At 60.1% G+C, this 224,890-nt stretch carries 210 protein-coding genes, 1 other RNA gene and 2 pseudogenes (2 of these 213 running past the window's edge); 119 read left to right on the top strand and 94 right to left on the bottom strand.

Annotated elements, in window-relative coordinates; translation table 11 throughout:
• Both ACYZTY_RS27835 and ACYZTY_RS27830 read left to right on the top strand, forming a co-directional pair.
• Positions 1–796: the 3' portion of an aldehyde dehydrogenase gene (locus tag ACYZTY_RS27835; RefSeq protein ID WP_461956304.1), read on the top strand. The gene continues 698 nt to the left of window position 1, outside the view; 796 of the gene's 1,494 nt are visible here — the last part of the coding sequence; its start codon lies beyond the left edge, outside the window; its stop codon occupies positions 794–796.
• A gap of 255 nt (positions 797–1,051) precedes the next feature.
• Entirely contained in the window at positions 1,052–2,197 is a 1,146-nt protein-coding gene (locus ACYZTY_RS27830; RefSeq protein ID WP_461956303.1) for an MFS transporter, read from the top strand.
• A gap of 132 nt (positions 2,198–2,329) precedes the next feature.
• Here the strand turns inward: ACYZTY_RS27830 and ACYZTY_RS27825 are convergent, their stop codons facing one another.
• Together ACYZTY_RS27825 and ACYZTY_RS27820 are read right to left on the bottom strand one after the other, a co-directional pair.
• Entirely contained in the window at positions 2,330–3,898 is a 1,569-nt protein-coding gene (locus ACYZTY_RS27825) for a phospholipase D family protein (RefSeq protein WP_461956302.1), read from the bottom strand.
• A 60-nt stretch (positions 3,899–3,958) separates the two neighbouring features.
• Positions 3,959–5,392, bottom strand: coding sequence for an aminotransferase-like domain-containing protein (locus ACYZTY_RS27820; protein ID WP_461956301.1), 1,434 nt, complete (start codon positions 5,390–5,392; stop codon positions 3,959–3,961).
• 179 nt (positions 5,393–5,571) lie between these two features.
• Between ACYZTY_RS27820 and ACYZTY_RS27815 the strand changes: the two genes are divergently transcribed.
• Entirely contained in the window at positions 5,572–5,817 is a 246-nt protein-coding gene (locus tag ACYZTY_RS27815; protein ID WP_461956300.1) for a DUF1127 domain-containing protein, read from the top strand.
• Between the two features lie 135 nt (positions 5,818–5,952).
• Here the strand turns inward: ACYZTY_RS27815 and ACYZTY_RS27810 are convergent, their stop codons facing one another.
• Positions 5,953–7,266: an NAD(P)/FAD-dependent oxidoreductase gene (locus tag ACYZTY_RS27810; RefSeq protein ID WP_461956299.1), complete on the bottom strand. Its 1,314-nt coding sequence runs from the start codon at positions 7,264–7,266 to the stop codon at positions 5,953–5,955.
• Between the two features lie 147 nt (positions 7,267–7,413).
• Between ACYZTY_RS27810 and ACYZTY_RS27805 the strand changes: the two genes are divergently transcribed.
• Entirely contained in the window at positions 7,414–7,767 is a 354-nt protein-coding gene (locus tag ACYZTY_RS27805; protein WP_007947437.1) for a YkgJ family cysteine cluster protein, read from the top strand.
• Between the two features lie 148 nt (positions 7,768–7,915).
• Here ACYZTY_RS27805 and ACYZTY_RS27800 read toward each other — a convergent pair whose 3' ends face one another.
• Positions 7,916–8,404 (bottom strand): Lrp/AsnC ligand binding domain-containing protein, encoded by a 489-nt coding sequence (locus ACYZTY_RS27800; protein ID WP_010465173.1) that lies wholly within the window; start codon positions 8,402–8,404, stop codon positions 7,916–7,918.
• A gap of 157 nt (positions 8,405–8,561) precedes the next feature.
• Here ACYZTY_RS27800 and dadA point away from each other — a divergent pair, with 157 nt between their 5' ends.
• The 6 genes from dadA to ACYZTY_RS27770 all read left to right on the top strand — a co-directional run bounded on the left by dadA (position 8,562) and on the right by ACYZTY_RS27770 (position 14,695).
• On the top strand, positions 8,562–9,866 hold the full coding sequence (gene dadA, locus ACYZTY_RS27795; RefSeq protein WP_461956298.1) for a D-amino acid dehydrogenase: 1,305 nt from the start codon (positions 8,562–8,564) through the stop codon (positions 9,864–9,866).
• Positions 9,838–10,191, top strand: a complete 354-nt coding sequence (locus ACYZTY_RS27790; protein WP_150712922.1) for a RidA family protein — start codon at positions 9,838–9,840, stop codon at positions 10,189–10,191. The genes dadA and ACYZTY_RS27790 overlap by 29 nt, the downstream gene beginning before the upstream one ends.
• A gap of 96 nt (positions 10,192–10,287) precedes the next feature.
• A complete protein-coding gene (alr, locus tag ACYZTY_RS27785; RefSeq protein WP_461956297.1) occupies positions 10,288–11,361 on the top strand; it encodes an alanine racemase in 1,074 nt (357 codons plus the stop codon).
• 128 nt (positions 11,362–11,489) lie between these two features.
• Positions 11,490–12,038, top strand: a complete 549-nt coding sequence (locus tag ACYZTY_RS27780) for a cupin domain-containing protein (protein ID WP_007947433.1) — start codon at positions 11,490–11,492, stop codon at positions 12,036–12,038.
• 181 nt (positions 12,039–12,219) lie between these two features.
• The gene (locus ACYZTY_RS27775) at positions 12,220–12,633 is read left to right on the top strand and encodes a c-type cytochrome (RefSeq protein ID WP_461959406.1); all 414 of its coding nucleotides are present in this window, start codon (positions 12,220–12,222) and stop codon (positions 12,631–12,633) included.
• Positions 12,634–12,769: 136 nt separating this feature from the next.
• On the top strand, positions 12,770–14,695 hold the full coding sequence (locus tag ACYZTY_RS27770) for an acetyl-CoA hydrolase/transferase C-terminal domain-containing protein (RefSeq protein ID WP_461956296.1): 1,926 nt from the start codon (positions 12,770–12,772) through the stop codon (positions 14,693–14,695).
• A gap of 134 nt (positions 14,696–14,829) precedes the next feature.
• Here the strand turns inward: ACYZTY_RS27770 and ACYZTY_RS27765 are convergent, their stop codons facing one another.
• Both ACYZTY_RS27765 and rep read right to left on the bottom strand, forming a co-directional pair.
• Positions 14,830–15,402 (bottom strand): xanthine phosphoribosyltransferase, encoded by a 573-nt coding sequence (locus tag ACYZTY_RS27765; RefSeq protein ID WP_010465159.1) that lies wholly within the window; start codon positions 15,400–15,402, stop codon positions 14,830–14,832.
• A 69-nt stretch (positions 15,403–15,471) separates the two neighbouring features.
• Complete coding sequence (rep, locus tag ACYZTY_RS27760; RefSeq protein WP_461956295.1) at positions 15,472–17,481, bottom strand: DNA helicase Rep; 2,010 nt, start codon at positions 17,479–17,481, stop codon at positions 15,472–15,474.
• Positions 17,482–17,744: 263 nt separating this feature from the next.
• Here rep and ACYZTY_RS27755 point away from each other — a divergent pair, with 263 nt between their 5' ends.
• Positions 17,745–19,418 (top strand): putative bifunctional diguanylate cyclase/phosphodiesterase, encoded by a 1,674-nt coding sequence (locus tag ACYZTY_RS27755; protein WP_461956294.1) that lies wholly within the window; start codon positions 17,745–17,747, stop codon positions 19,416–19,418.
• A 124-nt stretch (positions 19,419–19,542) separates the two neighbouring features.
• On the opposite strand, the gene ACYZTY_RS27750 is transcribed toward ACYZTY_RS27755, so the two are convergent.
• Positions 19,543–20,937, bottom strand: a complete 1,395-nt coding sequence (locus ACYZTY_RS27750; protein ID WP_461956293.1) for a NorM family multidrug efflux MATE transporter — start codon at positions 20,935–20,937, stop codon at positions 19,543–19,545.
• A 159-nt stretch (positions 20,938–21,096) separates the two neighbouring features.
• On the opposite strand from ACYZTY_RS27750, the gene ACYZTY_RS27745 reads away from it, so the two are divergent.
• Together ACYZTY_RS27745 and ACYZTY_RS27740 are read left to right on the top strand one after the other, a co-directional pair.
• Entirely contained in the window at positions 21,097–22,017 is a 921-nt protein-coding gene (locus ACYZTY_RS27745) for a LysR substrate-binding domain-containing protein (protein ID WP_438658613.1), read from the top strand.
• Between the two features lie 182 nt (positions 22,018–22,199).
• Positions 22,200–24,176, top strand: a complete 1,977-nt coding sequence (locus tag ACYZTY_RS27740; RefSeq protein WP_461956292.1) for a methyl-accepting chemotaxis protein — start codon at positions 22,200–22,202, stop codon at positions 24,174–24,176.
• 134 nt (positions 24,177–24,310) lie between these two features.
• Here ACYZTY_RS27740 and ACYZTY_RS27735 read toward each other — a convergent pair whose 3' ends face one another.
• Positions 24,311–25,234 (bottom strand): ABC transporter six-transmembrane domain-containing protein, encoded by a 924-nt coding sequence (locus tag ACYZTY_RS27735; protein ID WP_461956291.1) that lies wholly within the window; start codon positions 25,232–25,234, stop codon positions 24,311–24,313.
• Between the two features lie 115 nt (positions 25,235–25,349).
• Between ACYZTY_RS27735 and ACYZTY_RS27730 the strand changes: the two genes are divergently transcribed.
• A complete protein-coding gene (locus ACYZTY_RS27730; protein WP_461956290.1) occupies positions 25,350–25,937 on the top strand; it encodes a TetR/AcrR family transcriptional regulator in 588 nt (195 codons plus the stop codon).
• Here ACYZTY_RS27730 and ACYZTY_RS27725 read toward each other — a convergent pair.
• From ACYZTY_RS27725 to ACYZTY_RS27675, 11 genes are read right to left on the bottom strand one after another with little or no spacing between them, the layout of a single operon-like run.
• On the bottom strand, positions 25,934–27,370 hold the full coding sequence (locus ACYZTY_RS27725) for a vWA domain-containing protein (RefSeq protein ID WP_461956289.1): 1,437 nt from the start codon (positions 27,368–27,370) through the stop codon (positions 25,934–25,936). The genes ACYZTY_RS27730 and ACYZTY_RS27725 overlap by 4 nt on opposite strands.
• A gap of 57 nt (positions 27,371–27,427) precedes the next feature.
• Positions 27,428–27,934, bottom strand: a complete 507-nt coding sequence (locus tag ACYZTY_RS27720; RefSeq protein ID WP_461956288.1) for a hypothetical protein — start codon at positions 27,932–27,934, stop codon at positions 27,428–27,430.
• A 4-nt stretch (positions 27,935–27,938) separates the two neighbouring features.
• On the bottom strand, positions 27,939–28,673 hold the full coding sequence (locus tag ACYZTY_RS27715) for a hypothetical protein (RefSeq protein ID WP_461956287.1): 735 nt from the start codon (positions 28,671–28,673) through the stop codon (positions 27,939–27,941).
• A 47-nt stretch (positions 28,674–28,720) separates the two neighbouring features.
• A complete protein-coding gene (locus ACYZTY_RS27710) occupies positions 28,721–30,265 on the bottom strand; it encodes an SUMF1/EgtB/PvdO family nonheme iron enzyme (RefSeq protein ID WP_461956286.1) in 1,545 nt (514 codons plus the stop codon).
• Complete coding sequence (locus tag ACYZTY_RS27705; protein WP_461956285.1) at positions 30,255–31,478, bottom strand: ABC transporter permease; 1,224 nt, start codon at positions 31,476–31,478, stop codon at positions 30,255–30,257. The genes ACYZTY_RS27710 and ACYZTY_RS27705 overlap by 11 nt, the downstream gene beginning before the upstream one ends.
• Positions 31,462–32,163 (bottom strand): ABC transporter ATP-binding protein, encoded by a 702-nt coding sequence (locus tag ACYZTY_RS27700; protein WP_461956284.1) that lies wholly within the window; start codon positions 32,161–32,163, stop codon positions 31,462–31,464. Before ACYZTY_RS27700 ends, ACYZTY_RS27705 begins: the two co-directional genes overlap by 17 nt.
• 10 nt (positions 32,164–32,173) lie before the next feature.
• A complete protein-coding gene (locus tag ACYZTY_RS27695; protein WP_461959405.1) occupies positions 32,174–34,165 on the bottom strand; it encodes a vWA domain-containing protein in 1,992 nt (663 codons plus the stop codon).
• The gene (locus ACYZTY_RS27690; RefSeq protein ID WP_461956283.1) at positions 34,165–35,196 is read right to left on the bottom strand and encodes a hypothetical protein; all 1,032 of its coding nucleotides are present in this window, start codon (positions 35,194–35,196) and stop codon (positions 34,165–34,167) included. The genes ACYZTY_RS27695 and ACYZTY_RS27690 overlap by 1 nt, the downstream gene beginning before the upstream one ends.
• Before the next feature lie 3 nt (positions 35,197–35,199).
• Positions 35,200–37,911, bottom strand: a complete 2,712-nt coding sequence (locus tag ACYZTY_RS27685; protein ID WP_461956282.1) for a putative virulence factor — start codon at positions 37,909–37,911, stop codon at positions 35,200–35,202.
• Entirely contained in the window at positions 37,908–40,973 is a 3,066-nt protein-coding gene (locus ACYZTY_RS27680; RefSeq protein WP_461956281.1) for a virulence factor SrfB, read from the bottom strand. The genes ACYZTY_RS27685 and ACYZTY_RS27680 overlap by 4 nt, the downstream gene beginning before the upstream one ends.
• Positions 40,974–40,990: 17 nt before the next feature.
• A complete protein-coding gene (locus ACYZTY_RS27675; RefSeq protein WP_461956280.1) occupies positions 40,991–42,355 on the bottom strand; it encodes an SrfA family protein in 1,365 nt (454 codons plus the stop codon).
• 267 nt (positions 42,356–42,622) lie between these two features.
• On the opposite strand from ACYZTY_RS27675, the gene ACYZTY_RS27670 reads away from it, so the two are divergent.
• Positions 42,623–43,837: an aldose 1-epimerase family protein gene (locus ACYZTY_RS27670; protein WP_461956279.1), complete on the top strand. Its 1,215-nt coding sequence runs from the start codon at positions 42,623–42,625 to the stop codon at positions 43,835–43,837.
• A 5-nt stretch (positions 43,838–43,842) separates the two neighbouring features.
• On the opposite strand, the gene ACYZTY_RS27665 is transcribed toward ACYZTY_RS27670, so the two are convergent.
• The 3 genes from ACYZTY_RS27665 to ACYZTY_RS27655 all read right to left on the bottom strand — a co-directional run bounded on the left by ACYZTY_RS27665 (position 43,843) and on the right by ACYZTY_RS27655 (position 46,256).
• A complete protein-coding gene (locus tag ACYZTY_RS27665; RefSeq protein WP_461956278.1) occupies positions 43,843–45,336 on the bottom strand; it encodes a YifB family Mg chelatase-like AAA ATPase in 1,494 nt (497 codons plus the stop codon).
• Between the two features lie 181 nt (positions 45,337–45,517).
• Positions 45,518–45,688, bottom strand: coding sequence for a hypothetical protein (locus ACYZTY_RS27660; protein WP_461956277.1), 171 nt, complete (start codon positions 45,686–45,688; stop codon positions 45,518–45,520).
• Between the two features lie 31 nt (positions 45,689–45,719).
• On the bottom strand, positions 45,720–46,256 hold the full coding sequence (locus tag ACYZTY_RS27655) for an N-acetyltransferase (protein WP_461956276.1): 537 nt from the start codon (positions 46,254–46,256) through the stop codon (positions 45,720–45,722).
• 193 nt (positions 46,257–46,449) lie between these two features.
• Between ACYZTY_RS27655 and ACYZTY_RS27650 the strand changes: the two genes are divergently transcribed.
• Positions 46,450–46,713: a HigA family addiction module antitoxin gene (locus ACYZTY_RS27650; RefSeq protein WP_461956275.1), complete on the top strand. Its 264-nt coding sequence runs from the start codon at positions 46,450–46,452 to the stop codon at positions 46,711–46,713.
• 4 nt (positions 46,714–46,717) lie between these two features.
• Here ACYZTY_RS27650 and ACYZTY_RS27645 read toward each other — a convergent pair whose 3' ends face one another.
• Together ACYZTY_RS27645 and ACYZTY_RS27640 are read right to left on the bottom strand one after the other, a co-directional pair.
• Positions 46,718–47,239, bottom strand: coding sequence for a BRO-N domain-containing protein (locus ACYZTY_RS27645; protein ID WP_461956274.1), 522 nt, complete (start codon positions 47,237–47,239; stop codon positions 46,718–46,720).
• Positions 47,240–47,678: 439 nt separating this feature from the next.
• A complete protein-coding gene (locus ACYZTY_RS27640; protein WP_008007559.1) occupies positions 47,679–47,939 on the bottom strand; it encodes an accessory factor UbiK family protein in 261 nt (86 codons plus the stop codon).
• Positions 47,940–48,357: 418 nt separating this feature from the next.
• Between ACYZTY_RS27640 and glnK the strand changes: the two genes are divergently transcribed.
• The 4 genes from glnK to sutA all read left to right on the top strand — a co-directional run bounded on the left by glnK (position 48,358) and on the right by sutA (position 51,136).
• Complete coding sequence (glnK, locus tag ACYZTY_RS27635) at positions 48,358–48,696, top strand: P-II family nitrogen regulator (protein WP_002555808.1); 339 nt, start codon at positions 48,358–48,360, stop codon at positions 48,694–48,696.
• A gap of 37 nt (positions 48,697–48,733) precedes the next feature.
• Positions 48,734–50,071, top strand: a complete 1,338-nt coding sequence (locus ACYZTY_RS27630) for an ammonium transporter (RefSeq protein ID WP_461956273.1) — start codon at positions 48,734–48,736, stop codon at positions 50,069–50,071.
• Positions 50,072–50,285: 214 nt separating this feature from the next.
• On the top strand, positions 50,286–50,711 hold the full coding sequence (locus ACYZTY_RS27625; RefSeq protein ID WP_461956272.1) for a secondary thiamine-phosphate synthase enzyme YjbQ: 426 nt from the start codon (positions 50,286–50,288) through the stop codon (positions 50,709–50,711).
• A gap of 101 nt (positions 50,712–50,812) precedes the next feature.
• A complete protein-coding gene (gene sutA / locus ACYZTY_RS27620; protein WP_461956271.1) occupies positions 50,813–51,136 on the top strand; it encodes a transcriptional regulator SutA in 324 nt (107 codons plus the stop codon).
• 211 nt (positions 51,137–51,347) lie between these two features.
• On the opposite strand, the gene ACYZTY_RS27615 is transcribed toward sutA, so the two are convergent.
• Genes ACYZTY_RS27615 through lptM form a run of 6 tightly spaced genes read right to left on the bottom strand, consistent with a single transcriptional unit; the run spans position 51,348 to position 55,958 of the window.
• Positions 51,348–52,052 carry an HAD family hydrolase gene (locus ACYZTY_RS27615; protein WP_461956270.1) on the bottom strand — a complete coding sequence of 235 codons (705 nt, stop codon included), beginning with the start codon at positions 52,050–52,052 and terminating at the stop codon, positions 51,348–51,350.
• Positions 52,049–52,948 carry a tyrosine recombinase XerC gene (gene xerC, locus ACYZTY_RS27610; protein WP_461956269.1) on the bottom strand — a complete coding sequence of 300 codons (900 nt, stop codon included), beginning with the start codon at positions 52,946–52,948 and terminating at the stop codon, positions 52,049–52,051. Before xerC ends, ACYZTY_RS27615 begins: the two co-directional genes overlap by 4 nt.
• Positions 52,949–52,950: 2 nt before the next feature.
• Positions 52,951–53,676 (bottom strand): DUF484 family protein, encoded by a 726-nt coding sequence (locus ACYZTY_RS27605; RefSeq protein WP_461956268.1) that lies wholly within the window; start codon positions 53,674–53,676, stop codon positions 52,951–52,953.
• Between the two features lie 13 nt (positions 53,677–53,689).
• On the bottom strand, positions 53,690–54,520 hold the full coding sequence (gene dapF, locus ACYZTY_RS27600) for a diaminopimelate epimerase (protein ID WP_461956267.1): 831 nt from the start codon (positions 54,518–54,520) through the stop codon (positions 53,690–53,692).
• 4 nt (positions 54,521–54,524) lie between these two features.
• Positions 54,525–55,772 carry a diaminopimelate decarboxylase gene (gene lysA, locus ACYZTY_RS27595; protein WP_461956266.1) on the bottom strand — a complete coding sequence of 416 codons (1,248 nt, stop codon included), beginning with the start codon at positions 55,770–55,772 and terminating at the stop codon, positions 54,525–54,527.
• Between the two features lie 9 nt (positions 55,773–55,781).
• Positions 55,782–55,958 (bottom strand): LPS translocon maturation chaperone LptM, encoded by a 177-nt coding sequence (gene lptM, locus ACYZTY_RS27590; protein WP_149630712.1) that lies wholly within the window; start codon positions 55,956–55,958, stop codon positions 55,782–55,784.
• Between the two features lie 352 nt (positions 55,959–56,310).
• On the opposite strand from lptM, the gene cyaY reads away from it, so the two are divergent.
• From cyaY to rnk, 3 genes are all read left to right on the top strand, one after another.
• Complete coding sequence (gene cyaY, locus ACYZTY_RS27585) at positions 56,311–56,643, top strand: iron donor protein CyaY (protein WP_461956265.1); 333 nt, start codon at positions 56,311–56,313, stop codon at positions 56,641–56,643.
• A 4-nt stretch (positions 56,644–56,647) separates the two neighbouring features.
• Positions 56,648–56,866: a DUF1289 domain-containing protein gene (locus ACYZTY_RS27580; protein ID WP_461956264.1), complete on the top strand. Its 219-nt coding sequence runs from the start codon at positions 56,648–56,650 to the stop codon at positions 56,864–56,866.
• 294 nt (positions 56,867–57,160) lie between these two features.
• A complete protein-coding gene (gene rnk / locus ACYZTY_RS27575; RefSeq protein ID WP_461956263.1) occupies positions 57,161–57,571 on the top strand; it encodes a nucleoside diphosphate kinase regulator in 411 nt (136 codons plus the stop codon).
• A gap of 6 nt (positions 57,572–57,577) precedes the next feature.
• Here rnk and ACYZTY_RS27570 read toward each other — a convergent pair whose 3' ends face one another.
• The 3 genes from ACYZTY_RS27570 to ACYZTY_RS27560 form a co-directional block, all read right to left on the bottom strand.
• Positions 57,578–60,421 carry a class I adenylate cyclase gene (locus tag ACYZTY_RS27570; protein ID WP_461956262.1) on the bottom strand — a complete coding sequence of 948 codons (2,844 nt, stop codon included), beginning with the start codon at positions 60,419–60,421 and terminating at the stop codon, positions 57,578–57,580.
• 194 nt (positions 60,422–60,615) lie between these two features.
• Positions 60,616–60,861, bottom strand: a complete 246-nt coding sequence (locus ACYZTY_RS27565; protein ID WP_084320242.1) for a TIGR02647 family protein — start codon at positions 60,859–60,861, stop codon at positions 60,616–60,618.
• A gap of 235 nt (positions 60,862–61,096) precedes the next feature.
• Positions 61,097–61,381, bottom strand: coding sequence for a hypothetical protein (locus ACYZTY_RS27560; RefSeq protein WP_010465083.1), 285 nt, complete (start codon positions 61,379–61,381; stop codon positions 61,097–61,099).
• A gap of 125 nt (positions 61,382–61,506) precedes the next feature.
• Here ACYZTY_RS27560 and ACYZTY_RS27555 point away from each other — a divergent pair, with 125 nt between their 5' ends.
• Positions 61,507–62,166 carry a glutathione S-transferase family protein gene (locus ACYZTY_RS27555; RefSeq protein ID WP_461956261.1) on the top strand — a complete coding sequence of 220 codons (660 nt, stop codon included), beginning with the start codon at positions 61,507–61,509 and terminating at the stop codon, positions 62,164–62,166.
• A 152-nt stretch (positions 62,167–62,318) separates the two neighbouring features.
• On the opposite strand, the gene argH is transcribed toward ACYZTY_RS27555, so the two are convergent.
• Positions 62,319–63,713 carry an argininosuccinate lyase gene (gene argH / locus ACYZTY_RS27550; RefSeq protein WP_169372532.1) on the bottom strand — a complete coding sequence of 465 codons (1,395 nt, stop codon included), beginning with the start codon at positions 63,711–63,713 and terminating at the stop codon, positions 62,319–62,321.
• 461 nt (positions 63,714–64,174) lie between these two features.
• On the opposite strand from argH, the gene ACYZTY_RS27545 reads away from it, so the two are divergent.
• The 7 genes from ACYZTY_RS27545 (at position 64,175) to rsd (ending at position 70,704) form a co-directional block, all read left to right on the top strand.
• Positions 64,175–64,921: a LytR/AlgR family response regulator transcription factor gene (locus tag ACYZTY_RS27545; RefSeq protein WP_461956260.1), complete on the top strand. Its 747-nt coding sequence runs from the start codon at positions 64,175–64,177 to the stop codon at positions 64,919–64,921.
• A gap of 138 nt (positions 64,922–65,059) precedes the next feature.
• A complete protein-coding gene (gene hemC, locus ACYZTY_RS27540) occupies positions 65,060–66,001 on the top strand; it encodes a hydroxymethylbilane synthase (RefSeq protein WP_461956259.1) in 942 nt (313 codons plus the stop codon).
• Entirely contained in the window at positions 65,998–66,765 is a 768-nt protein-coding gene (locus ACYZTY_RS27535) for a uroporphyrinogen-III synthase (RefSeq protein WP_461956258.1), read from the top strand. The genes hemC and ACYZTY_RS27535 overlap by 4 nt, the downstream gene beginning before the upstream one ends.
• Before the next feature lie 16 nt (positions 66,766–66,781).
• Positions 66,782–67,924, top strand: coding sequence for a uroporphyrinogen-III C-methyltransferase (locus ACYZTY_RS27530; protein WP_461956257.1), 1,143 nt, complete (start codon positions 66,782–66,784; stop codon positions 67,922–67,924).
• Positions 67,921–69,159, top strand: coding sequence for a heme biosynthesis HemY N-terminal domain-containing protein (locus ACYZTY_RS27525; RefSeq protein ID WP_461956256.1), 1,239 nt, complete (start codon positions 67,921–67,923; stop codon positions 69,157–69,159). The genes ACYZTY_RS27530 and ACYZTY_RS27525 overlap by 4 nt, the downstream gene beginning before the upstream one ends.
• 357 nt (positions 69,160–69,516) lie before the next feature.
• A complete protein-coding gene (locus ACYZTY_RS27520; RefSeq protein ID WP_461956255.1) occupies positions 69,517–70,068 on the top strand; it encodes a disulfide bond formation protein B in 552 nt (183 codons plus the stop codon).
• Positions 70,069–70,245: 177 nt separating this feature from the next.
• Complete coding sequence (gene rsd / locus ACYZTY_RS27515; protein ID WP_131060769.1) at positions 70,246–70,704, top strand: sigma D regulator; 459 nt, start codon at positions 70,246–70,248, stop codon at positions 70,702–70,704.
• An 86-nt stretch (positions 70,705–70,790) separates the two neighbouring features.
• Here the strand turns inward: rsd and ACYZTY_RS27510 are convergent, their stop codons facing one another.
• A complete protein-coding gene (locus tag ACYZTY_RS27510; protein WP_461956254.1) occupies positions 70,791–71,456 on the bottom strand; it encodes an FKBP-type peptidyl-prolyl cis-trans isomerase in 666 nt (221 codons plus the stop codon).
• Positions 71,457–71,648: 192 nt separating this feature from the next.
• On the opposite strand from ACYZTY_RS27510, the gene ACYZTY_RS27505 reads away from it, so the two are divergent.
• Positions 71,649–72,773: an AlgP family protein gene (locus tag ACYZTY_RS27505; protein ID WP_461956253.1), complete on the top strand. Its 1,125-nt coding sequence runs from the start codon at positions 71,649–71,651 to the stop codon at positions 72,771–72,773.
• On the opposite strand, the gene ACYZTY_RS27500 is transcribed toward ACYZTY_RS27505, so the two are convergent.
• The gene (locus ACYZTY_RS27500) at positions 72,770–73,234 is read right to left on the bottom strand and encodes a TIGR02444 family protein (protein WP_461956252.1); all 465 of its coding nucleotides are present in this window, start codon (positions 73,232–73,234) and stop codon (positions 72,770–72,772) included. The two genes, ACYZTY_RS27505 and ACYZTY_RS27500, sit on opposite strands and share 4 nt — an antisense overlap.
• A 50-nt stretch (positions 73,235–73,284) precedes the next feature.
• Here ACYZTY_RS27500 and ACYZTY_RS27495 point away from each other — a divergent pair, with 50 nt between their 5' ends.
• The 3 genes from ACYZTY_RS27495 (at position 73,285) to rhtB (ending at position 76,676) form a co-directional block, all read left to right on the top strand.
• Positions 73,285–75,195 carry an ATP-binding cassette domain-containing protein gene (locus ACYZTY_RS27495; protein WP_461956251.1) on the top strand — a complete coding sequence of 637 codons (1,911 nt, stop codon included), beginning with the start codon at positions 73,285–73,287 and terminating at the stop codon, positions 75,193–75,195.
• Complete coding sequence (locus ACYZTY_RS27490; RefSeq protein ID WP_461956250.1) at positions 75,195–75,776, top strand: mechanosensitive ion channel domain-containing protein; 582 nt, start codon at positions 75,195–75,197, stop codon at positions 75,774–75,776. The genes ACYZTY_RS27495 and ACYZTY_RS27490 overlap by 1 nt, the downstream gene beginning before the upstream one ends.
• Before the next feature lie 267 nt (positions 75,777–76,043).
• Positions 76,044–76,676: a homoserine/homoserine lactone efflux protein gene (gene rhtB / locus ACYZTY_RS27485; protein ID WP_461956249.1), complete on the top strand. Its 633-nt coding sequence runs from the start codon at positions 76,044–76,046 to the stop codon at positions 76,674–76,676.
• Positions 76,677–76,732: 56 nt separating this feature from the next.
• Here rhtB and ACYZTY_RS27480 read toward each other — a convergent pair whose 3' ends face one another.
• The 4 genes from ACYZTY_RS27480 to ACYZTY_RS27465 are packed head-to-tail and all read right to left on the bottom strand — an operon-like array spanning position 76,733 to position 79,878.
• Entirely contained in the window at positions 76,733–77,476 is a 744-nt protein-coding gene (locus ACYZTY_RS27480; protein WP_461956248.1) for a penicillin-binding protein activator LpoB, read from the bottom strand.
• A gap of 3 nt (positions 77,477–77,479) precedes the next feature.
• Entirely contained in the window at positions 77,480–78,070 is a 591-nt protein-coding gene (gene lpoB, locus ACYZTY_RS27475) for a penicillin-binding protein activator LpoB (RefSeq protein ID WP_461956247.1), read from the bottom strand.
• Between the two features lie 23 nt (positions 78,071–78,093).
• Complete coding sequence (locus tag ACYZTY_RS27470; RefSeq protein ID WP_461956246.1) at positions 78,094–78,468, bottom strand: YcfL family protein; 375 nt, start codon at positions 78,466–78,468, stop codon at positions 78,094–78,096.
• 12 nt (positions 78,469–78,480) lie between these two features.
• Positions 78,481–79,878, bottom strand: a complete 1,398-nt coding sequence (locus ACYZTY_RS27465) for a COG3014 family protein (protein ID WP_461956245.1) — start codon at positions 79,876–79,878, stop codon at positions 78,481–78,483.
• Positions 79,879–80,044: 166 nt separating this feature from the next.
• Between ACYZTY_RS27465 and ACYZTY_RS27460 the strand changes: the two genes are divergently transcribed.
• Both ACYZTY_RS27460 and ACYZTY_RS27455 read left to right on the top strand, forming a co-directional pair.
• The gene (locus tag ACYZTY_RS27460; RefSeq protein ID WP_461956244.1) at positions 80,045–81,943 is read left to right on the top strand and encodes an FTR1 family protein; all 1,899 of its coding nucleotides are present in this window, start codon (positions 80,045–80,047) and stop codon (positions 81,941–81,943) included.
• Between the two features lie 106 nt (positions 81,944–82,049).
• A complete protein-coding gene (locus ACYZTY_RS27455) occupies positions 82,050–82,505 on the top strand; it encodes a YaiI/YqxD family protein (RefSeq protein ID WP_222588950.1) in 456 nt (151 codons plus the stop codon).
• A gap of 131 nt (positions 82,506–82,636) precedes the next feature.
• On the opposite strand, the gene elbB is transcribed toward ACYZTY_RS27455, so the two are convergent.
• Complete coding sequence (gene elbB, locus ACYZTY_RS27450) at positions 82,637–83,305, bottom strand: isoprenoid biosynthesis glyoxalase ElbB (protein WP_461956243.1); 669 nt, start codon at positions 83,303–83,305, stop codon at positions 82,637–82,639.
• Positions 83,306–83,421: 116 nt separating this feature from the next.
• On the opposite strand from elbB, the gene ACYZTY_RS27445 reads away from it, so the two are divergent.
• Positions 83,422–84,657 carry a sterol desaturase family protein gene (locus ACYZTY_RS27445; protein ID WP_461956242.1) on the top strand — a complete coding sequence of 412 codons (1,236 nt, stop codon included), beginning with the start codon at positions 83,422–83,424 and terminating at the stop codon, positions 84,655–84,657.
• Here the strand turns inward: ACYZTY_RS27445 and ACYZTY_RS27440 are convergent.
• Entirely contained in the window at positions 84,638–85,261 is a 624-nt protein-coding gene (locus tag ACYZTY_RS27440) for a DedA family protein (protein ID WP_461956241.1), read from the bottom strand. The genes ACYZTY_RS27445 and ACYZTY_RS27440 overlap by 20 nt on opposite strands.
• 206 nt (positions 85,262–85,467) lie before the next feature.
• Here ACYZTY_RS27440 and hemB point away from each other — a divergent pair, with 206 nt between their 5' ends.
• Both hemB and ppk1 read left to right on the top strand, forming a co-directional pair.
• The gene (gene hemB, locus ACYZTY_RS27435; protein WP_008150323.1) at positions 85,468–86,481 is read left to right on the top strand and encodes a porphobilinogen synthase; all 1,014 of its coding nucleotides are present in this window, start codon (positions 85,468–85,470) and stop codon (positions 86,479–86,481) included.
• Positions 86,482–86,499: 18 nt separating this feature from the next.
• Positions 86,500–88,722: a polyphosphate kinase 1 gene (gene ppk1, locus ACYZTY_RS27430; RefSeq protein WP_461956240.1), complete on the top strand. Its 2,223-nt coding sequence runs from the start codon at positions 86,500–86,502 to the stop codon at positions 88,720–88,722.
• A gap of 163 nt (positions 88,723–88,885) precedes the next feature.
• Here ppk1 and ppx read toward each other — a convergent pair whose 3' ends face one another.
• The 5 genes from ppx to ACYZTY_RS27405 form a co-directional block, all read right to left on the bottom strand.
• Positions 88,886–90,388 (bottom strand): exopolyphosphatase, encoded by a 1,503-nt coding sequence (gene ppx / locus ACYZTY_RS27425; protein ID WP_461956239.1) that lies wholly within the window; start codon positions 90,386–90,388, stop codon positions 88,886–88,888.
• A 234-nt stretch (positions 90,389–90,622) separates the two neighbouring features.
• Complete coding sequence (locus ACYZTY_RS27420; RefSeq protein ID WP_461956238.1) at positions 90,623–91,360, bottom strand: amino acid ABC transporter ATP-binding protein; 738 nt, start codon at positions 91,358–91,360, stop codon at positions 90,623–90,625.
• Positions 91,347–91,997 (bottom strand): amino acid ABC transporter permease, encoded by a 651-nt coding sequence (locus ACYZTY_RS27415; RefSeq protein ID WP_461956237.1) that lies wholly within the window; start codon positions 91,995–91,997, stop codon positions 91,347–91,349. The genes ACYZTY_RS27420 and ACYZTY_RS27415 overlap by 14 nt, the downstream gene beginning before the upstream one ends.
• Positions 91,994–92,662: an amino acid ABC transporter permease gene (locus ACYZTY_RS27410; RefSeq protein ID WP_461956236.1), complete on the bottom strand. Its 669-nt coding sequence runs from the start codon at positions 92,660–92,662 to the stop codon at positions 91,994–91,996. The genes ACYZTY_RS27415 and ACYZTY_RS27410 overlap by 4 nt, the downstream gene beginning before the upstream one ends.
• 21 nt (positions 92,663–92,683) lie before the next feature.
• Positions 92,684–93,469, bottom strand: a complete 786-nt coding sequence (locus tag ACYZTY_RS27405; protein WP_461956235.1) for a transporter substrate-binding domain-containing protein — start codon at positions 93,467–93,469, stop codon at positions 92,684–92,686.
• A gap of 255 nt (positions 93,470–93,724) precedes the next feature.
• On the opposite strand from ACYZTY_RS27405, the gene ACYZTY_RS27400 reads away from it, so the two are divergent.
• The 6 genes from ACYZTY_RS27400 (at position 93,725) to ACYZTY_RS27375 (ending at position 99,932) form a co-directional block, all read left to right on the top strand.
• Positions 93,725–94,432, top strand: a complete 708-nt coding sequence (locus tag ACYZTY_RS27400; protein ID WP_461956234.1) for a FadR/GntR family transcriptional regulator — start codon at positions 93,725–93,727, stop codon at positions 94,430–94,432.
• A 120-nt stretch (positions 94,433–94,552) separates the two neighbouring features.
• A complete protein-coding gene (trxA, locus tag ACYZTY_RS27395) occupies positions 94,553–94,882 on the top strand; it encodes a thioredoxin TrxA (RefSeq protein WP_219094974.1) in 330 nt (109 codons plus the stop codon).
• A gap of 248 nt (positions 94,883–95,130) precedes the next feature.
• Positions 95,131–96,390: a transcription termination factor Rho gene (rho, locus tag ACYZTY_RS27390; protein WP_007942421.1), complete on the top strand. Its 1,260-nt coding sequence runs from the start codon at positions 95,131–95,133 to the stop codon at positions 96,388–96,390.
• Between the two features lie 139 nt (positions 96,391–96,529).
• Positions 96,530–97,996 carry a 4-hydroxy-3-polyprenylbenzoate decarboxylase gene (gene ubiD, locus ACYZTY_RS27385; protein WP_461956233.1) on the top strand — a complete coding sequence of 489 codons (1,467 nt, stop codon included), beginning with the start codon at positions 96,530–96,532 and terminating at the stop codon, positions 97,994–97,996.
• Entirely contained in the window at positions 97,996–98,964 is a 969-nt protein-coding gene (locus tag ACYZTY_RS27380) for a CDP-6-deoxy-delta-3,4-glucoseen reductase (RefSeq protein ID WP_461956232.1), read from the top strand. The genes ubiD and ACYZTY_RS27380 overlap by 1 nt, the downstream gene beginning before the upstream one ends.
• Positions 98,965–99,263: 299 nt before the next feature.
• Complete coding sequence (locus ACYZTY_RS27375) at positions 99,264–99,932, top strand: gamma-glutamylcyclotransferase (protein ID WP_109635766.1); 669 nt, start codon at positions 99,264–99,266, stop codon at positions 99,930–99,932.
• On the opposite strand, the gene glpT is transcribed toward ACYZTY_RS27375, so the two are convergent.
• The gene (gene glpT, locus ACYZTY_RS27370; protein ID WP_461956231.1) at positions 99,908–101,257 is read right to left on the bottom strand and encodes a glycerol-3-phosphate transporter; all 1,350 of its coding nucleotides are present in this window, start codon (positions 101,255–101,257) and stop codon (positions 99,908–99,910) included. The two genes, ACYZTY_RS27375 and glpT, sit on opposite strands and share 25 nt — an antisense overlap.
• A 327-nt stretch (positions 101,258–101,584) precedes the next feature.
• Between glpT and ACYZTY_RS27365 the strand changes: the two genes are divergently transcribed.
• On the top strand, positions 101,585–102,199 hold the full coding sequence (locus ACYZTY_RS27365; protein ID WP_461956230.1) for an energy transducer TonB: 615 nt from the start codon (positions 101,585–101,587) through the stop codon (positions 102,197–102,199).
• Positions 102,200–102,250: 51 nt separating this feature from the next.
• On the opposite strand, the gene ACYZTY_RS27360 is transcribed toward ACYZTY_RS27365, so the two are convergent.
• Positions 102,251–103,228: an NADPH:quinone oxidoreductase family protein gene (locus ACYZTY_RS27360; RefSeq protein WP_461956229.1), complete on the bottom strand. Its 978-nt coding sequence runs from the start codon at positions 103,226–103,228 to the stop codon at positions 102,251–102,253.
• Between the two features lie 150 nt (positions 103,229–103,378).
• On the opposite strand from ACYZTY_RS27360, the gene ACYZTY_RS27355 reads away from it, so the two are divergent.
• Positions 103,379–103,786 carry a flagellar basal body-associated protein FliL gene (locus tag ACYZTY_RS27355; protein WP_461956228.1) on the top strand — a complete coding sequence of 136 codons (408 nt, stop codon included), beginning with the start codon at positions 103,379–103,381 and terminating at the stop codon, positions 103,784–103,786.
• A gap of 142 nt (positions 103,787–103,928) precedes the next feature.
• Here ACYZTY_RS27355 and ACYZTY_RS27350 read toward each other — a convergent pair whose 3' ends face one another.
• Entirely contained in the window at positions 103,929–104,381 is a 453-nt protein-coding gene (locus ACYZTY_RS27350) for an EVE domain-containing protein (protein WP_461956227.1), read from the bottom strand.
• A 201-nt stretch (positions 104,382–104,582) separates the two neighbouring features.
• On the opposite strand from ACYZTY_RS27350, the gene ACYZTY_RS27345 reads away from it, so the two are divergent.
• Positions 104,583–104,735: a hypothetical protein gene (locus ACYZTY_RS27345; protein WP_007942433.1), complete on the top strand. Its 153-nt coding sequence runs from the start codon at positions 104,583–104,585 to the stop codon at positions 104,733–104,735.
• A gap of 36 nt (positions 104,736–104,771) precedes the next feature.
• Here ACYZTY_RS27345 and ACYZTY_RS27340 read toward each other — a convergent pair whose 3' ends face one another.
• From ACYZTY_RS27340 to ACYZTY_RS27325, 4 genes are all read right to left on the bottom strand, one after another.
• Positions 104,772–105,377, bottom strand: coding sequence for a 5-formyltetrahydrofolate cyclo-ligase (locus ACYZTY_RS27340; RefSeq protein ID WP_461956226.1), 606 nt, complete (start codon positions 105,375–105,377; stop codon positions 104,772–104,774).
• Between the two features lie 86 nt (positions 105,378–105,463).
• Positions 105,464–105,642: non-coding RNA, 6S RNA (gene ssrS / locus ACYZTY_RS27335), on the bottom strand.
• Positions 105,643–105,672: 30 nt separating this feature from the next.
• A complete protein-coding gene (locus ACYZTY_RS27330) occupies positions 105,673–105,990 on the bottom strand; it encodes a cell division protein ZapA (protein ID WP_007942435.1) in 318 nt (105 codons plus the stop codon).
• Positions 105,987–106,196: a TIGR02449 family protein gene (locus ACYZTY_RS27325; RefSeq protein ID WP_461956225.1), complete on the bottom strand. Its 210-nt coding sequence runs from the start codon at positions 106,194–106,196 to the stop codon at positions 105,987–105,989. Before ACYZTY_RS27325 ends, ACYZTY_RS27330 begins: the two co-directional genes overlap by 4 nt.
• A 120-nt stretch (positions 106,197–106,316) precedes the next feature.
• Here ACYZTY_RS27325 and ACYZTY_RS27320 point away from each other — a divergent pair, with 120 nt between their 5' ends.
• The 10 genes from ACYZTY_RS27320 to gcvP all read left to right on the top strand — a co-directional run bounded on the left by ACYZTY_RS27320 (position 106,317) and on the right by gcvP (position 118,921).
• The gene (locus ACYZTY_RS27320; protein ID WP_461956224.1) at positions 106,317–106,877 is read left to right on the top strand and encodes a YecA/YgfB family protein; all 561 of its coding nucleotides are present in this window, start codon (positions 106,317–106,319) and stop codon (positions 106,875–106,877) included.
• A 27-nt stretch (positions 106,878–106,904) separates the two neighbouring features.
• A complete protein-coding gene (pepP, locus tag ACYZTY_RS27315; RefSeq protein WP_461956223.1) occupies positions 106,905–108,239 on the top strand; it encodes a Xaa-Pro aminopeptidase in 1,335 nt (444 codons plus the stop codon).
• The gene (gene ubiH / locus ACYZTY_RS27310) at positions 108,236–109,423 is read left to right on the top strand and encodes a 2-octaprenyl-6-methoxyphenyl hydroxylase (RefSeq protein WP_461956222.1); all 1,188 of its coding nucleotides are present in this window, start codon (positions 108,236–108,238) and stop codon (positions 109,421–109,423) included. Before pepP ends, ubiH begins: the two co-directional genes overlap by 4 nt.
• The gene (locus ACYZTY_RS27305) at positions 109,416–109,901 is read left to right on the top strand and encodes a DUF4442 domain-containing protein (protein ID WP_461956221.1); all 486 of its coding nucleotides are present in this window, start codon (positions 109,416–109,418) and stop codon (positions 109,899–109,901) included. The genes ubiH and ACYZTY_RS27305 overlap by 8 nt, the downstream gene beginning before the upstream one ends.
• A 9-nt stretch (positions 109,902–109,910) precedes the next feature.
• Positions 109,911–111,128, top strand: coding sequence for a 2-octaprenyl-3-methyl-6-methoxy-1,4-benzoquinol hydroxylase (locus ACYZTY_RS27300; protein ID WP_461959404.1), 1,218 nt, complete (start codon positions 109,911–109,913; stop codon positions 111,126–111,128).
• A 235-nt stretch (positions 111,129–111,363) separates the two neighbouring features.
• A complete protein-coding gene (locus tag ACYZTY_RS27295) occupies positions 111,364–112,368 on the top strand; it encodes an extracellular solute-binding protein (protein ID WP_461956220.1) in 1,005 nt (334 codons plus the stop codon).
• A gap of 156 nt (positions 112,369–112,524) precedes the next feature.
• Positions 112,525–114,141: an ABC transporter permease gene (locus ACYZTY_RS27290; RefSeq protein ID WP_461956219.1), complete on the top strand. Its 1,617-nt coding sequence runs from the start codon at positions 112,525–112,527 to the stop codon at positions 114,139–114,141.
• A gap of 155 nt (positions 114,142–114,296) precedes the next feature.
• Entirely contained in the window at positions 114,297–115,379 is a 1,083-nt protein-coding gene (gcvT, locus tag ACYZTY_RS27285) for a glycine cleavage system aminomethyltransferase GcvT (RefSeq protein WP_461956218.1), read from the top strand.
• 50 nt (positions 115,380–115,429) lie between these two features.
• Complete coding sequence (gcvH, locus tag ACYZTY_RS27280; protein ID WP_461956217.1) at positions 115,430–115,813, top strand: glycine cleavage system protein GcvH; 384 nt, start codon at positions 115,430–115,432, stop codon at positions 115,811–115,813.
• A 234-nt stretch (positions 115,814–116,047) separates the two neighbouring features.
• Positions 116,048–118,921 (top strand): aminomethyl-transferring glycine dehydrogenase, encoded by a 2,874-nt coding sequence (gcvP, locus tag ACYZTY_RS27275; RefSeq protein ID WP_461956216.1) that lies wholly within the window; start codon positions 116,048–116,050, stop codon positions 118,919–118,921.
• Positions 118,922–119,107: 186 nt separating this feature from the next.
• On the opposite strand, the pseudogene ACYZTY_RS27270 reads toward gcvP, so the two are convergent.
• Positions 119,108–119,424, bottom strand: a pseudogene (locus tag ACYZTY_RS27270) (DUF2388 domain-containing protein).
• A 127-nt stretch (positions 119,425–119,551) separates the two neighbouring features.
• Here ACYZTY_RS27270 and ACYZTY_RS27265 point away from each other — a divergent pair.
• On the top strand, positions 119,552–120,574 hold the full coding sequence (locus ACYZTY_RS27265; RefSeq protein ID WP_461956215.1) for a hypothetical protein: 1,023 nt from the start codon (positions 119,552–119,554) through the stop codon (positions 120,572–120,574).
• Positions 120,575–120,579: 5 nt separating this feature from the next.
• On the opposite strand, the gene ACYZTY_RS27260 is transcribed toward ACYZTY_RS27265, so the two are convergent.
• Both ACYZTY_RS27260 and ACYZTY_RS27255 read right to left on the bottom strand, forming a co-directional pair.
• Positions 120,580–122,364 (bottom strand): GspE/PulE family protein, encoded by a 1,785-nt coding sequence (locus ACYZTY_RS27260; protein ID WP_461956214.1) that lies wholly within the window; start codon positions 122,362–122,364, stop codon positions 120,580–120,582.
• A gap of 90 nt (positions 122,365–122,454) precedes the next feature.
• Positions 122,455–122,793, bottom strand: a complete 339-nt coding sequence (locus tag ACYZTY_RS27255) for a hypothetical protein (RefSeq protein ID WP_461956213.1) — start codon at positions 122,791–122,793, stop codon at positions 122,455–122,457.
• Between the two features lie 125 nt (positions 122,794–122,918).
• Here ACYZTY_RS27255 and ACYZTY_RS27250 point away from each other — a divergent pair, with 125 nt between their 5' ends.
• Positions 122,919–123,383, top strand: coding sequence for an Lrp/AsnC family transcriptional regulator (locus tag ACYZTY_RS27250; RefSeq protein ID WP_131061030.1), 465 nt, complete (start codon positions 122,919–122,921; stop codon positions 123,381–123,383).
• A 100-nt stretch (positions 123,384–123,483) separates the two neighbouring features.
• Here the strand turns inward: ACYZTY_RS27250 and ACYZTY_RS27245 are convergent, their stop codons facing one another.
• On the bottom strand, positions 123,484–124,851 hold the full coding sequence (locus tag ACYZTY_RS27245) for a CYTH domain-containing protein (protein WP_461956212.1): 1,368 nt from the start codon (positions 124,849–124,851) through the stop codon (positions 123,484–123,486).
• Between the two features lie 157 nt (positions 124,852–125,008).
• On the opposite strand from ACYZTY_RS27245, the gene argE reads away from it, so the two are divergent.
• Positions 125,009–126,178, top strand: coding sequence for an acetylornithine deacetylase (gene argE / locus ACYZTY_RS27240; protein WP_461956211.1), 1,170 nt, complete (start codon positions 125,009–125,011; stop codon positions 126,176–126,178).
• A gap of 272 nt (positions 126,179–126,450) precedes the next feature.
• Positions 126,451–127,749, top strand: a complete 1,299-nt coding sequence (argA, locus tag ACYZTY_RS27235) for an amino-acid N-acetyltransferase (RefSeq protein ID WP_403107619.1) — start codon at positions 126,451–126,453, stop codon at positions 127,747–127,749.
• A 125-nt stretch (positions 127,750–127,874) separates the two neighbouring features.
• Here argA and tauA read toward each other — a convergent pair whose 3' ends face one another.
• Positions 127,875–128,864 carry a taurine ABC transporter substrate-binding protein gene (gene tauA, locus ACYZTY_RS27230; RefSeq protein WP_461956210.1) on the bottom strand — a complete coding sequence of 330 codons (990 nt, stop codon included), beginning with the start codon at positions 128,862–128,864 and terminating at the stop codon, positions 127,875–127,877.
• 349 nt (positions 128,865–129,213) lie between these two features.
• Here tauA and ACYZTY_RS27225 point away from each other — a divergent pair, with 349 nt between their 5' ends.
• The 9 genes from ACYZTY_RS27225 to ACYZTY_RS27185 all read left to right on the top strand — a co-directional run bounded on the left by ACYZTY_RS27225 (position 129,214) and on the right by ACYZTY_RS27185 (position 138,333).
• Positions 129,214–130,551 carry an OprD family outer membrane porin gene (locus ACYZTY_RS27225; RefSeq protein ID WP_461956209.1) on the top strand — a complete coding sequence of 446 codons (1,338 nt, stop codon included), beginning with the start codon at positions 129,214–129,216 and terminating at the stop codon, positions 130,549–130,551.
• Positions 130,552–130,925: 374 nt separating this feature from the next.
• Positions 130,926–132,269 (top strand): OprD family porin, encoded by a 1,344-nt coding sequence (locus ACYZTY_RS27220; RefSeq protein WP_461956208.1) that lies wholly within the window; start codon positions 130,926–130,928, stop codon positions 132,267–132,269.
• Positions 132,270–132,651: 382 nt separating this feature from the next.
• Entirely contained in the window at positions 132,652–133,290 is a 639-nt protein-coding gene (locus tag ACYZTY_RS27215) for a peroxiredoxin (protein WP_461956207.1), read from the top strand.
• A gap of 303 nt (positions 133,291–133,593) precedes the next feature.
• On the top strand, positions 133,594–134,187 hold the full coding sequence (gene ssuE / locus ACYZTY_RS27210; protein WP_403107610.1) for an NADPH-dependent FMN reductase: 594 nt from the start codon (positions 133,594–133,596) through the stop codon (positions 134,185–134,187).
• 89 nt (positions 134,188–134,276) lie between these two features.
• Complete coding sequence (locus tag ACYZTY_RS27205; protein WP_461956206.1) at positions 134,277–135,242, top strand: sulfonate ABC transporter substrate-binding protein; 966 nt, start codon at positions 134,277–134,279, stop codon at positions 135,240–135,242.
• A 25-nt stretch (positions 135,243–135,267) separates the two neighbouring features.
• On the top strand, positions 135,268–136,416 hold the full coding sequence (ssuD, locus tag ACYZTY_RS27200) for an FMNH2-dependent alkanesulfonate monooxygenase (RefSeq protein WP_461956205.1): 1,149 nt from the start codon (positions 135,268–135,270) through the stop codon (positions 136,414–136,416).
• Between the two features lie 8 nt (positions 136,417–136,424).
• Positions 136,425–137,207 (top strand): aliphatic sulfonate ABC transporter permease SsuC, encoded by a 783-nt coding sequence (gene ssuC / locus ACYZTY_RS27195; protein WP_461956204.1) that lies wholly within the window; start codon positions 136,425–136,427, stop codon positions 137,205–137,207.
• On the top strand, positions 137,204–138,010 hold the full coding sequence (gene ssuB, locus ACYZTY_RS27190; protein ID WP_461956203.1) for an aliphatic sulfonates ABC transporter ATP-binding protein: 807 nt from the start codon (positions 137,204–137,206) through the stop codon (positions 138,008–138,010). The genes ssuC and ssuB overlap by 4 nt, the downstream gene beginning before the upstream one ends.
• A 107-nt stretch (positions 138,011–138,117) precedes the next feature.
• Positions 138,118–138,333: a TOBE domain-containing protein gene (locus ACYZTY_RS27185; protein ID WP_003229256.1), complete on the top strand. Its 216-nt coding sequence runs from the start codon at positions 138,118–138,120 to the stop codon at positions 138,331–138,333.
• Between the two features lie 63 nt (positions 138,334–138,396).
• On the opposite strand, the gene ACYZTY_RS27180 is transcribed toward ACYZTY_RS27185, so the two are convergent.
• The 3 genes from ACYZTY_RS27180 to ACYZTY_RS27170 form a co-directional block, all read right to left on the bottom strand.
• Entirely contained in the window at positions 138,397–139,161 is a 765-nt protein-coding gene (locus ACYZTY_RS27180; protein WP_461956202.1) for a hypothetical protein, read from the bottom strand.
• A 15-nt stretch (positions 139,162–139,176) separates the two neighbouring features.
• Positions 139,177–139,809, bottom strand: coding sequence for a TetR/AcrR family transcriptional regulator (locus tag ACYZTY_RS27175; protein ID WP_461956201.1), 633 nt, complete (start codon positions 139,807–139,809; stop codon positions 139,177–139,179).
• Between the two features lie 224 nt (positions 139,810–140,033).
• Positions 140,034–141,410: a glutamine synthetase family protein gene (locus tag ACYZTY_RS27170; RefSeq protein WP_131061044.1), complete on the bottom strand. Its 1,377-nt coding sequence runs from the start codon at positions 141,408–141,410 to the stop codon at positions 140,034–140,036.
• Between the two features lie 278 nt (positions 141,411–141,688).
• Between ACYZTY_RS27170 and ACYZTY_RS27165 the strand changes: the two are divergent.
• The 8 genes and pseudogenes from ACYZTY_RS27165 to ACYZTY_RS27130 all read left to right on the top strand — a co-directional run.
• A pseudogene (locus tag ACYZTY_RS27165) lies at positions 141,689–142,003 on the top strand (gamma-glutamyl-gamma-aminobutyrate hydrolase family protein); the annotation flags it as partial.
• A 103-nt stretch (positions 142,004–142,106) separates the two neighbouring features.
• Entirely contained in the window at positions 142,107–143,465 is a 1,359-nt protein-coding gene (locus ACYZTY_RS27160; RefSeq protein WP_461956200.1) for a glutamine synthetase family protein, read from the top strand.
• 58 nt (positions 143,466–143,523) lie between these two features.
• Complete coding sequence (locus ACYZTY_RS27155) at positions 143,524–144,888, top strand: aspartate aminotransferase family protein (RefSeq protein ID WP_461956199.1); 1,365 nt, start codon at positions 143,524–143,526, stop codon at positions 144,886–144,888.
• A gap of 169 nt (positions 144,889–145,057) precedes the next feature.
• Positions 145,058–146,170 (top strand): polyamine ABC transporter substrate-binding protein, encoded by a 1,113-nt coding sequence (locus ACYZTY_RS27150; protein ID WP_131061048.1) that lies wholly within the window; start codon positions 145,058–145,060, stop codon positions 146,168–146,170.
• A gap of 236 nt (positions 146,171–146,406) precedes the next feature.
• Complete coding sequence (locus tag ACYZTY_RS27145; protein ID WP_461956198.1) at positions 146,407–147,504, top strand: polyamine ABC transporter substrate-binding protein; 1,098 nt, start codon at positions 146,407–146,409, stop codon at positions 147,502–147,504.
• A gap of 74 nt (positions 147,505–147,578) precedes the next feature.
• Positions 147,579–148,721 (top strand): ABC transporter ATP-binding protein, encoded by a 1,143-nt coding sequence (locus ACYZTY_RS27140; protein ID WP_461956197.1) that lies wholly within the window; start codon positions 147,579–147,581, stop codon positions 148,719–148,721.
• Between the two features lie 35 nt (positions 148,722–148,756).
• Complete coding sequence (locus ACYZTY_RS27135) at positions 148,757–149,638, top strand: ABC transporter permease subunit (RefSeq protein ID WP_178082364.1); 882 nt, start codon at positions 148,757–148,759, stop codon at positions 149,636–149,638.
• Positions 149,635–150,525 (top strand): ABC transporter permease subunit, encoded by an 891-nt coding sequence (locus ACYZTY_RS27130; protein ID WP_461956196.1) that lies wholly within the window; start codon positions 149,635–149,637, stop codon positions 150,523–150,525. Before ACYZTY_RS27135 ends, ACYZTY_RS27130 begins: the two co-directional genes overlap by 4 nt.
• A 142-nt stretch (positions 150,526–150,667) precedes the next feature.
• On the opposite strand, the gene ACYZTY_RS27125 is transcribed toward ACYZTY_RS27130, so the two are convergent.
• Positions 150,668–151,309: an HD domain-containing protein gene (locus ACYZTY_RS27125; RefSeq protein WP_461956195.1), complete on the bottom strand. Its 642-nt coding sequence runs from the start codon at positions 151,307–151,309 to the stop codon at positions 150,668–150,670.
• Between the two features lie 360 nt (positions 151,310–151,669).
• Between ACYZTY_RS27125 and ACYZTY_RS27120 the strand changes: the two genes are divergently transcribed.
• Entirely contained in the window at positions 151,670–152,635 is a 966-nt protein-coding gene (locus ACYZTY_RS27120) for a GlxA family transcriptional regulator (protein ID WP_461956194.1), read from the top strand.
• A gap of 120 nt (positions 152,636–152,755) precedes the next feature.
• Here the strand turns inward: ACYZTY_RS27120 and ACYZTY_RS27115 are convergent, their stop codons facing one another.
• Both ACYZTY_RS27115 and ACYZTY_RS27110 read right to left on the bottom strand, forming a co-directional pair.
• Entirely contained in the window at positions 152,756–155,167 is a 2,412-nt protein-coding gene (locus tag ACYZTY_RS27115; RefSeq protein WP_461956193.1) for a penicillin acylase family protein, read from the bottom strand.
• Between the two features lie 102 nt (positions 155,168–155,269).
• The gene (locus ACYZTY_RS27110; protein WP_461956192.1) at positions 155,270–155,848 is read right to left on the bottom strand and encodes a DUF6436 domain-containing protein; all 579 of its coding nucleotides are present in this window, start codon (positions 155,846–155,848) and stop codon (positions 155,270–155,272) included.
• 97 nt (positions 155,849–155,945) lie between these two features.
• On the opposite strand from ACYZTY_RS27110, the gene bipL reads away from it, so the two are divergent.
• Entirely contained in the window at positions 155,946–156,893 is a 948-nt protein-coding gene (gene bipL, locus ACYZTY_RS27105; RefSeq protein ID WP_461956191.1) for a phospholipase BipL, read from the top strand.
• 135 nt (positions 156,894–157,028) lie between these two features.
• On the opposite strand, the gene ACYZTY_RS27100 is transcribed toward bipL, so the two are convergent.
• On the bottom strand, positions 157,029–157,781 hold the full coding sequence (locus ACYZTY_RS27100) for a DUF2059 domain-containing protein (protein WP_461956190.1): 753 nt from the start codon (positions 157,779–157,781) through the stop codon (positions 157,029–157,031).
• A gap of 123 nt (positions 157,782–157,904) precedes the next feature.
• Between ACYZTY_RS27100 and ACYZTY_RS27095 the strand changes: the two genes are divergently transcribed.
• Both ACYZTY_RS27095 and ACYZTY_RS27090 read left to right on the top strand, forming a co-directional pair.
• The gene (locus ACYZTY_RS27095; RefSeq protein ID WP_461956189.1) at positions 157,905–158,537 is read left to right on the top strand and encodes a 2OG-Fe(II) oxygenase; all 633 of its coding nucleotides are present in this window, start codon (positions 157,905–157,907) and stop codon (positions 158,535–158,537) included.
• A 2-nt stretch (positions 158,538–158,539) separates the two neighbouring features.
• A complete protein-coding gene (locus tag ACYZTY_RS27090; protein ID WP_461956188.1) occupies positions 158,540–159,025 on the top strand; it encodes a 2-thiouracil desulfurase family protein in 486 nt (161 codons plus the stop codon).
• A gap of 218 nt (positions 159,026–159,243) precedes the next feature.
• On the opposite strand, the gene ACYZTY_RS27085 is transcribed toward ACYZTY_RS27090, so the two are convergent.
• Positions 159,244–159,831, bottom strand: a complete 588-nt coding sequence (locus tag ACYZTY_RS27085; RefSeq protein ID WP_461956187.1) for a transporter substrate-binding domain-containing protein — start codon at positions 159,829–159,831, stop codon at positions 159,244–159,246.
• 134 nt (positions 159,832–159,965) lie between these two features.
• Here ACYZTY_RS27085 and ACYZTY_RS27080 point away from each other — a divergent pair, with 134 nt between their 5' ends.
• Entirely contained in the window at positions 159,966–160,391 is a 426-nt protein-coding gene (locus tag ACYZTY_RS27080) for a DUF4399 domain-containing protein (RefSeq protein WP_403107571.1), read from the top strand.
• A gap of 62 nt (positions 160,392–160,453) precedes the next feature.
• Here ACYZTY_RS27080 and serA read toward each other — a convergent pair whose 3' ends face one another.
• Entirely contained in the window at positions 160,454–161,683 is a 1,230-nt protein-coding gene (gene serA / locus ACYZTY_RS27075; RefSeq protein WP_415758711.1) for a phosphoglycerate dehydrogenase, read from the bottom strand.
• A gap of 204 nt (positions 161,684–161,887) precedes the next feature.
• Between serA and ACYZTY_RS27070 the strand changes: the two genes are divergently transcribed.
• From ACYZTY_RS27070 to ACYZTY_RS27055, 4 genes are all read left to right on the top strand, one after another.
• Entirely contained in the window at positions 161,888–163,282 is a 1,395-nt protein-coding gene (locus ACYZTY_RS27070; protein WP_461956186.1) for an FAD-binding oxidoreductase, read from the top strand.
• Positions 163,283–163,319: 37 nt separating this feature from the next.
• Positions 163,320–163,985, top strand: a complete 666-nt coding sequence (locus ACYZTY_RS27065) for a fumarylacetoacetate hydrolase family protein (RefSeq protein WP_461956185.1) — start codon at positions 163,320–163,322, stop codon at positions 163,983–163,985.
• A gap of 256 nt (positions 163,986–164,241) precedes the next feature.
• Positions 164,242–165,171, top strand: coding sequence for an SdiA-regulated domain-containing protein (locus ACYZTY_RS27060; RefSeq protein WP_461956184.1), 930 nt, complete (start codon positions 164,242–164,244; stop codon positions 165,169–165,171).
• A gap of 105 nt (positions 165,172–165,276) precedes the next feature.
• Positions 165,277–166,194, top strand: a complete 918-nt coding sequence (locus ACYZTY_RS27055) for an SdiA-regulated domain-containing protein (protein ID WP_461956183.1) — start codon at positions 165,277–165,279, stop codon at positions 166,192–166,194.
• 130 nt (positions 166,195–166,324) lie between these two features.
• On the opposite strand, the gene rpiA is transcribed toward ACYZTY_RS27055, so the two are convergent.
• Positions 166,325–166,996, bottom strand: coding sequence for a ribose-5-phosphate isomerase RpiA (gene rpiA / locus ACYZTY_RS27050; RefSeq protein WP_461956182.1), 672 nt, complete (start codon positions 166,994–166,996; stop codon positions 166,325–166,327).
• A 292-nt stretch (positions 166,997–167,288) separates the two neighbouring features.
• On the opposite strand from rpiA, the gene ilvA reads away from it, so the two are divergent.
• Entirely contained in the window at positions 167,289–168,803 is a 1,515-nt protein-coding gene (gene ilvA / locus ACYZTY_RS27045) for a threonine ammonia-lyase, biosynthetic (RefSeq protein WP_461956181.1), read from the top strand.
• A gap of 39 nt (positions 168,804–168,842) precedes the next feature.
• The gene (locus ACYZTY_RS27040; protein ID WP_461956180.1) at positions 168,843–169,268 is read left to right on the top strand and encodes a DUF2269 domain-containing protein; all 426 of its coding nucleotides are present in this window, start codon (positions 168,843–168,845) and stop codon (positions 169,266–169,268) included.
• A 120-nt stretch (positions 169,269–169,388) separates the two neighbouring features.
• Here the strand turns inward: ACYZTY_RS27040 and ACYZTY_RS27035 are convergent, their stop codons facing one another.
• Entirely contained in the window at positions 169,389–170,045 is a 657-nt protein-coding gene (locus tag ACYZTY_RS27035; protein WP_461956179.1) for a histidinol-phosphatase, read from the bottom strand.
• Between the two features lie 143 nt (positions 170,046–170,188).
• On the opposite strand from ACYZTY_RS27035, the gene ACYZTY_RS27030 reads away from it, so the two are divergent.
• Both ACYZTY_RS27030 and ptsP read left to right on the top strand, forming a co-directional pair.
• Positions 170,189–170,668, top strand: a complete 480-nt coding sequence (locus tag ACYZTY_RS27030) for an RNA pyrophosphohydrolase (protein WP_007945562.1) — start codon at positions 170,189–170,191, stop codon at positions 170,666–170,668.
• A gap of 22 nt (positions 170,669–170,690) precedes the next feature.
• Positions 170,691–172,970, top strand: coding sequence for a phosphoenolpyruvate--protein phosphotransferase (gene ptsP, locus ACYZTY_RS27025; protein WP_461956178.1), 2,280 nt, complete (start codon positions 170,691–170,693; stop codon positions 172,968–172,970).
• Between the two features lie 133 nt (positions 172,971–173,103).
• On the opposite strand, the gene ACYZTY_RS27020 is transcribed toward ptsP, so the two are convergent.
• Positions 173,104–173,850 (bottom strand): NRDE family protein, encoded by a 747-nt coding sequence (locus ACYZTY_RS27020; protein WP_461956177.1) that lies wholly within the window; start codon positions 173,848–173,850, stop codon positions 173,104–173,106.
• Positions 173,851–173,984: 134 nt separating this feature from the next.
• Between ACYZTY_RS27020 and ACYZTY_RS27015 the strand changes: the two genes are divergently transcribed.
• The 4 genes from ACYZTY_RS27015 (at position 173,985) to ACYZTY_RS27000 (ending at position 177,655) form a co-directional block, all read left to right on the top strand.
• Entirely contained in the window at positions 173,985–174,767 is a 783-nt protein-coding gene (locus ACYZTY_RS27015) for a sulfite exporter TauE/SafE family protein (protein ID WP_461956176.1), read from the top strand.
• Positions 174,768–174,841: 74 nt separating this feature from the next.
• Entirely contained in the window at positions 174,842–175,654 is an 813-nt protein-coding gene (gene lgt / locus ACYZTY_RS27010; protein WP_461956175.1) for a prolipoprotein diacylglyceryl transferase, read from the top strand.
• Between the two features lie 48 nt (positions 175,655–175,702).
• The gene (locus ACYZTY_RS27005) at positions 175,703–176,674 is read left to right on the top strand and encodes a thymidylate synthase (protein WP_461956174.1); all 972 of its coding nucleotides are present in this window, start codon (positions 175,703–175,705) and stop codon (positions 176,672–176,674) included.
• A gap of 150 nt (positions 176,675–176,824) precedes the next feature.
• Complete coding sequence (locus tag ACYZTY_RS27000) at positions 176,825–177,655, top strand: hypothetical protein (RefSeq protein ID WP_461956173.1); 831 nt, start codon at positions 176,825–176,827, stop codon at positions 177,653–177,655.
• 182 nt (positions 177,656–177,837) lie between these two features.
• Here the strand turns inward: ACYZTY_RS27000 and cadR are convergent, their stop codons facing one another.
• On the bottom strand, positions 177,838–178,287 hold the full coding sequence (gene cadR / locus ACYZTY_RS26995; protein ID WP_461956172.1) for a Cd(II)/Pb(II)-responsive transcriptional regulator: 450 nt from the start codon (positions 178,285–178,287) through the stop codon (positions 177,838–177,840).
• Positions 178,288–178,371: 84 nt separating this feature from the next.
• Between cadR and ACYZTY_RS26990 the strand changes: the two genes are divergently transcribed.
• From ACYZTY_RS26990 to ACYZTY_RS26960, 7 genes are all read left to right on the top strand, one after another.
• Positions 178,372–180,651, top strand: coding sequence for a heavy metal translocating P-type ATPase (locus ACYZTY_RS26990; RefSeq protein WP_461956171.1), 2,280 nt, complete (start codon positions 178,372–178,374; stop codon positions 180,649–180,651).
• 16 nt (positions 180,652–180,667) lie between these two features.
• On the top strand, positions 180,668–181,531 hold the full coding sequence (locus ACYZTY_RS26985; protein WP_033060537.1) for a LysR family transcriptional regulator: 864 nt from the start codon (positions 180,668–180,670) through the stop codon (positions 181,529–181,531).
• Positions 181,532–181,763: 232 nt separating this feature from the next.
• Positions 181,764–182,840 carry a putative 2-aminoethylphosphonate ABC transporter ATP-binding protein gene (locus tag ACYZTY_RS26980; protein WP_461956170.1) on the top strand — a complete coding sequence of 359 codons (1,077 nt, stop codon included), beginning with the start codon at positions 181,764–181,766 and terminating at the stop codon, positions 182,838–182,840.
• Positions 182,840–184,564 carry a putative 2-aminoethylphosphonate ABC transporter permease subunit gene (locus tag ACYZTY_RS26975; protein ID WP_461956169.1) on the top strand — a complete coding sequence of 575 codons (1,725 nt, stop codon included), beginning with the start codon at positions 182,840–182,842 and terminating at the stop codon, positions 184,562–184,564. The genes ACYZTY_RS26980 and ACYZTY_RS26975 overlap by 1 nt, the downstream gene beginning before the upstream one ends.
• Positions 184,565–184,599: 35 nt before the next feature.
• Complete coding sequence (locus ACYZTY_RS26970) at positions 184,600–185,625, top strand: putative 2-aminoethylphosphonate ABC transporter substrate-binding protein (protein ID WP_461956168.1); 1,026 nt, start codon at positions 184,600–184,602, stop codon at positions 185,623–185,625.
• A gap of 133 nt (positions 185,626–185,758) precedes the next feature.
• Positions 185,759–186,892: a TIGR03364 family FAD-dependent oxidoreductase gene (locus ACYZTY_RS26965; protein WP_461956167.1), complete on the top strand. Its 1,134-nt coding sequence runs from the start codon at positions 185,759–185,761 to the stop codon at positions 186,890–186,892.
• Positions 186,892–187,449 (top strand): phosphonate degradation HD-domain oxygenase, encoded by a 558-nt coding sequence (locus ACYZTY_RS26960; RefSeq protein ID WP_461956166.1) that lies wholly within the window; start codon positions 186,892–186,894, stop codon positions 187,447–187,449. The genes ACYZTY_RS26965 and ACYZTY_RS26960 overlap by 1 nt, the downstream gene beginning before the upstream one ends.
• A gap of 135 nt (positions 187,450–187,584) precedes the next feature.
• On the opposite strand, the gene ACYZTY_RS26955 is transcribed toward ACYZTY_RS26960, so the two are convergent.
• Together ACYZTY_RS26955 and ACYZTY_RS26950 are read right to left on the bottom strand one after the other, a co-directional pair.
• Positions 187,585–188,961 carry a GTPase/DUF3482 domain-containing protein gene (locus ACYZTY_RS26955; RefSeq protein WP_461956165.1) on the bottom strand — a complete coding sequence of 459 codons (1,377 nt, stop codon included), beginning with the start codon at positions 188,959–188,961 and terminating at the stop codon, positions 187,585–187,587.
• Entirely contained in the window at positions 188,954–190,333 is a 1,380-nt protein-coding gene (locus ACYZTY_RS26950) for a DUF2868 domain-containing protein (protein WP_461956164.1), read from the bottom strand. The genes ACYZTY_RS26955 and ACYZTY_RS26950 overlap by 8 nt, the downstream gene beginning before the upstream one ends.
• Before the next feature lie 85 nt (positions 190,334–190,418).
• Between ACYZTY_RS26950 and ACYZTY_RS26945 the strand changes: the two genes are divergently transcribed.
• Complete coding sequence (locus tag ACYZTY_RS26945) at positions 190,419–190,931, top strand: dihydrofolate reductase (protein ID WP_461956163.1); 513 nt, start codon at positions 190,419–190,421, stop codon at positions 190,929–190,931.
• Between the two features lie 113 nt (positions 190,932–191,044).
• On the opposite strand, the gene ACYZTY_RS26940 is transcribed toward ACYZTY_RS26945, so the two are convergent.
• Positions 191,045–192,436: an L-cystine transporter gene (locus ACYZTY_RS26940; RefSeq protein WP_461956162.1), complete on the bottom strand. Its 1,392-nt coding sequence runs from the start codon at positions 192,434–192,436 to the stop codon at positions 191,045–191,047.
• A 241-nt stretch (positions 192,437–192,677) separates the two neighbouring features.
• Between ACYZTY_RS26940 and ACYZTY_RS26935 the strand changes: the two genes are divergently transcribed.
• Positions 192,678–193,733 carry an HAD family hydrolase gene (locus ACYZTY_RS26935; RefSeq protein WP_461956161.1) on the top strand — a complete coding sequence of 352 codons (1,056 nt, stop codon included), beginning with the start codon at positions 192,678–192,680 and terminating at the stop codon, positions 193,731–193,733.
• 139 nt (positions 193,734–193,872) lie between these two features.
• Here the strand turns inward: ACYZTY_RS26935 and ilvD are convergent, their stop codons facing one another.
• The 5 genes from ilvD to ACYZTY_RS26910 all read right to left on the bottom strand — a co-directional run bounded on the left by ilvD (position 193,873) and on the right by ACYZTY_RS26910 (position 200,836).
• On the bottom strand, positions 193,873–195,714 hold the full coding sequence (gene ilvD / locus ACYZTY_RS26930; RefSeq protein ID WP_461956160.1) for a dihydroxy-acid dehydratase: 1,842 nt from the start codon (positions 195,712–195,714) through the stop codon (positions 193,873–193,875).
• A gap of 258 nt (positions 195,715–195,972) precedes the next feature.
• A complete protein-coding gene (locus ACYZTY_RS26925) occupies positions 195,973–197,178 on the bottom strand; it encodes a multidrug effflux MFS transporter (RefSeq protein WP_461956159.1) in 1,206 nt (401 codons plus the stop codon).
• Complete coding sequence (locus tag ACYZTY_RS26920; RefSeq protein WP_461956158.1) at positions 197,171–198,136, bottom strand: diiron oxygenase; 966 nt, start codon at positions 198,134–198,136, stop codon at positions 197,171–197,173. The genes ACYZTY_RS26925 and ACYZTY_RS26920 overlap by 8 nt, the downstream gene beginning before the upstream one ends.
• Entirely contained in the window at positions 198,133–199,212 is a 1,080-nt protein-coding gene (locus ACYZTY_RS26915) for a SagB family peptide dehydrogenase (RefSeq protein ID WP_461956157.1), read from the bottom strand. Before ACYZTY_RS26915 ends, ACYZTY_RS26920 begins: the two co-directional genes overlap by 4 nt.
• Before the next feature lie 427 nt (positions 199,213–199,639).
• The gene (locus ACYZTY_RS26910; protein WP_071490392.1) at positions 199,640–200,836 is read right to left on the bottom strand and encodes a class I SAM-dependent rRNA methyltransferase; all 1,197 of its coding nucleotides are present in this window, start codon (positions 200,834–200,836) and stop codon (positions 199,640–199,642) included.
• A 313-nt stretch (positions 200,837–201,149) separates the two neighbouring features.
• On the opposite strand from ACYZTY_RS26910, the gene ACYZTY_RS26905 reads away from it, so the two are divergent.
• Genes ACYZTY_RS26905 through ACYZTY_RS26895 form a run of 3 tightly spaced genes read left to right on the top strand, consistent with a single transcriptional unit; the run spans position 201,150 to position 203,184 of the window.
• Positions 201,150–201,965 (top strand): HDOD domain-containing protein, encoded by an 816-nt coding sequence (locus ACYZTY_RS26905; protein WP_461959403.1) that lies wholly within the window; start codon positions 201,150–201,152, stop codon positions 201,963–201,965.
• A 28-nt stretch (positions 201,966–201,993) separates the two neighbouring features.
• Positions 201,994–202,806 (top strand): bifunctional DNA-formamidopyrimidine glycosylase/DNA-(apurinic or apyrimidinic site) lyase, encoded by an 813-nt coding sequence (gene mutM, locus ACYZTY_RS26900; protein WP_461956156.1) that lies wholly within the window; start codon positions 201,994–201,996, stop codon positions 202,804–202,806.
• 54 nt (positions 202,807–202,860) lie between these two features.
• Complete coding sequence (locus tag ACYZTY_RS26895; protein WP_461956155.1) at positions 202,861–203,184, top strand: multidrug transporter; 324 nt, start codon at positions 202,861–202,863, stop codon at positions 203,182–203,184.
• Positions 203,185–203,284: 100 nt separating this feature from the next.
• On the opposite strand, the gene ACYZTY_RS26890 is transcribed toward ACYZTY_RS26895, so the two are convergent.
• The 5 genes from ACYZTY_RS26890 to ACYZTY_RS26870 all read right to left on the bottom strand — a co-directional run bounded on the left by ACYZTY_RS26890 (position 203,285) and on the right by ACYZTY_RS26870 (position 208,002).
• Positions 203,285–203,536, bottom strand: a complete 252-nt coding sequence (locus ACYZTY_RS26890; protein WP_048722619.1) for a YfhL family 4Fe-4S dicluster ferredoxin — start codon at positions 203,534–203,536, stop codon at positions 203,285–203,287.
• A 102-nt stretch (positions 203,537–203,638) separates the two neighbouring features.
• On the bottom strand, positions 203,639–204,118 hold the full coding sequence (coaD, locus tag ACYZTY_RS26885) for a pantetheine-phosphate adenylyltransferase (protein ID WP_461956154.1): 480 nt from the start codon (positions 204,116–204,118) through the stop codon (positions 203,639–203,641).
• A 115-nt stretch (positions 204,119–204,233) separates the two neighbouring features.
• A complete protein-coding gene (locus ACYZTY_RS26880) occupies positions 204,234–205,829 on the bottom strand; it encodes a GMC family oxidoreductase (protein ID WP_461956153.1) in 1,596 nt (531 codons plus the stop codon).
• A 168-nt stretch (positions 205,830–205,997) separates the two neighbouring features.
• Entirely contained in the window at positions 205,998–206,543 is a 546-nt protein-coding gene (locus ACYZTY_RS26875) for a twin-arginine translocation pathway signal protein (protein WP_461956152.1), read from the bottom strand.
• Between the two features lie 28 nt (positions 206,544–206,571).
• Positions 206,572–208,002 (bottom strand): coniferyl aldehyde dehydrogenase, encoded by a 1,431-nt coding sequence (locus ACYZTY_RS26870; protein ID WP_461956151.1) that lies wholly within the window; start codon positions 208,000–208,002, stop codon positions 206,572–206,574.
• 147 nt (positions 208,003–208,149) lie between these two features.
• Here ACYZTY_RS26870 and ACYZTY_RS26865 point away from each other — a divergent pair, with 147 nt between their 5' ends.
• On the top strand, positions 208,150–208,821 hold the full coding sequence (locus ACYZTY_RS26865) for a TetR/AcrR family transcriptional regulator (protein WP_461956150.1): 672 nt from the start codon (positions 208,150–208,152) through the stop codon (positions 208,819–208,821).
• A 33-nt stretch (positions 208,822–208,854) separates the two neighbouring features.
• A complete protein-coding gene (locus ACYZTY_RS26860) occupies positions 208,855–209,709 on the top strand; it encodes a sulfurtransferase (RefSeq protein WP_461956149.1) in 855 nt (284 codons plus the stop codon).
• A 127-nt stretch (positions 209,710–209,836) separates the two neighbouring features.
• On the opposite strand, the gene ACYZTY_RS26855 is transcribed toward ACYZTY_RS26860, so the two are convergent.
• Genes ACYZTY_RS26855 through ACYZTY_RS26835 form a run of 5 tightly spaced genes read right to left on the bottom strand, consistent with a single transcriptional unit; the run spans position 209,837 to position 215,174 of the window.
• Positions 209,837–210,667 (bottom strand): AraC family transcriptional regulator, encoded by an 831-nt coding sequence (locus tag ACYZTY_RS26855; RefSeq protein WP_461956148.1) that lies wholly within the window; start codon positions 210,665–210,667, stop codon positions 209,837–209,839.
• A gap of 3 nt (positions 210,668–210,670) precedes the next feature.
• Positions 210,671–211,669 (bottom strand): hydrolase, encoded by a 999-nt coding sequence (locus ACYZTY_RS26850; RefSeq protein ID WP_461956147.1) that lies wholly within the window; start codon positions 211,667–211,669, stop codon positions 210,671–210,673.
• Positions 211,670–211,724: 55 nt separating this feature from the next.
• Positions 211,725–212,336, bottom strand: a complete 612-nt coding sequence (gene rsmD / locus ACYZTY_RS26845; RefSeq protein ID WP_109635619.1) for a 16S rRNA (guanine(966)-N(2))-methyltransferase RsmD — start codon at positions 212,334–212,336, stop codon at positions 211,725–211,727.
• Positions 212,336–213,826 (bottom strand): M16 family metallopeptidase, encoded by a 1,491-nt coding sequence (locus ACYZTY_RS26840; protein WP_461956146.1) that lies wholly within the window; start codon positions 213,824–213,826, stop codon positions 212,336–212,338. The genes rsmD and ACYZTY_RS26840 overlap by 1 nt, the downstream gene beginning before the upstream one ends.
• Positions 213,819–215,174 (bottom strand): M16 family metallopeptidase, encoded by a 1,356-nt coding sequence (locus ACYZTY_RS26835; RefSeq protein ID WP_461956145.1) that lies wholly within the window; start codon positions 215,172–215,174, stop codon positions 213,819–213,821. Before ACYZTY_RS26835 ends, ACYZTY_RS26840 begins: the two co-directional genes overlap by 8 nt.
• Before the next feature lie 344 nt (positions 215,175–215,518).
• Here ACYZTY_RS26835 and ftsY point away from each other — a divergent pair, with 344 nt between their 5' ends.
• The 4 genes from ftsY to rpoH all read left to right on the top strand — a co-directional run bounded on the left by ftsY (position 215,519) and on the right by rpoH (position 219,672).
• Complete coding sequence (ftsY, locus tag ACYZTY_RS26830) at positions 215,519–217,018, top strand: signal recognition particle-docking protein FtsY (RefSeq protein WP_461956144.1); 1,500 nt, start codon at positions 215,519–215,521, stop codon at positions 217,016–217,018.
• Entirely contained in the window at positions 217,015–217,686 is a 672-nt protein-coding gene (gene ftsE / locus ACYZTY_RS26825) for a cell division ATP-binding protein FtsE (RefSeq protein ID WP_027926547.1), read from the top strand. Before ftsY ends, ftsE begins: the two co-directional genes overlap by 4 nt.
• On the top strand, positions 217,683–218,705 hold the full coding sequence (ftsX, locus tag ACYZTY_RS26820) for a permease-like cell division protein FtsX (RefSeq protein WP_461956143.1): 1,023 nt from the start codon (positions 217,683–217,685) through the stop codon (positions 218,703–218,705). The genes ftsE and ftsX overlap by 4 nt, the downstream gene beginning before the upstream one ends.
• Before the next feature lie 112 nt (positions 218,706–218,817).
• Positions 218,818–219,672: an RNA polymerase sigma factor RpoH gene (gene rpoH / locus ACYZTY_RS26815; protein WP_033060492.1), complete on the top strand. Its 855-nt coding sequence runs from the start codon at positions 218,818–218,820 to the stop codon at positions 219,670–219,672.
• 197 nt (positions 219,673–219,869) lie between these two features.
• On the opposite strand, the gene mtgA is transcribed toward rpoH, so the two are convergent.
• On the bottom strand, positions 219,870–220,592 hold the full coding sequence (gene mtgA, locus ACYZTY_RS26810) for a monofunctional biosynthetic peptidoglycan transglycosylase (protein WP_461956142.1): 723 nt from the start codon (positions 220,590–220,592) through the stop codon (positions 219,870–219,872).
• A 74-nt stretch (positions 220,593–220,666) separates the two neighbouring features.
• On the opposite strand from mtgA, the gene ACYZTY_RS26805 reads away from it, so the two are divergent.
• The 4 genes from ACYZTY_RS26805 to trmB all read left to right on the top strand — a co-directional run bounded on the left by ACYZTY_RS26805 (position 220,667) and on the right by trmB (position 222,919).
• A complete protein-coding gene (locus ACYZTY_RS26805) occupies positions 220,667–221,038 on the top strand; it encodes a DUF423 domain-containing protein (RefSeq protein ID WP_461956141.1) in 372 nt (123 codons plus the stop codon).
• A gap of 90 nt (positions 221,039–221,128) precedes the next feature.
• Positions 221,129–221,329 carry a sulfur carrier protein ThiS gene (gene thiS, locus ACYZTY_RS26800; protein ID WP_165557463.1) on the top strand — a complete coding sequence of 67 codons (201 nt, stop codon included), beginning with the start codon at positions 221,129–221,131 and terminating at the stop codon, positions 221,327–221,329.
• A 60-nt stretch (positions 221,330–221,389) separates the two neighbouring features.
• A complete protein-coding gene (locus ACYZTY_RS26795; protein ID WP_008068101.1) occupies positions 221,390–222,184 on the top strand; it encodes a thiazole synthase in 795 nt (264 codons plus the stop codon).
• Between the two features lie 9 nt (positions 222,185–222,193).
• Positions 222,194–222,919 (top strand): tRNA (guanosine(46)-N7)-methyltransferase TrmB, encoded by a 726-nt coding sequence (trmB, locus tag ACYZTY_RS26790; protein WP_461956140.1) that lies wholly within the window; start codon positions 222,194–222,196, stop codon positions 222,917–222,919.
• A 125-nt stretch (positions 222,920–223,044) separates the two neighbouring features.
• Here the strand turns inward: trmB and ACYZTY_RS26785 are convergent, their stop codons facing one another.
• The 3 genes in view from ACYZTY_RS26785 to rdgB are tightly spaced (at most 22 nt apart) and all read right to left on the bottom strand, a layout consistent with a single transcriptional unit that may run on beyond the window.
• The gene (locus ACYZTY_RS26785; RefSeq protein ID WP_131061120.1) at positions 223,045–223,368 is read right to left on the bottom strand and encodes a DUF3392 domain-containing protein; all 324 of its coding nucleotides are present in this window, start codon (positions 223,366–223,368) and stop codon (positions 223,045–223,047) included.
• Positions 223,369–223,390: 22 nt separating this feature from the next.
• Positions 223,391–224,596: a radical SAM family heme chaperone HemW gene (gene hemW / locus ACYZTY_RS26780; RefSeq protein WP_461956139.1), complete on the bottom strand. Its 1,206-nt coding sequence runs from the start codon at positions 224,594–224,596 to the stop codon at positions 223,391–223,393.
• Positions 224,593–224,890, bottom strand: the 3' portion of a protein-coding gene (rdgB, locus tag ACYZTY_RS26775) for an RdgB/HAM1 family non-canonical purine NTP pyrophosphatase (protein ID WP_461956138.1). It continues 299 nt past the right edge of the window; only the last 298 of its 597 coding nucleotides appear in the window; its start codon lies off the right edge, out of view; its stop codon occupies positions 224,593–224,595. The genes hemW and rdgB overlap by 4 nt, the downstream gene beginning before the upstream one ends.

Raw genomic sequence — 224,890 nt, 5'->3', positions numbered from 1 at the left:
GCACAACGATGTCGACACGCTGGTGTTCACCGGTTCGACCAAGATCGCCAAGCAATTGCTGATCTACTCCGGCGAATCGAACATGAAACGCGTCTGGCTTGAAGCCGGCGGCAAGAGCCCGAACATCGTGTTCGCCGATGCCCCGGACCTGCAAGCCGCAGCCGAAGCGGCGGCCGGTGCCATCGCCTTCAACCAGGGCGAAGTCTGCACCGCCGGTTCGCGTCTGCTGGTCGAACGCTCGATCAAGGACACTTTCCTGCCGTTGGTGATCGAAGCGCTGAAAACCTGGAAGCCGGGCAACCCGCTGGACCCGGCGACCAACGTCGGTGCGCTGGTGGATACCCAGCAGATGAACACCGTGCTGTCCTACATCGAATCCGGCCACGCTGACGGTGCCAAACTGGTGGCTGGCGGCAAGCGCACGCTTCAGGAAAGCGGTGGCACTTACGTTGAGCCAACGATTTTTGACGGCGTAACCAACGCGATGAAAATCGCTCAGGAAGAAATCTTCGGCCCAGTGCTGTCGGTGATCACTTTCGACACCGCCGAAGAAGCCGTTGCGATTGCCAACGACACGCCATACGGCCTCGCCGCTGCGGTGTGGACCAAGGACATTTCCAAGGCTCACCTGACCGCCAAAGCACTGCGCGCCGGGAGCGTCTGGGTCAACCAGTACGATGGCGGCGACATGACTGCCCCGTTTGGTGGCTTCAAGCAGTCGGGTAACGGCCGCGACAAGTCGCTGCACGCGTTCGACAAGTACACCGAATTGAAGGCGACCTGGATCAAGTTGTAAGTCAGTGAAGGGGGCCTGCCAAATCAGGCTCCCGAATACAGAAATCCCTGTGGGAGCAAGCCTTTGTGGTGAGGGGATTTATCCCCGTTCGGCTGCGAAGCAGTCGCAGAACCGATGCATGCGGTGTATCTGATACTCCGTTATTGCAGGTTTTGGGGCCGCTGCGCGACCCAACGGGGATAAATCCCCTCGCCACAAGGCTCGCTCCCACATTGTTTTGTGTGGTGCCAAAAATTATCCACAGGAGCGTGGAACATGCGTTGGGCGACTTACTTCGCCGTGTTGGCGTCTGTCTTGAGTGTCGGCCTGGCCCTGGGTGTCAGCATGCCGCTGGTGTCGTTTCGCCTGGAGAGCTGGGGCTACGGCTCATTCGCTATCGGCGTAATGGCGGCGATGCCGGCCATTGGCGTGCTGCTGGGGGCGAAGATCTCCAGCCATCTGGCCTCGCGGCTTGGTACGGCCAATCTGATGCGCCTGTGTCTGTGGGCCGGGGCGGTGTCCATCGGCTTGCTGGCGCTGTTGCCAAGTTATCCGGTCTGGTTGGTGTTGCGGCTGATGATCGGGGTGATCCTGACCCTGGTCTTCATCCTCGGCGAAAGCTGGATCAATCAACTGGTGGTCGAACAATGGCGCGGGCGATTGGTGGCGCTGTATGGCAGCAGCTATGCGCTGAGTCAGTTGGCCGGGCCGTTGCTGCTGGGCGTTCTGGGCACCGAACACGATTACGGATTCTGGGTCGGCGTCGGTTTGCTCACGACGGCGCCGTTCCTGCTGCTGGGCCGCAGCGGCGCGCCGACCAGCGAAGCCTGCAGCGTGACCTTCAGCGACTTGTGGGGTTTCTGTCGAGGGCTGCCGGCGATTGCCTGGGGCGTGGCGCTGTTCGCGGCGTTCGAGGCGATGATCCTGACCCTGCTGCCGGTCTATTGCCTGCGCCAGGGTTTCACCACGGAAATCGCCCTGGCGATGGTCAGCACCGTGGTGGTCGGCGATGCCTTGCTGCAATTGCCGATTGGTGCGCTGGCGGACTACCTGTCGCGACGCACGTTGTTCACCGGCTGTGCTGTGGTGTTGATGCTCTCGAGCCTGGCGATCCCTATGCTGATCGACACGCTGCTGATCTGGCCGTTGTGGGTGCTGTTTGGCGCCAGCGCCGGGGGATTATTCACTTTGTCGCTGATCCTGATCGGCGAACGGTATCGCGACGATGCACTGGTGCGAGCCAATGCGCATATTGCGCAGCTGTGGGGCATTGGTTGCCTGATCGGACCGTTGGCCGCCGGTGCCGGCAGCCAGTGGATCAGCGGGCATGCGTTGCCGTTGTTGATGGCGGCGGGGGCGTTCGGGTTGGTGGTTTTGCTGAGGCGCCAAGGCGCGTTTGGCACGGTTGCCGAGCCTGCCTGACGCCGAAATGCCAACCAAATTTCCCTGTAGGAGTGAGCCTGCTCGCGATAGCGGGGAGTCATTCAGCACCTGTGGTGACTGGCACGACGCCTTCGCGAGCAGGCTCACTCCTACAGGGATGTTTGTTGTCTGTTACAGCATCTTCTCTAGTCCCACGGCGGTGCTCATCCACGCATTGAACCGGCGCCACAAGCTTCCCGGTTCCTTGGTCAGCACGTGCATTTTGCCGTCGTCCTCCGTCTCCCAGACGATCCGGTCGTTTTCCAGTTTCACCTGATAACTCAGGGGCGGCGCCATACCTTCCATGGCCGCTTTGCGCACATAGACGGCGAGCTCGGGGCTGTCCACCAACACACCGACTTCGGTGTTCCACAGCACCGAGCGCGGGTCGAAGTTGAATGAGCCGATGAAGGATTTTTGCTGGTCGAAGATCATCGCCTTGCTGTGCAGGCTGGAATCGGAACCCCGGTAGGATTTGCCGTAGAAAATATGCGGCCCGCTGCCGCCACCTTCGCCGGGTTGGCGGCGCAATTCGTACAACTTCACACCATGCTCCAGCAGCGCCCGACGATAAGGCGCATAACCGCCGTGCACGGCCGGCACGTCCGTGGCTTCCAGGGAGTTGGTCAACAAGTGCACCGACACCCCGGCATCGGCCCGGCCTGTGAGATACACCAGCCCGGGTTGCCCCGGTACGAAGTAAGCCGAGATCATGATCAGTTCTTTGCTGACGCCTGTCAGCTCGGGCGCCAGTTGCGTGGTCAGCAGCAAATGCGGGTCGGGCTCACCGTCTGACAGGACCTTGCTCGGTGCGTCCCACAACGCCTGGTTCCACGCCCAGATCAACTCCCGGCGCCAGATGTCCATGCGTGGCTGTGTGGTGTAAGTCATCAGTTGCTGATACAGCGCGTGATTCTGCTTGCGCGTTTCTTCCAGCGATTCTTCCAGGCGCGTGCGGGTATTTTGCAGGTCTTTTTGCGTTGGTTTGCTCGACAGGAATTCGTCGATCGGTTTGCTCAGTGCGCTGTTCCAGTACTGGTCGAAACTGTGGCCAAGTTGCTCGGCCACCGGCCCGACGCCGAGCATGTCGATGTCGGTGAAATTCAGGTTGGGCTCGACATCGAAGTATTCGTCCCCCAGATTGCGGCCACCGACGATGGCGGCGCTGTTGTCCGCCAGCCACAATTTGTTGTGCATGCGCCGGTGTTGTAGCGACAGGTTGAACAACCGGCCCATGGTACGCGTCACACCGGTGCTGCGGCCCAGGTGCAGCGGGTTGAACAGACGGATCTGAATCTGCGGGTGCGCGGCGAGGGTCGCGATGATCCAGTCCAGGCCATCGCTGGTGGTGTCATCGAGCAGGATTCTCACCCGCACGCCGCGGTCTGCTGCCTTGAGCAACTCGTCCACCAGCATCCGCGTGCTGATGCCGTCATGCACGATGTAGTACTGCAAGTCGAGGCTGCTTTGGGCGTTGCGGATCAGCTCGGCACGGGCCATGAAGGCTTCGCTGCTATTGGACAGCAAACGGAAGCCGGACTTGCCCTCATGGGGCGCGGCCTGGGCCTGGATTGAACGACCGAATGCCGAATCGCTGGCGGGCAGGGTCTGGCTCGGTTCGCGTTGAACGTCGAAGCTGGCGCAACCGCCCAGGAACGAGGCAAGTAACAGAAGAGCGAGCAGGGGCTGTCTGACTCTCATGTGGGATCGTTCCGATTGGCGGCAAATGTCGACATATGGACGCTGGTTTCCTGAGAAAGGTCAGTCGGTGATGCGATCCGTTTCCGCCAGCAGTTTGATCGCCGCGGCGCCGACCTTGCGCACCGCCTCTTCAATCAGCGGTGTTGGCTTGGCAGCGTAGTTCATCCGCAAGCAATTGCGGTACTTGCCCGAGGCGGAAAAGATGCTGCCGACGGCAATCTGTACGCCTTGATCGTGCAGGGCGCGATTCAGTTTCAGGGTGTCGAAGCCGTCCGGCAACTCGACCCACAACATGAAGCTGCCTTGCGGGCGACTGGCGCGGGTGCCAGCGGGGAAGTAGCGGGTGACCCAATCGATCATCATGTCGCGATTGCGTTGGTATTGCGTGCGCATCCGCCGCAAATGCGGTTCGAAATGCCCAGCCTTGAGAAACTCGGCAATCGCAATCTGCGGTTGTGGCGCCGTGGAGCCGGTGCTGATGTATTTCATGTGCAGCACTCGCTCCAGATAGCGGCCCGGTGCTACCCAACCAATGCGCAGTCCGGGCGCGAGGGTCTTGGAAAAGGAACTGCAGAGCAGGACGCGGCCGTCTTCGTCGAAGGATTTGATCGTGCGTGGGCGCGGGTAGCTGTAGGAAAGTTCGCCATACACATCGTCTTCGATAATCGCCACGTCGAAACGCTGTGCGAGCAGCAACAACGCGCGTTTGCGCGACTCCGGCATGATGTAGCCCAGCGGGTTGTTGCAGTTGGGGGTCAACTGTATGGCCTTGATTGGCCACTGCTCCAGCGCCAGTTCGAGCGCATCGAGGCTGATCCCGGTGATCGGGTCGGTAGGGATTTCCAGGGCTTTCATGCCCAGGCCCTTGAGGGTCTGCATGGCGCCGTGAAAGCTTGGCGAGTCCACCGCCACAATATCCCCCGGCTCGCAGATGGCGCGGATGCTGGTGGACAGCGCTTCGTGGCAACCGGTGGTCACCACCAGGTCGTGGGCCGTCAATTGGCAACCGGAATCAAGCATCAGGCGGGCGATCTGTTCGCGCAGTTCGAGGGTGCCGTAGATGTTGTCGTAATACAGGCCGGGCATGTCCTGTCGACGGCTGATTCGCGCCAGGTTGCGCAGCAGCGGTTTCATGGTCGGCGTGGTGATGTCCGGCATGCCGCGACCGAGTTGCACAACGTCCTTGCGGGGGACGGCGCGGATCAGTTCCAGCACCTGATCCCACTGCGAAATATCCACCGGGCGCTGGGCCGGGCGGCCAATGGCCGGCAGCTCCGGCAGTTCGCGACCCACCGGTACGAAGTAGCCGGACTTGGGTTTGGGAGTCGCCAGCCCGCTGTCTTCCAGCACGCGATAGGCCTGCTGCACCGTGCTCAGGCTGACCCCGTGCTCGACACTCAACGCCCGCACCGAGGGCAGCCGGTCACCGGGGCGATAGAAGCCCTGTTCGATACGCGTGCCGAGCAATTCGGCGAGATTGACGTAAAGGGTCATGGTGCAGTCTCGGTATGGGTGATTCGGTTAACCAATACAGATCGGGAAAAAATATAGGATTCAGACGCTAAATCGGTAAATCTGTATGGAGTTAATACAGGTTTGTTGGATCTGTATTGCTTTTTGCCGTCCGCGCATCATGAAAGCTCTGGCTACCCAAGTAAACAGGAGCAATCAAAATGAACGGCTTGAGCGATGTGCGGCTGACGATACACAGTCAGGAACTGGCGGCAGGGCAAAAAAACGGTGCACGCGAGGCAGTGATGCGCAACGCACCGTCCGGCCTGAGTCGCTGGGGCCTGTTCTGGCATCGTCTGCACACGCGCAAGGCGTTGCTGGAGCTCACGCCGGAGCAGCTCAGGGATATCGGATTGAGTCGGGAGCAGGCGCGGGAGGAGGGGCTTAAGCCTTTCTGGCGGATCTGAGTCTTGCGGTGTTCTTGCGGGCCTCTTCGCGGGCAAGCCTCGCTCCTACAGGGTTAGCGTTGATCTTCCGACCGACACTCACCTGTAGGAGCGAGGCTTGCCCGCGAAGGCGTCCGCAAGAACGCTACAACTTCCTCAGACCAACTCTTTAAGCCGATGCCACAACATCCCCAACGCCAACAACGGCGAGCGCAAATGCTTCCCGCCCGGGAAGGTGATATGCGGCACCTTGGCAAACAGATCGAACCCTCCACTCTGCTGACCACTGATAGCCTCAGCCAACAACTTGCCCGCCAAATGCGTGGCATTCACCCCATGCCCGGAATACGCCTGGGCGTAATACACATTCGGCTGATCCTTGAGCCGGCCGATCTGCGGCAGGCGGTTGGCGCCGATGCCGATCATCCCGCCCCATTGATAGTCGATCTTCACCCCACCCAGTTGCGGGAAGACTTCCAGCATCTTCGGCCGCATGTACGCGCCGATGTCCTTCGGATCGTGGCCTGAATAGTGGCAGGCACCGCCAAACAGCAAGCGTCGATCTGCCGAGAGTCGGTAGTAATCCAGGGCCACCCGTTGATCGCAGACCGCCATGTTCTGCGGCAGGAGTGAGTGCGCCAATTCTTCGCTCAATGGCTCGGTGGCAATGATGTAGCTGCCGGCGGGCAGCACTTTGCCGCTGAGCTCGGGATTAAGTTCGTTGAGGTAGGCGTTGCAGCCCAGTACCAGTGTCTTGGCGCGAACCGAACCTTGGGCGGTATGGACCTTGACCTCGGGGCCGTAATCGATGCGGGTCACCGCCGATTGTTCGAACAGCTTCGCGCCCAGCTGCTGCGCAGCGGCGGCTTCGCCCAGCGCCAGGTTAAGCGGGTGGAGATGGCCCGAGCCCATGTCGATCAGGCCTCCGACGTAGCGGTCCGACCCCACCACCGAGTGCATTTCACTGGCTTGCAGCAGCCGGGTTTCGTAGCGGTAGCCGAGGCTGCGAAGCTCTTCGGCGTCTTCAGCGAACCCTTCAAGGTCGCGGGGCTTGTTCGCCAGATCGCAGTAACCCCAGGTCAGGTCACAAGGGATTTGAAAGCGCTCGACGCGCTGGCGCACGATTTCCACCGCTTCCAGGCCCATGAGTTTCATCTGGCGCACGCCGTCCGCACCGACCACGTTGGTGAACTGATCGAGGCCATGGCCGACGCCACGAATCAACTGCCCGCCATTACGTCCGCTGGCGCCCCAGCCGATCTTGTGCGCTTCCAGCAACACCACACTGAACCCACGTTCGGCCAGTTCGAGCGCCGTGCTCAGCCCGGAAAACCCGCCGCCGACCACGCACACGTCCGCTACCAGGTCGCCCTGCAGCACCGGATGATCAGGTTGCGGCAGGCTACTGGCGGCGTAGTAAGAAGCGGCGTGCTGGTGGTTCGGGACAGGTTGCTGAGCACGGGGATTCATGTGCGTGTTCCTGATTCGTGTGTTTAGAAAATTTGACGGAGCATAAGCCGGACCTTTCGGCACGGGCAACACTGGTCGGTTGTAGCTGTCTGGATCGCGGCTTTTGCGTCAGAATCGCGCTCTATTCCGCTTTGGGTCACCGCTTCGATGAGTTGCAACAGCCAGAAAATTCGCACGCTGCGCCAGCAGATCCCCTCGTTCGAGTGCGTGCCCGGCTGCCATGACTGCTGTGGACCGGTGACCACCTCGCCGGAAGAAATGTCCCGCCTGCCGCGCAAGACCCGCGCCGAGCAGGATGCGGCGATGGATGAACTCAACTGCGTGCACCTGGGGCCGAACGGTTGCACGGTGTATGACGAGCGGCCGCTGATCTGCCGGTTGTTTGGTACCACCAAGACCTTGCCGTGTCCGAATGGGCGGGGGCCGGTGGAGCTGATTCATCCGCGGGTGGAGAAGCAGATTCATGAGTACATGGCGTCGACCCGGCAGGTACTTGTTTGAGTTCCCTTAAGTAAACCGAGTCGCCTCAATCGCGAGCACGCTCACTCCTACACTGGATCTGTGTCATGCACAGAATGTGTGTCCGCTGAAGATCAACTGTGGGAGCTAGCCTGCTGGCGATGGGGTCTGAACAGGCACCGCAAAAGCCTCAGTCCGGAATCGGCAGGCACAAGCTCTCTTTCACCTCTTCCATCACGATATAGCTCTTGGATTCGCGCACATGCGGCAGCTTGAGCAGGATGTCGCCCAGCAATTTGCGATACGAAGCCATCTCGGAGATCCGCGCCTTCACCAGGTAGTCGAAATCCCCTGACACCAAATGGCACTCCAGCACGTGCGGAAGTTTCAGCACTGCACGTCGGAACTCTTCGAAAGTATCGCCGGATTTGTAGTCGAGGCTGATCTCGACGAACACCAGGAGACTACCCTTGAGGTGCTGCGGATTGAGCCGGGCGTTGTAGCCCATGATGATCCCTTCGCGCTCCAGCCGCCGGACCCGCTCGGTACACGGCGTGGTCGAGAGCCCGACTTTTTCCCCCAGTTCGGTGAAGGAGATGCGCCCGTCCGCTTGCAGGATCCGCAAGATGTTGCGGTCGATCTTGTCCAGCTCACGTTTGGTTTGAGTGTTGGTACGCATAGGGGATGCGCCTCCGTGAAAAGGGTTTTTGCCGAGAATTCTCGCCAAATATAGGCAGTTATATAGTGAAATGCACTGCCTGATCTTTTTTACACTGCGCACATCAATGCTCTACAACTACGAACGTCAGCGGCGAGCCGCGATGAGGGATATGAAAATGCGCGTTATGGTCTTGGGTAGCGGCGTCATCGGTACCACCAGTGCTTACTATCTGGCGCGTGCCGGGTTCGAAGTGGTGGTGGTAGACCGTCAGCCGGCTGCTGCCATGGAGACCAGTTTCGCCAACGCCGGGCAGGTATCGCCGGGTTATGCCTCGCCGTGGGCCGCACCGGGCGTGCCGCTCAAGGCCATTAAGTGGCTGCTGCAGCGCCACGCGCCGCTGGCGATCAAAGCCACCGCCGACATCGACCAATACCTGTGGATGGCGCAGATGCTGCGCAACTGCACCGCCAGCCGTTACGCGGTGAACAAAGAGCGCATGGTCCGTCTGTCCGAGTACAGCCGCGACTGCCTCGACGAATTGCGCGCTGAAACCGGCATTGCCTACGAAGGCCGCAGCCTCGGTACGACTCAACTGTTCCGCACCCAGGCTCAGCTCGACAACGCCGCGAAAGATATCGCCGTTTTGAAAGAGTCCGGCGTGCCGTTCGAACTGCTCGACCGCGCTGGCATTGCACGGGTTGAACCGGCGCTGGCCGGCGTCACCGACATCCTCGCCGGTGCCCTACGCCTGCCGAACGACCAGACCGGCGACTGCCAGATGTTCACCGTTCGACTGGCCGAAATGGCCGTGAAACTGGGCGTGGAATTCCGCTTCGGTCAGGACATTCAGAAGCTCGACTACGCCGGTGATCGTATCAACGGTGTGTGGATCGACGGCAAGCTGGAAACGGCTGACCGCTACGTCCTGGCCCTCGGCAGCTATTCTCCGCAATTGCTCAAGCCGCTGGGCATCAAGGCCCCGGTGTATCCGCTCAAGGGTTACTCGTTGACCGTGCCGATCACCAACCCGGCAATGGCCCCGACGTCGACCATTCTCGACGAGACCTACAAGGTCGCGATCACCCGTTTCGACAACCGTATTCGCGTTGGCGGCATGGCTGAGATAGCCGGTTTTGACCTGTCGCTGAACCCGCGTCGGCGCGAAACCCTGGAGATGATCGTCAACGACCTTTATCCTCAGGGCGGTGATCTGGCCCAGGCGAGTTTCTGGACCGGTCTGCGTCCGACCACCCCGGACGGCACGCCAATCGTTGGCGCCACGCCGTTCAGCAACCTGTTCCTGAACACCGGCCACGGCACACTCGGCTGGACCATGGCGTGCGGCTCCGGCCGTTTGCTGGCCGACCTGATGGCGAAGAAATCGCCGCAGATCAGCGCCGAAGGCCTCGATATTTCCCGTTACGGCACCAAACTTCAGGAGTCCGCAAAACATGTCAATCCAGCGCCAGCTCACCAATGAGCGCATGAGCCAGATCGTTGTCCACAGCGGCACCGTTTATCTGGCAGGGCAAGTCGGCGACGACATGAGTGCCGGGATTGAACAGCAGACCCGTGAAACCCTGGCCAACATCGAGCGTTTGCTCGATCTGGCAGGCACCGACAAGAGCCGTTTGCTGTCGGTGACGATTTACCTGAAAGACATCGATGCGCATTTTGAAGGCATGAACGCGGTATGGGACAAGTGGCTGCCAAAAGGTGTGGCCCCGGCCCGCGCGACGGTTGAGTCGAAGCTGTGCGAACCGCAAATCCTGGTTGAGCTGTCGGTTGTGGCCGCTCTGCCGTAAGCCTGTCAGAAAGATCCCTCTCCCGGTGCTGTTGGCGGTTTACGCCGTCAGCCAGCGCCGGTTTTTATTCCCATGACCGCCTAGAAGCCTGCCGCCATGCGTCCAGCCCGTGCCCTGATCGACCTTCAAGCCCTGCGCCATAACTTCCAGATTGCCCGTGAACTCACTGGGGCCAAGGCCCTCGCTGTGATCAAGGCCGATGCCTACGGCCATGGCGCGGTGCGTTGCGCCCAGGCGCTGGAAGCCGATGCGGACGGGTTTGCCGTGGCCTGTATCGAAGAAGCGTTGGAGCTGCGCTCCGCGGGCATTCGGGCACCGGTGTTGTTGCTGGAAGGTTTTTTCGAAGCCGATGAACTGTCGCTGATCGTCGAGCATGATTTCTGGTGCGTGGTGCATTCGTTGTGGCAGCTTGAAGCTATCGAGAACGCCGCGTTGAGCAAGCCGATCACGGTCTGGCTCAAACTCGATTCGGGCATGCACCGGGTTGGCTTGCATCCAAAGGATTATCAGGCGGGTTATCAGCGGCTGCTGGCCAGCGGCAAGGTGGCGAAGATTGTCTTGATGAGCCACTTTGCCCGCGCCGATGAGCTGCACGAGCAGGCCAGTGCCGAACAGGTCGCCGTGTTTGAAGCGGCACGTCAGGGGTTGTCCGCCGAGGTCAGCCTGCGCAACTCGCCGGCGGTGCTGGGTTGGCCGCAGATCCCGAGTGACTGGGTGCGCCCGGGCATCATGCTCTACGGCGCGACGCCGTTTGAAGAAGCCAACGCCGTGGCCTCTCGTCTGCAACCGGTGATGACCCTGGAATCGAAAGTGATTTGCGTGCGTGAACTGCCGGCCGGCGAGCCGATTGGTTACGGCGCCAAATTCATCACCCCCAAGCCAATGCGCGTAGGCGTGGTGGCCATGGGGTATGCCGATGGTTACCCGCGTCACGCACCGACGGGCACGCCGGTGATGGTCGCCGGACAGCGCAGCCAGTTGATCGGCCGGGTGTCGATGGACATGCTCTGCATCGATCTGACCGATGTGCCGCAAGCCGGCCTGGGTTCGACCGTGGAGTTGTGGGGCAAAAACATCCTCGCCAGCGAGGTGGCTGCCGCCGCTGACACGATTCCCTATCAGATCTTCTGCAACCTGCGCCGCGTGCCAAAGCTCTATTCCGAGGGTTAGCGGTCAGCAGTCCGTGCCGGAAGTCGCCTCGCTGAACAGGATTCAGGCCAAAGTGTTGTAAATACTGAACGCTGTCGCCATGATAACGCTCAATATTTCTACTACTTGAATCCCTGGAGGCTCCAGCATTGGACGTCGGTGAACGACTGCAATCCATCCGAAAGCTCAAAGGTCTTTCGCAGCGTGAGCTCGCCAAACGCGCGGGCGTCACCAACAGCACTATTTCCATGATCGAGAAGAACAGCGTCAGTCCCTCGATCAGCTCGCTGCGCAAGGTTTTGGGCGGGATTCCCATGTCCATGGTCGAGTTCTTTTCCGAGGAGATCCTGCAGGAAAAACCGACTCAGATCGTCTACAAGGCTAACGAACTGATCGATATTTCCGATGGCGCAGTGACTATGAAGCTGGTTGGTCGGGCGCATCCGAGCCGGGCTATCGCGTTCCTCAATGAAATCTACCCGCCTGGCGCCGATACCGGTGACGAGATGCTCACCCATGAGGGCGAGGAAACCGGCATTTTGGTAGAAGGCCGACTGGAACTGGTAGTCGGACTCGAAACTTTTGTGCTCGAAGCCGGCGACAGCTACTACTTTGAAAGTACTAAGCCACACCGTTTCCGTAATCCGTTCGATGCGCCGGCGCGACTAATCAGCGCAGCTACTCCAGCGAATTTCTAAGAAAAGAGGCGTCCCGCCAGCATTGCGGAGGTGCCCAAGTTGTTTTTCCGCCACGCATAAGACCCCTTCGACTTTGGGGTTGTTTCAGTGCGGCGGGCTTACCGTTATACTTGCGCCCGCCTGCGAACCGTGGCCGTGGGCGTGACTAGCCACCATTGAGGGTGAACGCGTGAACCTAATTATGAAAATGCTGGCTGCACCAGCAACCGTACTGGCCCTATGGGCTGTCAGCGCTCAAGCTGCGACGAACGACGATATTGCCAAACGCCTTGAGCCAGTCGGCCAAGTCTGTGTTCAGGGTAAAGAGTGCAAGGGGATGGAAGTCGCTGCTTCGGCGGGCGGCGGTGATGCCAAAACCCCTGACTCAGTGATTGCAAAACATTGTAACGCTTGCCACGGTACAGGCCTGCTGAACTCGCCAAAAATCGGTGATGCCGCAGCTTGGGGCGACCGCGCCAAGAAAGAAGGCGGCCTTGACGGCTTGCTGGCGAAGGCGATCTCCGGCGTCAACGCGATGCCCCCTAAAGGCACCTGCGCCGATTGCACAGACGCTGATCTCAAAGGCGCCATCCAGAAGATGTCTGGCTTGAAATAAGCGTTCATCTCCAGCGAAAAAGCCGCTCACGAGCGGCTTTTTTGTGCCTGCGATTTGTGTTCGGGGACTATTCTTTGCAGCAAAGGCCCGGCAAGCTCGGTCCAACCCCAATTCACGGAATGTAAGGGAGGATCAGATGGTGCAGCTGTGTTCTATCGAGCAGGCGGTCGATGATGTGTTGGCACGATTGCCGGCGCATATTCACATGGGCTTGCCCCTCGGTCTGGGCAAACCCAACCACTTCGTCAACGCGCTGTTTCAACGTGTCGCGCAACTGCCCGAACGGCAGCTGACGATCTACACCGCCCTGTGCCTGGGCCGTCCTTCATTGGGCGACGGTTTGCAAAAGCGCTTTCTCGAACCCTTCATCGAGCGAGTGTTCGGCGATTATCCGGAACTGGACTTCCTCGCCGGCCTTCACAAAGACAGCCTGCCGGCCAATATCCATGTCCAGCAATTCTTCATGCAGCCCGGCAGCCTGCTCCATAGCGCATCGGCCCAGCAGGATTACGTCAGCAGCAACTACAGCCACGCTGCGCGAGACATCAACGCGGCCGGTTTGAACCTGGTCGCGCAGCTGGTGGCCAGCCATTCCGAGCATCCCGATCGCCTCAGCCTGAGCTGCAACCCGGACATCACCCTCGACCTGTTTCCGATGATCGCCAAGCGCCGGGAAGCGGGGGAGACGATCCTGTTGGTGGGCCAGGTTCACAACGACCTGCCCTACATGCCCGGTGACGCCGAAATCGGCATCGACGCCTTCGACCTGCTGATCGACGAGAAGGACAACACCACGTTGTTCTCCACGCCGAACATGCCCGTGGGTTTCCAGGATCACTTCATCGGCCTGCACGCCAGTACGCTGGTGCGTGACGGTGGCACCTTGCAGATCGGCATCGGTGCAATGGGCGATGCCCTGACCGCTGCGTTGTTGGCGCGCCAGGCCGACAATGACGGTTACAAAGCGTTGCTGGCGGATATCAATCTCAGCCAATGGGCGCAGTTGATCGAGCGCGAAGGCGGCATCGATCCATTCGCCAAGGGCCTTTACGGTTGCAGCGAAATGTTCGTCAACGGCTTGCTGGTGCTGGCCGACGCCGGGATCATTCGGCGCAAGGTCTACCCGGACGTGCCGACCCAGCAACAGGCGAATGCCGGCACATTGGACGAGGCCGCGCAAACCGACGGCATCAGCGTCCATGGCGGTTTCTTCCTTGGGCCGCGCAGTTTCTACGAGCGCCTGCGCGAGTTGCCGCAAAGCAAGCGGCTCGAATTCAACATGACCCGCATCAGCTACATCAACGAGCTCTACGGTCAGGAAGAACTCAAACGCTTGCAGCGCCTGGATGCGCGCTTCATCAACACCGTGTTCACCATGACCCTGCTCGGTGCAGGCGTGGCCGATCAGCTCGAAAGCGGGCGAGTACTCAGCGGTGTCGGCGGACAATACAACTTCGTCGCCCAAGGCCATGCGCTGGAAGGCGCGCGTTCGGTGCTGCTCCTGCGCAGCTGGCGCGAGGCGGGCGGTGAGGTCAGTTCGAACATCGTCTGGGAATACGGCCACTGCACAATTCCGCGGCATCTGCGGGATATCGTGGTCACCGAATACGGCATCGCTGATCTGCGCGGCAAGACCGACGCAGCGGTGATCGAGGCGTTGCTGAATATCAGCGACTCACGTTTCCAGTCGGGGTTGATCGAGCAGGCGCAAAACGTTGGCAAGTTGCCGAAGAGTTTCCGCATCGATCCGCGTTTTGCCGACAACAGCCCGGAACGCTTGCAGGCGATTCAGTCGCGGCATGCGAATTTGTTTCCGGAATATCCGCTGGGGTGTGATTTCACGGCTGAGGAGAAGGATCTGTTGCGGGCGCTGAACTGGCTGAAGAGCAAGTTCAAGTTGAGCGAGATTCTGGAGCTGGGCAAGGCTGCGCTGGATGCGCCTGAGGCGTCGGCGTTTCCCGAGCATCTGGAGCGGATGCAGCTGACCGACCCTGAGGGTTTGAAGGAGGACTTGTTTCAGCGGTTGTTGCTCACCGGCCTCAAGGCCACCGCGCTGCAGTGAGGATGCCTTCGCGGGCAAGCCTCGCTCCTACAGGTTAAATGTCGTGCCAAATTATGTGGTCGACATAAACCCTGTAGGAGCGAGGCTTGCCCGCGAAGAACGATGACGCGATCCATCAGAAAACCGCATCACCCTTATTCGATGAAGGTCACGACGCCGCCGGCCAGGGACTGAACACGAGCCAACGACTCAACCCGATAACCCTGCGCATCAAGCTCCGCACGACCACCCTGGAACGACTTCTCGATCACGATACCCAAGCCCGCCACGGTCGCGCCGGCCTGCTTGATGATCGAGATCAGCGCCTGGGACGCCTTACCGTTGGCCAGAAAGTCATCGATGATCAGCACGCGGTCGCTGCTGGTCAGGTGGCGCGGGGAGATCGCCACGGTGCTTTCGGTCTGCTTGGTGAACGAGTAAACGGTCGCCGACAGCAGGTTTTCGGTCAGGGTCAGGGACTGATGCTTGCGGGCAAAAATCACCGGTACGCCGAGGTTCAGGCCGGTCATGATCGCCGGGGCGATGCCCGAGGCTTCGATGGTGACGATCTTGGTGATGCCCGAGTCCTTGAACAGCGCAGCGAACTCGTCGCCGATCAGCTTCATCAGGGCCGGGTCGATCTGGTGGTTCAAAAAGGCGTCGACCTTCAGGACCTGATCGGAAAGCACGATGCCTTGTTCGCGAATTTTCTGGTGCAGTGCTTCCATGAAGCGTTCCTCTACTGGCGCCGGGTGCGCCTAGCTTGTAAAAAATGTCTGGTTAAAAAGTAGGCAATTCTAGCGCTTTAACATCGCCCGTATATCGGCCAATGCGGTATTGCCGCGAACGGCTTTGACTTCGACCGGCGTGTCGTCGTTGCCTTCCCACGCCAAATCGTCCGGCGGCAGTTCATCGAGGAAGCGGCTCGGCGCGCAATCGATGATCTCGCCGTATTGCTTGCGCTTGGCGGCGAAGGTGAAAGCCAGCGTCTGACGGGCGCGGGTGATGCCCACGTAGGCCAGGCGGCGTTCTTCTTCGATGGTGTCGGCTTCGATGCTGGAGCGGTGCGGGAGAATTTCCTCTTCCATGCCCATGATGAACACGTAAGGGAATTCCAGACCCTTGGAGGCGTGCAAGGTCATCATCTGCACACCTTCGGCGCCGTCTTCCTCTTCCTGCTGACGTTCCAGCATGTCACGCAGGACGAGTTTGCCGATGGCGTCTTCGACGGTCATCTCGCCTTCTTCGTCTTTCTCCAGCGTGTTCTTCAACGCCTCGATCAGGAACCACACGTTACCCATGCGGTAATCGGCAGCCTTGTCGCTGGAGCTGTTAGTGCGCAGCCAGTTCTCGTAGTCGATGTCCATGACCATGCTGCGCAGCGCGGAGATCGGGTCTTCGCCGGCGCACTGCTCGCGCACCTTGTCCATAAAGCGCTTGAAGCGCGACAGGCGATCAGTGAAGCGCGCATCAAGGTGTTCACCCAGGCCGATTTCGTCGGTGGCGGCGTACATCGAGATTTTTCGCTCGGTGGCGTAGTTGCCCAGCTTCTCCAGCGTGGTCGAACCGATTTCCCGGCGTGGGACGTTGATCACCCGCAGGAAGGCGTTGTCGTCGTCCGGGTTCACGATCAGGCGGAAGTAGGCCATCAGGTCTTTCACTTCCTGACGTCCGAAAAAGCTGTTGCCGCCGGACAGGCGATACGGAATCTGGTGGTGTTGCAGCTTCAGCTCGATCAGCTTGGCCTGGTAGTTGCCGCGATACAGGATTGCAAAATCGCTGTAGGGCCGGTCGGTGCGCAAGTGCAGGGTCAGCAGCTCCACGGCCACGCGCTCGGCTTCGGCGTCTTCGTTGCGGCAGCGGATCACGCGGATCTCATCGCCGTGGCCCATCTCACTCCACAGCTGCTTTTCGAATTCGTGCGGGTTGTTCGAGATCAGCACGTTGGCGCAGCGCAGGATTCGGCTGGTGGAGCGGTAGTTTTGCTCCAGCATCACCACTTTCAGGGACGGATAGTCGTCCTTGAGCAACATCAGGTTTTCCGGACGGGCGCCGCGCCAGGCGTAGATCGACTGGTCATCGTCGCCCACCACGGTGAACTGGTTGCGCGTGCCAATCAGCAACTTCACCAGCAAATACTGGCTGGCGTTGGTGTCCTGGTATTCGTCCACCAGCAAGTAGCGGACCTTGTTCTGCCACTTTTCGAGAATGTCGGGGTGTTCCTGGAACAGCTTCACCGGTTGCAGGATCAGGTCGTCGAAGTCCACCGCGTTGAACGCCTTGAGCGTGCGCTGATAGTGGGTGTAGACGATGGCGGCGGTCTGTTCCTTGGGGTTGCGCGCGTTTTCCAGGGCTTCGGCGGGCAGAATCAGGTCGTTCTTCCACGAGCCGATCATGTTCTTGATCTCGTCGACGCCGTCGTCGCCCGAGTATTCCTTCTGCATGATGTCGGTCATCAAGGCTTTGACGTCGGTTTCGTCAAAGATCGAAAAGCCCGGCTTGTAGCCCAGGCGAACATGTTCCTTGCGGATGATGTTCAAGCCCAGGTTGTGAAAGGTGCACACCGTCAGGCCGCGGCCTTCGCCGCCCTTGAGCAGGGTGCCGACCCGCTCCTTCATCTCGCGCGCGGCCTTGTTGGTGAAGGTCATGGCGACGATGTACTGGGCGCGGATGCCGCAGTTCTGGATCAGGTGCGCAATTTTGCGGGTGATCACGCTGGTCTTGCCGGAGCCTGCACCGGCGAGCACCAAAAGAGGGCCGCCGACGTAGCTCACGGCTTCTTGCTGCCGGGGATTGAGTCGGGACATACGAAATCAGGGAGTCATTTGCGAAATGGGCCGGCATTTTAACAGGCTCAGCGAATTGTGCTGCTCTCTCCGACTTGTGACGCAATACGCTATCTCTAATTGCCGGTTTTGATACTTTCAAGCAGGATGCTCGGTGTATTTGCGGCTAATGTTCGTATTCCAGACACAAAGCCACGTTTGATAACTGATGTCATTTGGTCATTGGTTACCGGCGCGGCATAATGCCCGCCGCCTACATCCTTTGCAGAGTCTAGGGAGCTAGCTTGTCTACGCCTGTCGAACCCTTGCGTTTGCTGTTACTGGCCGAAGAGCCGGCGTGGGCAGCGTTGTTGCGCGAGTGTCTGGCTCCGATGGGGAGCTCGGCCGTGCTCATCAGCGCGCCAAGCTGGGAGTCGGTCAGCAGTTTGTTCGATGACAACCGCAGCGCGGTGTTGTTGACGATTCCTGCACTTCAGCCTCTACCTGGCCGTTGCAGCTTGCCGACGGTGTTGCTGCTCGAGCACGAGCCACTGACGCCACCCGATGGTGTGAGCGACTGGCTGGTGCGCGATCATCTCGATCCCGGCATGCTGCGCCGTTGCCTGCGCCATGTGCGCGAACGCGGCTTGCTGGAAAACACCCTGCAACGCCTGGCCGAGCAAGATCCACTGACCGGCATTGCCAACCGCCAGGGTTTCCAGACCTTGCTGGCCGCGCGTCTGGCGGAAAACGACGGCCGCGGCCTGGCCCTCGGTCACCTCGATCTCGACAACTTCCGTCACGCCAACGATGCCCTCGGCCACCAGGCTGGCGACCGGTTGATTCTGCAAGTGGTTGCGCGGCTCAAAAGCCAGCTTGAGGCCGGCGATCAACTCGCGCGGCTCGGCAGCGATGAATTCGCCCTGCTGATAGACACCCGCCGCGCGCCTCAGCGTGCCGAGTGGATGGCCGAACGCATCACCGAGGCACTGGCCGAGCCCTACTGGGTCGACGGCGAAAGCTTGTTGATCGGTTCCAGCCTGGGCATCGCCCACGCCAGGGCCCAGGCCGGTGCCGACCCGCTGATGTGGCACGCGCACATCGCCATGCAGCAAGCTAAGAGCACTCAGGGCTGCACTTTTCATATCTTCAACGAACGCATCAACCGCAATGCCCGCAGCATGGCCGACCTCGAAAGCGAGCTGCGCCGGGCCTTGCGCCGCGACGAGCTGGAGTTGCATTACCAGCCACGCATGAACCTTGAGGACGGCCAGATCGTCGGCCTCGAAGCCCTGGTGCGCTGGCGGCATGCCGAGCGCGGCTTGCTGGCGCCCAGCGAGTTCGTGCCGCTGGCCGAGCAAAGCGGTTTGATCGTGCCGCTGGGTTACTGGGTGATTTCCCGGGCCCTGCGGGACATGCAGGCGCTGCGAGAACGCGGTTTGCCGGCGCTGCACATGGCCATCAACCTGTCGTTCCGGCAGTTTCAGGACAGCCAATTGCTGTCGACCCTGAGCCGGCTGATTGCGGAGCGCGGCGTCGAGGCGCAATGGCTGGAATTCGAGCTGACCGAAACCGCGGTCATGCGCCGCAGCGACCTGGTGAAACAGACCATGGACGCCCTAGGGCGCCTGGGCGTGCGCTTCTCGCTGGATGACTTCGGTACCGGGTTCTCATCCTTCGTACACCTCAACAGCCTGCCGATTGCCTTGTTGAAGGTCGACAAGAGTTTTGTCGGCGGCATGGAGGAGCGTGAAGAGAATCGCAAACTGGTCCACGCCATGATTAACCTGGCGCACAACCTCAATCTTGAAGTGGTTGCCGAAGGCGTGGAAACGGCGGAGCAACTGGATTTGTTGCGCGGGTTTGGGTGCGATCAGGTGCAGGGGTATCTGATCAGCAAGCCGTTGCCGTTGGCGGAGCTCGTTGAATATCTGACCTTCGGCAGCAGCCAGCAGCCCGCCCTGGAAGTCGTGGTCTGACACGACTTCCTTGTAGGAGCGAGGCTTGCCCGCGAAGGCGGCGTGTCAGTCGACATTTTTGTTAACTGACACGCCGCCTTCGCGGGCAAGTCGGATCGCCGCACCGCTCGCTCCTACAGGGATCTCAATCTGGCTGAGGGACTTCGAAACGCTGTACTGAAGGCTCCCGCCGAATCATCCGCTTCATCTTCCACTCAAACGCCAGCGTCAAACTCACCGCCGCGCACGCCAACCCCAGCGCCAATCCCCACCAGACGCCGGTCGGCCCCCAGTTCAAGTTGAACGCCATCCACCACGCGGCCGGTGCGCCGATCAGCCAATAGCAACCCAGCCCGACCAGAAACGTGGTCTTGGCGTCCTTGAGTCCGCGAATGCAGCCCATGGCGATGGTTTGCGTACCGTCGAACAGCTCGAACCACGCCGCCACCGCCAGCAGGCTCACAGCCAGATTGATGACGTCCCGGAATGCCGGGTCATTGTGGTCCAGGAACAAGCCGATCAACTGATTCGGCAAGAACCAGAAGACCATGGCAAAACCGAGCATCGACGCCGCGCCAAAGGCAATCCCGACCCGTCCGGCCAGGCGCGCATCCAGCAACTGCCCGGCGCCGTAATGCTGGCCGATGCGCATGGTGATCGCGTAAGACAGCCCCGCCGGGATCATGAACGCCACCGAGACGATCTGCAGGGCGATCTGGTGCGCCGCCAGTTGCGTACTGCCCATGGTGCCCATGCACAGCGCGGCGAACGCAAACAACCCGACTTCCACTGCGTAGGTGCCACCAATGGGCAGGCCGAGGCGCCACAGCTCTTTCAGATACTGACGGTTCGGCCGTGACAAACCCTGACGCAGCGGATACGCGTCGTAGGCCGGATGCCGACGGATGTGCAGCGCCAATGCCACGGCCATCAGGTTGGCGACAATCGCGGTGACCAGTCCAATGCCCACCAGGCCCATTTTTGGCAGGCCGAACATCCCGGTGATCAACGCATAATTGAGCAGGAAGTTGGCCACGGTGCCGCCGAGGCTGATGACCATCACCGGCGTCGCCCGGCCGATGGCGCTGGTGAAACCGCGCAAGGCCATGAAACTCAGGTAGCCGGGCAGGGCGAACGGCAGGATCAGCAGAAACTGCCCGGCCGCCTGGACGTTGGTTTCGGTCTGGCCAAACAGCAGCAGCACCGGTTTGAGGTTCCATAGCAGCAGACCGGCCACCAACGCCATCAACCACGCCAGCCACAATCCGGCCTGAGTCAACCGAGCGGCGCCGACGATGTCGCCCGCGCCCTGACGGATCGCCACCAGGGTGCCGACCGCCGCGATCACGCCGATGCAGAAAATTGACACGAACGAGTAAGTCGCCGCGCCCAAGCCGCCACCGGCCAGCGCTTCCGGACTCAGGCGCGCCATCATCAAAGTGTCGGTGAGGACCATCAGCATGTGCGCCAACTGCGAGGCAATCAACGGCCCCGCCAGCCGCAGGATGGCCCAGAGTTCGGTACGTGCTGGATGCTGCATGGTCATCACGCCTCGATTATCAGAGAGAACAGGAGAGAGCCGATTCTCGGCGCTCTGCGGGCTTTTCACAAAGGGATAAAAAGGATGGGTGGCATGAGTCAGACTCATGCTGACAAGTTTCTGCTAACGTGGCGTAACCGCGCTATAGGAGCTTTCCGAATGTCCCGTCGTCTTCCTCCCTTGTATGCCCTGCGCGCATTCGAAGCGGCGGCGCGGCATAGCTCGTTTACCCGGGCCGCGGAAGAATTGTCGATCACCCAAAGTGCGGTCAGCCGACACATTCGTACGCTCGAAGAGCATTTTGCCTGCCGACTGTTTCATCGCAGCGGGCGCAACCTGCAACTGACCGAGTCGGCGCGGCTGATCCTGCCCGGCATTCGTGAAGGTTTTACCGCGCTTGAACGTGCCTGCAATACCTTGCGCGCCGAGGATGACATCCTGCGCATGAAGGCCCCGTCGACGTTGACCATGCGCTGGCTGTTGGCGCGCCTGAGTCGCTTCCGGCACTTGCAACCGGGCAACGAAGTGCAATTGACCAGTGCCTGGATGGACATCGACACCGTGGACTTCAACCACGAACCCTTCGACTGCGCCGTCATCCTCAGCACCGGGAATTTTCCACCGGACTGGGAGGCCACGCTGCTGTTCCCGGAAGAGTTGATTCCGGTCGGCGCGCCGAACCTGATGGACGATCAACCGTGGGATGTCGCGCGTCTGGCCAGCACTGAACTGCTGCATCCCGCACCGGACCGGCGTGACTGGCGCACTTGGCTGCAACGCATGGGCCTGGCCGATCAGGTGTCGCTCAAGGGCGGGCAGGTGTTCGACACGCTGGAGTTGGGCATGATTGCTGCGGCGCGGGGCTACGGCGTGTCCATGGGTGATTTGCTGATGGTGGCGGAGGATGTTGCTCAGGGTCGTCTGAGTTTGCCCTGGCCGACGGCCGTCGCCAGTGGCGAAAATTATTACCTCGTCTGGCCGAAAACTCGTCCAGGAGGTGAACGTTTGCGCAGGCTCAGCGATTTCCTGCAAGGCGAGGTCCGGGCCATGGATTTACCGGATGTCGAGCGCCTGAGCTGAATCGTTAGAGCCTCTGCAATAGAGGCCTTGCGCCATATCCCCGCTAATTACTCAAGTATTCAGGTTTGCCGCCGAAAATCTGCAGGTGGAACCTCCGTGCAGGTTCGCCGTAATTCCCATTTGAATTTTTGCCGAGTGCGCATCGTGATCAGGATGATCCGGTCACTCGGCCAGGAGCTGTCATGTCTCAACCTCGTGCCCGGATCGCCTCACAGCTTGGTCTTGCGCTTGCCGTGATACTGGCGATTGTCATCACTGGCAGCACCGTGTTCGCCCTGCGTTCGCTGGACACCGCCAACCTCGCCACCCGCGAAGAGCACCTGGCCAGTGAAGCCCGGTTGCTGGCCGATCAGTTGAGTACCTTTCACGGCACGTTGCGTGAAAGCACCCAGCGCTTGGCCGGTTTGTTCGAGAAGCGCTTCAGCGCGGGTCTGAGCGTGCACCCGGGCGAGCCGGTTGCCGTGGCGGGCACCCAGACCCCTGGCCTGCACCTGGGCAGCGAAGTGTTGAACAACAACTTCAAGGAAGTCGACGAATTCAAGCAAATGACGGCGGGCGTCGCGACAGTGTTCGTGCGCAGCGGCGAAGACTTCGTTCGGGTCAGTACCTCCCTGACCAAACAGGATGGCAACCGGGCCATCGGCACCTTGCTGGATCACGCTAATCCGGCCTATGCACGCTTGATGGCAGGGCAGAGCTACGTCGGCCGCGCCTTGCTCTTCGATCGCTCCTACATGACTCAGTACACGCCTGTACGTGACAGCGGCGGTAAAGTCATTGCCGTGCTGTTCGTAGGATTCGATTACACCGACGCGCAGAACGCGCAGTTCGAAAACCTCAAGCGCTTCCGTATCGGCCAGACCGGCTCGCTGGCGTTGCTCGATGAGCAGAAAAAGTGGCTGGTGCCGATCGCTGGCGTGCAAGCGCTGGATCAGGCAGTCCCGGCCATCGTCGATCTGGCGAAAACCCCGGGCAAGGGCGATTTCTGGAGCGACAAGTCCGAGGACTTCTACAGCGTGGCTGTTCCGTTTGAAGGCGGCCCGTGGTCGGTGGTGGCGAGCATGCCGCAGGACGAAATCAGCGCCGTGACCTGGAGTGTCGGCATTCAATTGGCAATCGGCAGTCTGCTGGCGATGTTGATCGCAGTCGGCTCGGCGGTCTGGTTGCTGCGCAGCAAACTCGCGCCGCTGGGTGATCTGGTGCGTCAGGCAGAAGCCTTGGGCGCCGGTGATTTGAGCGTGCGCCTGAACGTGTCGAGCAATGACGAGATCGGTCAGCTGGCCCGTGCCTTCAATCAGATGAGCCAGGCGTTGTCGACCATGGTCGAGCACATCCGCAAGGCCTCGGGCGAGGTCAACAGCCGTGCCCAGGCCTTGTCCGGCCTGTCCGGTGGTGCCTACGAAGGGATGGAGCAGCAGTCGGGCGAAATCACCAGCATGGCCGGCGCCGTGGAAGAGTTCAGTGCGACGTCGCTGAACATTGCCGACAATATGGGCAACACCCAGCGTCTGGCCCAGGAAAACGCACAACAAACGCAGATCGGTCGTACGTCGATGGACGAGGCTTCCTCGTCGCTGGAGCAAATTGCCGGCGCCTTGAACAGCACCGCGACGGTGATCAACACCCTCGGCCAGCGCTCCCAGGAAATCGGCGGCATCGTCGGGGTGATTACCTCGATTGCCGATCAAACCAACCTGCTGGCGCTGAACGCGGCCATCGAAGCGGCCCGTGCCGGTGAGCAGGGTCGTGGTTTTGCGGTGGTGGCCGACGAGGTGCGCAACCTGGCTTCGCGTACGCGTCAGGCCACTGATGAGATTTCCGGGATGATTCAAAGCATCCAGCAGGAAACCGGCAACGCCATCAGCACCATGGAACAAGGCAATGTGCTGATGCAGGAAGGCCTGTCACGGAACGCCAATGTGGCCTCGGCCCTGGCGCGGATCGATGAGCAGAGCCGTTCGGCGGGGCAGCAATTTGCGGCGATCACCACCGCAACTCAGGAGCAGAGCAGCACCGCGACGTTGCTCAGCAGCAACCTGCAAAGCATTGCACTGGCGAACAGTGAGCAGCGCGAAGTGGTGTCGAACCTGGCCGTGACCGCCAAAGAGCTGGAGAAGCTGGCGGCGGACTTGCGTCATGAGGTTGACCGGTTTCGTTGAGTCTTCGCTGAAATAGCTTTCGCGGGCAAGTCGGACCGCCGCACCGCTCGCTCCTACAGGGTCATGTGTCGTTCCACCTATTTGTGAACGACATATCACCTGTAGGAGCGAGGCTTGCCCGCGAAGGGGTCGGCTCAATCCTCGGACTTATCCCCAAGCCCCGGATCAACCCGCTTGCCGATATCTTTCAACCGCGCCAACTGATCCACCATCGACGGCGCTTCATCCAGGCTGCTGACAAACGTCCACAGATACGTCATTACCGCATACACATGCCCCGCCTTCACCGCCGGCGACAGTGCCAGCTGACTGATGGCGATCACAAACAACACCGCTGCCACCGAGCCTACGAACAGATAGGCGATTGCCTCACGGTCCGAGAGCCAGATTCGCAGCCGCGACAGCACTCGATAGTGGCGCTGCAACGTATCAGCGCCGACCTTCTCGACCAGCCCGATCTCTTTCTCCAGCCGATCATTCAACCGCTCATGCAGCTCCTGATTGCGCCGGGCGAACCGTGGGAGCAAGGTCATGCACAACAGCAACGCCCCCAGGCATGCCAGACCAATCCATGGTTCGATCACCAGCAGCATCACCGCCGCGCCGACAATCGACACCAGCGCCGTGGCAATGGTCGGCACATGCTTCTCGAAGAAATCCACGAATTCGCGCGCCAGCACCACCCGCGCCGCCGATGTGGAAGTGCTCTGGTTTTGCTGGCGCTGATTGAGGATGACCGGCACGGCGAGGTCGGCATAGATTCGCGCAAATGTTCGCGTGTCCACCGCCCTGCGTGCGGCCCCAACCACCCAGAACGCCAGCACCACCAGCGCATAAAACAGCGCACTGGTGGCATCGCCACGGATGATCGAGTCCACGGCAAACCCGGCGAACAGCGGATACGCCAATAGCAGCGCGTTCTCCAGTGCTACCAGCGATAGCGTAATAAACAGCTTTGCGGGATAGGCTCTGGCAATGGCCTTGAGCGTCTGGCTGGCGGATTGCTGACCGAGTTTTTTGCTTTCATCGATCAGGATGTGTGGGGTGACGACTGTCATGGGTGCACCAAAAGGAAGATAAACGCTACTATTGAGCGACTGCTCAAGTATCCTTGAGCGACCGCTCAAGGAGCAAGCGCCGTCCATCTGCCCGGCGCCACGAGGTTATTTCCAAATGTCGCGCATTGACCGTAAAGACCAGATCATCGCCGCCGCACTGGAGCTGTTTCGCAGCAAAGGTTTCGCTGATGTGTCCACCCGTGACCTGGCTGAACACGCGGGATTGTCACGCAGTCACGTTTATCACTACTTCACGGACTGGAAGGAGTTGCGACGCGAAGCCTTCATACGCTTTGCCAACGAACAGCTGGAAGAAGTCCGCGCACCGCTGACAGGCGTTGCACCTCTGATGGCTTTGCAGGGTTTTCTGAAGGATTGCCTGCCGGCCTCCGCTGAAGACGGCTGGGCGCTGTGGCTGGACGCGTGGGATGAGGCGATGCACGACGCCGAACTGGCCGCTGCCTACCTGGCCGTCAACACCCAATGGCAGGCGATGCTGGCGCAGATCATCGAGCAAGGGGTTGTCACTGAAGTGTTTCGCTGTGCTTCACCCGAACGGGCAGCACGGCAGATCTTTGCGCAAGCGATGGGCTACGCCGATGATCTGTTGCTGCAACCTTCAGCCGAGGCCGCCGAAGCGGCCCTGGATGAAGTCATGGAAGTTGCCGCGTTGTTACTGGGGTTTGCCCAGGCAGACGACTAATCGCACTTGGCGTTGCTCGACACTTCCTTGCTCGCCAGTTTCAACTGCTTGCCCAGCTCCGCCGCGTTGGTGCTGCTGTAAACCCGGCCTCCGGTGTTTTCAGCAATGCAACGGGATGGGCCACCGGCTCCGATTTTCACCACGTTGACCCGCAGGCGCGGTTGTTCCCTGGCGATTTGGCGGGAGACCGCGCAAACGTCTTTCTGGCAACCGTCCTCTCCGTCGACGAACATCACGATCACGGCATCGTTATTGCGCCCGTCGACCTTGCTGGCGGCGTAGGCCAGGCTGTCGGCCAGCGGTGTGCCGTCGTTGGGCACCAGGCCTCGAATCCCGTTGATCAGCCGCTGGCGGTCGCCAAACTTGAACACGCCCTGGTCCGGTGTGCTTTCGCAGCCGGCGAAGGTGATGAGGCGCGTGTCGATCTTCGGGTCCAGCCCGTTGATCATGCCGGCCAGCGAATCCTTGGCGACGTCCATGCGGCTCGGCTTGGCAAAAATCTGCGTGGTGCGGTTCACATCCAGGTACTTGTTCAGCTCATTGCCGAAGAACCAGTCCTCGTCGGCTTTCACGGACTTGATGTTCAAATCCATCGAGCCCGAGGTGTCGAGCACCACCACAAATTGTGGGATCTCTGCGTTTGGCGCTTTTTTGCGGCACGCGAAGTTGTCCAGCGTCGGGGCCGGAGGTGGAGGTGGAGGTGGTGGCGGTGGTGGCGGCGGCGCGGCCACGACCGGTTTTGGTGGTGGGACCGGCTTGGGTGGCGGCACCGGTTCTGGCGCGGGTTCTGGTTCCGGAGCAGGTTCCGGTTCCACGACAGGCTCGGGAACCGGCTCAACCGGTTTCTCCACGGGCGTCACCACCGGCGCAACCGGCGCTACCGGTGGAACCACGACAACCGGTTCACGGTGCAGGAACCACCAGAGCCACAGCGCCAGAAGCAGCAACAGCAGCGCCAGCAAGGCCGCCGCGATCCACCAGCCACGGCGCGACGGCGGTACGACCGGCACCACAGGAACCACCGGCGGCACGATCGGTTTGGGCGGACGCTGGTTCCAGCGCACCACCAAAGGCTCACCGTTGAGGCTGTAGAGTTTGTCCAGCTCGGGCGTGCCGAGCAGGCTGCGCAGGTCATCCGCTACCGTGGGTTGACCACGTTTTTGCAGTTCGTCCGCCAGCTGTCCAAGGGACGTCTGACGCACTTCATAGGTTTCCAGCAATCGTCGTTGCGCGTCCTCGTTGAGGTCGGCATAGGGTGTGGGTTGGCCACCCAGTTCGGTCCACCATTCCAGCACCTCGCCGCTGCCCATTCGCGGGATGGCGAAAAGGCTGGCGACGGTCGGCGGAAAGTGTTTCTGGATGAGGGCGACTTTGGCTTGCAGTGCACTCATCCCCTCCGGTGTGGCTTGCGCATCCCTGATGACCCGCTGCATGACGACGATTCCTGAAAAGAGTGCAGGCCTCCATCGGGAAGCCTGCGGGGTGAAAAGTTACTCTTCGTAACCGAGGCTGAATTGCAGCTGATTGACTTTCTTCTGCAACGCCTTCAGCTCTTCCTTCTTGGCCGCCAGCGTCGCTGGCGTTGATTTGGCCATTGGCGCCGCTTGCGAAGCCTTGAGCTGCTGCTCGAGGCCGGCAATCTGCTTCTGCACCTGGCTTTCATTGCCGCGCCGGGCCTTGAGTGAGGTCAGCAGTTGCCCCAGCGACTGATTCAGCGCCGCCTGGGCTTTCTGCTGGCTGGCCAGGTCGGTTTTGGTACTGAGCTGCTGGGCCTGAATGTTCTCGTACACCTGACGGAACATTGCGTTTTGCTGACGGGACTCGCTCAGGGCCAGTTCCTTCTGCTTGACCTGATCGCTGTAACCACCGGAGTAGTCGCAGTTCATCTTGGTCAGCATGCTGCTGTCGCGATTGGTCGCATCGCATTCGCCCGGCTTGGTCGCGCAACCGCTCAAGGCCAGGACGGCAGTGAGGATCGCCAGTTGTCGTAGCGTCATGTGCTTAGCCCAGGGTGATTGCGGAGCGTTGGCTGTACAGACCGTCGACTTCCTTCTGCAGGGCAGCGACTTTCTGGTTCATTTTCATAATGTTCATGTCCACCTGCTTGATCTCGGCGCCGGCGGCGCCTTGTGCACGCTCGGCGTTTGCCACTTTGGTGTACTCGGTGACTTTGATGCGCATGTTGCCGAGGTCTTTACGCAGGCGCGCGATGTTCGAATCGATCTCGGCGATTTGCACCTGGGCCTGGGTCTTGTCGACTTTCTTGTTGGCGATGTCCTTTTTGATCTGGGCGATTTTCGCCTGATCATCATTGATCACTTGCTGAGCGGTCGCGGTACGGGCGATCACGTTCTGGGTGTCTTGTTCGACGTCGCTGTTCATTTTAGCCAAGCGGGTGGTGGTGTCCGAGTATTCGCTGCGACGCTGATCCAGGTAGTAGTTCGCGCCCATGGCCACGCCACACGCGGTAATACCGGCGGCGACGGCGCACACGGCTTTGTTGCTGCTGTTGGACAGCGCGCAAGCGAGGATGCCGACACCGGCGCCGACCGCGCAGGCCTGGTAGCCGGACTTGCTGAAGAACTCTGCGTCTTGACCCTGGGTCAGGCGCGGGTCGGTCCCGTCGCTTTCGCCGAGCATGGAGCTACCGGTGTTGGCGCAACCGGTCAGCAGCAGGCTGCCGGCGACAACGAAAGCGATCTGTAGCTTGAAGCGAGTCCAAAGGCTGCGCGACATGGTGAAACTCCTCGGTGACGGTGTTGATGCGTTGTTATTAAGGTGAGTTATTGAGTAACGGTTTTGCAGCTGTTCAGCCAGGCTTCAGTGTCGATCTTCTGCTTTTGCAGGAACGTCTTCTGATTGGCCCAGTGGGTGCGCAAATAAGGTTTGAGGTCTTGTAGCTGTTTGTTGCGGGTGATGATTTCTTCCATCACCGGGACCTGTGTTTCAAGCAGCGGCTGGCCGTACAAGGTTGCCGATTCCACCAGGCTGCTGGCGTAGTAGCGGCTGAGTTTGTGCAGGCGATCCTTCTGCTCGTCGAGTTTGCCTTTGCGCATGTCGCAACTGGCGTCTTTGTCCGCGCTTTCGCAATTGAGCTTGTAGTTCTTTTGCAGGAAGTCCACGTACTGGCCGTCGTCTAGCATCTTGGTGCACAGGAATGCACCGAGGTTGAGGCTGGCACGAATCGCCTGGTCGCGGGTTTCCTCCTGCTGCTGATTGCTCGCGCGCAGCTGGTTTTCCAGGGCCTGGAGTTTTTCCTTGAGCGCCTTGTCTTCGACGCCCGAGGCCAGGGTGTTCAGGGATTGAACCGTGCCTTTGTCGGCGGATTCGGTTTCCTTGCTGCCAGTGCCGAGTTTCTTCCAGCTGCTTTCGATGCTGGCGACCCGTTCGCGAGAGGTGAGGGTCGGGGAGACCAGCACCAGTCGCAGGCCGGTGGTTTTGTTTTTTACCTGACCTTCGGCGTTGTAGTACGGCTCTTCCTTGCGCAACGCGGTGCGCAGGTCGGCCTGAGCGGTCAGGTAATTGCCGCCACGCACTACGTAGCCGCCGGCCTGACCGTGCTGGCGGTCGAGTTTGTTCAGGCGAAACGGCTCGAACATCATCTCGTCGACGTTGCCGAGCATGTCGTGCAGGCCCAATGGATTGGGTTTTTGCAGGCCGGACAACTGCACTTTTCCGTTGGACGATTGCGCCCCGGCAAACCACTCGTAGGCGTTGATGCCGTCGGGCATCGGGTAACGCGTGTCGCGAAATTCCGCCGCGCCGACTTCCAGGCCGCCGCGAGCGGCGAACTCCCACTCGACTTCCGTCGGCAGGCGCAGGAAGCCCAGCGCGCCGTCTTCTTTCGGCAATTTGCCGGCAGCGTTTTTACGCAGCCACAGGTTGTATTTGTCGGCCGCTTCGACGGCTTGCACCCAGCTCACCGCCGTTTGCGGCACGCGCAGTTTGGTGGCGGCGGTGGGGCAGGTTGCTTCGGTCAGCGCGGCGTATTGCAACTGACTCATCTCGTACTTGGCCATCAGGTAGTAGCGGGATTTGTCGTTTTTCGCGCCGGTGAAACTGCCCGCGATGAAGGTCGGTCGAGTCTGTTCGACATAGCCGTATTCCGCGCCGTCCTGACCGATGTTGATCGGGTAGTCGTCAAGCGGTCCGGCAACCGGAATGAACACCTTGCGAAACACCATCGAACCTTCGCACGGCATCGGCAGCACGACGTCGCTGGCCTCGGGCATCGGGTTGTAATACTTCTCTTCCCAGCCCGCCGCCGAGGCGTCGAGCAGGTAGCCGAGGCTCAGGGGCAACAGCAAGCCAAAACGTTTATAGCTCACGCAGACTCTCCGCAGGTTGGATGTTGATCGCCCGCACGGCGCCGATCACGGCCACCAGTGCAGCGACCAGAAAGGTCAGGAGCAGGGCGGCAAAGCCGTGCCAGAGTGTGATTTGGCAGACGAAGGTGCCGGTGGCCTGGCTGCTGCCCAGCAAGTAGTCGAACAAATGGCTGCCGACGGCGTAAAAACCCAGCCCGCCGACGTAGCCCGCAAAGCTCAGCACCAGCGCCTGCAGGACCACAAAACCGCCTACGGCCCGGCGCTTGAAACCCAGCAGACGCAGGACCGCCAGGCTTTTTCGCTTACGGTCGATGTTGGCCAGGAACGCGCCGACCATCGATGCCACGCAGCCGATCAGCGCTGCCACGGCGATCACGCCGAAGATCAGCCCCAGCACATGGTTGATGGCTTTGACGTTGTCGATGTCGGCCAGCCGGCTCGAGGTTTCGATGTGTTGTTCGTTGAGCCAGCGTTCCAGCGGCGCAACCTGATCGATGTCACGTGCATACACACGGGCGCGGGCGTACAGCGGTTGCAGATTGCCCAGAGGCTTGCCGGTGATAACGCCGAACGCACTGACCTGATAACCGTCGCGAAAGCGCTCCAGATCCAGCAGCAGCGGCGGGGCGACAAACCCGGCCGCGCGGCCGAAGCGAGCGCCGTCGAGCACCGCCAGCACTGTCAGCGTCATTTCGCCGCGCTCGTTAACACCTTCCAGACGGCGCAAGGCTCGCAGCTGCACGCTGTCGCCGGCCTTGGCCTGCAAACGTTGCGCGGCGCGGGCGCTGAGGATCACTTGATTGCCGACCGGGTTGAGCGGCGCCAGGTTCAGTTGTGGGTCGCCCGGCTCGGTGGCGATGATTTCTGCACCTTCGACAAACCGTTGCATGCCGATCAGCAGGTCCGCCTGGGTATTGAGCGAGCGCGTCTGGCCGAGGGCAAAACCGGTCTCGGGGCGCAGGCGCAAACGCTCGATCCAGGCAGTGTCGTAGTTGCCGTTGCTGAGCATCTTCACTTCAAGGTTGCGCGGGTCGCGCAGCAGTTCGTCCTGCAACTGGCTGACCACGCCGTGCTTGAGACCGAACAGCAGCAGCAACGGCGCGATCACCGCCACCAGGGAGGCGGCGATGCACAGCGAGACCTTGCGGTCGTGCCAGAGGTCTTGCAGCGCCAGTGAGCCCAGCAGGCGCAAGCGATCAGTCCATCGGTTCAAACAGAGTCTCTCCCTGGCGGCTGATAGCACTGAGGCGGGGTAAGCCGAAATCCTTCAGCAAGGCCCAGTCATGGGACACGACGAGCGCACTCAGGCCCATGTTCGATACCAGGCTCAGCAGCAACTCGAACAAACGCCGGGCGCTGTGAGGGTCGAGCGCGGCGGTCGGCTCGTCGGCCAACAGCAGCAGCGGTTCATGGGCAATGGCGCGCACACAGGCAACGCGCTGGCGTTCGCCGATCGACAAGGCCTGAGGTTGTTTATCCAGCAACCCTTGCAGGCGCAACACGTCAACGGCGTGGTCGATGTGCTCGCTCTTCACCGACATCCCGAGCAAACGGCGCGGCAGGCTGATGTTGTCGCGCACACTCAAAAACGGCAGCAATCCGCCGCTCTGTAAAATGAACCCCAGATGACGCGAACGCACGGCTGCCAAGGCTGGCTGGTCGTCGCTGGCCAGCAGTTGGGCGATGTCCTGATCGTGGGTTGCGCCCAGCCGAAAGCGCTCGAGCTCGACCGGCGCCAGCAACAGGCCGATGGCTTCGAGCAGCGTGCTTTTGCCGCTGCCGCTCTCGCCGGTGATGGCGAGGATTTCTCCGGCACCGACCTGCAAATGCGGCAGGCGCACGTGATGGGCCAGCGCGCCTTCACCACGGCGCACCAGCAGGTTCTTGATATCGAGCATCAGCGTCTCGTTAAGGCATCATTTCGAGTGGCACGGGGTACACGTTGTCCCGCGCATCGCTGTCCTTGGCTAAAGCAACCCAGCGGTCGACGTCAGCGTTGTAACGCTGGTAGTGCCGCAGCTTGGTGTTGAGCGTGCGGATGAATTTCTCCTGCGCCAGGCCATCCCAGCTCTTCCAGGTTTCTTCGTCCAGATTCAACACTTCACTCTGATACGGCAGGTCTTCGAGGTACTCGCCGAGCACGCCCATGTCCGCCAGTTTGGCTTTGCTGTTCTGCTTGAGCTGGTTTGGATCGGCGCCCATGGTCGCGGCCACCGAGCGCAAGCGGTCGAACATTTCCGTCGGCGAGATCAGGCCTTCGTTGGCCGCGTCGAGGATCTGCTTCATCACATCGCTCAAGTCGCTGAGCTGGGACTTGGTCAGCAACACCCGCACGTCGGTGGTGGGGATGTTCTGCTTGATCAGGTCGCGGTCGGTGATCCAAGCCTTGAACACCGGCGGGGCCTTGCTGTTGGTCTTCTCGCCGAGATAGGCAAGTTGCATGGCATGGCCGATCAGCGCCGCGTCTTCGAGCATTTTCTTCTCGGCCGGGTCCTGCTTGGCGTTCGCCGCGCTGCCGATGGCGTCTTCGCCCATGTAGGCGGCTTTCACCTGCGTCGTGATCGCGGCGGCCAGTGCGTCGACCTTACGTCCGAACTCATGCACATCACCCGCATTTACCGGGTAGTACAGCGAGGTGTTGGTGCCCGGGTAAGTCGACAGGTTCTGGTACTGCGCCTCGGCCTTGGCGTGGTCCTTGGCCCCGGCCGGGGTTTTCAAGTGCAGCGTATAGATTGCTACACCCGGATTGGCGGCCTCGATACGCACCTGCGCTGCGCTCAACCCGGTCTTCGACAGTTTGTCGTCGCCCTCGATGGCGCCCGCATCGGTGATCAACACCACGTAGCGCGCACCGAACTGGCTCCAGTCGACCTTGTCGATGCTCTCCATGACGCCGGCAAATGAGTCCTCAGCGAAGCGGCTGCTCGACACGGTAGCCTGTTTGAGGTCGGCGATCTTGGCGAAAAAGTCGGCGCTGTCTTTTACCTTGGTAGGGTCGGCGTACATCTTGGTGGTGTATTCCAGCCCCGGCACCGCCTGGGTGTTGGACCGGAAAGCCACGAGGCCGAACTTGACCTGCTTGCCGAGGTTCTGCGCTTCGATCCGCTGATAAACCTTGCGAATCGCCTCGCGGGTGCGGTCGATGTACGGGTCCATCGAGATCGTCGAATCGATGACAAACACCACCGCCGCACTGAATTCCTTCAGTTGGCTGGCAGCCTTGTCTTCGACCTCTTTGCCCCCGGCCGCATTTTTGCCGGCCGCGCCCTTCAAGTCTTTTTCGTCGGGCTTGCTGACCGATGCGACGTTGAGCAGACGCGTGCGGAAACCGCCTTCGGTCATCACTTCTTCGCCGCTGAGGACCGGCAGCAGGTAGAACTGCTTTTGCAGGTCGACGAAGAATTCAGGTTCTTCAGCCAGCACGCCGGGGGCTTGCTTGCCCTTTTTCAGCGTGGCCCGCAGCGGGGCGACTTTGCTCACCGGATCCGGCGCATCGAGGATGCCTTCGACGGTGGCGCGTTCCTTGAAGAACAGCAGCCGGTCGCGGTTGGCCGGGTTGGTGAAGGCCAGGGTCAGCTGCATTTTCCAGTCGGTGGTGCAACTCGCCGGCAACCAGCCAATGGTTTTGCCATAGCTGTCAGGGCCGACTTTCAGCCACTCAACGTTGGCGGCTTGCGCGCGTTCGTACACATAAAAACGGCTGAACACCGGTTGCTCATCGCCCGCAGCACCACCCGCCGTCGGGCTGATTTTGCAACCCGGGGTGGTCAGCACGCGCTGGAACAAGGTTTTTTTGCCGGCCTGGATCAGCGGTTTGTCATCGGCCTGGGACAACGGGCTGATGCACAACGCCAACAGCGCGGCGCTGCTCAGCAGGAAACGACTCAGGGGAGAACGCATCACTTCTGCAACTCCTCGAAACGCTGCTTGGCTTCGGCGTTGTTCGGGTCCTGGGTCAGGATGGTTTCATACCAGTAGGCAGCGGTGGCGTTGTCCGCGGCCGGGAAGCACTCGCTGGCCTTCAGGTATTTCGGGTCGTATTCGCGGGCATAAGCGTTGGCAATCAAAGAGTCACCGGCCTGGGCACGGTTGGCGTACAGACGCTGGGCAACGCCGCAGTGCTTGCCGGCCTTGGCTTCGTTGATGATCTCCAGCAACTTGGCGCTGTCGGGCGCGGCCTTGATGCAGGTCTGGACGAAGGTCAGCTCGGGCAGGCTGTTCATGCTGTCCAGGGTGCAGGCTTGTGCGTCGGCGCCGGCGGGTGCGGCAGCAGCGGCTGTGGCCACAGGGGCAGGCGCCGGGGTGCGTTTGTAGAACCAGAATCCGGCGCCCGCTGCCAGCAGCAACAACACGACAATCAACAGGCCGATCAGGCCTTTGTTGCTTTTTTTCGGCGGTGCGGGAGGCGGCGCGTAGGCGGGCTCGGTGAGCACCGACTCTAATTCTACTTCTGGCTCGGCGGTGGAAAGGATCAGCTCAGGCAGCTCCGGGATCTCCGGGATTTCCGGTGCCGGTGCACTTGGCGCTGTCAGGTCCGCGCCGCCATAAGTCGAGCGTGTCTGGCCGCCCGCCGTGGACGGCAGCACCCCGACGCCTGGCCGAACCACGCCTTTGTCGGTACGTCCCTGGCTCTGTTCGCGCAGTTCGATCTGGAATTGCGAGTTGGCGCCGCCTTCCAGCAGCGGATCGACCACTTCCGGGCCGACCTGTGCTTCAAGAGCGTCGCCACTGGCCGCAGCGCTGAAGCGCGAGACCTTGAACCAGAACGGGTTGTTGCTCCAGGCCTTCTGGTCCTGGAGGTAGAAACCGTCCTGGTTACGCTGAATGGAGAACTCCAGCTGTTCCTCGCCACCCTGCCATTTCTTCACAGTGAGGCAGGCCTGACCAGGCACATTGGGCTCTAACGCGAGCAGGTCGACACGAATTGGCATTGCTTATCTCGCTGTGAAGGCTGTGAGCACATGGCCCAGCCGTTCATTCTGTTCAGGGGTGATTTCGCGACCGGCACCATGGCCGGCGTTATCCTGTGTGATGTAAGCCAGGCCCGAAAGCCAGTCGCCCAGATACCGCTGCGCCTGGTTCGCCGGTTGTGGCGGCAACACCGGCACTTGTCCCGGACCGATATCGGTATAGAACGAGAACAACGGCGCCTTGGCACCCGCACGACTATTCGGGCGCTCGTTGACCGGTTTCTGCAGGTAGCCGAACCAGGACACGAAATCGCGCAACACGCGTTGCACTTCCAGCACCTGGCGCTCGACCAGTTGATCGCGCCGCGCGCCGCTTTGCGCACGCTTGAGCACCGCACGACTCAGTTGGCCCGGCAAGTCCTGGCGGTAACCGGCCGTGATCAGTTCGTCGACCACCGCTTCGATCAGCGCCTTTTCGAGCCCCAACAGATTGAGCAGGCTTTGTCGGGTGGTCAGCTCGCGCAGGTGCGCAATCCAGGCCTTGAAAGCGGCTTTGGCAAAGCGGTGTTCGTTGCTTTGCAGTTCCGGAACTGGGGTGCTGGTTTTGTTGCTGACCGGCGCTTCGTGACTCAGGTCGTCGCCGAAATCGAAGTCGAATCCGGCGTCGTTGCCGTACAGGCTCTGGCTCGGTGTCGGCGCGGCCGGCTCATCGCTGGCGGCGTGCGCGTCATCGGTTTCGTACACACCGCTGAGGTACAGGTCGCGCACCGATTCGCTCGGCATGTCGAGTTCATCGATGAACTCGCCGAGCACGGCCGGGCGACGGCCCAGCCCCGTCAGAATCATCTGCGCCTGGGCTTTCTTGGCGGCTGCGGCGCCGTCACCGTCGGCGTGATACCAGGTGCTCAGGCCGTGAGTGGTCAAGCCTTCGAGGCATTCGCTCAACTGCTCGCGGATGCGCTGCAGTTTGAATTCGATCTTGGCCACACCCTTGAAACTGCCGCTGAAGTGGCTGATGCCACCGTCATCGTTGCGCAGCATTTCGTTCCAGGCGTTGGCAGGGTTGTTGATGTGTTTGCATACCAGCTCGTTGCCGGCGAAGCTTGTGCCCAGGGCGTCGACGCGATCCTGATAGCTGGCGTTGAGGCCGGTTTCGGCGCCGCTGGCGTCTTGCACGATGAACGCCGCATCCATGCGCGGTTTGCGCACCAGGAAGGTGTTCTGGAACGGCGTGCCGGCCCAGTCGTTCATCCAGCTCAGGCTGCCGAAGCGTTCGAGCATGGTCAGCTTGACCATGCCGTTCCAGCTCTCGTCGTACTGATCAGGCGTCAGGCTCAGGGAGTTGGTGATGCGCAGGTCGAGCATGGTCAGCGCCCAGATCAGGCCGGTGTCGCGTTTGCTGCGGGCGGCGGCGTCGGGGCCCTGGGTCTTCTCGATCCAGCGCGTCAGCACCGGGCCGACGTCATTGACGTCGCTCTGTTTGGTCGAACCGGTGCAGACCACCAGCGCGTTCATTTCCTGGTTGTCGGTGTAGCGTTCGAACAGGTAAGCAACCTTGCCGCGCAGAATCAGCTGCGAGACGGAGTTGTCCTTGGTGGCGGACTCCGGGTCATTGGAGTCGGCGATCTCGTGCAGTTTTTTGCGCCCGCGATAACCGGGGAAGTCCAGCAGATCGACCTGGTTGACGATGTCGTCCGCCGGGGCTTCGATCAGGCCGAAGGTCATCTCGGCAGTCAGTGCCGCCAGTTGCGCGACCGGAATGCCCTGACTGTTTTGCAGGCGTCCGTCGATCTGAGGCCGCACGTCGATCGGCAAGTCCCGCGGGCTGCCGAAGCGCTCGAGGATGTCGACGTTCATGATGCTGTCGCGCTGGCTGTAAGTGTCGTTTTCGAAACTCACCAAAGCCTTTAGTGGCGCGAATACAGTCTCGGGCAGGCCCAGCTTGTGCAGCGCGCCAGCCAGTTGCTGGTAAACGCGCGTCAGTTCGCTTTGCTCACCCCACAGGATCGAAAACAGCTCGGCGCGTTCCTGGAAATTCAGCCGTGGCGCCAGTTGCAACGCCGTGGGCCAATACAGGTGCTCAAGCTTCTTCACCGAGTTGCGGAAGTTGTCCCGCAGGTAATCCCACAACGACACCAGATCGTCGGCGCTGACACCCGGTTGCATCGGCCCGGTCTCGCGGCCTTCAAACGGTTTCAGCACACGCTGGATGCGCTCTTCGTCGATCTCGTAGGAGATCCGCTCGAGGTCGAAGTCTTTGAACCAGGAGTTGGCGAGAATCTTCGCCAGCTCGATTTCCTTGAACAGCGTCAGTTCGACCGGGAACTGCGGATCCTGGCTCGGCGTGGCGCGGCGGCTGAAGCGCGTCACCAGGCCGGTGGCTTCCTTGCCGCCACCCACCGGGTTGATGTGCTTGATGAAGTCCAGGCGCTGGCCACCGAAATCGGTTTCCAGTTTGCCGTTCTGACCGGCCGCCAGCGCCGAAATCAGGTAGGACTTGCCGGCCTGTGACAGGCCGAAAAAGCCGATGGTCATCGGCGTGCAGGCCACGCGACCGAGGCTGTGAGCCAGGTTGCGGGCGCGGTGCAGGCGGATATTCAGGTTATCGGCTTCGCTGTCCAGACGTGGCGCGTTGCCGCGCGTCTGGCCAATCCATTCCAGCGCCTGACCGGCACCTTCATAAACAGCGGCCCAACTGGCTGAAAGCTGAGTTTGTTCGGGGGTCAGGTCATTCATTTGCGTTTCACACTTCCACTGTCGAGCCAGTACTTGGTCTCGCTCAGGCCGGCGTCGAGCATGGTGTTGAGTTCCAGCTCGAGGTCGCTGCGCGGGTTGAAGTTGACGTTGTTACTGTTGGATTCGATGTCGCGAACCGAGAGGCGGTCGCTGACCAGATCCTGCTTGCGCGTGTACTTGTCGGCCGCCTTGACCTCGAAGCGAACCTTGAGCAGCGGCGCGCTGCCGTTTTCACCAATCGCGCGGGAGAACTTCTCCCGACCGGCCTTGGTGAAACGCAGGGTGTACAGCGGCGAAGCGGCCCAGCGATCGGCGGCCAACTGACGGAAACCGAGGCGCAGATCGCCGCGCATTTCCAGCTGCGGCGTGTCGGCGTCATCACCCGTGCCAATTTCCGGCAACTTGATTTTGTAATCTTCGGACTGGATGTCGCGGTACAGCACGTCGGCATCCTTGATCACGTTGTTCAGGTCGATGACGCCGATGTGCTTGACCGTCGAATACGGCTTGAGCGCCGAAGAACGGAAGTAGAAGTTCGGCACGCTGTGGTTGGCGCACAACAGGCACAGCATGGCGCCGACCGAAGCGGTACTTTTCGGGTCGTCGATGCGGCCGTTCTTGTGGAACGGGTACCAGCCGCCGGTGCGGTAATTCTGCAGCGCCAGGATGCGCCCCGGTGGCAGCGGCAGCACCTTGCGGATAAAGGCCTGAATGCCGGGCAGCCGCGAAGGGCGGCCGGTCAGCAGCAGGACATCGCACGGGTAATGCGCGACCACTTCACAGAGCGCGCCGAGGATCTTGGTGATGTTGATCTGATCGTTGAGGAACGCGGCGTGGAGCTTTTGCAGGTCGAAGCCGATCAGCGATTCGTACAGGTCGAAACCGCTCTGGCCACCGACATCGCGGCGCACGGCGGCGTTGACGTAGTCGAGCACGGTCTGGCTGATCGCGTTGTCGCCGAGCAACTGGCGGTAACTTTGCGGGCTGACTTCCTGCGGGACTTGCGGGTCGTAATGCTCATAAGCCTTGAGCAACGCCAGGCCCAACGGTGCAAACACCTGAAGGTTCAATTGCTGGCGCAGGATCATGTCCTGGGCGCTGACCGACTCATCACCGCACAGCCGCGACATCAACGAATCCGGGGCTTTCACGCCGGCATTCTGCAAAGCCTTCTCGAAGCTCGGCAGGATGAAGTCCTGAATCACGTCCAGCAGGATGTCGTCGCCGGCTACTTTGAAACCATCGCGAAAACGCTGCTCTGGCACGATGTGCACGTTGCTGCCGCTGCCCGTGTTGCCGGCGCGGTCGAGGCGATAGTCAGTGATGACCAAGTCGGTGGTGCCGCCACCGATGTCGATGGTCGCCAGGGTAATGCGTTCGCGATCGGTCTTGTCCGGCCGGGCGATGGTGTCAAAAAACTCTTCCGGGTGACCGGCGAAGTTCTCGTTGACCTCGGTGTACAGGTACACCAACTGGCCGCAGGAGGCTTCGTCCCATTCCACGCGAATGCTCGGGATCGGCGTGCGCGGGCTGGCGGCCTGATCCTGATGCGGATCTTCCTCGCCGGCGTGCCAGCCGAGGCTTTTCCACACCAGGCCGATGGCTTGCAGCATGCGTTCGTTGAGAATGCTGCGCTCGGCCTGCGGCATGCCCGGTGGCACGGTCAGGGTGATGCTGTTGAGCTGGCGCGGCACGCGGGTGTGACCCTGGCGGGAGCGCTGGGCCGGGCTGTTGATTTGCGACAGCGCCTGGGCCAGCACTTCGGCGAGCATGAAGGTCATCAGCGAACTGCGCGAGTAACGCGGCATGAACACCGGAAGGCGATCGTCTTCTTCGAGGCTGTAAAGCGCCTCGCCGGTTTCATTGATCAGGTGCGAGAACGGCGCGGCCGTGGCGTACGGCTCGTTGTCGGTCTTGATGTACGAGCAGTTGAAACGCCAGCCATGGCCGTAGGCGTTTTCGTCCCACAGGTAACGTTTCGGGCTGGACAGGCCAGTGGAGCCTTCGGTGCCGCGACGACGACTGGCCAGACGGCTGGCCTCATTGCCGACGCGGGCGATCGTCGCCCACTGGAACGCATCGTGACGGCCGCTCTTGACCGAACAATGGTCCTTGCCGAAATACGCTTGGGCGAATTCCACGCGGCTTTCGAACGGCAGGTTGTAGGTGTGTTCGGGGGTGATCAGGTCGCGCAGTTCCAGCACGTAATTCTGCTTCAGCCCGGAGCCGGCCTGACCATGGTTCTCGATCAGGATGCCGCAGGTGCGCGAGTTGCCGACGTCCAGCACCAGGTCCACCGGAATCGGTTTGACCAGGCCATTGCTGTCATTGGCGACCACTTTCAGTTCAGGGATTTCCACCTTCGGCCTGGCCGTCGACTGCGCCGCCGCGGACGGCGTGCTCAACAGACTTAGCAGGTTGAGGTAGTGCGCCAGGTGATGGTTGGCGCGGATGTCGATGTCGAGTTCTTCGCGTGAACGATGGGCGTTGCCCTCGTTGAACACTTCGAGCAGCCATTCGTTGACCCACGGCTGGGCCAGGAACCAACGGGTTTCGCTGGCCTTGGTCGCCAGTTTGAAGGACACGCCGGAGCTGATGTCTTCTTCGTTCGGTGCCAGGTAGGCGGTGCCGTCACGCTTGGGCATGACGCGGCTGTCGAACGCCATCGTCAGGCGATGGGTGTTGCCGTCGATGTCTGGCGTGGAAAGTTTCACCAGGCGCATCCGCGACCAGTTGGTCGGACCTTCGTCGAAACGGTGCGGCGGCATGAAACGGAAAAACGGCGTCGGCAGCCAGACACCGTCCAGCAGTTCTAGGCTGCTTTTCATGTCGACGCTGAACGCCGGTTTGGCCTTCTCGACCTTTTCCGGTTCGGGCTCGTAGAAGTAGAAGTCTTTCTCTTCGTTGTACATCAGGCGGCAGATCAGCCCGCTGATCATCGGCGCGAACTCGCCCGCCGGTTCCTTGCGAGGATCCAGGCGCAGGGCGAAATCCATGAACTGGATACCGGTGTCACTGACGAGCGTGACGGTGTCTTCGAATTGGGTGACTTCAGGCAACATGTCGGGTTATTCCAGTCTTATTCGCCCATCTGCCGCATGGACATGGGGAATTGATCTTTTCCGTAACCGCCGGTGCAGTCCGCGACCGTGGTCGCCCCTTTGCGGCAGTTGACCTTGGGCATGTCGTAAGTGCTGCCATCGCCGCACACGGCCTGGCCCTGGCTGTCGATGGCGAGGCTGCCTCCCTTCATGGTAGCGCTCACTGGCCCGCTGCACTTCGTACCGTCGGCCTGGTGTACGGTGACTTCGCCCTTACCGTCCTTGAGCTGGTATTCCAGACGCAGGGGCTTGCCGGTCCGGCGATCCTGGATGCCGGCGCCGGCGCGGTACTGACCGTCGAGGAACTTGGCGGCACCGTCGGCGGCGTCAGGCGGAATGCTCAGGGCCGGGCCCGGTTTTGCGGTTGCGGCTGCGGCTGTTTGTGCGTCGGGCGGAGTGACGGCAGGCGCCCCGGTTTTGTTTTCGGGTGGAGCGGTTGGCGCGGTTGGGGATTCGGCGGCCGGGTCTTGCGTGACGTCGGCGGGCGCGGCATCAGCTTCGTTACCAGCGACGGCCGGAGCTTCCACGTCATGTGTGCCGTTCACGGCTGTGCCTGTGGTGGAACCTGAAACGGTGCCGGTCACGGGAACGCCATTCACTGTTGTGGCATTGCCGGTCAGTTGCGGCTCTTCCAGCTGTTTTTCCACCGGCACGATGCCTTCAGGCAGCAAGTCCACCGCCACCAACGGAATCGGCACGCAACCGCGCAAGCCGAGCAAAAGCCACAACAGCAGCAACAAGAACGGCAGCAACAACAGCCACCACCAACGACGCCACCACGGACGAGCCACCACCGGCACGACGGGCGCTACAACCGGTTCTTCGACCACGGGTGGCAGCGTGAATACCTGCGGAACCTGATAAAGGCAGTGCAGGGGATCGCGATTGCCGGTACCGGCGTGCTCGAAACCCCAAAAGGTCAATACCGGCTTGCCTTGCACCAAGTAGACGAAGTTTTCGTCAGGGAAATGAATGACGCGTTTGAGCAACTTGCCGAACACGGCTTTATCGCCTTGCTGCTGTTCGGCCGGGTCAGTGCCCAGGAAACGCTGGCTCAATTCATCGAGGGCAGTCTTCAGGGCTTCAAGTTGGCGACGGGCAGGTGCGCGTTCTTCTTCGGTGGCGCTGCTCCACGGGATGACATCGCCGTCGAGGCCGCTGTACCAATCGATCTGGTTTCCAAGTTCGTCGCTTTGAGGAATGGCCAGGTGATCGACCATGTCGGGATTCTTGCGGCGAATGGCTTCGCGCAATTGCAGGGCCGCCCGGTAAACCGGTTGACCTGTCTCGCCCAGGGCAGTGAATGACCCGCTCTTACCGCTGCGTAATAGTGCCCCGCGCATTCAAACTCCATATGTTCCGCTGCGCAAAAATGACAGACAAAGGTGTCTGCTCTTGCTCCTGCAATTAGCTGGCGACCTTAATGTCATAATGATGTCGCCGTCAATCAGAGGAGGTCCCAAACCGTATGAGACTAGCGTAAGTGTGCGGAGGTTGCATGGGGTCAATGTGAATTGACTTTGTAAGGTTCGGACGTCTGCTTTTTTAAGCTTGCTGAAACGTTTCATCAGCGCTATAAAAAATGCACAACTCCAAGAAAGGCTTTCCTCATGACCCCGCTCAAACTCGCCGTCGCCCTTGGCACGCTGACCGCTGCCTCCCACGCCATGGCCTGGGATTACGTGCTGCTCGACACAGACAAGGCTGCCCAGAACTGGCAGATCACCAGCCAACAACTCGGCGTAAAAACCGACAAACCGTTCTCCGTCACCCTGCGCACCTTGCACGGCGGCCGGCAGGAGGGCGTCAGCATCGTCGACATCGATAACGGCACCTTGAAACTCTCGGTGGTACCGACTCGCGGGATGAACGTCTTGCAGGCGTCGGTCGGCGATGTGCGCATGGGCTGGGATTCGCCGGTCAAGGACGTGGTCAATCCGTCCTTCATCGAGCTCAATGGCCGCGGCGGACTGGGCTGGCTTGAAGGCTTCAACGAACTGGTCGCCCGCTGCGGCTACGAATGGGTCGGCCATCCCGGTATGGATAACGGTGAACTGCTGACCCTGCATGGCCGAGCAGCCAACATCCCGGCCAGTAAAGTTACCCTGCATATAGATGAAAAACCGCCGTACGCCATCAGCCTGCGCGGCGAGCTGAAAGAGCAGGCGTTCAAGAAAGTCGACTTCTCGGTGATGACCGAACTGGTCACCGAGCCCGGCAGCGTTGCATTTGCCCTTAACGACACCCTGACCAACAACGGTGACTATCCGAAGGAATACCAGGCGCTGTACCACAGCAACTTCAGCACGCCATTCCTGGAGCAGGGCGCGCGTTTTGCTGCGCCGGTTAAACAGGTGTCGCCGTTCAACGACAAGGCCAAAGGGGATTTGCCGGACTGGCAGACATACCGTGCGCCGACCAAGGACTATGACGAGACGGTTTACAACGTTGTGCCGTATGGCGATGCGAAGGGCGATACGTTGACTGTGTTGCATAACAAGGCGGGCAGCTTGGGCGTTTCGCTCGGCTTCAACACTCAAACGCTGCCAGTGTTTTCGCTGTGGAAAAACACCGATACCCAAGGCCAGGGCTATGTCACCGGGCTCGAGCCGGGGACCAGCTTTTCCTATAACCGGCGCTATCAGCGGCCGCTGGGGCTGGTGCCGACGATTGCGCCGAAGGAACACAAGCAGTTTCAGATCAGCTATAGCTTGCTGGCGGATAAAGGGGCTGTGGATAAAGCTTTGAAGCGGGTGAGTGATATTCAGGGCGGGCGGGAGACTGAGGTGCGGCAGGCGCCGTTGGTGGACCTCACCAAGGAGTGATTTCATCAGCTGGACGTTGGCCGGTAGTGCAGCGCTTCAGCCAGATGGCCACGGGTGATGCCATCCACCTGCTCAAGGTCTGCGAGGGTTCGCGCTACCTTGAGCAATCGATGCGCGGACCTCAGCGACAAGGTCAGTCGTTCACACGCTGTTTCCAGCCAGGTTTCATCGGTTGTGGATAACTTGCAGTGCTTGCGCAGGCCCGGCAGATCAAGGAAAGCGTTCGCGCAGCCCTGGCGTTTGTGTTGCCGCTCTCTGGCGTCGGCGACCAGCAGCGCGGCGGTGGCGGTGTCATCGCCGGGTTTGAGCGCAGGATTCAACGCTGTGGCTTCCCGGGCGACGGTCAGGTGCAAGTCGATGCGATCCAGCAGTGGCCCCGACAGTTTGTTGCGGTAGCGCTGGACCATGTCCGGTGTACAACTGCATTTGCCGCTGGGTTCGCCAAGATATCCACACGGGCATGGATTCATCGCGGCCACCAATTGAAAGCGTGCCGGAAACCTCACGCGATCCTTGGCGCGGGAAATCACGATGTGGCCAGATTCCAGCGGCTCCCTTAAAACCTCCAACACTTTGCGGTCGAATTCCGGAAGCTCATCGAGAAATAGAACGCCATGATGGGCAAGGGTGATTTCGCCGGGTTGCGGCTTCGAGCCACCGCCCACCAACGCCGGGCCTGAGGCTGAGTGATGGGGTTGGCGAAAGGGTCTTTGCGGCCAGTGGCTCAAGGGCACGCAACTGGTGACGGATTGAATGGCTGCGACTTCCAGTGCCTCATTTTCGGCCAAAGGAGGAAGGAGTCCCGGCAAACGACTCGCCAACAGTGTTTTCCCGGTCCCCGGCGGACCGCTGAACAGCAGGTTATGAGCGCCAGCCGCCGCAATCAGTAAGGCGCGCTTGGCCGAAAGTTGGCCCTGCACTTCATTCAGGTCGGGATAGGGCTTGCTGGCGTAGAGCAACCCGTTGGAAACATAGGGTTCGACCGGTGTATGTCCATTGAAGTGCGCGACCGCTTCCAGCAGATGGTCGACGGCAATCACCTTCAATCCCGACGCCAGGCACGCCTCCTCGGCATTCGCACGCGGCACCATCAGCGAGCGCCCGGCCTTGCGTGCGGCCAGCGCAGCCGGCAACACGCCCCTCACGGCACGTACCGCGCCTGACAGCGCCAATTCTCCCAGGCATTCAATGTCATCCAGCGTCAATGTCGGCACCTGCACGCTGGCGGACAGAATCCCCAGGGCGATCGCCAGATCAAACCGTCCGCCGTCCTTCGGTAAGTCCGCAGGAGCGAGATTCAGGGTGATACGCCGCGCTGGAAATTGCAGGCCCGAATTGATGATCGCGCTTCGCACCCGGTCCTTGCTTTCCTTTACTGCCGCTTCGGGCAAACCGACCATGGTCAGCGATGGAAGGCCGTTGGCCAGGTGGACTTCGACGGTGACGGCGGGCGCATCCACGCCGATTTGGGCGCGGCTGTGGACGATGGAGAGAGACATGGTCGTTCCTTGAGCTGAAGAGCACCGCTTCCTGCGGGGTTTTTGAAGGGTAGTCGGGGAGGCCGATTTGAGCCTGGCTGGAAAGGAGAGAAACTTTCGCAGGATGTTGCGAGTACGGGGCGAAATAGTCACGTAGAACAAAAAAAACCGCCATTCAGGCGGTTTTTTTAAGAATTGGTATTTAGGTTCTTCCTCCGGCCAACCATCCGCCGGGCTCAAGTTCTTTGCCGCGCGCGATACCGACTTCAATAAAGCGTCGTTGATTAGCCGATAAATCACCAGCCAAGCGACGTGCTTCGGCGTGAAACTCAGCAAGCTGTAACAGCTTAGCCTTTCGCTTTTTGGGGCTCATGTACACCTCCTGCGATTCGTTTACCTGGATGTTATTGGTCGCTCAAGTAGATGACAAGGCGGTTGGTCTGGTCAAAGTCGAACCCGAGTTCTTGATAGTAAAAAACAACATTTGGATCAGGATCTTGGATTTCGATTTCTCTGCACTCCAGCATACGCGCATAGAATTCTGCGGCCAGTAGTGCGACTGGAGCTATCAAGCCACGAAGCGGATGGGATTTGTCTGGATCCCCCTGCAAAAGTACGATTTTCAGACAGATAGCGCTTCGTCGCGGTGTTGCATAGCACAAGCCGCAAAGATTCTGCTCATACCAAATTGCCAAATCCAAACCCTTGGCATCTTTCCGCTTCCAGTCGGGGATGCGTTCCCACGGGTAGTTTGCTGCTCCTTCCCATAAATGACATTTCTCTATCGCTGCGGCAGTAATCGGCTCAATCCTGACAACTGATATGTCGATGTTTGAAGCGCGAGGCGCGATTTTTTTAATAAACGCTTTGTAGGTGAGCTTCCTTACATCCGATTTAATAGTTTGGTTACGGAGGTCCGTGCCTTTTCCTTTTCTTCTCATTATTGGTGTCTTTCGAAAATCAGAAAGAAAAGGTTAAAGGAGCAGGTGTGCATCGATAAATCAGGCGATGGAGCCGCTTTTTGTAGGACCGTGCCTAGATAGGTGAAGGACGTCAGTGAAAGCTCCCGGATGGTCTTGCCAGATCAAGGTTGCTGCTTATGATCACGGGAAAATGAAGCCATAGGAGGCGTAAATGAACCGGATTGGAATGCGGCCGATTCATCCAGGTGAAGTTCTCAGCGAGGAGCTTCTAAAGCCGCTGGGCATTACAAGCGCGGCTTTAGCTTGCTCGTTGGACGAGCCGGAGGCTGAATTGATCGACGTAGTAAAGCAGCAGAGCGATGTCAGCGCGGGTCTGGCAAAGAAGCTTTCCATTCTGTTGAACACCACGCCCGAATTTTGGCTGAATCTGCAATCGACCTACGATCTGCGAAGCGCCGAAATCGAGCGTGGATGAGCGCTTAAAGCGAATGCAACGCTCGCGAAGCTTTTTTCCACCATGGCACGTTGACCGGGCGCTGCGTCTGCTCTCCGCTCGGCAACAGTTGCGGAACATCCTGCAACCGAATCCACGGCTGGTTATTCCAGTGCAGCAAGCTCAACGACATTTCCGGCCAGTTCAACAGACTCAGGACGGGGCGTTCAGTTGACGTCGGTTGTTGGGCATCTCTGAGGGCTGGCACCACGTCGTGGGTCAGCCATTCGCGCAGGCCTCGGTATTCGGGGCAGTAGTGGTAGACGAGCAGGGCGTAGACGCCGGATTCGCTGATGAGCAATGTGTTTTCGGTGGTGCCGTGGATGACGACTCGCGCGGATTGATGTTGATCGGGATCGAGTTTTCGGACGGCGCGTTCGTCGAGGAAAAGGCGAAGCAGACGGCCCAGGTCTCTGGCGCTGAACCAGGGTTGGTTTTCGATCAAAAGCGCGTGGAGGTGGAGTTTGTGGCGGATGAAGACGTGAGGGATTAGATAGTTTTCATTCATGGTGCATTCTCGGGGTCGAGTGAAGAAAGCTGCTTCTGATCGTCGCCAAACGAAAAGGGTGGCAGCTATGCGCGGGTTGGCGAACCGGTGACACCCGAGAACCGGCAGACCCGAAGGTCTCCCACGCATAGCCGCCATAATTCGTGATGGGAATAAATTCCTCGGTCGAATGTGGTCGCGTTGCGTCGGGGTCTTCCAGGTCGCCAAACCCAGAGCTGATTATTCAGCTGGGGATGAGCTTAGAGGCCGGATACTTGGCGACGCAATCGGACGGCGGTGTGATTTTTGTAGGAAGGTGCCGGGATTTTTGCGGGGCTTAAGATCAAATGTTCTCAGCCTGCGGCAGTTCCTACAGGTAAATCTGAAGGTCGTGCCGACCTTCAATCGCGAGCAGGCTCGCTCCCACAGTGGATTGGGTTTCCACAGTGGGTTTTGCGTGTTACTCGGTCGGTGGATTGAGCTTCGCTTCCAGCTCCGCAACCTTCGCCTCAAGACTCTCCAACCGTGCCCGGGTCCGTGCGAGCACGACCATCTGGCTATCAAACTCTTCCCGGCTCACCAGGTCCAGTTTGCTGAAGCCGCTCTGCAGCAGTGCCTTGAACTGGCTTTCGATTTCGCTTTTCGGCAGTGGAGTGTCGCCGCTGAAGAGGCGGGAGGCGGTGCCGCTCAGGGCGTCGAGGAAGTCTTTGGGTGCGAGCATGGGAAATGTCCTGTCAACAATGGCGGGCAGTGTATCACGCAGTGTCTATAGTCAATTCCGACCGAGGGGATGCACGCTTTTCGCGCATGAGGACGGACGGCCGCGCACTGTTGTTGTGCGTATCCGCCGAACTGTTTGGCTGACGCGGCGGTCGGAAGCGTTCAAGGGATTGAATTCAGTGGGTTTTGGCGAGATGGCAAGCTTTCTGCTTAGTCGGTAGTGACCCATGCACTGATGCAGTCGCTGTGACGAATGCAGTGCGCCAAGCGGAACGGGGAAGTGTTTCGTGCGGAGTGGTTAGCAGGCGTCGGACGGGCAATCAAAGGCCGACGATGCGTTACAAAGCCAGGCACTGCGCTTAGACTTGAGTCGGGTTTGTTTTCCTGGGGCAAGTCCACCAATTCGGGAGAGAGTTTTCATGAAGCTAGTCACTGCCATCATCAAGCCGTTCAAGTTGGACGACGTGCGCGAGTCGCTGTCCGAGATCGGCGTGCAGGGCATTACCGTTACTGAAGTCAAAGGCTTCGGTCGGCAGAAGGGTCACACCGAGCTGTATCGCGGCGCGGAATACGTGGTCGATTTTCTGCCCAAGGTGAAGATCGATGTCGCCATTGACGACAAGGATCTGGACCGGGTTATCGAGGCGATAACCAAGGCTGCCAACACCGGCAAGATCGGTGACGGCAAGATCTTCGTGGTCAATCTGGAACAGGCGATTCGCATCCGTACCGGCGAAACCGATACCGACGCGATTTAAACGCCGCCACAAACCCAACGCCCCAGGAGAAAACAATATGACTCTGCGTAAATTCGCAGGGCTAGGAGCCCTGTTGTCCCTCGTAATGCCCAGCCTGGCTATGGCGGCAGACGAAGTGGCGGCCCCAGTCCTCAACTCCGGCGACACCGCCTGGATGATGACCTCGACAGCCCTCGTGCTGTTCATGACCATTCCCGGCCTCGCGCTGTTCTACGGCGGCATGGTTCGGTCGAAAAATATTCTTTCCGTGATGATGCAGTGTTTCGCCATTACCGGTTTGATCAGCATTCTGTGGGTCATTTATGGCTACAGCATCGCGTTCGACACCACCGGCATGGAGCAGGGCGTCGTCAACTTCAACTCGTTCTTCGGTGGCATGGGCAAGGCGTTCCTCGCCGGTGTCACGCCATCGAGCCTGACCGGTCCTGCGGCGCTGTTCCCTGAGGCGGTGTTCATCACCTTCCAGATGACCTTCGCCATTATCACCCCTGCGCTGATCGTCGGTGCCTTCGCCGAGCGGATGAAGTTCTCCGCCATGCTGATCTTCATGGGCGTGTGGTTCACCCTGGTTTACGCACCGATTGCGCACATGGTCTGGTCCGGCAACGGCGGCCTGATGTGGGACTGGGGCGTGCTCGACTTCGCCGGCGGCACCGTGGTGCACATCAACGCCGGTGTGGCCGGTCTGATTGCCTGCCTGGTACTGGGCAAGCGCAAAGGCTTCCCGACCACGCCGATGGCGCCGCACAACCTCGGTTACACCCTGATGGGCGCCGCGATGCTGTGGGTCGGCTGGTTCGGCTTCAACGCCGGTTCCGCCGCTGCGGCCAACGGCACGGCCGGTATGGCGATGCTGGTGACCCAGATCGCAACCGCCGCCGCTGCACTGGGCTGGATGTTCGCCGAGTGGATCACTCACGGCAAACCAAGTGCGCTGGGTATCGCTTCGGGTGTTGTGGCCGGTCTGGTTGCCATCACCCCGGCCGCTGGCACCGTGGGCCCGATGGGCGCTCTGGTGATCGGCCTGGCAGCGGGCGTGGTGTGCTTCTTCTGCGCAACCACCCTGAAACGCAAACTCGGTTATGACGATTCCCTGGACGCCTTCGGTGTGCACGGTATCGGCGGTATCCTCGGCGCGATCCTGACCGGTGTGTTCGCTGCACCATCGCTGGGTGGATTCGGCACCGTCACCGACATCGCCGCTCAAGTCTGGATTCAGTGCAAAGGTGTCGGCTTCACGGTGATCTACACCGCGATCGTCACCTACGTCATTCTCAAGGTCCTGGACGCTGTCATGGGTCTGCGTATCACCGAAGAAGAAGAGGCTGTCGGCATCGACCTGGCACTTCACAACGAACGCGGCTACAACTTGTAAGCACGCGCATAAAAAACTTGCCCGGCTTGCCGGGCATTTTTTTGTCTGGAGTTTGTCAGTGAAGGGCCTGCTGAAAGGTTTTTTCGTACACGTTTAGGGGCGTTTACGCCGGGCGCTTTTCTGCGGCCAATGGCTTACATGATTGAAGGAATATTAGGGCCTTTGTTTTTTCCCTGAGCGCGCTAGAATGCGCCCCGAACGAGCGGAGAACTGTATGTGGCAACAGACTCTGATTACCCTGCGGGCACGGCCCCGGGGCTTTCATCTGGTAACGGACGAGTTACTCGCCGGCCTGCCTGAAATCAAGGCGTGTCGGGTCGGTCTGTTGCACTTGTGGCTGCAGCATACCTCGGCGTCGTTGACTATCAACGAGAACGCCGATCCGGCGGTACGTCTCGACTTCGAACGATTTTTCAATCGTCTGATCCCACAAGGAGCAGACGGCTATGAGCATAACGACGAAGGCCTGGACGACCTCCCGGCGCACTTCAAGGCCAGCGTGCTTGGCTGTCAGCTCAGTTTGCCGATTTCGGCAGGCCGACTGGCGCTGGGGACCTGGCAAGGCGTTTATCTGGGCGAGCACCGTGATTTTGGCGGTGCCCGTAAAGTCCTCGCCACCGTGCACGGTGAAGAGGCATGAACCGCTGGTCACCAGCGGTTATTGAATTTTTCCGGCGGCTGTCGACAGACGGTGAAGCTGGGCTATAACTAATCTGCTTTTCGCAAGTCATGAGGTAGAACATGAGCGACGATGATCTGGAAAACGACGACCTGGAAGTAGGCGACGAAGACGAAACCGAAGAAGGTCTGGAAACAGCAGCGGAAGACGTTGCTGACGACGATGGCGGTGATACGCCCGTTCCGACCGCCAAAGGCAAAGCCAAGGCAGCGGTATCGGTTGATGAATTGCCGAGCGTCGAAGCCAAAAACAAGGAACGCGATGCTCTCGCGCGGGCCATGGAAGAGTTTTTGGCCAAAGGCGGCAAGGTGCAGGAAGTGGAGGCCAATGTGGTCGCCGATCCTCCCAAGAAGCCTGACAACAAGTACGGCAGCCGGCCTATCTAAGCGTCTGCCCTTGCTTGCTGAAAAAGCCCGCCGTCGCTGCGGGCTTTTTCATGTCTGAAACAATCTTTAGCCATGCGGTGATCCCCTGTAGGAGCGAGCCTGCTCCGGGCGGCGTTCCGACGATGGTGGTGTCTCAGTCAACATCAATTGTGAATGTTACGGCCTCATCGCGAGCAGGCTCACTCCCACAGGGTCAGTGGTGTATTCAAGGTCAGTGTTGGGCATTCCACCGCGCCAGCAACGCCGGCAACTCGGTCAGGCTGCCAATCTCCGCATCCGGCGCCTTCTCCGCTTCCCACACCTTGCCCGCCGGGTTAAACCAGATCGCCCGCAACCCCGCCTGCTGCGCTCCGGCAATGTCATCCCCCGGATGATCGCCGATATGCACCGCCGTCTCCGCCGTGGCACCACCACGCTGCAATGCCTCATGGAACAGTCGCGCATCGGGCTTGGCGATGCCGATGTCTTCGGCGCACAACGCAAACTTGAAGTAATCCGCCAGCCCCAGCCGGCGCACATCGGCGTTTCCGTTAGTGACCACGCCCAAGGCGTAATGCCTGGCCAGTGTCTCCAGTGTCGGCTCGACTTCGGGGAACACCTCGATCTGATGCCGGGCATGCAGGAACACTTCAAAACTCTTGTCGGCCAGGTCCGAAGCCTCGCCGTGGTCGTAGCCGGCTTCCTCCAGTGCATGAAAAAGCACCCGACGTCGCAGCGCACTGATGCGGTGTTTGAGGCTCGGCTCGCCGCTCAGAATCCGTTCACGAATCGCCCACAAATGCTCCACCGGCACCGCGCCCAGGTTCGGTGCGTGCTCGGTCAGCCATTCACGCAGTACGGCTTCGGCGCTGACAATCACCGGGGCGGTATCCCACAGGGTGTCGTCGAGGTCGAAGGTGATCAGTTGGATGGTCATGAATCATCGCCCTTAATGCGTTTGGCCCGTGGATGGGCGCTGTCGTAAACCGTGGCCAGGTGCTGGAAGTCCAGGTGGGTGTAGATCTGGGTGGTCTTGATGTCCGAGTGGCCGAGCAATTCCTGTACGGCGCGCAAGTCTTGTGAGGATTCGAGCAAGTGGCTGGCAAAGGAGTGCCGCAGCATGTGCGGGTGCAGGTTCTGCCCCAGCTCGCGCTCGCCGGCCGCCTTGACCCGCACCTGAATCGCCCGAGGGCCAAGGCGCCGGCCTTGCTGGCTGACAAACACCGCGTCGTCCGAAGGGTTGGTCATGGCCCGCAAGGGCAGCCACAGTTCCAGGGCTTCGCGGGCTTTTTTGCCCACGGGAAGCAGTCGGGTCTTGCTGCCCTTGCCGAGCACCTGAACCATGCCGTCGGCCAGATCCAGCTGATCCAGATTGAGTCCGGTCAGTTCCGATAGCCGCAAGCCCGAGGAATAGAACAGCTCCAGAATCGCCTGATCCCGACGCGCCAGGAAATCATCCTCCACCGCACCTTCTAGCAGTTGCAGTGCGCGGTCGGTATCGAGGGTTTTCGGCAGCCGCCGTTCACCCTTGGGCGGCGCCAGACCATTGGCCGGGTCGTGATCGCAGAGGCCTTCGCGGTTCAGGTAGTGATAGAGCCCACGGACGGCCGACAGCAGCCGCGCCAGGCTGCGGGACGATTGACCTTGAGAATGCAGGCGCGCGATCAGGCTGCGCAGACGCTGGATATCCAGTGCGGCCCAGCTGCTGATGTTCTGTTTGACGCACCAGCCCAGCACTTTGTCGAGGTCGCGCCGGTAGGCGTACAGCGTGTGGGGCGACACCTGTCGCTCACTGCGCAGGTGTTCGCAGTAAGCGTCCAGTTGCCGTTCCATGGTCAGCGTACCGAGCGCAGGGAGCTGTTGACCCGAGGCAGTACGCGGCCCATGACTTCGGCGATGTAGCTCAGGAACAGCGTGCCGACCGAGCTTTTGTAGTGCTGCGGGTCGCGGCTGGCGATGGCCAGGACACCGTGGATGCCTTGAAAGCTGATGGCGACGACGGCGGTGGAGCCGATCTGCTTGCGTTGTTCTTCGCCAAACAGGAAGTCCAGTTCGTGCTCACGCAGGCTGCCGCTGACGCTTTTGTCTTCCGAGAGCAAGCCGCCAATGGCCGTTTGCGCCTCGGCATGGGTGACCCAGCGGCCCACCGGCATCGGGTTGTCGCCCAGCAGGATCAGGCTGACAAAAGGCACCTGGAAGTCCTGACGCAGACTGTCTTCGACGCTGATCACCACGTCTTCCAGGCTGTTGGCGTCCATCAGCGCGAGAATCAGGCGACGGGTTTTGTCGAAAAGGCGGTCGTTGTCGCGGGCCACGTCCATCAGATGCGAGAGGCGATGACGCAACTCGATGTTGCGGTCGCGCAGGATCTTCATCTGGCGCTCGACCAGCGAGACGGTATCGCCGCGCTGGTGCGGAATGCGCAAGGCCGGGAGCAGTTCTTCGTGCTCGACGAAGAAATCCGGATGAGCCTCCAGGTACGCGGCAATCGCCGCCGCCTCAAGGCTTTCGGAAGGGGATTCGTCGGGCTGTTGGGCGGGAACCTGGGGCTTATCTTTCATGGATTCAACTCTCTCAAAGACGCACTTGTCCTTCATAAACGCGCACTGCCGGGCCGGTCATCATGACCGGTTGGCCAGGGCCTGCCCATTCAATGGACAGGCGCCCGCCGGGCAGGTCGATCAATAGCGGCGAATCCATCCACCCCTGGCTGATCGCAGCCACTGCGGCAGCGCAAGCGCCGGTGCCGCAGGCCTGGGTTTCCCCGGCGCCACGTTCCCAGACGCGCAACTGCGCACGGTTCCGGTCGATGACCTGGAGAAAACCGACATTGACCCGCGCCGGGAAGCGCGGGTGGTGTTCGATTTTCGGCCCCAGTTCATGCACCGGTGCGTTGTTGATGTCGCTGACCCGCAGCACCGCATGGGGGTTGCCCATGGACACGGCGGCCAGTTCGACCGTTGCACCCTCGACATCGAGCTTATAACTCAAGGCCTGTTCTGGCGCCTCGAACGGAATCTCGGCCGGCACCAGGCGCGGTGCGCCCATGTTGACACCGATCTGGCCGTCGCTGCGAATATCCAGTTCGATGATGCCGCTTTTGGTCTCGACGCGAATCTGCCGCTTGGCGGTCAGGCGCTTGTCGAGCACGAAGCGGGCGAAACAGCGCGCACCGTTGCCGCACTGCTCTACCTCGGAACCGTCGGAGTTGAAGATCCGGTAACGGAAATCCACGTCCGGGTTGCTCGGCGCTTCGACGATCAGCAACTGGTCGAAACCGATGCCAGTGTGCCGATCGCCCCATTGCTTGGCATGCTTGGGCAGGATGTGCGCGTGCTGGCTGACCAGGTCAAGGACCATGAAGTCATTGCCCAGGCCGTGCATCTTGGTAAAACGCAGCAGCATGGGATTACTCCGGCAGCAGGCTTTCGCCAGCAAACAACTCGGCTACCGTCTCACGGCGACGCACTTCAAATGCCTGATCACCGTCCACCAACACTTCAGCGGCACGGCCGCGGGTGTTGTAGTTGGAACTCATGACAAACCCATAGGCGCCAGCCGAATGCACGGCCAGCAGGTCGCCTTCTTCCAGAGCCAGTTCACGATCCTTGGCCAGGAAGTCGCCGGTCTCGCAGATCGGGCCGACGATGTCGTAGGCACGAGCCGCGGTAGCGCGAGGGCGCACGGCAGTGACGTCCATCCAGGCCTGGTACAGCGCCGGGCGGATCAAGTCGTTCATGGCCGCATCGACGATGGCGAAGTCTTTGTGTTCGGTGTGCTTGAGGTATTCGACCTGGGTCAGCAGCACGCCGGCGTTGGCGACGATGAAACGGCCCGGTTCAAACACCAGCGCCAGGTCACGACCGTCGAGACGCTCGCGCACGGCTTTGATGTAGTCGGCAGCCAATGGCGGCTCTTCATCGCGATAACGCACGCCCAAACCACCACCGAGATCGATGTGGCGCAGGTAAATGCCGCAATCGCCGAGGCGGTCGACCAGGCCCAGCAGGCGGTCGAGGGCGTCGATGAAGGGCGGCAGGGTGGTCAGTTGCGAACCGATGTGGCAATCGACACCGACCACTTCCAGGTTTGGCAGTTGTGCGGCGCGGATGTACACGTCTTCGGCGTCGGCGATGGCGATGCCGAACTTGTTCTCTTTAAGACCAGTGGAAATGTACGGGTGCGTGCCGGCATCGACGTCCGGGTTCACGCGCAGCGAGATCGGCGCGCGAACGCCCAGCTCGGCGGCGACCACTTGCAGGCGCTCCAGCTCATCGGTGGATTCGACGTTGAAGCAATGGACGCCGACTTCCAGGGCGCGACGCATGTCGTCACGGGTCTTGCCGACACCGGAGAACACAATCTTGTCGGCGCTGCCGCCAGCGGCCAGTACGCGTTCTAGCTCGCCACGGGAAACGATGTCAAAACCGGCGCCCAAACGCGCCAGGACATTCAGTACACCCAGGTTGGAGTTGGCCTTGACCGCAAAGCAGACCAGGTGCGGCATGCCGGCCAGCGCATCGGCATAAGCCAGGTACTGGGCTTCGATGTGGGCGCGGGAGTAGACGTAAGTCGGTGTGCCAAAGCGCTCGGCGATGGCGGACAGGGCAACCCCTTCCGCGAACAGCTCGCCGTCACGGTAGTTAAAAGCGTCCATGGCGTTCCCTTATTGGTAGACGTCGTGCTTGTGTGCTTTGGAAGCAGGCTGTTTTTGCGACGACTTGGCCTGCTCGGCAGGGTCCTGGGAATCGTCGGGCAGGTACAGCGGGCCTTTTTGACCACAGGCCGACACAAGGCAGGCAACCGCTAGGAGCGCGGCAAGGGAAGAGATCAGGCGCTTCATGGCGAAATCCTTGAAAATGCGTTAATTGCGCCGGAGTATACCGGCCACCCGGCAGCTTGCCTATGCGACGGGGGTCCCGTCCGGCGGGGCTTGTGGTGAGGGGATTTATTCCCGTTCGGCTGCGCAGCAGTCGCAAGCACTCCCGTTTAACCTTGAACTGCTGGGGCTGCTTCGCAACCCAACGGGGCGGTGCGACGTTTCGCTAAATCCCCTCGCCACACAAGCCCGCTCCCACATGTACAGCGTTTGATGTACCTATATCGACGCTTGATCGTTATCCTTTGCAATCACCGGGGCTCGCCCGTATCTTGCGGCGCTTGAGCGTGAACAGACACTTTTTGAGGTTGCCGTAATGAGTTTGACCGAAGCCCGTTTCCACGATCTGGTCGATGCCACCCAGCAATCGCTGGAGGATATTTTCGATGAGAGCGATCTGGATGTTGATCTGGAGAGCTCGGCCGGTGTGCTCACCGTCAAGTTCGAAAACGGCAGCCAGTTGATCTTCAGCCGCCAGGAACCGTTGCGTCAGCTGTGGCTCGCGGCCGTGTCCGGTGGTTTCCACTTCGATTACGACACAGAAAGCGAGCGCTGGATGTGCGACAAGAGCGAAGAGCAGCTGGGTGAAATGCTTGAGCGCATCGTCAAGCAGCAGGCCGACGTCGATCTCGACTTCGAAGGTCTGTGAGATTGTGACGTCGCCTGCACCCGTTCGCCCACCCAAGCCGCTCTACAGCAACGTCAGCCCGGCGGTGCCGTCGCCGTGCAGCGGTGTGTGCCGACTGGACGAGCAGAAGGTCTGCCTGGGGTGTTTTCGCCATGTCGAAGACATCCGAGAATGGCGTTCGGCCGATGATGATCGCCGTCGTGTCATCTGCGCCGAGGCGACCCAGCGCAAAACCACCAACTGAAGCTTCACGCGACCTGTAGCAGCTGGCGAAGCCTGCGTTCGGCTGCGCAGCAGTCGTAAAACCTGAGTGCTCGGTATTCCTGATACACCTTATCGCCTGATCTAACGACTGCTGCGCAGCCGGACGCAGGCTTCGCCAGCTGCTACAAAGGGGCTTGGTCGGGCCTGACTTGTATATTTATTGAGCTGTGATAGTGTCCAGAAACGCCTCAACCCATCGAGGCTCGTGAAAACCCCGCCTTTTTCTGGCGGGGTTTTGCTTTTTCTGTGCAGAAGAAAGGAGTCTGCCTCTATCATGACCGCACCTTCCATCACCCTTACCCGTCTGGACGTGCAACGTCTGGAACGCCTGATCGACAGCCTGGATGACACGCTGCCGGGCGTTATCGCGCTGCAAACCGAACTGGATCGCGCCGATACCCTGGTCGGTCACGGAGACGTGCCTGCCGATGTCGTGACCATGAACTCCCGGGTGCATTGCCGTGAAGAAATCAGCGGCAAGGACTACCACCTGACATTGGTTTACCCGAAAGATGCCAATGCCGACGAAGGCAAGATATCGATTCTGGCGCCAGTCGGCAGCGCACTGCTTGGCCTCAAGGTTGGCCAGCACATCGACTGGCCGGCACCGGGTGGCAAGACGTTGAAACTGACCCTGCTGGAAGTTGAATCGCAACCGGCCGAGGGCGGCCACTTTCCGGAATAACCCCCCTCAGACCTGCTCGAGCGCCTCATTCAATGCGCGCTCCAGGTCGGCCTTGTAGCGCAAGTACAGATTGCTTGAACTCTGACCATCACCGAGCAGGCCCGACAAATCCAGGTCGGTGATGTAGCAGCGATAGCGCTCGGTTTCACGGCGCTGCTCGACGATCTCCTGGGCGACCACGCTGAACAATTGGTCGCCATGTTCCAGCTCTGAAAACTCCCGCTGATTGCAATACAACGTGACCTGCACCTGCCCTGGCGCGGCTTTGCCGATGATCGCCTGCACGTCGTAGAACGGTTTGTTGATCGGGGTTTGCGGCGCCGGCCGGGCTTCGACCCGACGCGCCCGACCGGGACCTGACGGCAATAGCTGGTAATACAACGTTTCCAGGTTCAGTGGCTGAACGGTGTTCATCGGCAGCAAGGCGTCGCGTCGGTACTGGATCGATTGCAGGAATCGTTGCAGCGGCACCAGCAGGCTTTGCTCGTCGTGATACGGCAAACGCTGTTGCCACAGGGCATTGAACTCATCCAGGACGTACAGATCAGCCTGCTGCTCGTTGATTCGGTAAAACACCTGAATGCATTCGGGCTGGCCCATGGGCAGGAGCAGCGCCAGGTCGTGGTCTTCCAGTGCCATCGGGTCCAGGTGCAGCGGGCTGTAACTCGCCAGCTCTTCACCGAGGTAATCGAACAGCGCTGGCAACGTGGCGAGGGCAACGTGATTGACGTGGCCGGGCACCAGTTCCAGAACGTGATAATGCTGCTGGACCTGAATCAGGTAACGATGATTGAGCTGGCTCAGCAGCAGATTCTGCGCGGTATCGAGGACTTCTTCGACCCGCCGGGCGATGAATTGCGCACGGTTGTGGCAGAAACAGCGAACCCGCAGCTTGGGCTGTAGGGCCCCGCTCGGCAGGTTATTGAGGTGATCGCGCAGGCAGTCGAGCAGGGCGTGAGGGCCGTCGTAGCGGTTGACCAGTACTTCGTTCCAGCTGTTGAGCGTGACCTGGTCCAGGGTCAGTACCAGATTCTCGCGGACTCCGGCATAGCTCAGGGAGTCGGTGCGTTCGGTGGTCATCAGGATATTCAGGTCGCGATGGTGCTTGAGCGGGTCGACGCCGACGTTCACCAGAATCAGCACTTCGCTCGGCACGCTTGCGCGCAGCAACGGCTCTTCGGCGACGGTCGCCAACGGCAGGGCGATGCTTTGTTGCAGGCTGCCGAGCAGGTTGAACAGTTCAAATTCGCTCAAGTCGCTGGTGCCGGGGTGCAAGGCGAGGCGGGTGCTGCTGTCGATCACGCCGTTGCGGTGGCACCAGGTCAGCAGTTCCAGCAATTGGCGGCTGCGTTTGATCGGCGCGAAATGTTCCCACTCGTGGGCGGTCAGGCTGCCGTTATACAAGCCCCACTGGGTTTGCCCGGGTTCTTTCTTGTTGGGCGCCTGCACCAAGGTCAGGGTGTCTTCGGCCAGGTCCGGGGCGATGCCGGGGTTGATGAACTCGACTTTGTCCGCTTTGCGCTCAAAGGCGGCATACAGCCGGCGACCCAGCACGTTGAGGTCGCGTTTGTTGATCAGGCTGACGGTTTGCTCATTGCGGGCGAACTGGGTCAGGAAGCGGTAGCTGTAGTTGAGCTCGTTGACCAAGGCCCGGCGTTCGGTGCTGACCTGGCGGACTTTCCATTGGCTGCGGCTGTCGAGCAGCGCCAGTTGCCGCTGATCCCAATTCCATTCATGCGCCAATCGCTCAAGCAGTGAGCGCTGCCAGCTCTGGGTGCGACTGCTGCCGGTGAGCTTGCGGTTGACCTTCAGGTACAACGCGCGGCGCACCAGCTCCAGGCGCTCCGGCTCGCCACGCGCGGTGAGGTATTCCTCGATGCGTCGGTAAACGACGATGTAGGGGTCGAGCTCGTCGAGGTCCAGTTGATTGGCGAATACCGCCTGTTTGAAACGCAGGCTCAGGCAGTGAACCTTCGGGTGTTCGCTGGCGTAAACCTCGATCAGCAGAAGTTTGAGCACTGACTTGTAGGGCGACTCGATGCCCTTGAACAACTGCCAGAGCCCGGCACCGATGAATTCGCCTGGCGGGATATAGGCCAGATGTCCCAGGTCCAGCGCCTCGTCAGCACGGATGAAACGCTTGGACAGCAGCGTGTGGGTGTAACGGTCGTAGGCGGCTTCTTCGTAAACCGGCACCAGCCACCAGATCGGTGTGCGACCGGCCAGCCAGATCGCGGTGCGGTAGAACTCATCCAGCAGCAGGTAGTGCTGGGTCGTGCCGCAGTCATCCGAACTCAATTGCGTATCGCGCTCGCCGAGTACGAAGCGGGCCGGGTCGATCAGAAAGAAATGCGCCTCGGCGCCTTGGCTGGCGGCCCAGACCTCAAGCAACTGGCACTTTTTACGCAGCTCGGCGAGTTCGGTCTCGCTCAAGTCCGGCCTGTGACACACCCACACGTCCATGTCGCTTTGATCGGCCTGGGCCAGGGTGCCGAGGCTGCCCATCAGGAACAGCCCGTGAATCGGTCGCGGCGGGTTGCTGCCGTGGCGCGGCTTATAGGAGAACGATCGGGTCAGGCGCTGGGCTTCAGCGAGGGCGTTGGCGTCAGGCTCGAAATTCGACAGCCCGGCCGGCGTGCTGCCCGACACATAGCCCGGCAATAGCGGGTGATTAACGTGGAAAAACAGCGGCAGAAGCGTCAGCACCGTTTGCTGGCGGGTCGACAGCCCTTCCATGGCACGGGCCATGCGGCCTTCGTTGAGCTTCAGAAAACGTGCGCGCAGCTGGCTGAGAACCTTGCGGTCGATTCCCTCGTCCAGATCGGGGCGGATTTCATGGGTGCGGGTCATGTCAGCTCAAACCGGCTCGCGAGGCTCGGACGTGGGTGTCTGCGGATGAGGGGGAGTCTAGCGCCTCGGGCCCGGGACTTTTAAGCTGATTTTGTATTTTTGACGTCAGGATTCTATCGCGTGGCGACCGCAGGTCACGAAGTTTGCCCGCGGAAATCCCGTAGCAGGGGTTTCCGTGGGCTATGCGGTAATACTCAGGCTGTTTCCTGGACGCTCAGAATCGTCAGAACGGTTTGTACATTTTGCGCGGCGTCACGACCCAGACTGGTCAGATAACCACCATCAGGCTGATCGATCAGTTCTTTTTCGTACAGGCGTCGAGCGGCAGCAATGGCTTTCGGGGCAGCGGTCTGATGAATTTTCAAACCTTCCTGGGAACTGTCCAGGTTGAAGAGGGCGAGGATTTCCAGTTCGGCAACCAACTCAGGGGTAAGCGACATAAGGACTCCAGACTTTCTAGGAATTGGACGACAGCGCCCCTAAGGTGAGCCCACTTGTGCGGCATGTCCAGTGCCTGCATCAGGGTTTTTTCGCCTCGGGAAGCATTCCCCGGTGGGTGGTGCGGCAGCGGGGTGCGTAGGAGCGAGGCTTGCCCGCGAAGAACGATGACACGGTTTGTCTGGAAAAACCTCAGTGCACCCTTCGCGGGCAAGCCTCGCGCCTACGGAATCGGGTTTACTTCTTTTCCGGCGGCAATTCCGGTAGGGCACGCAACGCAGTTTCGTACCATTCGGTATTGAACGCGCGGTCTTCTTCGAGGATCGCGTCGATTTCCACCGCCAACACGTGAGCCATCAGATTGAGGATTTCTTCACGCTCGTAACCCACCAGGGTCAGCTTGTTGAAAGTTGCCTTGGCCGCTGGCGGGTTGTCGCTTTCGATCTGGTTTTCGATGGCTTCGATCAGGGTGGTTTCGGTGAATTCTTCTTCGTCGCTATCGATGTCGGTTGGCTCGCTCATGGCAGGCTCCTCAAGTTTAAGGCGGCCAGTTTACCTGCATTCAGCGCTGTGATGCTGCTGGCAGAAATCGCCTCGGCGTTCTATAAACAGGCACTGCCAACCCCGCACGGCCTGGAGGCTATGTGATGCTCAAGCTTTATGGATTCTCCGTCAGTAACTACTACAACATGGTCAAGCTGGCGCTGCTGGAGAAGGGCGTGCCGTTTGAAGAAGTACCGTTTTACGCGGGCACGAGCCCGGAAGCGTTGGCCATCAGTCCACGCGGCAAGGTGCCGGTGTTGCGCACCGAGCAGGGCTTCATCAACGAAACTGCGGTGATTCTCGAGTACATCGAGCAAAGCCAGAAAGGCACGCCACTGTTGCCGAGCGATCCTTTCGAACGCGCCCAGGTGCTGGCGCTGGCAAAGGAAATCGAGCTGTACATCGAACTGCCTGGGCGCGCGTGCTACGCCGAGGCGTTTTTCGGCATGCAGGTGCCGGAGGCGATCAAGGACAAGACCAAGGCTGAGTTGCTGGCGGGTTTTGCGGCGTTGGGCCGGCATGGCAAGTTTGCCCCTTATGTGGCGGGCGACAGTCTGAGCATTGCGGATTTGTATTTCCTGTACAGCGTGCCGCTGGCCTGTGCGGTGGCGCAGAAGCTGTTCGATCTGGACTTGCTGGCTGAGATGCCGGCGGCCAAGGCGCTGTTGAAGCGTCTGGAGCAGAACCCGAACGTGCAGCGGATTGCGGCGGACAAGGACGCGGCGATGCCGGCGTTTATGGCGATGGTCGCGTCCAAGAAGTAGGTTTTGTAGCGCTCTGAAGTCAGTCTTCGCGGGCAAGTCGGATCGCCGCACCGCTCGCTCCTACAGAATTTGTGTCGTTCGAATTGCAGGACGAAACATAACCTGTAGGAGCGAGCGGTGCGGCGATCCGACTTGCCCGCGAAGCTTTTGACTTAGCGGCTGGCGAGCAGTGCCTGGCCGCGAGCCACAGCCTTCTTGACCTGCGCCGGTGCAGTCCCGCCGATATGGTCGCGGGCGTTCACCGAGCCTTCCAGGGTCAGCACGGCAAACACGTCCTGATCGATCTGGTCGCTGAATTTGCGCAGCTCTTCCAGGCTCATTTCCGCGAGGTCTTTACCGCTTTCCACACCGTACTTCACGGCATGGCCGACGATCTCGTGGCAATCACGGAACGGCAGGCCACGACGTACCAGGTAGTCGGCCAGGTCGGTCGCGGTGGAGAAACCACGCAGCGCCGCTTCGCGCATCATCGCGTGCTTGGGCTTGATCGCCGGGATCATGTCGGCAAAAGCCCGCAGCGAGTCGCGCAAGGTGTCGGCGGCATCGAACAGCGGCTCCTTGTCTTCCTGGTTATCCTTGTTGTAGGCCAGTGGCTGGCCTTTCATCAGGGTCAGCAGGCCCATCAGTGCGCCGAAGACGCGGCCGGTCTTGCCGCGCACCAGCTCTGGCACGTCCGGGTTTTTCTTTTGCGGCATGATCGAGCTGCCGGTGCAGAAGCGGTCCGGCAGATCGATGAACTGGAACTGCGCGCTGGTCCACAGCACCAGCTCTTCGGAGAAGCGCGACAAGTGCATCATCGCGATGCTCGCGGCCGAGCAGAATTCAATGGCGAAGTCGCGATCGGACACGTTGTCCAGCGAGTTGCCGCCAACCGCGTCGAAGCCCAGCAGCTGGGCGGTGAATTCGCGGTCGATCGGGTAAGTGGTGCCGGCCAGCGCGGCGCTGCCCAAGGGCATGCGGTTGGTGCGCTTGCGGCAGTCCACCAGACGCTCGTAGTCGCGGCTGAGCATTTCGAACCAGGCCAGCATGTGGTGCCCGAAGGTCACCGGCTGTGCGGTTTGCAGGTGGGTGAAGCCCGGCATGATGCTGCCGGCCTCGCGCTCGGCCTGCTCCAGCAAGCCTTTTTGCAGGCGGGTGATTTCTGCCAGGATCAGGTCGATCTCGTCACGCAGCCACAGGCGGATGTCGGTGGCGACCTGGTCATTACGGCTGCGGCCGGTGTGCAGCTTTTTACCGGTCACGCCGATGCGGTCGGTCAGGCGCGCCTCGATGTTCATGTGCACGTCTTCGAGGTCGATGCGCCAATCGAACTGGCCGGCCTCGATTTCACCCTGGATGGTCTTCAGGCCATCAGTGATGCTATCGCGCTCGGCGTCGGTCAGCACGCCGACCTTGGCCAGCATGGTGGCGTGGGCGATCGAGCCCATGATGTCGTGGCGATACAGGCGCTGGTCGAAAGTGACGGAGGCGGTGAAGCGGGCGACGAAGGCGTCGACGGGTTCACTGAAGCGGCCGCCCCAGGACTGATTGGTCTTGTCAGTGCTCATGAATTCGCTCGTGTCGGCTGGAGAAAAAATGACGGTGGAAGCTGTCGCGGATAATAACAGGGTTGCCAATCCTGTCGTTGACGCTGGTCGACAGGTTTTTTTTCCGGGGCGCGGTCCATACTCAGGACATGACTTGTGGGAAATTGCGCAACGATATTTTTCAATTCAGCAATATCGTCCCGGCAACCGTCTACAGTTGGACAATAGGATCAGCGCACTTCCCGGCGCTGCGGCTGACTATAAGAAGAGGGGGTGTTCATATTGTGTATCGGCAAACCCTACGGCGATACCTCGCTTACGCGGGCCAGAGCCTCCAATCACTCGGTAGATGAAAATTTAGCCGCCGGTCTCGCGGCACTTTTTGGCCCTCGCGCTAGTCTTAGCGTGGATCGCGGTGACGGACGTCACTTCACTTGTCTACGCTATCCTTGTGCGAGACTCACGCAGGAATCCAGCGCAATATGAATGTCCTGATCGTTGATGACGAACCCCTAGCCCGCGAGCGCCTGAGCCGAATGGTCGGCGAACTCGAGGGATACAGTGTCCTGGAGCCCAGCGCCACGAACGGCGAAGAAGCGTTGGCACTGATCGACAGCCACAAGCCGGATATCGTGTTACTCGATATCCGCATGCCGGGCCTTGATGGCCTGCAAGTGGCTGCACGGTTATGCGAACGCGAAACCCCGCCTGCCGTGGTGTTTTGCACAGGGCCCGATGAATTTGCCGTGGAAGCCTTACAGGCCAGCGCCGTAGGCTATCTGGTGAAACCTGTGCGTACAGAACAATTGCATGAATCGTTGAAAAAAGCCGAGCGGCCCAATCGCCTCCAACTCGCCGCCCTGACCCGCCCGGCTGCCGAAAGCGGTAGCGGCCCACGAAGCCACATCAGTGCCCGAACCCGTAAAGGCATTGAGCTGATCCCATTGGGTCAGGTGGTCTACTTCATTGCTGACCATAAATACGTGACCTTGCGCCACGAAGGCGGCGAAGTGCTGCTGGATGAGCCGCTCAAGGCCTTGGAAGATGAGTTCGGCGATCGTTTCGTGCGCATCCACCGCAACGCTCTGGTCGCCCGGGAACGTATTGAACGCCTGCAGCGCACGCCGCTGGGGCATTTTCAGCTATTCCTCAAAGGCCTCAATGGCGACGCCCTGATCGTCAGCCGTCGTCACGTGGCCGGCGTGCGCAAAATGATGCAGCAGCTTTAATTCGCTGATTACAGGCGAACTTCATACCCGTTTGCTGGACGTCCGAGGCCAGGGAGGCCGCGCAGTTTCTGATACAAGTCAAAGTGGATTTGGCTGAGCTGTTATTATCCGCCGTATCTATTCAGTACGGATTGATCCATGTCCTCTCGCGAAATCCGCATCGCCACCCGCAAAAGTGCTCTCGCCCTGTGGCAGGCCGAATACGTCAAGACCCGTCTGGAAGAGGCCCACCCGGGTCTGCTCGTGACGCTGGTGCCCATGGTCAGTCGTGGCGACAAGCTGCTCGACTCGCCGCTGTCGAAAATCGGTGGCAAGGGCCTGTTCGTCAAGGAACTGGAAACCGCGCTGCTGGAAAACGAAGCCGACATCGCTGTGCACTCCATGAAAGACGTGCCGATGGACTTCCCCGAAGGCCTCGGTCTGTTTTGCATCTGCGAGCGCGAAGACCCGCGTGATGCCTTTGTTTCCAATACCTACGCCAGCCTGGATGAGTTGCCGCAAGGCAGCATCGTCGGCACTTCCAGCCTGCGCCGTCAGGCTCAGTTGCTGACCCGCCGCCCGGACCTCGAAATCCGCTTCCTGCGCGGCAACGTCAATACGCGCCTGGCCAAGCTCGATGCCGGCGAATACGACGCCATCATCCTCGCAGCGGCCGGCCTGATTCGCCTGGGCTTTGAAGATCGCATCACCTCGGCGATCAGCGTCGACGACAGTCTGCCGGCCGGTGGCCAGGGCGCGGTCGGCATCGAATGCCGCAGCGCTGACAGTGAAATTCACGCGTTGCTGACGCCATTGCATCACCAGGACACCGCCACCCGCGTGACCGCGGAACGATCCCTCAACAAACATCTGAATGGCGGCTGCCAAGTGCCGATCGCCTGCTACGCCGTGCTTGAAGGCGAGCAGATCTGGTTGCGGGGTCTGGTGGGCGATCCGAGCGGCGGTCTGCTGCTGAGCGCCGAGGCCCGCGCACCACGTGGCGATGCAGAAGCCTTGGGCGTGCAAGTGGCTGAAGACCTGCTGAGTCAAGGCGCCGACGACATTCTGAAGGCAGTCTATGGCGAGGCAGGTCACGAGTGACCGGCTGGCGCCTGCTGCTGACGCGCCCTGCGGATGAGTCGGCGGCGCTGACCAGCATTTTGTCGCAAGTGGGGATATTCAGCAGCAGCTTGCCGCTTCTAGAGATCGAGCCGATCCCTGCCTCTGACACAATGCGCGAGGTGATTCAGGGGCTGGATCGTTACTGTGCGGTGATCGTGGTCAGTAAACCGGCCGCCAGAATCGGCGTTGACCTGCTCAATCAGTATTGGCCACAGCCACCGGCCCCACGCTGGTTCAGTGTGGGCGCGGCGACTGCGCAGATTCTCGCGGAAAACGGGCTGGACGTGAGTTTCCCCGCCGAGGGCGATGACAGCGAAGCCTTGCTTGAGCTTCCCTCGTTGCGCGACGCTGTTGCCCGGCCCGATCCGCGGGTGCTGATCTTGCGCGGGGAGGGCGGGCGCGAGTTGCTGGCTGAGCGTTTGCGCGAGCTTGGTGCTAGTGTCGAGTATCTGGAGCTGTACCGTCGCGGTCTGCCTCAATACCCGTCGACGGTGCTGCCTGACCGGATCGTAGCGGAACGCTTGAACGGGCTGGTGGTCAGCAGTGGACAGGGTTTTGAGCACCTGCGCCAATTGGCGGGCGATGCCTGGCCTGCGCTTGCGCAGTTGCCGTTGTTTGTTCCAAGCCCCAGGGTCGCCGAGCTGGCATGTGCCGCCGGGGCCCAAACAGTTGTGGATTGTCGTGGCGCCAGTGCCGCGGCTTTGCTGACGGCGTTACGGGAGCATCCCGAACCCGTTCTCTAATGCAAAGGATGGATACGTGAGCGAAACAGCCTTGCCGAAAGATGACGTGCTGCCGGTGCTTGAAGCGCCGGTTGAAACTCCACCCGCTGTTGAAGTGCAGCGTCGAGGTAATGGGCTGGCAATCGTCGCGCTGCTGCTGGGCGCCGCCGGCGTTGTCGTCGGCGGTTGGGGTGTCTGGCAGGTGCGTCACCTGCAAGCCACTAACCAGCAGCAGTTGAGCCAGGTCCAGGCGTTGAGCGATCAGGCGCAAAGTCTGAAGCTTAACGAACAGCGCTTGAGCGCGCGCCTTGAGCAAATGCCGGCGGCCGAAGAGCTGGACGCTCGCAGCCGTCTGGTGACGCAGTTGCAAGGCGATCAGCAACGTTTGAATCAGCGTCTGGAAACCGTTCTTGGTGCGAGCCGCAAGGACTGGCGTCTGGCTGAAGCCGAGCACTTGTTGCGTCTGGCCAGCCTGCGTCTTTCTGCGTTGCAGGACATCAGCAGTGCTCAGGCCCTGGTGCAGGGCGCCGATGAAATTCTGCGTGAACAGAACGATCCGGGGTCCTACGCCGCTCGCGAGCAAGTGGCCAAAACCCTGGTGGCACTGCGTAGCACTGCACAGCCGGATCGCACCGGGTTGTTCCTGCGTCTGGGCGCGTTGCGCGATCAGGTCATCGACCTCACCGAACTGGCGCCCGAGTACAAGGACCGTGGGGAATCGTTGCTGGGCCTGACGGCCGACGGCGACGGTGCCAGTCGTTGGGCACAATGGTGGGATCAGATTTCGCGCTACATCCGCATCGATTTCAACGCGGACAAGAATGTTCGCCCATTGCTGGCCGGGCAGAGCCTGAGTCAGGTGCGCCTGGCGCTGAGCCTGGCGCTGGAGCAGGCTCAATGGGCCGCGCTCAATGGTCAGGCAGCGGTTTATACCCAGGCGCTGGCGGAGGCGCGGGATGTACTGACGGGCAATTTCAACCAGGACAACCCTCAGAGCAAAGTCATGCTTGAACAGGTGGGCGAGTTGAGCAAGCAGCCGGTCACCGTGGTCACGCCGGACCTGACCGGCACACTGAGTGCGGTTCAGGGGTATCTGGAGCGGCGTAACGTCAACGCCGAAGACTCGATCAAACCGATGGCAAAACCGGCCACGAACACTGCGCAGGAGGCCACACCATGAAGCGCCTCTATGTGATCGTGTTCCTGGTCATCGCCGCAGCCGCTGCACTGGGCCTGGCGATTGCCGAGCATTCCGGTTACGTGTTGATCGCCTACAAGACCTTCCGCTATGAAGCGAGCCTGTGGGCAACTTTGGCGTTGGTCGCGGTGCTCTGGCTGGTGTTCTGGGGCATCAAGGCATTGGTCGAACTGGTAACGACTTCCAGTGGGGTGGTCAATCCGTGGTCGCGGCGCAATCGCAGCCGCCGGGTGCAAGTGGCGATCGAGCACGGTCAGCTGGATTTGGCAGAAGGTCGCTGGGCCAGTGCGCAGCGTCATCTGCATCGCGCCGCCGAAGCCGAGCGCCAGCCGCTGCTCTACTACCTCGGTGCTGCGCGCGCCGCCAATGAACAAGGTCACTACGAGGAATGCGACAACTTGCTGGAGCGCGCCCTCGAACGTCAGCCCAAGGCCGAGCTGGCGATTGCCTTGAATCACGCCCAATTGCAGAACGACCGTGGCGACACTGAAGGCGCCCTGGTGACGCTGCAAGCCATGCACGAGCGTCATCCTCATAACGTCCAGACCTTGCGCCAGTTGCAGCGCCTGCATCAGCAGCGTGGCGACTGGTCGGCAGTGATCCGCCTGCTGCCGGAGCTGCGCAAGGATAAAGTCTTGCCGCCCGCCGAGCTGGCCGATCTGGAGCGCCGTGCGTGGGGTGAAAATCTTTCCCTGGCCGCGCATCAGGAAGCGGATGGCACGGTCGGTCTGCAGTCGCTCAATCGCGCCTGGCAGCAGCTCACCTCGGCTCAGCGCCATGAACCTCAGCTGGTGCTGGCCTATGCCGAGCAGCTGCGGCAGCTGGGCGCGCAGGTCGAAGCGGAAGAGGTGCTGCGTGCGGCCCTCAAGCGCAAGTACGACAGTCACCTGGCCCGTCTCTACGGATTGGTTCGCGGTAGCGATCCGGCTCGTCAACTGCAAACGGCGGAGGGTTGGCTCAAGGATCATCCGGCCGACCCAAGCCTTCTGCTGACACTGGGCCGCTTGTGCCTGCAAAGCAGTCTGTGGGGCAAGGCGCGAGACTATCTGGAAAGCAGCTTGCGGGTGCAGCGCAATCCGGAAGCCTGCGCGGAACTGGCACGGTTGCTCGCGCAGCTCGGTGACACAGAGCGCAGTAATCAATTGTTTCAGGAAGGTCTGGGTCTGCTGGATGAGCGCCTTCTGGCGGCACCCCTGCCAGCCCCCGTTTACGCTTGACTCGCTTCTTCTGCAGCTGGCGCAGCCTGCGTCGGCCGGTCCGCGCTCGGGCGAAGCGGCCATAAAACGAGCGCCACGGATACATCAGGCAAATCGCGTTTAAATTTATGACGACTGCTCTGCAGCCGGACACAGGCCGCACCAGCGGCTAAAGGGGGCGGGAGCCGTTGTTCGACGCATGAATGTTTAGCTTTCTAGTCCCTGATCGGCATCTTCCTACAGAGGACTACATCAAGTCCTCCCGACGCTGTCGGGAATTCCCTACACTTTTGGTGAAGTGTCCGTGCTGGCCTGCCTTGAAAGGCTGGCGCGCTTTCCTCTACCGTAACCGCCTGTCTCTACTGTTACGGATAAGCCATGTTTTTGGCCTGCTCACGCTCCTTGTTTTTCATGGCTTTTGTTGCTGGTGCCCTGGCCCTGGGCGTTTCCTATTACCTGGAATATGCAATCGGCCTCAAGCCTTGCGGGTTATGCCTGTTGCAGCGAGTCTGCCTGGCGCTGTTTACCGGTACCTGTATGGTGGCTTCGGTGCATGGCCCCGGCCGCTTCGGGACTTTTCTTTATTGGCTGCTCGGTCTGTCATGCAGTCTGGCGGGCATGGTCACGGCATCGCGGCAGGTGTTGTTGCAAAGCGATCCAGCGCATCAGCTATCGACTTGCTCAGCCCATCCAGAAGCGCTGTACGAGAACTTGCCCTGGTTGTGCCAGGTGACGCGGATGTTCAAAGGGGAGGAAGATTGCGCAGAAATTTCCTGGACGCTGTTCGACCTGAGTATCCCGGAGTGGAGTTTGCTGCTCTTCGTGGCGATGTCGATTCTGGGTGTTTATCAGCTGCTGCGCGTGGTCTGGCTTGCCTGCGAGCGACCGCTCAGCGGCATGTCGTCGCACCGGGGATTGGCGGGTGATTAAACACTTGTATGAACTTTATCTCCTGCGTACCTTGAAGCCATTGTCGCGCGGGCATAATCTGGCCCGCACGTGTCATTGGAATTATGTTGCTCGATGACGCTCTGCCTGGCCGATTCTTGATTTTCAAGTCTGCGACAGGTGTAGGGCAGCATGACCCACAAGGGAAGAGAGATCACCATGCTCGAAAGTTGTCAGAATGCTCAGGAACGTTGGGGTGGAGTGCATCTGCTGATCGATCGCTGGTTGCAGGAGCGTCACGAACTGGTTCGGGCCTACGATGCTCTCGGTGCCAAGCCTGAGTCTCTGGGCGAGAACCGCAAGCCGTTGCAGGAATTCTGCGGCGTGCTGGTCGATTACGTGTCTGCCGGGCACTTCGAGATTTACGAACAGCTGACCGGCGAAGCCAAGGCATTTGGCGACACTCGCGGGCTGGAGTTGGCCGAGACGATTTACCCGCGCATCGACGTCATCACCGAGAAGCTGCTGGCGTTCAACGACCTGTGTGATGCAGGCAAGTGCGTCGCGGAGAAATTCAAGGAGCTGGGCGGGCTGTTGCACGAACGCTTCGAACTGGAAGATTGCCTGATCGAAGTGTTGCACACGGCTCACAAGGAAGAGGACTCGGTTCAGGCCTGAACCTCTTCCTGCAAGACCCTCGCCTCTAGCGAGAATCTAAAAACGGTGCGCTATGCGCGCCGTTTTTTGTTTCTGGCTTTCAGTTTTCAGCTTGTGACACCGCGCAATTCAACTTCGAATACCAGCGGCGTGAACGGGGCGATCAGGTCGCCGGCACCGTCCGCGCCATAGGCTTGAGACGATGGAATCACCAGGCGCCATTTCGCACCGACCGGCATGTTTTGCAATGCGCTGCGCCAGCCGCTGATTACGCTATCGAGACTGAACCACTGCGGCTTGCTGTTCTGATCGAACACTGTGCCGTCGGGAAGGCGTCCGATGTATAAAACTTCGACCTTGCCGTTAGGGCCAGCCTTGGCGCCCGTACCCGGTGCCAACTCAGTCAGCAAAATCCCATCCGCCAATTCACGAACACCCGGTTTGGCTTTTTCTTCGGTGAGAAAGCGCTGCTCTTTTTCCAGCGCGACTTCACTTTGCGCGAGGGCGGGTTGCTCGGCGACCTGGGCTTCGTGCTCGGCCAGAATCTGTTCGATCTGCTCGTCTTTCAATGCCAGCGGCTTGCCTTGATAGGCTTGTTGCAGACCTTCGAGCAATGGCTGGAGTTGTAGATCCGGCACCTCTTGGCGCAAGCGCTCACCCAGGCTCGCACCCAGGCTGTAAGCAAGATCGTGAGCCTCATTTGGGGTGGTTTTTTCGGCGGCCTGAGCCACGGAAAAACACACACACAACGATAAAAAAAAGTAGCGCGACATGGGCACACTCCGATCTGAGATGCGGTGGATTATGCCAGTGTGAGTGCGCTTGAAGGTGAACTGGTTTTGCACCAGCGCAGAAGAATTTCAATCCGTTGCAACGCAGCGCTTTCGATACTGTCAACATGCCCTAGCGGCGGTGTCATCAGAGGTCTAGTATGAGCCGCACCCACGTCAGCCAGGAGGTAAACCATGTCGGCCACCAAGAAGCCTGTAAATACCCCGTTGCACTTACTCCAACAACTCTCGGGCAGCCTGCTCGAGCATTTGGAAAACGCTTGTTCCCAAGCCTTGGCCGATGCTGAAAAACTGCTCGCCAAACTGGAAAAGCAGCGCGGAAAAGCGCAGGAAAAATTGCACAAGTCCCGTACCAAATTGCAGGACGCTGCGGCAGCCGGTAAAGCCAAGGCGCAAGCCAAGGCGAAGGACGGAGTGCAGCAACTCGAAGACGTGCTCGATGCCCTCAAGGATCGTCAGTCCGACACCCGTGCCTACATTCTGCAACTCAAGCGCGATGCTCAAGAAAGCCTGAAACTGGCCCAGGGTGTCGGTCGTGTACAAGAGGCTGTCGGCAAGGCGTTGTCCCTGCGTTCGGCCAAGCCTGCTGCGGCACCAGCCAAGAAAGCCGCCGCTAAGCCGGCTGCTGCAAAAGCACCGGCCAAGCCTGCTGCCAAGGCGCCGGTGAAAGCCGCAGCCAAGCCTGTCGCAAAACCTGCGGCGAAAAAACCAGTCGCTGCCAGCGCTGCAAAACCAGCGGCTAAAACGACGGCTGCCAAACCTGCCGCCAAGCCAGTTGCTGCAAAAACAGCTGCCGCTAAACCTGCTGCAAGAACTGCGGCTGCGAAACCGGCTGTGGCGAAAACCGCAGCTGCGAAACCTGCTGCAAAACCTGCCGCCGCTAAACCTGCTGCCAAGGCTGCCGCAAAAACCGTCGCGGCTAAAACTGCTGCAGCCAAGCCTGCCGCAAAACCAGCGGCGAAACCTGCTGCAAAAGCTGCGGCAAAACCGGCTGCTAAGCCCGCTGCCAAAACTGCTGCCGCGAAACCTGCTGCCGCGAAACCTGCTGCAGCGAAACCAGCCGCAGCAAAACCTGCTGCCGCGAAGCCAGCTGCAAAACCTGCTGCCAAGCCAGCCGTGAGAAAACCGGCCGCTGCTGCCAAGCCAGCTACTGCGCCAGTTACCAAGCCAGCGACTGCAACTCCGTCGCCAGCTGCATCGGCTTCGACTGCTCCAGCAGCAACCACCTCGACCACATCGTCTGCGCCAACGCCAGCCGCACCGTCGAGCAACAGCTCCACCCCAACCAGCGCTTCCTAAGCGTCGGTTGCCGCGACGCGCAGCTGATGCAGCGCGTCGCGGTCCAGGTTGGCGGCGCCCGCCGTCACACCTTCCAGCCAGGCCGTTAGATCGGTCGCCTCACACTGCGGCCAGCTCTGCGCCGATCGTTCCAGTCGCAACAACAGATGTCGCTCGGCTTCCAGTTCCAACGCCTTCACTTGTTCGCGCAACGTTTTCAGCTCGGCATCCTCGGTCGCGACAGTTTTCCATTGCATGCGCAATGCTCGCAGCGGTCGCACGACATCGGCGTCCCAGGGCCCGGCCACTTCGCGAAGCTGCTGCAATCGTTGCTCATTGCAGGTGACACGTCGATCTCCCAGCCAGAACCCACAGAGCAGCAGGCACACATTCACGCCTGCCGACTGCAATTGCAGGCACGCGTCTTCAACGCCGGGGCGGGCGTAAGTGGTAAGGGAAAAGCTCCACAGGTCAGAGGACATAGTGCTACTCGCGCCAGTTGCGAGCGAAGCTGGTAGACTCCGCCGCCATTATGATTCGACTTCAGAACCTGACTTTACAGCGTGGCCCGCAACGTCTGCTAGAAGACGCCGAGCTGACCCTGCACGCCGGCCACAAAGCCGGCCTCATCGGTGCCAACGGCGCCGGCAAATCGAGCCTGTTCGCCTTGATCCGGGGTGAGCTGCACCCGGACTCGGGTGATTGCTTCCTGCCGGCCGACTGGCGCATCGCCCACATGCGTCAGGAAATCGAGACGCTCGAACGCCTGGCGGTCGACTACGTGCTCGATGGCGACCTGCGCCTGCGTGAGGTGCAACGCGACCTCGCGGCGGCCGAAGCATCGCATGACGGTGCGGCTCAGGCCCGTCTGCACGCGGAACTCGACAGCGCCGACGGTTACACCGCCGACGCCCGGGCTCGCAAGCTGCTGGCCGGCCTCGGGTTTACCAATGAGCAGATGGATCGCCCGGTAGGAGATTTCTCTGGTGGCTGGCGGATGCGTCTGAACCTGGCGCAGGCTTTGATGTGCCCTTCGGACCTGCTACTGCTCGACGAACCGACCAACCACTTGGACCTCGACGCCATCATCTGGCTCGAAGAATGGCTCAAAAGCTATCCCGGCACATTGCTGCTGATTTCCCACGACCGGGACTTCCTCGATGCCGTGGTCGATCACGTGGCCCACGTCGATCAGCGCAAGATCACCCTGTATCGCGGTGGTTACAGCGCCTTCGAACGCGCCCGTGCCGAACGTCTGGCCCAGCAACAGCAGGCCTACGAGAAGCAGCAGGTGCAACGTGCGCACATGGAAAGCTACATCGCCCGCTTCAAGGCTCAGGCCACCAAGGCCCGCCAGGCCCAGAGCCGGATCAAGGCGCTGGAGCGGATGGAAGAGTTGTCCGCCGCTCACGTCGACTCGCCGTTTGACTTTGTTTTCCGCGAATCGCAGAAAATCTCCAGTCCGCTGATCGATCTGTCGGATGCTCGCCTGGGTTATGGCGACAAAGCCGTGCTGGAGAAGGTCAAGCTGCAACTGACCCCCGGCGCGCGGATCGGTTTGCTCGGCCCGAACGGCGCCGGTAAATCGACCCTGATCAAAAACCTCGCCGGTGAACTCTCGCCGTTGGCCGGTCGCCTGACCCGTGGCGAGAACACCGTCGTGGGCTACTTCGCCCAGCATCAGCTGGATTCGCTGGATTCCAAGGCCAGCCCGTTGCTGCATTTGCAGCGCCTGGCGCCAACTGAGCGTGAGCAGACTCTGCGCGACTTCCTCGGTGGTTTCGACTTCCGTGGCGCGCGCATCGATGAGCCGGTGCTGAATTTCTCCGGCGGCGAAAAGGCCCGTCTGGCCCTGGCATTGATCGCCTGGGATCGGCCGAACCTGTTGCTGCTCGACGAACCGACCAACCACCTGGACCTGGAAATGCGCCTGGCGCTGACCATGGCCTTGCAGGAATTCAGTGGCGCAGTGCTGGTGGTCTCCCACGATCGTCATCTGCTCAAAAGCACCACCGACAATTTCTATCTGGTGGCAGACGGCAAGGTCGAGGAGTTCGATGGCGACCTGGAAGACTACGCCCGTTGGCTGGTCGACTACCGTCAGCGCAATGCCCCGGTCAGCAACACACCGGTCAATCCGGACAAGACCGACAAGAAAGCTCAGCGCCAGGCCGCTGCTGCGTTGCGTCAGCAACTGGCACCGCACAAGCGTGAGGCTGACAAGCTCGAAGCCGAGTTGGGCAAGCTGCACGAGAAACTGGCGAAGATCGATACCAGCCTCGGCGACAGCGATATCTACGAACCGATGCGCAAGAACGATTTGCGTGATCTGCTGGCTGAACAGGCCAAGCTGAAGGTGCGTGAAGCCGAACTCGAAGAAGCGTGGATGGAAGCCCTGGAACTGCTCGAAAGCATGCAGGCGGAGCTGGAGGCGTTGTCCTGATGGAAGCGTTCAAGCTGCCGCTGCCGGCGGGGTGGGGCGAGCCGATCTGGTTCGCCGCGCAAATCCTGCTGATCCTGTTGGCGGGTTACTTCGCCCAACGCTTTGTCGCCAAATGCCTGACTCGCCTGGGTGAGCGCTACCCGTTTCCACCGCAGTTGCTGATGCCGCTGCGGGGCGGTTTGCGCTGGTTGATCATGGGCAGTGCGCTGATTTTCGTGCTGGAGCGCCTGGGGGTCTCGGCCACGGTGCTCTGGACCGCGTTGTCCGGGTTTGTGGCAGTGGCGGCGGTGGCGTTCTTCGCGATGTGGAGTGTGCTCTCCAACCTGCTCTGCGCGATCCTGATCTTCACCGTCGGCCCGTTCCGCATCGGTGACGTCGTCGAACTGGTGGACACCACCGACAAGCCCGGCGTCAAAGGTCGGGTGGTGGCGATCAATCTGCTCTACACCACGCTGATCGAAGCGGAAGAGCTCGGGACCGGCAGTGCGATGGTGCAGGTGCCTAACAGCCTGTTCTTCCAGCGCTCGGTTCGACGCTGGCGTGGTAGCGATGTATTCCCTTCGAGCGGGTTTGAAAAGTAAGGCTTCTGTTGCCTGATAAACCGCCATCGTCGGAACGCCGCCCGGAGCCGGCTCACTCCCACAGTGGATCTCGGTTGTTCACAAAATAGCTGTCCACTGAAGATCCACTGTAGGAGCGAGCCGGCTCCGGGCGGCGTTCCGACGATGGGGGCCGAAAGTTGATAACGCTGGTCGGCCATCTCCCCCCAATCGAAGAAAAACCAGTAGTCATCAGCCCAAAGCCGCATTAGCTTAGACGTCTGTCACGAGTCTGAGTCGAGGTGTGCGATGGAGCTTCAAACATGGCTGGCGTTTTTTGCCGCCTGCTGGGTGATCAGCCTGTCTCCCGGTGCCGGCGCCATTGCGTCGATGTCCAGCGGTCTGCAATACGGTTTCTGGCGCGGTTACTGGAACGCCCTGGGCCTGCAATTGGGCCTGGCCGTGCAGATCGCGATTGTCGGCGCCGGGGTTGGCGCGATTCTCACGGCATCGGCCACGGCTTTCTATGCAATCAAATGGTTCGGCGTTGCGTACCTAGTTTACCTCGCGATCAAGCAATGGCGCGCGCTGCCCAGCGACATGAGCGACGACGCGGCCGTGCGTCAGATCGGCAAGCCGATGGCCCTGGTGTTCCGCGGTTTCCTGGTAAACATCAGCAACCCCAAGGCGCTGGTTTTCATGCTGGCGGTGCTGCCGCAGTTCATTGATCCACACGCGCCGCTGCTGGCCCAGTACCTGATCATCGGCGTGACGATGGTCTGCGTCGACCTGATCGTCATGGCCGGGTATACCGGGTTGGCGTCGAAGGTACTGCGCCTGTTGCGCACACCCAAGCAGCAAAAACGCATGAACCGGACCTTTGCGGGGCTGTTCATCGGTGCGGCGGCGTTTATGGCGACGCTGCGCAAAGCGGCGGCGTAAAAACTGTCAGGCACAAAAAAGGCGACCTTTGCAGGTCGCCTTTTTCGTTCCAGAGGTCAGCGCAGAATGACCGGCGCCTTATCGGGTGGTAGGTCATTGTGCTGCGCGGGTTGCCCTGACGGCACATAACTGCCATCCCCCAGCTGTTCGCTCAACTGGCGAGCCACGTCCTCGCCCAACGACCTTGACACGTCCCGCACCACTCGTGGCCGGTTCAGCGAAACGTGGATATCCCGATCATTCACCAGTTTGGTGTCCTGAGCTTCACCCAAGGCCGTGAACGCTGAGGTGATCTCGTAAGTCTTGGTGTTGATCAGGCTGAAGTCCGCCACCAGGGTCAGTGCCAGCACCGCCGAATAGCTGTCAGTGTTGGCCAGCTCATTCATGTCCTGGCTGAAATCGATGTCTGACAGCGTGCCGAACAGCACGTAGTCGGCGCCTTTGAAGTGGCCGGCCTTGATGCGTTTGATCACGTCATACACATCGCTGTTGGCATCGGCGGTGTAAGGCGTGCCCTGAATCAGCTGGAACATCCCGGTCTTGAGCATCTGGCCTTTGATGTCTCCACTGAAGCGGCGGATTTCGCTCTGTTCCAGGTAGCTGTTCTGCGTCGTGTACTCGTCATAACTGGACGAGCCACTGGCGCCGTAATAATCCTGCTGATGATTGTCCCGGGCCGAAACCACGTGAACGTATTGATCCACGCTGGCCTCGTAGGCGAGGTCGGTGACAGCAATTTTCGGGGCCGCCTGGGCGCCAACGGCGCAGGCCAGGGCCATGATGCCAATCCATGCACGCATTGCTCAGCGCTCCGTTGTCTTGCGGATTTCTTTCTCGTCCATCCACTCGGCCAGCCCGCTTTCAACGTCGATCAATTGCAGGCTGAATTTGTAGAAGACGTCCTTGTAATCATTGCTGCGTTTGACGATGGAGCTGATCGAGCCTTCCAGACGATACCGCGCGGCGATCATGTTACCGGTTTTGGCCACTGTGCTTTTTTTGTACAGGCCACTCTGGTTTTGCAGCTTGAGGTGGTCAACCTGGCTCTGCATGTCTGTGTTGTCACTGGCAAAGCGTGCCGTGCCGGTACGCATCAGTTGGGTCTTGATCGATGTGGTGATTTCGCGGGTATCGATGTACTCGCTGGTCTTGTTCATCACGTCGTACACCTGAACTACCGGGCGATCCTTCAGAACGCCGGACTGGGCGAGGGAGCGGGTCATGCTTTCCGCGATCATCTGCAGGTCGGTCGAGCCGAATTCGTTGGTGACCAGTTCCACGGCTTTCGGGTCGCCATAACTGATGTTGCCACTGCCCAACACCGGCGAGCGATTGTCGGCGCAGCCACCAATCAGCAACGCGGCCAGGGCAAGGAACGAAACGCGTACAAGCATGGGCAAAGTCTCAAGTGGGCGGTTCACGGCGTATTGATCTCCAGGCGGAAATCCACTGCTTGTGGCACGGGAGCGATGGCCGGCAGAAAACTGGTCTGCTCGGCATAAAGGGTCAGGCTTTTCCAGGTGTCGGCTTCGGCCACGGGAAAACCTTCCGGCCCCAGCCAGAGGTAGCGGTAATAGAGCGTTCGGTTGCGGGTGTCGGTGTTGCTCAATTGCGTTTTGACCGTCAGGAAGCCGTTTTCCCTGGCCATGCGCATCGGGCCGATGGCCACATTCTCGATTGGTCCGGTGGCCATGACTTTGCTGGCGGCACTGCCCGGTTCCGGCGGTGGCGGCGGGGTGGCGCACCCGGCCAACAGGGCCAGCGCGACAACGGCGAAGCATTTCAATCCCATGAAAATCTCCGATCAGGGTTGAGCAGGGCTGATTGCAGCCTGCGGTGCGGAAGGGGTGTCGAGTTGCAAGGCGACATCGGCGGCGAATCGGCGGTCACCCACCGCGCGCAGGCTGAAGGCCTGGTGTGTCTGATCCACCTTGAACCTGACCGGTGTTGCGTCCGGCGCGTTGGGCAACGTCAGTTGATGCTGGCCTTTCTTGAGTCGCAGGCGGGCAACCAGCGTCTTGTCCGGCAGCGTTCGCCAGCCGCGGGTGTCGGCATCCTCGCGTTGAGTCTGCTGCAGGATCGTTTCTTCAAGCTTCTCGGGTCTGTGCTTTTTCAGATAGGCCAGGTATTCGACATTGGACCGGGCGCGATGCAGCGTGCGTTGAATAATGCCCGGCATGTCATCACGCAAGGTGCGCCGCGACATGTCGCCGAAGCTGTTGAGCAACGTCAGTTTCTGTTTTTTGCCGTCCACCATGACGAAGTCCACCGGTGGCGTGGAGGTGTCAGGGACGAGGATCGGGAAGGACATGTTGGTGATGTAGGTTTCACCTTCGACGTCCACCGAAATCGGCACACGAACGGAGCTGCGCGCTGGCGCCAGGCCGGTTTGCACGATCAGCAAGACGTCGACCTCGCCGGCCTTCAGTGGTGATTTGGCCAGGTTGCGCAGTGATTGCTCGAGCAGCGGCGTGTTGGGGCGCAGTTCGATGGCCTGGCGATAGCCCGGCGCGGCGAGGTCTTTCTCGTTCAGCGATTCATAAATGAAACCGGCGAGATAATGGCTGAACGCACTCTGGTAGCTGTTTTTCAGTGCGACCACTTCGGGGGCGTCGAGGGTGGCCACGGGATAACCCTGAAGGTCCTGGAATTTCAGCGAAACCCCTTGCTCCTTCGCCTGGTTTTCCAGTTCCAGGTATTGCCTGTCACGCTTGTCGGCAATGGTTGCTTCGCGCTCGTGGGTTTTCTTGATCATGACGCGAGCGATGTCCACTTCGCCACTGGAGAGGCTCGCCAGGGCCATTTGCGTGGTCAGGGCGACCTTCTCGAAATCGTAGCCATCGTACAGGCGCACTTTGTCATTGGCGCCGTAACTGTTGAATTCGGTGAATGCTTTGAAGGCGCCGAATCTCGGCGAGTTTTCCCAGCCCTCGATGAGCTTGTCGGCGTAATCCCAGTTGGCGTGATTACCCGTCACATTGGCGCCGAGTCGCAGTAATTCGCCTTTCTCCAGGTTATAGAGCAGGTCGCCCGGAGCGAAAGGATTGTTTCGGTCGAGCACGGCAACCGCGCCGTCGAGCTGACCGGCCTTGAGATATTCGAGTGTTTCGCTCAGTTCGGCGTTGTAGTCGCGCATGGTGGGGCAGCCGCTCAGTAGCAAGCATGCACCGAGTACAAACATGAAGCGCAGGCGGGTGGCCATTTACTGTGTGTCTTCCTTGAAAATAAGCCGCCATGAGGCGGCAAATTATAGACTTGGATGATGGCACTTTGTTCCTGCACTCCAGCGGCCACCGCAGACAAAGCTTGAGTGAAAGTCATTGGAAGTGAACAATGTGTTACTTCGTATTTCCAATTGAGATTCATTCATGACTGCCCCGTCCCGTTTCCTGGCCTGGCTGGTGTTGCCGCTGTTTGCTTTGTGCAGTTTCAATCTGCTGGCCGACACCGTGGAAGGCGCGCCGCAAGCCCTGCATTTGCTCGACTACATTGGCGCGGATTACCCGCAGACGGTGCAAGGGGGCAAGGTCACCGACGACTCCGAATACCGCGAGCAGCTGGAATTCATCAAGGTGTTGCAAGGCTTGATCGCCGCGATGCCGGCCAAGCCGGAAAAAGCCGGGCTGGAGCAGGGCGTCAGCGCGCTGCGCAATGCCATTGCTGCCCGTCAGGACGGCGCGGACGTGGCCCGTCAGGCCCGGCAACTCGGCGCGAAACTGGCCGTGGCCTATGAAGTCAGCCAAGCGCCGATCATTACCCCGGACCCGACTCGTGGGGCGCCGCTGTACGCCCAGCATTGTTCGGTCTGCCACGGCGATACGGGTGCCGGCGACGGTCCGGCGGGTGTCGGTCTGACGCCGCTGCCAGCCAATCTGCGTGACACGACGCGCCTGGACCACCTGAGCCTCTACGCGATTTACAGCACCTTGGGCCTGGGCGTCGAAGGCACGGACATGCCGGCCTTCGCCGATCAGCTGGACGATCGTCAGCGTTGGGACCTGGCAACCTACATCGCCAGTTTCAGCGCCGATCCGGCCGCAGCAAAATCCGAAAAGAGTTACAACATCGCCGACCTGGCACGTCAGACGCCGGCCGAAGTGCAGGCCGCCGATGGCCCGCAAGCCGCCGCGACGTTCCGTGCCCAGCGGGCGCAGCCGCCGCAGGTCAAACGTGGCCCGGCGCAATTGCTCGACTACACCGCTGCAACCCTGGACAAGAGCCTCTTGGCTTACCGTGCCGGGGATCACGACCAAGCTTATGACTTATCGGTAGCGGCTTATCTGGAAGGCTTCGAACTGGTCGAGAGCTCGCTGGACAACGTCGACGCCAACGTGCGCAAGGACACCGAAAAATCCCTGATGGCTTACCGTCAGTCGTTGCAGGACGGTTTGCCGGTAGTCCAGGCCCAGCAGCGTCTGGACGCGGCCAAGGCCAAATTGAAGGAGTCTGCCGGGTTGCTGGGCAGCGACGGTCTGAGCTGGTCCCTGAGCTACATCTCCGGTTTGCTGATTCTGCTGCGCGAAGGCCTGGAAGCGATTCTGGTGCTGGCGGCGATTCTGGCGTTCCTGCGCAATACCGGCCAGCAGTCGGCGGTGCGCAGCGTCAACGTCGGTTGGGGCCTGGCGTTGTTGGCCGGTCTGGCAACCTGGGCGCTGGCGGCTTACGTGGTCGATGTCAGCGGTTCGCAACGCGAATTGCTGGAAGGCGCAACGGCGTTGTTCGCCGCCGTCATGGTGCTTTGGCTTGGTGTGTGGATGCACGACCGTCGCCACGCAGCGGCGTGGCAGGATTACATCAAGAGCAGCCTGGTGGGCGGCGGTGGACGCTTCGGCTTTGCGACGCTGGCGTTCTTCTCGGTGTACCGCGAGCTGTTTGAAGTGATTCTGTTCTACGAGACCCTGTGGCTGCAGGCAGGGCCTGCGGGGCATAACGCGGTGTTGGCCGGTGGCGCAACGGCGTTGGTGCTGCTGGTAGGGCTGGCGTGGGTGATCCTGCGCGGCTCGCAGAAACTGCCGCTGTCGTTGTTCTTCAGCATCAACGCCGGTCTGCTGTGCGCGCTGTCGGTGGTGTTTGCCGGGCATGGCGTGAAGGCGTTGCAGGAAGCCGGGATCTTCGGCACGCGGCCGGTGCCGTTCTTCGACTTCGACTGGCTGGGCATCCACGCGGACGCGTATTCGCTGAGTGCTCAGGCGGTGGCGATCATTGCGATTATCGTGCTGTATGGTCGTAGCTGGATGGCGGAGAAGCGGCGGGTGCAGGTTTCTTAAGAGCAATCGCTGCGCTCACTATCGCGAGCAGGCTCGCTCCCACAGGATTGCGTATAACCTGTGGGAGCGAGCCTGCTCGCGATTTTTTTTGGAAGAGGAAAACACGATGCGTGTCTGGATCGATGCCGACGCCTGCCCACGGGCGGCCAAGGATCTGGTGGTGAAGTTCGCCCTCAAGCGTCAGTTCGAAGTGGTGCTGGTGGCCGGGCAGCCGCAGATCAAGCCGGGACTGGCCCTGGTGAAGCTGATCGTGGTGCCAAGCGGTCCGGATGCCGCCGATGACTATCTGGTGGAACACGCGGTGCCGGGTGAGCTGGTGATTTGCAGCGATGTGCCGCTGGCCGATCGTCTGGTGAAAAAGGGCGTTGCCGCGCTGGATCCTCGGGGTAAGGAATTCGATGCGCAGAACATGGGTGATCGGCTGGCGGTGCGTAACCTGTTCACCGATCTGCGTGAACAGGGACAGATGAGCGGCGGACCGGCGCCGTTTGGCGAGCGCGAGAAGCAGGCATTTGCCAATGCACTGGACCGGATCCTCACGCGGCTGACCCGCAAAACCTGAGCCTTGCGACGAACCCTGTAGGCGTGAGCCGGCTCCGGGCGGCGTTCCGACGATTGCGCCAGCACATTCAACATTGATGTCGACAGACTAACCGCTATCGCGAGCAGGCTCACTCCCACAATTGGACCGCGTCAGGCGTCGTTTTCGTGGGTTAGTTCAAGGACGCGGTCGACCAGTTTGTTGATGCCCGATGCCGCTTCACTGATGCTCTGCGCCAGCATGTACGCCGGGGTGCAGACCAGTTTGCGGGCCTTGTCTTCGACGATGTCGCTCACCGCGCAATCTTTATGGGTGGCGCCCATCTTGTTCATGGCAGCTGCCGTTTCGGCGTCGTTGCCGATGGTGCAGGTCACGCCTGGCCCATAGATTTTCGCCGCCAGCGCCGGCGAAATGCAGATCAACCCCACCGGTTTGCCCGCTTCGGCAAACGCTTCGGTCAATGCCAGGACGTCCGGTTGAACCGTGCAGCCGGCGCCTTCGATGGCGAAGTTCGACAGGTTCTTGGCCGCGCCGAAACCCCCGGGCACGATCAGCGCGTCGAAGTCTTCGACGTCCGCTTCACGAATATCCTTGATGTTGCCCCGGGCGATCCGCGCCGATTCCACCAGCACATTGCGCGACTCGGGCATTTCGTCGCCGGTCAGGTGATTGATCACCTGCAATTGCGAGATATTGGGGGCAAAGCACTGCACCTGAGCGCCGCGCTGGTCCAGGCGCAGCAAGGTAATCACACTTTCGTGGATCTCGGCGCCGTCGTACACGCCACAGCCGGAAAGGATCACTGCAATTTTTTTGCTCATGGGTTTTTCTCCAGATTCATGGCGTTAAATGTCCACTAATTTGTCACTCGTTGCCATAGGGTTAATTCGCGGCTACACCTAGCATCTGTCCTCAAGATTCCGATCAGGGCGCGTCAATGGACTTCATTCTGTATGCGGTGCCGTTTTTCTTTGTGCTGATTGCCGTCGAGCTGCTGGCGGACCGTTGGCGCGGGTTGAGCAATTATCGGGTGGCGGATGCGATCAACAGCATCAGCACAGGGGTGTTGTCGACCACCACGGGCCTGTTGACCAAAGGCGTCGGCCTGGTGACTTATGCGTTTGCCCTCAAGCATCTGGCGCTGTTCGAACTTGCGGCCGACAGCGTCTGGGTCTGGGTGTTTGCCTTCGTCCTCTACGACTTCTGCTATTACTGGCTGCATCGCATGGGCCACGAGCGCAACATCCTCTGGGCCGCGCACTCAGTGCATCACCAGAGCGAGGACTACAACCTCTCCACGGCCCTGCGCCAAACCAGTACCGGCTTCCTGCTGAGCTGGATTTTCTACCTGCCGATGGCGGTGCTCGGCGTGCCGCTGCTGGTGTTCATCAGCGTCGCCGCGCTGAACCTGCTGTATCAATTCTGGGTGCATACCAAACACATTCCCAAGCTCGGCTGGTTCGAGTGGTTCTTTGTCACGCCGTCCAATCATCGGGCTCACCATGCACAGAACGCTCTCTACATGGATCGCAACTACGGCGGGGTGTTCATTATTTGGGACCGTCTATTTGGCTCGTTCCAGGAAGAGGACGACAACGAACCGGTGATTTTCGGCGTGACCACGCCGTTGGCGAGCTGGAATCCGTTGTGGGCGAACGTGCAGTTTTACGCGCAGCTTTGGGATGACGCGCGGCGGGCGGAAAGCACATGGGACAAGCTGCGGATCTGGTTCATGCGCACCGGTTGGCGGCCGGCGGACGTGGCGGCGAAGTACCCGATGAACAAACCGGACCTGAGCCAGTTCCGCAAATTCGAAGTGCCGCTGGACGGGCGTCAGCAGCTGTATGTGGCGTTGCAGTTCTGCGTCTACATTGCGCTGGGCAGCTACTTGATGAACCTGGAGCCGCGTTTGCCGACGGCAGCGCTGGTGTTGGGCTGGGGCGCGGTGGCATTGGGCTTGTTTACGTTGGGCACGGCCCTGGAGAATCGCCCGCAGGCATTGAAGCTGGAGCTGCTGCGGCTGGCATCGAATGTGCCGCTGGTGTGGCTGGCGCCGGTGGTCGGGCTGTGGCCGGCCAGTGCGGTGGGCTGGATCGGCCTGCTCAGTTACAGCCTGCTCAGCGGCATCGGTCTCTACTGTTGCAGGGACCGTTTCACTCGTTTGGCGTCTTAGTCTCGGCGGCCTTGGCCAGCTCGGCTTGCTCGTCGGCGTAGATCTTCTTCGCCAGACGGGCATTCTTGAAGCGCCGGCGCAGCCACAGGCCTAGGCCCAGTAACAGCAGGGCGCCGAGCACCCATAGCTCGTACTTCTTGACGCTGCCCAGCATGCCCTCGAGCACCGCGCCGAAGTGATAAGCCGCTGCGGCCAGTGCAGCAGCCCAGATCGCAGCACCAATCCCGTTCAGCAGCAGATAACGTCCCGGCGGATAACCCGACAGGCCGATCGCCACCGGCATCACCGTGCGCAGACCATAGACGAAGCGGAAGCTCAGCACCCAGATGTCCGGGTGTTTGCGGATGTGCTCCAGCGCCCGGTCACCCATCATTTGCCAGCGTGGTTTGCGCGCGAGCAATTTGCGGCCGTGTTTGCGTCCGAGGAAATACCACAGCTGATCGCCGGCATAACTGCCACAGAACGCCACGATCGTGACGATCTTGATGTCCATGTATCCGCGGAACGCGAGGAAGCCTGCGAGCACCAGGATGGTTTCGCCTTCGAAGAACGTGCCGAGAAAGAGGGCGAAGTAGCCGAATTCCTGAAGAAATTGTTGGAGCATTGTCTGGATGCTGGCGAAATGAACGCGCAGCCTAACCCTTCGTGCACATTCATGAAAGTGTCCAAATGTGTCTCGACGTGAACATTTCCTACAAGGACAATGGAATGCGACTACCTGCCGCAGGGGTGCACATAACTGTCACGTGTTAGTCATAATGGTCGCTTATAACTGTCACGCTCGCACGCCAGCGGGCTCAGGAGTCTGCCGTGAGCTTTACCCCCGCCAACCGTTTGTTCCCTGCAACCCGCCTGCGTCGCAACCGTCGTGATGATTTTTCGCGTCGACTGGTCCGTGAAAACGTTCTGACCGTCGATGACCTGATCCTGCCGGTGTTTGTGCTGGACGGTGAAAACCGTCGCGAAGCGGTGGCGTCGATGCCGGGCGTCGAGCGCCTGACCATCGATCTGTTGCTCGAAGAAGCGGCCAAGTGGGTCGAGCTGGGGATCCCGGCGTTGGCGCTGTTTCCGGTGACGCCTCCCGAGCTCAAGTCGCTGGACGCCGCCGAAGCCTGGAACCCGAACGGCATTGCACAACGCGCCACTCGCGCCTTGCGTGCGCAGTTCCCGGAACTTGGGGTGATCACCGACGTTGCGCTCGACCCGTTTACCACCCACGGTCAGGATGGCATCCTCGACGAAGAAGGCTACGTGCAGAACGACATTACTGTCGACGCACTGGTCAAGCAGGCCCTGTCCCACGCCGAGGCCGGCGCTCAGGTGGTGGCCCCGTCGGACATGATGGACGGTCGCATCCAGGCCATCCGTGAAGCGCTGGAGCTGGCCGATCACGTCAACGTGCGGATCATGGCCTACTCTGCCAAATACGCCAGCGCCTATTACGGCCCGTTCCGCGACGCTGTAGGTTCGGCGCTGAACCTGGGCAAGGCCAACAAGGCCTCTTATCAGATGGACCCGGCCAACAGCAACGAAGCCCTGCACGAAGTGGCGGCCGACTTGTCAGAAGGCGCGGACATGGTCATGGTCAAGCCAGGCATGCCGTATCTGGACATCCTTTACCGGGTCAAGGAAGAATTTAAAGTGCCGACCTTTGTTTATCAGGTCAGCGGTGAATACGCCATGCACATGGCGGCAATCCAGAATGGCTGGTTGAGCGAAGGGGTTATCCTCGAATCACTGACCGCTTTCAAACGTGCAGGGGCTGATGGCATCCTGACTTACTTTGCCGTGCGTGCCGCTCAATTGTTACGAGAGCAGAAATAGCCCTCCCAGGAACATTCCATGAATACCGAAGGACTCACTGAAGTTGCCGTAAAAGACGCTCAACCCGTGGTCGAGCAAATCGCCGAGACGCCGCCGGAGCTGGAGCCCGCTCCACCCGCAGCGGTGACCGAAACCGCGACAGCGGCACCGGCGATTGCCATTCCCGGTCTGGATGACAGCAGCCTGTATATCCATCGCGAGCTCTCGCAACTGCAGTTCAACATCCGCGTGCTGGAGCAGGCGCTGGACGAGTCCTACCCGTTGCTGGAGCGTCTGAAGTTTCTGCTGATCTTCTCCAGCAACCTGGATGAGTTCTTCGAAATTCGTGTGGCCGGCCTGAAGAAGCAGATCACCTTCGCCCGTGAACAGGCCGGCGCCGATGGCCTGCAACCGCATCAGGCCCTGGCCCGCATCAGCGAGCTGGTACACGGTCACGTAGACCGCCAATACGCGATCCTCAACGATATTCTGTTGCCGGAACTGGAAAAACATCAGGTTCGCTTCATCCGCCGGCGTCACTGGACCACCAAGATCAAAACCTGGGTGCGCCGCTATTTCCGCGACGAGATCGCGCCGATCATTACCCCGATCGGCCTCGACCCGACGCACCCGTTCCCGTTGCTGGTGAACAAGAGCCTGAACTTCATCGTCGAGCTCGAAGGCATCGACGCCTTCGGTCGCGATTCCGGTCTGGCGATCATCCCGGCGCCACGCCTGTTGCCGCGCGTCATCAAGTTGCCGGAAGAAGTGGGCGGCGCGGGCGACAACTATGTGTTCCTGTCGTCGATGATCCACGCACATGCCGATGACCTGTTCCAGGGCATGAAGGTCAAGGGCTGCTACCAGTTCCGCCTGACCCGGAACGCCGACCTTTCCGTCGACACCGAAGATGTGGAAGACCTGGCCCGCGCCCTGCGCGGCGAGTTGTTCTCCCGTCGCTACGGCGACGCGGTGCGTCTTGAAGTCGCCGATACCTGCCCGAAACAGTTGTCCGACTACTTGCTCAAGCAGTTCAACCTGCACGAGACCGAGCTGTATCAGGTCAACGGTCCGGTCAACCTGACCCGCCTGTTCAGCATCACCGGTCTGGACAGTCAGCGTGAGCTGCAATACATGCCGTTCACCCCGCAGATCCCGAAACTGCTGCAGAACAGCGAGAACATCTTCAGCGTGATCAGCAAGCAGGACATCCTGTTGCTGCACCCGTTCGAGTCGTTCACGCCGGTGGTCGACCTGCTGCGCCAGGCAGCGAAGGACCCGCATGTATTGGCGGTCCGCCAGACCTTGTACCGCTCCGGCGCCAACTCGGAAATCGTTGATGCGCTGGTGGATGCGGCGCGTAACGGCAAAGAGGTCACTGCGGTGATCGAATTGCGCGCTCGGTTCGATGAAGAGTCCAACCTGCAACTGGCCAGCCGTCTGCAAGCGGCCGGTGCGGTGGTGATTTACGGTGTGGTCGGCTTCAAGACCCACGCCAAGATGATGCTGATTCTGCGTCGCGAGGCCGGCGAGATCGTGCGTTACGCGCATTTGGGTACGGGCAACTACCACGCGGCCAACGCCCGTCTGTACACCGACTACAGCTTGCTGACCTCCGACGATGCCTTGTGCGAAGACGTCGGCAAACTGTTCAGTCAGCTGATCGGCATGGGTAAAACCCTGCGCATGAAGAAGCTGCTGCACGCGCCGTTCACGTTGAAGAAGGGCATGCTCGACATGATTGCCCGCGAAACCCAGTTCGCCCTCGACGGCAAACCGGCGCACATCATCGCCAAGTTCAACTCGCTGACCGATCCGAAGATCATCCGCGCGCTGTACAAGGCCAGTCAGTCCGGTGTGCGTATCGATCTGGTGGTGCGTGGCATGTGCTGCCTGCGGCCGGGCATCGCCGGGGTTTCGCACAACATCCATGTACGTTCGATCATCGGTCGTTTCCTCGAGCACACCCGGGTCTTCTACTTCCTCAATGGCGGCGAAGAGCAGATGTTCCTGTCCAGCGCTGACTGGATGGAGCGCAACCTCGACAAGCGTGTCGAGACTTGCTTCCCGGTCGAGGGCAAGAAGCTGATTATGCGGGTCAAGAAAGAGCTGGAGCTTTATCTGACCGATAACACTCACAGCTGGAGCCTGCAGGCGGACGGTCGTTACATCCGCAACACGCCGACCGGCAACCAGAACCCGCGCAGTGCGCAGGCGACGCTGCTGGAGCGATTGGGCAGTCCGATCCTGACTGTGCGTTAAACTTCGCGCGGCATAAAAAATGGCGATCCCTGCGGATCGCCATTTTTGTTTCCACCGCAGGTCCTGTAGGAGCACAGCTTGCTGGCGAAGGCGTCAGTGAGATCGCCTTCGCCGGCAAGCCGTGCTCCTACAGGACCGTGTACGGCGAGCGTTTATCGGTGGATTATCGGACGTTCAGCGTGAAGCTGACCCGGGTCAGCCATTCCGCTTCCAGGGCGAAGTCGGCCTGGGTCAGTTGGTTTTCGTCCAGCCAGTTTTCCGGGAACAACACATCGAGGCTGTCGCGGTTGGCGTGCAATACCACCTGCGGCATTTCCTGGGTGCCGCGGATGTGATGGAACAGGATCGCAAAGCGCAGCAGCACGCACAGGCGAATCAGCTTGATGCCGTCATCGCCAAAATCGGCAAACCGGTCCCGAGGAATATTGCGGCGGTGACCGCGCACCAGTAGCGCGAGCATCAGTTGGTCTTCGCGGGAGAACCCGGCCAGGTCCGAGTGCTCGATCAGGTAGGCGCCGTGCTTGTGGTACTGATAGTGAGCGATGTCCAGGCCCACTTCATGGACCTTGGCGGCCCAGCCGAGCAGTTCGCGCCAGACGCCGTCATCCAGATCCCAATCCGCGGCCACTTGATCGAAGGCATGCAGGGCTTTGCGTTCGACCCGCACCGCTTGTTCCAGATCGACGTGATAACGCTCCATCAGCGAACTGAGCGTGCGTTCGCGGACGTCTTCGTGGTGATGACGGCCCAGCAGGTCATAGAGCACGCCTTCACGCAGGGCGCCTTCACAGTGGTCCATGCGTTGCAGTTCGAGGGCGTCGAAGATCGCTTCGAGAATCGCCAGGCCCGCCGGGAAGATCGCGCGGCGGTCAGGCTTGATGCCTTCGAAGTCGATTTTCTCGACATCGCCCAGCTTGATCAGTTTGCGCTTGAGCCAGGCCAGGCCTTCGGCGTTGACCTCGCCCGTGCCATGCCCGCCGGCCTTCAGTGCCAGGCCGATAGCGCGGATGGTGCCCGAGGAGCCGATGGCTTCATCCCAGGTCAGACGGTGCAGGGCGTGTTCGATGCTCATGATCTCCAGCCGGGCTGCGGTGTACGCCTGGGCGTAGCGGGCCGGGGTGATCTTGCCGTCCTTGAAATAGCGCTGGGTGTAACTGACACAGCCCATTTGCAGGCTTTCGCGCAGCAGCGGTTCGAAGCGCTGGCCGATAATGAATTCGGTACTGCCGCCGCCGATGTCGGCGACCAGGCGTTTGCCCGGCGTGTCGGCGAGGGTGTGGGACACGCCGAGGTAAATCAGGCGTGCTTCTTCACGACCGGAGATGACTTCCACCGGGTGCCCGAGAATTTCTTCGGCGCGGCGGATGAATTCGCCGCGGTTGCGGGCTTCACGCAGGGCGTTGGTGCCGACGATCCGCACGGCGCCAGGGGGCATACCGTTGATCAGTTGGGCAAAACGCTTCAGGCAATCGAGCCCGCGCTGCATGGATTCTTCGTTGAGGTGGCGCTCTTCGTCGATGCCGGCGGCCAGCTGAACCTTCTCCCCGAGACGTTCGAGAATACGGATTTCGCCGTTCTGGGCCTTGGCCACGACCATGTGAAAGCTGTTGGAGCCCAGGTCGATTGCGGCGATCAGGGACAGATTCTTGGCTTGGGATTGCGGCATGGTCATGGGGTCTCGGTCGATAACCTCGACATCGTGCCACGATCAAACGCTGCCGCCAACGCGCAGGAGTTGTGGAAGGCTGCGATCTTTTGGCGCGGGGACATTTGCAGTGCGGCCGATGGCCTCTTCGCGGGCAAGTCGGATCGCCGCACCGCCCGCTCCTACAGGACGGCGCAAAACCCTGTAGGAGCGAGGCTTGCCCGCGAAGGCGGCCTTACAGGCGCTGAAGAACTATCAGCCCGGCGCTTCAACCGTCCCAATGAAATTCGCCAGCTCCGCCGTCTGCGGGTTGGCAAACAAGATCTTCGGATCCCCCACCTCATGCACCTTGCCCTGATGCATGAACACCAACTTATCCCCAACCTCCCGGGCAAAACGCATCTCATGGGTGACCATGATCAGCGTCATCCCTTCCTTGGCCAGTCGCCGAACCACGCTCAGCACCTCATTAACCAATTCCGGATCCAGCGCCGAAGTGATCTCGTCGCACAGCAGTACCTTCGGCGACATCGCCAGCGCCCGGGCAATCGCCACGCGCTGTTGCTGCCCACCCGACAGGCGATCCGGGAAAGCGTCGAACTTCTCGCCCAACCCGACCCGTTCCAGCATCTCCCGCGCCAGCTCGACAGCCTTGGCCTTCGGCACTTTCTGCACCACTTGCGGCGCAAGCATCACGTTTTCGCCCACGGTCAGGTGCGGGAACAGGTTGAACTGCTGGAACACCATGCCGACTTTCTGCCGCAGGCTGCGCAAGTCGGCGCGGGCGGCGTCGAGGTATTCGCCGTCGACTTCGATCACGCCGTCGTTGATTGATTCCAGGCCGTTGAGGGTACGCAGCAAGGTGGATTTGCCCGAGCCGCTGCGACCGATGATCGCCACCACCTGGCCTTCCTCGACGCTCAGGTCGATGCCTTTGAGCACATGATGGTCGCCGTAATATTTATGCAGGGCGGAAATTCTAAGCAGAGGCATGCAGTCTCCTTTCCAGGTAGCGCGCACTGAGGGACAAGGGGTAGCAGAGCAGGAAGTAACCGAGGGCCACGAGGCCGTAGACCATGAACGGTTCGAAGGTCGCGTTGGCGAGCATGCCGCCGGTCTTGGTCAGTTCGGTGAAGCCGATGATCGAGGTCACGGCGGTGCCTTTGACCACCTGCACCGAAAAGCCCACGGTCGGCGCCACGGCAATCCGCAGCGCTTGCGGCAGAATCACGTAGCGCAGTTGCTCCAGCGGATTGAGCGCCAAGCTCGACGAGGCTTCCCACTGGCCGTTGGGGATGGACTCGACGCAACCGCGCCAGATCTCTGCCAGGTAGGCGCTGGTGAACAACGTCAAGGCCAGCGCCGCCGCCATCCACGGCGAAATCTCCACGCCGGCCAGCGCCACGCCGAAGAACACCAGAAACAGCTGCATCAACAGCGGCGTGCCCTGGAACAGCTCGATGTAGGTGCGGGCAACGTTGCGCGGCAGGGGCTTTTTAGAGATGCGCATGACCATGATCAGCAAGCCGATCAGCCCGCCGCCAATAAATGCCACCAGCGACAGCGCCAGGGTCCATTGCAGGCCGATGAGCAGGTTGCGCACGACGTCCCAGAACGTGAAATCGCTCATTGGCTGCTCCTTGCAATGAATCGACGACCGATCCAGTTCAGCAGCTGACGGATCAACAGCGCCATGCACAGGTAGAGCAACGTGGTCAGGGCATAGGTTTCAAAGGCGCGGAAGTTGCGCGACTGAATGAAGTTGGCGGCGAAGCTCAACTCCTCGGTGGCGATCTGCGAGCAGACCGCCGAGCCGAGCATGACGATGATGATCTGGCTGCTCAGGGCCGGCCAGACTTTGCCCAGCGCCGGCAGCAGGATCACATGGCGGAACGCTTCGAATCGGCTCATCGCCAAGGCAGCCGCGGCTTCCAGCTGTCCTCGGGGAATCGCCTGGATACCGGCGCGGATGATCTCGGTCGAGTAGGCCCCGAGATTGATCACCATCGCCAGCACCGCCGCCTGCCATTCGGAAATCTGCACGCCCAGCGATGGCAAGCCGAAGAAGATGAAAAACAGCTGCACCAGAAACGGCGTATTGCGGATCAGCTCGACGTAGACCCCGAAGATTGCTGAAAACGGGCGGATATTCCACGCCCGTACCAACGCCCCGACAATGCCCAGCCCCACGCCGAGCACTGCGCCGATGGCCGTTAGCTCAAGGGTGAACAGCGCACCGCGCAGCAGCAGGTCGGTGTTTTGCACCACCGGCAGAAAGTCGAACTGATAGGCCATATCAAGTCTCCCGAGCGACGATCAGAGATCGGCCGGCAACGGCTCTTTCAGCCAGGTCCGGGAGTTCTTCTCCAGCGCGCCGTCGGTCTTGGCGGTGGCGAGGATCTGATTGACCTTGCCCAGCAGCGCCGGCTCGTTTTTGTTCACGCCGACATAGACCGGCGAGTCCTTGAGCTTCACTTTCAGCGCAGGCACGCGTTTCGGGTTTTTCTCGCTGATCGCCACCATCACCACGTTACCGCTGGCGATCAGGTCGACTTGCCCGGCGAGGTAAGCGGCGATGGTCGAGTTGTTGTCTTCAAAGCGTTTGATGGTCACGCCTTCGGGAGCGACTTTGGTCAGCTCGATGTCCTCGATGGCGCCACGGGTGACGCTGACGGTTTTGCCCTTGAGGTCGTCCAGGCCTTTGATGTCGGCGTCTGGCGGACCAAACACGGCGAGGTAGAACGGCGCATAGGCGCTGGAGAAATCGATGACTTTCTCGCGCTCGGGGTTCTTGCCCAGGCTGGAGATCACCAGATCGACCTTGCCGGTGGTCAGGAACGGGATGCGGTTGGTGCTGTTGACCGGTGTCAGTTCGAGTTTGACCTTGAGTTGGTCGGCCAGCAGTTTGGCGGTGTCGATATCGAGGCCGCGAGGTTTCATGTCGGGGCCGACCGAGCCGAACGGTGGAAAGTCCTGAGGCACGGCCACCTTGAGGACGCCGCGTTTGACCACATCCTCCAGACCGTCGGCGTGAGCGGGCGTCTGGCTCAGCATCAGGCTGGCAAACAGGGCGGTGAGCAGGGCGCTGTAACGCAGGGTCATGGCAAATCTCCGGATCGGCGAGAAGTGATTTCTGCGGATCGACAGAGCACGGGCCATGCCAAGAAGCGGTTTAGGGTGCCCCAGGCCACGGTTTTACTGTATTCGTTCGGTCTTACTGGTCTGAACAGTGATGGGTTTTTTCGCACCCTCATGGCGCATCCGTGAAACGTGCCGAACCCCCATGGGGCACGACTTGCCGGGCGCTGCGAATAGCTTTACAACTAGCCGCTCATTGTCCTGGTTCGTCTGAAAACCATGAATTCGATTTCCCGAGCCGTACCTGAAGTGGCACTGCAAGCCATCCGTAAACTGATCACTGAGCAGGGTTTCGCGCCGGGCGATGCCTTGCCTTCGCAGCGGGATCTGGCGGTGCAATTGGGGGTCAGTCGGGCGTCGCTGCGTGAGGCACTGTCGTCGTTAAGTGCGCTGGGCGTGATCAGCATCCGGCCGGGTAAGGGCGTGTTCGTGCAGTCGCCGGTCGATTTGCCGCGAGGCGATGCGCAACCGAGTTGGCCCTTCGCGGCCCAGGCCTCGCCGTTGGATATTTTCCAGTTGCGCTATGCCCTGGAAGGTTTTGCCGCGGGTTTGGCTGCTGTGACCCTGAGCACTCAGGAGCTCGACACGCTGGAAGACAACGTTGCCGCCATGCGCAACGAATTGAAGGCCGGCGACTTCGAAGCGGCGGCGCGACTTGATTTCGATTTTCACCGACGCATTCTGCTGGCCAGCGGCAATCAGGCGATGCTGAGCATCCTCACGGCCAGCGCCGACATTTTTCTGGAGAGCCAGAAGCTACCGTTCATCCGGGCCGAACGCGCCATGGAAACCTGGCAGGAACACCGTAAAATCCTTCGCGCACTGGCCCGGCGCTCGTCCGGAGCGGCACAGAAGGCCATGCAGGAACATGTGAGAAATGCTGCGTTGCGCACTGGAATTGCCTTCGTCGCTCCCGCCACCCCATGACTTGAGCTATACCCAAACTCATGCGGCACCATAGCGAGACTCAATCAACTGCACCTTCCTGAACGAGGGAAGGGCGGCTATGATGGGCCACGTTTTTTTGCTTACAACCTGGAGACTTCCATGAGCAGCGATCTTATCAAACACGTCACCGACGCTAGCTTCGACGTCGACGTCCTCAAGGCCGAAGGCGCTGTACTGGTCGACTACTGGGCTGAATGGTGCGGCCCTTGCAAAATGATCGCTCCTGTTCTGGACGAAATTGCTGAAACCTACAAAGGCAAACTGACCATTGCCAAACTGAACATCGACGAAAACCAGGAAACCCCGGCCAAGCATGGCGTGCGCGGTATCCCGACCCTGATGCTGTTCAAGAACGGCAACGTTGAAGCGACCAAGGTCGGCGCACTGTCGAAGTCGCAACTGGCTGCTTTCCTCGACGCCAACATTTAAGCGTTGTTATAAAGCGTCATGAAAAGGCCCCGCACATTGCGGGGCCTTTTCGTTATTGAGGGCTAGACGCTCCGAAACTCAGGTGGTACATTCGGCCCCGCACTGGTTTCTCCATTGCCCCCTGCTAGCCGTCGCCGACGCACTCCTTTTCGAATAAGTACGCGATCCTGTCGCCTTCTCTGCGGCGCGGCCTCATTAAGCCAAAAGCTTAATTTCCCCCCCTCCATAAATGATTACGTCATTCCTATATGAATCTGACTGAACTCAAGCAAAAGCCGATTACCGAACTGCTCGAATTGGCCGAACAGATGGGCATAGAAAATATGGCCCGTTCGCGCAAGCAGGACGTGATTTTCTCCCTGCTCAAAAAGCACGCGAAAAGCGGCGAGGAAATCTCCGGTGATGGCGTGCTGGAGATTCTCCAGGACGGCTTCGGCTTCCTGCGCTCCGCTGACGCTTCCTATCTCGCCGGCCCGGACGATATCTACGTCTCGCCGAGCCAGATCCGTCGTTTCAACTTGCGCACCGGTGACACCATCGTTGGCAAGATCCGCCCTCCGAAGGAAGGCGAGCGTTATTTCGCGCTGCTCAAGGTCGACACGATCAACTACGATCGTCCCGAGAACGCGAAAAACAAGATTCTCTTCGAGAACCTGACCCCGCTGTTCCCGACCGTGCGCATGAAGATGGAAGCCGGCAACGGTTCCACCGAAGACTTGACCGGTCGTGTCATCGACCTGTGCGCCCCGATCGGCAAAGGCCAGCGCGGTCTGATCGTTGCACCGCCGAAAGCCGGTAAAACCATCATGCTGCAGAACATCGCGGCCAACATCGCTCGTAACAACCCTGAAGTTCATCTGATCGTATTGCTGATCGACGAACGTCCGGAAGAAGTAACCGAAATGCAGCGCACCGTGCGCGGCGAAGTGGTTGCCTCGACGTTCGACGAGCCGCCAACCCGCCACGTGCAGGTTGCCGAAATGGTGATCGAGAAGGCCAAGCGCCTGGTCGAACACAAGAAGGACGTGGTGATCCTGCTCGACTCCATCACCCGTCTGGCTCGCGCCTATAACACCGTGATCCCGAGCTCCGGCAAAGTGCTCACCGGTGGTGTCGATGCCCACGCCCTGGAGAAACCGAAACGTTTCTTCGGCGCCGCGCGGAACATCGAAGAAGGCGGTTCGCTGACCATCATCGCCACCGCGCTGGTTGAAACCGGTTCGAAGATGGATGAAGTGATCTACGAAGAATTCAAGGGCACCGGCAACATGGAACTGCCTCTGGACCGTCGTATCGCTGAAAAACGCGTCTTCCCGGCCATCAACATCAACCGTTCCGGCACCCGCCGCGAAGAGTTGCTGACCGCCGACGACGAGTTGCAGCGCATGTGGATCCTGCGCAAGCTGCTGCACCCGATGGACGAAATCGCTGCCATCGAGTTCCTGGTCGACAAGCTGAAAACGACCAAGACCAACGACGAGTTCTTCTTGTCGATGAAACGCAAGTAAGTCGAACGGGCCAAAAAGCCGGGGAAACCCGGCTTTTTGCTATCTGATTTTTGATGAACCGGCAGTTCGTGGTTCTGAATAGAGGGGTTCGGCGCTAAACTGCCACCCCCGAACGGCACGGCCAACACGAGGCTCACGCATGCAGTATCGCGACTTGCGCGACTTTATCAGCGGCCTGGAAAAGCGCGGCGAACTCAAGCGCATCCAGGTTCCGGTGTCCCCAGTGCTCGAAATGACCGAGGTCTGCGACCGCACCCTGCGCGCCAAAGGTCCGGCCCTGCTTTTCGAAAACCCTACGGGTTATGACATCCCGGTGCTCGGCAACTTGTTCGGCACCCCTGAGCGCGTGGCGCTGGGCATGGGCGCCGAGGCGGTCAGCGAACTGCGCGAGATCGGCAAGCTGCTGGCCTTTCTCAAAGAGCCTGAGCCGCCGAAGGGATTGAAGGACGCGTGGTCCAAGCTGCCGATATTCCGCAAGATCATTGCGATGGCGCCGAAAGTCGTCAAAGACGCGGTGTGCCAGGAAGTGGTCATCGAAGGCGACGACGTCGACCTGGCGATGCTGCCGGTGCAGACCTGCTGGCCGGGCGACGTCGGCCCGCTGATCACCTGGGGCCTGACGGTCACCAAAGGTCCGAACAAGGACCGCCAGAACCTCGGCATCTACCGCCAGCAAGTGATTGGCCGCAACAAAGTCATTATGCGTTGGCTGAGCCACCGTGGCGGCGCGCTGGATTACCGCGAGTGGTGCGAGAAGCACCCCGGCCAGCCGTTCCCGGTCTCCGTGGCCTTGGGCGCTGACCCGGCGACCATCCTCGGCGCCGTTACGCCGGTACCGGACAGCCTCTCCGAATACGCCTTCGCCGGACTGCTGCGCGGCAACCGTACCGAACTGGTGAAATGCCGCGGCAACGACCTGCAAGTGCCGGCCACCGCTGAGATCATCCTTGAAGGCGTGATTCATCCGGGCGAGATGGCCGATGAAGGCCCGTACGGCGACCACACCGGTTACTACAACGAAGTCGACAGCTTCCCGGTGTTCACCGTCGAGCGCATCACCCACCGGATCAAACCGATCTACCACAGCACCTACACCGGCCGTCCGCCGGATGAGCCAGCGATTCTGGGCGTGGCGCTGAACGAAGTGTTCGTGCCGATCCTGCAGAAGCAGTTCCCGGAAATCACCGACTTCTACCTGCCGCCGGAAGGTTGCTCGTATCGCATGGCCATCGTGACCATGAAGAAGTCGTATCCGGGCCACGCCAAGCGGGTAATGCTCGGTGTCTGGTCGTTTTTGCGACAGTTCATGTACACCAAGTTCGTTATCGTCACTGACGACGACATCAATGCGCGGGACTGGAATGACGTGATCTGGGCCATCACCACGCGCATGGACCCCAAGCGCGACACGGTGATGATCGACAACACGCCGATCGACTACCTCGACTTCGCCTCGCCGGTCTCAGGCTTAGGCTCGAAGATGGGGCTCGATGCCACGCATAAATGGCCGGGCGAAACCACTCGCGAGTGGGGCCGGGTAATCGTCAAGGACGACGCCGTGACCCAGCGGATCGATGCCATCTGGAATCAGTTAGGAATAGATTGATGCGTGTAACCTTGCAGCCCTCCGGAGCAGTGCTAGAGATTCTGCCCGGCGAGCGGATTCTCGATGGCGCGCGGCGCCTGGGCTATGAATGCCCGCAAAGCTGCCGCAACGGTAATTGCCACGTGTGCGCGGCGTTGCTGGTGGAAGGTCGGGTCGAACAGGCAGGCCATGTGCGCGACCACGGCGAGTTCTACACTTGCATAGCAGAGCCGCTGGAAGACTGCATCGTGCTGTGGGATGGCGTGCTCGCGCTGGGAGAATTGCCGGTGCGCAGCTTGTCGTGTCAGGTCATTGAGTGCAGGGACGTCGGCGGCGATACCTTTCGCGTGCACCTGCGAGCGCCGGCCGGCAAGCCGCCGCGTTATCACGCCGGCCAGTATTTGATGGTCGAGCGTGAGAACGGCGAGAAATCCGCCTTCTCCCTGGCCTCGGCACCCCATGCCGGGCGAGACCTGGAAATCCATGTGCTGGCGCGCGAAAGCAGTGCGCAAAACCTGATCGAACAACTGCAGCGCAACCCGCTGGTGCGTGTCGAGATGCCGTTCGGCGATACCCACCTGGCGGAATTGCCGGACGGTCCGCTGGTGCTGATCGCCGCTGGCACCGGCATGGGCCAGATCCACAGCCTGATCGAACATTGCCGGGCCACGGGCTTCAAGTACCCGGTGCATCTGTATTGGGGTGTGCGTCGGCCGGAAGACTTTTATGAAATCGAGCATTGGGATGAGTGGCTGAAACTGCCCAATCTGTTCCTGCATAAAGTCGTCAGCGATCAATGCGGCTGGCTGGGGCGCTGCGGGATGCTGCATGAGGCGGTGTGTGAGGATTTCCCTGATCTGAAAGCCTTGCATGTGTACGCCAGCGGCTCACCGGCCATGGTCTACGGCACGCTGGATGCTTTGGTTGAAGCGGGGATGGATGCGCATCAGATGCGTGCTGACGTATTCGCTTACGCGCCAAGAGGATGACGCCGACCCTGTAGGAGCGAGCCTGCTCGCGATGGAGGTCAACGATAACGCGCTGCAGCAGGATGAACGCGTTGTCCCTGCCTCCATCGCGAGCAGGCTCGCTCCTACATATAACTCTGTATATAGCCGATCGGTATTTATAAATTTATATAAATACCGGTAGGTTATATATGCACAGGCAATTATTTAAGAACTGTGCCATGGCACTTAAATTGCCTTAAAACATATGTGCCTTATTGTTACAGCGGTGCGTTCTATTAAGTAATTCTTTATCCGCGGGGAGCTGAACGCTATTCGCCATGAGCGCCATTGAATCTTCGTTTTTGAATCTGGCTTACCCTCCGCGGCTCGATCTGGGGCCGCAGCTTACGCACGAACAATTGCTCAGCTCGATGCAGTCGACCATGGCGCGTCACAAGGGCGGGCCGGTCTGGTTGTTCGCTTACGGCTCGCTGATCTGGCGCCCTGAATGCGCGGCGGTGGAGCGGGTGCGCGGTCGAGTGCATGGCTACCATCGCGGCTTGTACCTGTGGTCCCACGAACATCGCGGTACACCGGAAGTGCCAGGGCTGGTCTTTGGCCTGGATCGCGGCGGCTCGTGCAGCGGCTTCGCTTATCGTTTACCCGAAGAACAACTGGAAGCCTCGCTTTATGCGCTTTGGCAGCGCGAAATGCCGTTCCCGTCCTATCGCCCGCACTGGCTCAACTGCCGTCTCGAAGACGGAAGCCAGGTTCAGGCATTGGGATTTGTTTTGGAGCGACACCTGCCCAGCTATGCCGGCAATTTGCCGGATCACGTGCTGAGCCACGTGTTCGAAAACGCTTGCGGGCGTTACGGCACCACTCGCGATTATGTCGAGCAGACTGCCAACGCCCTGCGCAGTCACGCCATGCCAGACCGGAATCTGGAGGCGCGACTCAAGCGCTGCAAATCAAAAGCCGATCAGGCGATTGCTTCGCGGCTCTGACTGGCGACGTTCTTGTGACCCAGCGTGGGTGCCAGGAACGCCATCGCCAGCAGGCAGGCAACGACCAGCAGGATAAAACCGCCATCCCAGCCGAAATAGTCCACGGTGTAACCCATCAGGGCACTGGCTGCGACTGAACCACCCAGGTAACCGAACAAACCGGTAAAGCCGGCGGCTGTACCGGCGGCCTTCTTCGGTACCAGCTCCAGTGCTTGCAAACCCACCAGCATCACCGGGCCGTAGATCAGGAAGCCGATCGCGAACAGCGAGATCATGTCGACCATTGGGTTGCCCGGCGGATTCAGCCAGTACACGATCGTCGCAACAGTCACCAATGCCATGAACACCATGCCGGTCAGGCCACGGTTGCCGCGGAAGACCTTGTCCGACATCCAGCCGCACAGCAGCGTGCCGGGAATGCCTGCCCACTCGTACAGGAAGTACGCCCACGAGGTCTTGTCGAAGTCGAAGTGCTTGACCTCTTTGAGGTAGGTCGGCGCCCAGTCCAGGATGCCGTAGCGCAGCAGGTAGACGAAAACGTTGGCCAAGGCGATGAACCAGAGCATTTTGTTGCGCAGCACGTATTTGAGGAAGATCTCTTTGACGCTGAATTCCAGTTCGTGGCTGGCGTCGTAACCTGGCGGGTAGTCGTTCTTGTACTTTTCGATTGGCGGCAGGCCGACCGATTGAGGCGTGTCGCGCATCGCGAAAAATGCATAAACCGCCACGAGTACTGCCACTGTCGCGGGCACGTAGAACACGCTGTGCCAATCGCCGAACATCCACATGCCAACCATTGCCAGCAGGCCGACGAGGCCACCGCCGACGTTGTGTGCGGTGTTCCATACGGAAACCACTCGACCACGTTCTTTCTGTGACCACCAGTGCACCATGGTTCGGCCACTGGGCGGCCAGCCCATGCCCTGTGCCCAGCCGTTGATAAATAGCAGGGCGAACATCATGGTCACGCTGGAGGTAGCCCAAGGTGCGAAACCGAAAACGAACATCACTGCAGCGGACACCAGCAGCCCGAACGGCAGAAAGTAGCGCGGATTGGAGCGGTCGGACACCAGCCCCATCAGAAACTTGGAAAGGCCGTAGGCGATTGCAATTGCTGACATTGCGACCCCGAGCTGGCCTTTTGTATAGCCTTGGGCGATCAGGTCCGGGATAGCCAGGGTGAAGTTTTTGCGCAGCAGGTAGTAACCCGCATACCCAATGAAAATACCGGCGAAGATCTGCCAGCGAAGGCGCTTGTACGTGTCATCGATTTTTTCTTCAGGCAATGGAGCCTGATGTGCGGCAGGACGAAAGAAAGCAAACATTCAAGAGCTCCAGATTTCTTGTTTTGACTGCGGATGCGAATGTTACAGTTTCGTTACCGAAAATAGCATCGGTTCGCATCAGCCAAACAGCGGAAATGTGGGAGATCGCGTGTTCCTTTATGAACATGTCGCACAGGTATAAGTGAAGGACGGTGTGGGAAACGTCTCGAGAGGTCATTGATGACGCATTTCGGTCTTGAGTAGGACGAGGCTTTGGGAAATGTCCTGCGACCGAACAGGAAGTCACGGCGTTCTGTTTTGGGCCGCTGTCTCTTAACCTTTGTGCTGGTGCCGGGATTGGCATTTCAGTGGTGAAGGGGAGGGGTTATGCGGTGGTTGGCGTTTGTGCTTTTGTTGATTGGGTCGGTAGGTGTTTGGGCTGGGGAGGTATTTTTGATCCCTGAAAACAATCCGAAGCCGATTTACCCCAAGGAACTGTTCAGAGCCGGGGTCACGGGTGAAGTCAAAGTCAGGTTTACGGTGTATGCCGATGGCTCGGTCAACAAATTGAGCATTTTGCAAAGCGATCATCCCGATCTGGCAGAAGCGGCCCGCAAGGCGATTGCGCAGTGGCGCTTCAAGCCGTGGACGGTCGAAGGCGACATACCTTCTGAGCAGGAAGTGGCTGCGCCAATGGTTTTCCGACTGGACCTGGACACGCCCATTCACACTAACAAGTGGCTCAAGCAGTTGAGGTGCCGTGACATCAATGAAGCTTTGAACGATTTTCCGGAGTACGCGTGGGTTGATTCAGCCGTGTTTGATTACACGCGAGCCTATTTGTCGAACGTGATTTATACGACGCAGCTACAGAATGAGGAGCGCCTGGCATTGATTGCCAAGTTGAATAAGCGCGTACCGAAAATTGTCAGGGATTGTCGGGCGAGTCCGGTTCGCAAGTACATGAGCTTGCTGCCGGAGGATATTCAGAAGTTGCTTTAGCCCAACGCAATAAAAAAGCGGCCTGGACTATCCAGGCCGCTTTTTTCAGGCTCAGCGAACCTGAACCACCACTTTCCCGACCGCCTTGCGCTGGCCAAGATCATTGATCGCCTGCGCCGCATTACTCAGCGGATACACCTGCGACACCAACGGCTTCAACTTGCCCTCGGCAAACCAGTCGAACAATTGCTGGAAGTTAGCCGCGTTGTCCTGCGGCTGACGTTGGGCAAACGAACCCCAGAACACACCAACCACGGCCGCACCCTTGAGCAGCGCCAGGTTCACCGGCAGTTCCGGAATTCGCCCGCTGGCGAAACCGACGACCAGCAGCCGGCCGTTCCAGGCGATGGCGCGGATGGCCTGGTCGAACAGGTCCCCGCCGACCGGGTCGTAGATTACGTCGGCGCCCTGGCCATCGGTCAGGCGTTTGATTTCGTCCTTGAGGCTGGTTTCGCTGTAGTTGATCAGCTCATCGGCACCAGCTGCCTTGGCCACCGCAAGTTTTTCGGCGCTGCTGGCGGCGGCGATCACGCGGGCGCCCATGGCTTTGCCGATTTCCACGGCGGCCAGGCCGACACCGCCGGAAGCGCCGAGCACCAGCAAGGTTTCACCCGGTTGCAGGTTGGCCCGTTGCTTGAGTGCGTGCATCGAGGTGCCGTAGGTCATGCTGAACGCGGCGGCGGTGTTGAAGTCCATCGATGGCGGGATCGGCAGCACGTTGTAGCCCGGCACCGCGACCTGCTCGGCGAAACTGCCCCAGCCAGTCAGGGCCATGACCCGGTCACCCACTTTTAGATGGCCGACCTTTTCACCCACGGCGCTGACCACACCGGCCGCTTCGCCACCCGGGGAAAACGGGAAAGGTGGTTTGAACTGGTATTTGCCCTCGATGATCAGCGTGTCCGGGAAATTCACGCCGGCGGCATGCACGTCCAGCAGGATTTCATTCTTCTTCGCGACAGGACTGGCGACGTCTTCCAGCACCAGCGATTCGGCAGGGCCGAAGGCTTTGCACAGCACGGCTTTCATCAGGGCTATTCCTTTGGGAGTGATGGCCGATAAGTGTAGGTGTGTGAGTCGATGGGTCAACGAGCATGCCCGACCCTGATAGTCAGCCATAAGCTTGTGCTTGAGCGGCGGGTCGTTATGCTAGGCCGCAAACCGGATAAGGAGCGAATTGTGAAAGCGTGGATCATGTTGTTGCTGGCCATCTCTCTGCCCGTGGCAGCGATGGCCGAAGAAGCCAAAGAAGGTGAAGCTCCGAAGGTCAATTACATCACTCTGAGCCCGCCGTTCGTGGGCAACTACGGGCTGGACGGTACGCCGAAGCTCAAGGTCTACAAGGCCGATGTGGCACTGCGGGTGACTGGCGACGAGGCGACCAAAGCGGTAAAGGCCAACGAGCCGTTGATCCGTAATCAGCTGGTGGCGTTGTTTGCGCAACAGACAACCGAAGCGATGAGCAACGTTGAAGCCAAGGAAAAGCTGCGTCAGGAAGCGCTGAAGCAGACCCAGCAAGTGATGAACGATGAGACCGGCAAGCCGGTGGTTGAGGATTTGTTGTTCAACAACCTCATCATTCAGTAAGTCTCTCGCTGCTCGGGCCGACCTCTTCGCGAGCAGGCTCGCTCCTACAGGGTTCTGGGTTGGATGCAAAAATGGCATTCACTGAAGATCCCCTGTGGGAGTGAGCCTGCTCGCGATAGCATTCATTCAGTCTCTGCAGTGCTCAAGCCCGTAATGCAATCACGGCAGCCCACTGCTCATTGGTAACCGGCATCACCGAAAGCCGCGAACCCTTCTGCACCAGCGGCATCTCCGTCAGCGCGGTCTGCTGCTTTAAATAATCCAGCTTCAACACCTTCGCAAACGTCTCGACATGCGCAACATCAATCGCGCTCCAGGCGTTTTTCTCTGCCGTAGCCTTTGGATCGTAGTAATGGCTTTCCGGCTCCAGCGCCGTCGGGTCTGGATACGCCGCTTCAACAATTCGTCCGATCCCGGCAATTCCAGGCTCCGGGCAGCTGGAGTGATAGAAGAAAAACTCATCGCCCACTGCCATCGTCCGCAAAAAGTTTCGTGCCTGATAGTTGCGAACCCCGTCCCAGCGCGCTTTGCCAAGCTTCGCGAGATCTTTGATCGAGAGTTCATCGGGCTCGGATTTCATCAGCCAATAAGCCATGGTTTTTGCTCCTTGCGAGGTGGGTGGGCAAGTTGTCGGGCGATTTTATGACAAACCGACAGTCGGTTGACGCCAGCGTTTGCGTGTCAGTTCACGTTGTCGCAAAATGCCGGCCTTCTAAGCTTGACGCTGCTGCACGGCCTACACCTACAACGGAAACCGCTGCTGTCATCGTGTTGATGTGCCTTTGGGGGGCAATCGATGAAACGCAAACCGGATTTACTATGGATTTTGGTTATTTTGTTCGGCCTCGGCGTCGTGACCACTGGCTATGCCCAAAGCTTGTGGAACAACAAGACCGACGCGCCGATTGAAATCGCGCAGCAACAACAGCCGTCGGCCTTCAAGCGCTGAACCTGTCTTTTCAGGCGCCGCTGATTCCAGTGGCGTCTAACCTGCGAAATACCACGCCTTGTCTGTCACCGTTCCTTGCAACGGCACATCCCAGCTCGCCTGAGCCAATCGTTCTACTTTCTGACATTCATGGGCCAGCCCCAGCAGCGTCGGCTTGCGCCAGTTTTTGCGTCGTGCGAGGTACGCCAGGCTTCGATCGTAGAAGCCGCCACCCATACCGAGTCGCCCGCCGACATCATCGAATCCCACCAACGGCAATAGCACCAGATCGAGCGCCCAGACTTTGCGTTGGCGAGCGAGGTTGTGCCGGGGTTCGAGAATACGAAAGCGGTTGGGTTTCAGTTTTTCACCGGGATGAATCCGCTGGAACACCATTTTGGTTCGCGGCCAGGCACTGAGCACCGGTAGATAAGTCGCCTTGCCCCGACGTTGCGCAGCGCGCAGCAACACGCGCGGGTCGATTTCACCGTCGGTGGGCAGATACAGGGAGATGTGTTTTGCGCGGCGAAACAGCGGGTGCTGGGCCAATTGCTTGTACAGCCCGCGAGCAGCCTGGCGCTGCTGACTGGGTGTCAGTGCGCGGCGGGCCTTGCGCAGCATGCGTCGAAGTTGCGGGCGGGGCAGCAGCGCAGGCTCGGTCATGGATTCAGGCTTCGACAGGGCGGATACGTAAAGCGTACCCGTAAAAAAGCCGATGCCGGTATTTAAACCGGCATCGGACTGGAATCAGGCTCCCCGGATGAACCGCTGCTGACTTAGCCCTTGAACCCGAAAGTTCAAGGTGGAAGATGCAGTAGGCTTTAAGGCTTTCCGTCTAGCGGACATGCACACCAGCCCAACGTGCAGCCTCCAGGGTAGTGCGAATCGGCTCAGGGACGTGGTCAACTGGCAAGCACCCCAGGGAGTGTTGCGAGTATACCCCAAGCGGTTTCGTGTTTCAGCCCTTGGTGACGTCCGGATCGGTGGCGAGCACCAGATCGACGCGATCCAGCAGGTCGCGAACCTGCTCGCGAGTCGAGCCGCTGGCCTGCACATCCGGGCGTTCTTCCTTGTGCAGAAGATCGTGGGTAATGTTCAGCGCGGCCATCACGGCGATGCGATCGGCGCCGATGACTTTGCCGCTGCTGCGGATTTCACGCATCTTCCCGTCCAGGTAACGGGCGGCGCTCACCAGGTTGCTGCGCTCTTCCTGGGGGCAAATGATCGAATACTCTTTATCGAGAATCTGCACGGTAACGCTATTGCTTGAACTCATGAGTCTTGCTCCAGGGCCTTGAGGCGCGAAATCATTGATTCGACCTTACGCCGGGCGATTTCGTTCTTTTCAATGAGGTGAGCGCGTTCCTCGCGCCAGGTTTTTTCCTGAGCTAATAGGAGTCCGTTTTGACTCTTAAGTTGCTCGACCCGATGAATTAGCAGTTCGAGTCTGGCCATCAGCGCTTGCAGGTCGGTGTCTTCCATATTGTCCACTGTGTCTGACGGGGTAGCTGGCGGACAGCCTTTAATAGTCTTGGCGAGTCTGTCGATGTAGGATACAAGGCCTTCATTCTAGACATAGCGCCGTCTGGCGCCTAGCTGCCCATGCCCATTCAGAATTCCCCGTACCAAGCCTTCGCCACACTGCTGACTTCCAGCGGTCATAACGTCTCGCCTGCCGAACTGCATGGCCTGCTGCTCGGCCGCAGCTGCGCCGGTGCCGACTTCGATGCAGAAGGCTGGCTGGTTGATGCCGCCGAGCTGCTCGAAAGCGAGCCACAGGACAATGTCCGCAACGCCTTGATCGGCTTGCAGGAGATGGTCAAGGGCGAGCTCACGGGCGACGACGTGACCGTTGTTCTGCTGCTGCCGACCGATGACGAACCACTGGCTGACCGTGCCGCTGCACTGGGCGAATGGTGCCAGGGCTTCCTCAGCGGTTTCGGCCTGAACTGCCGTGACAGCAGCATGCTGAGCACCGAAGCCACTGAAGTGTTGCAGGACCTGGCCGCCATTTCTCAGGTGCAAGACGCCCTGGAAGAGTCCGAAGACGGCGAAAGCGACTACATGGAAGTCATGGAATACCTGCGGGTTGCGCCGCTGCTGCTGTTCTCCGAAACCAAAAAAGCAGATGCGCCGGTTTCGGCCAAGCCGTCGCTGCATTAATCGTTTGCCAGGGAAAGCCATCTGCCCATGATTCATATCCCGAAATCGGAATACAGCCGTCGCCGCAAGGCCCTGATGGCGCAGATGGAACCCAACAGCATCGCCATCCTGCCCGCCGCCGCGGTGGCCATCCGCAACCGTGACGTCGAGCACGTTTACCGTCAGGACAGCGACTTCCAGTACCTCAGCGGTTTCCCCGAGCCTCAGGCCGTCATCGTGCTGATGCCCGGTCGCGAACATGGCGAATACATTCTGTTCTGCCGTGAACGTAACGCCGAGCGAGAACTGTGGGACGGCCTGCGCGCCGGCCAGGAAGGCGCGATCCGCGACTTCGGCGCCGACGATGCGTTTCCCATCACCGACATCGATGACATCCTGCCGGGCTTGATCGAAGGGCGCGACCGGGTGTATTCGGCCATGGGCAGCAACCCGGAATTCGATCGCCACCTGATGGAGTGGATCAACGTGATCCGCTCTAAAGCGCACCTCGGCGCCCAGCCGCCGAACGAATACGTTGCCCTGGATCATCTGCTGCACGACATGCGCCTGTATAAATCGGCGGCAGAAGTGAAGGTGATGCGCGAAGCCGCACGGATTTCCGCTCAGGCGCATATCCGGGCAATGCAGGCCAGTCGCGCCGGGCTGCACGAGTTCAGCCTTGAGGCCGAACTCGATTACGAGTTTCGCAAGGGCGGGGCGAAGATGCCGGCCTACGGCTCGATCGTCGCGGCGGGGCGCAACAGCTGCATCCTGCATTACCAGCAGAATGACGCGGTGCTCAAAGATGGCGACCTGGTGTTGATCGATGCCGGTTGCGAGATCGACTGCTACGCCAGCGACATCACCCGCACCTGGCCGGTCAACGGCAAGTATTCAGCGGAGCAGAAAGCGATTTACGAGTTGGTGCTGGCGTCGCAAGAAGCCGCATTTGCAGAAATCGCCCCGAACAAACACTGGAATCAGGCGCACGAAGCCACGGTCCGGGTGATAACCACCGGTCTGGTGAAGTTGGGACTGTTGCAGGGCGACGTCGACGAGTTGATCGCCAACGAAGCCTATAAGGCGTTTTACATGCACCGCGCCGGCCATTGGCTGGGCATGGATGTGCATGACGTCGGCGAATACAAAGTTGGCGGCGAGTGGCGGGTGCTGGAAGTCGGCATGGCGCTGACCGTGGAACCGGGCATCTACATTGCCCCGGACAACCAGAACGTAGCGAAGAAATGGCGCGGCATTGGCGTGCGCATCGAGGACGACGTGGTGGTCACCAAAAACGGCTGTGAAATCCTGACCCAAGGCGTGCCGAAAACGGTCGCCGAGATCGAGGCCTTGATGGCCGCCGCGCGGGCGCAAGCCGCATGAGCCGAGTCAATCTGGCAATCATCGGTGGCGGTCTGGTCGGCGCCAGCCTCGCGTTGGCGTTGCAGGCCGGGGCCAAGGCCCGTGGCTGGAAGATCGTGTTGATCGAACCCTTTGCCCCCGGCCACACCTATCAACCGAGCTACGACGCTCGTTCTTCGGCATTGTCCTACGGTGCCAAACAGATTTATCAACGGTTGGGCGTGTGGCAGGAAATCTCCCGCCGTGCCGAGCCGATCAAACAGATTCATGTCTCCGACCGTGGACGTTTCTCCACCGCGCGATTGTCGGCGATGGAAGAGGGCGTGCCGGCGCTGGGTTACGTGGTGGAAAACGCCTGGCTCGGCCAATGCCTCTGGCAAGGCTTGGACAAGGACGTGATCACATGGCGTTGCCCGGCGGAAGTCACGCGCATGGAACCGCTGACCGATGGCTATCGCCTGACCCTCAACGATGAAACCATTCTGGAATGCGACCTTGCGGTGCTTGCTGATGGCGGCCGTTCGGGCCTGCGCGAGCAACTGGGGATCGGCATCAAAAAGCGTCCGTACAACCAGAGCGCACTGATCGCCAACATCACCCCGAGCGAAGCGCACAACGGCATGGCTTTCGAGCGTTTCACCGACGATGGCCCGATGGCGTTGCTGCCGCTGCCGGAAAACCGCTGCGCGCTGGTCTGGACCCGATTGGGGATGGACGCGCAACGACTGGCGGCCCTCGATGAAAAGAGCTTCCTCAGCGAGTTGCAGGGCGTGTTCGGTTATCGGCTTGGCACCTTGAAACAGGTGGGGGCGCGGCACCTTTACCCGCTGACGCTGATCGAAGCCGAAGAACAAGTGCGTCCGCATCTGGCGATTCTCGGCAATGCTGCGCACAGCCTGCACCCGATTGCCGGCCAGGGTTTCAACCTCTCGCTGCGTGATGCTCAGGCGCTGGCCGATGCCTTGCTGGCGAGCGAAACATCCCCCGGCGACTTCGCGACCTTGCAGGCCTATCGCGAGCGTCAGCGCATGGATCAGAACCTGACCGTGGGCTTCTCCGATCAGGTGACCCGTTTGTTCGGCAGCACCCAGCCCCTGGTTTCGTTGGGCCGTAACATCGGCCTGCTCGGCCTCGATCTGCTGCCGCCGGCCAAGCGCTGGTTCGCCCGGCAAGCCATGGGCCTGGGTACGCGTCCCGATGCTTAAGTGGCTGGTTGGCACGTTCGGCAAAGCGCGGTTGATGCGTTGGTTCATGTCCTTCTATCCGCCGTACTTGGGCGCCGGCGTTCGAGTGCGACACATCAGCGATGACTTCCGGGACATTCAAGTGTCCATGGGCCTGAGCTGGTACAACCGCAATTACGTCGGTACCCAGTTTGGCGGCAGTCTGTATTCGATGGTCGATCCGTTTTTCATGCTGATGCTGATGGAAAACCTCGGTCACCGGTACATTGTCTGGGACAAAGCCGCTGACATCGATTTCATCGCGCCGGGCAAAGGCCCGGTGTTCGCCCGTTTCAGCATCGACGAGACCTTGCTCGATGAGATCCGCCGGCAGACGGCGGATGGCGAAAAGTACCTGCCGCAATTGCAGGTCGATATTCATGACGGCGCCGGCCACCTGGTGGCGCGGGTCGGAAAAACCCTTTACGTGCGGCTCAAGCCGCAAGCGAGACAGGCTTAAAGCATGGAAATGCGCGCAGATCTGCTGATTGTCGGGGCTGGAATGGTCGGTAGCGCCCTGGCGCTGGCGTTGCAGGACAGCGGGCTGGAAGTCCTGCTGCTGGACGGCAGCCCGATGAGCGTCAAGCCCTTCGACGAACAATCACCGTTCGAACCGCGAGTGAGCGCCTTGTCGACGGCCAGCCATCGGATTCTCGAACGCCTCGGTGTCTGGGACGGTATCGCCAGCCGGCGCAGCAGCCCATATACCGACATGCACGTCTGGGACGGCAGCGGCACCGGGCAAATTCATTTTTCGGCGACCAGTGTGCATGCCGAAGTGCTGGGACATATCGTCGAGAACCGTGTGGTTCAGGATGCCTTGCTGGATCGTCTGCACGACTGCGACCTCGGGATGCTCGCCAATGCGCGCCTGGAGCAGATGCGCCGCTCCGGCGATGACTGGCTGCTGACCCTGGCCGATGGCCGCACCTTGCGTGCGCCGCTGGTGATTGCGGCGGATGGCGCCAATTCGGCGGTTCGGCGCCTGACCGGCGTGGCCACACGCGAGTGGGATTATCTGCACCATGCGATCGTCACCAGCGTGCGCAGTGCAAAACCCCATCAAATGACCGCTTGGCAGCGCTTTACCGACAACGGTCCGCTGGCGTTTCTGCCGCTTACGCGAGACGGTCAGCAGGATTGGTGTTCGATCGTCTGGTCGACCACGCCGAGCGAAGCGGAACGGCTGATGGCGCTGGGCGACGCAGAATTCTGTCTCGAATTGGAACGCGCCTTTGAAGGCCAACTCGGCACAGTGCTCAGCGCCGACCCGCGTCTGTGCGTACCGCTGCGTCAGCGCCATGCCAAGCGTTATGTGGCGGAAGGCCTGGCGCTGATCGGCGACGCGGCGCACACCATTCACCCGTTGGCGGGGCAGGGCGTGAACCTGGGTTTCCTCGATGCTGCCGTGCTGGCCGAAGTGCTGCTGCAAGCGGCGGAGCGCGGTGAGCGGTTGGCGGACGTGAAGGTACTCAGTCGTTACGAGCGTCGGCGCATGCCGCACAACCTGGCGTTGATGGCGGCGATGGAAGGCTTTGAGCGTCTGTTTCAGGCGGATCCGTTGCCGGTTCGCTGGTTGCGCAATGCCGGGCTGAAGATGGTCGACCAGATGCCGGAAGCCAAGGCATTGTTCGTGCGCGAGGCGTTGGGGTTGATCGGCGATTTGCCGGCACTCGCCAAGGCCTAATGGCCTCTTCGCGGGCAAGTCGGGTCGCCGCATCGCTCGCTCCTACATGTCCACGCTGAATCCTGTAGGAGCGAGCGATGCGGCGACCCGACTTGCCCGCGAAGGGGCCGGAACATCCACCACATTTCTCAAATGGTGCAACATCTGGTAACTCCTCCGCCAACTGATCGATTGAGATGGTAAATGTGAGTCCTTATCATTTGGCCTCACTTTTTCCAATCGAGAGATCGCTCCCATGTTGGCACCGAAGCGTCTACTGACCGCACTCGCCCTGACTCTGATCGGCAGCACCGCTGCGCAGGCCGCCGACGAGGTGGTGGTTTACTCCTCGCGTATCGACGAGTTGATCAAGCCGGTCTTCGATGCCTACACCGCGAAAACCGGTGTGCAGGTGAAGTTCATCACCGACAAGGAAGCGCCGTTGATGCAGCGCATCAAGGCCGAGGGCGAGAACGCCACCGCCGACCTGCTGCTGACCGTCGATGCCGGCAACCTCTGGCAGGCCGAGCAGATGGGCATTCTGCAACCGTTCACCTCCAAGGTGATCGACGCCAACATCCCGCTGCAATACCGCTCCTCCGCTCATGCCTGGACTGGTCTGAGCCTGCGGGCGCGGACCATCGCCTACTCCACCGCTCGGGTGAAGCCGGGCGAGTTGACCACTTATGAAGGGCTGGCCGATAAAAACTGGGAAGGTCGCCTGTGCCTGCGCACGGCGAAGAAGGTCTACAACCAGTCCCTGACGGCCACCATGATTGAAGTACACGGTGCCGAAAAAACCGAGAAGATTCTCAAGGGCTGGGTGAATAACCTGTCCACCGATGTGTTCTCCGATGACATCGCGGTGCTGGAAGCGATCAATGCCGGGCAATGCGACGTCGGCATCGTCAACACTTACTACTACGGCCGCCTGCACAAGCAGAAGCCTGACCTGGCGGTGAAGCTGTTCTGGCCGAACCAGGGTGATCGTGGCGTACACGTCAACTTGTCGGGTATTGGCCTGACCAAGCACGCACCGCACCCGGAAGCGGCCAAGGCATTGGTTGAATGGATGACCACCCCTGAAGCGCAGAAGATCTTCGCCGACGTGAACCAGGAATTCCCGGCCAACCCTGCCGTTCAGCCTTCCGCAGAAGTGGCGAGCTGGGGCAAGTTTGTGGCAGATACGCTGCCGGTGGAAATTGCTGGCAAGCGCCAGGCTGAAGCGATTCGGATGATGGATCGGGCTGGCTGGAACTGAGTCTCTATCTTTAAAGCTCAAAAGATCGCAGCCTCGTTTCACTCGACAGCTCCTACATGGCTACGCCATCCCAATGTAGGAGCTGTCGAGTGGAACGAGGCTGCGATCTTTTTGCGTTTTCCCTAAACTTCACGATTTATCCGCGAGAGACCTTCCTTGGCCCACCCCGCCCAACGCCGCTGGTATCCCCTGGTCTTCGCCATCGCCGCGCTGGTCCTGCTGCCCCTGAGCGTCCTGTTTTTCTCCTGGCAAACCATCGATGATCAAATCTGGTCCCACCTCTGGGACACCCAGATGCCGCGCCTGCTGGGCAACACGCTGACGTTGGTGCTCGGCGTCGGTATTGGCGTCACGCTTATGGGCGTCAGCCTCGCCTGGTTGACCAGCCTCTGCGAATTCCCCGGTCGGCGCTGGCTGGACTGGGCGCTGATGCTGCCTTTTGCGATCCCTGCTTATGTGCTGGCCTTCGTCTTCGTCGGCCTGCTGGATTTCGCCGGTCCCGTGCAAACCCTGCTGCGGGAATGGTTCGGCAGCGGCCTCAGGTTGCCGCGAGTGCGTTCCACCGGCGGCGTCATCCTGGTGCTGGTACTGGTTTTCTATCCCTACGTTTACCTGCTGGCGCGCACCGCATTCCTGGCCCAGGGCAAAGGTTTGATGGAAGCGGCGCGCGTGCTGGGGCAATCCCCGTGGCAGGCGTTCTGGCGAGTCGCCTTGCCCATGGCGCGGCCGGCCATTGGTGCTGGCGTGGCGTTGGCGCTGATGGAAACCCTGGCGGACTTCGGTGCGGTGTCGGTGTTCAACTTCGACACCTTCACCACGGCCATCTACAAAACCTGGTACGGATTCTTCAGCCTCTCCACCGCCGCGCAACTGGCCAGCCTGTTGCTGCTGGTGGTGATGGTCGTGTTGTACGGCGAACGTCGTGCGCGCGGGGCCAACCGCACGAGCAATGAACGACCCCGGGTCAAGGCGCTGTACCACCTGCGGGGTTTCAAGGCTTTGGCGGCCATGAGTTGGTGTGGCCTGGTGTTCGCCTGTGCCTTCGTGATTCCGATGCTGCAACTGGTGGTGTGGTTCTGGCAGCGTGGGCGTTTAGATCTGGATGAGCGTTACGCCGGGTTGATCGTCCACACCTTGTACCTGGGCGGCATGGCGGCGTTGATCACCGTCAGCGTTGCCCTGGTGCTGGCATTTGCCCGGCGACTGGCGCCGACCCGGGCGATCCGCGCCGGCGTCAGCCTGGCCAATCTCGGCTACGCCCTGCCGGGGTCGGTGCTGGCGGTGTCGATCATGCTGGCGTTCAGTTATCTGGATCGCGAGCTGGTGATCCCGGTTTCGGGTTGGCTCGGCGGGGCCGGCAAGCCATTGCTGCTGGGCAGCCTGTCGGCGTTGTTGCTGGCCTATCTGGTGCGTTTTATCGCGGTGGCTTACGGGCCGCTGGAAAGCAGCCTGGCGCGAATACGGCCATCTTTGCCCGAAGCGGCACGTAGCCTCGGCGTCAGTGGGCCACGACTGTTTTTCAAAGTGTATCTGCCGTTATTGCTGCCCGGCACATTGAGCGCCGCGCTGCTGGTGTTCGTCGATGTGCTCAAGGAAATGCCCGCGACCCTGCTAATGCGCCCGTTTGGCTGGGACACGCTGGCCGTCCGGATCTTTGAAATGACCAGCGAAGGCGAGTGGGCGAGGGCTTCGTTGCCCGCCCTGACCCTGGTTTTGGTCGGGCTGTTACCGGTCATCGGATTGATTCGACGTTCGGCGCATCGAAACGCCTAGGTGTCAGTCCTACACCTTGAGGCTACAATGCGCGGCATTCGGTGCGGTCCGTCCTACGGACCTGGTAGCTGAGATCGGCTGAAAGCCTTCTATTTCAAGGCCTTCACCCGTTAAGCACCTGCCCGCACCTTCGCCACGCCCGGAAGGAGAAACCCATGGGACAGCGTACGCCTCTGTATGACCTTCATCTCGCCCTCGGCGCGAAGATGGTCGATTTTGGCGGTTGGGATATGCCTCTGCATTACGGCTCGCAGGTCGAGGAACACCACCAGGTGCGCCGCGATTGCGGGGTTTTCGATGTATCCCACATGACCGTGATCGATGTCGACGGCCCTCAGGCCAAGGCCTGGCTCCAGCATTTGCTGGCCAATGACGTCGAACGCCTGCACAGCCCCGGCCGTGCCTTGTACAGCACCATGCTCAACGAGCGCGGCGGCATCGTCGACGACATGATCGTCTATCGCCTCGACGACGGTTATCGTCTGGTGGTCAACGCCTCCACCCGGAATCAGGACCTTGCCTGGATGCAGGCTCACCTCGGCAACTTTGACGTGCGGCTCCATGAGCGCTCCGAATTGGCGATGCTGGCCATCCAAGGGCCACACGCCCGGCACAAGATTTCCGAACTGGTCACCCAGTCCCGTGGCAACCTGATCCAGATGCTCAAGCCTTTTGAAGGCCAGCCTGATGGCGACTGGTTCATCGCGCGCACCGGTTATACCGGTGAAGATGGCCTGGAAATCGTTCTGCCGGCCAATCAGGCCCCAGGTTTTTTCAACGACCTGGTGGGCGCGGGCATTTCTCCTATCGGTCTGGGCGCCCGGGATACCTTGCGGGTTGAAGCCGGCATGAATTTGTACGGCCAGGACATTCATCAAGACGTTTCACCGCTGGCCTCGAACATGGACTGGAGCATTGCCTGGGAACCGGCCACTCGCCAGTTCATCGGTCGCAGTGCCCTGGAAGCCGAGCGGGCGGGTGGTGTGCAGCACAAACTGGTCGGTCTGGTCCTTGAGGAGCGTGGGGTTTTGCGCGCTCATCAAGTGGTCCGCATCGCCAATGTTGGCGAAGGAGAGATCACCAGTGGTAGTTTCTCTCCTACGCTTAGCAAGTCGATAGCACTGGCGCGCGTGCCGATGGCAACTGCCGACCGCGCAGAAGTGGAAATCCGTGGCAAGTGGTACCCGGTCCGAGTGGTCAAACCGACCTTCGTACGCCATGGCAAAACCTTGATCTAACCTTTTTTGGCGGGCAACGACCGCTGACAATTCTCTTGAGGACACAGAACATGAGCGATATTCCTGCCGACCTGCGTTTTGCCGAAAGCCACGAATGGGCCCGTCTGGAAGCCGATGGCACCGTCACCGTGGGCATCAGCGATCACGCTCAGGAAGCCTTGGGCGATGTGGTGTTCGTTGAACTGACCGAAGTCGGAACAGTCTTCGCTGCCGGTGATCAATCCGGTGTGGTGGAGTCGGTTAAAGCGGCTTCGGACATCTACTCCCCGGTTGCCGGTGAAGTGATCGCGATTAACGAAGACCTGAGCGCTAATCCGGAACTGCTCAACTCCGATCCGTACAGTGCCTGGATCTTCAAACTGAAGCCTAGCGACACCGCTGAACTGGACAAGCTGCTCGATGCAGCCGGCTACAAGGCCGCCATCGGCGAGTAAGCCTTCAGCGTCATCCCAAAGCCCCGACTTGTCGGGGCTTTTTTTCGCCTGACGATAATCCCTGTAGGAGCGAGGCTTGCCCGCGAAGGCGGTGCGTCAGCCACTCAGCTATCGACTGGCACTCCGCCTTCGCGGGCAAGCCTCGCTCCTACAGGGTTCGCTGTCGGCAGTGGCTGCTATGCTGGTTTGACCGTGTTGCATCGACGTTGAGCGCCAGTCAAGAGAGAGCCCGTCATGTCCCAGTTGCCGTCCTTGAGCCAGTTACGCGACCCCAATGCCTTTCTTCGCCGCCACCTCGGGCCCGATGCCGCCGAGCAACAGGCGATGCTCGACAGCCTCGGCCTCGGCAGCCGGGTCGAGTTGATCGAGCAGACGGTGCCGCCGGGAATCCGCCTCAACCGGCCGCTCGATCTGCCGCCCGCCCTTGACGAAGAAGCCGCGCTGGCCAAACTGCGCGGGTACGCCGAGCAGAACCAGGTCTGGACCAGTCTGATCGGCATGGGCTACCACGGCACACTCACACCCACCGTCATTCTGCGCAACGTGCTGGAAAATCCCGGTTGGTACACCGCTTACACACCTTATCAACCGGAGATCGCCCAAGGCCGGCTCGAAGCGCTGCTGAATTTCCAGCAATTGACCATCGACCTCACGGGCCTTGAACTGGCCAACGCTTCGCTGCTCGATGAAGCGACGGCTGCGGCGGAAGCCATGGCGCTGGCCAAGCGGGTCGCCAAGTCCAGAAGCAATCTGTTCTTCGTCGATGAAAACTGCCATCCGCAAACCATCTCCGTGGTGCAGACCCGAGCCGAAGGCTTCGGTTTCGAGTTGATCATCGACGTTGTGGATAACTTGAAACAGCACCAGGTGTTTGGCGCGTTGCTGCAATACCCCGACACCCATGGCGAGATCCGCGATCTGCGCCCATTGATCGATCACCTGCATGCCCAGCAGGCGCTGGCCTGTGTCGCGACGGATCTGCTGAGCCTGCTGTTGTTGACCCCGCCGGGGGAATTAGGCGCTGACGTGGTGTTCGGCTCATCCCAGCGGTTCGGCGTGCCGATGGGTTACGGCGGACCGCACGCGGCGTTTTTTGCCAGCCGCGATGAGTACAAACGGGCGATTCCCGGGCGGATCATCGGCGTCTCGAAAGATGCTCGCGGCAATGTCGCCTTGCGCATGGCCCTGCAAACCCGTGAGCAACATATCCGTCGGGAGAAGGCCAACTCGAACATCTGCACCGCCCAGGTGCTGCTGGCCAACATCGCCAGTTTCTACGCGGTTTACCACGGCCCGGAAGGGTTGAAGCAGATTGCCCAGCGCGTCCATCGACTGACCTGCATTCTTGCCGCGGGCCTGGAGCGCCACGGCATCACCCGCCTCAACACACACTTTTTCGACACGCTGACGCTGGAGGTCGGTGGCACGCAGACGGCAATCATCGAAAGTGCCCAGGCCGCACAGATCAATTTGCGCATTCTCGGGCGCGGGCAGTTGGGGCTTAGCCTCGATGAAACCTCTGACGAAACCACGGTGGCGAAACTGTTCGATGTGTTCCTCGGTGCCGATCATGGGCTGAACGTCGACGAACTGGATGCTGAAGTGCTGTCTTCCGGTATTCCCGCAGGTCTGCTGCGCACTTCGCCTTATCTGCGTCATCCGGTGTTCAGCGCCCATCACAGTGAAACCGAGATGCTGCGCTACCTCAAGCAACTGGAGAACAAGGACCTGGCGCTCAATCAGTCGATGATCCCGCTGGGCTCCTGCACCATGAAACTCAATGCCACCAGCGAGATGATCCCCATCACCTGGCCGCAGTTCGCCAATCTGCACCCGTTTGTGCCGAAAGAGCAGGCGGTCGGTTATTCGTTGATGATCGAGGAACTGGAGCGCTGGCTCTGCGCGATCACCGGTTTCGATGCGATCTGCATGCAACCCAACTCCGGCGCGCAAGGCGAGTACGCCGGGCTGCTGGCGATCCGCAAATACCACGAGAGCCGTCATCAAGGGGCGCGAGACATCTGCCTGATTCCGTCCTCGGCCCACGGCACCAACCCGGCGTCGGCGCAGATGGCCGGGATGCGCGTGGTGATTGTCGAGTGCGACGAAGCGGGCAACGTCGATCTGGATGACCTCAAAGGCAAGGCTGCAGAGGCGGGCGACAAGCTCGCCTGCCTGATGGCGACTTATCCGTCGACCCACGGCGTCTACGAGGAAGGCATCAGCGAAATCTGTGAAGTTATCCACAGTCACGGCGGCCAGGTGTACATGGATGGCGCCAACCTCAACGCGCAGGTTGGATTGGCGCGGCCGGCGGACATTGGCGCCGACGTGTCCCACATGAACCTGCACAAGACCTTTTGCATTCCCCATGGCGGCGGCGGGCCGGGCATGGGGCCGATTGGTGTGCGCGCGCACCTGGCGCCATTCGTTGCCAATCACCCGGTGGTGCCGATCGAAGGACCGCTGCCACAGAACGGCGCGGTCAGCGCGGCGCCTTGGGGCAGTGCGAGTATTTTGCCGATCAGCTGGATGTACATCGCGATGATGGGGCCGCAATTGGCGGATGCCAGCGAGGTGGCAATCCTCGCCGCGAATTACCTGGCGCAGCATTTGTCCGGGGCATTTCCGGTGCTCTACTCCGGGCGCAACGAGCGTGTGGCGCATGAGTGCATCCTGGATTTGCGGCCACTGAAGGCGCTGACCGGGATCAGCGAAGAGGACGTGGCCAAGCGCCTGATGGATTACGGTTTCCATGCGCCGACCATGTCGTTTCCGGTGCCGGGGACGCTGATGGTCGAGCCGACCGAGAGTGAGTCAAAGGCCGAACTCGACCGGTTTATCGGGGCGATGCTGAGCATTCGCGCGGAAATCACCGAGGTGCAGAACGGTAACTGGCCGGCCGAAGACAATCCGCTGAAGCGAGCGCCGCATACCCTGGCCGATATCACCGGGGTTTGGGAGCGGCCTTACAGCATCGAGCAAGCGGTAACGCCGGATGCGCACACCAAGGCGCACAAGTATTGGCCGGTGGTGAATCGGGTGGACAACGTGTACGGAGATCGCAACTTGTTTTGCGCCTGTGTCCCGGTCGACGATTACCGCTGATTTCCCGCACTACGCAAATCCATTGTAGGAGCGAGACCGGCTTGCCGGCGATAGCGGTGTCACAGTCGCTAAAGATGTCGAGTGATCCACCGCTATCGCCGGCAAGCCGGTCTCGCTCCTACAGGGTTTTGTGTTGGGCAAAAAAATGCCGCTCATGTGAGCGGCATTTTTGTTTGGCTGGAAAGCTTATTCCGAAGCCACGGCATTCTTCGCCAGGATCGCGTTCGCCAGTTCCATGTCCGTAGCCTGCAGGCCCGATTGTCGGCACGGACTTTCTGCATCGCGGCTTCCAGATAAGGGCCGCGGATCCCGCCGTCACTGGCGACGAAGCTGCCGGCATCGTCCTGTGCGGCAACGATCAGCTTGTGATCCTTGAAGGTCAGGTAGGTCGAACCGGTGGTGGCACCGGACGAGATGACGTTACGCCAAAAGCTATCGGCCATCGCCGAACCGACTGGAAGGGACAACAAGGCGATGGTAGCGACAGCAAGTTTGAGACGCATGATGGGTGACTCCACTGATTAACTACGGGGTTGGATCGCCATTCCCCCAATCCAGTTCCGTGATGGCTCATTCAGCAGATTCGACAAGTTAAAACTTGCCCATTTGATCCGCATGGGGTGCAGGACCATGCGTTGTTTGGCACCATGGCCAATTACTCTCGACGCATGGATGCTCCCCTTGGCTATTGGCGCAGTGCTGTACGTCACTGTATTGAATCTGGTGTTCCTTGCGTTTGTCGGCTTGCCCGTATTGTTGATTGCGCTGTGCGTTCCCGTCTGGCGCCAACAGATGTTGCGCCAACCCCGCAGGTTCAGTGTGCTTGGTTTGGTCTGTTTGAGCGTAGTTGGCGTCATGTCAGGCAAATATTGGCAGGACGATGCCAACGACAGGGCGCGGAAGCCGACCCTTGAGCGAGACGTCCAAGTCGAAGGTCTGCCGCTGCCTGCCGGTGCCAGGCTGCATCTGGCTACGGTCAACCCGCTGGATCAATATGGTCAGCCACAACTTTATGGTCTGCCCAGCCTCTTTGCCGCCGAATTTGTCGCACCGCACCGGATCAAGGGTATTCACGTCACGGCGCTGGAAATGTTTGGCCCGCCGTATGTGAAACTACGGCTGGCCAGCGATCAGGCCGTTGATGGCTGGCCTTGTGCGGACAATACCTGGCTGACTTTCGAGATCGATGAAGAGACTCGCCTGCAACCGGAGCGCTGGCGTTTCGAATCCTGCACGCTCGTGGCGAACACAGAGCTGGGCGGGTTGATCTGGCCGTCCGGCAGCTACGTTCACCGTTACGGTGAGGAATTCGATCTGACGCATGGGAGTAAGCGCGAGCAGGTTGTCCTTCAAGGTGTTCCGATGTCCAGCCCGACCCTGACCCTGAAACTGGATAAACAGCAAAAATCCGTGGGTTGGGAGGGGCAGTTGGATGTGGGGATTACCTTCGGCGATTGGCAATATCCGCATCTGACGAGGGTGCGCCAAGACACGCCGCACACGCTGCTATTCAGCCCGAACAAATCGGATCCTGCACACAACTTGCGCACAGGCGAAACGCTGGGAGTGGGTCAGTCGATCCTTCAGCATAGCCCGGACGGTGCAGTGCTATGGATCAAGCCCAATACCGGATTGGGCCTGGCCGATTGGTAGCGCGGCTATTTCTGCTCACTCTGCGGCGTCACCCGCAATACTTCCTCGATTGTCGTCAAACCCGCCGCCACTTTTTGCGCCCCCGATAACCGCAAACTGCGCATGCCTTCCTTGAACGCCTGACGTCGCACCGCCAGCAAATCGGTGTCCGGACTGATCAACGCTTTTACGCCATCCGTCAGCTGCATGATTTCGTACACCCCGGCGCGGCCGCGATAGCCGGTGTCGCGGCATTCCAGGCAGCCGATAGCGCGCTGGGCGTTCGTTGGTAGAGGCGCTTGCCAGGGTTTGGTCAGGGTTTGCCAGTCTTCTTCACCCAACGTCAGCGGTGCCTTGCAGTGCGGGCACAAGGTGCGCACCAGTCGTTGGGCCATGACGCCAAGCACCGTGGCTTTGATCAGGTAATGCGGCACGCCGAGTTCCAGCAGGCGGCTGATGGCGCTGGGCGCGTCATTGGTGTGCAACGTCGACAACACCAAGTGACCGGTCAGGGCAGCCTGGATCGCCATTTCTGCGGTTTCGAGGTCGCGGATCTCGCCGATCATGATGATGTCCGGGTCCTGTCGCATCAGCGCGCGCACGCCGGCGGCGAAAGTCAGGTCGATGTTGTGCTGGACCTGCATCTGGTTGAACGCCGGTTCGACCATTTCAATCGGGTCTTCGATGGTGCAGAGGTTGACCTCCGGTGTCGCCAGTTTCTTGAGCGTGGTGTAAAGCGTGGTGGTTTTCCCCGAACCCGTTGGCCCGGTGACCAGAATGATGCCGTTGGGCTGGCTCGTCATGTCCTGCCAGCGGCGCAGGTCTTCGGCGGAGAATCCCAGCTGATCGAAATCCTTGAGCAACACTTCCGGGTCGAAGATCCGCATGACCATTTTTTCGCCGAACGCCGTTGGCAATGTCGACAGCCGCAGCTCGACTTCGCCGCCGTCCGGGGTCTTGGTTTTCACCCGGCCATCCTGGGGTTTGCGCTTTTCCGCGACGTTCATCCGCCCGAGGCTTTTCAGGCGGCTGACGATGGCCATGGTCACTTGCGGCGGGAATTGATAGACGTTGTGCAGCACGCCGTCGATGCGAAAACGCACAGTGCCTTGCTCGCGTCGGGGTTCGATGTGGATATCACTGGCGCGCTGCTGGAAGGCGTACTGGAACAGCCAGTCGACGATGTTGACGATGTGCGCGTCGTTGGCGTCCGGTTCCTGATCGCTGGCCCCGAGGTTGAGCAGTTGTTCGAAGTTACCCAGCGTGTTGGTTTGCTGATCGGCATTGGTCGCGCCGCTGACCGATTTGGCCAGGCGGAAAAACTCGACGCTGAAGCGCTGGATGTCGACGGGGTTGGCCACCACACGCTTGATCGGCAGTTTCAGCACGTGGGTCAGGTCGGCTTCCCAGCCGGTGACATAGGGCTGGGCGCTGGCCACGGTCACCGCGTCGCGGTCGACGGACACCGCCAGAATCTTGTGGCGCTGGGCGAAGGCGTAGGACATCAGCGGGGTGATGGCCGCGACGTTGATTTTCAGCGGATCGATGCGTAAGTAAGGCTGACCGGCCTGTTGTGACAGCCACAGGGTCAGGCTTTCCAGATCGAGATGTTTACCGGGACGGCTGAGGTCGTCCAGGTGTTGGCTGGCGATGAATTCCAGTGGATGCATCTGGCCATTGGCGGCGTGGCGGCGGCGGGCATTGAGCGCGTGTTCGGCCGAGTCCTGGCTGATAAAGCCCTGGGCGACCAGTTCACGCAGCAAATCATTGAGATCCAGCCAGCGGTCCTGAATGGCAAGTTGAACGGACATGCGGGCTCCTCATGAACAACAGTTCGCAAAGGATAGTCGCGGACCCACCGACCGTTGGGCCACTACCCGACGAAGCCGTGTCGAGGTTTGTCAGCCTGCCGCCTGAGCCGATGCTTCCCGCATGGAATCAGCCGCTTGCAGGTCGACCGAGCACACGCTGATCAGGTTACGTAATTTTTCCGCGATCACTTCGGCTCGATGCCAACTCAGCCCGTCCATGACGATGTCGATCGACATCAAATCGTCCATCCGCTGCGCATTGACCCGTTGCGGCGTCAGAAACTGTAAAGCGAAAAAGTTGAGTGCCCGGCACAGCAGGTCTGGTTCGGCTTCGGCCAGCAGTTGGTAATGAACGCGGCAGTGAGCGTTGCCGGCGTTCCAGACATCGGCGCGGGTAGGCGAGGTGTTTACAGCTTCCAGGTGCGGCATGGTCGGTCTCCAAATCAATGGAGGAATTTTTACATTCGGCGCGGGGCATTTCTTATCTATGATGGGGCATATTGCCTTATTTTCGAATTGTTTGATTCGTCTGGTTATCAATCACGGGTTTATTTATGCAAAACGAGCTGGATGGCTACGACCGCAAGATTCTCGCGTTGCTGCAAGAAGACGCTTCGCTCTCCAGCGCGCAGATCGCCGAACAGGTGGGGCTTTCGCAGTCGCCGTGCTGGCGGCGGATTCAGCGGATGAAGGAGGAGGGGATCATTCGGGGGCAGGTGACGTTGCTGGACCGGAAGAAGATCGGGCTTAACACGCAGATCTTTGCCGAGATCAAACTCAACGCGCATGGGCGTTCGAACTTCACCGAGTTCACCGAGGCGATTCGCGGCTTTCCCGAAGTGCTGGAGTGTTATGTGTTGATGGGATCGGTGGATTTCTTGCTGCGGATTGTCACGGCGGACATCGAGGCGTATGAGCGGTTTTTCTTTGAGAAGCTGTCGATGGTGCCGGGGATTCAGGAAGTGAACTCGATAGTGGCGTTGTCGGAGATCAAGTCGACGACAAGTTTGCCGGTCTGAGATTTTGTAGTGAATGTTTGGGCCTCTTCGCGGGCAAGCCTCGCTCCTACAGGGGGTTGCGTAAATCCTGTAGGAGCGAGGCTTGCCCGCGAAGGCGTTATTACATACGCAGCAGCATTTTCCAGGCGCGATTCTGATAAACCGCAATCGCCTGCTGCTTGCGCGCATCCAGCGATTCATCGGTGATCGGCTCGTTAGCCAGTTGCGCCAACAGTTTCAGCTCACCGTACAGACGATCCATTTCCGGGATGTCCAGCACGCCACGGGCATGGTGCAGCCAGGCCTGGATGCGCTCGATGCGCGGCAGTTGCTCGGCCAGATCTTCCGGCTGTTGCTGATAACGCTGCAATTGCAGGGACGTCGCTTCTTCACCCAACAAACGCGGCAACCAGCTGCCCAATTGCGCAGCGCCCTGGCGATTGCCACGCACGTTACGATCAGCCGCCCAGGTGCGGGCCAGCAACCAGCGCGAAGTGTTCAGCGAGAACAGGCCCCAACGCGGGTCTTCCAGTTCTTCGAGGAACTGCTCCGGCGCGGCTTTGCGCACGTCTTCGTCGTCGATACCGGCTTGCACCAGTGGACGCCAGTCTTCGAGCAAGGCATCCAGTGCGACCCGCAGATCGTGCGTCGACTGACGCGGTGCGGCCTGGCCCAGGCTGCTGAGCAAGGCGCGCAATTCCGCCAGGTTCTCGACCCAGTCCAGCAACAACCGCCAGTGGCCGTTGAAACGATACTGCTCAGCCAAGCGCTGGCTGCTGCTCAGCAAATGCCAGCTCAGCGCGGCGAACGCATCATCCAGCGGCATTTCGGCAGTGATTTGCGGCGCCGGCAGGCTCAACGAATAGCTGTTGGCGTCGTACAAACGATAACCGCGCTCGGCCTTGCTGATGTCACACGGCATCAGGGCGAGAGTCGCGGCCAGTTCGGCGGCCAGTTCCAGCAGAGCGGCCGGCTCGCCTTCGCGAAGTTCCAGTTCCAGTTCGCAGATTTCTTCTTTCTGCTTGCCGACCACCACGTGGCCGAGGTCCAGCGCAGCTTCGATGACCACTTTGGTCTTGCCACGGCCCCAGGCGATTTCAGCGCGTTCGCGGACGAAATCGGTGGTGAAGATCGGCTTCAGGGTTTTCTTGTCCAGCTCGGCCAACTCTTCAGGCCAGCATTCGCCGTCAAGTTTCTTCACGTCGAGCTTGGCTTTGGGCAGGTTCCAGTCGTATTCGTTACGCTCGGACAAACCGGCAACGCTCTGGCCGCGGGTCTTGAGGGTCTGAATCACTTCTTCGCCATCGCGGCGCAGGCGCAGGGCAACCTTGGCGCGGGCCAGGTCGCGCTCAGGCGTGTCGAAGTACTGGTTCATCAACTCACGGCGTTCCCAGCCACTTTTGTTGCGTTTTTTCAGGAGCGGGTGCTCGCGCAGGGCAGCGAGAGTTTCTCGGCTGACGCGGAGTTTGATTTCGGTTTCTTTCTGCATGGCCGGAAAATCCAGGATCGGGAGCGCAGCCGGGGGGAATGTGTGGCTGCCAAGGTCGTGCAGTGTACAGCACTGGTAAAACCTACGCGTCGCGGCGGTTTATTCCTGTCACCGGATGGTTCTATGATGGACTTCAATTCGGGAGTTGGAGTCAGCGATGCCTTTGCCGTCCATGAAAGATCAGTTCGCTGCGCTGATTGCCGCGCCGTCGGTCAGCTGTACCCAGCCCAGCCTTGATCAATCCAATCGTCCGGTCATCGACTTGCTGGCGACGTGGCTCGGTGACTTGGGTTTCGCCTGCGACATCCAGCAGGTCAGCCCCGGCAAATTCAACTTGCTCGCCAGTTTCGGTTCCGGCCCCGGAGGTCTGGTGCTGGCCGGTCATAGCGATACGGTGCCGTTCGATGGCGCGTTGTGGCAGACCGACCCGCTGAAACTGACCGAAGTCGATGGCCGCTGGGTGGGACTGGGCAGTTGCGACATGAAAGGCTTTTTCGCCCTGGCCATCGAAGCGGTGATTCCTCTGCTCGATCAGCCGTTCAAACAGCCGCTGCTGATCCTCGCCACCTGCGATGAAGAAAGCTCGATGTCCGGTGCTCGCGCCTTGGCCGCAGCCGGCCGTCCGTTGGGACGTGCGGCGGTGATTGGCGAGCCGACCGGATTGAAGCCGGTCCGCATGCACAAAGGCATCATGATGGAGCGCATCGACATCCTCGGGCAGAGTGGCCATTCCTCGGACCCAAGGCTGGGCCACAGCGCCCTCGAAGCCATGCACGATGCCATCGGCGAACTGCGTGGCCTGCGCCTGTTGTGGCAGCGCGAATTCCGAAATCCGCAGTTCGGTGTGCCGACACCGACAATGAACTTCGGCTGCATCCATGGCGGCGACAACCCCAACCGCATCTGCGGCCAGTGCTCGCTGGAATTCGACTTGCGGCCGTTGCCGGGCATGGACCCCAAGGCCCTGCGCGCGGAGATTCTGCAACGGCTCAAACCGGTCGCCGAACGCCATCAGGTGAAGATCGATTACGCGCCACTGTTCCCTGAAGTGCCGCCGTTCGAGCAGGCCGAGGACGCCGAATTGGTCCGGGTCGCCGAAAAGCTGACCGGCCATCGCGCCGAAGCAGTGGCGTTCGGCACCGAAGCGCCTTATCTTCAGCGACTTGGCTGCGAAACACTGGTGCTTGGCCCGGGCGATATCGCCTGTGCGCACCAGCCGGGGGAATACCTTGAAATGTCACGTTTGCAGCCTACCGTGCATCTATTACGACAACTGATTGAACATTACTGCCTGACACCGGCCAAAATGCCGATGCCAGTCAGTTAAGACGCAGAACCCTGTAGGAGTGAGACCGGCTTGCCGGCGATAGCGGTGTGTCAGGCACTTCAGTTTCGACTGACATTGCGCTATCGCGAGCAGGCTCGCTCCTACAGGGGCTGCGTCATGGCTGACAAGCCTTGTAAATTGCCAGTGCCCCAACCCGTATTCATGAGGAGAGCGCGCGTGTCGCCAAGCCTGTTCCGACGATAACCATCAGCCCGCTGTGCGTTTTCAGTTTCGCCCATTTTTTGGCTGCTATTTATTACAGGCCCAGGTTCATGCCCGAATACGTTAATTGGCTTCGTCACGCTTCGCCTTACATCAATGCCCACCGCGATTGCACCTTTGTCGTCATGCTGCCCGGCGACGGCGTGGAGCACCCGAACTTCGGCAACATCGTCCACGACCTGGTGCTGTTGCACAGCCTCGGTGTGCGCCTGGTGCTGGTTCACGGTTCCCGTCCGCAAATCGAAACGCGCCTTGCTGCGCGCGGGCTGACGCCGCATTACCACCATGGGATGCGCATCACCGATGCGGCGACCCTCGAGTGTGTGATCGATGCGGTTGGCCAGTTGCGTATCGCCATCGAGGCGCGCCTGTCCATGGACATGGCCTCGTCGCCAATGCAGGGCTCGCGTCTGCGGGTGGCCGGTGGCAACCTGGTGACGGCACGGCCGATCGGCGTGCTGGAAGGTGTCGACTATCACCACACCGGTGAAGTACGTCGGGTCGACCGCAAGGGCATCAACCGTCTGCTGGACGAGCGCTCCATCGTGCTGCTGTCGCCGTTGGGTTACTCGCCGACCGGTGAGATCTTCAACCTCGCTTGCGAAGACGTCGCCACTCGTGCGGCCATCGACCTGGGGGCGGATAAGCTTCTTCTGTTTGGCGCTGATTTGGGCTTGATCGATGAAAACGGCCGCCTGGTTCGTGAGTTGCGTCCGCAACAAGTGCCGGCGCATTTGCAACGCTTGGGCAGCAACTATCAGGCGGAACTGCTGGATGCGGCGGCCGAAGCTTGCCGGGGCGGTGTTGCCCGCAGTCATATCGTCAGCTATGCCGAAGACGGCGCGTTGCTGACCGAACTGTTCACCCGCGACGGTGGCGGTACGCTGGTGGCCCAGGAGCAATTCGAGATTGTGCGCGAAGCGGCCATTGAAGATGTCGGTGGTTTGCTGGACCTGATCAGTCCGCTGGAAGAGCAGGGGATTCTGGTGCGTCGTTCCCGGGAGGTGCTGGAACGCGAGATCGAGCAGTTCAGCGTGGTTGAGCGCGAAGGCATGATCATCGCCTGTGCGGCGTTGTATCAGATTGCCGATTCGGACGCCGGGGAGCTGGCCTGTCTGGCGGTGAACCCGGAGTACCGCCATGGCGGTCGCGGTGATGAGCTGCTGGAGCGCATCGAAACCCGCGCCCGGGCCCAGGGCTTGAAAACCTTGTTCGTGCTGACGACCCGGACCGCTCACTGGTTTCGTGAGCGTGGGTTCGTGCCGAGCAGCGTTGAACGGCTGCCGTCGGCGCGGGCGTCGCTGTACAACTATCAGCGAAACTCGAAGATCTTCGAAAAAACCCTGTAACCCCGATCCCCTGTAGGAGTGAGCGGTGCGGCGGTCCGACTTGCCCGCGAAGCAGACGACTCGAATTAACGGTTGTCCTTGATGACGCCTTCGCGGGCAAGCCTCGCTCCTACAAAGGCGCGGTGTTACTCGGTGACGAATTTCGCGCTGACATACGCCGAATAATCCGGCAGCACCGTCTCTACCTTCCCTTGCTCCTTCAAAAACTTCGCCGTCTCGCCAATCGCCTTTGCCGTGCCGCCATCCAGAAGCGCGGTGGTCTGTTGGGCTTTGGCATCCGGGAACGCTGAACCGGCCAACAACTCCGGCACATCAGCCGCATTGGCACCGGTCAGTTTGGCGATTTTCTGCACCGGTACCGAGTCAGCGGTCCAGCTGTCTTTATGCGCGGCATAGTCGGCGAAGGAGTCCAGGGTGACCTTGGCGAATTTGGCCACAACGTCCGGATGCTTCTCGGCGTAATCCTTACGTGCAACCCACACCTCGAACGTCGGCGCGCCCCACTGACCCACCTGTGCCGCGTCGGTCAAGGTCTTGCCTGTCTTGCGAATTTCCCCAAGCGCGGGCGACCAGACAAACGCGCCATCGATGTCGCCACGCTTCCACGCGGCAGCAATTTCCGCCGGTTGAAGGTTCACCACTTTGACCTTCGAGGCGTCCAGGCCCCAGTGCTTCAGCGCGCCGAGCAAACTGTAATGGGAGGTTGAAACAAACGGGGTGGCGATGGTCTTGCCGATCAGATCTTCCGGTTTATTGATGCCGCTGCCGTTACGCACCACCAGTGCTTCGGCGGCGTTTATCTGTGCGGAAACAATGAACGCCACAATCGGCAGATTGCGCGAAGCAGCGGCCGCCAGCGGACTTGAGCCGAGGTTGCCGATCTGTACGTCACCGGACGCAATGGCCGTCACCACTTCCGGGCCACTGTTGAAACGACGCCAGTCGATTTTCTCGCCAATGGTCTTTTCGTAAACGCCGTCGGCCTGGGGGACTTTGCTGGGGTCGATGCCGGTTTGATAACCGACGGTGAGGTTCGCCGCTTGCGCGCTGAGCGAAAATAATAGCGATACACAAACTGTAATAATTGGTCTGGATAGTGCGCGTTTGGTCGTCATGGCGTCGCCTTTCGGTAGGGGATTGTTTCCGAATTGCGTCAAAGCTAATCGATCTAAAAAAAGCCTAACAAATACCTTTTAGGAATTAGCTTATGAGCCGACCGCTCTGGCGCGGGACAGTGAGAGTATTCCTAAAAGGTATGAAAAAAGAACTGACCAATTCTTTTTAGGTTTATGACGAACTCATGACCCGCAAGGACCAAAAAACCGGGGATTAGACCATGGTCGTAGACACACATAGTTACGATTGACTTGTGGGTCACGGTCTGGCGCTAATCGCGCATCTTAGGATCTGGGGCATTGACTCCGGGCCAGGAATACAAGAATTAGAATCGAGAGGAGTGAAGCAATGAACAAGTCGACTTTGGCCTTGGCCGTGGCTGTAGGGGTTTTGGCGCAGCAGGCAGGCGCCGCCGGTTTCATCGAAGACAGCAAGGCTTCCGTTAGTTCGCGTACCTATTATTTCGACGCCGACAACCGTGAAGGTGCCAAGACTCCTGCTAACCGGCAGCGAGAAACTGCTGAGGGTCTGAAGTTCGATTACCGGTCGGGCTTCACTCAAGGTGTCGTAGGTTTCGGTTTCGACGCCCAGGCAATGGTCGGTATCCATCTGGACGGTGGCAAGGGCCATCACCCGGACAATAACTCCTTCAATCCTAGCGATTCCGATGGTTCGGCAGAGAGTTCATGGAGCCGTGTGGCGGGCAACGTCAAGGCACGACTCTCGAAGACAGAGGCCCACTACGGTGGCGCTCTGCAACCAAACATGCCGATCCTGATTGCGAACGACAGCCGCGTGCTGCCACAGACCTTTGAAGGTGGCACCATCACCTCGAAGGAAATCGACAACTTCACCTTTAACGTAGGTCAGTTGGAGCACGCGACAGGTCGGGCATCCTCCAACAGCACTGGCCTGGCCGTGGCGGGTGGCACAGAGGACAGTAACCAGTTCCGCTACGCCGGTGCAGACTGGGCGGTCACCAAAGAGCTGACGCTGCAGTACTACTACGCGAACCTGGAAAACTACTACAAGCAGAACTTCCTCGGCCTGGTGCACGTCTACCCGATCGCTCCCAACCAGTCGTTCAAGACCGATCTTCGTTACTTCGACAGCAGCTCCGACGGCAAGAACGGCGACGCCGGCTACCAGTTCAACAACAACAGCGGCTACGCCAAGGAAAGGGGCGTGGTCGATAACAAGACCTGGAGCGCCACATTCACCTATACCCTGGGTGGCAGCGCGTTTCTGCTCGGGCATCAGCGTGTCAGCGATGACGGCGGCTTCGTTTTCCTGAACCAGGGCAACGTGGTTGACGGTAGAGGGCGAAACGAAGGTGCTGGCGGCGCCAGCTTCTACTCGTTCACCGACGCCACGGTCGGCAGCTTTATCCGTGCCGGTGAAAATACCTCGTATGGCCAGTATTCCTATGACTTCGCTTCGTTGGGTGTGCCAGGCTTGAAAGCTTCGGCTGCTTACTTATATGGCCAGGACATCAAGGCCACCAACGGTGTGGGTAAGGACCTGAACGAGCGGGAAACCGACCTGCGTGTGGATTACGTGATTCAAACGGGTCCGCTTAAAGGGTTTGGCACGACGCTGCGTCACGGTATGTATCGCGGCAACACCAGCACCCTTGATCAGGATCAGACCCGTCTGATCTTCAACTACACCTACAGCTTCCTGTAACAAGCTTCGCAAAAGAGCCTCGCCGTTTGGCGAGGTTTTTTTTGCATTTCTTTTCATATTCCAATTAGGCATTACTTAGTAATTTATTATTCTTTTTTGTTTTTAAAATAAACCCCTAAAGTGCATTCCGCCGGGGCCGATACCTAGTGTCCCGCAGCGATTAAAATGCCGTTTTTTATTCCTGTACGGCATGAAAAAGAATGAAATAAATGTATTTACGTTTACCATGCCGGCCCATTCGCCGCGCTCAGACCCTTGACTTAGATGCATCAGTTGAGTGGTGCGCGGATTGCGGTTGGCGGTATCCGCACATTTCAGGATCCAGAGCATTCGACTCAGGACCGAAAAAATTAGAAACGATAGGAGCGAAACAAATGAACAAGTCCACCTTGGCCCTGGCTGTGGCCGTAGGGGTTTTGGCGCAGCAGGCAAGCGCCGCCGGTTTTATCGAAGACAGCAAGGCCACTCTGGGTCTGCGTAACTTCTACATCAACACCGATAACCGTGATGGTCCGGGCGCGAACAAGAACGAAGAATGGGGCCAAGGCTTCGATCTGCGCTTCATCTCCGGTTATACCCAAGGCACTGTCGGTTTCGGTATCGATGCGATCGGCCTGCTGGGCGTGCGTCTGGATTCGGGCGGTGGTACCAACGGTGCCAGCAATAACTCGTACGGCGGCACTGTTTTCCCAAGCAAATCCAACGGCGAAGCAGTTGATAACTTCTCCAGCCTGGGCCTGACTGCAAAAGCCAAGATCTCCCAGACTGAGCTGAAACTGGGCACGTTGCAGCCAAAAAACCCGGTTATCGTGACCAACGACGGTCGTCTGCTGCCACAAACCTGGCAGGGGGGGCAGATCACTTCCGGCGAGATCAAGGACCTGACTCTGGTCGGCGGTCAGATCGAAGCCGTGAAAGGGCGTAACTCCAGCAACAATGAACAGCTGAGCATCGGCGGTGCCAACGCTCGTACCGCCAGCGGTCGCGACAGCAACAAGTTCATCTATGCCGGTGGTGACTACAAAATCACTAAAGACCTGACCGCGCAGTATTACTACGGCAACCTGGAAGACTTCTACAAGCAACACTTCCTGGGTCTGGTGCACAACTGGGCAATCGGCCCGGGCGTGTTGAAGTCTGACTTGCGCTACTTCAACAGCTCTGATGACGGCGCTAACGGGCACGACCCGCTGTACTACAGCTCCGGCAACTACAGCAGCACCTCCAATGGTAAAGGCAAGGTCGACAACAACCTGTACAGCGGCCTGTTCCTGTACTCCGTTGCCGGTCACACCTTTGGTGGTGGTTATCAGGTCAGCAACGGCAGCAGCGACTTCCCTTGGCTGAACCAGGGCGATGGCTCGTCGAACTACACCATCACCGACATGCAAATCCAGAAGTTCGGCCGTGCCGGCGAACGTACCTGGCAAGCTCGCTACTCGTTCGACTTCGCCAAAGTCGGCGTGCCTGGCTTGACCGCCGGTATGGTTTATCTGCGTGGCGACGATATCGACACCAACCGCACCTCTACTGCTGCAGCCGGTAACAACAGCACCGAGTGGGAACGCGACCTGACTGTCGGTTACGTCGTACCAGAAGGCCCGCTGAAAAACGTTGGCTTCATGTGGAAGAACGCTACCTGGCGCACCAACATCCCGGGCGTTCGCTCCCAGGATGAAAACCGCCTGATCCTCAGCTACTCGATCCCGCTGTTGTAATAGCGTGTGGGAGCGAGCCTGCTCGCGAAAACGGTGTGTCATTCAGCACATTTGTGACTGACACGGCGCCTTCGCGAGCAGGCTCGCTCCCACAGTGGCTAATCGATGTAAAAAAAGCCCCGCCCGGCATCTCGCCGGGCGGGGCTTTTGCGTTTTCAAGGCGAGGTCACCCCCGTAATCCCGCCTTGAAATTTTCCCTCTTTGCAGCAACTCAAGGCCTTCTCGAACCTTGTGGGCGATGTTGGTCGGGATGCGCACGAAGGTCCAGTGAACAGATTTTTAATATTCACTTATGATCTAAACAAATCGATATTTATTCTTTTTAATCCACAAGGAACGCAGGCACAGTTGAGCTCAACCAGCACTCACCAGGAGCAGCACCATGAGCCTCAGACTGGGCGATATCGCCCCCGACTTCGAACAGGATTCCAGCGCCGGCACCATCCGTTTCCACGAATGGCTGGGCGATAGCTGGGGCGTGCTGTTTTCCCATCCGGCGGACTTCACGCCGGTGTGCACCACCGAACTGGGCTTCACCGCCAGGCTCAAGGATGAATTTGCCAATCGCGGTGTGAAAGCCATCGCCCTGTCCGTGGACCCGGTGGACTCGCACCACAAGTGGATCGAGGACATCAATGAAACCCAGAACGCAGTCGTCAACTTCCCGATTCTGGCGGATGCCGATCGCAAGGTCTCGGACCTCTACGACCTGATCCACCCGAACGCCAATGACACCCTGACCGTGCGCTCGCTGTTCGTGATCGACCCGAACAAAAAGGTTCGGCTGACCATCACCTACCCGGCGAGTACCGGTCGCAATTTCCACGAGATCCTGCGGGTGATCGATTCACTGCAACTCACCGACAACTACAAGGTGGCCACTCCGGCCAACTGGCAGGACGGTGATGAAGTGGTGATCGTGCCGTCGCTCAAGGACGAAGACGAAATCAAGAAACGCTTTCCCAAGGGCTATCGCGCGGTGAAGCCGTACCTGCGCCTGACGCCGCAGCCCAACAGGTAAGTCTTCAGCAAATGGGGTGCGGCTGATGCCGCCTTCGCTGGCTTGGTCTGGGCGGCATTCCGACGATGACGGCCTGACAGCCACCGCAGAATTCAGATTGAACACTATCCATAAAGCAGGGGATTTCGGGCCGTTTCTACGGCCCGTTTTTTTGCCTGGACAAAGCCGTCTCGCATAGATCTACAACGCATAACCAAATGAATAAATATGATTTATGGATATAACAATCACCTGTTAAGGTCATTTCCATCAAAGCGAGATCGCAAACCGCGAATCGCCAACGTCGTTCAAGGAATCGTCTGAATGCTGGTCGTCTCACTCGGTGGCAGTCCCAGCCAACGCTCCCGTTCCGGGGTGCTGCTGGAGCGCTCTCAACGCTGGTTGCAGGAGCAAGGTGTGGAAGTGGTGAGTTACCAGGTACGGGACTTCCCGGCCGAAGACTTGCTGCACGCACGCTTCGACAGCCCGAAGGTAATCGACCTGCTGCAACAGATTGAAAACGCCGACGGCCTGCTGATCGCCACCCCGGTTTACAAGGCGTCGTTTTCCGGCGCGCTGAAAACCGTGCTGGACCTGCTGCCCGAGCGTGCGTTGGACCACAAAGTGGTTTTGCCCATGGCCACCGGCGGCAGCATCGCCCACATGCTGGCGGTGGATTACGCGCTCAAGCCGGTGCTGTCGGCGTTGAAAGCCCAGGAAATGCTCCATGGGATTTTCGCGGTAGACAGTCAGATCGCTTACGGCGAAGGCAGCGCCCAGGCGCAGTTGGCGCCGGAGCTGGAACAACGATTGAACGAGTCGCTGGAGCTGTTTTTCAGCGCCATGGCGCGACGGCCCAAGCCGCTCGATCCGAACCTGTTGAATGAACGTTTGTTGAGTGCTCGCTGGAGCATTTAAGCCTTACTGATATTGATGTACTGGCCTTACTCGCCCGCTAACGGGCAAGCAGGTGCAGCCAAAACCCAACCGCAAAAAAGGAGAGCGCCATGCGCACTGTCATTTTGCGTCGTGGTCTGGTCGCTCTGTTTGCAGCGGCTGTAACCTTCGGCGCCATTACTCAAGCTCAAGCCGAGACTCTGCGAATCGGTTATCAAAAGTACGGCACCCTGGTGCTGCTCAAAGCCAAGGGCACTTTGGAAAAACGCCTCGCCGCCCAAGGCGTGGACGTGCAATGGACTGAGTTCCCCGGCGGCCCGCAGCTGCTCGAAGGCCTGAACGTCGGCTCCATCGACTTCGGCGTCACCGGCGAAACCCCGCCAGTATTCGCTCAAGCGGCCGGCGCCGATCTGCTCTACGTCGCCTACGAACCGCCAGCGCCACACAGCGAAGCGATCCTGGTGCCGAAGGACTCGACCATCAAATCGGTCGCGGACCTCAAGGGCAAGAAAGTCGTGCTCAACAAAGGCTCCAACGTCCACTACTTGCTGGTCCGCGCGCTGGAAGACGCCGGCCTCAAATACACCGACATCCAGACCGTTTTCCTGCCGCCAGCCGATGCCCGCGCCGCGTTCGAACGTGGCAGCGTCGATGCCTGGGTGATCTGGGACCCGTACCAGGCCGCCGCCGAACAGCAACTGCAAGCGCGCACCCTGCGCGATGGCCAGGGCATCGTCGACAACCATCAGTTCTACCTCGCGACCAAGCCTTACGCACAGAAAAATCCTGAGGTGATCAAGACCCTCGTGGAAGAAGTGCGCGCTGTCGGTGAATGGTCCAAGGCTAATCCGGAAGACGTGACCAAACAGGTGTCGCCACTGCTCGGCCTGCCAGCGGACATCACCCTGACCTCGGTGAAACGCCAGGGCTACGGCGCGCTGTTCCTCACGCCTGAAGTGGTCGCCGCCCAACAGAAAATCGCCGACAGCTTCTACCAGCTCAAGCTGATCCCGAAACAGTTGAGCATCAAAGACGTGATCTGGACGCCACCGGCAGCCGTTGCCAAAGCGCAGTAATTCGATTCCCCAAGGAGACCACTCCATGAGCCTCAATATTTTCTGGTTCCTGCCTACCCACGGCGACGGCCATTACCTTGGCACTGCCGAAGGCGCTCGCGCCGTCGACCACGGTTACTTGCAGCAAATCGCCCAAGCGGCGGATCGCCTGGGCTTCGGCGGGGTATTGATTCCTACCGGCCGCTCGTGCGAAGACTCGTGGCTGGTGGCGGCGTCGCTGATACCGGTGACCCAGCGCTTGAAATTCCTAGTCGCGCTGCGCCCCGGGATCATTTCCCCGACGGTGGCCGCGCGTCAGGCCGCGACACTGGATCGCCTGTCCGGCGGCCGTGCGCTGTTCAACCTGGTGACCGGCGGTGATCCGGAAGAATTGGCCGGCGACGGTTTGTTCCTGACTCACGAAGAACGCTATCAAGCCTCAGTGGAGTTCACCCGCATCTGGCGTCGCGTGCTGGAAGGCGAAACCGTTGACTACGACGGTCAGCACATCAGCGTGAAAGGCGCCAAGTTGCTCTATCCGCCGATCCAGCAACCGCGTCCGCCGCTGTACTTCGGTGGCTCGTCGGAAGCGGCGCAAGACCTCGCGGCCGAGCAAGTGGAAATGGTCCTGACCTGGGGCGAACCACCGGCAGCCGTTGCCGAGAAGATTGAACAAGTACGCGCCAAAGCCGCAAAGCTGGGTCGCACCGTGCGCTTCGGCATTCGCTTGCATGTGATCGTCCGCGAAACCAACGCCGAAGCCTGGCAAGCGGCGGATCGGCTGATCTCCCATCTGGACGACGAAACCATTGCGCGAGCCCAGGCTTCTCTGGCGCGTTTCGATTCGGTGGGCCAGCAACGCATGGCCGCGCTGCATGGCGGCAGCCGTGACAACCTGGAAGTCAGCCCCAACCTGTGGGCCGGTGTCGGCCTGGTGCGTGGCGGTGCCGGTACGGCGCTAGTGGGCGATGGTCCAACCGTGGCTGCCCGCGTGAAGGAATACGCGGACCTGGGCATCGACACCTTCATCTTCTCCGGTTATCCACACCTGGAAGAGTCTTACCGGGTCGCCGAGTTGCTGTTCCCGCACCTCGACATCGAACGTCCGCAACTGCCCCAAGGCGCCAACTACGTCAGCCCGTTCGGTGAGATGGTCGCCAACGACATTCTTCCCAAAGCTGCGTCGCAGAGCTGAGGCGCGCCATGAAGAAAATTATCCACAGCCTCGCGCCCTGGGCGTTGCCGGTGTTGCTGCTGGCGGTGTGGCAGTTGTCAGTGTCGGCGGGCTGGTTGTCGACCCGGATTCTGCCGGCGCCGATCGCCGTCATCGAGGCCGGCGTGAGCCTGGTGCGCAGCGGTGAAATCTGGACTCACCTGGCGATCAGCGGCTGGCGTGCTGCGCTGGGTTTCACCATCGGTGGCGGCATCGGTCTGGTTCTGGGCTTCATCACCGGCCTGTCGAAATGGGGCGAACGCCTGCTCGACAGTTCGGTGCAGATGATCCGCAACGTACCGCATCTGGCGCTGATTCCACTGGTGATCCTGTGGTTCGGCATCGATGAGTCGGCGAAGATTTTCCTGGTGGCGTTGGGCACGTTGTTCCCGATCTACCTGAATACCTATCACGGCATCCGCAACGTTGATCCGGCGTTGGTGGAAATGTCGCGCAGTTATGGCTTGTCCGGTTTCAGCCTGTTTCGTCAGGTAATTCTTCCAGGTGCGTTGCCTTCGATTCTGGTCGGCGTGCGTTTCGCATTGGGCTTCATGTGGTTGACGCTGATCGTGGCGGAAACCATTTCCGCGAGCTCCGGCATCGGCTACCTGGCCATGAATGCCCGGGAGTTTTTGCAGACTGACGTAGTGGTGCTGGCGATCCTTATGTACGCCGTACTCGGCAAACTCGCCGACCTCGCGGCCCGTGGACTTGAACGTGTGTGGCTGCGCTGGCATCCGGCGTATCAGGTTGCCAAAGGAGGTGCCGCATGACCGCTCAACAACCTCCACGCCTGCTGCGCGGGATTCCGCTGGTGGTGCGCAAGCTGCAAAAGACCTTCGGTTCGCGGCTAGTGTTGCGCGAAATCGATCTGCACATTCCGGCCGGACAGTTTGTCGCCGTGGTCGGTCGCAGTGGTTGTGGCAAAAGTACCTTGTTGCGGTTGCTCGCCGGTCTCGACAAACCCACGGGTGGTGAATTGCTCGCCGGCTCCGCGCCGCTGAGCGATGCCCGGGAAGACACCCGATTGATGTTCCAGGAAGCCCGTTTGCTGCCGTGGAAAAAGGTCATCGACAACGTCGGTCTCGGGCTCAAGGGCAACTGGCGGCCGCAAGCGCTGGAAGCGTTGGAGTCGGTCGGGCTGGCAGATCGCGCCAATGAGTGGCCAGCGGCGCTGTCCGGTGGCCAGAAGCAACGGGTGGCCCTGGCTCGCGCGCTGATCCACAAACCCCGCTTGCTACTCCTGGACGAACCCCTGGGTGCGCTGGACGCCCTGACCCGAATTGAAATGCAGCAACTGATCGAACGGCTCTGGCAGAAGCACGGCTTCACCGTGTTGCTGGTGACCCACGACGTCAGCGAAGCGGTGGCGATTGCCGATCGGGTGATCCTGATCGAAGAAGGCGAAGTCGGCCTCGACCTGCACGTTGAGCTGCCACGTCCTCGGGTTCGCGGCTCCCATCGGCTGGCGGCGTTGGAAACCGAAGTCCTCAATCGCGTACTCGCACTGCCCGGCCAACCGCCGGAACCAGAACCTGTTTCACCCTTGCCTACGCAGTTGCGTTGGGCTCAATAGACGCAGCGGCAAGTTGCAAGCTGCAAGCGGCAAGAAGAGGCAGAGCGCTTTTACTTGCAGCTTGAGGCTCGCCGCTTGCAGCTCATTTCGACCCTAGGAGAAATCGTATGACTATCAAAGCCATCAACGTTCGCAACCAGTTCAAAGGCTCGATCAAGGAAATCGTATTGGGCGACGTGCTCTCGGAAATCGACGTGCAGACCGCTTCCGGCATCGTTACTTCGGTGATTACCACCCGCTCGGTGAAAGAGCTGGAACTGGTAGTCGGCAGCGAAGTGATCGCGTTTGTGAAATCCACCGAGGTGTCGATCGCCAAGTTGTAAAGGCGTGCATTGCGAACAACCCCGGAGGGTTTTAGCCCTTCGGGGTTTTTTATGCGCATGCACTCAGGGCTCTGGCGCGCAGCGCCAACCCGCGGCGGGGGCGTAGGTGCCGAGTGACAACAGCAAGCGCGGCTCGCTGAACAGCTCGCGGGCGTTCGGATCAATGTCGACTGGCAATAGTGGCTGGCCGGTCTGTAGGGGCAGGGTGGAATAGTCGATCTGCCACGGGGTTTGCCCAGCGTGGTGGCGACCAAAGGATAGCTCGCAGGCGAGCTGTTTCTGCGCGGTTGCCGCATCAATCTGTTCACGCAAATGACCACCGGGTTCCAGCGCGACGGCCCGGCTGGCGGCGAACAGAAAGTAGTCGCCAGCCAGCACCAGGCACGCAACACGTGTTGGATCATCGACTGCCTGCAACCACTGACCACGGCAGGTGCCGCGAGAGTCGGGCAGTCGCTCCCAGATCTCGTAGTAGTCATCGTCCAGGGCGGTTTCGATCAAGCGCTCGCTGGATTCAAAGTGCATGCGCCCGATATCTGCCTCTGCGCTGGCGGGCTGATAGTCGAGTTTGCGATGCCACTGGCAAATGTCACCTTCGACTTCGGTCACGCCAGCAAAGCCTTTTTGCTCGCTTAAGGTCAGCAGGTCAGCGTGATCCAGTTGTTCCAGAGGCGCGGCGGGGAACGCGGCAGGCGGGATGCGCAGGTCGGCAAACAAGTGCGGGGTTTGCAGCCAGTACACCGCCGTTTCGCTGTCGGCGCGCCCGGACTGGAATTTAATCAGGCGTCGTTGCCATACGCCAAGGTAGTTGTCTGGTACGTGCGCCATGGAGACCTCGTTGGGTTACGCGTTACGCTTCGGCAGGTACGGCGGCAAATACAGCCCCAGATACGCATCAAACACCCGCATCCCTTCCTCCGCCATGCGCGGCGTGATCTGCCCATGTTGCTGCACCGAACGCGCATACACCCGATCCCCCAACTCCATTGCCAGCGCAAACACATCGACATCAGTCGGCAATTTCGGCAACTCGAAGTGATGATCGAACAGTTTGTGCATCAGGAAGCCAAGTTCAATGTCGTGCTGACGGTCGGCCTGAGTGACTTCGGTCAATCCGTGCTGAGCGAGGATCAGTTGCCGGGCGGCGGCGTCTTCGTCGTAGATATCGAGCATGCGTTGTTCAACCAGTCGCGACAGGTCGCGCCAGCCGCTGAGGGCGTTGTGATCGATGGGCGCTTGCAGGCAGGCGCGGAATGCGGCGTGGACGTCCGCCGTCAGGGCTTCGAGCAGGGCCGGAACGCTGGCGAAGAAGTGGTAGACGGAGGAGGGCGGGATCTCTGCGCGTTCGGCGACGCTGTAGATCGACAGACTGGCCACGCCCTCGGCGGCCAGCAGCGTGCGGGCGGCATCGAGTATCGAATCGATCCGGGCCTGGCTGCGGGCGCGGGGTTTGCGAACGGTGGCGGTGCGGGTCATCGGAGTCTCCTGCGGGGCAGCGGGCATTGTACGAGCAGGCATCTATGTTGTCTGCCAGGACGCTTTCGCGGGCAAGCCTCGCTCCTACGGGTCTGTGGCGTGCTCACTTTTTGCGGACGACACAGGCCCGTAGGAGCGAGGCTTGCCCGCGAACCGCCGCAGGCGGCCATAAAAAAAACGCCGCAAGCTATGAGGCCTGCGGCGTTTGTTTTTACTGCAACCGCTTACACGGTATGCAGGTACCAGTTGTACTCAAGGTCAGAGATGGAGTGTTCAAACTCTTCCAGCTCGCTTTCCTTACAGGCCACGAAGATATCGATGTATTTCGGATCGATGTACTTGGCCATGACTTCGCTGTCGTCCAGCTCGCGCAATGCATCGCGCAGGTTGTTCGGCAGGCTTTGCTCGTTCTGCTCGTAGGAGTTGCCTTCCACGGGAGCGCCGGGTTCGATCTTGTTGGTCAGGCCGTGGTGCACGCCTGCCAGAACCGATGCCATCAACAGATACGGGTTCGCATCGGCGCCGGCCACACGGTGTTCGATGCGCACGGCATCGGAGGAACCGGTCGGTACGCGGATCGCCACGGTACGGTTGTCCAGGCCCCAGCACGGCGAGTTCGGCACGTAGAACTGTGCACCGAAACGACGGTAGGAGTTGACGTTCGGGCAGAGGAAAGCCATCTGCGCCGGTAGGGTCTCGAGCACACCGCCGATCGCGTGACGCAGTGCGGCGTTCTGCTCGGGATCCTCGCTGGCAAAAATATTTTTGCCTTCTTTATCAAGAATCGAAATGTGTACGTGCAGACCGTTGCCCGCCTGGCCCGGGTAAGGCTTGGCCATGAAGGTGGTGTCCATCTCATGGTCGTAGGCGATGTTCTTGATCAGACGCTTGAGCAGGACCGCGTAGTCGCAGGCCTTGATCGGGTCGGCCACGTGGTGCAGGTTCACTTCGAACTGCGCCGGGGCACTTTCCTTGACGATTGCGTCGGCAGGGATGCCTTGCTCTTTCGCACCTTCCAGAATGTCCTGGAGGCAGTCGACGTATTCATCGAGGTCGTCGATCAGGTAGACCTGTGTCGAGTGCGGGCGTTTGCCGGACACTGGCGAGCGTGGCGGTTGTGGACGACCGTTCACGTTCTCCTGGTCGATCAGGTAGAACTCCAGTTCGAACGCGGCGCAGATGGTCAGGCCCATGTCGTCGAACTTGCGCACCACATTAGCCAGCACTTCTCGCGGGTCGGCAAAGAACGGCTGGCCTTCAAGTTCGTGCATGGTCATTAACAGTTGCGCGGTAGGGCGCTTCTGCCAGGGTTCATTGCACAGGGTGTCAGGGATTGGATAGCAGATTCGGTCAGCATCGCCGATGTCCAGGCCCAGGCCGGTGCTTTCCACCGTCGAGCCATTGATATCCAGAGCAAATAGAGAGGCCGGCAGGTTGATGCCTTTCTCGTAAACCTTGTGGAGGCTGGTGCGTTCAATGCGCTTGCCGCGCACCACACCATTCATATCCGCAATCAGAAGGTCAACGTACAGAACCTCAGGATGTTCCTTAAGGAACGCGTTCGCTTCGTTAAGCTGAACGGCACGCGGGGGTACCGACATGATGCAACACCTTTGTTGTTAAAAATATCAATCATTGATCTCTTCGGGTTTCAGTCAACCCGAACGGCCTGCCGAAGTCAAGCGAGGCCTTTTTTGCCCTAAAAAAGCGCTCGTAGGGCTTTTTTGAGGCAGTTTGGGGCGTTTTTATGCCTTTGAGCGCTTTAGCGCCCGCGGGCTTGAGCGGGCCGTGTTGTATTTTTTACGGGGGTGTTGTGTAAAAAAATGAACAAGGCTAAGCTCGATTCAAACCCATAACAGCAATAATACCGGGGTGCTTCATGTCTCGCCTGCCGTTAATCGGCGTCGCCATCTGCTCAAGGCAGATCGGTCTGCATGCTTATCACATCAGTGGCGATCGTTGCGTTCATGCCAAGGCAAGCGTTGCCAATGGCGTGCCGTCGACTCTTCCTTCCCCGGCGAATCTGCTGGCACCGTCCGATATTCTGGACGGTCTGCACGACATTCTCTTTACTGGCTCTCTCTTCAATATAGAACTGTTTCACCCTGACAGCCCGACCAACGCGTCGGGTTCTGCTCATCATTCTGCACGCGCAACTACGCCCTCGCTGACCCACGCCATTACCCGTGCGGGTACTTGCGCGCGGCCATTGCAGTGGCAATCTGTATCACGCGACGCCGATGCGTCAAACAACGCCTGACTTATAAGAGTCAGGAAACTCAGCCTAAGAGGCATTTATGAGTCACAACCTCGACCAGCTCACCGATTGGTTGAAAGACCACAAGATCACAGAAGTCGAATGCATGATCGCCGACTTGACCGGGATCACCCGGGGCAAGATTTCGCCGACCAACAAGTTCATTGCCGAAAAAGGCATGCGCCTGCCCGAGAGCGTTCTGTTGCAGACCGTGACCGGCGACTATGTCGAAGACGACATCTATTACGAACTGCTCGACCCGGCCGACATCGACATGATCTGCCGCCCCGACCAGAACGCGGTTTACGTCGTGCCGTGGTCCATCGAGCCGACCGCTCAGGTGATCCACGACACCTACGACAAGCAAGGCAACCCGATCGAGCTGTCGCCGCGCAACGTGCTCAAGAAAGTGCTGAAACTCTATGCCGACAAGGGCTGGCAGCCGATCGTGGCGCCGGAAATGGAGTTCTACCTGACCAAGCGCAGCGACGACCCGGACTATCCGTTGCAACCGCCGATCGGCCGTTCCGGGCGCCCGGAAACCGGTCGTCAGTCGTTTTCCATTGAAGCGGCGAACGAATTCGATCCGCTGTTCGAGGACGTCTACGACTGGTGCGAATTGCAGGAGCTGGACCTCGATACGTTGATCCACGAGGACGGCACGGCGCAGATGGAAATCAATTTCCGTCACGGCGATGCCCTGTCCCTGGCCGACCAGATCCTGATCTTCAAGCGCACCATGCGTGAAGCCGCGCTCAAGCACGACGTGGCGGCCACCTTCATGGCCAAGCCCATGACCGGCGAGCCGGGCAGCGCAATGCACTTGCACCAAAGCATCATCTGCATGGAAACCGGCAAGAACGTCTTCTCCAATGAAGACGGGACCATGAGTCAGTTGTTCCTGAACCACATCGGTGGCCTGCAGAAACTGATCCCCGAACTGTTGCCGCTGTTCGCCCCGAACGTCAATTCGTTCCGCCGCTTCCTGCCGGACACCTCGGCGCCGGTGAACGTGGAGTGGGGCGAAGAGAACCGCACCGTGGGCCTGCGGGTTCCGGATGCCGGGCCGCAAAACCGTCGGGTGGAAAACCGCCTGCCGGGCGCCGACGCCAACCCGTACCTGGCGATTGCCGCGAGCCTGCTCTGCGGTTACATCGGCATGGTCGAAGGCTTGAACCCGAGTGCGCCAGTAGTGGGTCGAGGCTATGAACGCCGCAACCTGCGCCTGCCGCTGACCATCGAAGACGCGCTGGAGCGTATGGAAAACAGCGCGACCGTCGAGAAATACCTGGGCAAGAAATTCATCACTGGCTACGTCGCGGTCAAGCGGGCCGAGCATGAAAACTTCAAGCGCGTGATCAGTTCGTGGGAGCGGGAATTCCTGCTCTTCGCCGTCTGATGCGCCGGGCGCGACTGCACTTGGTCGCGCCCTTCACTGAAATCTTAGGAGAATTCGCATGACCAGCAACAACCCGCAAACCCGTGAATGGCAAGCCCTGAGCAACGATCACCACTTGGCCCCGTTCAGCGACTTCAAGCAGCTGAAAGAGAAAGGCCCGCGGATCATCACCAACGCCAAGGGCGTTTACCTTTGGGACAGCGAAGGCAACAAGATCCTCGACGGCATGGCCGGCCTGTGGTGCGTAGCGATCGGCTACGGTCGCGATGAACTGGCCGATGCTGCCAGCAAACAGATGCGCGAACTGCCTTACTACAACCTGTTCTTCCAGACCGCTCACCCGCCGGTGCTGGAACTGGCCAAGGCCATCGCCGACATCGCGCCAGAAGGCATGAACCACGTGTTCTTCACCGGTTCCGGTTCCGAAGGCAACGACACCATGCTGCGGATGGTCCGCCACTATTGGGCGATCAAGGGCCAGCCGAAGAAGAAAGTCATCATCAGCCGCAAGAATGGCTATCACGGTTCCACCGTGGCCGGCGCGAGCCTGGGTGGCATGACCTACATGCACGAACAAGGCGACTTGCCGATCCCGGGCATCGTCCACATCGCCCAGCCGTACTGGTTTGCTGAAGGCGGTGACATGACACCGGAAGAGTTCGGTGTGTGGGCGGCCAATCAGCTGGAAGAAAAGATCCTGGAGATCGGCGTGGACAACGTCGGTGCCTTTATTGCCGAGCCGATCCAGGGCGCCGGCGGTGTGATCATTCCGCCAGACACCTACTGGCCGCGCATCAAGGAAATCCTCGCCAAGTACGACATCCTGTTCGTGGCGGACGAAGTGATCTGTGGTTTCGGCCGCACCGGTGAGTGGTTCGGTACCGATTTCTACGACCTCAAACCCGACATGATGACCATTGCCAAAGGCCTGACCTCCGGCTACATCCCGATGGGTGGCCTGATCGTGCGTGACGAAGTGGTCGCAGTACTCAACGAAGGTGGCGATTTCAACCACGGCTTCACCTATTCCGGGCACCCGGTGGCCGCTGCGGTGGCACTGGAAAACATCCGCATCCTGCGCGAAGAAAAAATTATCGAGCGCGTTCATGCAGAAACGGCACCCTATTTGCAAAAGCGTCTACGGGAACTAAACGATCACCCGTTGGTGGGGGAAGTGCGCGGTGTGGGTCTGTTGGGGGCCATTGAACTGGTTCAGGACAAGGCCACTCGCAAGCGTTACGAAGGCAAGGGCGTCGGCATGATCTGCCGCACGTTCTGCTTCGACAACGGCCTGATCATGCGCGCCGTGGGGGACACCATGATCATCGCTCCGCCACTGGTGATTACCAAGGCTGAAATCGATGAGCTGGTGACCAAGGCACGCAAGTGTCTGGACCTGACCCTGAGTGCGTTGCAGGGCTAAGTGCTAGGCTCTGGGCGGGGCTCATGAAACTTTCGCTCAGAGCAGTTCTAAAGGGTGGCCTTTCCTTGAAAGACCGCCTCGGATCTTGCCAGACTAGCCGCGGTTCCAGTTGTCCGGGTTCGGCCACTGAACAAAGTGGTTCTAAAAAGAAAAATTTGGAGCATTACGCATGAAGGCATTAGGAAAAAAGCTTGCTGGCAAGACTCTCCTCGCCATGTCCCTGATGGGCATGATGGCGGGTGCGGTACAGGCGGACGACAAGGTGTTGCACGTCTATAACTGGTCCGACTACATCGCACCGGACACCATCAAGAAGTTCGAAACCGAGTCGGGCATCAAAGTTGTCTACGACGTATTCGACAGTAACGAAACCCTGGAAGCCAAGTTGCTGGCAGGCAAGTCCGGCTACGACATCGTCGTACCGTCGAACAACTTCCTGGCCAAGCAGATCAAGGCCGGCGTTTACCAGAAGCTGGACAAGTCCAAGCTGCCTAACTGGAAGAACCTGAACCCTGACCTGCTTAAAGCGGTGTCGGTGAGCGACCCGGGCAACGAACATGCTTTCCCGTACATGTGGGGCTCGATCGGTATCGGCTTCAACGCCGAGAAGGTCAAGGCTGCACTGGGTGCCGATGCACCCACCAATTCCTGGGACCTGCTGTTCAAACCCGAAAACGCCGCGAAGTTGAAATCGTGCGGTATCAGTTTCCTCGATTCGCCAACCGAGATGATTCCGGTGGCGTTGCACTACCTGGGCTATCCAACCGACAGCCAGGACAAAAAACAACTGGCCGAAGCTGAAGCACTGTTCCTGAAGATTCGTCCTTCGGTGGGCTACTTCCACTCGTCCAAGTACATCTCCGACCTGGCCAATGGCAACATCTGTGTCGCCGTGGGTTACTCGGGTGATATCTACCAGGCCAAGTCCCGCGCGGCTGAAGCCGGTGACAAGGTGAAAGTCAGCTACAACATTCCGAAAGAAGGTGCAGGCAGCTTCTACGACATGGTCGCCATCCCTAAAGATGCCGAAAACGTTGAAGGCGCCTACAAGTTCATGACCTTCCTGCAGAAGCCGGAAATCATGGCTGAAATCACCAACGCCGTGCGCTTCCCGAACGGTAACGCGGCCGCCACCCCATTGGTCGAAAAAGAAATCACCGCCGACCCAGGCATCTACCCGCCAGCGGACGTGCTGGCCAAGCTGTACGCGATCGCCGACTTGCCGGCCGCGACCCAGCGGATCCTGACGCGCAGCTGGACCAAGATCAAATCGGGTAAATAAGTAAAACCCTGTAGCAGCTGCCGAAGGCTGCGTTGAGGTCCGAAGGACCTCCGCTTTTTCAACAGCACAACTGCTCCGCAGTTGAACGCAGCCTGCGGCAGCTGCTACAGATCTCTATAAAGTTTGCTGGAACGGTTTTTCGAGGGTAAGTTGCGCGCCGGTTTTGTTGCTGGGCAGCCACGACTGTCATGTAACGCGGGGCAACTTGGGCCCAACTAATTTTAGAGGACCTCCACTTGCCTATTTTTTCTTTGTTGCGCAATGCCATGCTGGTCGGCGCCGGGCTGACACTCGCTGTCAGTGTTCAGGCGGCCGGCACTGTGCATATTTATAACTGGTCGGACTACATCGGCGAGACCACCCTGGCCGACTTCCAGAAAGAGACCGGCATCAAGCCGGTCTACGACGTGTTCGACTCCAACGAAACCCTGGAAGGCAAGTTGCTGGCCGGGCGTACCGGTTACGACGTGGTCGTGCCGTCGAACCACTTCCTTGGCAAGCAGATCAAGGCGGGTGCTTTCCAGAAACTCGACAAGTCCAAACTCACCAACTATTCCAACCTCGATCCGGTGTTGCTCAAGCGTCTTGAGCAAAACGATCCGGGTAACCTGTACGCCGTGCCGTACCTGTGGGGCACCAACGGCATCGGTTACAACGTCGACAAGATCAAGGCTGTGCTGGGCGTCGACAAGATCGATTCCTGGGCTGTGGTATTTGAACCGGAAAACATCAAGAAGCTGCACAGCTGCGGCGTGGCGTTCCTCGATTCCGCCGATGAAATGATGCCCGCCGTCCTCAACTACATGGACCTCAACGCCAACAGCACCAACCCCGAAGATTACAAAAAGGCCGAAGCCAAGTTGCTGGCGGTGCGGCCTTATGTAACTTACTTCCACTCCTCCAAGTACATCGCGGATCTGGCCAACGGCGATATCTGTATCGCGATCGGGTTTTCCGGCGACATGTTCCAGGCCAGAAATCGCGCGGCTGAAGCGAAGAAAGGCGTGAATATCGCCTACACGATTCCCAAAGAGGGCGGTGCGTTGTGGTTCGACATGCTGGCGATTCCGAAGGATTCGACCAACGTCAAAGAAGCCCACGCCTTCATCAACTATTTGTTGAAACCCGAGGTCATCGCACAAGTCAGTGATTCTGTTGGCTACGCGAACCCCAACCCTGGCTCGGACAAATTGATGGACCAGTCCATCCGCACCGACGAGTCGGTTTATCCACCGCAAGCCGTGCTCGACAAGACCTACGTGTCCGTCGAGTTACCACCAAACATTCAACGTTTGATGACCCGCAGCTGGACCAAGGTCAAGTCGGGTAAATAGCGACAAGGCTCAAACTATCCAAAGTTCGCTCACCTTGAGCGAACTGCACTCTTTTTTTTCTGGGAGTTTCGTAAATGGCAGTTGCCTCCGGCGCCTATAAGAAAGCCCTCGAGGGCGACCAGACACCTAAACAGGTGTTGGTCAAAATCGACCGGGTCACGAAGAAGTTCGACGAGACGATTGCCGTGGACGATGTGTCCCTGGAAATCAAGAAGGGCGAGATTTTCGCCCTGCTCGGCGGTTCGGGATCGGGCAAATCCACGTTGCTGCGCATGCTCGCAGGCTTCGAACGGCCCACGGAGGGGCGCATTTTCCTCGATGGCGTGGACATCACCGACATGCCGCCGTACGAGCGGCCGATCAACATGATGTTCCAGTCCTACGCCTTGTTCCCGCACATGACCGTGGCGCAGAACATCGCCTTCGGCCTCAAGCAGGACAAGCTGCCCGCCGCTGAAGTCGATGCGCGCGTGGCTGATATGCTCAAGCTGGTACAGATGAGCCAGTACGCCAAGCGCAAGCCGCATCAGTTGTCCGGTGGCCAGCGTCAGCGTGTGGCCCTGGCGCGTTCCCTGGCCAAGCGGCCGAAACTGTTGCTGCTCGACGAGCCGATGGGTGCGCTGGACAAGAAGCTGCGTTCGCAAATGCAACTGGAGCTGGTCGAGATCATCGAGCGGGTCGGCGTAACCTGCGTCATGGTGACCCACGACCAGGAAGAGGCCATGACCATGGCCGAGCGCATTGCGATCATGCACCTGGGCTGGATCGCCCAGATCGGCAGCCCGATCGACATCTACGAAACCCCGACCAGCCGCCTGGTCTGCGAGTTCATCGGCAACGTCAACATCTTCGACGGTGAAGTGATCGACGACGCCGAAGGCCACGCGACCATCACCTGCAAGGACCTGGACCGCCAGATCTACGTCGGCCACGGCATCAGCACCTCGGTGCAGGACAAATCCGTGACCTACGCGATCCGTCCGGAAAAACTGCTGGTGACGCCGGTCCAGCCAACCTGCGAATACAACTGGTCCAGCGGCAAGGTGCACGACATCGCCTACCTCGGCGGGCACTCGGTATTCTACGTCGAACTGCCGAGCGGCAAGATCGTCCAGTCGTTCGTGGCTAACGCCGAACGTCGTGGCCAGCGCCCAACCTGGGGTGACCAGGTTTACGTGTACTGGGAAGACGACAGCGGCGTGGTACTTCGCTCATGAACATGCGCAAGTTCAAACGCCGCCTCAATCGAATAATTCCCGGTGGCCGCCAACTGGTCATCGGGGTTCCGTTCATCTGGCTGTTCCTGTTCTTCATGTTGCCGTTCTTCATCGTCCTGAAGATCAGCTTCGCCGAAGCCGACGTGGCCATTCCGCCGTACACCGAGATTTACAGCTTCATCGACCAGAAGCTCCAGGTGCTGTTGAACCTGGGCAACTACGCGATGCTGGCCGGCGACGAGTTGTACATCGCCGCCTACCTTGGCTCGCTGAAGATGGCGCTGATCAGCACCGTCCTCTGTCTGCTGATCGGCTACCCGATGGCCTACGCCATTGCCAGTGCCCGTAAAGAGATGCAAACGGTGCTGGTGCTGCTGATCATGATGCCGACCTGGACCGCGATCCTGATCCGCGTGTATGCGTGGATGGGCATCCTCAGCAACAACGGTCTGCTCAACGGTTTCCTGATGACCATGGGCTGGATCGACGAGCCGTTGCAGATCCTCAATACCAACCTCGCCGTGTACATCGGCGTGGTGTATTCGTACCTGCCGTTCATGATCCTGCCGCTCTACGCCAACCTGGTGAAGCACGACAACAGTCTGCTGGAAGCCGCATCGGACCTGGGTTCGAGCACCTTCAACAGCTTTTGGAAGATCACCATTCCGCTGTCCAAGAACGGCATCGTCGCCGGTTGCATGCTGGTGTTCATTCCGGTCGTGGGTGAGTTCGTGATCCCGGAACTTCTGGGCGGTCCGGAAACCCTGATGATCGGTAAAGTCCTCTGGCAAGAGTTCTTCAATAACCGTGACTGGCCGGTGGCGTCTGCCCTGGCGGTGGTGATGCTGTTGATCCTGATTGTGCCGATCATCCTGTTCAACCGCAGTCAGGCCAAAGAAATGGAGGGTAAAGAATGAAGCGCTTCCGTTTCTCGAGTTTCATGCTGATCGCGGGGTTGCTGTTCATCTACGCGCCGATGCTGATCCTGGTGATCTACTCGTTCAACGCTTCCAAACTGGTGACGGTATGGGGCGGCTGGTCGATCAAGTGGTATGTCGGGTTGATGGACAACACGCAACTGATGGGCTCGGTGGTGCGCTCGCTGGAAATCGCCTGCTACACGGCGGTGGCGGCGGTGGCACTGGGTACGTTGGCGGCGTTCGTCCTGACCCGTATCACCCACTTCAAGGGTCGCACGCTGTTCGGTGGCCTGGTCACCGCGCCGCTGGTGATGCCCGAAGTGATCACCGGTCTGTCGCTGTTGCTGCTGTTCGTGGCGATGGCGCAGATGATCGGTTGGCCACAGGAGCGGGGCATCATCACCATCTGGATCGCCCACACCACGTTCTGTGCGGCGTATGTGGCGGTGGTGGTGTCGGCGCGGTTGCGTGAGCTGGATCTGTCCATCGAAGAGGCGGCCATGGACTTGGGGGCGCGGCCGTGGAAGGTGTTCTTCCTGATCACCATCCCGATGATCGCGCCATCTCTGGGGGCCGGCGGCATGATGTCCTTCGCCCTGTCCCTGGATGACCTGGTGTTGGCGAGCTTCGTGTCGGGGCCGGGTTCCACGACCTTGCCGATGGAAGTGTTCTCGGCGGTGCGTCTGGGGGTTAAACCTGAGATCAACGCCGTGGCCAGCCTGATTCTGCTGGCGGTATCGCTGATGACCTTCCTGGTCTGGTTCTTCAGCCGCCGTGCCGAAGAAGCGCGCAAGCGTGCGATCCAGCAGGCGATCGAAGAAAGCGCTGCCGATTCCTGGAAACAACCGGACGTGCGTCGCGCCCCAGCGCCGGAAGCGGCCTAAACGCAGTGCAGGGTTGACCACAACTGCGTGGCCAACCCAGATCCCATGTGGGAGTGAGCCTGCTCGCGATAGCGGACTGACATTCAACACCAATGTTGACTGTGACGCCGCCATCGCGAGCAGGCTCACTCCCACAGTTGTTTTAGGCGACCCAAGGCGATTTGCGGATGATCTCGACAAAGTTCATCGGCTTGAACCCCGGCTCGCTGTCCACCAGCACATCCGCGTTTACCGTGCCGAACGTGGTGTCCGGCTTGTGTTTGAAGCCATTGGCGAACGCACACAGAATGCATTCCTTGAACCCTTCGCCCCGTGGATGCGCATGCACCACCGCTTCACGTTGCACCGTGGAAAACGCGGCGTAGTCGATGCCCAGTACATCCATTTCCACACCGGCCGTGACCAGCGCAACGTTAGACCGCAAGTGCTGCGGCACACCCGGCGTGGTGTGCAGGGCAATCGACAACCACACTTGCTCGATATCGTCATCACTCAGGCCGTAAGGCTTGAGGAACGCTTTGGCGGCGTTGGCGCTATCGACTTCGAAGCGCTCGTTGTCCGTGCGATGACCTTCCACCAGGCCCAGGTCATGGAACATGGCGCCGACGTAGAGCATTTCCGGATCGTAGGCCAACTGCTTGCGCTCACCGCTCAGGGCACCGAACAGAAACACCCGGCGCGAGTGGTGGTAAAGCAGGTCGGACTCGGCGTCGCGAATGTATTCTGTGGTGGCCCGTGCCAACGCGCTGTCGGGGATTTTGATACCGGCAATGTTGCTGCTCATGGTGCTTTCCTCGTGGGGAACGCCGTGGCGGCGCTGATGGAGCAAGTCTGTTCCCGCCTCCCCAACCGGACAATCGATCCATGGCTGCGATCCCGGCCAATGAACAGGCATATCGCGCCAACCTCGCTTGTTGCGCCCGGATTGGCTAAGTTTGAATCCGGGTTGCACGCATGCCCTGTAGCAGCTGCCGAGTCTGCGAGGCTGCGTTCGGCTGCGAAGCAGTCGTAAAATCAGGCACTGCGTTCTTTCAGGGGAATCGCGTGCGCAGGGTTTACGACTGCTTCGCAGCCGAACGCAGCCTCGCAGGCTCGGCAGCTGCTACAGGTCGTGTGATGGCTCACAATTGAGGCGATTCCTGCCATGAGTAAAACCGTTGCCATCGTGGTGTTTGCAGGCGTCCAGTCGCTGGACGTCACTGGTCCCATGGATGTGTTTTCCGAAGCCAATCGTTTCCTCGAACCACAAGACCATTACCGCTTGGAGGTCATTGGCGTCGAGCGCGGGGTGATGCCGTGCTCCAACGGTTTGTCACTCAATGCTCATCGGCATTTCAGCGAAGCGCTGGACGCTTATGACTTGCTGCTGGTGGCCGGCGGGCCGCAGTTGCCGTTCCTGGATTTTGGCGCGGTGTTCGATACCTGGTTGCGTGATGCCTGCGCGCGGGCGCAACGGTTTGGCTCGATCTGCAACGGCGCGTTCATGCTGGCCCGGGCCGGATTGCTCGAAGGGCGGACAGTCACCACCCATTGGGGCGATGCAGCGGCGCTGGACACGTTGTGCCCGTCGACTCAGGTTGAAGCCGATCGCCTCTACGTTCAGGACGGCGAGCTGTTCACTTCGGCCGGGGTGACGGCGGGGATCGATTTGTCGTTGTACTTGCTCGCGCAGGACCACGGGCCGGAAGTGGCGTTGAGCGTGGCCAAGCGGCTGGTGGTGTTCACCCAGCGCTCGGGCGGGCAATCGCAGTTCAGCCCGTTCCTCACGCCCCACGCCGAACCAACGTCGGCGGTGGCGCTGGTGCAGCTCTACGTTCTGTCCAACCTCACCGGCGACTTGACCATTGCCGATCTGGCGAACGCCGCCAACATGAGCGCACGCAACTTTTCCCGGGTGTTCGCCAAGGAAGCGAAAATCACCCCGGCTGAATTCGTCGAGCGGGCGAGGGTGGATGCGGCGCGGGTGCTGCTTGAAAGCACCCATTCGCCGCTCAAGACAGTGGCGTATCAGTGCGGATTTCGCGATGCCCAGCATATGCGCACGGTGTTCAACCGCAGGTTGGGGGTGACGCCGCAGCAGTTCAGGCTGAATTTTGCAGCGATGGTTTGAGCAGGAATTTGTGTTGTCCTTGAGGGCCTCTTCGCGGGCAAGCCTCGCTCCTACAGGGGTATGCGGTCATCTGTAGGAGCGAGGCTTGCCCGCGAAGGCGTCAGCCCGGCCAGCAAAAATCTACGGCGCAGCCCGCGCCGGCAAGAACTTCAACGTACTGCGCGTATTGGCCGTGACTTCTTCGTCATTGAAATGCGCCTCGTAGTAAATCCCTTCGACATACGCTTCAGCCTGGTCGTCGTAGTGGTTGTTAAACGGCACGCCGCTCTGGCCGACCGGGTTGATGGTCAGGCTGTGGGCCGGGTCGGCAAAGTCGATCAGCCGCCGGGTCGACGGACCATAAGTCACGGGCCACGGTGCCGGGCCGATTTTGGCCGAGAGGTTGTTCGGCACTTCGTGGGTACCGGGCGCCGCGAACGGCCCGACGTTGAGGATCCGGTCCAGCGGCTTCTGCATGCCCAATGGATGACCGTGGGTCAGGGTGTGCGCCTTACCCCACTGCCATTGCGCGAAGTCGGCGCCAAGGGTGGTCTTGAGATGGACGATGCTCGCTTGCCAGGCCACTTTCACCGTGTCGGCGCGGGTTTCCTTGCCGAGGGTATTTCTGTTGTCCCACCACGGTGAATCGGCGGTCGCGGCGAGGCGTGGTAGTGCGGCGTCGATCACACGGGTCGAGAGCAGGGTCTCGAAAAAATCATTGCCCAGCTCATCGTGCATCGTCGCGTCGGCCAGGTTGAACAGGATCTGGTTGAACAGCGTGGCGCTGGTGGAATCCAGCGGGTAGTCGCCTTTCCATTGCGTCAGTTGCTCCACCAGTTTCAGCTCGGCGGGATCGCTGACCACTTCACGCAGCACCGGCAGCAGCGGCGCCAATAGACGCGGGCCGTAGGCGGTGGTGGTACTCAGTTGCAGCTTCTGGCTGGCCTCGTTGTCCCACTTCACGCTCTTGTCGCTGAGCTGGCGATTGAGTTGCTGGCCCCGGTCGGCGAGGTTGTAGTAACCGGGAATCTCCATGCCGGTCGGCGACACCGGTTGGAAGTTGGCCGAGACGATGTAGCCACGGGCCGGGTTTTCTTCCTGCGGGTTGGCGCTGAATGGGTAGAAACCTTCCTTGTCCGCCTGATGGGTGCTGCCGTCGAGGATGAAACCGGGCTTCACCCCGGCGGCGCGTTTGGGCAGCAGCGCCGAGGCCCACCAGCCGATGTCACCCTTGGCGTTGGCGTAAACGATGTTCAATCCCGGCGCCTGCACTTTGGCGGCTGCGGCGCGGGCCTTGGCCAAAGTGTCAGCGCGGTTGAGCTGGTAGAAGCCTTCAAGGATCGGGTTCGGCGTTTCAAGGAACGCCCACCACATGGCCACCGGCGTCTTGCCGGCGGCGGTGCCGAGTGCATCGTTGATGATCGGGCCGTGGGGCGATTGGCGCAGTGTAAGGGTGACCGACGCCTGGCCCTTCACCGCGATTTGCTGTTCGGTATTGACCATGTCGACCCATTTGCCGCGATACCAGACCTGGTTCGGGTTGTCCGGGTTGACCTTCTCGGCGATCAGGTCGAGGTCGTCGTTCTGGAACATCGTCAGGCTCCAGCCGAAATCCAGGTTGTGGCCGAGAAAGGCAAACGGCACCAGTGCCTGATGATGGCCGTACAGGTCGAAGCCCGGCGCCGACAGTTGCGCCTCGTACCACACCGATGGCACCGAGAAGCGAATGTGCGGGTCACCGGCCAGCAGCGGTTTGGCGCTTTTGCTGCGGTTGCCGGAAATCACCCAGGCGTTGCTGCCTTCGAATTGCGGCAGGCCGTTGTCGGCCAGGGCCTGCTCGCTCAGGCGGGCGAGGGCGTTCAGGTCTTTCCAGTCAGCGGCGGCGAGGGTGGGGCCGGGTGTTGAACGGGATTTGGACAATACACCTTTGGGCTGCCAGTCGAGGTCGAAAATGTTCAGGTACTCGGCGCCCAATTGGTCGCGCACAAACGTCAGCAAAGGTTCGGTGCGAAACGCGGCGGCAAAACTGTAAGCCATGTACCCGGCGACGCTGATGCTGTCTTCGGCGGTGAAAGGGCGCTTGTGGATGCCCAGCACGTCGAACTCCATGGGGGCCGCGTGAGTGTCCTGATATTGATTGATGCCATCCAGATAGGCTTCCAGCGCCTTCCACGCCGGTGACTGACGATCCAGCGCGGCCACGTAACTCTCGGCGCGCTCACGGATGCGCAGGCTGCGGAACAGTTTGTCGGTGTCGACCAGTTTCGGGCCGAGAATTTCTGCCAGCTCACCCCGGGCGAGACGGCGCATGGCTTCCATCTGGAACAAGCGGTCCTGGGCCTGCACATAGCCGAGGGTGCGGTAGAGGTCGGTTTCGTTCTCGGCGCGGATGTGCGGCACGCCGCGCTCGTCGTAGCGCACGGTCACTGAACCCTGAAGATGCTGCAACTCCACCTGGCCCTGGCGCGTCGGCTGCTTGATGTACACGTACCCGCCGACGCTGATGACGAGCGTGACGATCAGCAATACCAGTACGGTCAGGACGCGTTTCATGGTGACTCCTTGTTCTTCGGGATTGCCGCCCGTGCGGGCTGCAAACATGTAGCACAGACCTTCTGTGCCGGGCATCGCGGTCCTGGAAAAGTCAGGATTGCCTTACTTCACTTCCTCCGGCCAAGGGCAGTAGCAGCCGACCGCCAGCGTATGGGTGGCGCCCACTGCACGACCTTCGCTGAGTGCTTGCAGGATGGGTTCGATAAAGCTGTTGTTCGAATTGCAGGTCAGGCCTTCGCTGTACGGACCGAAATACGCCAGTTTGCCGCTGCGGTCCCAGATCGCCACCGCCGGGCTGGCGGGGATCTGTTCGGAACCCGGGAGCACGGTGATGGTTTTCAGGCTGCTCAGGGTGCTGGGCAACTGGCCGTGGCTGCCGGGTTTTTGTACTGCGTAAAACTCCACGCCTTGCGGTACGTAGTGCTCAACCAGTTCGGTCAGGTGTTGTTGGTTGCCGACATTGCACGGGCAGGCCGGATCCCAGAAATGCACCAGGCGAATGGCGCCGGGGCCGGCCAGTTCGTCGGGCAGGCGCAGCGGATCGCCGGAAAATAGCGCGGTGTGTGAACTGAAGGCGCGCAGGTAGCGTCCCTGAAACCAGTCATAGGCCGCCCACAAGACGCCGGCACACACGAGGGCGAGCAGGCTGGCAAGCAGTGTGGTGCGGTAGGCCGGACGCATGGGTTTCAATCCTCGAAGGTCGGCTAGCTTGCCATGCTTGCCGCGACAGATGAATATCGCAGGCCCATAAAGTCTGTTTAGCGCTCTGGAATAGTTCATGTCTGCCACTTTCGACCCCGATCATTTGCGCGCCAGCCTGCGGCCACTGGCCGAGTGGCAGCCGCTTTCGGTGGAAGCGCTGGCCTATCAGCGGTTCTACGGTCTGGATTTTCCGGGGCGAACGCAGCGCTGCGGGTTGGGGCGTTTCGAGGTCGATGGCTATGAAGTGGCCAGTCAGGTCTGGTGGCCCGAGCAGGCGAAGGCCACGCTGTTTCTGTTCCACGGCTTCTACGACCACACCGGGCTTTACCGGCATGTGATCGAGTGGGCGCTGGATCAGGGCTTTGCGGTGATTGCCTGCGACTTGCCGGGGCACGGTCTGTCCAGCGGTGAACGGGCGAGCATCAAGGATTTCGCTGAGTATCAGCACACGCTGCAAGGGTTGCTTGCCGAGGCGCAATCGCTGGACCTTCCGCAGCCTTGGCATCTGTGCGGGCAGAGTACTGGCGGAGCGATTGTGATCGATCACGTGCTCAACCAGGGCGCGAACAGTCCGGCGCAAGGCCAGGTGATTCTGTTGTCACCACTCGTTCGGCCGCGCGCCTGGGGTTGGTCGCAACTCAGTTATTACCTGCTCAAGCCTTTCGTCAAAGCCATCGCCCGGCGTTTCAGCGAGAACTCCAACGACCCTGACTTCTTGCCGTTCCTGCAAGCCGATCCGTTGCAACCGCTACGACTGCCAACGGCCTGGGTCGGCGCGTTGGCGCGGTGGATCAAGCGAATCGAGGCGGCGCCGAACAGTCCACGGCGACCGCTGATTGTGCAGGGGCAGGCGGACATGACGGTGGACTGGGAGCATAACCTTGAGGTGTTGAAGGCCAAATTCGATCGGCCGCAGGTGCTGATGTTGCCAGAGGCGCGGCATCATTTGGCGAATGAGACGGAGGAGATGCGGCGGGAGTATTTCGGGTTTCTGAGCAAGCGGATTAAAGGCCGGAATCTTTAGCGATTGTTCCGGCCCCTTCGCGGGCAAGTCGGGTCGCCGCACCGCTCGCTCCTACAGGTCATGCTCGAACCCTGTAGGAGCGAGCGGTGCGGCGACCCGACTTGCCCGCGAAGGCGATGTACCAGGCGCTGAAAATTATGGGTTGAGATTCGAGGTGCTTTGCCCCACCGCCAACCCCGCCCGAATCGCCGCCAACGCGGCCTGGTAATACGCCTTGCCCTCGGTGGACTCGGCAAACGTGGCGAACTCTTCCAGTTCTTCATCCGACAAGTCGCGATAGACATACAACAACGTGTTGTTCAGATCAGCCCCGATCTGGTCCATCAAGCGCTGGCGCTGTCCGTTCAACATGCCCTGCGCCTGTCCACCACCGAGCAAACCGGGGATCATCGAACTCAGGCTGTCAGCCGCGACGCCGGCAATCGCCAGGCTGACTTCCGCGCCGGCCTCGCGAGCGGGCAGGGCCTGGGCCAGATGACCGATGATCAGCATGCGGCTGTCGCTGGCTTGAATCTTGGGTAAACCCTTGGCGTTTTTCGCCAACTGATCGCGACGGGTCGCCAGCAGTTCGGCGGCGACGATTTTCTTGCCCAAGGGTGATTGAAAGAAGGCCAGTGCGGGTTTCGGATCGGAGAGGCTTTTGCGCAATTGCGCTTCGGCGCGTTGGTCCACGGCCTGGGGGGCGAAACGTTGATTGCTGTTGTTCACCAGGGCCTGAAACACTGCCGGTGGCAGGCTGTTCTGGTAGCGCTGCTGGGCGGCTGAGAGGGCGTCGTTAAAATGCGCGCGCTGATCTGGCCAACCGGCGACCTTGTATAACTGGTCGTGGCCGTCTGCCCAAGCGGGCAAAACACAGAGCATCAGCAGTGAAAAAAGCAAACGGCGCATAGGGACTCCTGTCAGCAGGCGACTATTCTCCGTGCGGCTTTCGTACTTGTCGAGAATTCGTATCAGTAATCCGACAAATCCTCCGCTGCGCGGCTCTGTCGGATTTGCAGGCACAGGAATACTATGCGCGCCATGCAAATATCCTCTGATCACCCGCTGCTGTTACGTATCGTCGACGACCTGGCCGAGCGCGGCTGGTCGCAGCAGAATATTTTCCTGCCTCTGGGTCTGACCCGGGAACTGGCGGCTGAGTGCCGTAAACGTGCAGCCGAGGGCGAATTGGCCCCGGCGGCCGTGGGGCGCGGGCCGACGTCGGAGATTCGCGAGGGGATTCGCGGCGACCACATTCAGTGGATCGAACCGGGACAGGCCCAAGCATGTGACCGTTATCTGGGCTTGATGGACAGCCTGCGTGAGGCGATGAATCGCGGGCTGTTTCTAGGCCTGGAAGATTTCGAAAGCCATTTCGCGCTGTACCCGCCCGGTGCGTTTTACCTCAAGCATGTCGATCGTTTTCGTGATGATGACCGGCGCATGGTCTCGGCAGTGATCTATCTCAATGACGCCTGGCTGCCCGAACACGGTGGCCAGTTGCGCATGTACCTGGATGAAGGCGTCGAACACGACGTGGTGCCCACCGGCGGATGCCTGGTGGTGTTCCTGTCGGGCGAGGTGCCCCACGAAGTCCTGCCCGCGATCCGGGATCGCCTGTCGTTGACGGGCTGGTTTCGGCGTCGTGGTAACGAGCCGTTCTGATCATGCAGAAAATTCTGGTAAGCCGCTGTCTGCTGGGCCACCGCGTGCGTTACGACGGCGGCGCGAGCGGGCCGTTCGATCAGCTTCAACAGTGGATCGACGAAGGTCGAGTGGTGCCGTTGTGTCCGGAAGTGGCCGGTGGTTTGCCGACGCCCAGGGCCGCAGCGGAAATTCCGGGCGGGCAGGGTGGTGAAGTGCTGGATGGCCACGCCTCTGTAATGACTGCCGAGGGCGAGGATGTCAGCGCCGCGTTTCTTTCGGGGGCTTATCAGGCGTTGGAACTGGTGCGAGAGCATGGCATCCGGATTGCGGTGCTCAAGGCCAACAGCCCTTCCTGCGGGAATGTGCTGACGTATGACGGGAGCTTCAGCGGCGTGAAGGTCAATGGCGAAGGGGTGACGGCGGCGTTGCTCAAGCGCAATGGCGTGCAGGTCTTCAGTGAGCTGGAGTTGGTTGAGGCAGTGGTGGCTTTGGATGCATTGGGCTGATCCAGAATTCATCCCCTCACCCTAACCCTCTCCCCAGGGGGCGAGGGGACTGACCGAGGTGTCAGACGCTATCCATCGACCTGAAAGATCGAGTCGATTATGGATTCAACACAAAGACTTTCAGGTCGCAAAATTTCTACAGATCCCCACGGTCAGTCCCCTCGCCCCCTGGGGAGAGGGTTAGGGTGAGGGGCGGGATCTAAAGAGCAACAAAACTCTTAAGGCTTGGGCGCCACGCTCGTGTCCGCCCCAAACCACTTCTGCTCCAGTGCCTCCAGCCGCCCATCCGCCTTGATCCGTTGCAGCGCATTCTCCAGGCTCGCGTGAAATGCCGGGTTGCCCTTCTGAAACGGAATCGCCAGGTCCACGGCTGGGGCCGCTTTCGGCTTTTCTTCCGTCAGCGACTGCACCAGCAGCATTGACCGTGGCTCTTCTTCTTTCTGCGCGATCAATTGCGCATTGGTGTGAATGTAAGGCTCGGTGAAGTCGAAACGATCCTTCAGTTCCGGGGTCATTGCTATGTGGTTGATGGCGATGTCGTACTTGCCGGTTTCAACACCAGGCAACAGATCGCTGGAATCGGTGACGACAAAGTCGGCCCGCACATCCAGTTCGTTGGCCAGCAGTTGGCCCAATTCGACTTCGAAGCCGGTGAGTTTGCCGTCGTCCTTGAAATTGAAAGGCGGTGTATTAGCCTCAAGAGCAATGCGCAATTCGCCACGATCGAAGACATCGTCAATCAGTTCGGCATGAGCCAAAGGGCTCAAAAGGGGTAGCAGGCAGATCAGGCCAGGCAAAAAGCGCATGGTCACTCCTTTGAATTCATTATCGCGACGCTCAGTTCAGGCTCGCTTTGCTATGGTTGTCGAGATCCTTCGACAACGAATGGCCGTGAAGTTGTCTCGGCCACGCGGATTTTACGGAAAAACTGGAGAAGAGAATGAAAACGTTTATGTCACGTGCAGCATTGGCTGGCCTATTGATGGGCGTTTCGGTGCTGGCCAGTGCTGCAACGCCTGCCCCCAAAGGGGCCGAAGTGTCCATCGTTTCTCCTGAAGATGGTGCTACTGTCCCGCAAACTTTCAAGATTAAATTCGCTGTTGAGAACGTTGCGTTGGCGCCAGCGGGCGATACCACCAAGAATACTGGCCACCACCATTTGCTGGTCGATGCCAAGGATGTAGTTGCAGCAGGGGCAGTCATCCCGGCAGATGCCAATCACGTTCATTTCGGCAAGGCGCAGACAGAAACCGAGCTGACGCTGACACCTGGCAAGCACACCTTGCAGTTGGAGTTGGGCGACATGAACCATATGGCCTTCGATCCACCGATCGTGTCAGAGAAAATCACCGTCAACGTTAAATGACAGTGTAGTACCCATGAAAAAGGAGCCCCGAAGGGCTCCTTTTTTTGTCGCTCAAGTCGCTATCAGAACAACACGCGGCAACGAATGGTGCCGTTGATGTGCTGCAGCTTCTCTTGGGCAATTTCCGAGTAATCGGCGTCGACGTCGATGACCACGTAGCCGACTTTCTCGTTGGTCTGCAGGAACTGACCGGAGATGTTGATGCCGTTTTCGGCGAAGACCTTGTTGATCTCGCTCATCACACCCGGAATGTTCTCGTGGATGTGCAGCAGACGGTGCTTGCCAGGGTGAGCCGGCAGAGCCACTTCCGGGAAGTTCACCGACGATACCGAGGTACCGTTGTCGCTGTACTTGACCAGTTTCTCTGCCACTTCCAGACCGATGTTGGCCTGCGCTTCTGCGGTGGAACCGCCGATGTGCGGGGTCAGGATCACGTTGTCCAGGCCACGCAGCGGGCTTTCGAACTCTTCGTCGTTGGAGCGAGGCTCCACCGGGAACACGTCGATGGCCGCGCCGATCAGGTGTTTGTCCTTGATCGCGTCTGCCAAAGCTTGCAGTTCGACGACCGTGCCGCGAGCGGCGTTGATCAGGATGCCGCCCTTCTTGATGGCGCGGATTTCCTTCTCGCCGATCATCCACTGGGTCGCAGCGGTTTCCGGAACGTGCAGGGTGACGATGTCGGACATGCCCAGCAGCTCGGTCAGGTTGCCGACCTGAGTGGCGTTGCCCAATGGCAGCTTGGTCACGGTGTCGTAGAAGTACACCTGCATGCCCAGGCCTTCAGCCAGGACCGACAGTTGAGTACCGATCGAGCCGTAACCGACGATGCCCAGCTTCTTGCCGCGGATCTCGAAGGAGTTGGCTGCGCTCTTGATCCAGCCGCCACGGTGGCAGGAAGCGTTTTTCTCAGGAATGCCGCGCAGCAACAGGATCGCTTCGGCCAGCACCAGCTCGGCAACGGAGCGAGTGTTGGAGTACGGAGCGTTGAACACCGCAATACCGCGTTCGCGAGCTGCGTTCAGGTCGACCTGGTTGGTGCCGATGCAGAAACAGCCGACAGCGACCAGTTTCTTCGCGTGATCGAAGATCTCTTCGGTCAGTTGAGTGCGGGAGCGAATGCCGATGAAGTGCGCATCAGCGATCTTTTCCTTCAGCTGGGCTTCCGGCAGAGAACCTGTGAGGTACTCGATGCTGGTGTAGCCCGCCGACTTGAGAACGTCGACAGCCGATTGGTGGACGCCTTCGAGAAGAAGGAACTTGATCTTGCTCTTATCGAGAGAAGTCTTGCTCATCTGCGTAAACCTGTATCCCGGAGAAAAATGGCAGGAAATGGTCAACAGATGCTGACCCCGACGGCAACAATGCCGTCGCCGCAGAACAGCCGTTGGGCACTATGCTGCGGGGTCGGTATGCTAGCATATGCACCCCGCTAAACACTCATTCCTGCGACGTGAAGCGTTCTCAGGATGACCATGAATTGTTCGAGAGTTCTGTCGATGACCAATCCTGCCCTGATTGAAGAGCTGAAGACCCTGGTTGAGCCTGGTAAGGTCCTGACCGATGCCGACTCCCTGAATGCTTACGGTAAGGATTGGACCAAGCATTTCGCCCCGGCCCCAACGGCCATCGTGTTTCCCAAGACCACTGAGCAGGTCCAGGCCATTGTGCGTTGGGCCAATGAGCACAAAGTGGCGCTGGTGCCGTCCGGCGGTCGCACCGGGCTGTCCGCTGCTGCCGTGGCCGCCAATGGCGAAGTCGTTGTGTCCTTCGACTACATGAACCAGATTCTCGACGTGAACATGACTGACCGCACGGTTGTGTGCCAGCCGGGCGTGGTGACCGAGCATCTGCAGAACGTCGCCGAAGAAAAAGGCCTGTACTACCCAGTGGACTTCGCTTCGGCAGGTTCGAGCCAGATTGGCGGCAACATCGGCACCAATGCCGGCGGGATCAAGGTTATTCGCTACGGCATGACCCGCAACTGGGTGGCGGGCATGAAAGTCGTCACCGGCAAGGGCGATCTGCTGGAGCTGAATCGCGATCTGATCAAGAACGCCACCGGCTACGACCTGCGTCAGCTGTTCATCGGCGCGGAAGGCACTCTTGGATTTGTGGTCGAAGCGACCATGCGCCTGGACCGTGCGCCAAAAAACCTCACCGCAATGGTCCTCGGCACCGCCGATTTCGACTCGATCATGCCGGTGCTGCACGCGTTCCAGAGCAAACTCGACCTGACCGCCTTCGAATTCTTCTCCGACAAAGCCTTGGCCAAGGTCATGGCGCGCGGCGACGTGCCGGCGGCGTTTGAAACCGATTGCCCGTTCTACGCGCTGCTGGAATTCGAAGCGACGACTGAAGAAGTGGCCAACCACGCCCTGGAAACCTTCGAACACTGCGTCGAGCAGGGCTGGGTGCTGGACGGCGTGATGAGCCAGAGCGAAACCCAGTTGCAGAACCTGTGGAAGCTGCGCGAATACATCTCCGAAACCATCTCCCACTGGACGCCGTACAAGAACGACATTTCGGTCACTGTGTCGAAAGTCCCGGCATTCCTGAAGGAAATCGACGCGATCGTCGGCGAACACTACCCGGACTTCGAAATCGTCTGGTTCGGCCACATCGGCGACGGCAACCTGCACTTGAACATCCTCAAGCCAGAAAATCTGAGCAAGGACGAGTTCTTCGCCAAGTGCGCGACCGTCAACAAGTGGGTGTTCGAAACCGTCGAGAAGTACAACGGCTCGATTTCCGCCGAACACGGCGTGGGCATGACCAAGCGTGATTACTTGACCTACAGCCGCTCGCCGGTTGAGATCGAGTACATGAAAGCCGTCAAAGCGGTATTCGACCCGAACGGCATCATGAACCCGGGCAAGATCTTCGCTGTTTGATTTTCGAATTTAAGCGCTACGAACCAGGAGTCGGTCCATGAGCTATCAGCACCAGTATGTCGACGGTACGCGTATTCACTTCCCGCTCGGGAAGGTGGTGTGCATCGGCCGCAACTACGCCGAACACGCCAAGGAACTGGACAACCCGGTGCCTACAGAGCCGCTGTTGTTCATTAAGCCGGGCAGTTGCGTAGTGCCGCTGGAAGACAGTTTCAGTATTCCGACCGAGCGTGGCTCGGTGCATTACGAAGCGGAAATCGCGGTGTTGATCGGCAAGCCTTTGTCGACCAAGCCCAGCCGTGAAGAAGTGCTGGATGCCATCTCCGGTTTCGCGCCGGCCCTGGACCTGACCCTGCGTGACAAACAGGCCGAGCTGAAATCCAAGGGACTGCCCTGGGAAATCGCCAAGTCTTTCGACGGTGCGGCGGTGATTGCTCCGTTCGTGTCCGGCAGCACCTTTGCCGACCTGACCGACATCGGCATCCGCCTGACCATCAATGGCGAAGTGCGCCAGGATGGCAACAGCAGCGCCATGCTCAACCCGATCGTGCCGATGATCCAGCACATGGCCGGCTGCTTCTCGCTGCAGGCCGGTGACGTGATCCTGACCGGCACGCCGGTGGGCGTTGGTCCGCTGAATGTCGGTGATGAACTGGTGATCGAACTGCCGGGCGCCAGCAGCTTCACCAGCAGCGTCCGCTAGCCGAAACACTGCAATACCCTGTGGGAGTGAGCCTGCTCGCGATAGCGGTCTGTCATCCAACTTAAATGTTGAATGGCAGACCGCTATCGCGAGCAGGCTCACTCCCACATTGGGTTTTGTGTTCGGTAGTAGAAGGGCAATCCCGCCATTTCCCGTTTTTTTCACATGTTGTCTGGATAATTCCGCGGATTCTGGCGTCTGAGCCGGTCCCAATTGTGCTATTACCCATAGCCTGAATTTCTGGAACGCTTCCTGAATGGCCACCCGACCGCTGCCCACTGTCAAAACTGCCCGCCGCTCGCGCTTTGTCATGCGTTGGTATTCCTGGCTTTTGCTGGTGGCCGCCGCCGCTTATGGCCTCGCCTTTGCGATGCATTGGGATGATCGCGGTGTGCTCTGGCTGCATGAGCGTTTTGAAAGCCCGGCCGAGCGTCAGGAAAGTATCTGGCTGCCGGATTACCGCGCGGTAATCGACGCCAAGCTGCTACCGGGCATGGAGAAGGACGAAGCGTCGGACCTGGCCTACGACCCGCAAACCAAAACCCTGTTTTCGGTGATGGGCAAAAACCCGTTCCTCGTTGAGCTGACCTTGCAGGGCGACGTCTTGCGCAAGATGCCGCTGGTGGGCTGGAGCAACCCGGAAGGCGTGACCGTGATGGGCAACGGCCTGCTGGCCATCGTCGATGAGCGTGAACACATGCTCTCCATCGTCAAGGTCGATGCCGAGACTCGCGAACTGAACCGCGATAACTTCCCAAAATACGACCTCGGCCCTTCGACAGACCAGAACAAGGCCTTCGAAGCCATCGCCTATGACCCGCGCAACCAGCAACTGCTGCTGGGTGAGGAGCGCCCGCCGGCGCTGTTCAGCTGGAAAAGCGACGGCAGTCAGATCCTCAAGGGTGACAAGCAGAAACTCGCCAATGACGAACTGGACATCCGTAACCTGTCGGGGCTGGCCATCGATCCGCGCACTGGCCACACCCTTGTGCTGTCTGCCGACTCCCACTTGCTGCTGGAGCTGGATGAGAAGGGCGAGCAGGTCAGCTTCATGACCTTGCTGGGCGGCTTCAACGGCCTGAAGAAGACCATTCCGCGTGCCGAAGGCGTGACCATGGACGATGCAGGCAACCTGTACATGGTCAGTGAGCCGAACCTGTTTTACCGTTTCGAAAAGCAGAAATAGGCGCCCCGAATCCAGCAGTTGTGGTCCAAGGCAACTGGCCATTAAGCTTGAATTCATACAGGCGTGATATTTCATCCGCCTGTTTCTGTTTCCGAGCTCGCCTGAATGCGCCGACTTGCCCGTCCCAAACCCCTCATTCTGATCCTGACAGTGATTGCACTGGCCGCGCTGGTTGCGGTCGGTCAATACATGCGTCTATTCGAGCGCGCCTGGTTCAACCTGAACACCCTCTGGCAACCGCTCAGCAGCGAGTCCATTGGTCTGGATCAATACCGGGTGGAGATCGAAGCCCGGGTCATCGATGGGCTCAACGACGATGTTTCGGCGCTGACCTTCGATCCGGTGCGCAAAAGCCTGTTCACCGTCACCAACAAAAACGCCGAGTTGATCGAGCTGTCGCTGGACGGGCGGATCATTCGACGCATTTCGCTGGTTGGCTTCGGTGACCCTGAGGCAGTGGAGTTCATCAGCGCCGACACGTACGTGATCACCGACGAACGCGAGCAACGACTGATCAAGATTCATCTGGAGAAGGACACCACGTTCCTCGACGCGGCGGATGCCGAGCAGATGACCCTCGGTGTGCACATGAGCGGCAACAAGGGTTTCGAAGGCCTGGCCTACGATTCGGTGGGCAAGCGCCTGTTTGTCGCCAAGGAGCGCGACCCGATGCTGATCTACGAAGTGCAGGGTTTCCCGCATTACAACCCGGAGAAATCCTACGCGGTGCACGTGGTCAACAACCCCAAACGCGATGCCGGGATGTTTGTACGAGACCTGTCGAGCCTGCAATACGACGAGCGCAGCGGCCATCTGCTGGCGCTGTCCGACGAGTCGCGGTTGATTCTGGAGCTGGATGTGGACGGGCGACCGCTGAGTACCATGTCATTGAGCAAAGGTCGTCAGGGGTTGCAGAAGACGGTGCCGCAAGCGGAAGGCATCGCCATGGATGACGACGGCACCATGTACCTGGTGAGCGAGCCGAACCTGTTCTACGTCTTCAAAAAACCACCGCAACCCTAAGCAACACCTCAAAACCAATTGTAGGAGCGAAGCTTGCTCGCGAAGAGGCCCTGACAGTCGAGATAAATATGTTGAATGTCAGGGCCTCTTCGCGAGCAAGCTTCGCTCCTACGGGGGGGGCGGCGAACTATCAGGCCTTGAGGGTTTTCACACCTTCGCTAGTACCCAACAACAGCAAATCCGCCGGACGCGCCGCGAACAAGCCATTGGTGACCACGCCAACAATCGCGTTGATCTGCGTCTCCAGCTCAACCGGGTTGGTGATCTGCATGTTGAACACGTCGAGGATGATGTTGCCGTTGTCGGTCAGCACGCCTTCACGGTAAACCGGGTCGCCGCCCAGCTTCACCAGCTCGCGGGCCACGTGGCTGCGGGCCATCGGGATCACTTCGACCGGCAGCGGGAACGCGCCGAGCACCGGCACCAGTTTGCTGCCATCAGCGATGCAGATGAAGGTCTTGGCCACGGCCGCGACAATCTTCTCGCGGGTCAGGGCAGCGCCGCCGCCCTTGATCAGGTTCAGGTGCGCGTCGCTTTCATCGGCGCCGTCGACGTAGAACTCCAGGTCGCTGACAGTGTTCAGCTCATACACCGGAATGCCGTGGCCCTTGAGGCGGGCGGCGGTGGCTTCGGAACTGGCGACCGCGCCATCGAACGCGCCTTTGTGCTTGGCCAGTGCGTCGATGAAGCAGTTGGCGGTGGAGCCGGTGCCGACCCCGACGATGCTCTTGTCGTCGAGTTTCGGGAGGATGAAGTCGACGGCGGCCTGAGCCACTGCCTGTTTGAGTTGATCCTGGGTCATGCGGGCTCCGAGGTGCCGAAGGAGGGAACGAAAGGCCGGCATTATAGGCCCCGGGGCGGGGAAGGTCATTGCCCGATTGGCAGGTTGTGACTGTTCTCTGCATCCGTAACCCTAGCCGTGACCGTTACCCGTAGGAGCGAGGCTTGCCCGCGAAGAGGCCGTTACATCCAGCATAAATGTTGGCAGTTAGATCGCTTTCGCGGGCAAGCCTCGCTCCTACAAGTGTGGTCGCCCGCCCGAAAGCCGGGTTAGACTCCTTGACCCTGCCCAACCCGCTCAGTGATGCTTTCCGATGCTCGAACAGTACGTCAAAAAGATCCTCACCTCGCGCGTTTATGACGTTGCCGTAGAAACCCCATTGCAGACTGCCCGCCAGCTCTCCGAGCGGCTGGGCAACTCTATTTGGCTCAAGCGCGAAGACTTGCAGCCGGTGTTCTCGTTCAAGATTCGCGGCGCCTACAACAAGCTCACTCAGCTGAGCGATGAAGAACGCGCTCGCGGCGTCGTCACCGCGTCGGCGGGCAACCACGCGCAGGGCCTGGCCCTGGCGGCCAAGGTGTTGGGTGTGAAGGCCACCATCGTGATGCCCAAGACCACCCCGGAAATCAAAGTCGAAGGCGTGCGTTCGCGCGGCGGCAAAGTGGTGCTGCACGGGGATTCGTTCCCGGAAGCCCTGGCCTACTCGCTGAAACTGGTCGACGAAAAAGGCTACGTCTACATCCACCCTTACGACGATCCCCACACCATTGCCGGGCAGGGCACGGTGGCGATGGAGATTCTGCGCCAGCACCCTGGGCGTCTGGATGCGATCTTCGTCCCGGTGGGCGGCGGCGGGCTGATCGCCGGGATCGCGGCGTACGTGAAGTACCTGCGCCCGGACATCAAGATCATCGGCGTCGAGCCGGACGATTCCAACTGCCTGCAAGCGGCCATGGCGGCCGGCGAGCGCGTGGTACTGCCGACCGTGGGCCTCTTCGCCGACGGCGTGGCGGTGGCGCAGATCGGTCAGCACACCTTCGACATCTGCAAAGACTACGTCGATGACGTCATCACCGTGAGCACCGACGAAATCTGCGCCGCGATCAAGGACATCTACGACGATACCCGCTCGATCACTGAGCCTGCCGGCGCCCTGGGTGTGGCCGGGATCAAGAAATACGTCGAGCAGAATGGCGTCACCGGCCACACCTTTGTGGCCATCGACTCCGGTGCCAACGTCAACTTCGACCGCCTGCGCCATGTTGCAGAACGCGCCGAACTGGGCGAAGGTCGCGAGGCGATCATCGCCGTGACCATCCCCGAGAAACCGGGCAGCTTCAAGGCGTTCTGCGAAGCCATCGGCAAGCGCCAGATCACCGAATTCAACTACCGCTACAACACCGGTAGCGAAGCGCACATCTTCGTTGGCGTGCAGACGCATCCGGAAACCGACCCGCGCAGTGCGCTGATTGCCAGCCTCGGCGAGCAGGGCTTCCCGGTGCTGGACCTGACCGATAACGAACTGGCCAAGTTGCACATTCGCCATATGGTGGGCGGTCGTGCGGCTCACGTGGTCGATGAAGTGATTCTGCGCTTCGAATTCCCGGAGCGTCCGGGTGCGCTGTTCAACTTCCTCAACAAACTCGGCGGGCGCTGGAACATCTCGATGTTCCACTACCGCAACCACGGTGCGGCGGATGGCCGCGTGGTCGCGGGGCTGCAAGTGCCCCATGACGAACGTCATCTGGTGCCGGCGGCGCTGGAAGAAATCGGTTACCCGTACTGGGACGAAAGCGACAACCCGGCCTATCAGTTGTTTCTTGGCTGAGCGGCTACTCTGATGGGCAGGTCATAAGGAAATCGAACCATGGAAACGTTAACCGCCCTGAAAATGGCGCACACTGCGGCGACGGCCATATTGTTGGGCTGTGCGCTGGGCCTGGGGATATGGGTTTGGCAAACGCGGCGTAGTGGCGATGCGACTGCTGCGGCACGCACGCTACAGCGGCCACGGGTGTTTGTCTGGCTGTTGATGGGCCTGGCGTTGCTGAGCATGCCGTTCACCGGCTGGTGGATGGTACATCTGGTGGGTTGGCCGCTGGGGCAGACCTGGTTGCTGGCGTCGAGTGTGCTTTACACCGTGGCGGCGTTGGGCTGGTTTTGGTTGTTGGTGCGGCTTAACAAGTTGCGCACGGCACCGGGAGGCAGCGGCAAGTTCACCTTTGCCCTCGCATTGTTCAGCTTCGTCTGTTTTATCGCGATTGCGGGGTTGATGGGCGCGAAGCCGGTTTAAGGCTCGGAACCGAGTCGACTCATTCGCGGGCAAGCCTCGCTCCTACAGGATTTGTGTTGTTCGCCTAATTTAGGCGTGACGCAAAACCTGTAGGAGCGAGGCTTGCCCGCGAAGGCGATTTCAGTCGCGCAACGACATTACCGGCCAACCACGCTTCTCGGCTTCGGCGCGCAGATTCGGATCCGGATCGACAGCAATCGGATTCGCCACCTGCTCAAGCAGCGGCAAATCATTCATCGAGTCGCTGTAGAAGTAACTGTCTTCCAGCGAATACCCGGTCTCTTCCAGCCAGCGATTCAACCGCGTGACCTTGCCTTCACGGAAGCACGGAACATCGGTGCTGCGTCCGGTATATCGGCCATCGACCATCTCGCACTCAGTGGCGATCAAGGTTTCAACGCCCAGGCGTTGGGCAATCGGCCCGGTCACAAAACGGTTGGTTGCAGTGATGATCACCAGTTTGTCGCCAGCCTCACGGTGCTTGGCCAACAACTCAATAGCTTTGGGCAACACGATCGGTTCGATGCAGTCGCGCATGTAATCGCTGTGCCACTGATCCAGCGTGGCCATCTCGGTGCGGCCGAGGACTTCCAGGCAGAAGTTCAGATAGGCGTCGTTATCCAGCTTGCCGGCCAGGTAGTCCTGATAAAACTCGTCGTTGCGTGCCTTGTAGGCGACGGCGTCGAGGAAGCCGCGTTCGCACAGGTAATCGCCCCAGGCGTGGTCACTGTCGCCGCCCAAAAGCGTGTTGTCCAAGTCGAATAAAGCCAGCCGCATTGCAGTTACTCGCTGAAAAGTCTGTAGAAAGGCGTCCAGAATACGGACTTTTCACAAGAGTGCACATAAGGTAGGTCGGCTCGTTGCTGCCTTCACAACCTTTGTGGAACAATGCGGCGACATGCGTTTGCGAGGTTGTTGCCGTGATCGACCCCGATGGTTTCCGCCCCAATGTCGGGATCATTCTCACGAATGATGCCGGACAGGTGCTATGGGCTCGCCGTATCAATCAAGATGCCTGGCAGTTTCCACAGGGCGGGATCAACCCCCAGGAGACGCCGGAAGACGCCTTGTATCGCGAGTTGAATGAAGAAGTGGGTCTTGAGCGCGAAGATGTTGAAATTCTCGCCTGCACCCGGGGCTGGTTGCGCTATCGTTTGCCGCAACGTCTGGTCAGGACGCACAGCCAACCGCTGTGCATCGGCCAGAAACAGAAATGGTTTCTCCTGCGCCTGATCTCCAACGAGCAGCGGGTGCGGATGGATTTGACCGGTAAACCGGAGTTCGATGGCTGGCGCTGGGTCAGTTATTGGTATCCGTTGGGCCAGGTGGTGACATTCAAGCGCGAGGTGTATCGACGCGCTCTCAAAGAGCTTGCCCCGCGCCTTTTAACGCGCGACTGACGACGGAGTTCGACCCCGAGCCATGCTCAATACGCTGCGCAAGATCGTCCAGGAAGTTAACTCCGCCAAGGATCTCAAGGCGGCGTTGGGGATTATTGTGTTGCGCGTCAAAGAGGCCATGGGCAGCCAGGTCTGCTCGGTCTACCTGCTTGACCCTGAGACCAACCGCTTCGTGCTGATGGCCACCGAGGGCTTGAACAAGCGCTCGATCGGCAAAGTCAGCATGGCACCCAACGAAGGTCTGGTCGGCCTGGTCGGCACGCGTGAAGAACCCCTGAACCTCGAGAACGCCGCGGATCACCCGCGCTACCGTTACTTCGCCGAGACCGGTGAAGAACGCTACGCCTCATTCCTCGGGGCGCCGATCATTCACCACCGTCGCGTCGTCGGCGTGTTGGTCATTCAGCAAAAAGAACGCCGTCAGTTCGATGAAGGTGAAGAAGCCTTCCTCGTGACCATGAGTGCGCAGCTTGCCGGTGTTATCGCCCACGCCGAAGCCACCGGTTCGATCCGGGGCCTGGGCCGTCAGGGCAAAGGCATTCAGGAAGCCAAGTTCGTCGGCGTACCGGGCTCGCCGGGTGCGGCGGTCGGTACCGCGGTGGTCATGCTGCCGCCGGCCGATCTGGACGTGGTGCCCGACAAGACCATCATCGACATCGAAGCCGAACTCGGTCTGTTCAAGACCGCCATCGAAGGCGTACGCGCCGACATGCGCGCCTTGTCCGCCAAATTGGCCTCGCAGCTGCGCCCCGAAGAGCGGGCCTTGTTCGACGTCTACCTGATGATGCTCGCCGACGAGGCGCTGGGCAACGAAGTGACCACGGTGATCAAGACCGGTCAGTGGGCCCAGGGCGCGTTGCGCCAGGTGGTCACTGAACACGTCAACCGTTTTGAATTGATGGACGACGCCTACCTGCGTGAGCGCGCCTCGGACGTCAAGGACCTTGGTCGCCGCTTGCTCGCCTACTTGCAGGAAGAGCGCCAGCAGAATCTGGTCTACCCGGAAAAAACCATTCTGGTCAGCGAAGAGCTCACGCCAGCGATGCTTGGCGAGGTACCGGAAGGCACGCTGGTCGGTCTGGTTTCGGTCCTCGGCTCAGGCAACTCCCACGTCGCGATCCTCGCTCGGGCGATGGGCATTCCGACGGTGATGGGCCTGGTCGATCTGCCCTATGCCAAGGTCGACGGCATCGAATTGATCGTCGATGGCAATCGCGGCGAGGTCTACACCAACCCCAGCGACGTGCTGCGCAAGCAGTTCGCCGAGGTGGTGGAAGAAGAGAAACAACTGGCGCTCGGCCTTGATACCCTGCGCGACTTGCCGTGCGTGACCCTCGATGGCCACCGCATGCCGCTGTGGGTCAACACCGGCCTGCTGGCGGACGTTGCGCGAGCGCAGAAGCGTGGCGCCGAAGGCGTCGGCTTGTACCGCACCGAAGTGCCGTTCATGATCAACCAGAGGTTCCCGAGCGAAAAGGAGCAGTTGGCGATCTACCGCGAGCAACTCGCCGCGTTCCACCCGCAACCGGTGACCATGCGCAGCCTGGACATCGGCGGCGACAAGTCGCTGTCGTACTTCCCGATCAAGGAAGACAACCCGTTCCTCGGCTGGCGCGGCATTCGCGTCACCCTCGACCACCCGGAAATCTTCCTGGTGCAGACCCGCGCCATGCTCAAGGCCAGCGAAGGCCTGAACAACCTGCGGATTCTGCTGCCGATGATCTCCGGCACCCACGAACTCGAAGAAGCCCTGCACCTGATTCACCGGGCCTGGGGCGAGGTGCGCGACGAAGGCACCGACGTGCCGATGCCGCCGATTGGCGTGATGATCGAGATTCCGGCGGCTGTTTATCAGACCAAGGAACTGGCGCGGCAAGTGGACTTCCTGTCGGTCGGCTCCAACGACCTGACCCAGTACCTGCTGGCGGTCGACCGGAACAACCCGCGTGTCGCCGACCTTTACGACTACCTGCACCCGGCAGTGTTGCAAGCGTTGCAGAACGTGGTGCGCGATGCCCATGCCGAAGGCAAACCCGTGAGTATCTGCGGTGAGATGGCCGGTGACCCGGCGGCGGCGGTGTTGTTGATGGCGATGGGCTTCGACAGCCTGTCGATGAACGCCACCAACTTGCCGAAAGTGAAATGGATGCTGCGTCAGATCAACCTGAGTAAAGCCAAGGAATTGCTGGCCGAGCTGATGACCATCGACAACCCGCAAGTGATCCACAGCTCCCTGCAACTGGCGCTGAAGAACCTTGGGTTGGCGAAGATGGTCAATCCGGCTGCGGTCAAAGCTCTCTAAAAGGCTGATGGCCCCTTCGCGGGCAAGTCGGATCGCCGCACCGCTCGCTCCTACAGATTAGGTTATTCCTGTAGGAGCGAGCGGTGCGGCGATCCGACTTGCCCGCGAGGGCGTCCTCAAATACGCCGCAAATCTAAACCCTGATCACCACTTCCCCAAGATGCCCGCCATACGGCCCGAAACTCCTTTCGACCATATGCCGCGTGCCATCCGCCTGAACAATCAACGCCGTACTCGCCCGCGTCCCGTAAGTGGGACTGGCAATAAACACACTCGACAACAACGTCTCGGTCGCCAACCCCACCCCGGTATCCGGCAACTCGGCAAACGACGCGGCTTGCGGGTCGTTCAGCAAAGCCAATAACGCCTCTGGCTGCGGATCCTCCAACACTTCCTCCAGCGCCGCCCGCGCCTTGAGCAGTTTCGGCCACGGCGTGTCCAGCCCGGCATTCGACAACCCGTAAACCCCGGGTGGCAGCATCACCGCCTCAGACTCCCGTGCATTGAAGTGCCACAGTTCGTTGGCATTACCGATCAGCAGGTTAAATCCAGCATATTCCAGCGAACGTCCGACAACATCGCTTAAGTAATCATCAATTGGCATGTCGCCCAAGAGAAAACCTGCCACCAGCTCACCTCGGGATTTTCGCGACGGTGGCTGATGCGGATCACGGATATTGGTCAGCGCAGCGAAGCGCCCATTGGCTCCGATACCGAGCCAGGTGCCGCCGGCTTCCAAGTCGCGACCGGCGTAGACCTGAGGCGCTTCGGGCCATTGCGCCAAGGGCAGGCTGGGTCGGGCATAAAACTCGTCGCGGTTGGCCGCCACAATCAACGGCTGGGCGTGGCCCGGTCGCCAGGCGAAAACAATCAGGCACATAAGGTGGTCCCAGTGTGTTTTTTGCCCACTCTACGCAGTCGTCGCCTGTCGATCCATTGCCATCCGCAGTGGAGCCTGAGGCCACGCATCCGTTACCATGCCGCTCCGGTTTTGGCTAAGCATTGGGATCGTCCATGGAATTTCTGCTCTATCTGGCGCTGGGCTCCTGCGCGGGCGTGCTGGCCGGGCTGTTCGGGGTTGGCGGCGGGATCATCATCGTCCCGGTGCTGGTGTTCAGTTTCACCTTGCAGGGCTTCGACGCGTCGATCCTGACCCACCTGGCAGTCGGCACGTCCCTGGCGACGATCATCTTTACCTCGGTCAATGCCGTCCGCGAGCATCACCGTCGCGGCGCAGTGCGTTGGCCGATATTCGTGTGGATGACCGTTGGCATTCTGATGGGCGCCGGTTTCGGTGCGCTGACGGCCGAAGCGATTTCCGGCCCGAACCTGCAAAGGATCATCGGTGTGTTTGCATTGATCATCGCCGCGCAATTGGCGCTGGACGTCAAACCCAAGGCCAGCCGAACGGTGCCCGGCAAACTCGGTCTCACCGTGGCCGGCAGTGTGATTGGCTGGGCCTCGGCGATTTTCGGCATTGGCGGCGGCTCGCTGACCGTGCCGTTCCTGACCTGGCGCAGCGTGCCGATGCAGCAAGCGGTGGCGACGTCGTCGGCCTGCGGTCTGCCCATCGCCCTGGCCAGTGCATTAAGTTTCATGATTCTGGGCTGGCACGATCCCTTGCTACCGGCCCATAGTCTCGGTTTTATTTATTTGCCGGCGCTGCTGGGGATTGCCCTGACCAGCATGTTCTTCGCCCGCATCGGCGCACGATTGGCCCACAGGCTGTCGCCGAAGTTGCTGAAAAGGCTGTTCGCCGCTTTGCTGTTCTGCGTAGGCCTGAGCTTCCTGCTCTAGCTCGCAATGCTGGCTTAATCCTGAGGTGGCAGCGTCGCCCGGGAATTCTGGTTTCAACTTAACAAGGAGTCGCAATGCTGCCTTACCCGCAGATCGACCCGGTGGCCCTGGCCATCGGTCCGCTGAAAATCCACTGGTACGGTCTGATGTACCTGATCGGCATCGGCGGCGCCTGGCTGCTGGCATCGCGCCGGCTCAACCGCTTCGACCCGACCTGGACCAAGGAGAAGCTCTCCGACATGGTCTTCTGGATGTCGATGGGCGTCATCGTCGGCGGACGCCTGGGCTATGTGCTGTTCTACGATCTGCACGCTTACCTGGCCAACCCGACGTTGATTTTCGAGGTGTGGAAGGGCGGCATGTCGTTCCATGGCGGCTTCATCGGCGTGATGCTGGCAGCGTTGTGGTTCGGTAAAAAGAACAACAAGTCGTTCTTCCAGCTGATGGACTTCGTCGCGCCGATGGTGCCGATTGGCCTGGGCGCCGGGCGCATTGGCAACTTCATCAACGCCGAGTTGTGGGGCAAGGCGACCGACGTGCCGTGGGCCATGATCTTCCCGCCGTTCAGCGATCCGGCGCAGCTGCCGCGTCACCCCTCGCAGCTGTATCAGTTCGCCCTGGAAGGCGCGGCGCTGTTCGCCATTCTCTGGCTGTTCTCGCGCAAGCCGCGGCCGACCATGGCGGTGTCCGGGATGTTTGCCCTGTTCTACGGCATCTTCCGTTTCATTGTGGAATTCGTCCGCGTACCGGACGCGCAACTGGGCTATCTGGCCTGGAACTGGCTGACCATGGGCCAGGTACTTTGCGTTCCGATGATCGTCGGCGGGCTGTTCCTGATCTGGCTGGCGTATCACCGCGCCCCGGCGACTCCGGCGGCCGCTGTATAAATTCGAATCCCGGGGTGACGACCCCGGGTTCAAGGACACAGGTAACTCATGAAGCAATATCTCGAACTGGTCGCCCACGTCATCAAGAACGGCACCAAACAGGCCAACCGCACCGGCGTGAACACCATCAGCTTTCCGGGCGCGATGCTGCGGTATGACCTGAAAGAAGGTTTCCCGGCGATCACCACGCGCAAGATGGCCTTCAAATCAGCCATCGGCGAGATGTGCGGTTTCCTGCGTGGGGTGAACAACGCTGCCGACTTCCGTGCGCTGGGCTGCAAGGTCTGGGATCAGAACGCCAACGAAAACGCGCAGTGGCTGGCCAATCCGTTCCGTCAGGGCGAAGACGACCTCGGCGAAATCTACGGTGTGCAATGGCGCAAATGGCCAGCGTACAAGCAGATTCCGGTCAGCAATAAAGCCGCCATCGAGCAGACCCTGAGCCAGGGTTATCGTCAGATCGCCGAAGGCGAAGAAGACGGTCAGGCCTACGTCGTTCTGTACAAGGCGATCGACCAGATCCGCCAGTGCGTGGACACCATCATCAAGGACCCGGGCAGCCGCCGCATCCTGTTCCACGGCTGGAACGTCGCCCAGCTCGATGAAATGGCCTTGCCGCCGTGCCACCTGCTGTACCAGTTCCACCCGAATGTAGAGACCAAGGAAATCTCCCTGACCCTCTACATCCGCTCCAACGACCTGGGCCTGGGCACGCCGTTCAACCTCACCGAAGGCGCCGCGCTGCTGAGCCTGATCGGGCGCCTGACCGGCTACACGCCGCGCTGGTTCACCTATTTCATCGGTGATGCCCACGTCTACGAGAACCATCTGGACATGCTCAACGAACAGCTCACGCGCGAGCCGTTCCCGATGCCGAAACTGGTGATCAGCGATCGCGTGCCGGAGTTTGCCAAGACCGGTGTTTACCAGCCGGAGTGGCTGGAGTTGATCGAGCCGGGTGATTTCTCGCTTGAGGGGTATCAGCACCACGCGCCGATGACCGCGCCGATGGCGGTCTGATCGTTTGGCGGGTAGGGCTTTTTTATTAGAAAAGGTTCTACCTGACTGTCATTTCTGACAGTAGGCGAATGAATGAGAGGGTGTTTGACTGATCACGAGGCCACCAGGCCGTGGTCAGCAACACCCTTTCTTTGTTTCTGGAGCCTTGTCATGAAAAACACTGCGGCCGGTGGAACTGTCGGCTTTTCGGAGCAACGTTTCCGCACCTTGCCTCTAAGTACCGGTTTGACAGGTATGCCGCTCATTGGCTGTGAAAGCCAGTCGGGGCTCTTTCATTTCATTCCGAGCCTCGATCCATGGGGATGCGTGGTGCCCATGGAGATATTCACTGGCGCACCTATCTTCGTCGATTCACTGCGTGTTGTCGTACCCGTAAACGATAGGGAATTTCAGATCGGCGATCAGGTTCGCGTGCAATGGCAGGCGTTTGGCGGGACCGGGAACTGTTACCGGTCGCTACCCCAGCCGGCAGTGAACTTCACCTCGCTGCATTTTACTGTTCCCGATGAAACGGCCAGGCAGTTTGAAGGAGACCGGGTAGAGGTGATTTTTGTGATCGAAAGGGGGGCGATTACCCTACCTTCCGCTTCGTTGTTCATGACGTTCGCCCCGGCACTCATTCAAACCGGTCCTATTGCTATTGAGGGTGTCTCGGAGGGTGTTCTGGAGATTGATCAATACCCCGATGGCGTTTTTCTAATCATTCCAACGATAAAAAACCTGCGAACAAACAACGCCATTGAAGTGTCCTGGAGAAGTAGCGCGAATGGCGGGTCGGGCGGAGCCTGGCGGGATTATCAGCGCAAGTTGGCGGTCAGTACCGATTCACCCACCGGGTTTCGCATTGAGCCTTCTGTCTATCAGGGGCATCGGGGTGAGTCGGTTCACCTGTTCTGCAGCCTTTTCCTGGGCTCGGGCATGGTCCCGGGGATCAGTTACGGCATGGGCCCCCGAGGCACCCTGGAGTTTAAATTGATCTAGGCGCTTGATGTGGCGATGCTGGAAGGTTAATAGCACTACGCGACGATGGCGGTTCAAGCCTGAGCAACAAACCCCTGTAGGAGTGAGCCTGCTCGCGATGAGGCCATTACATTCGACATAGATGTTGACTGTATGACCGCCATCGCGAGCAGGCTCACTCCTACATATGATTTGAGGTGTTCTTAGTGGCCGTGGCTGCGGCCTACATGCGAATGCTCGACCTCCGTCGCCACAACCCCGCCACTCACTTCCAGTCGCTGCAAAATCCCGCATTGATCAATATCCGGCCCCTCGCTGCAGCGTTGGCGCAGGTCGAGCAGTTGCGTTTGCAACGCCAACAACCCATCAATCCGCGCCTTCACGTGATGAATGTGCTCGTCAATCAGCGCATTCACACTTTCACACTGATCCTGAGGACTGTCGCGCAGGGCCAGCAGGCTGCGGATCTCTTCGAGGGTCATGTCGAGGGTGCGGCAGTTGCGGATGAAGGTCAGACGTTCGGCTTGGGCCTGGGTGTAGACGCGATAGTTGCCGTCGCTGCGAGCCGGCTCTGGCAATAGGTTTTCGCGCTCGTAGTAGCGAATGGTTTCCACGGCGCAGTCGGTCAGTTTGGCCAGTTCTCCGATCTTCATCGCGACAATCTCCAAAAGGGTGCTTGACCCTATAGTGGCTACAGGGTCTTTACTTGGCAACAGGCACCTTCATGGACGCAACCAATGAGCGATTCCCTTCACACCCACAAACCCGAGGCTGATCACGATCACGATCACGATCACGATCACGGCCACAAGCTGCAGCCTGTGCAGAAACACGAGCATGGCGGCCACGGGGACTCTTGCTGTTCCTCAAAAGCGGCAGCGCCATCGCTGATCAAGTTGAGCGACAAGCCGACCGACGGCGCACGGCTGAGCAGTTTTCGCATCGACGCCATGGATTGCCCGACCGAGCAGACGCTGATCCAGAACAAACTGGGCAAGCTGGCGGGTGTGCAGCAACTGGAATTCAACCTGATCAATCGGGTACTGGGCGTGACCCATGACCTGCCGAGCACTGCGCCGATTATTGAGGCAATCAAGTCGCTGGGTATGGTGGCCGAACCGATGGAGCAGGGCGTCGAAGCGCCCGCTCCCGCGCCCGAGAAAAAGCCGTGGTGGCCATTGGCGCTGTCCGGCGTGACCGCGCTCGCCGCCGAAGTGATTCACTTCACTAGCGCGGCGCCCAATTGGGTCGTGGCGGTTATCGCGTTGATCTCGATCCTCAGCGGCGGTCTCAGCACCTATAAGAAGGGCTGGATCGCCCTGAAAAACTTCAACCTGAACATCAACGCGCTGATGAGCATCGCGGTGACCGGCGCGATTCTGATCGGGCAGTGGCCGGAAGCGGCGATGGTGATGTTCCTGTTTACCGTGGCTGAATTGATCGAAGCCAAGTCCCTGGACCGCGCGCGCAACGCTATCAGCGGTTTGATGCAGATGACGCCGGAGCAGGCCACGGTGCTGCAGGCCGACGGCAGCTGGATTTTGCAGGACGTCAAAACCATTGAGCTGGGCGCGCGGGTGCGAGTCCGTCCCGGCGAGCGAATTGGTCTGGACGGCGAAGTCGTGTCGGGCAGTTCGACCATCGATCAGGCGCCGATCACTGGTGAAAGCCTGCCGGTTGAGAAAACCATTGGCGACAAGGTGTTCGCCGGCACCATCAACCAGGCCGGCTCCCTGGAATACTCAGTGACCGCCGCCGCCAACAATTCGACCCTGGCACGGATCATCCACGCCGTCGAACAGGCCCAAGGGGCACGGGCACCGACCCAGCGCTTCGTTGACCAGTTTTCGAAAATCTACACACCCGCGGTGTTCATCTTCGCCCTCGCGGTGGCAGTGATTCCGCCGCTGTTCATGGACGCCGTCTGGTTCGACTGGATCTATCGCGCGCTGGTGTTGCTGGTGGTCGCGTGCCCCTGCGCATTGGTGATTTCCACCCCGGTGACCATCGTCAGCGGCCTCGCGGCGGCGGCGCGCAAAGGGATTCTGGTCAAGGGCGGCGTCTATCTGGAGGGAGGTTACAAACTCGACTATCTGGCGCTGGACAAGACCGGCACGATTACCCACGGCAAGCCGGTGCAGACCGATTATCTGTCGCTTGATCCCACGGCCGATGCCTCGGCGCCGGCAATTGCCGCAGCGTTGGCCGGACGTTCGGACCACCCGGTGTCGCTGGCCATCGCCAACGCGGCTGTGGATAAACAATTGGCGCCACTCATTGTGGATAACTTCGAAGCCTTGGCCGGTCGCGGTGTCCGCGGTGAAATCAACGGTCAGGTCTACCATTTGGGCAATCACCGCTTGGTAGAAGAGTTGAACCTGTGCTCGCCTGCGCTGGAAGAAAAGCTGTTTGCACTGGAAAAACAGGGCAAATCCGTGGTGCTGTTGCTCGACACGTCCGGCCCGCTGGCCCTGTTCGCCGTGGCGGATACGGTCAAAGAGTCCAGCCGCGAAGCGATCCAGCAACTGCACGATCTGGGCGTCAAAACCCTGATGCTGACCGGCGACAACGTCCACACCGCTCAGGCGATTGCCGCGCAAGTCGGCATCGACGAGGCCAAGGGCGATCTGCTTCCGACCGACAAGCTGCAAGCCATCGAGGCGCTTTATGCACAGGGCCATAACGTCGGTATGGTCGGCGACGGCATCAACGATGCGCCGGCGCTGGCCCGGGCCGAGATAGGTTTTGCCATGGCCGCAGCCGGCACCGATACTGCCATCGAGACCGCCGATGTCGCCCTGATGGACGACGATCTGCGCAAGATCCCCGCGTTCATCCGCTTGTCGCGGCAGACCTCGAGCATCCTCAAGCAGAACATCGCGCTCGCTTTGGTCATCAAGGCTATCTTTCTTGGGGTAACCTTCGCCGGGATCGCCACCATGTGGATGGCGGTGTTCGCCGACATGGGCGTGAGCCTGTTGGTGGTGTTCAACGGTTTGCGTCTGCTGCGCAAATAAGCGATGAGGAACGGGTGTGCTGAGTGCCGAGCTGAAGGCGTTTTATATGGTTGCCCGCTTGGGCAGCATTACCCTGGCGGCGAAAAAGCTCGGCCTGAGTCAGCCCACCGTGACCACGCAAATCCGCAATCTGGAAAGTCAGTACTCAGTCGAACTGTTCTACCGTGGCGGCCGCCGCCTCAGCGTCAGCGACGAAGGCGCGCGGTTGTTGCCGATGGTCAAGGCGCTGTTGCAGCAGGAAGCCGACATCGAGTTTTTCCTGCGTAACAGCGGCCAGGTCCAGGGCACGTTGCGCATCGCCGCCACGGCGCCGTATTACATTCTCGATCTGGTGAAGACCTTCCGCGAGCGCTTGCCGCAGGTGGAAGTGTCGGTGGAAATCGGCAACTCGCAGCAGGTGCTGGAGGCGCTGGAGGATTACCGGGTCGACGTCGCCGCTTCCTCGCAACTGCTCGATGACGCACGGCTGATTCGCCGGGTGCTCGGCAGCGATCCGCTGGTGTTGGCGGTGCATCGCAATCATCCGTTGGCGGTGCACGATCATGTGCCGCTCAGCGCGTTGGCCGGGCATACGTTATTGATGCGTGAGTCCGGCTCGACCACTCGGCGATTGACCGAAGAGTTGCTGGCGAGCGCCGGGGTGAGTTTCGGACCGTTGCTGGAGATTGGCAGCCGTGAATCGATTCGTGAGGCGGTGCTGCGCAACATCGGCATCAGCATCATCGCCCGGCAGGAAGTGCCGCATGATCCGCAACTGCGCGTGCTGACCATCGAGAATGCGCCGCAGATTCCCGAGTATTTGTACTGCCTCAAGGAACGCAAAGGCGCACGGCTGCCGGCGGCGTTTCTGGGTTTGGCGCAGGAAATGGCTCCGGCCTAAAAGTTGTGGTGACTGGTCTGGCCTCTTCGCGGGCAAGCCTCGCTCCTACAGGGGAATGCGATCGACCTGTAGGAGCGAGGCTTGCCCGCGAAGGCGTCAGATCAGCCAACGCATGACTTGAACCCCCAACCCAAATCCCTGAATACCACTATCAGCCGTTTTTGCCTCACTGCCACATGACGGACGCATTACAAAACTAGGATGGCTCTCATCTGCTTGATGAGGCCCACCCATGAACCACTCGATCGCAACTGCCCTGACCAACCCCGGCGCCCCGATGAAAGTGCGTGGCGTGCAGAAACGCTTTGGCGCGTTCACCGCGCTGGATAACGTTTCCCTCGACGTGGCGGCCGGTGAGCTGGTGTGCCTGCTGGGCCCGTCGGGCTGTGGCAAAACCACCTTGCTGCGCTGCATCGCCGGTCTGGAGAAGCAGGACGACGGCGAATTGTTCCTGGGTGATCGCAACGTTTCCCATCTGGCACCCCAGGCGCGGGACTACGGCATTCTCTTCCAGTCCTACGCGCTGTTCCCCAATCTCACCGTCGAAGCGAACATTGCCTACGGGCTCGCCGGCAGTGGCCGTGATGAAGTGCGCAAGCGTGTGGGTCAGATGCTGGAACTGGTCGGCTTGATCGGCAGTGAGAAAAAGTACCCCGGTCAATTGTCCGGCGGCCAACAGCAACGTGTTGCACTGGCTCGGGCGTTGGCGCCGGCGCCGTCGTTGTTGCTGCTCGACGAACCGATGTCGGCCCTCGACGCTCGAGTTCGCGAGCATCTGTGCACCGAATTGCGCCAATTGCAGCGCAACCTCGGCGTCACCACCCTGATGGTCACGCACAATCAGGACGAGGCCATGCTGATGGCCGACCGCATCGCCGTGATGAACAACGGCAAGGTCGAGCAGTACGCCACGCCGCAGGAAATCTACGACCGCCCGGCGACGCCGTTTGTGGCGGAGTTTGTCGGCCAGGGCAACTGGCTGCCGTTCAACCGCAGCAGCGACAGCCACGCCCAAGTCGGCGGGATGAGCATGCGCCTGGCGGATGGCAGCGCTAAAACCACGTCGGGTCGTCTGTTCTGCCGCCCGGAAGCGATCAACGTCAACCCGCTGGTGCATGAAGAAAACCTGTTCCCGGCCAAGGTTCGCGAGATCACTTTCCTCGGCAACCGCTGCCGCATGAGCTTCGAACTCGATCAACTGCCCGGCCACGCATTGCTGGCAGAACTGGCACCGGAAGCCATGCCGCGTCTTGGCGCGCAGCAGATCATGGTCGCCTTGCCACCGCGCAGCCTGCAGGTGTTTGCCTGATGAGCACGAACATCGCGCTGCCGATACCGCACAAGCAGGTTCGGCAGACCTCCCGTGCTGAAATCGGTGACCGGGTGTTCGTGGTCGGCGGCAAAGTCCTGTTGCTGGTGTTGCTCGGCATCGCGGTGTTGATGCCGTTGCTGGCGATCTTCTGGCGTGGTTTCAGTTCCGAGGCCGGGCAGGGCGGTGGTCTGGTGGCTGCGCGCGAATTGGTCACCAGTGAAAATTTTCACTGGTTGCTCGGCAACAGCCTGAAGGTTTCCCTCAGCGTCGCCGCCATTGTCGTACCGCTGGCCTACCTGTTTGCCTACGGCCTGCAACGCACGTTGATTCCGGGCAAAGGTATCTGGCGCGGCATGTCGCTGTTGCCTCTGATGGCGCCGTCGATGCTGCCGGGGATTGCGCTGGTTTATCTGTTCGGCAACCAGGGCATGTTGCGTGGTTTGCTCTCGGACAATATTTACGGCTTCTGGGGCATTGTGCTGGGTGAGGTCATCTACACCTTCCCACACGCGCTGATGATTTTACTGTCGGCGCTTTCACTGGCGGATGCGCGACTGTTCGATGCCGCTTCCAGCATGGGCGCCAGTCCGGCCAAAGCCTTCCGCAGCATCACCTGGCCGGCGACGCGTCAGGCAGTGTTCGCCGCATTCTGTCTAGTGTTCACCTTGACCATCACCGACTTCGGCGTGCCCGTGGTGGTCGGTGGCGACTATCAAGTGCTGGCGCTGGAAGCCTACAAAGCCGTGGTCGGCCAGCAACAGTTCGGTCGCGGCGCGTTGATCGGCATGGTCCTGCTGCTGCCGGCGCTGTTTAGCTTCGCAGTGGATGCCTGGCTGCGTCGCCGTCACGGCGATTCCATGAGCGGTCGGGCTCAGGTGTTTCAACCGGCACCGTCGAAGCTGCGTGACGGCTGTTACCTGGCCATCGTATTGCTGATCTGCGCGGTGTTGCTGCTGGTGTTCGGCATGGCGGTGTTCTCCTCGCTGGTGAAATTCTGGCCGTACAACCTGTCGCTGTCGCTCAACCATTACCAGTTCAACGACACCGCGGGCGGCGGCTGGCTGGCCTACGGCAACAGCGTGAAGATGGCTTTGTGCACGGCGTTGATCGGCAGCGTGCTGATCTTCACCGGCGCCTACCTGATGGAAAAAACCAAAGGCCAGCGCGGATTGAACCTGACCCTGCGCATGCTCAGTTTCGTGCCGATGGCGGTGCCGGGTCTGGTGCTGGGCCTGGGTTACGTCTTCTTCTTCAACCTCACCGGCAACCCGCTGCATGTGCTGTACGGGACCATGACCCTGCTGGTGGTCTGCACCATTGCTCACTATTTGACCACCGCGCAAATGACCGCGACCACCGCGCTGCGCCAACTCGACGCCGAGTTCGAAGCCGCCGCATTGTCGCTCAAGGCTCCGCTGTATCGGCACTACCTGCGCGTCACCGTGCCGATCTGCCTGCCGGCGCTGCTGGACATCGTGCGCTACCTGTTCGTCTCGGCGATGACCACCGTCTCGGCCGCGATTTTCCTCTACAGCCCCGACACCATCCTCGCGGCGGTGGCGGTGCTGAACATGGATGACGCCGGCAATGTCGGCGGCGCGGCGGCGATGTCGACTCTGATTCTGTTCACCTCGGCGGGCGTATCCCTGCTGCTGGCCTGGGCCTCGCGCGGTTTGCTGCGCCGTTCCCAGGCCTGGCGGCAGACCGCGCCTGGCCACTGATTCACACCCTCAACTCACAAGACAGGAAACCGATCATGTTCAAGCCTATGGCCCTGGCCGCTGCTGTGCTCGCTACTTTCAGCCTGAACGCCTTCGCGGCGCAAACCGAGTTGACGGTGTACACCGCCCTCGAAGCCGAACAACTGAAGACCTACAAAGAAGCCTTCGAAAAAGCCAACCCGGACATCGAGATCAAATGGGTGCGCGATTCCACCGGCATCATCACCGCCAAACTGCTGGCCGAAAAAGCCCGCCCGCAGGCTGATGCAGTCTGGGGCCTGGCGGCGTCGAGCCTGGCGATTCTCGATCAGCAAGGCATGCTGCAAAGTTACGCACCAAAGGACCTGGGCAAGATCGGCGGCAATTACCGCGATGCGGCCAACCCGCCAGCCTGGGTCGGCATGGACGTCTGGGCCGCGACCATTTGCTTCAACACGGTCGAAGCCGAGAAGCAGGGTTTGACAAAGCCTGTGAGCTGGCAGGATCTGACCAAGCCTGAGTACAAAGGCAAAATCGTGATGCCGAACCCGGCCTCGTCCGGCACCGGTTTCCTCGATGTCAGCGCCTGGCTGCAAACCTTCGGCGAGAAGCAGGGCTGGCAGTACATGGACGACCTGCACCAGAACATCGGCCAGTACGTCCACTCCGGTTCCAAGCCTTGCAAACTGGCGGCTGCGGGCGAATTCCCGATCGGTATTTCCTTTGAATACCCGGCCGTTCAGTTGAAGCGTCAGGGTGCGCCGCTGGACATCATCCTGCCGAAAGAAGGCCTGGGCTGGGAAATCGAAGCGACCGCTGTGATCAAGGGCACACCGCACGAAGAAGCAGCGAAGAAACTGGCGGACTTCTCGGCAAGTCCGGCGGCGATGGATTTGTACAAAGAGAACTTTGCTGTCCTTGCACAGCCTGGCATCGCCAAACCGCAGACCGAATTGCCGGCGGATTACGAGCAGCGTTTGATCAAGAACGACTTTGCCTGGGCCTCGAAGAATCGCGACGAGATCCTGACCGAGTGGCGCAAGCGTTATGACGGCAAGTCCGAGAAAGTCGCTGCCAAGTAACTGACTCACACATCCTGTGGCGAGGGAGCTTGCTCCCGCTGGAGCGCGAAGCGGTCCCCAGTGCACCGATTTTACGACTGCTGCGCAGCCGAACGGGAGCAAGCTCCCTCGCCACAAAAGCGGGATTATCTTCATGACACAACACAATGACATGCTGATCGTAGGCGCCGGCATCCTCGGCCTGTCCCACGCCTACGCCGCTGCCAGACGCGGTCTCAAAGTCACGGTTTTCGAACGCAGCGAAACCCCGCTCGGCGCCTCGGTCCGCAACTTCGGCCAGGCCCTCGTCACCGGTCAGCCACCGGGCCCGATGCTCGAACTGGCCAAAGCCAGCCGCGAGATCTGGGGTCAATGGGCACAACGGGCCGGCCTGCAACTCAAGCGCAACGGCTCGTACCTGTTCGCCCGCAGCGAAGCCGAAGAACACTTGCTGGAAGCCTTCTGCGCCGGCCGCGCCGTGGAACACGGTTACCGCGTCGACCTGCTGCGCGGCGCTGCTCTACGCGATCTGTACGGCGGCCAGTTCCGCCATCACCGGGCTGCGTTGCACGGCATGGACGATCAGCAACTGTATTCCCGCGAAGCGATTCCGGCGCTAATCGACTACCTGCGCCGCGAACTCGGCGTCGAGTTTCACTTCTCCACGTTGGTGCGCGACATCGAACCGGGTCGCCTGCACAGCACCGCCGGCACTTTCAGTGCCGAGCAGATCATCGTCTGCTCCGGCCACGACTATCAGACGTTGCTGGCCGAGCCGATTGCCGCGCTCAACCCGCAAATCTGTCGCCTGCAAATGCTCCGCGCCCGACCGCAAATCAACCTGAACCTGCAACACGCTTTGCTCACCGGTTTGAGCTGCGTGCATTACGGCGCTTTCGCCGATCTGCCGGAAGCGGCGGCGGTGCACGCGCAAATACTGCGGGACGAGCCGCACCTGCATGAAAACGGCATCCATCTGCTGATCAGCCCGACGCCGTACGGTGAGTTGATCATCGGCGACTCCCACCATTACGGCAGCGATCCGTCGCCGTTCAATGCCGAGCAAGTGGACAACTGGATGATTGAACTCTCTGAACAAACCCTGGGTTGCAAGGTGCAAGTGGTCGAGCGTTGGCAGGGTGTCTATGGTTCTCGGGGCCCGGGGCCGTTCTCGTTCTTGCGGCCGATGCCAGGTGTGAGCGTGGCACTGATGCACACCGGGGTCGGCATGAGTGTTGGGCCGGCGATGGCTGAGCGTAATGTCGCTCAAGTGTTGGGGGAAGATTGATGGCGGGTCATGAGCAAGTGATTGCCGAGGTGTTCGGTTTGTACGAGCGTTTTGGCGACAGCGATTACATCGGCGAGCCGGTGTCGCAGATCGAGCACATGTCCCAGGCGGCTGAACTGGCCATGGCGGAAGGCTTCGATGATGAAGTGGTGCTGGCCGCTTTCTTCCACGACATCGGGCACATCTGTACAGACAGCGCGCAAAACATGGGCGGTTTCGGCGTGGTCAGCCACGAGCGTCTGGGCGCCGACTACTTGCGTCGCGCAGGTTTCAGCGAGCGCATGGCGCGGCTGGTGGAATACCACGTTCAGGCCAAGCGTTATCTGACACTCAAAGAGCCCGGGTACTACGAGCGATTGAGCGAAGCCAGCCGCCGGACCCTGGAGTATCAGGGCGGGGTGATGACGCCTGCCGAGGCTGAAGCCTTCGAACAAGACCCGTTGTGCGAAGTCAGTTTGCGCATGCGGCACTGGGATGAGTTGGCCAAGGAGTTGTGGGTGCCGGTGATTGATCTGGGGGTGTTGAAGGACAAGGCGTTGCGGTTGTTGGCTGCGTAAAGCCTCGAAACCGAGTCGCTACCATCGCGAGCAGGCTCACTCCCACAGGTTCCGTAGTGACCACAGAACTTGTGTCCACCACAAATCCTGTAGGAGTGAGCCTGCTCGCGAGGGGCCGGTTCCGACACCGCAGAGTTAAAGTTGCTGCGCCAACGCCTCTATCTGCTCTTGTCGCTCCGCCTGACTCAACTTGGGATGAGGATTCAACGACGACCACTGCGGATGCGCCCGAGCCTTATTCAGTGCTTCGGGCAATTTGCCTTCGCGCCAGGTCTTGTCCTGTGGCGTGGCCACCTGAATGCTGTCCATCGCCGCGTGCCCGCGCACATTCAGCGCTTGCAGCAGTTGCCGCTGACGCAATGCCAACAACCTCAACACACTGTCGTCGACCGTCAACTCTCGCTGGCCTCGGATCTTGCCCATCAATCGGCCGCCATAACTGCGGGCGGTTTGCAGCGCACCGCCGGCAATCGCGCCGGCCAGTGCCGCCGCGCCGAGGGTCAGGCCGCCCACCAACAAGTCGATCCCGGCACCGGCGGCCGCGCCAGCAGCGATACCACCGCCGACTCTCACGCCGAGTTGCTTGAGGGTTTCGGGGTTGAACAAATCATCGCCCCAACGACCATCGAGCAGCGGCAGATCACTGGCGGCCGCGTCCTGTGGTCGGAATGCGTAGAGCTTGAGCAAGGCTTCGACGCAGCGCTGTTCCCGTTGGCGAACGGCTTTGCGCAGTTCGTTGATGGCCTGCTGTTCCTGCTCCGCATCGCTGACCACGCTGCGTCGGCACGCGGCGCAATCGATCAGCAACTCGCCAATCAGCCGCGCCGCACTTTGCTGGCGGGCCAGGCGTTGGGCCTGTTGATCGGCGATCAGGCGCTCCAATTGTTCGCGGGAGTTTTCCAGCAGCAAAGCGAGACTTTCATAGAGTCGACGTTCGCCATCCTCGGGCGGCGCGACGCTGTCGAAACGCACCAGGGCATGCAAGCCCAGCCGTGCCAGGGCTTCACGCCAATCCGGCTCGCGATGGTTGGCGCTGCTGACGAAATTCAGCACCGGCAGCAGCGGTTTGCCGCAACTGGCCAGCACTTCCAGTTCGTCACGGTACTTGGCCAGCACCGGCTCACGGGCGTCGATCACATAGAGGCCGGCGTCGCAGGTGAACAGTTGTCGCAGCACCTTGGCTTCCTGTTCAAAACGCTGCCGCGCTTCGCTGCCTTCAAGAAATCTTGCGAGCCGTGCCGGCCCGTCGAGCCGTTCGCCGGGACGCTCCAGACGTTCGAGGTAGTCGAGCAGGGCGATGGCGTCTTCAAGGCCAGGCGTGTCGTAGAGATCGAGCAACGGCTCGCCGTCCACCGACAATCGCGCGCCTTCGACGTGGCGGGTGGTACTGGGGCGATGGGACACTTCACCGAAACCGACATCCCGGGTGAGCGTGCGCAGCAACGAGGTTTTACCGACGTTGGTGTGGCCGACCACGGCCAGCTTCAAGGGCGCTTTCCACGGATTAGTCATGACCGGTCTCCAGCCAGTTCACGGGCACGCAATCGGCGAACGGCAGGTCCAGCTGTTGCAGCGCCACATGCCAGTCACCGAGGCGTTCGGCATCCAGTGCCTCGCCGCTTGGCGCTTGCAGCAGCCAGACCCGGGTCGCGGCAGCATTACGCGCCAGTTCGGCGATCAGTGCCAGGCTGCCTCGATCTGGTGAGCGGCGCGGATCGCAGGCAATCGCCAGGCGGGCCGGCGGAAAACGACTCAGCTGTTCGAGGAGTTTGTTGCGCGACTCGCGACTGTCGAGGATGCCGGCGTTGTTCACGGTTTTCGGCAGTGGCGGCGGCCATGGGCGTTGATCGTCCAGCTCGATGGCCACCAGCAGCGCGCCATCGCTTTGTTGTTCACTGACACCGCTTTCGACACGATGAAGTTGTGCAGGCGCGGCATCGCTGATGCCGAGGCGCTCGCTGGTGGGCATCAGGCGTTCGCGCAGTTGGGCATAACCGGGCAGGTTCAAATCCAGGCGCAACGCCGCTTGGCCGGATTTCCAGCGCCACCGGCAAAACACCACCAGCAACAGACGCGGCAACACGCCGTAGACCAGCAACACGCCCACCAGCCATGCCGCCCAGGCCTGGCGAGCGCTTTCGATATTCAGCGCGGCGTCGCCACTGGCGCGGATCATCTCCACACTCGGCACGCTGAAACCGAGCAAGGCCGGCAGGGCGCCGAGGGCCTGGGTCATGGCGACGAAGGTGTCGCCGCTGAGGAGGGTGGTTTCCCAGACGAAGCCGTAGCGCCGGGTCGCCATCAACGTCAATAAGATCGCCAGGGCGCTGAGCATCGCCAGCAACCACAAACCGTTGACCAGCACGCCGATTGCCCAGCGATTGAGTTTGCGGCGCTGCAATAACAGCAGCAGGGCCGGTGCCAGTTGCGCAGCTTTGGCATCGCGAGCGAGTTTTTCGCTGAGCCACAGCCACAAGCGTCCAAGGCTGGCGCCGTGTTCACCGGCAAACACCAGTCCCAACGCCCAGCTCAACAGCAGAATCAGATTAAGCCCAAGCAGACTGCCCAGGGCCCAGAACACATTCACCGGGGTCTGGCCGTCACCCAGCGCGGCAAACGCCAGGCCCGCGCCGCTGACGACGGCCAGCACCGCCATGACGATCAGCGCCAGTCGCGCGCCTTGCAGCCAATGGTTGAGGGCGTCGGCCAAACCGTCGCGCTCGGCCAGCCACACCGCCCGGCGCTGAATCCGCGTCGGCAGATCGCCGCCGGCGCTGCGGGCCAGTCGGTTGGCTTCCAGATCATCCAGGGCCCCGGCGTGTTCTTCACGCAGGCGCACCGTCTCGGTCAGCCAGAGGTTTTGCAGTGGAGTCAGTTCCGTCACGCGCCATCCCGTCGCTCAATTGAGCTGTGAGCATAACCGCTGTGGCGCTTATCGGGGTACGGGAGGCTCTGGTATCCTCGCGGCCATGACTAAATCACTCCCCCTCAGCCTGATCGCAGCCCTCGGTGAAAACCGTGTGATCGGCGTCGACAACAGCATGCCCTGGCACTTGCCGGGGGACTTCAAATACTTCAAGGCCACGACCTTGGGCAAGCCGATCATCATGGGTCGCAAGACCTGGGATTCCCTCGGTCGTCCGCTGCCTGGACGGTTGAACATCGTGGTCAGCCGTCAGGCGGATCTGGTGCTGGAAGGCGCGGAGGTTTATCCGTCGCTGGAGGCTGCCGTGGTTCGTGCGCAGGAATGGGCGAACGAGCAGGGCGTCGACGAGGTGATGTTGATTGGCGGGGCGCAGTTGTATGCGCAGGGTATGGCTCAGGCGGATCGGTTGTACCTGACGCGTGTGGCGTTGAGTCCGGAGGGGGATGCGTGGTTTCCGGAGTTTGATTTGAAGCAGTGGAAACTGGTGTCGAACATCGAGAATCCGGCTGAGGATGACAAGCCGGCGTACAACTTCGAAGTTTGGGAAAAAGCCTAAAAGCTTCGCGGGCAAGCCTCGCTCCTACAGGATTACGCTATTTTTCCAAATTGGCGCATGACCTGTAGGAGCGAGGCTTGCCCGCGAAGAGGCCCTCCCAGTCGCTGAAAGACTTAAGCGTGAGCCAACTCCGCATGCTCATCCGCACCCAGCAATTCTTTATCCGTCTGCTGCATCATCTGGCTGGTAATCGCCCCGGCCGTGATCGAACCACTGACGTTCAACGCCGTGCGGCCCATATCGATCAGCGGCTCAACCGAAATCAGCAACGCCACCAGTGACACCGGCAACCCCATCGCCGGCAACACGATCAGCGCGGCAAACGTCGCCCCGCCACCCACGCCCGCCACACCGGCCGAACTCAAGGTCACAATCGCCACCAGCGTCGCGATCCATAGCGGGTCCAGCGGATTGATGCCGACAGTTGGCGCAACCATCACCGCCAACATCGCCGGGTACAGGCCGGCACAGCCATTCTGGCCAATGGTTGCGCCGAACGAAGCGGCGAAACTGGCGATGGACTGCGGGATGCCCAAGCGGCTGGTCTGCGCTTCGATGCTCAACGGAATCGTCGCAGCGCTGGAGCGGCTGGTGAAGGCAAACGTCAGCACCGGCCAGATCTTGCGGAAAAACCGCAGCGGGTTGATCCCGGCCGCCGACACCAGCAGGCCATGGACCACAAACATCAGGCCCAGGCCGAGGTAGGACACCACCACAAAACTGCCGAGCTTGATGATGTCTTGCAGGTTGGAACCGGCGACCACTTTGGTCATCAGCGCCAATACGCCGTAAGGGGTCAGCTTCATCACCAGACGCACCAGACGCATCACCCAGGCTTGCAGGGTGTCGATGGCGTTGATCACTTTCTGACCTTTCTCCACGTCATCCTTGAGCAGTTGCAACGCAGCGACACCCAGGAACGCAGCGAAGATCACCACGCTGATGATCGAGGTCGGCTTGGCGCGAGCGAGATCGGCGAACGGGTTTTGCGGAATGAACGACAACAGCAGCTGCGGCACATTCAGGTCGGCAACCTTGCCCGCATAGTCGTTCTGGATGGTTTGCAGGCGAGCCATTTCCTGTGTCCCGGCGACCAGGCCTTCAGCGGTCAGACCGAACAGGTTGGTCAAACCGATACCGATCAGCGCCGCAATGGCGGTGGTGAACAGCAACGTGCCGATGGTCAGGAAGCTGATCTTGCCCAGCGAAGACGCGTTGTGCAGGCGCGCCACGGCGCTGAGGATCGAGGCGAACACCAGCGGGATCACGATCATTTGCAGTAACTGCACATAACCGTTGCCCACCAGATCGAACCAGCCGATCGAGGCTTTCAGCACCGGGTTGCCGGCGCCGTAAACGGTGTGCAAGGCAACACCGAATACCACGCCGAGCACCAGCGCGAGCAAGACTTTTTTCGCCAGGCTCCAGGTGGTGTGACGGGTTTGGGCGAGACCGAATAGTAGCGCGAGGAACACCAGCAGATTGAGGATCAGCGGCAGATTCATGAGAACTCCGAAAGTGACTTGTGCCAGCCACCTTCCGGGGCAGCTGCGAACCGGCAAGCCTAACAGCTTGAAAACTAATGAATTAATATCAAAAAAGTCTGTTAACTGTCGTTTTTGGAATAAGAGGGTGTCGTTGTCGGGGATGCAGCTGACGCGGAAGGGACGCGGGCGGTCGCAGGCAGACGGGGACTGTCACACTAATTTGATAGCGTCGATATCTTTGAATCAGGGAGAAATGCCAATGAAGCTTGCACCGAAATTTCTGGCTGCCGCACTCTGTCTGGGCCTCGCTGGCCAGGTGTTTGCCACGGATCTGAAGCACTGGCCAGCCGATCAGGCCAAGGCGCTGGACGCGATGATTGCGGCCAACGCCAACAAAGGTAACTACGCGGTGTTCGACATGGACAACACCAGCTACCGCTACGACCTTGAAGAGTCGTTGCTGCCGTTCATGGAGAACAAGGGCCTGATCACCCGCGAGAAACTCGACCCCTCCCTGAAACTGATTCCGTTCAAGGACACCGCCGACCACAAGGAAAGCCTGTTCAGTTACTACTATCGCCTCTGCGAACTCGACGACATGGTTTGCTATCCATGGGTCGCCCAGGTGTTCTCCGGTTTCACGCTCACAGAGCTCAAGGGTTATGTCGATGAGTTGATGGCGTCCGGCAAACCGGTGCCGGCCACTTATTACGAAGGCGACGTGGTCAAGAAACTCGACGTCAATCCGCCGAAAGTCTTCACCGGTCAAACCGAGCTGTACAACAAGCTGATGGAGAACGGCATCGAGGTCTACGTGATGACCGCGGCCTCCGAAGAGCTGGTGCGCATGGTCGCTTCCGATCCGAAGTACGGCTACAACGTCAAACCGCAAAACGTCATCGGCGTGAGCCTGCTGCTCAAGGACCCCAAGTCCGGCGAGTTGACCACGGCGCGCAAGCAAATCACCGCGGGCAAGTATGACGAGAAGGCCAACCTCGGCCTCGAACTGACCCCGTACCTCTGGACCCCGGCGACCTGGATGGCGGGTAAACAAGCAGCGATCCTGACCTACATCGATGAATGGAAAAAACCGGTGCTGGTGGGCGGCGACACCCCGAGCAGCGACGGTTTCATGCTGTTCCACGGTGTCGACGTGGCCAAGGGCGGCATCCACTTGTGGGTCAACCGCAAAGACAAATACATGACCCAGATTAACGGCATGATGGCCAAAAACGCTGCGGCTCAGGCCAAGGAAGGGTTGCCGGTGACGGCGGACAAGAACTGGGTGATCGTCAAGCCTGAAGAGATTCAGTAAGACCGAGGTGCTGCCTTCGCGGGCAAGCCTCGCTCCTACTTTGGATCTGTGATGTTCGTTCCCACGCAGAGCGTGGGAACGATCAGGCAAAAAAATACCCCGCACATGGCGGGGTATTTTTTTGTTCGACGGTTAAGCCTTACAGCCCGTCAAGCATCGCCTTGTTACGCACCGCACCCTTGTCGGCGCTGGTTGCCAACAGAGCGTAGGCTTTCAGTGCGGTGGTCACTTTACGTGGACGTTTTTCCACAGGTTTCCAGCCTTTCTGATCCTGCTCGGCACGGCGCCCAGCCATTTCTTCGTCGCTGATCAACAGGTTGATCGAGCGGTTCGGAATGTCGATCAGCACCTTGTCGCCGTCCTGCACCAGACCAATCGCGCCGCCCGCAGCCGCTTCTGGCGAGGCGTGGCCGATGGACAGGCCCGAGGTGCCGCCGGAGAAGCGACCGTCGGTGAGCAGGGCGCAGGCTTTGCCCAGGCCTTTGGATTTCAGGTACGACGTCGGATAGAGCATTTCCTGCATGCCCGGGCCGCCTTTCGGGCCTTCGTAACGGATGATCACGATGTCGCCGGCCTTCACTTCGTCCGCGAGGATGCCGCGTACGGCGCTGTCCTGGCTTTCGAAGATCTTCGCGTTGCCTTCGAAGACGTGGATCGACTCGTCGACGCCTGCGGTTTTTACCACGCAGCCGTCCAGCGCAATGTTGCCGTAGAGAACGGCCAGGCCGCCTTCTTTCGAATAAGCGTGCTCGACACTGCGGATGCAGCCGTTCTCACGGTCATCGTCCAGGGTTTCATAGCGGGTCGACTGGCTGAACGCGGTCTGCGTCGGGATGCCCGCAGGACCGGCCTTGAAGAAGTGATGCACCGCTTCGTCGTCGGTCTGGGTGATGTCCCACTTGGCGATGCCTTCGGCCAGGGTCTTGCTGTGCACCGTCGGCAGATCGGTGTGCAGCAGACCGCCACGGGCCAGGGAACCGAGGATGCTGAAGATCCCGCCGGCACGGTGCACGTCTTCCATGTGGTACTTCTGGATGTTCGGCGCGACTTTGCACAGTTGCGGCACGTGGCGGGAGAGGCGGTCGATGTCGCGCAGGTCGAAATCGATCTCGGCTTCCTGGGCGGCGGCCAGCAAGTGCAGGATGGTGTTGGTGGAACCGCCCATGGCGATGTCCAGCGTCATGGCGTTTTCGAACGCCTTGAAGTTGGCGATGTTGCGCGGCAGGACCGACTCGTCGTTGTCGTGGTAGTAGCGCTTGCACAGCTCGACGATGGTGCGGCCGGCCTGCAGGAACAGCTGTTCGCGATCGCTGTGGGTGGCCAGGGTCGAACCGTTGCCCGGCAAGGCCAGGCCCAGGGCTTCAACCAGGCAGTTCATCGAGTTGGCGGTGAACATGCCGGAGCACGAGCCGCACGTCGGGCAGGCGCTGCGCTCGTACTCGGCAACTTTCTCGTCAGAAGCGCTGGAGTCGGCGGCGATCACCATGGCGTCGACGAGGTCGAGACCGTGGCTGGCCAGTTTGGTCTTGCCGGCTTCCATCGGGCCGCCGGAAACGAAGATCACCGGAATGTTCAGGCGCAGGGCAGCCATCAGCATGCCAGGGGTGATCTTGTCGCAGTTGGAGATGCAGACGATGGCGTCGGCGCAGTGGGCGTTGACCATGTATTCGACGGAGTCGGCGATGATCTCGCGGCTCGGCAGCGAATAGAGCATGCCGTCGTGGCCCATGGCGATGCCGTCATCCACGGCGATGGTGTTGAATTCTTTCGCTACACCACCGGCGCGTTCGATTTCGCGGGCGACCAGCTGGCCGAGGTCCTTGAGGTGGACATGGCCCGGTACGAATTGGGTGAACGAGTTGGCAATGGCGATGATCGGCTTTTTGAAGTCGTCATCTTTCATCCCCGTGGCGCGCCACAGTGCGCGGGCGCCGGCCATGTTGCGGCCATGGGTGGACGTTTTCGAGCGGTAATCAGGCATGAAGCACTCCGGGCGGCTAATCAGGTATCAAAAGGGAAGTGAGCTTCTATTGACGTCTGGAACACCCAGAAATGGCCGTGTGTCCGGAAGTTGCCGATAACTTTGCGGGATCGCCGCGCGCTTCAGCTTGAGCTCATAAACCCGCCGGGGGATGACTGGCGATGAATGCCGCGATTCTACACGGCTGGCGTCAGGAGGGAATGCCGGGAAGCGTTGATCCAGCGCTGACACAACGTGCGGGATGACGACTGGCAGGTTTCACCCGCTACTCAGTGCCTGATGCCGGCGGGTAATCAGGGCACTGATGCCGACGCCGAGGGTGCTCAATATCAGGAAACTCAATCCAAGAGTCGTTTGCAGATGACTCCCGCTCAAGTTGATGAGGGCGCTGATCAGCCCACCGAAGGTAAACACCAAGGTATTGCCCGCCGAGGCAGCAGTGCCGGAGTTGTCCGGGAATACGTCCATGGCTTTGGACGTGGCCACCGGGCGAGCGATGGTGGTGCCGGCGGTGCAGATGATCATCGGGACCAGCACCGTCAGGATCGAAAGCCCCACCAGGGTGGAGAGCAACAGCATCACCAGCCCCGAAATAAAGATCAGGCCCAGCCCTGCGATGATCTGAGTGTCGGGCGCTACCCGGTTGGCGAGGACGCGAGCGACGACCCCTCCGACGAGGTAGGCCGCACCGTAAAGCAACAGGGTCAGGGAAAATTCATAAGGCGAAAGCTGCAACTGTTCCATGAAGATCAATGGCGAGATGACGATGAAGGAAAAGTGGCAGGTGAAGGCAATGGCGGCGATCAGCCAATAGCCGAGGAAACCTGCATCGAGACAGATCTTGCGATACGACTGGATGATGCTTTGGCGCGGAGCCGGCACGGGACGCAGGTTTTCCAGAAAGAAACAGGCCTTCAGGAACACCGCAGTGGCCAAAGCGATAAAGGCTATGAAGCTTCCGGGCCAGTCCATGGCCTCTTGCAGCAAAGTGCCCGCCAGTGGCGAAACCGAAATGAAGACTCCGCTGGCGGTGACCATCATGATCCGCAATTGATCGCGCTCCTTGCCGCTGAACAGGTCTTGAACCAGCGCCTGTGAGAGCACAAAGCAGCCGCAGCCGATGGCCTGGATCACCCGGAATATCAGGAACCAGGCGTACTCGGTCGACAGGACACACCCTGTTGCGCCGATAATCGAGACAGCCATTCCTGCGAGCAACAAACCCTTGCGCCCGATGGCATCCGACAGCGGCCCGATCAGCAGTTGAGAAAGGGAAATGCCGATGGCAAACAGGCTGATCGAGAACGCGATGTCGGCTGGCGTGGTCTGGAAGTGTTCGGCCAGGGCCGGGAAGGAAGGCAGCAGAACATCGAGGGGAAAAACACCGAGCATCACCATCGTCATCAATAGAGTCACCGCGCCCCTACGTTTTTTGCCGCCGACTGCATCGCTTTCTTCATTCATCGAGAAGCCCCGCCCTGGAGAAGAGTTGCCGATTGGCAGGCAGGTCGAAGAACCCCGCCTTTTTCATTGCGTTGAGCGTGGCACCAGCACCTGATCGGGTACGCAGGCGTTGTGCTTGCGCGCCGGTCAGATCACAAAGGATTTGCGCCACAGGCGTTTCACCCAGGCCGGCGCTACGCAGGCTTTCGCCAAGCCAGCGTTCATCGACTTCAAAGAAGATCAGCAGGATTTCCAGGAGCAACCTGGCGGTGAACGTGCGTTGGCCGCAGCTCAGTTGCAGCCACAGATAATGGAACACTTCGCAAAAGTAGCGACTGTGTCGCGCCTCGTCGGCGAGGTGGTCCCTGAGCATTTCCTGAACGCTGCTGACCAACGTGTCGCGGCAAACGTCGAGCAGTTCCTTGGCGATAATCGTTTCCGAGACGAAGCCGACGAGAAACCACGCCAGTGCTTTGTGCCTGTCCGGTGTGCGGTCGAGAAGGGCGTTCAGCCGGGCTATCCGCTGGGGCATGACCGGGCGATCAGTCATGCCGTAAATGTCAGCAATCTGCTCGGCGAGGCTATTGGAGAACAGCGCGTGATAAGCCTCATCGGTGTAGAGCTGCAGCGCGGCCGTTTTCATCCGTTGGGGGATGGAGACCCCCAGTTCATTGTGAACGATGGTTTCCACGGATCGGTTGACGATGCGGTGTTCGAGCAGGGTGGTGTAGTCAAGGAAATGCACCAAATGGTTGGCGGTCAGGCGATGAATGACCCCTCTGCCTGCTGCTTTGACCGCCGGGTGATTCAGGTAAGGCAGAAAGGCCGGTGGAAACCAGTGGCGGGTTTCCAGTTGCTGTTCCAGGTCCGAGGGCAATTGATAGGCGTGTTCGCTGATGCGCACCGAGGCTCGGGTATTCCAGTCTCCAAGGGTAAAGCGATTGGCCCAAGAGGCAGGGTCGATGAGGGGCTCTGTCATTGTTCCTGCCCCCGATTGCTCAACAGCGCTTTCAACTCCTTGCACATCACTTGCCCGTCGCTCTGGCCGCAGCCGACAAAAAACAACGGTTGTTCTGCACTGTCCTCAAGTCCCAGCAACGCTTCGACCTGATCATCCGTCAAGGCACCGGTCAGCCAGGTGTTCAATCCCAGCGAAGTGGCCGCCAGTTGAAAGGTCTGAGAAATATGGCCGGCCTCGACGTAGGCCATTCGGTAGGCCCGCGAGTGCTCATATTTCCACCACAGCTTGTCGAATCGACTGGTGATGAACAGGCCTGCGGGCAGGTTATTGATGAAATGTTGCCCGCACATCAGTTGCCCCAAAGGCTGACGAGGCAGCGGATTAACGAAACTCAGTGCGTGCCCGATAGGGTGGTAGGCGTAGAGACCGGGTTGCAGGCCGCTGACGTTTTGCACCAGCAGAAAACCTTCGCAGGCATTCAGCCCTCCACCGGACGGGCTGCTTCGTCGGGCGCCGAGGCCTTCGACAATGCTTTCGTCGACGTCGTTTTCGCGCTCATGCAGATAGCCGAGGGACAGGTACAGCAATGTACTCACCGCTTCGAGGGAAACGGCTTCACCCGTGAAGGTGCGGCAGGTTTTCCGATTGACCAAGGCGTTTGCCAGGGAGCCCTCCGGCAGGCAGGAAGGTTTCGGCAGGGCAATCAGCTCGCCTCCCAGTCGTTCCGAACGCCTGGGTTTCGGCGAAGGTGTGCTCAGCACGTCGGTGCAATGATCGAGGTATTGTCTTGACCATTCATTAATGTCTTGTGGGATATGTTCGCAAGGAATGTTCTTGGTGCCGATATGATATATCTTCGATAGTTCGTCCCAACCCCATTCAATAGTATCTGCTGTTGATGTTGTCAGTATTCCGGCGTTGAGTAGCTGAGTGTCAATTGTATTGCTGAGGTTGAACTTTTCGGGATTGTCGATGAGTTCGGCCAGTCGAGTGGAATACTTCAGGTTCAGTTCAAACTGCTTGTGGTTCTTGTAGTCCCAGACTATTTGACCGGGCGTACGAGGAAGTATGAATAAATGAGGGCTGATCTGCATGATGGGCGGTTCGCTCTGGGCAATGCCATAGAAAACGCTGGGTAGCCGGCACTCCCCAGCGCCTCATTTACTTAGCGGGCTTTAGGGGCAACCAGAAAAGCCAGGTTGGCGATGCTGTTAGCTTCCAGAGTAATTGCTTTCATTTTGGAACTCCTTGTAATTGAAAGTGAGTGTCACTTCGTTGTGACACTTTCAATCATAGAGCGTAATGAGCGCTTATCAAGGCGATATTGGGTAGGAATCTTCCAGAAATTTTGTCGGAACGATCTTGGGTGTGAATAAGTTTTGTCAGTCGTATTCTTTAAAGTTCAAGACGCAGAGAAACGTCCTGCAAGTTCGTAGGATTGCAAGTGTAGGAAGTTTGATAGGGGGGCAATAACAGATAATAAAACGGGGAGCCGGCTGGCTCCCCGTCAAACCGGCGTCATCAGCTGTTTGGCAGCAACCGGCAGGTGATGCTCTTGATGTAGCGGGTTTCGGCGATGGCCGGGTGGACCGGGTGATCCGGACCTTGACCGCCACGCTCGAGCATCTGGATGTTGCGGTCCAGGTGACGTGCGCTGGTCAGCAGGATGTTCTGCAGATCGTCTTCCGGCAGGTGCATCGAGCACGATGCGCTGACCAGGATGCCGTCCTTGCTGAGCAGGCGCATGGCTTGCTCGTTCAGGCGACGGTAGGCGCCTTCACCGTTCTTCATGTCTTTCTTGCGTTTGATGAAGGCGGGCGGATCGGCAACGATCACGTCGAAGCGTTCTTCGCTGGCTTTCAGCTCTTTGAGGGCTTCGAACACGTCGCCTTCGATGCAGGTCATTTTCTCGGCGACACCGTTCAGCGCGGCGTTGCGCTCGACGCCGTCGAGGGCGAAGGCCGAAGCGTCGACGCAGAACACTTCACTGGCGCCGAACGCGGCCGCTTGCACGCCCCAGCCGCCGATGTAGCTGTACAGGTCCAGCACGCGTTTGCCTTTGGCATAAGGGGCCAGGCGCGCGCGGTTCATGCGGTGGTCGTAGAACCAGCCGGTTTTCTGACCCTGGATGACCGGTGCTTCGAATTTCACGCCGTTCTCTTCCAGCGCGACCCACTCCGGCACCAGCCCGAACACGGTTTCGACGTAGCGGTTGAGGCCTTCGGCATCACGGGCAGCGGAGTCATTCTTGAACAGGATGCCGCTTGGCTTGAGCACTTGGGTCAACGCCGCGATCACGTCTTCTTTATGGGCTTCCATGGTCGCCGAAGCGATCTGCACCACCAGGATGTCGCCGAAACGGTCGACCACCAGACCTGGCAAAAGGTCGGAGTCGCCGTAGACGAGGCGATAGAACGGCTTGTCGAACAGGCGATCGCGCAGGGACAGCGCAACGTTCAGGCGATGGACCAGCAGCGACTTGTCCAGCGGCAACTTGATGTCGCGCGACAGCAGGCGGGCGCAGATCAGGTTGTTCGGGCTCATGGCCACGATGCCCAGCGTCTTGCCGCCGGCGGCTTCGAGGATCGCCTGATCGCCGGCCTGAAAGCCGTGCAACGGGGTGGCGGCTACATCGATTTCGTTGCTGTAGACCCACAAGTGGCCGTTTCGCAGGCGACGGTCGGCGTTGGCTTTGAGGCGCAGGCTAGGCAGGGACATGACGTCGCTCCGGAAAAAAGAGCGGGAGTATAGCGTGTTGAGGGTTGGGGCGGGCCGGGTGGGCGATGAAACGCTGATGACGCCTTCGCGGGCAAGCCTCGCTCCTACAGGGCATAGGGTGCTTTTGTAGGAGCGAGGCTTGCCCGCGAAAGCGATTTCGATTGCTATGCAGAAATGAAACTTTGGCCGATGTGCAGGCCGGTGTGTCGGATCCAACTTTATAAAGGTTAGAATCGCCCCTGGCCCAGAGTGTGTACTTATGTCCCAAGAGCTGACTTCCGAACAGATTCAACAGTCCCTGCAAGGCATCAGCGTGCCTGCTCAGCCGCAAATCATGGTGGATTTGCAGATGGAGCAGTACATGCCCGACCCGGATCTGGAAGTGATTGCGAAGCTGATCTCCCAGGACCCGGGGCTCTCTGGCGCCTTGCTGAAGATCGTCAACTCGCCGTATTACGGCCTGAGCAACAAGATCGCCTCGATCCAGCGTGCGGTGAACCTGCTGGGCAGCCGTTCGATCGTCAACCTGATCAATGCGCAGTCGATCAAGGGCGAGATGAACGATGACACCATCGTCACCCTGAACCGTTTCTGGGATACGGCTCAGGACGTGGCGATGACCTGCCTGACGCTGGCCAAGCGCATCGGCGCCCAGGCCGGCGATGAAGCGTACGCGCTGGGGCTGTTCCATGACTGCGGCGTGCCGTTGATGTTGCAGCGCTTCCCCAATTACATGACCGTCCTGGAAGAGGCCTACGCCAAAGCCGGTGCCGAATGCCGGGTGGTCGACACCGAGAACCGGGTGTTCAACACCAACCACGCGGTGGTCGGTTATTACACGGCCAAGTCCTGGCGCCTGCCGGAGCATGTGACCGCCGCAATCGCCAATCACCACAATGCCCTGGCGATCTTCAGCGACGAGTCTTCGCGCAACGCTCAGCTCAAGAACCTGCTGGCGATCCTGAAAATGGCCGAGCACATTTGTGCGTCTTATCGGGTGCTGGGTAATCAGACCGAAGACCATGAATGGAACAGCATCGGGCATCTGGTGCTCGATTATGTCGGCCTCTCGGACTACGACTTCGAGTCCCTCAAGCAAACGATCCGAGACCTCGGCGCTCACCGCTGAGCACCGGACAGCCTGATTCGAGTACACCATGCCTGAACTGCCAGAAGTCGAAACCACTCGCCGCGGGATTGCGCCGCACCTGGAAGGCCAGCGCGTCAGCCGGGTGATCGTCCGTGAGCGGCGCTTGCGCTGGCCGATTCCTGAAGACCTCGATGTGCGACTGTCCGGCCAGCGCATTGTGCTGGTGGAACGGCGCGCCAAATACCTGTTGATCAACGCCGAAGTCGGCACGTTGATCAGCCATTTGGGCATGTCGGGCAATCTGCGCTTGGTGGAAGTTGGCATGCCGGCGGCCAAACACGAGCATGTGGACATCGAACTGGAATCCGGCCTGGCCCTGCGTTATACCGACCCCCGCCGGTTTGGCGCGATGCTCTGGAGTCTCGATCCGCTTAACCACGAACTGCTGATTCGTCTGGGGCCGGAGCCGTTGACCGACCTGTTTGATGGCGACCGTTTGTTCCAGCAATCCCGGGGACGATCCATGGCGGTCAAACCGTTCATCATGGATAACGCGGTGGTGGTCGGCGTCGGCAACATCTACGCGACCGAAGCCTTGTTCGCCGCCGGTATTGACCCGCGTCGTGAAGCCAAGAGCATTTCCCGAGCGCGCTATTTGAAGCTGGCGATCGAGATCAAGCGCATTCTGGCCGCCGCCATCGAGCGTGGCGGTACTACGCTGCGGGACTTTATCGGCGGCGACGGTCAGCCGGGTTATTTCCAGCAGGAATTGTTCGTCTACGGACGTGGCAGTCAACCGTGCAAAGTCTGTGGCACCGAGTTGCGGGACGTGAAACTGGGCCAGCGCGCCAGCGTCTTTTGCCCACGCTGTCAGAGCTGATACGTCCTACGGTCTATAGTCAGTGTTCTGACTGCCTAGCCGAAGGACCGCGCCATGAATTCGTTTCGAACCCTTGTTGTTGCGCTGATGCTGAGCGTCGGTGCGCCTGCGCTGGCGGCAAACAGCGGCAGCGGTGATCCGCGCTACACCATCCAGAACCCCCCGGCCTACGCCATGCTCGGCGACTTGCTGATTGCCCGACCCTTGTTGGTCGTGGCGACGGTGATCGGTGCCGGGGCGTTTGTGGTGTCGTTGCCGTTTACCGCGTTGGGTGGCGGTATTGGCGATGCGGGGCAGGCGCTGGTGGTTGATCCGGCGAGAGCAGCGTTTGTGCGGTGTCTGGGGTGTATCGGGGAGGGGTTTGAGCAGCGGGAGTGAAGCCTTCAAAGCTTCGCGGGCAAGCCTCGCTCCTACAGGATCGTGTAAACCTGTAGGAGCGAGGCTTGCCCGCGAAGGCGTCCTCACAGACGCCAAACAATCAAGCCTTCCCGGTAATCACCCGATACTTCGCCATCAACTGCTCTTCAGTCTCCGGATGCGCTTCATCCAGCGGAATGCAATCCACCGGGCAAACCTGCTGGCACTGAGGTTCGTCGTAGTGGCCGACACACTGTGTGCACAGGTTCGGGTCGATCACGTAGATCTCTTCGCCTTGGGAAATGGCGGCGTTCGGGCACTCGGGTTCGCAGACGTCGCAATTGATGCAATCGTCGGTGATGATCAGGGACATGCTAACTCCAGCCGGGGCGCGAGGCCCGGGCGCAATAAACCAATGCGCGCAATTGTGCCGCATTGGCGCCCGCAGTGCACGCGGGCGCCGCTTGAGCGGTCGTTACTTCTTGAAGCGTTCGGTGAGGGCGTCCGCCACCACAGGGTGGACGAACTTGGTGATATCGCCGCCCAACGCTGCGATTTCACGAACCAGCGTCGAGGAAATGAACGAATAACGCTCGGACGGTGTAAGAAACAGACTTTCCACATCCGGAGCCAATTGTCGGTTCATGTTGGCCAGCTGGAATTCGTATTCGAAGTCCGACACCGCGCGCAAACCACGGAGGAACACGTTGGCGTTCTTCTCTTTGGCAAAGTGCGCCAACAGCGTCGCGAAGCCGACGACTTCAACGTTCGGCAGATGTTTAGTGACCTCGCGGGCCAGCTCCACACGTTGTTCCAGAGGAAACAACGGGTTTTTCTTCGGGCTGGCAGCGACGGCGATGATCACATGATCGAACAGGCGCGCGGCGCGTTCGACCAAGTCGCCATGGCCCTTGGTAATAGGGTCGAAGGTACCTGGGTACAACACTCGGTTCATCGCGTCGTCCTGGCGGGAGTCCGTTGGGGAGTCGGATGGTATCGCAGCCTTCCCGGTCGGCCAAGTCGCCTGTTGGGTAAGAAAGCACTATAGACGATTGGGATATTCTCCGTTTTCATGGGTTTTTCAAACGTTCGGCGAGGGAAGTTGCCAGTTGCGCCGTCAACCCGTAGACCGACAATTGCGGGTTTGCGCCAATGCTGGTGGGGAACAGCGAGCCGTCGTGGATCGACAGATTGCTGATCTGGTGATGCCGGCCAAGGCTGTCGGTCACGGCGTTTTTCGGGTCTTCACCCATGGCGCAACCGCCCATCACATGAGCGCTACCCAAGCGGGTGCGGTACAGCTCAAGGCTCAAACCGTCGATCAACGTGCGCGCTTCGGCCAGGGTTTTCACATAACGCGCGTCGGCGTGCATCGGCATGACCGCGTTGGCGCCACCGGCAAACTGGATTTCGGCCATGCTGTGGAAGGCCCGGCGCAAGCCGTCCCAGGCATAGGGTGAAACCTGGTAGTCGAGCACCGGCGTGTTGTCGCCGCGTAATTCGACGCTGCCACCCGGGCTGTCCGGGTGGAAACCGTCCCGCAACAACGCCAGCATCGCGTGGGTGTGGGGCAGGTTTTCCATGTGCGCGGCGTTTTCCTTGCCGAAACCGCCGAGCAGGGTGGAGGCGAGCGCCGGGTGCAGCGGCGGCACCTCCAGTTTGTAGGACATCTTGCCGGTAGTGCCGTCCTGCCATTGGAAGTGGTCGGAATAGATCGACTGCGGCGCACCGTAGAACGGGTTGATCACCTCGTCGAACAGTCCGGCAGACATGTTTACCAAGTGCAGGAACGTCCGTTTGCCCAGCCGTTTGTGCGGATCGGGCGCGTCCGAACGCAGGAGCAGCGCCGGGCTGTTGATCCCGCCGCCCGCCAGCACGTAATGCCGCGCCTTGACCGTGATCGTGCGTCCGGTCGGCGCGACGCAACGGTCGTCCATTGCCACACATTGCAGGCCGGTGACCTTGCCGTCCTTGATCGAGAGCTTCTCGGCGCGGGCCAGATAAAGCAGCTCGCCACCTTTTTCCAGGGTCGCGGGAATGGTCGTGACCATCATCGATTGCTTGGCGTTGGTCGGGCAGCCCATGCCGCAATAGCCAAGGTTCCAGCAACCGCGCACATTGCGTGGAATCGCATGCCAGGAATATCCGAGTTTGTCGCAGCCTTTGCGGATCACGTCGTTGTTGGCGTTAGGCGGCACCATCCAAGGTGCGACGCCCAGGCGTTGTTCCATTTTCTCGAACCACGGCGCCATCTCAGCCGGGCTATGGCCTTTGACATCGTGTTCTTTGGCCCAATGTTCGAGCGTCGGGTCGGGGGTGCGAAAGCTTGATGTCCAGTTGATCAGCGTGGTGCCGCCCACCGCGCGGCCCTGGAGGATGGTGATCGCGCCGTCCTTGCTCATGCGGCCGATGCCTTCCTGATAGAGGCTGGTGTAGGCCTGGTCTTCAAGCATCTTGAAGTCGCTGCTGGTCTTGAGCGGCCCTTCTTCGATCAGCAACACCTTGTAGCCGGCGGCGCTGAGGATTTCGGCGGTGGTCCCGCCGCCCGCGCCGCTGCCGATGATCGCCACGTCCGCTTCGAGGGTCAGGTCCTGGGTCAGTTGCGAGCCGTTGTAGGTTTTCCAGCCACGGGCCATGCCTTCGCGGAACGGGTCGGGTACGGGCATCTTCGGGTTCTCTTGTTGTTATTGTTGTTATTGTTGGGATCGGTGGTGAGGCGGCTGACGTCTTCGCGGGCAAGCCTCGCTCCTACAGGTTCCGGGTTGTTCACAAAAGGGTGGTCCGCCTCAAATCCTGTGGGAGCGTGGCTTGCCCGCGAAGGTGGCGACTCGGTCTCAAACGGTGGGCGGCCCGGGATACCCGCAATGCACCCACGATTGCGCGCGGCTGTACCAGGCCATCATCACCAGTTGCAGCAACGAGCTATGCCCCATGCGCAACAGGCTCAACGAGCTGTTTTCCCAACGATCGAGAAAATGCCGGATCTCATCGGCACTGGCGTTTTCCCAGCTGCCCCAGATCCCGGTCAGTGGCCCGCGAGTCACCGCCATTCCCAGCACGTCGAACAATTGCTGGGTCAGCTTGAGCATTTCCGGCGACAAATGATTCAGGTCGTTATCCAGGGTTTTAAGCGTGCCATCGACGGCCGACGGCATTTTCTCGACGGCCACGGCACCCTCGAGCATCACCGGCACCAATGCCCGCAGAAACAGCAGGTCGCCGCTACGCAAAATCGCGAAACCACTGGCCGGGATACTCGATGAGCAGCCGCTGAGGCTCGCGCCCAGTCCGGCCGTGGCCAGAAACGCAGTCGCGCCGAGGCTGAATTTAAGCAGGCCGCGCCGTGACAGCGCGGGTGTATCGGACAGGCTTGGGCTCATTATTGTTATTACCCGAAGGGTGTGATCGTTAGCGGATAAACAACTTCTGGATCAGTTTCTGAATGGATTTTCCGTACGGCGGGTAAATCAGTTTCGCCGCGTTGAAGCGTTGTTTGATCAGCACGCCTTTGGCCTTGCTGAAAGTCAGGAATCCTTCGTGGCCGTGGTAATGGCCCATGCCCGAAGCGCCGATGCCGCCGAACGGCATATCGTCCTGAGCCACGTGCAGCAAGGTGTCGTTGAGGCAAACGCCGCCGGAATGGGTTTCGTGGAGTACGCGATTTTGTTCGCGCTTGTCGTAGCCGAAGTAATACAGCGCCAGCGGACGAGGTCGTTGATTGATGTAGGCAAACGCCTCATCTAGATCTTTGTAGGGAACAATCGGCAGCAGCGGGCCGAAGATTTCGTCCTGCATCACGGTCATGTCGTCACTGACGTTGAGCAGCACGCTATGGCTCATGCGTCGGCCCTGGCCTTGGTCGAACAGCGGAATCAGCAGCGCGCCCTTGCTGGTGGCGTCGCTGACGTAGCCGTTGAGCCGCGCCAGTTGCCGGTCATTGATGATGGCGGTGTAGTCCGGGTTGTCGGTCAGTGTCGGATAAAACCCGCGAACCGCCTGGCGATAGGCTTCGACGAAAGCGCCGACGCGATCTTCCGGTACCAGCACGTAGTCCGGGGCCACACAGGTTTGTCCGGCATTGAGTGTCTTGCCGAAAGCAATGCGTTCGGCGGCATCCTTGAGCGGCACGTCGAGGGAAACGATGGCCGGGGATTTGCCACCCAGCTCAAGGGTCACCGGCGTCAGGTTCTCTGCCGCCGCGCGCATCACGTGCTTGCCGATGCTGGTGGCGCCGGTGAACAGCAGGTGATCGAAACGCAGTCGGGAGAACGCGACGCCGATATCGGCTTCGCCCAGTACCACGCAGACCAGGTCTTGCGGGAAGATCCGACCCAGCAACTCTTTGAGCAGCAAACCGGTGGCGGGGGTCGACTCACTGAGTTTGAGCATCACCCGATTGCCCGCCGACAACGCACCCACCAACGGCCCTATGGCCAGATACAGCGGGTAGTTCCACGGCACGATCACGCCGACCACGCCCAGTGGTTGGTAAACAACCTTGGCCGAAGCCGGCTGAAAAGCGATACCGACCTTGCGCCGCGAGGCTTTCATCCAGCCTTTGAGGTGCTGACTGGCGTAGTGAATACCGTGCAGACTGGGCATCAACTCGGCGAGCAGGGTTTCATCGGCACTGCGGTGACTGAAGTCCTGACTGATGGCATCGATCAAGACCTGCCGTTCATTGCTCAGCAGATCCCGCAGGGCCTTGAGCCATTGCTGGCGCTGGGCGGCCGGCGGCATCGGGTTGGCTGCATACGCCGCACGCTGCGCATCAAACAGGGCCTGGAGCTCGTCCAGAGGCTGTTGCAGGTTCTGCAAGTACGCGATGTCGGCGGTCATGATCGGCTCCGGTTTTTGTTGTAATGAGGCACTTTTTAGAGTCTATGCTCTATAAAGTCAAATGACATCCTGATGCAGCAGTGTTTTATCCACTCGCCGATAGGTCGTAAGATGCCCGCCAACGCACTCTGAATTAAAGCTCAAGCCATGGCCCCTCGGATCAAAACCAGCGAGCGCATCGTGCAGAACAGCCTGGAGCTGTTTAATCAACAGGGCGAGCGCAGCATCAGCACCAACCACATTGCTGCCCACATGGAGATTTCTCCGGGCAACCTGTACTACCACTTCCCCAACAAGCAGGCGATCATCGCCGTGCTGTTCAGTGAGTACGAAAGCCTTGTGGACAGCTTCCTGCGCCCTCCACAGGGCCGCGCGTCCACGGTGGAAGACAAGCGCTTCTACCTTCAGGAACTGCTGGCGGCGATGTGGCGCTACCGGTTTTTGCACCGTGATCTTGAGCATTTGCTCGACAGCGACCCAGAACTGGCCGCCCGTTATCGGCGTTTCTCCCAGCGCTGCCTGATCCATGGCACCCACATCTACGCCGCCTTCGTTGACGCCGGTATCCTGCAAATGGACAAGGTCCAGATCGAATCCCTGACGCTCAATGCCTGGATTATCCTGACGTCCTGGGTGCGTTTTCTGTGCACCACGCGGGAAAACTCCAATCACCTGAGTGAGCAGGCGATTAAACGTGGGGTGTATCAGGTGCTGGTGCTTGAGGCCGGTTTCGTCACGGACCAGGCGCGCGACGCGGTCAACGCGCTGTACGAAGAGTTTTACGTGCCGCTGGCCCAGGCCCTTGAAGAAGTGCAGTAGGATTCAAGACCGACTTAATCACAGGAGCCCGTTATGCCCATTGCGCAACTGATCAGCCCGCAAGCGTTGGACCTGAAAAAGGATGCGCCCGGGCTGGTGATTCTGGATTGTCGTTTTGCCCTCGAAGACCCGGACTACGGTCAGCGCAGTTATGCCGAAGGGCATATCGCCGGGTCGAGTTTTGCCGATCTTGAACGTGATTTGAGCGGGACAGTCATTAAAGGTGTGACCGGGCGCCATCCACTGCCTGAACCTGAAGACTTGATCGAGCGCCTGCAAGCCTGGGGCATCAACGCCGACAGCGAAGTGGTTTTGTACGACGACGGTCCCGGTGCCTACGCGGCGCGGGCCTGGTGGTTGCTGGCCTGGCTGGGCAAGCGTGATGGCGTGTTCATTCTCGATGGCGGGCTCAAGGCCTGGCATGCGGCCGGGCTGCCGCTGAGTCTGGATCGGTGCGATATCAAGCGCGGCACCTTCAGTGGGACGCCGGACAATGCGCTGCTGTTGAGCGCCGAACAGCTTCAACAACGTCTCGGCCAACCCGCGCTGACCTTGCTCGATGCCCGTGCGTTGCCGCGTTTCAAGGGCGAAGTCGAACCGATCGATCCGATTGCCGGGCACATTCCCGGTGCGCAATGTGCGGCTTTCACCGAGAACCTGGGCAGTGACGGCCGCTTCCTGCCGGCTGAGCAGCTCAAGCAGCGCTTTGCCGCGAAACTCGGCGATCGTGCACCGACCGATCTGGTGGCGTATTGCGGTTCCGGCGTGACGGCTTGCCATAACCTGTTCGCGCTGTGTCTCGCCGGGTATCCATTGGGCTCGTTGTATGCCGGCTCGTGGAGCGAGTGGATCAACGATCCAGCACATGGCATCGCCACCGGCGAATAAACACAAATCCCCTGTGGGAGTGAGCCTGCTCGCGATAGCGTAGTGTCAGTCAACATTGATGCTGACTGACACTACGCTATCGCGAGCAGGCTCACTCCCACAGGGGTAATAGAGTGTCTTTGAGAATTCACGCTAACCGCGCACTGCGATACGCCCCCGGTCCAACCCCGTAAACCTGCTTGAACTGCCGACTCAGATGACTCTGGTCAGCAAATCCCAGCTGCATCGCAACTTCCAGCGGCAAACAACCGTTCTGTAACAGCGCTCTTGCCTGGGCGATGCGTTGCTGCATCAACCAGGTGTGCGGTGGCATGCCCGTGGCGCGGCGAAAGACCCGGGCGAAGTGGAACGGTGACAGGTTGACCGCTGCCGCCAGTTCTTCCAGCGAGGGCGGCGCTGCCAATTGTGTTTGCAGCACGTCCTTGGCCAGCGTCACCGCCCGGTGCTCCTTGCCGGGTTTGCCGGCGATCGGCACGGCTGCATGACGTTGCAGCAGCAACAGCATCATTTCCCGCCAGACCGTTTGCTGTTGCAGGGCCGTGGACGGACTTTCCAGCAAGCGATGCAGTTGGCAGAAACCCTTCACCAGATCCGGATCGCGATACAACGTCGCGCCAAACCCCGGCAGGTTGTTGGTCGGCAGCTCCAGCTCGTCCAGCAGTGAGAGAATCTGCCCGCTGTCCGGATAAAACGCCCGGTACAGCCAACCGTCCTCTGTGCCCTTGTGGCCAGTGTGTAGCTCATCGGGGTTGATCAACACCAGGGTGCCGCTGCCGGCCAAGTGTTCGGCGCCGCGATAGCGATAACGCTGGGCACCGGCCATGATCATGCCGATCACATAACCGTCATGCACATGGGGCGCGAAACGGTGTTCTATGTAGCGTGCGGACAATAACTCGACGCCAGCCAATGGCGCCGTTTGCCAGAAGCGGATCGACTCGCCCTGATCGGCGTCCATGGCTTATCCGCGGCCCACGGCGCTCAGCCACTGCGGAATGCGTCGTTCCAGGTAATAACCCGGTTGCCGGAACGAGCCATCGACAAAACCGACATGCCCGCCCTTGGCTTGCAGCTCGAATTGAGTGGAGGCGGACAATTCCGACGTTTGCGGCAAGCTATGGGGGAACACGAAGGGGTCGTCAGCCGCCTGGATGATCAGGGTTGGCGTGCGGATCTCGCCCAGGAAATACCTGCTCGAAGCGCGGCGATAGTAATCCTCGGCATCGACGAAACCATTGAGCGGCGCCGTGATCCGGCCATCGAAATCCCAGAAGGTGCGCATGTTCTCCAGCGAGCCCAGCGCCGCCAATGCCGCCAGTCCATCCTCGCGTCCGTCATGCTGGAACTGGCGCTGCTTGTTCTTGATGTAGGCCACCATCTCGCGCATGAAATGCGCCTGATAGACCTTCGAGAAACCCTGGCCGATGCGATCGGCGCATTGATCGAGACGAAACGGCACCGACACCGCCACCGCGCCTGACACGCCGCTGTCACTGCCGGTTTCTCCCAGATGCTTGAGCAAGACATTGCCGCCCAGGGAATAGCCGACCGCATACAGCGGTGCGAGAGGGCGCTTGGCCCGCAGGTGTTTGATGGCTTCGGCGAGGTCTTCGCTGGCGCCGGAATGGTAGCTGCGCGCCAACAGATTCGGCTCGCCGGAACAGCCGCGCCAGTTCAACGCGACGCTGGCCCAACCCTGGGCAGCGAACGCCTTTTGCACTCCGGCCACGTAAGGCGAATTCGAAGAGCCGGTCAGCCCGTGCAACACCAGCACCAACGGCGCATCGGCGGTGTGCGGGCCGTGCCAGTCCATGTCGAGAAAGTCGCCATCCTCAAGCCACAAGCGTTCGCGCTCGCGTTCGATGTGCGTGGTTTTGCGCCACAGCGGTCCCCACAAGGTTTGCAGATGCGGGTTGCCGAGGCCGAAGGCGGGGGTGAAGCGTTCTGACGGAAAGGACACGATTGCTCTCGATGCAGCGGTGCGCAACCTGTGCGCACCTTTTCAGGCCGGTCGATTAACCGGCGATCTCTGCCATACGTTGCCACAACGCGTAATACACCCGCCCGGATTTCTGCTCCCGGTGCAGGCGCCAGTTGCCTGGCAAGCCAAGGCTCGACGGCGCGTTTTCGCTTTCAGTGTAGATCCAGGCCTCATTGGCCAGCCACTGACGCTCCTCAAGCAGGGTGCAGACGGTCGGCAACAGGTCCTGGTTGAAAGGCGGGTCGAGGAACACCAGGTCGTAGGCGGTCGCTGTCTGGGTTTCCAGGTAGCGCAGGGCATCGGCGGTCTGGATCTGGCCGGTGGTGCAGCGCAGCGTGCCGAGATGCTCCTTGATGCTGGCGACCGCGATGTTGCTGGCGTCCAGCGCCTGTCCCATCGCCGCGCCACGGGACAAGGCCTCGAGGAACAACGCGCCGCTGCCGGCGAATGGATCAAACACTTTGGCCCCGGCAACGTACGGCGCGAGCCAGTTGAACAGGGTCTCACGCACCCGGTCCGGGGTCGGGCGCAGGCCCGGGGCGTCCGGGAAGCTCAGCTTCCGGCTGCCCCATTCGCCGCCGATGATGCGCAGTTGGTTCACGCCGTTGTGTACGTTGTGAACGGGTTTCTTAGGACGAGTGGCCATTAATGCTCCGGAACCCCGAGCGGCTGCTCGGCAGGTTTATCAGTTGGGGCCGGTAACGGCTTTTGCGGCACGGTCGGGCCAGCGCTGACGATGACCATTTTGTCCGTGCTCAAGTGTTTGTTCAGTGCGGCTTTGACCTGCTCGACGGTCAGGCTCTGCGACTCACGCATGAAGTCGTTCAGGTAACTCAGCGGCAGGTTGTAGAAACCCATGGCGCCGAGCTGGCCGACGATATCGGCGTTGCTGGCCGTGGACAGCGGGAAGCTGCCGGCCAATTCACGCTTGGCGTCGTCGAGTTCTTTCTGGGTCGGGCCGGTTTTAAGGTAGTCGGCGAGAACATCCTGCACCAGTTTCAGCGTGCCTTCGCTCATTTCTGCGCGGGTTTGCAGGTTGATCATGAACGGACCGCGCGCCTGCATCGGGGTGAAACCAGAATAGACGCCGTACGCCAGGCCACGCTTCTCGCGCACTTCGCTCATCAAGCGGGTGCCGAAACCACCGCCGCCGAGGATCTGGTTGCCCATGGACAGTGCGGCGTAGTCCGGATCGTCACGGTCGATGCCCAGTTGCGCAAGCATCAGGTTGGTTTGCTTGGACGGGAACTCGATGTGGCCGACGCTGGCTTTTGGTTCTTCAGGCTGCGGGATTTTCGCCAGCGCCGGGCCTTTTGGCAGCGCGCTGGAGACTTGCGCGGCAATCGCTTCGGCTTCGGCGCGGGACAAGTCGCCGACCAGTGCAATCACCACGTTGCCGGCTGCATAGGCTTTCTCGTGGAACGCCTTGAGTTGCGCCACGGTAATCGCCGGGACGGTTTTCGCCGTGCCGTCACTGGAATGCGCGTAAGGGTGATCGCCGTACAAACGGTTCATCAACTCCAGGCTCGCCAGTTTGCCCGGGTTCTGCTTCTGGTATTCGAAACCGGCGAGCATCTGGTTCTTGATGCGCGCAAAGGAGTCGGCGGGGAAGGTCGGTTTGCCGACGACTTCAGAGAACAGCTTCAGTGCGGGCTCGCGCTTGTCTGCGGCGCTAAGGCTGCGCAGGGAGGCCAGTGCCATGTCCTTGAACGCGCCGTTGCCAAAGTCTGCGCCCAGGCCTTCGAAGCCCTGAGCAATGGCGCCGACATCTTTACCGGCCACACCTTCGTTGAGCATCGCGTTGGTCAGCAGGGCGAGACCGGGCGCGTTGCCGTCCTGGCTGCTGCCGGCGGCGAAGATCAGGCGCAGGTCGAACATCGGCAGCTCGCGGGCTTCGACGAACATCACTTTGGCGCCTTCGGCGGTGTTCCAGGTCTGTACGTCGAGTGAGCGGTGGCTCGGCGCCTTGCCGTCGAGTTCGGTCAGCGATTGCAGCTTCTGGCTGGCCTTGGCCTTGTCGAGGGCCTCGCTGGCCTTGGAGTCTTCGCTTTTCGACAAATAGAACGCAGCGGAGCCGATCAGCGCGACAGCGATCAGGCCGATCAGGACCAGACGGGGTTTCTTACGCTCACTCATGAGTCGTCTCCAGTGGCAGTACATGGGCGACGCTGAGACGTTCGCGGGTGAAATACAGCTTGGCGGCTTTCTGGATATCTTCCGGGGTCACGCTTTCCAGGTCAGCGAGTTCGGTGTCCATGAGTTTCCAGGACAGGCCGACGGTTTCCAGCTGGCCGATGGAGGTGGCCTGGCTGGTGATCGAATCACGCTCGTAGACCAGGCCGGCGATGACCTGGGCGCGAACGCGTTCCAGCTCTTCAGCGGACGGTGCGGTGGTTTTCAGCTGTTCGAGCAGCTTCCACAAGCCGGCTTCGGCCTGCGCCATGGTTTTCTTTTTCTGGGTGTTCGGCGTCGCCGACAAGGTGAACAGGCTGTCGCCGCGGGTGTAGGCGTCGTAACTCGACGAGCCACCGGACACCAGCTCTTCGCCGCGCTCCAGTTGCGTCGGGATGCGTCCGCTGTAACCGCCGTCGAGCAGGGCCGAGATCAGGCGCAAGGCGTTCACCGAGCGTTTGTCTTCGGCGGTGGCGATGCTTGGCACGTTGAAGCCCAGCATCAAGCTTGGCAGTTGGGTCTGCACGTGCAGGGTGATCTGGCGCTCGCCGGGTTCGGCCAGTTCCAGCGGGATTTTCGCCGGCGGCACATCACGTTTGGCGATCGGGCCGAAATAGCGCTGGGCCAGGGTTTTGACCTCGTCCGGGGTCACGTCGCCGACCACCACCAATGTGGCGTTGTTCGGCACGTACCAGGATTGGTACCAGTGGCGCAGCTCCTCGACTTTCATGCGGTCCAGGTCCGCCATCCAGCCGATGGTCGGCGTGTGGTAACCGCTGGCCGGGAAGGCCATGGCCTTGAAGCGTTCGTAGGCCTTGGACATTGGCTTGTCGTCGGTGCGCAGGCGACGTTCTTCTTTAATGACTTCGATCTCGCGGGCGAACTCGTCGGCCGGCAGGCGCAGGCTGGCCATGCGGTCGGCTTCCAGTTCGAAGGCCACGCCGAGGCGATCGCGGGCCAGCACCTGGTAATACGCCGTGAAGTCATCGCTGGTGAACGCGTTCTCTTCGGCGCCGAGGTCGCGCAGGATCAGCGACGCTTCGCCGGGGCCGACTTTCTCGCTGCCCTTGAACATCATGTGTTCAAGCGCGTGGGACAAACCGGTCTGACCTGGCGTCTCGTAGCTGGAGCCGACCTTGTACCAGACCTGGGAAACCACCACTGGTGCACGATGGTCTTCGCGCACAACGACCTTCAGACCATTATCCAGAGTGAATTCGTGGGTGGGTTGTGGATCGGCAGCCAGGGCCGAGAGGGGCAGACAAACTGTGCTGAGCAGCAGGCCTGCAGCGCGGCGGGCTAAAGCATTCATTCGTTTTTAAACCTTTGGGGCTGCCCGCTTGTTCTTAGCGTCAGCGGGCGAGAGGGTGCTAGGATACTGATCCGTTTTACTGGCGGCCACGCCTATCAGGCCTTTGATCGGCCGGAAGGTTGCATGGGTTACCTGCGGAAGCTTTGAGTTTGTCAGCTAAACTCTGCGTTTTCGCCGACGATGCCGTTCCAGTCCTTCGTATTAGTCAACCTTTGAGGCGCTGTTTGCACCTCGACAAAATGTTGCGCGTGAACAAGCTGGGTCAATCGCAGTCTGTTCTGCATCGAATATTTATTTGCCGGGGCGCCCTTTGGCGCGTCGCTACCGTGAGATAGCCGTCCTCCATGTTTGGTTCCAACGACGACAAGAAAGCCCCAGCTGCGGCTGGTGAGAAGAAAGGCCTGTTCGGATGGCTGCGCAAAAAGCCGCAGGAAACCGTCGTCGAACAGCCACAACCACTTCCTGAGCCAACACCTGCGCCGGTTATAGAAGAAGAGCCAGCGCCGATTGTTCTGCCGATTGCCGAGCCGGTGCTGCAACCGGTGGCTGAGGCTGAACCCGAAGTGGTTGCCGAGCAGCCACTGACACCCGCTCCAGAGCCGTGGCTGACGTTGCCGGTGGCGGAAGAACCGGTGGCCTTGGTTGAAAACGAGATGGCGCCGCATGTGACGCCGCCGATTCCTGCGCCGACTGCCTTTGCCCCTGAGCCCGTTCAAGTGCCGGTTATTGAGCCTGTCGTTGCGCCGGTTGTCGTGGCCGAACCTGAGCCGATTGCTCCAGAACCGGTGATTCCTGCGTTCGTCGCTCCTGTGGTTGACGTGCCTGCGCCTGCTCCCGTAGTTGCTCCGGTAGTCACCACGCCCGACGTTCCCGTCGAAGTCCCGGCCGAGACGCCGCGTACCGAAGAAGCCAAAGCCGGTTTCTTCGCCCGCCTCAAGCAAGGCCTGTCCAAGACCAGCGCCAGCATCGGCGAAGGCATGGCCAGCCTGTTCCTGGGCAAGAAAAACATCGATGACGAGCTGCTCGAAGACATCGAAACCCGTCTGCTGACCGCCGACGTTGGCGTCGAAGCGACCTCGGTGATCATCCAGCGCCTGACCCAAAAGGTTGCGCGCAAAGAGCTGGCCGATGCCGACGCCCTGTACAAATCCCTGCAAGCTGAACTCGCGGCGATGCTCAAGCCTGTCGAGCAGCCGCTGAAAATCACCTCGCAGAACAAGCCATTCGTGATTCTGGTGGTTGGCGTCAATGGCGCCGGCAAGACCACCACCATCGGCAAACTGGCGAAGAAGCTGCAACTCGAAGGCAAGAAAGTCATGCTCGCGGCCGGCGATACCTTCCGCGCCGCCGCCGTTGAGCAATTGCAGGTGTGGGGCGAGCGCAACAAGATCCCGGTCATCGCCCAGCACACCGGCGCTGACTCGGCTTCGGTTATCTTCGATGCCGTGCAAGCCGCCAAGGCCCGTGGTATTGACGTGTTGATCGCCGACACCGCTGGTCGCCTGCACACCAAAGACAATTTGATGGAAGAGTTGAAAAAGGTTCGCCGGGTCATCAGCAAGCTTGACGCCGATGCGCCGCACGAAGTGCTGCTGGTGCTTGACGCCGGCACCGGTCAGAACGCCATCAACCAGGCCAAGCAATTCAACCAGACCGTCGAACTGACCGGCCTGGCGCTGACCAAGCTCGACGGCACAGCCAAGGGCGGGGTGATTTTCGCCCTGGCCAAGCAATTTGGTTTGCCGATTCGCTACATCGGCGTCGGTGAAGGCATCGATGATTTGCGTACTTTTGAAGCAGAACCCTTTGTCCAGGCACTGTTTGCCGAGCGGGAGCGTTCATGATTCGTTTCGAACAGGTCGGTAAACGCTACCCGAACGGTCACGTCGGCTTGCATGAGCTGAGCTTTCGAGTCCGTCGGGGCGAGTTTTTGTTTGTGACCGGCCATTCCGGCGCCGGTAAAAGCACCTTGTTGCGGCTGCTGCTGGCGATGGAGCGTCCAACCACCGGCAAATTGCTGCTGGCCGGCCAGGACCTCGCCACCATCAGCAACGCGCAGATTCCTTATCTGCGCCGGCAGATCGGCGTGGTGTTCCAGAATCACCAGTTGCTGTTCGATCGCACGGTGTTCAACAACGTCGCGCTGCCGTTGCAGATCCTTGGCCTGTCCAAGGCCGAGATCGTCAAGCGCGTGGATTCGGCGCTTGAGCGCGTGGCGCTGTCGGATAAAACCGATCTGTACCCCGGCGACCTGTCCACCGGCCAGCAACAGCGCGTCGGCATCGCCCGCGCCATCGTCCACCGTCCGGCCTTGCTGCTGGCGGACGAACCGACCGGTAACCTCGACCCGCGTCTGGCGGCAGAGATCATGGGCGTGTTCGAAGACATCAACCGTCTGGGCACCAGCGTGCTGATCGCCAGTCACGACCTGGCGCTGATCGCCCGCATGCGCCATCGCATGCTGACCCTGCAACGCGGCCGACTGATCGGTGACGGGGAGGCGGGCGAATGAGTGCGACACGCAGCCCCAAGGTTTCCGAACGTGTGGCGCCAAAAGCCGCCGATCCGCAACCGCAGAAGAAAAAACGCGACGATGACGACGGCCCGGACTTCGCCACGCTGTTTCGCGCCTGGATAGAAAGCCACCGCGCCAGTTTGCTCGATAGCCTGCGTCGGTTGGGTAAACATCCAATCGGCAGCTTTTTCACCTGCATGGTGATGGCAGTTGCCCTGAGTTTGCCGATGGGCCTGTCACTTTTGCTAAGTAACGTGGAACGTCTGGGCGGATCCTGGCAGCGAGCGGCGCAGATTTCCCTGTACCTGCAACTCGAGGCCAGCCCTGCTGAAGGCGAGTCGTTGCGCGAACAGATCAAAGGCATGCCCGGTGTAGCGGATGCGGAATATGTCGGTCGTGATCAGGCGCTGGAAGAGTTCCAGCAACAGTCCGGTCTGGGCGAGGCGCTCAAGGAGCTGCCGGAAAACCCGCTGCCAGGCGTGGTGCTGGTGACCCCGAACGAAGTCGACAAGCCTGCGCTTGAAGCATTACGACAAAAACTTTCCGAGTTGCCGAAGGTACAACAGGCACAACTTGATCTAGTCTGGGTCGAGCGTCTGGCAGCGATCCTCAAGCTGGGTGACCGTTTTGTCTTCGGTCTGACCGTGCTTCTGGTTTCTGCATTACTTTTGGTGATAGGCAATACCATTCGTCTTCATATTGAAAACCGCCGCACAGAGATAGAAGTGATTAAACTCGTCGGCGGCACGGACAGCTATGTGCGCAGGCCCTTTCTGTATATGGGCGCGCTGTATGGCTTCGGTGCGGGGATACTTTCCTGGGGTGTATTGGCGTTTGGCCTTGATTGGTTGAACGACGCGGTAGTCGGGCTGGCCGGTTTGTACGGCAGTGATTTCGCGCTGGCCGGAGTGCCAGTAGCCGACGGTCTGTCTCTCTTGCTTGGCGCAGTGCTGTTGGGGTATATCGGTGCATGGATTGCAGTCGCACGCCACCTGAGGGAGCTTGCGCCTAAGTAGTATCATTTTGCTCGTATTGACCTTTCAGCGTTTATGGGAACTTGTCTTTCGGTTTCCGGTCAATTTTCGCAGTGCTGAACTGCACGAGTTTGTAAGTGGGAGGTTTTTTCGTATGACCAATTCTTTGCAACCTGCATATGCTCTGGTCCCGGGTGCGAACCTGGAGGCCTATGTGCACACCGTGAACAGCATTCCATTGCTGACGCCGGAGCAGGAGCGTGAACTGGCCGAGAGTCTCTATTATGAGCAGGATTTGGGGGCGGCTCGGCAGATGGTGCTCGCCCACCTGCGTTTTGTTGTACATATCGCCCGTAGCTATTCCGGCTACGGTCTGGCTCAGGCTGACTTGATCCAGGAAGGCAACGTCGGCCTGATGAAGGCGGTGAAGCGCTTCAATCCGGAAATGGGTGTGCGTCTGGTTTCGTTCGCGGTGCACTGGATCAAGGCGGAAATTCACGAGTTCATCCTGCGCAACTGGCGCATTGTGAAAGTCGCGACCACCAAGGCCCAGCGCAAGCTGTTCTTCAACCTGCGCAGCCAGAAGAAACGCCTGGCGTGGCTGAACAACGAGGAAGTCCACCGTGTGGCGGAAAGCCTCGGCGTAGAGCCGCGGGAAGTGCGCGAGATGGAAAGTCGCCTGACTGGCCATGACATGGCCTTCGACCCGGCCACAGAAGCGGACGACGACAGTGCTTTCCAGTCGCCGGCCAACTATCTGGAAGACCACCGGTACGACCCGGCCCGTCAACTGGAAGATGCCGACTGGAGCGACAACTCCAACCACAACCTGCACGAAGCGCTGGAAGTGCTGGACGACCGCAGCCGCGACATCCTTTATCAGCGCTGGCTGGCAGAAGAGAAAGCCACGCTGCACGACCTGGCGCAGAAGTACAACGTGTCGGCCGAGCGGATCCGTCAGCTCGAGAAGAGCGCGATGAACAAGCTCAAGTTGTCGATTGCCGCTTAACCTGGGCGCCCGGCAATAAAAAACGCCCCGATCATTGATCGGGGCGTTTTTGTTTGTGCCCACTGATGACACACCGCCCCCTGTAGGAGCGAGGCTTGCCCGCGAAGGCGGTGTATCAGTCGAAGAAGAAGTTGGCTGATAGACCGCCTTCGCGGGCAAGCCTCGCTCCTACAGGGATTGCATCGTCGCGGAAGTAGTTACTGGGTCCAAGGCGCACGCCGCGAATCGTTGAGCCCTACAAGGTAGCTGTCACCTCCGAGTTGACTCATCTGCTGCCGAATCCAGCCAGCCCGGCGCGCAACATAGTTGGTCGGATGACTCGCACTCCACACCCGCGGATTAGGCAGCACCGCCGCCAGCAAACTCGACTGTTGCCGGGAAAGAGACTTGGCACCCACGCCAAAGTGATGCCGGGCTGCCGCTTCAGCGCCAAACACCCCGTCATCCCACTCGACGCTGTTCAGGTACACCTCAAGAATCCGCTGCTTGGGCCAGAACACCTCGATCAATCCGGTAAACCACGCTTCCAGGCCTTTGCGCAGCCAGCTGCGCCCAGACCACAAAAACAGGTTCTTCGACACTTGCTGGCTCAAGGTACTGGCGCCGCGAACCGAACCGCCCAGTTCGTTGTGGGCCAGTGCGGCGCGGATCGCACCCAGGTCAAAACCCCAATGCTCCGGGAATTTCTGATCCTCGCCCGCAATCACGGCGACTTTCAGGTCGTCGGAGATTTCATCCCAAGGCTTCCAGGTGCGTTGCAGGTCAATCGGTTCACCGTCGAACCAGGATTCGATCTTGCGCTCGACCATCAAGGCCGTTCCCGGTGGCGGTACCACGCGAAAAATCAGCACCAGCAATACGCTGCCGCCCGCGAACCAGAGCAGGGCCTTTGTGAATCGTCGCAAAAATATACGCAGCATAGAGATGGCTTGGCCGAACCCGTTGAGCGGGCCATTATACAGACCCTGTTGATCGAGTCTGACTGGAGTTCTTCATGCTGCGTGGCTTTCTGATGCTGGCCGCTTTCTTCGGCTTCACTGGCGTTGCCCTTGGCGCGTTCGCCGCCCACGGCCTGAAAAACCGTCTGACCCCTGAGTATCTGGCGATCTTCCACACCGGCGTCACCTACCAATTGGTGCATACCTTGGCACTGTTGGGTGTGGCGCTACTGGCTACGCAGATTCCGGGTCGCCTGATCACCTGGGCCGGCGCCTCGTTTGCCATCGGCATCCTGCTGTTTTCCGGCAGTCTGTACCTGCTGACCCTGACCGGCGTCAGCAAGCTGGGGATCATCACACCCTTCGGCGGCCTGGCATTCCTGGTCGGCTGGTTCTGCCTGGGGCTTGCCGCCTGGCGGTTGAGCTGACCGGGCGGTCCATTTCATGACGAATGGCTTGGGTCGCCAAGACTGATCGGGCTAGAATGCCAGCCCCTAAAAATGATGGCGGCATTCGGCATGCGCATTCAGTTGAACGGCGAATCCCTTGAACTGCCCGACGGTGAAACCGTTGCGGCCCTGCTGACCCGTCTGGAGCTGACCGGACGCCGGGTGGCGGTCGAACTCAATCTGGATATCGTCCCGCGCAGCCAGCACGCAGACACCACGCTGAACGACGGCGACAATGTCGAAGTGGTTCACGCCATTGGCGGCGGCTAGTCGCCCGGCCCGCAAGGGCACAGAATTCTGCAAGAACCTCACCCCTACAGAGGATTTCCCATGAGCATCGTTCGTAGCGACAAGCCCTTCGTCCTGGCCGGTCGTACTTACCAGTCGCGTTTGCTGGTAGGCACCGGCAAGTACCGTGACATGGAAGAAACCCGCCTGGCCATCGAAGCCTCGGGTGCCGAGATCGTCACCTTCGCCGTGCGCCGCACCAACCTCGGCCAGAACCCGGGCGAACCGAACCTGCTCGAAGTCCTGTCGCCGGATCGCTACACCTTCCTGCCGAACACTGCCGGTTGCTTCGACGCTACCGAGGCTGTGCGCACCTGTCGCCTGGCCCGTGAGCTGCTCGGTGGCCACAACCTGGTGAAGCTGGAAGTACTGGCCGACCAGAAAACCCTGTTCCCTAACGTGATCGAGACCCTCAAGGCCGCCGAAGTGCTGGTCAAGGAAGGTTTCGACGTGATGGTCTACACCAGCGATGACCCGATCATCGCCCGTCAACTGGCGGAAATCGGTGTTATCGCGGTGATGCCGCTGGCCGGTCTGATCGGCACGGGCCTGGGGATCTGCAACCCGTACAACCTGCAGATCATCCTCGAAGAAGCCAAGATTCCAGTGCTGGTGGATGCCGGTGTCGGCACCGCTTCCGACGCCACCATCGCGATGGAGCTGGGCTGCGAAGCAGTGCTGATGAACTCGGCCATCGCCCACGCCCAGCAACCGATCATGATGGCCGAAGCCATGAAACATGCGATCGTCGCGGGCCGCCTGGCCTACCTCGCCGGCCGCATGCCGAAAAAACTCTATGCCAGCGCCTCCTCGCCGCTGGATGGTCTGATCAAGTAAGAGCCATTGATGACTGAATCAAACGACACGCCTATCACGCCTGCAGAAGGCGAAGAGCGCCAACACCGCCGCATCAAGAGCTTCGTGATGCGCGCCGGGCGCATGACTGAAGGCCAGCAAAAAGGCCTGGAGCAGGGCACGCCGCTGTTCGTCCTGCCGCTGGCCGACGCACCGGTGGACTTCGACCAGGTGTTCGGCCGCTCCGCGCCGCGCTCGCTGGAAATCGGTTTCGGCATGGGCCATTCGCTGCTGGAAATGGCCGCAGCCTCGCCGGAACAGGATTTCATTGGCGTGGAAGTTCACCGTCCGGGTGTCGGCGCGCTGCTCAATGGCGTGCTGACCCAGGGCCTGACCAACCTGCGTGTCTACGATTGCGACGCGATCGAAGTGCTCAACCGTTGCGTGGCTGACAACAGCCTCGATCGCCTGATGCTGTTTTTCCCGGACCCATGGCACAAGAGCCGTCACCACAAGCGCCGTATCGTTCAGGCGTCCTTCGCTGAACTGGTGCGCAGCAAGTTGAAAGTCGGCGGCATCCTGCACATGGCCACCGACTGGGAACCGTACGCCGAGTACATGCTGGAAGTGATGAATGTCGCACCGGGTTATCGCAACCTGGCCGAGGATGGCAAATGCGTCCCGCGCCCGACCGAACGCCCGATCACCAAGTTCGAACGCCGTGGCGAACGTCTTGGGCATGGCGTATGGGACCTGAAGTTCGAAAAACAGTCCTGAACTATCTGAAACCTGTAGGAGCGAGGCTTGCCCGCGAAGGGGCCGAGTCAGTCACCATCATCATTGACTGACACACCGCCTTCGCGGGCAAGCCTCGCTCCTACGGGTTTTTGTGTGTTCGGAAATCAGCGGCGGTCGGCGACTACGCCGATCAACACCAGCACCACCAACAACACCGGCGCCAGGCTGTAGTTGTTGAACTGGCTCAGGCCTTTGATGATCCACGGCGTGGCGTAGATCAGTGCCACGCCGCTCCCGATCATGCACACCAGAGCGAGCAACGGAACGCGCAAGGCGCCGGCGATGCTGCCCAGGCGTTGGTCGACCCAGCCTTTGATGTCGGCGCCGAACAGCACCAGCAGACAGCCCACCAGCGCCAGAGAGATTTCCGACAGGTTGCTGCGGCTCCAGCGAGAGACGGTGGCGAGCAGGTCGAGTATCAAATCCATTCGTTTTCCCCTAAGGCTGAAATCAGCTCAGAAATGTTTGCAGCAAGTCATTGAGAAACAGCTGTCCGCGATCAGTCGCCGCCAGACGTGACGGTTCGACCTGCAACAGGCCGCTTTGTTCGGCTTCACGGCGGCCTTCGGCGAGGCTTTCCAGGCTCAGTCCGGTGCGTTCCGGATACAGCCGCGACTCGACGCCCTCGGTCAGGCGCAAGGCATTCATCAGGAAGTCGAACGGCAGCTCCTCGTTGGTCAGCGCTTTCTCGCCGGCCTTGAAGCTTTTGGCCGGATTCAGGTAATCCTTCGGCAGGCGAGTTTTCCAGGTGCGCACGATGCGCCCGTCCGGATGACTGAGCTTGCCGTGGGCGCCGGCGCCGATGCCAATGAAGTCGCCGAAACTCCAGTAATTGAGGTTATGCCGCGCCGGGCGACCAGGTTGTGCATAGGCCGAGACTTCGTATTGCGCGTATCCGTGTTCGGCGAGCAGCGCCTGGCCGGCTTCCTGAATGTCCCACAACGTGTCGTCTTCCGGAAGCACAGGCGGCTGGTTCCAGAACACCGTGTTCGGCTCCAGCGTCAGTTGATACCAGGACAGATGCGTCGGATTCAGGGCGATGGCCTGACGCAGGTCGCTCAACGCATCGTCCAGCGACTGATCCGGCAAGCCGTGCATCAAGTCCAGGTTGAAGTTATCGAACCCGGCCTGACGCGCCATGCCGGCAGCACGCACCGCTTCGTCACCGTTGTGAATTCGTCCCAGCGCCTTGAGTTTCTCTTCCTGAAAACTCTGAATGCCGATCGACAGGCGATTGATGCCCAGGGCGCGGTAGGCGAGGAATTTCTCTTGCTCGAATGTCCCGGGATTGGCTTCCAGGGTGATTTCGATGTCGCTGGCAAACGGGATGCGCTGTTCGACGCCTTTGAGCAAACGGCCCAAGGATTCGGCACTGAACAAGCTCGGCGTGCCGCCTCCGAAGAAGATTGAACTCAGTTCGCGACCGTAGACCGCGTGCAAATCCTGATCGAGGTCGGCCAGCAACGCGTCGACGTACTCTTCTTCCGGCAGCACTGGGCTGGCGGTGTGGGAGTTGAAGTCGCAATAAGGGCATTTGCGCACACACCACGGGATGTGGATGTACAACGCCAGAGGCGGCAGCACGGGGAGCGCGGCTCGGGGCGATGGAGCGGCACCGCCGAAAATCAGCGGTGACGCGGATGATTCAAGGGTCATATCAAGCCTAGACGCTGGCGCAGCAGATCCATTGCACGGGCGCGGTGACTGATGAGGTTCTTCTCGCTCGGGCTCAGCTCGGCGCTGGAGCAATCGCGCGACGGCACCCAGAACAGCGGGTCGTAGCCAAACCCGTGTTCGCCGCTGGCCTGGGTCAGGATGCGGCCGTGCCACAGACCTTCGCAGAGGATCGGCAACGGATCGTCGGCGTGACGCACCAGTGCCAACACACAGACAAACTGCGCACCGCGTTCGGCTTCCGGCACGTCTTTCAACACGTCGAGCAGTTTGGCG

It is taken from the genome of Pseudomonas sp. LB1P83 (assembly GCF_054897885.1).
The sequence above is the reverse complement of the archived record's forward strand: the minus strand, read 5'-3'. Positions and strand labels throughout refer to the sequence as shown.

Bases quoted from the DNA above. Each gene is read 5' to 3' on its own strand.
- ACYZTY_RS27345 (WP_007942433.1), top strand. From the start codon at position 104,583: ATGAAACGCAAACCGGATTTACTATGGATTTTGGTTATTTTGTTCGGC.
- ACYZTY_RS27300 (WP_461959404.1), top strand. From the start codon at position 109,911: ATGCGCGCAGATCTGCTGATTGTCGGGGCTGGAATGGTCGGTAGCGCC.
- elbB (WP_461956243.1), bottom strand. From the start codon at position 83,305: ATGAGCAAAAAAATTGCAGTGATCCTTTCCGGCTGTGGCGTGTACGAC.
- ACYZTY_RS27180 (WP_461956202.1), bottom strand. From the start codon at position 139,161: ATGGCGCACGTACCAGACAACTACCTTGGCGTATGGCAACGACGCCTG.
- ACYZTY_RS27440 (WP_461956241.1), bottom strand. From the start codon at position 85,261: ATGCTCCAACAATTTCTTCAGGAATTCGGCTACTTCGCCCTCTTTCTC.
- ACYZTY_RS27110 (WP_461956192.1), bottom strand. From the start codon at position 155,848: ATGCGTCCGGCCTACCGCACCACACTGCTTGCCAGCCTGCTCGCCCTC.
- ftsE (WP_027926547.1), top strand. From the start codon at position 217,015: ATGATTCGTTTCGAACAGGTCGGTAAACGCTACCCGAACGGTCACGTC.
- ACYZTY_RS27720 (WP_461956288.1), bottom strand. From the start codon at position 27,934: ATGACGCTACGACAACTGGCGATCCTCACTGCCGTCCTGGCCTTGAGC.
- gcvT (WP_461956218.1), top strand. From the start codon at position 114,297: ATGGGACAGCGTACGCCTCTGTATGACCTTCATCTCGCCCTCGGCGCG.
- ftsX (WP_461956143.1), top strand. From the start codon at position 217,683: ATGAGTGCGACACGCAGCCCCAAGGTTTCCGAACGTGTGGCGCCAAAA.
- ACYZTY_RS26890 (WP_048722619.1), bottom strand. From the start codon at position 203,536: ATGTCCCTGATCATCACCGACGATTGCATCAATTGCGACGTCTGCGAA.
- ppx (WP_461956239.1), bottom strand. From the start codon at position 90,388: ATGCCGCAATCCCAAGCCAAGAATCTGTCCCTGATCGCCGCAATCGAC.
- ACYZTY_RS26875 (WP_461956152.1), bottom strand. From the start codon at position 206,543: ATGAGCCCAAGCCTGTCCGATACACCCGCGCTGTCACGGCGCGGCCTG.
- ACYZTY_RS27170 (WP_131061044.1), bottom strand. From the start codon at position 141,410: ATGTCGGTACCCCCGCGTGCCGTTCAGCTTAACGAAGCGAACGCGTTC.
- mutM (WP_461956156.1), top strand. From the start codon at position 201,994: ATGCCTGAACTGCCAGAAGTCGAAACCACTCGCCGCGGGATTGCGCCG.
- ACYZTY_RS27650 (WP_461956275.1), top strand. From the start codon at position 46,450: ATGAACCGGATTGGAATGCGGCCGATTCATCCAGGTGAAGTTCTCAGC.
- ACYZTY_RS26855 (WP_461956148.1), bottom strand. From the start codon at position 210,667: ATGGACGCCGATCAGGGCGAGTCGATCCGCTTCTGGCAAACGGCGCCA.
- argH (WP_169372532.1), bottom strand. From the start codon at position 63,713: ATGAGCACTGACAAGACCAATCAGTCCTGGGGCGGCCGCTTCAGTGAA.
- ACYZTY_RS26895 (WP_461956155.1), top strand. From the start codon at position 202,861: ATGAATTCGTTTCGAACCCTTGTTGTTGCGCTGATGCTGAGCGTCGGT.
- ACYZTY_RS26945 (WP_461956163.1), top strand. From the start codon at position 190,419: ATGACTAAATCACTCCCCCTCAGCCTGATCGCAGCCCTCGGTGAAAAC.
- ACYZTY_RS26935 (WP_461956161.1), top strand. From the start codon at position 192,678: ATGAAGCTTGCACCGAAATTTCTGGCTGCCGCACTCTGTCTGGGCCTC.
- ACYZTY_RS27570 (WP_461956262.1), bottom strand. From the start codon at position 60,421: ATGACCCGCACCCATGAAATCCGCCCCGATCTGGACGAGGGAATCGAC.
- ACYZTY_RS27775 (WP_461959406.1), top strand. From the start codon at position 12,220: ATGAAAATGCTGGCTGCACCAGCAACCGTACTGGCCCTATGGGCTGTC.
- ACYZTY_RS26955 (WP_461956165.1), bottom strand. From the start codon at position 188,961: ATGACTAATCCGTGGAAAGCGCCCTTGAAGCTGGCCGTGGTCGGCCAC.
- ACYZTY_RS27480 (WP_461956248.1), bottom strand. From the start codon at position 77,476: ATGCGTGCATGGATTGGCATCATGGCCCTGGCCTGCGCCGTTGGCGCC.
- ACYZTY_RS27525 (WP_461956256.1), top strand. From the start codon at position 67,921: ATGAAGCGCCTCTATGTGATCGTGTTCCTGGTCATCGCCGCAGCCGCT.
- ACYZTY_RS27115 (WP_461956193.1), bottom strand. From the start codon at position 155,167: ATGAAACGCGTCCTGACCGTACTGGTATTGCTGATCGTCACGCTCGTC.
- ACYZTY_RS27225 (WP_461956209.1), top strand. From the start codon at position 129,214: ATGAACAAGTCGACTTTGGCCTTGGCCGTGGCTGTAGGGGTTTTGGCG.
- gcvP (WP_461956216.1), top strand. From the start codon at position 116,048: ATGTCCCAGTTGCCGTCCTTGAGCCAGTTACGCGACCCCAATGCCTTT.
- ACYZTY_RS27410 (WP_461956236.1), bottom strand. From the start codon at position 92,662: ATGGCCTATCAGTTCGACTTTCTGCCGGTGGTGCAAAACACCGACCTG.
- ACYZTY_RS27125 (WP_461956195.1), bottom strand. From the start codon at position 151,309: ATGAGCAGCAACATTGCCGGTATCAAAATCCCCGACAGCGCGTTGGCA.
- ACYZTY_RS27770 (WP_461956296.1), top strand. From the start codon at position 12,770: ATGGTGCAGCTGTGTTCTATCGAGCAGGCGGTCGATGATGTGTTGGCA.
- serA (WP_415758711.1), bottom strand. From the start codon at position 161,683: ATGAGCAAGACTTCTCTCGATAAGAGCAAGATCAAGTTCCTTCTTCTC.
- ACYZTY_RS27605 (WP_461956268.1), bottom strand. From the start codon at position 53,676: ATGAAAGATAAGCCCCAGGTTCCCGCCCAACAGCCCGACGAATCCCCT.
- ACYZTY_RS27680 (WP_461956281.1), bottom strand. From the start codon at position 40,973: ATGTTGCCTGAAGTCACCCAATTCGAAGACACCGTCACGCTCGTCAGT.
- dapF (WP_461956267.1), bottom strand. From the start codon at position 54,520: ATGCTGCTGCGTTTTACCAAGATGCACGGCCTGGGCAATGACTTCATG.
- ACYZTY_RS27405 (WP_461956235.1), bottom strand. From the start codon at position 93,469: ATGACCCTGCGTTACAGCGCCCTGCTCACCGCCCTGTTTGCCAGCCTG.
- ACYZTY_RS26915 (WP_461956157.1), bottom strand. From the start codon at position 199,212: ATGCAGATCAGCCCTCATTTATTCATACTTCCTCGTACGCCCGGTCAA.
- ftsY (WP_461956144.1), top strand. From the start codon at position 215,519: ATGTTTGGTTCCAACGACGACAAGAAAGCCCCAGCTGCGGCTGGTGAG.
- ACYZTY_RS26785 (WP_131061120.1), bottom strand. From the start codon at position 223,368: ATGGATTTGATACTCGACCTGCTCGCCACCGTCTCTCGCTGGAGCCGC.
- ssuD (WP_461956205.1), top strand. From the start codon at position 135,268: ATGAGCCTCAATATTTTCTGGTTCCTGCCTACCCACGGCGACGGCCAT.
- rsd (WP_131060769.1), top strand. From the start codon at position 70,246: ATGCTCGAAAGTTGTCAGAATGCTCAGGAACGTTGGGGTGGAGTGCAT.
- ACYZTY_RS27810 (WP_461956299.1), bottom strand. From the start codon at position 7,266: ATGAATCCCCGTGCTCAGCAACCTGTCCCGAACCACCAGCACGCCGCT.
- ACYZTY_RS26840 (WP_461956146.1), bottom strand. From the start codon at position 213,826: ATGAGTGAGCGTAAGAAACCCCGTCTGGTCCTGATCGGCCTGATCGCT.
- ACYZTY_RS27350 (WP_461956227.1), bottom strand. From the start codon at position 104,381: ATGGCTTATTGGCTGATGAAATCCGAGCCCGATGAACTCTCGATCAAA.
- rsmD (WP_109635619.1), bottom strand. From the start codon at position 212,336: ATGGCCACTCGTCCTAAGAAACCCGTTCACAACGTACACAACGGCGTG.
- ACYZTY_RS26805 (WP_461956141.1), top strand. From the start codon at position 220,667: ATGCTGCGTGGCTTTCTGATGCTGGCCGCTTTCTTCGGCTTCACTGGC.
- ACYZTY_RS27495 (WP_461956251.1), top strand. From the start codon at position 73,285: ATGATTCGACTTCAGAACCTGACTTTACAGCGTGGCCCGCAACGTCTG.
- ubiH (WP_461956222.1), top strand. From the start codon at position 108,236: ATGAGCCGAGTCAATCTGGCAATCATCGGTGGCGGTCTGGTCGGCGCC.
- ACYZTY_RS27690 (WP_461956283.1), bottom strand. From the start codon at position 35,196: ATGCCAATTCGTGTCGACCTGCTCGCGTTAGAGCCCAATGTGCCTGGT.
- ACYZTY_RS27700 (WP_461956284.1), bottom strand. From the start codon at position 32,163: ATGCTCGATATCAAGAACCTGCTGGTGCGCCGTGGTGAAGGCGCGCTG.
- ptsP (WP_461956178.1), top strand. From the start codon at position 170,691: ATGCTCAATACGCTGCGCAAGATCGTCCAGGAAGTTAACTCCGCCAAG.
- ACYZTY_RS27670 (WP_461956279.1), top strand. From the start codon at position 42,623: ATGACCCCGCTCAAACTCGCCGTCGCCCTTGGCACGCTGACCGCTGCC.
- ACYZTY_RS27040 (WP_461956180.1), top strand. From the start codon at position 168,843: ATGGAAACGTTAACCGCCCTGAAAATGGCGCACACTGCGGCGACGGCC.
- ACYZTY_RS27080 (WP_403107571.1), top strand. From the start codon at position 159,966: ATGAAAACGTTTATGTCACGTGCAGCATTGGCTGGCCTATTGATGGGC.
- ACYZTY_RS27375 (WP_109635766.1), top strand. From the start codon at position 99,264: ATGAGCGCCATTGAATCTTCGTTTTTGAATCTGGCTTACCCTCCGCGG.
- alr (WP_461956297.1), top strand. From the start codon at position 10,288: ATGCGTCCAGCCCGTGCCCTGATCGACCTTCAAGCCCTGCGCCATAAC.
- ACYZTY_RS26910 (WP_071490392.1), bottom strand. From the start codon at position 200,836: ATGTCCCTGCCTAGCCTGCGCCTCAAAGCCAACGCCGACCGTCGCCTG.
- ACYZTY_RS26965 (WP_461956167.1), top strand. From the start codon at position 185,759: ATGACACAACACAATGACATGCTGATCGTAGGCGCCGGCATCCTCGGC.
- rhtB (WP_461956249.1), top strand. From the start codon at position 76,044: ATGGAGCTTCAAACATGGCTGGCGTTTTTTGCCGCCTGCTGGGTGATC.
- rho (WP_007942421.1), top strand. From the start codon at position 95,131: ATGAATCTGACTGAACTCAAGCAAAAGCCGATTACCGAACTGCTCGAA.
- ACYZTY_RS27140 (WP_461956197.1), top strand. From the start codon at position 147,579: ATGGCAGTTGCCTCCGGCGCCTATAAGAAAGCCCTCGAGGGCGACCAG.
- ACYZTY_RS26870 (WP_461956151.1), bottom strand. From the start codon at position 208,002: ATGACCGCCGACATCGCGTACTTGCAGAACCTGCAACAGCCTCTGGAC.
- ACYZTY_RS27320 (WP_461956224.1), top strand. From the start codon at position 106,317: ATGCCCATTCAGAATTCCCCGTACCAAGCCTTCGCCACACTGCTGACT.
- ilvA (WP_461956181.1), top strand. From the start codon at position 167,289: ATGCTCGAACAGTACGTCAAAAAGATCCTCACCTCGCGCGTTTATGAC.
- ACYZTY_RS27070 (WP_461956186.1), top strand. From the start codon at position 161,888: ATGACCAATCCTGCCCTGATTGAAGAGCTGAAGACCCTGGTTGAGCCT.
- ACYZTY_RS27160 (WP_461956200.1), top strand. From the start codon at position 142,107: ATGAGTCACAACCTCGACCAGCTCACCGATTGGTTGAAAGACCACAAG.
- ACYZTY_RS27360 (WP_461956229.1), bottom strand. From the start codon at position 103,228: ATGAAAGCCGTGCTGTGCAAAGCCTTCGGCCCTGCCGAATCGCTGGTG.
- ACYZTY_RS27790 (WP_150712922.1), top strand. From the start codon at position 9,838: ATGTCAATCCAGCGCCAGCTCACCAATGAGCGCATGAGCCAGATCGTT.
- ACYZTY_RS27260 (WP_461956214.1), bottom strand. From the start codon at position 122,364: ATGTCCGTTCAACTTGCCATTCAGGACCGCTGGCTGGATCTCAATGAT.
- trxA (WP_219094974.1), top strand. From the start codon at position 94,553: ATGAGCAGCGATCTTATCAAACACGTCACCGACGCTAGCTTCGACGTC.
- glpT (WP_461956231.1), bottom strand. From the start codon at position 101,257: ATGTTTGCTTTCTTTCGTCCTGCCGCACATCAGGCTCCATTGCCTGAA.
- ACYZTY_RS27120 (WP_461956194.1), top strand. From the start codon at position 151,670: ATGAGTAAAACCGTTGCCATCGTGGTGTTTGCAGGCGTCCAGTCGCTG.
- ACYZTY_RS27205 (WP_461956206.1), top strand. From the start codon at position 134,277: ATGCGCACTGTCATTTTGCGTCGTGGTCTGGTCGCTCTGTTTGCAGCG.
- ACYZTY_RS27000 (WP_461956173.1), top strand. From the start codon at position 176,825: ATGAAAAACACTGCGGCCGGTGGAACTGTCGGCTTTTCGGAGCAACGT.
- ACYZTY_RS27055 (WP_461956183.1), top strand. From the start codon at position 165,277: ATGCGCCGACTTGCCCGTCCCAAACCCCTCATTCTGATCCTGACAGTG.
- ubiD (WP_461956233.1), top strand. From the start codon at position 96,530: ATGCAGTATCGCGACTTGCGCGACTTTATCAGCGGCCTGGAAAAGCGC.
- ACYZTY_RS27740 (WP_461956292.1), top strand. From the start codon at position 22,200: ATGTCTCAACCTCGTGCCCGGATCGCCTCACAGCTTGGTCTTGCGCTT.
- ACYZTY_RS27830 (WP_461956303.1), top strand. From the start codon at position 1,052: ATGCGTTGGGCGACTTACTTCGCCGTGTTGGCGTCTGTCTTGAGTGTC.
- ACYZTY_RS26940 (WP_461956162.1), bottom strand. From the start codon at position 192,436: ATGAATCTGCCGCTGATCCTCAATCTGCTGGTGTTCCTCGCGCTACTA.
- ACYZTY_RS27805 (WP_007947437.1), top strand. From the start codon at position 7,414: ATGAGTTGCAACAGCCAGAAAATTCGCACGCTGCGCCAGCAGATCCCC.
- ACYZTY_RS27380 (WP_461956232.1), top strand. From the start codon at position 97,996: ATGCGTGTAACCTTGCAGCCCTCCGGAGCAGTGCTAGAGATTCTGCCC.
- ACYZTY_RS27155 (WP_461956199.1), top strand. From the start codon at position 143,524: ATGACCAGCAACAACCCGCAAACCCGTGAATGGCAAGCCCTGAGCAAC.
- ACYZTY_RS27630 (WP_461956273.1), top strand. From the start codon at position 48,734: ATGACTCTGCGTAAATTCGCAGGGCTAGGAGCCCTGTTGTCCCTCGTA.
- hemW (WP_461956139.1), bottom strand. From the start codon at position 224,596: ATGACCCTTGAATCATCCGCGTCACCGCTGATTTTCGGCGGTGCCGCT.
- ACYZTY_RS27340 (WP_461956226.1), bottom strand. From the start codon at position 105,377: ATGACCGAGCCTGCGCTGCTGCCCCGCCCGCAACTTCGACGCATGCTG.
- cyaY (WP_461956265.1), top strand. From the start codon at position 56,311: ATGAGTTTGACCGAAGCCCGTTTCCACGATCTGGTCGATGCCACCCAG.
- ACYZTY_RS27295 (WP_461956220.1), top strand. From the start codon at position 111,364: ATGTTGGCACCGAAGCGTCTACTGACCGCACTCGCCCTGACTCTGATC.
- ACYZTY_RS27825 (WP_461956302.1), bottom strand. From the start codon at position 3,898: ATGAGAGTCAGACAGCCCCTGCTCGCTCTTCTGTTACTTGCCTCGTTC.
- ACYZTY_RS27305 (WP_461956221.1), top strand. From the start codon at position 109,416: ATGCTTAAGTGGCTGGTTGGCACGTTCGGCAAAGCGCGGTTGATGCGT.
- rep (WP_461956295.1), bottom strand. From the start codon at position 17,481: ATGTCCCGACTCAATCCCCGGCAGCAAGAAGCCGTGAGCTACGTCGGC.
- ACYZTY_RS27750 (WP_461956293.1), bottom strand. From the start codon at position 20,937: ATGCAGCATCCAGCACGTACCGAACTCTGGGCCATCCTGCGGCTGGCG.
- ACYZTY_RS27730 (WP_461956290.1), top strand. From the start codon at position 25,350: ATGTCGCGCATTGACCGTAAAGACCAGATCATCGCCGCCGCACTGGAG.
- ACYZTY_RS26795 (WP_008068101.1), top strand. From the start codon at position 221,390: ATGAGCATCGTTCGTAGCGACAAGCCCTTCGTCCTGGCCGGTCGTACT.
- bipL (WP_461956191.1), top strand. From the start codon at position 155,946: ATGTCTGCCACTTTCGACCCCGATCATTTGCGCGCCAGCCTGCGGCCA.
- ACYZTY_RS27565 (WP_084320242.1), bottom strand. From the start codon at position 60,861: ATGTCGCTTACCCCTGAGTTGGTTGCCGAACTGGAAATCCTCGCCCTC.
- ACYZTY_RS27215 (WP_461956207.1), top strand. From the start codon at position 132,652: ATGAGCCTCAGACTGGGCGATATCGCCCCCGACTTCGAACAGGATTCC.
- coaD (WP_461956154.1), bottom strand. From the start codon at position 204,118: ATGAACCGAGTGTTGTACCCAGGTACCTTCGACCCTATTACCAAGGGC.
- rpiA (WP_461956182.1), bottom strand. From the start codon at position 166,996: ATGACCCAGGATCAACTCAAACAGGCAGTGGCTCAGGCCGCCGTCGAC.
- ACYZTY_RS27800 (WP_010465173.1), bottom strand. From the start codon at position 8,404: ATGCGTACCAACACTCAAACCAAACGTGAGCTGGACAAGATCGACCGC.
- ACYZTY_RS27220 (WP_461956208.1), top strand. From the start codon at position 130,926: ATGAACAAGTCCACCTTGGCCCTGGCTGTGGCCGTAGGGGTTTTGGCG.
- ACYZTY_RS27660 (WP_461956277.1), bottom strand. From the start codon at position 45,688: ATGAGCCCCAAAAAGCGAAAGGCTAAGCTGTTACAGCTTGCTGAGTTT.
- ppk1 (WP_461956240.1), top strand. From the start codon at position 86,500: ATGAATACCGAAGGACTCACTGAAGTTGCCGTAAAAGACGCTCAACCC.
- ACYZTY_RS27325 (WP_461956225.1), bottom strand. From the start codon at position 106,196: ATGGAAGACACCGACCTGCAAGCGCTGATGGCCAGACTCGAACTGCTA.
- xerC (WP_461956269.1), bottom strand. From the start codon at position 52,948: ATGGAACGGCAACTGGACGCTTACTGCGAACACCTGCGCAGTGAGCGA.
- ssuC (WP_461956204.1), top strand. From the start codon at position 136,425: ATGAAGAAAATTATCCACAGCCTCGCGCCCTGGGCGTTGCCGGTGTTG.
- argE (WP_461956211.1), top strand. From the start codon at position 125,009: ATGCCTTTGCCGTCCATGAAAGATCAGTTCGCTGCGCTGATTGCCGCG.
- ACYZTY_RS27095 (WP_461956189.1), top strand. From the start codon at position 157,905: ATGCGCGCCATGCAAATATCCTCTGATCACCCGCTGCTGTTACGTATC.
- ilvD (WP_461956160.1), bottom strand. From the start codon at position 195,714: ATGCCTGATTACCGCTCGAAAACGTCCACCCATGGCCGCAACATGGCC.
- ACYZTY_RS27015 (WP_461956176.1), top strand. From the start codon at position 173,985: ATGGAATTTCTGCTCTATCTGGCGCTGGGCTCCTGCGCGGGCGTGCTG.
- ACYZTY_RS27365 (WP_461956230.1), top strand. From the start codon at position 101,585: ATGCGGTGGTTGGCGTTTGTGCTTTTGTTGATTGGGTCGGTAGGTGTT.
- ACYZTY_RS27500 (WP_461956252.1), bottom strand. From the start codon at position 73,234: ATGTCCTCTGACCTGTGGAGCTTTTCCCTTACCACTTACGCCCGCCCC.
- ACYZTY_RS27090 (WP_461956188.1), top strand. From the start codon at position 158,540: ATGCAGAAAATTCTGGTAAGCCGCTGTCTGCTGGGCCACCGCGTGCGT.
- ACYZTY_RS27250 (WP_131061030.1), top strand. From the start codon at position 122,919: ATGCAAAACGAGCTGGATGGCTACGACCGCAAGATTCTCGCGTTGCTG.
- rpoH (WP_033060492.1), top strand. From the start codon at position 218,818: ATGACCAATTCTTTGCAACCTGCATATGCTCTGGTCCCGGGTGCGAAC.
- ACYZTY_RS26880 (WP_461956153.1), bottom strand. From the start codon at position 205,829: ATGCCCGTACCCGACCCGTTCCGCGAAGGCATGGCCCGTGGCTGGAAA.
- ACYZTY_RS27715 (WP_461956287.1), bottom strand. From the start codon at position 28,673: ATGTCGCGCAGCCTTTGGACTCGCTTCAAGCTACAGATCGCTTTCGTT.
- glnK (WP_002555808.1), top strand. From the start codon at position 48,358: ATGAAGCTAGTCACTGCCATCATCAAGCCGTTCAAGTTGGACGACGTG.
- ACYZTY_RS26970 (WP_461956168.1), top strand. From the start codon at position 184,600: ATGTTCAAGCCTATGGCCCTGGCCGCTGCTGTGCTCGCTACTTTCAGC.
- trmB (WP_461956140.1), top strand. From the start codon at position 222,194: ATGACTGAATCAAACGACACGCCTATCACGCCTGCAGAAGGCGAAGAG.
- ACYZTY_RS27065 (WP_461956185.1), top strand. From the start codon at position 163,320: ATGAGCTATCAGCACCAGTATGTCGACGGTACGCGTATTCACTTCCCG.
- mtgA (WP_461956142.1), bottom strand. From the start codon at position 220,592: ATGCTGCGTATATTTTTGCGACGATTCACAAAGGCCCTGCTCTGGTTC.
- cadR (WP_461956172.1), bottom strand. From the start codon at position 178,287: ATGAAGATCGGAGAACTGGCCAAACTGACCGACTGCGCCGTGGAAACC.
- hemC (WP_461956259.1), top strand. From the start codon at position 65,060: ATGTCCTCTCGCGAAATCCGCATCGCCACCCGCAAAAGTGCTCTCGCC.
- ACYZTY_RS26980 (WP_461956170.1), top strand. From the start codon at position 181,764: ATGAACCACTCGATCGCAACTGCCCTGACCAACCCCGGCGCCCCGATG.
- ACYZTY_RS27465 (WP_461956245.1), bottom strand. From the start codon at position 79,878: ATGGCCACCCGCCTGCGCTTCATGTTTGTACTCGGTGCATGCTTGCTA.
- dadA (WP_461956298.1), top strand. From the start codon at position 8,562: ATGCGCGTTATGGTCTTGGGTAGCGGCGTCATCGGTACCACCAGTGCT.
- ACYZTY_RS27470 (WP_461956246.1), bottom strand. From the start codon at position 78,468: ATGGGATTGAAATGCTTCGCCGTTGTCGCGCTGGCCCTGTTGGCCGGG.
- ACYZTY_RS27640 (WP_008007559.1), bottom strand. From the start codon at position 47,939: ATGCTCGCACCCAAAGACTTCCTCGACGCCCTGAGCGGCACCGCCTCC.
- ACYZTY_RS27130 (WP_461956196.1), top strand. From the start codon at position 149,635: ATGAAGCGCTTCCGTTTCTCGAGTTTCATGCTGATCGCGGGGTTGCTG.
- ACYZTY_RS27745 (WP_438658613.1), top strand. From the start codon at position 21,097: ATGTCCCGTCGTCTTCCTCCCTTGTATGCCCTGCGCGCATTCGAAGCG.
- lptM (WP_149630712.1), bottom strand. From the start codon at position 55,958: ATGAAGCGCCTGATCTCTTCCCTTGCCGCGCTCCTAGCGGTTGCCTGC.
- ACYZTY_RS27100 (WP_461956190.1), bottom strand. From the start codon at position 157,781: ATGCGCCGTTTGCTTTTTTCACTGCTGATGCTCTGTGTTTTGCCCGCT.
- ACYZTY_RS27085 (WP_461956187.1), bottom strand. From the start codon at position 159,831: ATGCGCTTTTTGCCTGGCCTGATCTGCCTGCTACCCCTTTTGAGCCCT.
- ACYZTY_RS27625 (WP_461956272.1), top strand. From the start codon at position 50,286: ATGTGGCAACAGACTCTGATTACCCTGCGGGCACGGCCCCGGGGCTTT.
- ACYZTY_RS27175 (WP_461956201.1), bottom strand. From the start codon at position 139,809: ATGACCCGCACCGCCACCGTTCGCAAACCCCGCGCCCGCAGCCAGGCC.
- ACYZTY_RS26975 (WP_461956169.1), top strand. From the start codon at position 182,840: ATGAGCACGAACATCGCGCTGCCGATACCGCACAAGCAGGTTCGGCAG.
- ACYZTY_RS27420 (WP_461956238.1), bottom strand. From the start codon at position 91,360: ATGCCTCTGCTTAGAATTTCCGCCCTGCATAAATATTACGGCGACCAT.
- ACYZTY_RS27615 (WP_461956270.1), bottom strand. From the start codon at position 52,052: ATGACCATCCAACTGATCACCTTCGACCTCGACGACACCCTGTGGGAT.
- ssuE (WP_403107610.1), top strand. From the start codon at position 133,594: ATGCTGGTCGTCTCACTCGGTGGCAGTCCCAGCCAACGCTCCCGTTCC.
- ACYZTY_RS27255 (WP_461956213.1), bottom strand. From the start codon at position 122,793: ATGCCGCACCTGGAAGCTGTAAACACCTCGCCTACCCGCGCCGATGTC.
- ACYZTY_RS27695 (WP_461959405.1), bottom strand. From the start codon at position 34,165: ATGCGTTCTCCCCTGAGTCGTTTCCTGCTGAGCAGCGCCGCGCTGTTG.
- ACYZTY_RS27460 (WP_461956244.1), top strand. From the start codon at position 80,045: ATGACTGCCCCGTCCCGTTTCCTGGCCTGGCTGGTGTTGCCGCTGTTT.
- ACYZTY_RS27560 (WP_010465083.1), bottom strand. From the start codon at position 61,381: ATGAGCGAGCCAACCGACATCGATAGCGACGAAGAAGAATTCACCGAA.
- ACYZTY_RS26990 (WP_461956171.1), top strand. From the start codon at position 178,372: ATGAGCGATTCCCTTCACACCCACAAACCCGAGGCTGATCACGATCAC.
- ACYZTY_RS27020 (WP_461956177.1), bottom strand. From the start codon at position 173,850: ATGTGCCTGATTGTTTTCGCCTGGCGACCGGGCCACGCCCAGCCGTTG.
- ACYZTY_RS27520 (WP_461956255.1), top strand. From the start codon at position 69,517: ATGTTTTTGGCCTGCTCACGCTCCTTGTTTTTCATGGCTTTTGTTGCT.
- ACYZTY_RS27415 (WP_461956237.1), bottom strand. From the start codon at position 91,997: ATGAGCGATTTCACGTTCTGGGACGTCGTGCGCAACCTGCTCATCGGC.
- ACYZTY_RS27005 (WP_461956174.1), top strand. From the start codon at position 175,703: ATGAAGCAATATCTCGAACTGGTCGCCCACGTCATCAAGAACGGCACC.
- lysA (WP_461956266.1), bottom strand. From the start codon at position 55,772: ATGGACGCTTTTAACTACCGTGACGGCGAGCTGTTCGCGGAAGGGGTT.
- ACYZTY_RS27150 (WP_131061048.1), top strand. From the start codon at position 145,058: ATGAAGGCATTAGGAAAAAAGCTTGCTGGCAAGACTCTCCTCGCCATG.
- tauA (WP_461956210.1), bottom strand. From the start codon at position 128,864: ATGACGACCAAACGCGCACTATCCAGACCAATTATTACAGTTTGTGTA.
- ACYZTY_RS26925 (WP_461956159.1), bottom strand. From the start codon at position 197,178: ATGAATGAAGAAAGCGATGCAGTCGGCGGCAAAAAACGTAGGGGCGCG.
- ACYZTY_RS26960 (WP_461956166.1), top strand. From the start codon at position 186,892: ATGGCGGGTCATGAGCAAGTGATTGCCGAGGTGTTCGGTTTGTACGAG.
- ACYZTY_RS27245 (WP_461956212.1), bottom strand. From the start codon at position 124,851: ATGCAGAAAGAAACCGAAATCAAACTCCGCGTCAGCCGAGAAACTCTC.
- argA (WP_403107619.1), top strand. From the start codon at position 126,451: ATGCCCGAATACGTTAATTGGCTTCGTCACGCTTCGCCTTACATCAAT.
- lpoB (WP_461956247.1), bottom strand. From the start codon at position 78,070: ATGCTTGTACGCGTTTCGTTCCTTGCCCTGGCCGCGTTGCTGATTGGT.
- ssuB (WP_461956203.1), top strand. From the start codon at position 137,204: ATGACCGCTCAACAACCTCCACGCCTGCTGCGCGGGATTCCGCTGGTG.
- ACYZTY_RS27265 (WP_461956215.1), top strand. From the start codon at position 119,552: ATGCGTTGTTTGGCACCATGGCCAATTACTCTCGACGCATGGATGCTC.
- ACYZTY_RS27445 (WP_461956242.1), top strand. From the start codon at position 83,422: ATGGACTTCATTCTGTATGCGGTGCCGTTTTTCTTTGTGCTGATTGCC.
- ACYZTY_RS27725 (WP_461956289.1), bottom strand. From the start codon at position 27,370: ATGCAGCGGGTCATCAGGGATGCGCAAGCCACACCGGAGGGGATGAGT.
- ACYZTY_RS26835 (WP_461956145.1), bottom strand. From the start codon at position 215,174: ATGAATGCTTTAGCCCGCCGCGCTGCAGGCCTGCTGCTCAGCACAGTT.
- ACYZTY_RS27185 (WP_003229256.1), top strand. From the start codon at position 138,118: ATGACTATCAAAGCCATCAACGTTCGCAACCAGTTCAAAGGCTCGATC.
- ACYZTY_RS27675 (WP_461956280.1), bottom strand. From the start codon at position 42,355: ATGCGCGGGGCACTATTACGCAGCGGTAAGAGCGGGTCATTCACTGCC.
- ACYZTY_RS27490 (WP_461956250.1), top strand. From the start codon at position 75,195: ATGGAAGCGTTCAAGCTGCCGCTGCCGGCGGGGTGGGGCGAGCCGATC.
- ACYZTY_RS27645 (WP_461956274.1), bottom strand. From the start codon at position 47,239: ATGAATGAAAACTATCTAATCCCTCACGTCTTCATCCGCCACAAACTC.
- ACYZTY_RS27555 (WP_461956261.1), top strand. From the start codon at position 61,507: ATGCTCAAGCTTTATGGATTCTCCGTCAGTAACTACTACAACATGGTC.
- gcvH (WP_461956217.1), top strand. From the start codon at position 115,430: ATGAGCGATATTCCTGCCGACCTGCGTTTTGCCGAAAGCCACGAATGG.
- ACYZTY_RS27765 (WP_010465159.1), bottom strand. From the start codon at position 15,402: ATGGAAGCACTGCACCAGAAAATTCGCGAACAAGGCATCGTGCTTTCC.
- ACYZTY_RS27655 (WP_461956276.1), bottom strand. From the start codon at position 46,256: ATGAGAAGAAAAGGAAAAGGCACGGACCTCCGTAACCAAACTATTAAA.
- ACYZTY_RS27330 (WP_007942435.1), bottom strand. From the start codon at position 105,990: ATGAGTTCAAGCAATAGCGTTACCGTGCAGATTCTCGATAAAGAGTAT.
- ACYZTY_RS27035 (WP_461956179.1), bottom strand. From the start codon at position 170,045: ATGCGGCTGGCTTTATTCGACTTGGACAACACGCTTTTGGGCGGCGAC.
- ACYZTY_RS27545 (WP_461956260.1), top strand. From the start codon at position 64,175: ATGAATGTCCTGATCGTTGATGACGAACCCCTAGCCCGCGAGCGCCTG.
- thiS (WP_165557463.1), top strand. From the start codon at position 221,129: ATGCGCATTCAGTTGAACGGCGAATCCCTTGAACTGCCCGACGGTGAA.
- ACYZTY_RS27735 (WP_461956291.1), bottom strand. From the start codon at position 25,234: ATGACAGTCGTCACCCCACACATCCTGATCGATGAAAGCAAAAAACTC.
- ACYZTY_RS27455 (WP_222588950.1), top strand. From the start codon at position 82,050: ATGCGTGTCTGGATCGATGCCGACGCCTGCCCACGGGCGGCCAAGGAT.
- ACYZTY_RS27685 (WP_461956282.1), bottom strand. From the start codon at position 37,911: ATGAATGACCTGACCCCCGAACAAACTCAGCTTTCAGCCAGTTGGGCC.
- ACYZTY_RS27400 (WP_461956234.1), top strand. From the start codon at position 93,725: ATGAATTCGATTTCCCGAGCCGTACCTGAAGTGGCACTGCAAGCCATC.
- ACYZTY_RS26920 (WP_461956158.1), bottom strand. From the start codon at position 198,136: ATGACAGAGCCCCTCATCGACCCTGCCTCTTGGGCCAATCGCTTTACC.
- sutA (WP_461956271.1), top strand. From the start codon at position 50,813: ATGAGCGACGATGATCTGGAAAACGACGACCTGGAAGTAGGCGACGAA.
- ACYZTY_RS27505 (WP_461956253.1), top strand. From the start codon at position 71,649: ATGTCGGCCACCAAGAAGCCTGTAAATACCCCGTTGCACTTACTCCAA.
- ACYZTY_RS26865 (WP_461956150.1), top strand. From the start codon at position 208,150: ATGGCCCCTCGGATCAAAACCAGCGAGCGCATCGTGCAGAACAGCCTG.
- ACYZTY_RS27665 (WP_461956278.1), bottom strand. From the start codon at position 45,336: ATGTCTCTCTCCATCGTCCACAGCCGCGCCCAAATCGGCGTGGATGCG.
- ACYZTY_RS27060 (WP_461956184.1), top strand. From the start codon at position 164,242: ATGGCCACCCGACCGCTGCCCACTGTCAAAACTGCCCGCCGCTCGCGC.
- pepP (WP_461956223.1), top strand. From the start codon at position 106,905: ATGATTCATATCCCGAAATCGGAATACAGCCGTCGCCGCAAGGCCCTG.
- ACYZTY_RS27815 (WP_461956300.1), top strand. From the start codon at position 5,572: ATGAACGGCTTGAGCGATGTGCGGCTGACGATACACAGTCAGGAACTG.
- ACYZTY_RS27510 (WP_461956254.1), bottom strand. From the start codon at position 71,456: ATGTCGCGCTACTTTTTTTTATCGTTGTGTGTGTGTTTTTCCGTGGCT.
- lgt (WP_461956175.1), top strand. From the start codon at position 174,842: ATGCTGCCTTACCCGCAGATCGACCCGGTGGCCCTGGCCATCGGTCCG.
- ACYZTY_RS26860 (WP_461956149.1), top strand. From the start codon at position 208,855: ATGCCCATTGCGCAACTGATCAGCCCGCAAGCGTTGGACCTGAAAAAG.
- rnk (WP_461956263.1), top strand. From the start codon at position 57,161: ATGACCGCACCTTCCATCACCCTTACCCGTCTGGACGTGCAACGTCTG.
- ACYZTY_RS27820 (WP_461956301.1), bottom strand. From the start codon at position 5,392: ATGACCCTTTACGTCAATCTCGCCGAATTGCTCGGCACGCGTATCGAA.